This is a genomic window from Psychroserpens sp., from assembly GCF_034670085.1.
Classification (GTDB): Bacteria; Bacteroidota; Bacteroidia; order Flavobacteriales; family Flavobacteriaceae; genus Psychroserpens.
In genome coordinates, this window is the sequence record NZ_JAXMOD010000001.1 from 634,388 (window position 1) to 865,073 (window position 230,686).

Here is a 230,686-nt window from a genome sequence, read left to right on the forward strand (position 1 = left end):
CTATACTGTCAATTACTTTTTGATCTGAAGGAATCTTTGACATATAAAATTCTGGATCAAACAACTCATCATTTGAAGCACCAGCGACAGCTTCGCCACCTTCTTGGTTTTGAGCTTTGTTTATTGCACTACTTGAAAGTCTCCAATTATCTTTAAGTTCTCGATCTCCCCAAACTTTCACAAATTCGTTTTTACCAAAAGACAATGTCGTTTGATTATAAAAATAAAACTCCTGTTTACCTCCTGGATCAGCTCTTTGCGCTTTACCAATTTTGTTATTATCGGCCGTTTTTATTCCTGAATTCACACGCTCAGCAGCTTCAGCTCTTTCTTCAGCTTCTTTTGCTTTTGCTTTTAGATCGTTTGTATATTCTGTAAATATGGCTAATCTATCTGTTTCAGATAAACTCACTAAATTTAAAATACTGTCATTTACTTGAGCAATATCTTCGTAATAGATAACATCATCTAAATTTTCTCGTTTCTTTTTAATAACTCGATATGGCTTTGAGTTTAATTTTTGATTGACCATAGTGCTATCATAATAAGCACCTGCTACTCTGTAGTTCGCATTGTCAAAATTCATGTCACCTAATGTACTGTAATCAAACGCTTTTAATTGTTTGTCTCCCGTATTGGTTCGTAAGGACTTATTATAGTAAACTACAGCTAATGAATCTGACGCATTTGCTCTATGATACTCTGCTATGCGATAGTAGATATTATCAAGAAATGGACGATTTTCACGATTCTCTTCTAGGTCTGTAAGGTATTCTTCAAACTCTAGTTTATCACCACTTTCCATATCAAAGTTGGTCACTTTAGCTAAATGAGCATGTATATAATATGGTCTTGGAATTTTGCGATGCATGTCTATAATCTCATCAAAAACTAAGTTGGCACTATCTTTCTGTCCAAACTCATTATATAGTTGTCCGATTATAAAATTGTATCGTGCTTTCTCTCTGTTTTTCTTCGTGTATAAAGCGGCAACTTTTAATTGTGCTAATGCGCTATCTTTTGCTTTAATATTAATATAAGCCTGTGCCATCATTGCTGTTGCATCAGCTAAATCTTGATCTTCTAATTCTTCTTGGTCTAGAAGGCGTTTTAAATTTTTAATTGCTAATTCATTATTTTCTAAACGAATATTTGTTTTCTCTCTCCAGACTTTTGCTGTATTAATTTTATCACTAGCAGGATATTTGTAGAGAATGTAATTGAATGCTTCAAGTGCTGGTATAAATCTCTGATCAAAATATCGCGCTTCACCTAAGAGCAAATAGGCTTCATCAATTTGAGGATTATACTCTTTGCCTTTAATATTCATCCCATGCTTTTGAACTGCTTTAATTGCTTTTTCTTCAGCTCGTTCAAAATCCTGATTTTTAGATTGTCCAGGTAAGAAAATATCTTCCGCTTCCTGCATACGTTCAACTGTAAGTAAATCCCAGAAATTATCTGTTGCAGCATTGTCTACAGTTTCACGTCCTTGTTCAAGGGCGATATAACCATTATAAAGAATATTATATTTTGTGCCTAAGGCATGGAAATTTCTATTAATAAACGAATCATTTTTACGTGAACAACCAGTAACAAAAAGGGTCACAAAAAAGATAGAAATTATGATTTTAAACGATGTATTCAACGTGGTTGTGTTTGGTTAAGGTATAACTAAAAACGACTACAAATATTATGTAATAATGTAAAAATAAGCATCTTTTTGAATTATCGTCTAAAAATGCGTGCTTTTTAGATGTGTTGTTACGGCTTAAACGTGCTCAGAACCTGCGAAATGTGCTTCTAATTCCTTTAAAGTTTCAGTGCTTGTTGCTAAATCTTTTACGACTTCACCTTTTTCTAAAACTACAATGCGCTCACAAACATCTGTCACGTGCATTAAATCATGGCTAGATATTAAAACGGTTACACCTTGTTTTTCAGCTAAGTTTTTAATGATAGATTTTAACCTAATTTGTGTGGTTGGATCTAAATTTGCAAACGGTTCATCTAAAATAATAACTTCAGGGTTTCCTATAAGAGCGGCAACAATTCCTGCTTTTTTCTGATTACCTTTACTTAAATCGCGAAGGTATTTTTTCTGATTTAAAATTTCGCCATGGAAAAAATCTGAAAACTGAGCAACCAAAGCATCTACATCAGCCTTATTTTGTCCTCGAAGTTCACCTATAAAATAAAAATATTCTTCAGCAGTTAAATAGCCAATTAGAAAACTTTCGTCAATAAAAGAAGAGGTGAACGGTTTCCAATCTTCACTTTCATGAACGAGTACATCATTGTTTTTAATATGTCCTGTAGTTGGCTGAATTAAATCCAACAACAAACTAAAATAGGTTGTTTTTCCTGCGCCATTATTTCCCACTAAACCGAAACTTTGGCCTTTTGGGATCTCAAGACCTTCGATGTGTAATACAGTAGCGTCGTTATATTTTTTTGATAGGTTAGATGTCGTAATCATGATGTTATATAATTAAATTTTTAATTAGCTTTTTTCAGCAAATGCTGCAATAGTTTTATACTTTCCTTTTTGATAAATCTTTTCTATAAAAGCGAAAATTTGGTTTTTAAATACAATTCCTAAAACACCACTCAAAGCTATAGCAATTAGGCCAGCTTCAAAGTTTATCAATTTATAAGGAATGTAAAACAAGATCATAGGTAATAAAATTTTAGGCATTGCAATTAGCATTTGTGTCGGGTTAAATCCATTAGTGTTGCTAAATGCTTTTGCTTTTACATTTAATTCAATAGGAACTCTGTTAAGTGCGCCTCCAAATAAGGTGATAAATGAATTTAAACCTACATTAAAAACTGCTCCAGCTGCAATCATACCAAAGATTTCCCATCCAAAGTATAAATATGGAATGCTCAAAACAAATGAGATAGAAACTGCAAAAACCATTAAATACCATTTAGATTCAAGGTACTGCCTGTAAGGAATATTTTGGCTCATTAATAGTTTATAATATTCACTATCCCAAGATGGCACTAATTGACCAAAACTCATTAAAAATCCTCCAGTTACAAACATAGACGCAAAAGCTAAAAATGCTGGCATATCTTTGTAGGCGTCTTGAGTATAGAAAATTAATCCGTAGAACAAGAATAAAAAAGACATCATCATTACTTGTTTCGGCCTGGCATTTCTCCAAATAAGTTTTACGTCATTTTTCAAGAAAGGCGCAACACCTCCAAAACGATCCATCCAAGATAAATCTGTAGCGTTCACTTCTTTTATTTTTTTTGAAACTGCATCATCAAGGTAAAACCCTTTTCGGATATACACAAAGTTGGCATAATACAATCCTAAAACTAAAGCTAATGGGATAAGCATTAGAAGTGGTTGACTATACAGTGTATTAAACGCAATTCCTATTGGTTTTGAAATGGCAAAAATGCCATAGTATTCTAAACCAATAAAGGCAAAAAGAGAAACCGCAATGATGTAAAAAATGGTATTATTCTTATTGATTAAAAAATTTAGGTAGTTCACTGATAAGGTTAAAAACACAATCGACAAAAACCAACACAATACTTGTATTACAGCATATCCTTTAGCTAAGAGAACAATACAAAACGGTAAAAAGAGAAAAATAGCTAAGAAATTGAAAAAGGAAAGACTTGTTTTTCCCAATAAGTAATGAATAACTGTATTTCTTTTTATTGGAATCGTCATTAATGGTTTTACATTCATGACTGGTAATTGTTGCATGAAAAATCTAAAAACCATTTCGAAAAGGAACCAATAGATTATAAAATTATTTACAGTTACTATAGGATCTATATCTGGAAGTGCTTTTTTGGCAATAAAAAACATTCCTACTCCAAGCATTAAAGCTGCTCCACCAAAATAAATGGCAGCAAGAATAAGTAATATTTTTATGGCAATCCCTTTTTGAAAATAAGAAGCTCTAAAGAACTGTTTCCACTCAAGGCGAATAAAATGTTTAATCATGGTAATGGTTAATTTTAATACATTAGTAATAATAATGTCTTTTTTGTTACAAACAAAACCAAATTCAATATTCGATTTCTTATTTTTGAAAACTCATAATTAGACCTTGTAGCAAATTGTTGTAATTTAAATTATTATTGGCGGTTTGTGGGTTTAACGAAAGCTTAAAAAACAAAAAAATGTCACAATTTCACTCATTAACAATAAAAAATATCGATCGTATTACTGATAACTCTGTTGCGATTAGTTTTGATATTCCTCAACATTTAAAATCTGATTTTGCTTTTAAAGCTGGACAATATATTACCTTAAGAACTACAATTAATGGTAACGACATAAGACGTGATTACTCCTTGTGTTCATCTCCAAAAAGTGGTGAACTAAAAGTAGCAGTAAAAGAAGTTGAAGATGGGACATTCTCATCTTACGCCAACAAACAGCTAAACCCTGGAGATCAGTTAGACGTTGCCACACCAAATGGTCGTTTTATTTTTGAACCTAATGATTCTAAAACTAAACATATAGCGGCTTTTGCTGCTGGAAGTGGAATTACACCTATTTTAAGTATTATAAAATGTGCCTTAGAAGAAGAAGTACAAAGCAATGTCGTGCTCGTTTATGGAAATAAATCAACCAACGACACTATGTTTTTAGATGAGTTGTTACAACTGCAGCATCAATATAGTGACCGATTTGCGATTCAATTTGTGTTTAGTCAAGCTCAAGAAGACGATGCCATTTTTGGAAGAATTGAAAAAAGCACAGTTAACCTCATTCTAAAAAACAAATACAAACATCTTGATATTGACGCTTTTTATCTTTGTGGTCCGGAAGGCATGATCAATACTGTAAAACATGTTTTGGAAGAACATGAAATACATAAAGACACAATTTTTTATGAACTTTTTAAAGCCTCTAAACCAGCAGCAATAAATACAGATACAATTGCAAGTGGAAACACAAAAGTGACCATGATTTTAGATGATGAAACCTCAACTTTTGAGATGCCTCAAAAACGTACAATTCTTGAAGCGGCTTTAGATAAAGATATTGATGCACCTTATTCTTGTCAAGGTGGAATTTGTAGTAGTTGCATTGCAAGAATTACTGAAGGGGAAGCTAAAATGAGACAAAATAATATTCTTACCGATGGTGAGTTAGCTGAAGGTTTAATTTTAACCTGTCAAGCTCAACCAACCACCGAAAAAATAACTGTCGATTATGATGATGTTTAATTTACCTAAAATGAATTTCATCTTAATTAATTGCTTTTAATCCTTAAAACATGTGCTTTGTCGAATAAAAAGAAGTTATTCCTACAAACGTTTGACACTAAAATTTAAACAAAATACCTTAGCAAAAGATTAGAACGCTATTTTCATTTGGGATTATCTAAACGTTCTTAATCAGAGCCTTACTCTTAGGAGTGAGGCTTTTTTTTATTTAAAAATATTCTCTATTTTTTTGAGAATATCTTTTGGAGAAATTGTACTAAAAACGTCTTCGTAACCTTCTGGAAATACATTTCCATATACCGAAGTTGGTATTTTTGGAAATTGATTTCTGTCTGCTAATATCGCATTGTTTTCATCTTGGTTAAACGGATAAAAACCTGCATAAGGATGTGTAACTCCCCAAATTGTTAAAACTTTAACGCCTTGCATTGCTGCCAAATGTGCATTTCCAGAATCCATAGAAATCATTAGTTCTAAATTTGAAATGATATCCAGTTCATCATTCAGACTTAGTTTTCCTGCTAGATTGATAACGTTATTATTCTTCATTGCTAAATTTTGAAGTTGATGCGCTTCAGTTCCTTTGGCTCCAAACAGTAATACGTTATACTCTTTTGAAAGGGTTTCAATAACTATTTGCATTTTAGACAAAGGATATGCTTTTCCTTTAAATGCTGCAAAAGGTGCAATGCCAATACAGGGTTTTGATTCGATTCCAATTAACGCTCTAGCATTTGAATTTAATTCAGAAGGCTTAGGAAACATAGGATTAGTTAGGTCTACTGGATATCCTAAGCGTTCAAACACATCAGCATAGCGTTGGTGAGTTGTTTTTAATTGTTCAAATACTTTCCCAGTAGTTAACGCCTTTTTGGCTGCTCTGCCTTTATCAATTTGAACAACTTTCTTTCCGAAGAAAAAAAACTTCAATAGGTTACTTCGCAACACATTATGCAAATCTGCAACACTATCAAAACCTGTTTTCTTTAATAACTTTGAGAGTTTATACAAGCCAAAAACACCTTTGTGATTTCCGTTTATCTCTGCAATAACAATAGTAACATTGTGCAAATCTCTAAACAAGGGTTTGAAAAAGGCTTTCGTTAAAACGGTAAGTTTTAGGTCTGGATATTGACTAATTAATGCCCTCAACACAGGAATCGTCATAGCAACGTCACCCATTGCAGAGAGACGAATGACTAGGATGTGTTTTGGTTTTGACATATTGGTAACCCTTGTCACACTGTGCCGAGTCGAAGTGCATTTTGATGTCGTCACTAATGGTCTTCGACTGCGCTCAGACTAACAGAAAGGTATTATTTACTTCTGAGAACGTAAGACAGGATTCAACTCGTCGTCGTTGTACATTTTCATCTGCTTGTATACTTTCATATACTTGTCGCCTTTACTAATATCGTCTAAAAGTGTATCAATCGCTGTTGATAAATCAACACGTTGTTCTAACAAAACATCAAGTTTCTTCTGGCAAGCAGCTCTGTGTGCATCTGAAGCATTTTCTCGAGTTGCTTCTTCATTCATATGATATACTTTAAGCGCCAAAATTGATAATCTATCAACTCCCCAAGCTGGGCTTTCGGTATTAATAGTTGCTCCCGGTTTTGCTGTTACATTTTTATACTTTTCAAGAAAGTAACTATCAATAAATTCTACCATATCTGTTCTGTCTTGATTAGAAGCATCAATTTGGCGTTTCAAAGTTAAAGCAGCAACTGGATCAATTTGAGGATCACGAATAATATCTTCATAATGCCATTGCACAGTATCAATCCAACATTTTCTATATAATAAGTGCTCTAATAAATTAGAGTTTTTATCATATACATTGGTAAATGGTTGATCAACCGTATTAATTACATGGTACTTTTCAATAACCTCTTGAAATATCTTATTTGCGTTTCCTGAAAACATAATGTGTGAATTTAAAGTGCAAATATAGAAGTAATTATTAACTTTATCTCCCATAAAAATCACAGTATGCAAATTCATAATCTATCTGAGTCAAATTCTATTTTAAATTCTTTTATCGCTGAAATTAGAGACGTAGCCATTCAACAAGACCGAATGCGTTTCAGAAGAAACATAGAACGTATTGGAGAAGTTTTAGGTTATGAAATGAGTAAAACTTTAGATTTTAAGCCGAAAACTATTCAAACACCTCTGGGAGAGAAACCTACAGAAATATACCAAAATAATATTGTTTTGTGTTCTATTTTAAGAGCAGGTGTGCCTTTACATAATGGATTGCTTAATTATTTTGATGATGCCGAAAATGCTTTTATTTCGGCCTATAGGCATCATAAACATGATCCTGAAACTTTTGAAATAGTCGTTGAATATCTAGCATGTCCAGATTTAAATGGTAAAACCTTAATCCTCGCAGATCCAATGTTAGCTACAGGACAATCTATGGTGGCAACCTTTGAAGCTTTAAAGCCATTTGGCACGCCTAAAGAAATTCATTTGGTTAGTGTTATAGGAGCACAAGCAGGTGTAGATTTTGTGACTTCACATTTTAATAGCGACTCACATTTATGGATTGCTACTATTGACGAACAACTCAATGATAAAGGCTATATTATTCCTGGACTTGGAGATGCTGGAGATTTAGCTTTTGGCAAGAAACTACAGCAATAATGTGATAATTGGGGTCAATATTAATATCCATAGTAAGCTTTCCTTAAACCATTTTTCTGAAATCACTTCTAGGTAGTTTGTCATAATTATAGCTAATGGCGCAAAAAGGAAAATAAACTCACTTCCATTTTTTATTGGAGATATTACAATAATAACGATAGCAATAATTGCTGCGATTACAATTAATGAAAATGAAGGTCTAGAGCTTTTAGTTTTAGATTTTAAGTTCTTGATATAATAAAAGAGCGACCAGACTCCAAAAGACAATAAAATTGTAGCTCCAATTATAATTCGTTTAGAATTTAATGAACTAAAATCGAAACTCACATCAATAAGGTTATTAAAGTAATTATAGGTGTCAAAATTCATTACAATCATGTAAGATGTTCCAATAACCGCTACCGTTAAAACTCCGAGTATTGGAACCAACCAATTTTTCACATCTGTAATAACATAAACGACCAAAGCTGCAGCAATTAAAACAAAAAACAACACCGACCAGAAGTAAAATAGTGATGCAATTGTAATCCAAAAAGATGCATCAAAAAGTTTCTTTTTAATGTCTTTTTTCGATCTTAAGCTAATAATACGTCTTAAGGCAAAGAGTAAAAAAAGATTTGCAAGTAAGGTTTTAGAATTCAAAAGTGTCTCAGGTAAAACAGCAATAAATAATACAAACAACAGGATTTTATAACTGTTCTTTTTAGTAAGGTTGTTTTTATTAACAAGAAAGTCAAATACAAAAACTGAAAATAAGCACACTCCAAAAAGAAGAATTTGTTTAGTAATTAAAAGTGTATCTAATTCTACATCCAGGGTCATATACTTTGTAATCACAAAAACAATAAGAAGTGTAACGCTAATTACTACAAAGTTTATGGGTTTTGACTGACTAAAAAAATTTGAGATCATTAATTAAGTTAAAAAGTAAAAAGACAACAGTAATATTTATAGATTTTTTCAGTTTTTAGCTGAAAAAACGTAATTTTGTACCGTAAAGATATAATTTAAACCTACAACAGTATTAATTTTTAGACCAATGAAAGACTTTTTTTACGCTATAGAGGATTTATTTGTAAACGTTTTATTCTTACCATTTGATGCGCTTAGAGCACTAGAACTTGACGCATGGTGGTCAGCTAATTTTATATCTTGGATTTTTATTATTATTGGTTTTGTTGCTTTCGTTTACTGGATGCTACAATTGAAAAAATATAATGCAAACGGAGAGGAAGATAAAAGTATTACATCCCACTCTTATTTATAAATCGAATCCAATATCTTTTCGATAGTACATCTTATCAAAATGTAATTGATTTATATTTTGGTAGGATTTTTTTATGGCTTCTTCATAGGTATTACCATAAGACGTAATAGCCATAACGCGTCCTCCTGACGTGATTACTTTTTCGTTTTTTATAGTTGCTCCTGCATGAAAAACTAAAGAATCAGTTACGTTTTGTAAACCAGTTATTTCTTTACCTTTCTCATATGCTTCAGGATAACCTCCAGAAACTAACATTACTGTAGTTGCTGCTCTTTCATCTATTTCCAAATTAATCTCATTAAGTCGTTCTTCAGAAATGGCTTTAAAAATTTCGACTAAATCTGTTTTTAATCTAGGTAATACAACTTCGGTTTCAGGATCACCCATTCTAACATTGTATTCAATTACTTTTGGTTCATCTCCAACTTTTATTAAACCAATAAACACAAACCCTTTATATGGTAAATTATCTTTTTGAAGTCCTTTTATAGTAGGTTTAACAATGCGTTCTTCTATTTTGCTTAAGAAATCTTGGGTGGCAAAAGGCACTGGAGAAACAGCTCCCATTCCACCTGTATTCAAACCCGTATCGCCTTCTCCTATTCGTTTGTAATCTTTTGCAGTAGGCAGGATTTTATAGTGTTTCCCATCTGTTAAAACGAAGCAACTTAACTCTATTCCATCTAAAAATTCTTCAATAACAACCTTTGAGCTTGCGTCTCCAAACTTAGCATCAACCAACATACTTTTCAATTCGGCTTTAGCTTCACTTAAATCCTTAAGAATTAGGACACCTTTACCAGCTGCTAAACCATCGGCTTTTAATACGTAAGGAGGTTTTAATGTTTCCAAAAAAGCATAACCTTCTTTTACATTTGAAGCATTAAAGCTTTGATAGGCTGCCGTTGGAATATTGTGTCTATATAGAAATTCTTTTGCAAACTCTTTACTACCTTCTAACTCGGCTGCAGCCTTTTGTGGTCCAATAACTGCTATATGCTTTAGTTGAGCGTCCTTTAGAAAGAAATCATGAATCCCTTGTACTAATGGATCTTCTGGGCCAACAACAATCATATCGATTTTATTTTCTAAAACTGCTGATTTAATGGCTTTAAAATCTGTAACCTTAATATCTAAGTTGATTGCAATCTCATTAGTACCAGAATTACCTGGAGCTACAAAAAGTGAGTTACACAAAGGGCTTTGAGTTATTTTCCAAGCGAAAGTATGCTCTCTTCCGCCAGAGCCAAGAATTAAAATGTTCATGTAATCTGTTGTTTGCACAAAAATAATTGGTTTTAACTTGAAAAAACAATTATTTTACACAAACCTTAATTGTATTTTAAAATCTTGAGATTATTTGATTTTACGTTAAAAATGAATGGCTTTCCTATTGATAAAGCAAAGCTTGCTCTGTCAAAAATTCAAGATAAAGATGAAGGTGATTTTGAGACCTATGTTAAAGCACAAAGAAATGCAATTGTCTTATATCATTTAGAAAACACACCGTATTACAAATCTTTAGGTAAATCATTACGATTAGATGATTGGAATTCGGTACCAATTATGACCAAATCTGATTTGCAACAAACCCTGGAGCAACGTTTATCACAAGGTTTTACTAAAGCAAATGTATATATAAACAAAACCTCAGGTTCGTCAGGTAATCCTTTTATTTTTGCTAAAGATAAATTTTGTCATGCCTTGACATGGGCTGTAATTCAAGATCGATTTAGTTGGTTTGATTTAGATTTCAATAGCTCTAAACAAGCTCGTTTTTATGGTATTCCTTTAGATAAAAAAGGATATTACAAAGAACGATTTAAAGATGTTTTAAGTAATCGCTTGCGCTTTTCTGTATTTGACTTAGGCGATGTTGCGTTTGAAGTTATTTTGAAAAAATTCAATACCATTCCTTTTGCATATATCAATGGCTATACAAGTGCAATTGTTCAATTTGCAAAGTTCTTAAAGCGTAAAGAAATTGTTTTAAAAGACATCTGTCCTAGTTTAAACGTTTGTATTGTAACTTCGGAAATGTTATTTGATAATGATAAAGCGCTACTAGAAAATCAATTTGGAGTTGCTGTTGTTAATGAATATGGAGCTTCTGAGCTTGATTTAATTGCGTTTCAAAATACGAAAGATGAGTGGCAAGTTAACAGCGAAACTTTATTTGTTGAAATTCTAGATGAAAACAATAAGCCATTGCCATATGGTGAAGAGGGTCGAATTGTTATTACTTCCTTATATAATAAAGCACATCCTTTTATTCGCTATGATATTGGTGATATTGGAATCCTTTCTAAACAAAGCACAATTAAGAAACCAATCCTTGAAAAACTGGTAGGTAGAACTAACGACATCGCTATTTTACCTAGTGGGAAAAAAGCAGCAGGATTAACTTTTTATTATATTACCAAAACTCTAATTGAAGACGACGGAAATGTTAAAGAGTTTGTTATTGAGCAGCTTAAAAAAGACACGTTCAAAATTAAATATTCTAGTAATGAAGAATTATCTAAGGAAAAGACAGAAATTATAAAACAGGAAATGGAACGGTATTTAGAACCAGGAATTGAGATAGTTTTTCAACGAGAACCAAAACTAGCACGCACTAAAAGTGGAAAATTAAAACAGTTCACTTCCCATATAAAACAAGAATCTTAATGAAGAATGTGCTTATTATAACAAGCTATTTTCCTCCAGAAACAGGTGCGGCTTCAAACAGAATTTTTCATCTTGCTGAAGGCCTTAAGGACCATCAATTTAATGTTTCGGTATTAACGCCTTTACCAAACTATCCAACTGGACAAATCTTTAAAGACTACAAAGGAAAGTTTAAACATAGCGCTACTGAGAATGGAATTTTAATTCATCGCCTTTGGATTTACGCTAGCAATTCAAAAAATAAACTCCTGCGATTAATTGCTATGTTATCCTATAGTTTTAGTCTAGTGTGGTTTTTTATGTGGCACAAAATTCCGAAAACCGTTATTGTGCAATCTCCTCCTTTATTGGTTGCTTTTACATGTATGTTATGTCTAAAATCTAAGAAGCGTCATCTGGTTTTAAATGTTAGTGATCTTTGGCCAATAGCCGGTTTAGAATTAGGCGCATTTAAAAAGAATTTTAGTTATAAAATGCTTGAACATATTGAGCGTTTTAACTATAAAAGAGCGAACTTAGTATTAGGACAAAGTGAAGAAATTTTATCACATGTTACATCCATTTTTCCGGAAAAGAACACTTTTTTATATCGTAACTATCCAGATTTTGAAAGTCCAAAATTAAATTATAATCCTTCAAATGGAAAATTAAAAATCGTTTACGCAGGATTGCTAGGTATTGCACAAGGGATCTATAAGTTATGCCAAGAATTAGATTACAGTACAATTGAATTTCATATTTATGGGTCTGGAGCAGAACAAGTAAAAATTGAAACTTTTATTGTAAATCACCCTGAACTACCCATTATATATCATGGTCAGGTTACAAGAAACGAATTACATGAGGTCCTTTTACAATATGACATTACAATTATACCTCTATTGAAACGGATTTATGGATCTGTTCCTTCTAAAATTTTCGAATATGCTAAGTTAGGTTTACCAATGTTATACTTTGGAGGTGGCGAAGGAGAAACAATAATAGAAACTCATGAATTGGGTTGGATTGCTGAAGCAGGTAATTATAATGAATTAAATTCTGTTATTACATCTATAAAATCCGATATGATTTCTGAAAGTTTGCGCCAAAAAATAATTGAAAAAGGCAAAAAGGAATTTGATTTTAAATCTCAATTAGGAAGACTGAAAAATATAATCTAATACGCTTTCTCTTCTCCTTTTACTGCATTAATGAAGGTTTTAATAATAATTTTTAAGTCCAAAAGCAATGACCAGTTTTCAATATAAAAAATATCAAATTTAACACGACCTATAATATCTTTATCAGACTCTACCTCTCCTCTAAATCCGCTTATTTGTGCTAGTCCAGTAATGCCTGGTTTTACAAAATGGCGCACCATAAACTTATCTATTTTTTTTGCATACATATTAGTATGACTAACCATATGAGGTCTAGGACCAACTACAGACATATCTCCAAAAAGTACATTGAAAAATTGTGGTAATTCATCTATACTAGTTTTTCGAATAACTTTACCAATTTTAGTAATCCTATTATCACCTCTAGTTGCTTGATACAAGTGAGCGTCTTTATTAGGTGTCATGGATCTAAACTTATAACAGTCAAATTCTCTATAGTTAAACCCATTTCTAGATTGCTTAAAAAATACTGGGCCTTTAGATTCTAGTTTAATTAAAATTGCAATTAAAGGAGTTAACCAAGAGAGCAAAAATATAATCACTAAACTTGAAAATACAATATCAAAAGTTCGTTTAAGAACCATATTAATAGGCTCCTCTAAAGGGATATCTCTTAATGTTAAAATTGGAATATAATCATAATACTCATATTTTAATTTTTTAGAATAAATCTCTTTATTGTCTGGTAAAAACTTTAATATTTTAAGGTTGTTATCTGCAAAATCTGCGATCTCATTAATTTGACTATTTGTGAGTTCTGATATTGAACAGTAAATCTCATCAACAGCTTGATCTCTGATATACTGAAAACAACTGTCTAAGCTTGCTGTTTTTTTATCTTTAAAACTAAATGTCTTTTTGTGTATATATCCATATTCTGGATTTTTATTAAAAAAATTTTCTAGGGCCAATGTTTTCTTATTAGCGCCGAAAATGACGGTTTTTCTATAATTACCACCAAATGAAACCCTATATTTTTGAAGCAAATAATACAGCGCAAATTTAAAAAAGATGATGGCCAAAAAACTAACCAAGACATAATTAAAAACCGTAATAGGAAATATATCTAAGTCGTGATAAAATCCTGCGAATGCAAAAATAATAAGAGTAAAAAGCACCATTTGTCTTAGTGCTAAAGAAAAAATAGTGACTTCTCTAGTATATCTATAAACCGCATAAAAACTAGAGTAGATTGAAAGAATAATCCAAGATACTGAAACAAAAAGAATAAACATTTTAGGATCTATATCCTTAAAAAAATAGAGTATTGCTAAACCATTAATAATACTTAAATCAATTAAGTATGAAATTGGCCTTAAATAACCTGAATATCTTCCTTGTTTAAATAAGCTCAACTTATGTTTTTATGTGTTTAGAAAAATCTCTGTGCTCACTTTTATAAAGCTCATCATGAGATAATCCTTTAAAGTAGTCGAAGGTTTTTTTCATTCCTTCAGCCCTTCCAACCTTAGGTTCCCATTGCAATAACTTTCTTGCTAAGGTAATATCTGGTTGTCTTTGCATAGGATCATCAACAGGCAAGTCTTTATAAATAACTTTTTGGTCTGTATTCGTCAACTTTATAATTTCTTCAGCAAAATCTGAAATCGAAATTTCATTAGGATTACCAATATTAACTGGATAGGCATAATCGCTAAACAGTAATTTAAAAATTCCTTCAACTTGGTCATCTACATAGCAAAAGGATCGTGTTTGAGAGCCATCTCCAAACACGGTAAGGTCTTCACCTCTTAAAGCTTGTCCCATAAACGCAGGAATAACTCTTCCATCGTTTAGACGCATTCGTGGCCCATAGGTATTAAAAATACGAACGATTCTAGTTTCAACACCATGAAATCTATGATATGCCATGGTTATAGATTCTTGGAAACGTTTTGCTTCGTCATAAACTCCTCTTGGACCAATGGTATTAACATTGCCATAATAGTCTTCGGTTTGTGGATGCACTAATGGATCTCCATAAACTTCAGATGTAGATGCTATTAGCAGCCTTGAGTTTTTAGCCTTAGCCAAACCAAGAAGGTTGTGTGTGCCTAAAGAACCCACTTTAAGGGTCTGAATTGGTATTTTTAAATAATCTATTGGACTTGCTGGAGACGCAAAATGTAGTATGTAATGCAAGTCTTTTTCAATTGAAATATGCTTTGTAACATCATGCTCAACAAATTCAAAATCTGGATGATCTTCTAAATGTTTAATGTTTTTAGGATCACCAGTAATATAGTTATCCATTCCAATAACATGGAAACCCTCAGCTAAAAACCTATCACATAAATGTGAACCTAAAAAACCTGCCGCTCCAGTTATAAGTACATTTTTCTTCATTTTTAAACACTTTTTCTTCCAATTGAAACATAGTTAAAGCCTTCGTTTTCTATTTCGATTGTGTCATAAAGATTACGACCATCAAAAATCATAGGAGCTTTCATATTGTCTTTAAGTTTAGAGAAATTTGGTGTTCTAAATATACTCCATTCTGTACAGATAATTAATGCATCAACTCCCATAATAGCATCGTACATATTGCTAGTATAATTCAATTGATCTCCATATTTCCGTTTCACATTAGGCATTGCTTCTGGGTCAAAAACATTGATTTTAGCTCCACGTTTTAATAATTCGTCAATCATGTATAATGCTGGTGCCTCTCTAATGTCATCGGTTTCGGGCTTAAATGCTAATCCCCAAATTGCAAACGTTTTTCCGTCTAAATCGCTATTGTATTTATCTAATATTTTTGGAATTAGAATTGTTTTTTGCTTGCTATTAACTTTTATAACGGAACTTAAAATTTCAAAATCATGATTGCTTTCTTGTCCAGATTTATGCAATGCTTTTACATCCTTAGGGAAGCAAGACCCACCATAGCCTATACCTGGAAATAAAAAACGTTTACCAATTCTAGAATCTGTTCCCATACCAATTCTAACCATATCTACATTTGCTCCTACTTTTTCGCAAAAATTAGCAATCTCGTTCATGAATGTAATTTTGGCTGCTAAAAAAGAATTAGCTGCATATTTCGTTAGTTCGGCAGAGCGTTCATCCATAATTAAAATTGGATTACCTGACCGCACAAAAGGTTTGTATAGTTTGTTCATTAGGTTTGTTGCTCTTTCTGAACTAGAACCTATTACAATTCGTTCGGGTTTTAAAAAGTCATCTACAGCAAAACCTTCACGTAAAAACTCTGGATTAGATACCACGTCAAATTCAACATCAGTTTCATTAGATATTGCGGCTTTTACTTTATCAGATGTTCCAACTGGAACTGTGCTTTTATCGACAATTACTTTGTAGTCTTTTATGTGTTTTCCTATTTCCTTTGCTACTCCCAAAACATAAGATAAATCAGCAGAACCATCATCATCTTCTGGTGTTGGTAGGGCTAAAAATATTATCTCTCCATGGTCTAGCCCTTCTGTTAAAGACGTAGAAAATTTAAGTCTATCGGCTTTTATATTTCTTTCAAACAACACATCTAAATGAGGCTCATAAATAGGAACTTTCCCACTTTGCATTTGTTTAACCTTATTAGCGTCTATGTCTATACATAAGACATCATTTCCTGTTTCTGCTAAACAGGTTCCTGTTACTAAACCAACATATCCTGTTCCTATTACTGATATTTTCATTTTTATTAATTTAATCTCCAACTCTTAATAGTTTGATCTAAACTACTTGAGTATATAATGTTATTTTCATCTTTCTTAATTCTGATAATCGCTCTTTTGTGGAAGTTGAATTCTTGATAAATTGTAAACTTATTTATGTCTATCACATAAATTTTACCATTCCAGCTTCCGCAAATTAGTTTATCTTTAAATTTCAGAAAAGTATTTATAAAATTATTATCTATTTTTATTTTTACTTCTTCGTTTGTTTCCAGGTTCTTTTTTAAAATCTCACCTTCTATCGTTGTATAAATAAGTGTTTCGTCAACCAAAGAAAAATCTGTAATTACATTATTTCCGTCATGGAGTAATGTTTTCTTATAGTTTAAAAAGTCATATTTATATATGTTTCCATTGTCGGTTGCAAAATAAAGCATATTGTCTTTATAAAGTAACTTTCTAGATAAAGAATTTAATTTTATTTCTATTGTTTTATAGTATTCTGGACGATCTTTATAGTCGATGAAAATAATTTTATTGGTCGTAAGGCTTAAAACAAATAATTTGGCGTCTTCGAGAAGTAAAACGTCTAATATTTTTCCTTTTTTATAGAAAAACTCATCCTCAAACTCTCCAAGTTTCTTATTGTAAAACCGTATGCTAGAAACTGTATCAACTAATTCGTTTGCCACAGAAATAATGGTATTGGAGTTTTCCTGAGTATTAATTTTTAGTCCGTAGCCACCTATAAAATAATTCTTTGACGATTTAGTTTTCTTATCATAGAGAAAAGCATCTCTTTTTTTTATATAAAAAATAGAATCTTTAAACACCTCAAAATCTCGTACTACAAAATCTGTTTTGATTACAGTTTCTACTTCTTGAGCCTTATATCTATGTATAAAGAGTATCTGTAATATGATAAATAAAAATAGTAATCTAACGTTCTGCATTTTCTAAAGCAACTAAATAATAGTTATAAAAAAGAGTTGTATAAACGATTCCATGATGTCTGTCTAATATGTTTTCAATATAAAAAACCATGAGAACTATTATAAAAAACCCGAAACCTTCTCTAATATCGAGTTTTTTTGTTCGAGGGTTTACTTTTCTAAAAATATTGATAATGAATAAAAATAAAATAAGGAAGCCAAAAAAACCAAACCTCATTAAAATTGATAAAAATTGATTGTGGCTATTTAAGTCTGAATCTAAATAATAATATTTCCCGTTTAAATAATGGTTGTAATTTAATATATCTTTTTCAGGTGAGGTAAGATTTCCAAAAATAGGATTATTTTCAAAAGCCTTAAAAGACGCCTCCCAAATCTGAAGCCTAAAATCTAAAGCACTTTCGTAATTTACATTTACTTTATTGATAAAAGCGGAGATTACGATAAGAATTAAAACTAAGAAAACGATATAATAACCAGTGTTCTTTTTAGATAATTCGGGTAATGAATGGATTAAAAATAAAAATAAAAAAATAAATACAGACACTTTGCTATCGAGTAAATACATAATGGCTAATGACAAAGCAGCTAAAAAAACATACAGTACTTTTAAAGCAATACTGGTGTCTGTTTTTCTTATGATTTTTTGAACTACACTATAATTAACAAATGTTAATATGAACATAGATAAATAGGTGTGGTGCAAATCAATTTGTTTCTCAAAAGTGTATTTATCAAATGTGAGATTGTGCACTATTGCGGAAAAAAACACATATAAAATAGCTGTCGCGACTCCTAAAAAGAGAGCATACATAAGAAGTTTATTTTCACTCTTGTTTCTTAAAAGTATAGGTGCAATAAAAAATAATGCAAAGTGCATGTATTGCTGTTCAAAATGCAAAAAGTTGTGATAAATATCTGTTTGTAAAATTGAATTTACTTCTATGTAGGCAAAGAAACAAAGACCAATTATTGCTGAATGTTTTAATGCTTTGGAAGCGAAGAGTTTGTCCCGTTTTAAGGCTACCTGAATGAGTTTAAGAGCAATAGATAAAATTAATGAAAACGTACTAAAGTTTATAGAAATTGGCAACAAAAATATTGACAGTGTAAACGCTAAAAAAGACAGGTCTTTTTTAAATAGTATTTCTTTTAAAATGGCGCTAGATTCCTTCAGCATCTGTTAATTAGATTTAGAAAAGAATTTCTGTTTATAGACTTCTATTAAGAAAAGTGGTGTTGAGTATAAATATCGTTTAGTTAAGCGCCAAGCAGTAAAACTCCTGTAAAGCCATTCTAGTTTTATTTTAATTATCCATTTTGGAGCTCGTTTTTTTGTTTCGGCAATAAAATCGAAGACTGCTCCAATAGAGCAAATAACATTAGTGTTAATTTTTTCTTTATTGTCAAAAACCCATTTTTCTTGTTTTGGAGCTGTCATTCCAACGAAAACAACATGAGGTTGAAACGCATTAATTTTAGACACCATCTGCTCATTATCTTCCTTAGAAAAAGACGATTTAAATGGAGGAGAAAAAAAACCGAATGTGATACTAGGATACTTTTTAGTTAACTTGTCTTTAATTAAATCTAATGTTTCTTGACTCGACCCAATGTAAAAACAATTTAAACGTTTCTGTTCTGAAATTTTTAGCAAATGTTCATGGATATCTGCTCCTGCTATTTTTTTAATTTTTTGGTTGTGATTGTTTTGAGCCATTAGAACAATACCTTCTCCATCTGGAAGTAAAACATCACTTTTTATTAAAGCCTGCTCAAATTTTGAATCGTTCTTTGCGACTATATAAGAATGAGCGTTAATTGTATTTATAACAATTCGCTTTTTTTCATCAATCCCTAGGTCTTCAAGGTTAGATGCGTAAACATTATAATTTTTGATTTTTATAGATTTCAACTCTCGATTCTTATATTAAAACAAGGAATAGCTCCTTGAGGGCAAATATAATTAGTAAATAGCTTATGCCATTACTTAAAAATAGTTAATTTCAATTAATTCTTAGACCATTTATCTATTACTTTAGACTTGTCTTGCAGATAAAAATTTTGAAAAAATGTAGAGTTGACTATTTGATTTATTACGTTGTGGTCTAGTTTAATGCTTTTCTTAATGTTTTTATATGTGCCAGCATAATGTTTATTCTCACCAAGATTTGCCTTTTGTAATTGTAATGGAGCATCAAGGTCAAGGAAGTCTTTAATCGCTATAGGGAACACCGAATCTAAATCTTCCATTTTTAATAATAGAAGATGATTGTTGTTGTTATGTGAAATTACATATTTGTTTTTATAATCAAATTTTTGTGCGAAAACATCTATCCCAAAATTATTTTTGATTTCTAGATCAAACCATTCTTTAAGTTCATTACAGATATCAGTTTCAAACTTTTCTTTTAGTATTTTTTGAGCGATGTTTATATCAATTTCTAATTTTTTGTTTTCCAATACATCTTTATATTGATCGGTATTTTGGAAAAAAGAAGATATTTCTCTTGAAATTGGCTCTCTAATGATACTTATAATCAATAATTTACCAGTATAAGTTTTGAGTTTTTTTCTTAAAATTTTAGAAACAATTAAATGTAAGGGTTTTGACTTTCGATTAGAATAAATATGGTCTCTAACTGATTTTTCTATTCCTGCTTTAGAAAAATTATGGATATGAAAAACTTGATTTGTAGTTTCTTTCTTTAACGTATAATAAACACTTGAAGATCCAACCTTTCCTGGTGTTAGAATAATAATTGGTGGTTTTTTAAATTGTATGGTTTTAAATTTAATTAGATAAACAAATTCGACTAATGAGCCTAAGTATTTAGCAATAAATCTACGAAATCGAACCTTTAAATTCATGAACTATTTATTATTTTCTTAAGGCATTTTTAAAGATATTATCTAATCTTTTTCCATACATTTCTACGGTAAACTCTTTTTGATATTTTAAATTTCCAGCAGTGCCCATTTCAATTTGCAATGAAGGGTTTTTTATTAAAACTTCCAATTTATCTGCTAAACTTTTTGCGTCTTTTTGTGGCACTATAAAACCGGTTTCGTTATCGTCAATTATATCCCTAACACCTCCTTCTGGACAAGAAATCACAGGTAAACTGTATTGCATCGCTTCAAGGAGAACTAAAGGAAAGCATTCATTGGGATAATGTGTTGGAAAAGCAAAAATATGAGCGTTTTCGAAAGCTTCATGCTTTTCTTTTTCATATTTCTTACCAGCATAATGTACTTTAGTTGTTAGATTTAGTTGTTCAATTTTTTCCTGCAGTTCTTCGGCTTTTATATCGCCAACATTACCAACATAAGTGCAACGAAAATCAAGTCCTCTTTCATCTAGATGTTTACAAGCATTAAGCAAAGTGTAAACCCCTTTAGACTCAATTAAGTTAGATAGAAATAAAATTTCTGTTGGACTGTTTTCAGATTTCAGCTCTCTTTTCTTTATGTCATAAGTCACCTTAGGAATTCCGTTATGGCAATATTGTATTTTATCGAGGCTTACATACTTCTGAATGTCTTCATAAATCCATTTTGATCCTAATACAATATCAACATTTCTTAACACTCTTTTGTACAAAAAGTTGTCTAAAAATTTATGCTGATGGTTTTTTATGCCTTTGTTGTGAAAATGGTAGACTAATTTTGCTCCCCTAAGTTTTAACATAAAAACGATTAAAGCATCTTTATAGAAACCCATTCCGTTAGAAGTTAAACTTATATATACAAGATCTGGTTTATACGATCCATAAGCTGAAAAACAACTCTTAAAAAGATTAATAAAATTTGACAACTTACTAAATGTTACTCGCTTTCTTTCCTTAAAGGTTTTGGTAGTTCCTAAATTTATGTATTTAGTTTCATAATTAGAATTAATAATTTTACTATCAACAATGAATTGACCTAACATTGCAGCACCATGAATTGGTGGAGGAAGATGAAGTATAAATAGTATTTTTGGTTGTTTCATATAATCTCTAAATTTAAAAAATTACGCAATGTGTAACTTGTTTTTTTAAAATAATTATGCTTTAAATTTTATTTTTTGTTTACGATCAATTTTATAGTTTCTAATCCCAATTTACATCCAATAGCAGTTATGCTAGCAAACACGTTCATTCCTGCATTCCGTCTTGCTGTATAAAATTCAATTAAAACTTTTTTAAGTGGAATTTGTCCGCTTACACCTCCTAGTCTAAAGTTCACTGTGGGCTTATTAATATAAAAAAACTGATCTTTGTTTTTCAGAAATGAGGTTAAGGTAAACTGATAATCCGAATACACCTTCAAGTTGGTATTATACATATATTCTTTGTAAACTTTTGGTGATACAAACATTGAAGGATGGTTATAAGTCATCGAAAAATATTTGAACTTTATTACAGATGGATTAAATGCAAATAGCTTTTTCTCTCCGTTTGGATACACATCAAATCTATCGGAATGAAATATTCCCTTCTCTGAATTTAAAAGGTAATTATGAACTACCGTTTCAACAGCATCTTGTTCGTACCAATCATCACTATTAATCATTCCAATAAGCTCACCTTTTGCCATACTAATACCTTTATTCATGGCGTCATACAGCCCTTTATCAGGCTCGCTTACCCAATGGTTAATATGAGCTTCATTTGCTTTGATTACATCTATGGTTCCATCGGTAGATCCACCATCAATAATTATATACTCAATATTATGATATGTTTGATTTGTAACACTATCAATAGTTTGTTGAAGATATTTTTTTCCATTAAAAACTACAGTTACAATACTTATTAAGGGCTGTTGTGTCATTTAATTTTTAATTTGTTTTCAATCTCTTCATTGGTCATCATTCTATTCTTTTTATTTAAAACAGTTCCTATTGACATCCATAATAAAATAAATGTAGGAGTGAAAGCTGGTCTAAAGGAAATTAAGCTCAATAATGTAAGTGACAAGATGAAAAGCCCAAGTCGTTTTACAAAATTATTATTTGATTTAAATATGGCTAAGTAAACCGAAGTTAGCATCAAGCTAAAATTTAGGATTAATAATAAAAACCCTCCTTTTAAAATCATTTGGAGGTAACCCACTTCTACTGTTATTCGGGTTGGATTATCTAATGCAAACCAATATTCGCCAATATGCTCAAAATATCTCAAAACCTTACTAAAAAAGGGACTGTAATACGTTCCCAATGAACCTTTCCCAAAAATCTTTTCAGTAGTGTTCAAATCGGCCAATAACTCAGTAAACAAAAATGTTCTTGAATCCTTAAACTCGATTATTCTATTAATAAGCAATGAAATATTTTCGTAACCATATGTGAAGACTAGAACCAAAAGTATTGTGAACCCTAACATAATATACTTAAGAATGGATTTTTTTATTTTAACATGCTTAATTTTCATTAAAAACAAAAAGAAAAACACAAGGGTAAGGAAAATAAACTCTATTCTTTGTTCTGTAAATATTGCAACTATAACGTAAAGTATAAAACTAAAATATACAATTAACCGTCCAGTAATATTAAATCGACTAAAGCCAATTAAAAGTATAAAGTTAATTGGTCTTAATAACCAAGTCCATTCTGTTTTCAGTTTTCCAGGCATTGCATTATACTGAAATAGAAACAAAGTTGAAAATAACATTACTCCAAACATGAACTGGACCGATTTAAATACTGGTCTCCAATTTTCTATCTTAATCCCTAAAATTAAGACAACAGGAATGATCCATGCCAGAGCCATATACACATTCCCGAAATTTGTAACCCAATCTTGGATTTTAAAAGAGAATCCTCTTACTGTGGTAATTATTCCCCAAAAAAACAAAAGATAAAAAAGGGTTCTTGAGGATTTAGAGAGTTCACTTAATAAGCTTCTATTTCTATAACTTACATAAAGAATAGTAACAACAGAAAACAACAAAAAGCTAGTTATCGCTAATTTTTCAAAGTTTAGACCATTTGGCCTGAACAGAAAAAGGAAGAAAACGTATAATGCATTGCTGCAAATGGCGTATTTAAGTAGCTTTTGTTCTGTAATAAACATACTGTTCATTTAAGAAAGGTATTTTTTTTTGATCCAACTAAATTTCTTACTGAATACTAAATTCAATTTAAATTTTCTTGTAATAAAATTGTTGAAATAATCAATACTATCCTTAAGTATTAAATGATTGTTTTTAGAATTTAGTCCTTTAATTTCTTTAATTATTTTTTCTTTATGATATCCTTGAGTTTTTAAATCATTGTCGTGTATTTCCTTTAACAACCATAATGCATATCTTTTTCTAATACTGGAATTAAACACATGCTTCCAATTATCGATGCTCTTACTAGATATCGTTGTGTACTTTTTCACTCCTGTAGGATCACCTAGACTTCCTTTAGTATCTTGGATATGAAAATTATTTAATATTGACTGATTTAATTCAATGTTCAGATAATCTGTTATGGTCTTTAATTCTGACTCAAAATTGGTGACAAACTTTTCATAATTAATAGCAATACTCTTGTCCTTGTGCTTATTATAACCTTCACTTAATAATTGAGTTCCAGTAACAATGTCGTCATAGGTAGAACGCAATTTATTAAACCTGTTATTTCCCCAAGTTGCTATGGCTGATGCATAGGCATGTATTGGGTTTCTAAATAAAAATACAAATTTAGCGTCAGGAAATAAACTAACAATCTCATCAATAATTAAATAATAACGAGGCGTTTTATCTAAAAAATAACGTTCATTATTTTGACATTGTTTGGAATATAAGTCCAAAATAAAAGTTCTAAGTGATGCGTTGTAATCCGCCTCTTTATTGGGTAAATTATTTATAAAATCTCTTACTGCCCAATAAGCGGTCAAACTCGAATATTCTGAAAGCGTCCCCTCTTCTCTTAATGAAAATACTTGTGGCAAAAGGACCCATGGTTCTGCCACACTATGAATATCTTCATGAGACATCAACACCCTTTGTAAAAGTGTTGAGCCAGATCGTGGAAGTGAAAAAATAAATATAGGTGCTTGCATGTATTCTACTTAACTATAAACGGAATATAACAGGTCCAAAAACCAAGTTTCTTTTTTATGATAATAACTAATGTAACATTCCAAAAAATCATAGCAATAGAACTCGATAACGCTGCTCCATTTATACCAAATTTAGGAATTAGCAAAAAGTTTAAAATCAAATTAATAATAAACGCTATAATAATGACATATTGATATGTTTTTTGATTATTTGTCATTTGCATCAAATGACCTACAGAACCAGATACCGAATTAACAAAACGCGCTATACATAACAATATGAGCACAATATAGCCAGAAACAAATTCAGACCCAAAAATGCCCAAAATAGTTTTAGGAAACACTATAAAAATTAACAAGATTGGAGCAGAAGTAATAAACATGATTTTTGTTGACTTCTGCACTACATCTTTAAGTCCTTTAAAGTCCTTTTTTGAGTAGAACTCAGCAAATTTAGGGCTAGATATAGAATTTACAGAAGCTAAAGCGATTAGTGTTATCGATGCTAATTTTAAAGCAGAATTATAGATACCAATATCTTTGGGAGCTTTATAATATGAGAGCATTAGAATATCTGTCCAGCCCATTAATAATGCAAATGAACTTGATAACATCATTGGGAAAGAAAGATAAATTATGTCTTTAAAACTATAGGTTCTATTTGGTTGTTTAACATGGTTGTGTTTAAATGATTTCGAAAAGAAAATAAACGCTATGGTCGCTATACTAAGTGTGACAAGAATAGCATATACATATATTTCAAAAATTTTAGCGTCAATCTCTAAAAAATAAAATACACAAAGTAGAATCAAAAATGTAAAACTCAACAGCGCTGATTTAAACAGCATAAACTGAAGAATGCGCTTATAAGATTGAAAAACAACACTTATTAAAATAAGCAAAGCCATTGGTAAAACGGCTATTCTAACAAAAAGTAGATAAGGTTCGAATCCTTTTTGTTTTAGGATACTATTTGTGATAAAATCGGAATAATAATTAATCCCTAAAATAACTACTATTGAAAGAATAATGGTTATTGAAGTGGCTTTAAAAAGCACCTTAAATATACTTGACTCACTGTTGTTTTGCTTAAGATCAGTAAGCAATCGAATTATAGAATTATCAAATCCAAAAACAGGAATTACTACAGCAATGCTAAGCACAGTAAACCCTAATGTGTAAATTCCCCATGCCTCAGCACCATAAAATCGGGTTATAAACAACATCGATAAGTACGTAAATAGCATTCCTGCTATTTTTAAAAAAAAAGCAGAAGAACTTCCTTTAATGAGCTCTCTTAAGTTTTTATCATTCGTCTGAAATATTTTCATCTTACTTCTGCTCCTATTTCAATCTCTTTATATTTGTAAAACGAAATTATTATTCAAGGATGCTTAAGGCTTATTTTACCTCTTGGATTTTATCAATATACAACTGTCTTAACATTAAGATTGGATTATGTTTCCCTTCTACTTGTTTAGTTTTAAAAACATTTAAAGTTTCGTCATAATCCATATATTTATTAGTACGAAAATAGTCTAATACGGCCTCAGATTGAATGTTATAATTTAAGTCACCAAACGAAAGATTAATGTTATTAATTTTCACTTCTTTAATGGATTTTGTTCCAAATGAAATGCCTACAAAATTGTCTGGAGTAATGTTTTCAGGCATTTCAAACCGAATTGTTTTTGCAGTCTCGTTAGCATTTATTTTCTGAGTAATGTATATGTCCATAAACTGACCATTATTCAAAAATGTATTTATAGACATTAATTTAAAGTCTTCGGGTATTGAAGATTCTAGATCTATCTCTACTATTAACGCTTTTGGTTTTGTTACTTGCTCTATGTTTTCAGCAGAAGTATCCTCTTTTTTAGTCTTATTTTGATCATTTTGGCATGATGAATATAATACCATGATAACCAGTAGTAAAAATACTTTTTTCATTTTATTAGACTTTAACAATTAAACAATCATACCAGCAGCAACAGTCTCGTTTGTTGTATCATCAACAAGAATAATGCTACCTGTGGTTCTGTTTTCTCTATATGAATCGATCATTAAGGGTTTGGTTGTTCTTATTTTGACCTTAGAAATGTCATTCATGCCTAACTCTTTGTCATGACTATTTCTTTCTAAAGTATTAATATCAAATTTATAAACCACTTCTTTAATCATTGCCTTTTGCTCATTTGACGTATGTCTAATACTATATTTTGCCCTTGGTTTTGCATTATCATTATGCAACCAACACAACATGACTTCAATATCTTGAGAGGCTTCTGGCTTATTATTAGATTTTACAATCATATCTCCTCTACTGATATCAATATCATCTTCTAAAGTTACAGAAACCGACATTGGTGCATAAGCTTCCTTTAATGACTTATCTAATGTATCTATACTTTTTATAGTAGATGTGAAACCTGATGGCATAACAGTAACTTCGTCTCCAACTCTAAGAATTCCACTAGCAACTCTACCTGCATATCCTCTATAATCTCTATGGCTATCATTCTGTGGTCTTATGACGGTTTGAACTGGGAAACGTGTATCTACTTTATTGATATCACTACTAATGTGCATTGTTTCTAAAGTGTGTAATAAAGGCGCTCCTTGGTACCAATCCATATTTTTAGACCTGTTTACCACATTATCACCTAATAAAGCGCTAATTGGAATGAAACGCACATCTGTTACAAGCATTTTTGAAGAAAACTCTTCAAATTCATTAATCACTTTATTGTAAGCTTCTTCAGAAAAATCAACTAAATCCATTTTATTAACACAAACAATAACATGTGGAATCTGTAATAAAGAAGCAATAAATGAATGTCGTCTGGTTTGTTCTATAACACCATGGCGTGCATCAACTAAAATAATTGCCGCATTAGCTGTGGATGCTCCAGTAACCATATTTCGTGTGTATTGAATATGTCCAGGTGTATCCGCAATAATAAATTTACGCTTTGGTGTTGTAAAATATCTATAGGCAACATCTATGGTGATACCTTGCTCTCTCTCATCTCGCAAACCGTCAGTAAATAAAGCTAAATCAACTCCATCGTGACCTTTCTTTTTACTTGTGTTTTCAATAGCTTGTAATTGATCTTCAAAAATAGATTTAGAATCGTAAAGTAGACGACCTATTAATGTGCTTTTTCCATCATCTACACTTCCAGCTGTTGTGAACCTTAATAATTGGTTGTTATCAATCTGCATTTTTTTAATATTTTAAGTCTCTTTTAGTAAAAAAATTTGAGGGTTTTTAGTTTCTTTCTCAATGAATAATACATCAAATTTTGAACGTGTTGATGTATCTATTAAGACCCGAGCAAATATAAACTTATCTTTGTTAATATCTATAACCTTTGCAGGAAAGCCATCAACGTTCTTAATTTTTTATTTATCTATCCAACTCATTTTCTTTAAAAAGATTGCCCTCTAACTTCATAAAAATTACAAATCAATTGTCATACTCCTTAAAATAACCCAATTCAGTTAAAAAGCATTATAAGTTTAAATGCTCAATGGTAAACGTTTTAGATACTTTTTTATCCTTTTTCCTAATAAAGAACACATCAAACTTTAATATATTAGGGTTTGGGATAATAATTCTATTTATGAAAAATTTCTTATTCAAAACGTTTACATTTCTTAATTGAAAACTTTCAACGACTTTATTTTCATTGTCTAAACTTGTATTATAATATCTTACGTATCCAATATAATCATCGTAACTTTTAAACCCTTCTTCCCCTTCTAAAATAATTACATATTGGTCTTTAAGTTCATTAAAGTATTTGATTTGATTTATTCTAAGTTCTTCATTAAAATCAAAAGGAAAATTCAATATAGATTTAGCCGATTCTAAGTTATTATAGAGATGGCATGTAATATTATCACAGACTTTGCTTTTACTGAAATTTAGTTTGTAATTCTTTTTTATATACTTTGAAAGGTATTCAGATACTTTGATGCTACCATTGTATGTTAAATGATTTAGGTCATAGAAATCATATGGTTTTAATTGTATTTCAGGAACATGTTTATTTAGGTTGAGATAGTTAATGCCTAAAGAATCCATTTTTGTTTCAAATTTTTCATAATAATCTAAATTATGACTGTAATCTCTAATGGATGGTGAAGTAGTAACAAGTAATTGGCTACTACTGTTTTTAATAATGTCATTAATTGAAGCTAAAATGTTTATTTCCGCAGCATTTACTCCTCCTTTTTGTTTTGAATTAATTAAAGCTTCATTGTATGGTGATTCCAATATTTGTCCTTTAGCTAAAACGTTTTTATTTGGTAAAATATTACTCGTTGTAAACCCTCTGTTGCTAAACGTAAAATCTAATTTGTTATATAAAAATGGCACATTCTGTTTATCACCAAACATAACGGAATCCCATTTTGAATGATTTCTATAGGTCGGACTTAAAGTTGATAACAAATCTTTGTCTAAGCTCGATTTTATCTTATTAATAGAAAGTTTGTGATTATCATAAACTACATTTTGAAAAAAAACACTTCTTTCATGCTTCAGGGTGTCTTTTGCGTTTGGCAATACAACCAATCCTCGAGAAAAGTTAAGCACAATTAATTTAAAATCTGAATCACTGATGTTCTCCTCAATTAAAAATTTGGAAGTTTCAAGCGTTTGAGCTCCTGAAGATAAGTTAAAACTCTTTCCGCCTAAATGATAATCAAATACAGCTGGATTAAACGAACAAAAACTTTTAGAACTACCTATAAAAAGGACTGATTTATCAATATCGTTTTTAACTAGTGTATTAAAGTCATTTACAACAGCATTAAATTTATCATAATTAGCAAATCGTTGATCTATTAAATTAATAGAAATTATAACTAACCCTAAAAACAAAACCACTTTTAAAATAAACTTGTTCATGTTTTAAAATTGAAAATAGACAAACGCATTAACTCTGTTTCCCTCTTCTGGAATAAGCGATGAAGTAAAGTTAAATAATTGACTACTATAAATCTGAGTCTTTTTTTAGTTTTAAACCCTTCATTGTATAAAATCGAGATATTTCTTTTGATTCCTTTTTTATAAAGAAAAAATCTAATTTTGATAGGTTAACGTCTTCAATATGGACTGTTACAAATATATACTTAAAACCATCGCTTTCAAGAACTGTTACAGGGAAACCTCTTACGTTCTTATTCGCTTCTGTTACTTCACCATTATAGTATCTTATATACCCATTGTATTTTTCAAATTCTTTAGTATTAGAATCTTGTTTTATTTTAAATGAGAACTTATACTCGTTTGCTTTTGAATTAAGGTATGCTATTTCTTCTACTTTTATTGTCTCATTAAATTCGAATGGTTCAGATAATAATTGCTCTGTTTTTTCTAATAAAAGCCCTAGACTTGAACCTTGTTCATTTATAAATTTGGATTCAATTGTTTTAGACAGATCTAGGTCTGGTAAATCAATGATATGTTTTTGGCCTGATTGTCTTTTTGCCTTCACAAAAGAAAATAACCTTATGTTCTTATACTTTAAAATATTTGATTTAGGAATTCTAACACTAATTTTATTTTGACCATTGATACTAATATCCTTTAAACTGTAGAAGGTTTGAATTTCCCTATTTAGTTCTTTAAATTTCCCTTCAAGCAGTTTCTTATCGGCTTCATAAGGTGTTGCAATATATTCAAGGTTGTGTTTTTTAAGCAGGTCGCTAACACCTTCTTTTTTGTTTAAAATTAATTCAATTTTACGATGTTCTTTATTTTCAAACATTGAAATTCTTTTGACAAAGACATCTGGAAACAGTTCTTTATTTAATTCTTTTTCAAAGGTCAACTCAAATGCGCTACTTAATGTTTTTAATGTTTTTGGTAAATTCTCAATGTCACTATTATTTATTTCAAAATAGTCTTCGTTTAATAAATAAGTCACTAATGAGCCTGTTACTTTATCAGCACCAAATAAATTAACATGAGATCGATCTCTAAAATCATCTAAAGTCAAGCTCAATTCATCGAATTTAGTGTTAAAGTCTAAAAATTTTATGTTATTCTCTTCACACAATTCTGTAACTAAAAAATGAAAATCGCTAGCTAATTTACTGTAAAAGGCATCGAAGTATGGTGAACAAACGAGTAACAATTCTATGTTATTTTCTTTGCAAATTTCAATAGCATTCTTTATTTCTTCGAGCTCGTTTTTAAGTTTTGAAGGGTCAATTTCATTAGTACTCAATGAAAGGTATTTATCCTTTCTTTGTTCATAATCTAATAGGTTCATTCTCTCACTATCGTCCATAATAGAAAACGACCCAGAAAATCCTTTGTTAAAAAAAGCACGTGTGCTATCGAGCTTTTGTTCGCTAAACATCCAATTTGCCTTATTCCAATTTTGATGATTTCTAACTGTTGGACTGACAGCCGAAGGCAATTCATCAAATGAATACATTGATGTAAGCAACTCCATCTTATTTGTGGTCCATTTTGTATTATCAAACACCTGAAGTTGATTACTTTTTTGATGTTCGAGTTTTGGGTAATCTAAAGACCCTGGAAATACATCAAGTATGATTAATTTTGGCTTGAATTGCTTTAAAATATCATCTATTAAATTATTTGTAACCGCTATTTTCTGTCCACCACTAGCCAAACTAAAACTATTAATATGTAGAGCTTTGTCAATAATGTCTGTATTGTACGAATTCCTAGCGTGAGAGCTTCCAAATATTAAAAGGTCTAATGAATCTTTATCTAATTGATACAGTTGGTCAATAGAATTTTTAAAACTATTGTTTTTTTTAAAAACTGGATCAAATATCGTTTTTAGGATGACTATAAAAACCAAAGAGAAAACTAATATTTTAACCGCCAGTTTAATCATTCATTAAAATTGAAAATATATAAATTCTTTAACTGTATTTTCACCATATATTCCGAAAATTAATATACAAAAGACAATTGTTAAGTAAAAAACCCATCTGAATGGTAAATACATTTTATTTAAAACTACTAATGCAGAATAACGTTTGTGAATAATTTCAAAAATCAAAAGCAACAAAATCATTACAAATAATAAATAAAGCTCTGGTTGTTTAAGGCCAAGATTGAAAATGTTTTGGGTTTCTTCTATTTGAAACGAATTATTTAAGATTTGAATAGAGTCGCTATAGGAATTTGCTCTAAAAAACACCCAAGCAAAACAGACTATAAAAAAAGTAAATGGTAATGCTAAACAATAATTTAGAATGTTCCTGTTTTTAAACAACATCATTCTAAATTTAGTCAGTGCTTTTTCAACAACTATAAAGACACCATGAATTGCTCCCCAAATCACAAAAGTCATTGCTGCGCCATGCCAAAGGCCACTAACTAAAAATACTATAAAAAGATTAGCGTAGGTTCTATATTTACCTTTTCTACTTCCGCCTAAAGGAATGTACACATAATCTCTAAACCATGTTGAAAGTGATATGTGCCAATGTCTCCAAAACTCGGTTATTGATTTAGAAAAATATGGACTATCAAAGTTCTTCATTAAATCAAAACCCATAGTTCTTGCTGCTCCAATAGCAATATCAGAATAACCAGAAAAATCGCAATAAATCTGAAATGCAAATAATACTGTTGCTAATATCGTTTCATACCCATGATAATCTGTTGGGTTGTTATACACTTGATTCACCAATATTGCAGCTCGATCTGCAATGACCATCTTTTTAAACAACCCAAATGCCATTAATAGCAATCCGGATTTTACAAGTTTGTAATTAAATTTATAGGTTTTATAAAATTGAGGTAATAAGTGAGCGGCTCTTTCTATTGGTCCTGCTACCAATTGAGGGAAAAAGGCAACAAAAGAGAAAAACGCCAACCAATCTTTTGTGGGTTTTAATTGTTTTCTATAGATGTCAATGGTATAGCTTAAGGTTTGAAAAGTATAAAAACTAATTCCTACAGGAAGTATAATATTTAAGGTAGATATTTCAAGCTCTTTACCAAAAAGCCTAAAAGAATCAACAAAGGTCTCAATAAAAAAGTTCGTGTATTTAAAGTAGACTAGAAATCCTAAGTTGACCAAAAGGCTAATAAATAGTAAGCCTTTTCTTTTTTTAATATTTTCTGTCTTATAGAGCTTTTGGCCGACTATAAAATCGACTAGAGAACTTATGACGATTAGGATTAAAAAACGCCAATCCCACCATCCATAAAAGACATAACTAGCAATTAAAATTAAGAGGTTTCTTAAATAAAGTTTTTGAGAGACTAACCAATAGAGTATGAATACTAAAGGAAAAAATATGGCAAAGTCTAACGAATTAAAAAACATATCTTTTGATGAGAGTTTTTAAAAATAACCTTGACGCTTTCTGTCTTCCATAGCTGACTCAGACCGTTTATCATCACTTCTGTTACCTCTTTCCGTTTGACGCATACCAGAAACTTCATCTGCAATTTTCTCCAGTGTATCAGCATCAGATTCGATTCCGCCAGTGATTGTTATATCACCTAAGGTTCTAAAGCGTATTTTTTTGGTAACAATTTCTTCATGATCTTCAAGCACTAAAAACTCAGAGTTTGGAATCCATGAGTCTTGTCTCCAAACGACTTCTCGTTGATGAGCATAATATAAGGAGGGAATGGCTATGTTTTCACGTTTGATATAATTCCAAACATCCATCTCTGTCCAATTACTAATTGGAAATGCTCTAAAGTGTTCACCTTCAAAGTGTCTTCCGTTAAAGATATTCCAAAGTTCAGGTCTTTGGTTTTTTGGATCCCATTGTCCAAAATCATCTCTATGTGAAAAAAACCGTTCTTTAGCTCTTGCTTTTTCTTCATCTCTACGACCTCCACCAATAGCACAATCAATCTTGTTAGATTCTATAGCATCGAGTAACGTTGTAATTTGAAGTGCGTTTCTGGTTGCGTTTTTTCCTTTTTCTTCCGCAACACGTCCTTCGTCTATAGATTCTTGAACAGAACCCACAATAAGTTCGACACCCAAATCTTTAATGATGTCATCTCTAAATTGAATGGTTTCAGGGAAATTATGACCTGTATCCACATGCATTAATGGAAAAGGAATTTTAGCAGGGAAAAAAGCTTTCTTAGCTAAATGAGTCACAAGTATTGAATCCTTACCTCCAGAAAATAAAATTACTGGATTATCAAATTGAGCCCAAACTTCACGCAATATAAAAATGGCTTCACTTTCTAATTCGTCTAAATAATTTAAATAATATTTACTCATTATTGCCTTAACAATTTTGGTGTTATAAAATCTACTATTCTTTTTACGGAATCTTCAACGGTTTCTATCTCTGTTTTTATTTCAATATCAGGATTTACAGGTGCTTCATAAGGTGAAGATATGCCAGTCATATTTTTAATCTCACCAGCTCTAGCCTTTTTATACAGACCTTTTACGTCTCTACGCTCACACTCGTCTACACTTGTATTGATATAAACTTCGACAAAGTTAACATCTTTAACGATAGTTCTAATATTCTCTCTATCTTTTTTATAAGGAGATACAAATGCAGCCAAAACCACTAAACCTGCGTCAAGCATTAAATTAGAGACCTCAGCAATGCGTCTGATATTTTCTGTTCTGTCTTCTGGCGAAAAAGTTAGGTCATTATTTATACCTTTTCTAATATTATCACCATCAAGTGTATAGGTTTTTATGCCTTTTTTAAATAGTTTTTGCTCAACTACATTGGCAATGGTTGATTTTCCTGAACCTGAAAGCCCTGTAAACCAAATTAAAAGAGAGTTATGCTTATTTGATGCCATCCTATCTTCATTTGAGATTTGATAGCTATGTGGTATAATATGTTTAGACATGTTATTTTTTTTTACCAAAGAAGAATTGTCTAATTCTTCCTAAAGGAAGTTTTAGCCAAAGTCTTTCGTGTAAGTAATACAATGCGAATTTCGTAAATAATTCTGTAAGTGCAATATATAATGCAATTTCGTCGAAAGCATTTAAAACAGAACCAGAAATTAGAAAGGTCATGGTCGTTGCTATTATACGCCATGAGATTGTTTTATGAAGGGTTTGCTTTTGAGTAACAACTTTGTTTGCAAATGATCTCTGCCAAATTCGTTCATGAAAATAGTACACAACAAATTTTAGAAAAAATTCAATAGAACCTATTTTAATTGCATTTTCTAAACTACAATCACCAATAATACAAGTGATAAGTAGCACAACCAAAATTGTGTCGGTTGTTGCAATAACTCGCCATGATATACCTTTGATAAGGCTTCTAAGATGCGACTCTTTTTTATAGGTAGTCATTTATTTAGCGATTTGAAACTACAAACCAAGGATTAAGTAAGTTTTCTTTATTGTATAACAGTGGTTGTTTGGTCTCTTCGGAAATAACGTCTACACCAGCCGCATTGCAAATAGCTTGACCTGCTGCAGTGTCCCATTCCATAGTTGGAGCAAATCTCGGATAAATATCAGCATTCCCTTCGGCAACTAAACAAAACTTTAATGAACTTCCTTTGGACACAATAGATACCTCCTTGCCAGATGCTTTTAAAGATTCAATAAAATCTAATGTTTCTTGGCTCATATGAGAACGGCTTCCAACAACTTCAACTTGATTAGTTCCCTTTTTTGTTTGCAATTTTATGGCATGTTGCAACACCTCATCAATAGAGGTATTGTGGGAGTTCAGCTTGGTTTTAAAAGCTTGTCTTTCTAAAACATCAGCAAAATAAAGGGTTTTAGAAGCTGGGACATAAATAACTCCTAATTCAGGTTTCCCATTCCTTATTAAAGCAATATTAACGGTAAATTCTCCATTTCGTTTAATAAATTCTTTGGTCCCATCCACGGGATCAACAATCCAACACGTTTCCCAATGCCTTCTAACAGCATAATCTATTTGTCTGTTTTCTTCACTTATTATTGGAATTGGTGTAGGCTTTAGGAAGGTGTTTATGATATCATTTGCTTTTTTATCTGCTTCCGTTAAGGGTGACTTATCATCTTTAATTTCAACATCAAAGGCCGTGTCGTATACTTGCATAATAACTTCTCCAGCTTTTAGAGAAGCTTCAATTGCAATTTTTAAATTTTTATTTAGTTGTATACCACTCATACATATGTTTTATACCGTCTTCCAATTTCATTTTATGTTTCCAACCTAAGGCATTTAGTTTAGATACATCTGTTAATTTTCTAAGCGTTCCGTCTGGTTTATCTACATTATAAACCAATTCTCCCTTAAAACCAATTATCGTTTTAATGGTTTCTGCTAATTCAGAAATAGAAATATCTTCACCAGTACCAATATTAATATGTGTATTTCGTACTTCTATTTCATCTTTAGAAAATGTATCCTCAAAATCTCTGTTTTCCATAATGAAAACACAAGCGTCAGCCATATCTTTAGACCATAAGAATTCTCTTCTTGGCTTTCCAGAACCCCAAATTTCTACACTAGATTTAGAAACGCCAAAGGAAGATAAATACGTTTTAGCCTCTTCTATAGTTGAAAAACCAGTGTCCTTTAAAACTTCTGCATATAAGTCTTCATTTAGTAATTTAGCTAAATGAATTTTTCTAATTAGCGCTGGAAGAACATGTGATTTTTCTAAATCAAAATTATCGTTTGGTCCATAAAGATTTGTAGGCATTACAGAAATGAAATTTGTTCCATACTGCAGATTATAGCTTTCACACATCTTAATCCCAGCAATCTTTGCTATTGCATAAGGTTCATTCGTATATTCTAAAGTGTCTGTGAGAAGATAATCTTCTTTCATTGGTTGAGGTGCGTTTTTAGGATAAATACAAGTACTTCCTAAAAACAATAATTTCTTAACAGAATTTATATGGCTTTGATGAATCACATTGTTCTGAATCATCATATTATCATATATAAAATCTCCCCTGTAAATATTATTGGCTACTATTCCTCCTACTTTAGCAGCCGCTAAAAATACATACTCTGGCTTTTCAGCTTGAAAAAATGTAGCTACTTCTTGTTGATTTGTAAGATCTAGTTCTTTGTGGGTTCTGGTAACTATATTATGATATCCCTTGTTTTGAAGGTTCTCCAATAATGCACTACCAACCAAACCTCTATGTCCTGCAACGTAAATTTTTGATTCCTTTTGCATAAATTTTTCTACTCAAAGTAATTTTTGATTCTGTATCCTCCGTCTTTGAGATATTGCTGCTTTTTCATAAGCTCCAAGTCACTAGACATCATATCTTCAACAAGAGCAGGTAAATCATATTTAGGAATCCAACCTAGTTTCTCTCTTGCTTTGGTTGCGTCTCCGACTAACAAGTCAACTTCGGTAGGTCTATAATACTTTTCATCTACAGCAATTACTTCCTTACCGATTTCTAGATTATATTCAGAATTATTACAAGATTTCACATAACCTTTTTCATCAGATCCTTCTCCCTTAAATTCTAGTTCTACGCCAATATGACTAAAACACATTTTAACAAAATCACGAACTGTAGTTGTTTTCCCTGTTGCTATAACCCAATCTTCTGGTTCATCAGCTTGAAGAATCATCCACATCATTCGGATATAATCTTTAGCGTGTCCCCAATCTCTTTGGGAATCTAGGTTTCCTAAATAAATTTTATCTTGTAAACCTAGGGCTATTTTTGATGTTGCTCTTGTTATTTTTCGAGTTACAAAAGTTTCTCCTCTTATAGGAGATTCATGGTTGAATAAAATTCCATTGCAAGCATAAATCCCATAAGCTTCTCTATAATTAACCGTTATCCAATACGCATACATTTTTGCAACTGCATATGGACTTCTTGGATAAAAAGGTGTGGTTTCAGTTTGAGGTACTTCTTGAACTTTTCCATAAAGCTCAGAAGTAGATGCTTGGTAAATTCTTGTTGACTTTTCTAACCCTAAAACTCTTACCGCTTCCAATATTCTTAAGGTTCCAATACCATCTGCATTTGCCGTATACTCAGGTGTTTCAAAGGACACGTGAACATGGCTCATTGCTGCCAAATTATAGATCTCTTCTGGTTTTACTTCTTGAATAATTCTTATAAGATTAGTACTATCCGTTAAGTCACCATAATGAAGAAAGAAGTTGCGATCTTCTTCATGTGGATCTTGATATAAATGATCTATTCGGTCTGTATTAAATAATGATGATCGTCTTTTAACTCCATGAACTTCGTATCCTTTTTTTAAAAGAAACTCACTTAAATATGCGCCATCTTGTCCGGTTACTCCTGTAATTAATGCTACCTTTTTTTGCATTTATTATATTTTTAAAAAAATAAATCTTTAAGATTTAAAGGGTTGTTAGTTTGCAAATGTAATGCTTTTGTTGCTGATTTCTAAGTAATGAATAACTAAAGGTTTTTTGGTGTTTTATATAATCTAAATTAAGCTTTTCACTGTTCTTGCAACTTGGTCTTTCCAGTTATAATCTGTTTTAAAAATTTGATTTGATTTACAATTACTCAAAACACTATATTTAGGCCTTTTTGCTCTTGTTTTAAAGGTTTCTATTGACAATATTTTAGACGTATCATAGGACTTAAATTGCTTTGAAATTTCTAAAGCAAGGTCGTACCAGGTTGCTTCTCCTTGGCTACTAAAATGGTACACACCAAAAGACTTTAAATTTGAGCTAATAAGAAAAATTATAAATTGCGAAAGCTCATCGCAACTTGTTGGTGTTCCTGTCTGAGAAGTAGTAATTTTTAATTCACTATCCTCTTGTATTTTTTTTATTACTGTCTTGACAAAATTGTGACCAAATCTTGAATACAACCACGATGTTCGAATTATGAAAAAATCCTCAAATACGTCCTTAATTGCCAACTCTCCTGCCAACTTTGATTTACCATACTCATTTATGGGATTTGTTAAGTCCTCTTCAGAATAAGGTTTATTGGTTTTGCCATCAAACACGTAATCAGTAGAAATATGTATGAGTATTGTGCCGTGTTTTTTACATTCTTCAGCCACTATTTTAACCGCTTCTGAATTAACCTTATAAGCCAAATCAGGTTGGAATTCTGATTGTTCAACATTGGTATAAGCTGCACAGTTAACACAGTAATCAAATTTGTACTTATTGAAAAAAGAAATAACTTTCTCCTTGTTCGTGATATCTAAATCGGTTTTAGACGCAAATATGAACTCTAAATCACTAGAGTTATTAAGGTATAAATCATTTATGGTTTTTGCTAGTTGCCCTTCTGCTCCTGTAACTAATACTTTTGTTTTCATACAAACAGACTTTCGAATGTTGGTAATTTAGAATCTTTGTCGGAAAGAATAAGGTCTTCTGTTTTGTTTAGCCAATCTATATTTAAAGTTTTATCATTATAGATAATCCCTCTTTCTGAGTCTTGGTTATAATAGTTATCGCATTTATACGAAAACACCGTTTCATCTTCTAATACCAGAAATCCATGTGCAAATCCACGAGGTATAAACAATTGTTTTTTATCAATTCCGTCCAGGATCATTGAGAAATGCTTCCCGAAAGATTTAGAATTTGGTCTAAGATCCACACAAACATCAAGAACACTTCCATTAATTACTGTAACAATTTTTGCTTGTTCGTATGGTCCTGCTTGAAAATGTAGACCTCTTAAAACGCCTTTAGACGATTTAGATTGATTGTCTTGCACAAATTCAACATTAATACCTGTAAGCTTCTGGAATCTGGCTTTATTAAAGCTTTCGAAAAAATAACCTCTCTCATCCCGAAAGATTTTGGGTGAAATTATAAAACAGCCTTCAAATTGAGTTTCTTCAACTTTCATGTTATGTTAATTGTTGCAAGTATTTACCATAACCGCTTTTCAATAATGGTTCTGCTAATTTATGGAGTTGATCTTTATTAATGTAGCCCATTTTAAACGCAACTTCTTCAATACATCCAATTTTCAAACCTTGTCGTTCTTCAATAACCTGCACAAATTGAGAGGCTTGCATCAATGAATTAAATGTACCTGTATCTAACCAAGCTGTTCCTTTATCTAAAATTTGAACATTGAGTTTACCTTGTTCGAGATAAGTTCTATTAATATCTGTTATTTCTAATTCCCCTCTTTCGCTAGGTTTTATGTTTTTTGCAATTTCTAAAACATTGTTGTCGTAAAAATAAATTCCAGGTACTGCAAATTTTGATTTAGGATTTTTAGGTTTTTCTTCGATAGAAATTGCTTTCATATGTCTATCAAATTCTACAACTCCGTATCGTTGTGGATCCTGAACATGATAGGCAAATATCATTCCTCCATCTGGATTGTTGGATGCGCTTAATGTCTGCTCTAATCCTGAACCATAAAAAATATTATCCCCTAATATAAGCGCAACGCTATCTTTTCCAATAAACTCTTCTCCGATGATAAACGCTTCTGCAAGTCCGTTAGGTTGTTCTTGGACTTCATATTGAAAATCACAACCAAAATCACTTCCATCTCCTAACAACTCTTTAAATCTAGGTGTGTCTTTTGACGTAGAAATAATTAAAATCTCTCGTATTCCTGCCCACATTAAGGTTGTTAAAGGATAATAAATCATGGGTTTGTCATAAATGGGCATTAACTGTTTGCTCACAACTTTTGTTAGTGGGTGTAATCTTGTGCCTGAGCCTCCTGCTAGAATAATGCCTTTCATTTATGAGTTGTATTTATTAAGATACCAGTGTATGGTTTTCTTTATTCCTGTTTCAAAATTTTCATCTGCCTTCCACCCCAATTCATTTTCAATTTTAGTCGCATCGATTGCATATCTGAAATCATGACCTGGACGATCTTTCACGAAAGAAATTTGATTTTTATAAGACTGTTTTTGAGGTTTAATTTCATCTAATAACTCACATATTGTATTAGCAATGTATAAATTATTTCGTTCGTTTTTGCCACCTATATTATAGGTCTCTCCACTTTTACCTTTTTGAAAAACTAAATCTATTCCTTTACAGTGATCAAGAACATATAACCAATCTCTAACGTTTAACCCGTCACCATAAATTGGTATCGATTCTCCTTGTATTGCTTTTCTTATTATTGTTGGAATTAATTTTTCATCATGCTGTTTTGGTCCATAATTGTTAGAACAATTTGTGGTTACAACATTCATCCCAAACGTATGATGGTAACTACGGATAATAAAATCCGATGATGCTTTAGATGCACTATAAGGGCTATTAGGCGCATATGGTGTTTGCTCAGTAAATAAACCCGTTGCTCCTAGAGTTCCATAAACCTCATCTGTTGATATGTGGTGAAACCGATTATTTTCACAGTTTATTTTCGGTTTGTGAGGTGCGTCCATCCAATAATTTTTTGCAACATCCACAAGATTAAACGTTCCAAAAATATTAGTTTTTATAAATTCATCTGGATTAGTGATTGAATTGTCTACGTGTGATTCTGCCGCAAAGTGAATCACACTACTAAAATTATACTTTCTGAATAGTTCATCAATCAACGCTCTATCACAGATATCGCCTTTTATAAATGTATAGTTTGGATTGGTTGAGATTTCTTTTAAGTTAGAAACATCAGCTGCATACGTGATTTTATCTAAATTTATTATCGAGCAATCTTTATGCGTTTCTAAAAAATATGGTATGAAGTTAGAACCAATAAATCCAAGACCTCCAGTAACTAAAATCGTTTTATGCCTCATAATTTTTGACATATGATGTGAATTTATTCAAAATAAAAATTCCACATAACAATAAAAAACCTAATAAAGGAAATACAATAGAATACTTTTCGTACCAATAAGTTACTTCATTTCCAACAACTTGAAAATTTGAAATCACATCGTAAAAAACATCTTCTTCAAGTTTTTCTTCTTCTAAAGCTCTTAATTCGTCTCTAAGTTTTATTTCTTTATCAAGAAGTTGGTATTCCTTTGTTTCAGATTTTTCTTGTTTTAGCGGAAATCCATCCCCTAAACTTAAATTAGCTTTTGTGTTTTCAGATTCATTTTCAATTACTTTTATATACACTTTTTTAAGTGAATCAATCTGTTGAATGGAATTTAATATGTTTTTCTTCTTTATAACAATCAAAGAATCTCTTTTCTTCATCTGTTCGATGGAATACATATTATCAAAAGACTTATTGATTCCTGTTTCTAAATCCTTAAAAATATCACGCTTTATTGATTCAACTCGTATTTCAAATAAATTACCTGAATATATATCTCGATTTAAAATAAAATCATCATAATTTATGTTTTGAGCTCTTACACTATCAATAGAACTTACAAACTGATCGTATTCTTTGATTCTTTCATTTTCAGTTTCTGGGCCCATTGCCATCTCAAAATTAAGGACTTTTGAAATGGTGTCTTTGTGAATTTCAAATATATTTGAAAGCGTAGTATAATCTTCAGATTCAATTAAGGCGTTATAATAATTAAGATTTGTTGCCAATTGATACTTAGAACCGAAATGTGTTCTAACAAGCATTGAAGAATCATATTTTTTGGTTGCTATTTCTTCAAATAAATAACCGGCTAAACCAAAAACTAAAACCACCAATGCAATTAATTTTATGTTATTTATTATTGCCTTGGCAGCATAAATAAATACTGAAAAAATTGATGTGATAAGCTTTATTAAAAAACTAAAAAGCTTATTGATTTTATCACCTATATAATTAAACAAAACTAATAAATCTACTTCTTCATTAGTATTGTTTGGATTCTGTAAATCTTTACTCATCGTTAGTTAATTATTATTAAATATTTGTTGTAATATTTTTCTAGTTATTAAATATGTTGGTTTTACTCCTGATGTTCCTAAGCCTCCTGACGCTAATGTGCTTCCTGTTTCTAATGGATTATCACTAGCATAATAAGCATATCTTACTTTAACATTAGGATTAATACTGCCTCTAACTTTTGATGCGGCTTGAATGGCTTTTTGATAATGTGCGCCCTCCATTTCAAGTCCAATAACATTCCATGTTGAATTATAAAAGAACTTTAATATCTCTTTGTTTTGAAGTGATGTTCCTAATACGGTAATCATTGACCCTTCATAAACAGCTACACCCTGTCCCTCTAAATCTGATTTACTTAATTCGTTTTTAAAAGGATAATTATCTGCTGTCCCTTCAAAAATATGAGCAGAAGGAATCATAATATCGCCTTTTCCACCTTCTAAAATACCTGCTTTACCCATTATAGAAACCGATTCAATATTTAGGTGCACCTTTTCTCCATCAGCTTTTATGGGTTTGAACAACTCGTCAATAGTCTCATAGGCTTGTTCGCCAAAAGCATAGTCCATTACAAAAATGACTGGTTTTTCACTCGAATTGAAATCTTTTCCAACTTCAATATCTGTTTTCGAAAAATCTATCTTTTCAGTATCAAAAATCTGAACATCTATATTGGTTCCCGAGGTATCTTCAATGTATATCATTCCATTCTGCAACGCTTCTTTAGATACTTTATTGCGTAAGGTCTGATTATCTTTTTGACTTAAGGCTTCGTAAATTTGAAAAATGCTCTTTTTAGCTTTTAAGCTCTTTAAAGCATTGGGTGCAAAAATCGAGTTCATCACACTGTGCATATTAGCACTTATAACATGAATTGGTCGTTTTAAAAGACCATGTTTATGTAAAACATCTTTTATGTGATCTGCCCAAACTTCGCCATGAATATGATGTCCTAAACGCTCTCTTAAAACTGGACTAAACGTTACAGTGCGTTTATCATTATTCATAACTTCATCTATAGCTAGTTTTCCCAACCAATAAATGATGTGTAATAATCGATCTGGCTTTGAGCTAGATGTAAATTGTTTATGAGCTTCGGTGAGTTCATTAAATGTCCTCCCTAAAATATTTGCAGTATGTGTAATTGCAATCTCACGTTCCTTTTGGGTAAGCGTGTCTTTAGAAAGCACAGCTTTTTCAAGCTTAATCCAGTCACGAGTAGTGGCTCCATTTTCATCTATTAAAACACGTTTACTGATTTTATGAGATTCAACAAACAAAAAAGTAATATGCGTTAATATGTCATAAATTTCAGAGCGACCTCTTGTGATTTCAATATTCATCTGCTCGTCATCAATTCGATAACAATTTCGTCTTCTTTTTGGTGGAATTATAGCTTTAAAATGAGAATTTCCATAACCTTCATCACTGGTGAGATTGATAAATCTACATTCTTCAATACCTTCTGGAAGTCTGTCAATCACATACAATAAACCCTCTAATTCTGCTTTCTCTTCAGAAATAGATCCATAAATTTCAGGTCTTAAAAGTAATAAGGCTTCACGTAATGTTTCGCCAGAAACTCCCATGGGCTTGTAAAATCCACGATTGAATAAATGTCTCATGGTAATGTACATTCTTTCAATGGCGCTTGAGCTTTCTTGAGCTCTCGTTCTTTCGTGATGTTTTTTGTTACTCATAAACAATGTTTAGCCAGCAAATATAACATTATTTAGTCAATTTTAGGGCGTACAAAGCCTCAGCAATTTTTCTATCATTAGAAAGTCTTGGGAGCTTATTTTGCCCACCTAATTTACCTATAGATTTCATATAATCTTGAAAACCGTTTTTTTGTATAACTGTAATTTTTAATGGCTGAAGGACTTTTCCTTTAATAAGATCAAAATAGTAACTATTTTGCTGTTGTAAAGATAGATCTATTTTTTGCGCCAAATCGGAAAGGTTTTCTGGTGCGTTTTCAAATTCAATAAACCATTCGTGATATGGTAATCCAGATTCTGGGTTAATCTGTGGTGCTACTGTAAATTCTGAAACTTGAACGGTTGAATCTAATATTGCTTCTTGAAGTGCTTGTTCAACTTCTTTGCCTATAACATGTTCTCCAAAAGCAGAAATAAAATGTTTTATACGACCTGAAACAATAACGCGATATGGCTTTATACTTGTAAATTGAACAGTATCTCCAATATTATAGGCCCAAAGTCCTGCATTAGTTGAAATTATAATTACATAGTTTATACCAACTTCAACATCTTTAATTGTTAGACGTTTTGGATCGTCATCAAAAAACTCATCTGCTTTTATAAACTCATAAAAAATACCTGAATTTAATTGAAGTAACATGCCGTTTTCCCCTTGTTTGTCTTGATAAGCAAAAAAACCTTCACTCGCTGGATATAACTCAATACTATCAACTTTTCGACCAATAAGATGTTCAAACTTTGCGCGATAAGGATCGTAATTTACGCCTCCAAAAATAAATAGATTAAAGTTTTTGAACACCTCTCCTACCTTTTGTCCTGTACGTTCTTGGATTTTTTCAAAATACATTTGTACCCAAGATGGTATACCAGAAATGATCGTCATATCTTCGGGAAGAGTTTCGTCAACAATAGCTTCAACTTTAGTTTCCCAGTCCTCAATACAATTGGTTTCTAAAGAAGGCATTCTGTTTTTCTGAAGGTATTTGGGCACGTAATGCGCTACAATTCCCGAGAGTCGACCGAGTTGAATACCGTTTTGCTCTTTCAAAATCGGACTTCCTTGTAGAAAAATCATTTTACCATCAACAAATTTGCTGCTCCCAGTTTCTGCAATATACATGAGGATCGCATTTCTGGCAGCCTCAATATGTGTAGGCATACTTTCTTTTGTAATAGGAATATATTTAGCTCCTGACGTTGTCCCAGAGGTTTTTGCAAAATAAATTGGTTTTCCTTTCCAAAGAATATCCTCTTCTCCTGCGACTACTCTTTCAACATAAGGTTTTAAATCTTCATAATCTCTTATAGGAACGTTTTTTGTAAAATCTGAATGGGTAGAAATACTTTCAAAATTGTGGTCTTTTCCAAATTGCGTTTTAGCAGCATCTTTTATGAGTTTTTGAAATACTTTGTCTTGAGTTTCAATGGGTTTATTAACCCATTTTAACACCGATTTTCTTACCGATTTAGCAAAAGGAACTGCAAGTAGAGATTTTATAGATTTCATTACTTAAAATCAATAAAGTTAGTTGGATTAACAGGGTAGCCTTTGTTCCAAAGTTCGAAATGTAAATGTGGTCCAGTTGTTAATTCGCCTGTATTTCCAGCTAGTGCAATTACTTCTCCTGCTTTTACTAAATCGCCTTGTTGCTTAGTAAGCGAGGCGTTGTGTTTGTAAACTGAGATTAAATCATTACTGTGTTCAATAATGGCGACATATCCAGTTTGTGTTGTCCATTCAGCAAAAATCACTGTACCGTCAGCTGTAGCCTTTACTGGTGTGTCAATTGCTACGACTACATCAACAGCGAAATGTTTTTCTTTCACATTGTATGCTTCAGAAATTGTTCCGTTAACTGGAGGAAACAGGACAAAATTTGTATTTGATAATGCAGATTCAAAAACGTTATACTTATCTTCCTTATCTACGGCATCTCGTAGAAGCGAATCTTCTTTGGTCGCTGCTAAATTTAATTGTCCTGCATCAATACTAGCAGCATCAATTATAGAATCTCTATTAAATTCGACAGTAGCAACATCACCCGTTAAAACACGTTTAATCGATGCGTAATATTGTTCATTTAAGTTTATAACTTGCTGTAACGAATCTGTTTTATAATTAAGCTCTGTTGCTTTCTTTTTTAAAGCGGTTGAAGAATAACCTGGAATAAATTCTTTTAAAGACGTAAACGCAATTAGAAAAATAGTACCTGCGACTAATAAAATTGTAGTGATTGATACAATAACAAAAACATTCAATCGTGTTAATTTGATAGCAAAACGCTCTTCAAAAGTATCTTCGTTTAAAACCACTAAACGATACTTATGAAGTAGTTTTTTAGCTATTCTTTTTTCTTTCTGTTTTTTTGCCATTGTTCAACAAAATTAAATAAAATTTACGCTACATAGATAAGGCTTATCTTAAAGTTTGCTTTAAAACGTTTATTCTTAAGTTTAATTATTAAATTTGCAATTCAAAATTAATCATTATGATAGCATCAAGCATATTTTTAGCTTTTGGAGCATGGCAAATTGTTTTAATCGTTGTTGTGGTATTACTAATGTTTGGAGGAAAGAAAATCCCTGAACTTATGAGAGGTCTTGGAAGTGGTATTAAAGAATTTAAAGATGCCAGTAAAGATCAAGATGATAAGCCAACTACTACTGATAAAAACGAATAGCTTTTATAAACCAACAAAAAAAGCCAACAATTAAATTGTTGGCTTTTTTTGTTATTTAATTGTGATCGATCTTATAATGGCTTCAAGTTCGAACATATAATCTCGTTTTCCGACCGATGGCGCAAATACATAACCTTCTACAATAACCATTCTATTATTTACTTTGTCTTCGATAGCATAATTTATAAAAGGTCCAGACATAAACGCATTTTTCACATCCCAAAGCCCTTTCGTTTCAAAAGCAGGTTTGTTATCTAAAATTGTTTCGTAAATAAATGGCGTATACTTATTTTCCGTTGCCATATATGAACCCTCAAGAGGTCCTTCAATATGAATCTTACCTACAGAATCTCTTAATCTTACAACATCAACTACTGTACTATCTCCTTTTCGTACTGAAGACAAAGGCGCTTCATATAACATGATATCAACTGTTCCTGTTTCAATATCTCGTCGTAACCAGAAAAATCCATCTTCATTTTTTGCAATTCTATAGGCTGTTGGGAATTTTAAGGACAATCCTAATTGTTCTTGAATGTCTTTATCATTAAATAATGATATCTTGATTCTTCGTTGTTTTTCCTTAAGCTCTTCCTTTTTAAAAGCATTTACAATCTTTGCTGAATTGCTGTTTATTTGATTAATTATTTCAGTATTTGTATTCCCAGAAATAACAACCACTGTTTGAGGTTTGGCAAACTCATTGGCTAGAAACAACGTTCCTGCTGGTTTTCCTTTTTCAATTTTTAAAACTGTTCGGTTTTTAGTTGCAAAACCTGTGAAAACTGAAGGTGGCATTTGTCGTAATCTAAACTGAGGTTCATCGATAGATAAACCTTCAACAGCTGCTGCTAAGGTGTCTCTAATAACTTCTCCAACATTGCTTTCCCAAAGTAAATTATCAACTACTACTGTAATGTCATTTAAACTTCCTCCTGATGATTTAGGAACAATTCGTTTGGCATTTTCATCATTACATCCATAAAAAAAAGTAAGAGCTAGCATTAATACTACGAGTTTGTGTTTCATTGTTTGTGTTTTTAATTAGTTAGACACAATAAGTGTCATTCCAATTTTTAGCTTATTACTGCTAATATCGTTCCAATCTTTAATGTTTTGAACTGAAACTCCAGGAAATTTTTGTGAAATACTCCAAAGAGAATCTCCTTTTGTTACTTTGTAAGTAGACTTTCCTTCTGTGTTTATTGTTTTCTTTACCGTAGATGTACTAGCAACTTTTGTTGATGCGACCGGTTTTCTAGGGTAAATAGTTAATCGCTGTCCAATTTTAAGGTTATTACTTCGTAAACCATTCCATTGTTTGATTTGACTTACTCGAACTCCGTATTTACGTGCTATTTTTCCTAAAAAGTCTCCAGATCGAACTCGGTATCTCACTTTAGAATCTGAATCAAAAAACTGAGGTAATGGTTTTTCCCTTTTGTTTAGCTCTTTTTCTGCGTAAGCATAAATCTGATTTTCATTGGTGACGAACTTTCCAACCGCTTCTCGAGGCAAACGCAACGTATAATCTTCACCTTTAATAAAAGGAATTACATCTAATTTGTAAGATGGATTTAAAAACTGAAGTTCTTCAATTGGCACCTTAAGCAATTCTGAAACCTGATCTAGAGTAATCATTTTTTTCACATGAATGGTATCGGTTTCTACATAATGAAAATTTGGTCGTTGCTTTTTAAAACCATGCTCTTCAGCAAATTCAAAAATATACATGGTTGCCAAAAATGCTGGTAGATAACCAGCTGTTTCACGTGGTAAATATGGTCTAATATTCCAGTAGTTTTCATAACCTCCAGAACGTCTAATGGCTTTACTCACGTTGCCTGGCCCAGAATTATACGCGGCTAATGCTAAATCCCAATCGCCAAAAATGCGATATAATCTTGCTAAATATTTACTAGCTGCTACTGTTGATTTTACAGGATCACTGCGTTCGTCAACATAACTACTCACATTAAGTCCGTACTCTTTTCCTGTACCAAACATAAATTGCCATAAACCTGTTGCTCCAACTCTAGATTTTGCTCTAGGTTTAAGCGCAGACTCAACAATGGCAAGGTATTTTACTTCCAAAGGAATGTCATAATTATCTAATGATTCTTCAAATAATGGGAAATAATAATCGCTTAAAGACATTAATCTCTCCATCGATTGCCTTCTGTTTTTTAAATACGATTTTATAACGCTCTCAAGTGAAGGATTATATTCAATATTAAATGGTGTTCGAGCATTTAACTCTTTAAGTCTTGCCTTTAAGGTATCGGTTGGTAATTCTGGATAATCAACAGGTTCGTATTTTAATTCTGAAACGGTTTTGTAAATGGTGTCAAAGAGATTATTACTATAGAGTTCTTCTAGCCATTTTTGATCTATTTCAGCTGCAAGTTGATGATCTTCAAGGTTTCGTATTGCCGTAGAATCTAACTCAGCCTTAATTTCGGTTTTTAAAACCTTCTTACCATCAATAAGGGAATCAACAACATGAGTGTTGTTTTCGTTCTTGGTGGTTTCTATTTCTTGCTTAACTTCTGCTGGCTTCGGAATACTATCCTGACCAAAACTAAACATATAGCTCAATAGAAGACCAAAAGTTAGGGTTTTAAGCTTTAGGTTCATTGGTAGATTATTTAACTATCAAAACGATAGGTCAGCTAAAATCGTATTTTTTTAGTTAAAATGAAAGTTTGACAACACAATTTAACACGGTTTGTACGATTCTTCCGATTTATAAAAAGGAAACTAAAATGATTTTATTCTAAAATAGCTGCAATTCCTGGTAAGGTTTTACCTTCAAGACTTTCAAGCATTGCACCACCTCCTGTACTTACATAGCTTACTTTATCTTCAAATCCGAATTGTTTTACAGCAGCCACAGAATCACCACCACCTACAAGTGAAAACGCGCCATTTTTGGTTGCTTCAGCAATTGAGTCTCCTAAAGCAATAGTGCCAGCAGCGAAACTTTCCATTTCAAAAACACCTAACGGTCCATTCCATAAAATTGTTTTACACTGCATAACAACATTGTGAAAAATTTCTTTTGATTTAGGTCCTGCATCTAGACCTTGCCAACCATTAGGAATTTGAGTCACATCTAAAATTTGAGTCTCAGCATCATTACTAAACGCATTAGCAGCTATGACATCTACAGGTAAATGAATCTGTACATTTTTAGCTTCAGCTTGTTTCATTATTTCTAGAGCAAGTTCCATTTTATCATCTTCGCAAATGGAATCTCCAACAGAGCCTCCTTGCGCTTTTATGAATGTGAAAGTCATTCCGCCTCCAATAATTAAATGGTCAACCTTATCTAAAATATTTTCAATAATAGTGATTTTAGAAGACACTTTTGCGCCTCCTAGAACGGCTAATACAGGTTTCTCACCTGATTCCATAACTTTATTAATACTCTCAATTTCTTGCGCTAATAAGTGTCCAAAACATTTGTGTTCGGGAAAAAACTGAGCTACAATTGTTGTAGAGGCGTGAGCTCTATGAGCAGTGCCAAATGCATCGTTTACATAAATATCACCTAGTTTTGATAAACCTTCAGCAAAATTAACATCACCTACAGTTTCTTCAGGATGGAACCTTAGATTCTCTAATAATAATATTTCACCTGGATTTAAATTCTCTGCAGCTTCTTCTGCTTTGGATCCCACACAATCTTCAGCAAACTTTACCTCAACCCCTAAAACATCTTCCACTTTATTAATAATATGGCGCAATGAAAATTCATCCTGAACACCTTTAGGTCTTCCTAAATGCGACATCAAAATACAGCTCCCACCATCTTCAAGAATTTTGATAATTGTAGGCTTGGCAGACACAATTCGAGTGGCATCAGTAACTTCAAACTTATCATTTAAAGGCACATTAAAATCAACACGTATAAGTGCTTTTTTCTTATCAAAATTGAAGTCATTTAAGGTTTTCATACGTTTGTGTTTTTGAGAATTGTTTGACAAATGTAACCAATAAAAGATACTGATAAAAGTTGTTTTTTCACGAAAACGTTTGCATGAATTAATATTATAAAAAAAGTATCTTTGCCACATGTTATTTTCAGAAATTTTAGGTCAAGAACATATTAAAAGCCATCTTACGACAAGTGCAGATCATGGTCGTGTACCACATGCCCAATTGTTTGTTGGTCCTGAAGGATCTGGGACACTTCCTATGGCTATTGCTTATGCGCAATACTTGCTGTGTAAAAATTCAGATGAAGAAAACGGAAATGGTAATGAAGCCTGCAATATTAAGTTCAAAAATCTTTCGCATCCAGATTTACATTTTGCATTTCCTGTTGCCACTAATGATAAAGTAAAAAGTCACCCTGTTTCTAATCATTTCATGGAAGAGTGGCGACAACTTATTGACAGACAGCCTTATGGAAACCTATTTGATTGGTATCGCATTTTAGGAATTGACAACAAGCAAGGTCAAATCGGTGTTGATGAAGCACAAGATATTGTCAAGGCTTTAGCTCTAAAATCTTATGAAGGCGGTTACAAAGTAATGTTGATTTGGATGGCTGAAAAAATGAATACTTCAGCTTCAAATAAACTTTTAAAACTTATTGAAGAGCCACCAAATAAAACCATTTTTATTCTCATTGCAGAAGATGAAGAGCAAATAATAAATACAATTAAATCTAGGTGTCAATTGCTTCATTTCCCGCCTTTAGCAGAGGACGTGATTAAAACGTCATTAATTAAAAATTATCAAATACCTGAAGCTGATGCCATTAAGATTGCTCACCAAGCTAATGGTAATTACAACAAAGCATGCGATTTAGTTTACAGTGATAGCGAAGACACCCAATTTGAAGACTGGTTTGTATTTTGGATACGATCTGCTTTTAAGGCTAAAGGCAATAAAAGTGCAATTCATGATTTAATTTCCTGGAGTGAAACTATTGCGAAAACAGGACGAGAAACTCAAAAGCAATTTTTAAATTTCTGCCTTGATTTTTTTAGGCAAGCACTACTACTAAATTACAATGCTTCCACTTTGGTTTTCATGGAGCCTAAGACTTCCTTTAAATTAGAGAATTTTGCGCCTTATGTTCATGGTAATAATATTTTGGACATTTCAAAAGAACTTCAAGATGCTATATATCATATTGAACGTAACGGGAACTCTAAAATTATTCTAACAGATTTATCTATTAAACTCACCCGTTTATTGCATAAAAAAGCCGATTGATAAACAACCGGCTTTGACATTTCTATATAAATAAAACTAGTCCTCTTTTTTCACATCAGCATTTAAAGCCTCGATAATCGTTTCAGTAATATCGTTTGCTTCAGTTCCATACATTACACTACCAGCATCGTTTGCTCCAAGTATATACGTATATCCATTATTCTTACCATAATCTTTAACAAAAGCTTTCACTTCCTTAATCAGTGTATCGATTTGTTTCTGACCTTCGTCTTGAAGGCTTTTCTCTTCGCCTTGTAATTGATAATCTTGCATTTGTTTTTTCTGAAGTAATGCTTGATATTCAGTTTCAGCATTTTTTTGAGACATTTTTGCTGCTTTGGTTTGAAATAGTTGGGCTTCAATTTGAATTGCTTGTCCTAAGCTATCCGCTTTTTTGTTAAAAGCTGCAACTTTTACTTGAAACTTCTTTTCGAAATCTACTTTCTTCTGAAATTCATTAACCACTTTAGCATTATCTATGTAAGCAATTTTTTGTTGCTCTTGACAAGATGTTAAAACAAGTACTATACTAAGTACTCCAAATAATTTTTTCATTTTTAGTTCTTTTAATTTTTGCAAATGTATGAAAGTGCTTGAATTAATTTTTTAATTTTCTGTACTATTAATAATATGTATTGCTTTTAAAAAGTTAATAAATTATGTCTATTGAGTTTTTAAGGCTTATTATACTCTTAATTACATTAAAAGAATTCGGCAATATACTTTTAAGGCTAAACCGAATTACGGCTTTTAAAACGCTTAAAAATCAATTTTAAGCTTTTTTAATAATATATATTAAAGATGAATACTCACCAGAGCGTTTTGCTTTACTGTTTGATCTCCATCCAATCCAAAATGCCTTTAAAGGATTCATGAATCCGTTTTTATATTTTTCAGAAAGCAAAGACACATAAAAAGCATCAAAGATCATCGGCTCCACTTTTATTACTTCCATTCCTTTTTTCTCTACTAATTTAGAAATAGCTTTTTGTGAAAAATGCCATAAATGTCTTGGTACATCAAAAGCTGCCCAATTATTTTTATAATAGTTAGCGTCGAAGCTTTTGTAATTTGGAACCGCAATTACCAATCTGCCATTGGGTTTTAAAAGAGATTCAATGACAGCTAAGTGGTTTTCTAATTTTGGTAAATGTTCTAATACATGCCATAGCGTAATCACATCAAAGCTGTGTTTTTGAAATTTCAATAGTTGGTCAATATCAAAAATAGAATTGTCTGTTTTTTCATTTGCTATTGCCCTTGCATTAGGGTTTGGTTCAACTCCAGAAACTTGCCAATGATTACTTTTAGCAAGGTTTAAAAAATCACCTGTTCCGCATCCTATGTCTAAAAGCTTTTTGTCTTCCGAATTAAATGAATTAACTAATTTCAGTTTTCGTTTTAATGCTATTCTTTTAATAAAATGATACAATTTTTCAAACCAATTGCGTTTCGCATCAGTATGAGAAATATAATCTTCACTTTGATAATATTGTGGTAATTGTTCCTCTGAAGGTTGAGGGAATGTCTCCAGCATTTCCAATTGTTCATTATAGACCAATTGAAATTCTTCTCCTGAAACAGAGTGATCTTTAAGGTTTAAATAAATGTTTTTTATACGCATTAAAAGTAGTGTTCCACGTGAAACATCTTTAAAATTATCGGCCTAAATACACTAATAATACAGAAATATCTGCAGGTGATACACCCGAAATACGTGAAGCTTGAGAGATAGTTATTGGCTGTATTTTAGTGAGTTTTTGCTTTGCTTCAGTACTCATAGATTTCAATTGTTCATAATCAAAACCCTTAGGGATTTTAACATCCTCTAGACGATTCAATTTATCGGCATTATTCTTTTCTTTCTCAATATATCCAGAATATTTAATTTGAATTTCTGTTTGTTCAATAACTTCTCGATCTAACTCATGCTCCTGAATATAATTTTCTACAACCTCAAATTGTCGCATATCATCAGCCGTGATATTAGGACGAGAAAATAATTTAAACATCTTATCAGATTGTTTTACTGGTGATGAATTTTTAGATTCTAAAACAGGATTTGCATCTTCTGGCTTAACGCTTGTTTCCCTAAAAAAGTTCACAAAATTATCAGATTGCTTTTGCTTTTCTTCCATTCGACGCAAACGGTTTTCGCTAGCCAAACCTAACTCATAACCTTTAGGTGTTAATCTAAAATCGGCATTATCTTGCCTTAAAAGTGTTCTGTATTCCGCTCTCGACGTAAACATTCGATAAGGCTCTTCTGTTCCTTTTGTGATTAAGTCATCAACTAAAACACCTATATAAGCTTCGTTCCGTTTTAAAATAAACTCATCTTTATCTTGAACCTTTAAGGCTGCATTTATTCCAGCCATTAATCCTTGAGACGCAGCTTCTTCATATCCTGTTGTCCCATTAATCTGACCTGCAAAAAACAAACCATCAACCAATTTTGTTTCTAAGGTGTGTTTTAATTGTGTGGGCGGAAAATAATCATACTCAATAGCGTAACCTGGTCTAAAGAACTTTACATTTTCAAAACCAACAACAGATTTTAATGCTTTGAATTGAACATCTTCTGGCAACGATGTTGAAAAGCCATTGACATAAACTTCCACAGTATTCCAACCTTCAGGCTCAACAAACAATTGATGTCGATCTTTATCCGCAAAACGATTAATTTTATCTTCTATGGATGGGCAATATCTTGGGCCAGTACTTTTAATTCGTCCATTAAACATTGGTGACCGTTCAAAACCTTCACGCAATAACTCATGAACTTCTGGACTAGTATATGTCATGTGACAAGAGCGTTGCTCTTTTAACGGTTTAATATCTTCTAAGTATGAAAATTTCTCTGGTTGTTCATCACCAGGTTGCTCAATCATTTTAGAATAATCTAAAGAGCGTCCATCCACCCTTGGAGGTGTTCCGGTCTTCATTCTTCCAGATTCAAATCCTAATCCAATAAGCTGTTCTGTAATTCCAGTTGCCGCTTTTTCTCCTGCTCTTCCTCCACCAAAATTTTTGTCTCCGATATGAATTAATCCGTTTAAAAATGTACCATTGGTTAATACTACAGTCTTAGCTTTAATTTCAAGTCCAAGTGATGTTTTAACACCGACAACCTTATGGTTTTCTACTAGTAAACCAGACACCATTTCTTGATAGAAATCTAGGTTTGGTGTTTGCTCTAAAAGCAATCTCCAATCTTCAGCAAAACGCATTCGGTCACTTTGAACTCTAGGACTCCACATAGCGGGTCCTTTAGATTTATTCAACATTTTAAATTGAATAGCAGATGTATCACTTACAATCCCACTATAACCACCTAAAGCATCAATCTCTCTTACAATTTGTCCTTTGGCAATTCCTCCCATAGCAGGATTACAAGACATTTGAGCAATGTTTTGAAGGTTCATGGTGATTAGTAGGGTTTTACCACCCATGTTTGCAGCAGAAGCAGCAGCTTCGCTTCCTGCATGACCTGCACCAACTACTATGACATCATATACGTCGTTGAACATAATTTATAGTATTGTTCCACGTGGAACATTTAGTTTTCGAAATTTTAAGCCTGCAAATATACGTCTAAATCCTAATATACTAAGATATTTGCTTTATGTAGAAATTCTCCTTAGACCGCATCTTTAATTTATCATCATCTGTCTTGTCTTTATAACCACAATAATGAAGGATGCCATGAACCATAACACGACGAAGTTCTTCTTTAAAATCAACCTCAAAGTCGTTTGCATTATCCCTAACACGTTCGATTGAAATATAAACATCTCCATGTAGTTCTTTTCCTACTGAGTAATCAAAACTAATAATGTCTGTTAACGTATCGTGACCCAAGTATTTCTGATTGATATCTAATAAATAGTCATCATCACAAAAAATATAATTTATCTCACCTTCTCTGCAATCTTCAGTTTTTATAACCTTAGAAATCCACAATGAAAATTCTTGTTCGTAAGGCAACTCAAAATTGGTTTCGTAATTAAAGCTGATCATTTGTTTTTTTAAAATACTCTTGGACTTTCTTTTTGTAAACGTCCTGCAAAGGTAATGCTTGCCTGTTTAAAATTTCAGTAGTGTTAAAATATTCTTTTGCTGTAGGTAATTTGTTATTCGTTGTATTCTTATACGTGGTATTATCTGTTTCAGATTTACGTTTATTGTCTTCACCTTGCATAAAAGTGGCATTTTCCATTTTCAACAACTGATGTTGCAAATCCATCATTTTTTGAAGTGTTTGGTTTGTAAAGCCTTTATTTATTAAATCTAATTCCACCTCTTCCATATCTTTTAAGAGCTTTGCTCCTTGACCCTGTTTTCCAAGTTCACCAAGTTTGTTTTCTAAAGCCTGACGTAATTGTTGCTGTTGCTGATAAATACGATATAATTCTCCATTCAAATCTTCGTTACTTCCTTCACCATCACCTTGAGAATTTCCGTTTTCTCCACCTTCGCCTTCTTTACCATCTTTGCCTTTTTTACCTTTTTTGCCCTCGCCTTCCTTGTCACCTTCTTTATCTCCTTTTCCCTCTTTTTCACCTTCACCATCCTTGGGTTTTCCCTGTTCACTCTTTTTCATACCATCTTTCATCTGTCCATTAAGTTGCTCCTGACTCATAATGATATCTGGCAATTGCATATCGCCTCCTCCTTGACCCATTGATGGCTTCATTTGAGCGTTCATATTATCCAGAATATCACTCAAGAAATTTGCCAACTCGTTCGTAGCCGTAATCGTGTATTGCTGAGCCGCAACACCTTGGTATAATCTATTTTCAGATAATTGCCCTAAGGATTTATCAATATTGAAAAACACTTCAGTAATTTGTTTATTGACTTGCTCTGAAATTTTAGGTTGTCTCAATGATAATGAAAATAAACTATCGTCCACATGCTCAAAATGCTCTCTTAAATTGCTCTGTTTTCTTAAAAACTTACCATATTCGTTATGGTTAATTTCAATGCTTTTAAATTGATCCATTAAATTTTCTTGATCAAATGAAAACAACACCAAGTTATCTAATATTTGTCTTAACATAGTTGCATCTTCTTGCATTTGATCACCACCTCCCATTTGCATCATTTGAGCCATTTGACCACTCATTTCTTTCATTTTTTTAGCGGCTTGCTTTTGTTTCTTTTTTGCTTTTTCTTGTGAATCTTGAGGCTGACTATCTGGCTGTTCTCCTTGTTCTTGTTTTTCTCCAGGCTCACTTTTTTCACCTGGCTCTTTATTTTCCTGTTCTTTTTGTTCTAAGGCATCTGTGGCTTCCTGTTGATCTTGTTTAATAGACTCCTCTGTTGGTTTGTCCTGAGGCAAATCCATTGGTTTTTTAAGTTCTTTATTTTCTTTCTGAAGTTCGTCCATTTCCTTTTGAAAATCTTCAAACTTTTTGTTTAGTTTTTCCTGTTCTTCCTTGGTGTTTTTATCTTCGCTTTCTTCTGATAATTTTTCCTGTTCTTCAGCCAGCTTTTCTAATTCTTGTTGCAATTTTTCAGCTTTTTTGGCCACATAAAATCGTTTGGTCAACTCCAATAGTTGTTTTAAGCTTCGTTCTTTATTTTTATTCTGCTTAGCTAATTCTTCTAATTTTTGAGAGAATTCTTCTTTTTGAATTTTCTCTTGCATTTTTTCAAGCTCCTCTAATAGTTTTTCGTCTTTTTTAAGTTGCTCTTCGTTTTCTTCAAGACGTTGCTTTAAATCTTCTTTAAAAGGATCTTTTTCTTCGCTTTCATTTTGAAATTCTTCAAGGTTTTCTTTTAGCTTTTTGTTGAAATTTTGCATCAATTGTTCTTGCTCCTTTTGACGCTTTAAGAAATTTTCAAACTTCTTTTTATCATTAAAATTAAGTTCTTCCTTTTCCTTTTGGGTTTTAGAAAACTCTTCAAGTTGTTTGTCTTGCTCTTGAAGCTTTTCAAAGGTTTTACCTATGTCTTTTATGGTTTCATTTTGCTCCTGAAGTTGTTTTTGCTCTTCTTCTTCTTGTGTCAGCTTTCTATAGTTATAAACTGTACTTTTAGTGCTTTTGTAATTATGAATAGCATCATTGTCAAATACTTGAAAATAGAATTCATAATCTACGCCTTCCGTTAAATTCAATTGATTAGGAAATGCGCTTACAAACTCATCAAAATTTGATTTCGCTATTGGAATCCTTTCAAAAGACTTTTCACTAGGGTTTGCTGAAGGATAGTACACCAATTGTAATTTGCTCAATCCGTAATCATCACTAACCTGTCCCAGAAAATATAAGGTTTGATTATCTAAAGAATCCTTTTCCATCTTTAGATTCAATTCAGGATAACCGTCTTTAATAACACTTAAAGAAAAGGCTAGATTTTCATAGTCTTTAAGGTTGGCGTTACTCGTACTTATACTGTAATCTGTGTTGTTAAAAATTCGTTTGGATGCTTTAAACTTACCATCAGTTACATATTCAAAATTAATGGTATCATTTGCATATAATGCCACCTCATCTGTTGATCGTGTAGACACTTTCCAAACAACATTTGTGCCTTCGGGAATGGTTGAGTTCCCTGTACTCTTTAAAACCTCATCTTTCTTTTGAGTATAGGCTGGATAATCCAACACCATTTCAAAGTTTACCATAGTAGGCACTTTTATGACATTGATACTATAATCTTTTGAACGCACTTCGTTAGCAGAAAAATTAAAATTTATAGCGTCCTTTAGTTGAGGGAATAGATATTCGAACTGACCAGGAGCTGTTTGCTGTAAAAAATACGATTGTCCGTTATAATGTATTTGAGCATTTTCTGGAACCACATCACCAGCTGTATTTACAATAAGCTTAAATGCTTTGTTTTCAATTGCATTCATGTCATCATTAACTACAAAAAACTGAAAAGGAGCTGGTGGCTCATATGCTGTTTGATAATTGACAACACGTTCGTAACTATCACTAAACCAGTTTATTTTACCTGTAAAAAATGATATTAGTAAAATAGCAATTGGAATGGCCGCATACTTTAAATACTTAGTGTTTTTCTTAAAATTAATGGCTAATTTGAACGGAATCGGACTTAATTCAGATGATTTCTGTTCAATACTTGCTTCAAGAAGTTCAGATTGAGTGTTGTTATGATTCAACTGAAGTACATTAAGAAGTTTATCATTAACTTCTGGAAAATGATTCCCAATGATTTGAGAGGCGTCTTCGAAATCAATACCTTTTTGTAGTTTAAATAATTTCGCTAATGGAAACGCAATGAATTTAGCAAACAATGCTAATTCAACAGCAATAAACACCCAAAATAAAACTGTTCTTGCGGTTGGATTAAGCCACAAAAAGTACTCAATTAATAATGTCACAATCAAATACAATAAGCCAATTGCGAAAAACAAAATAGCACCTTTGACCAATTCATTAGTGTAATATCTCCTAATAAATTGTTCTAATTTAGATTGTATGTTCTTGAAATTATTCAACATTAACTATTTAACTCACTAAACTACAATTTTATTTTAACCTGCAAATGCCTAAATTTGGTAAGATTCTGTTAATTTCGAGGAGTTGTGTTAAAATAAAGACCAACGTGAACTACCATTTCTATGAAAGATCTAAAATATCTAGCCGCATTCTCCATTCCCGTCATTGCTTTTATTGGTTTGTTTTTTAAAGGGAACTTAGTGTTTTTAACTCCTGTTTACGCTTTTGTAGTGATTCCCATATTAGAACTTGTTTTTCCAATTGACACTGATAATTTATCTAAAGAAGTCGTAGAACATAAATTAAAAAGAAAGGTTTTTGACTGGCTCTTGTATCTTAATCTGCCTTTGGTTTATGGGTTAGTTTTCTTCGGAATCTATCAGGTTTCAATGACAACTATTGAAACCTATGAACTTATTGGAATGATTCTTTCCGTAGGTATCGTTTTAGGTGTCAACGGAATTAATGTTGCACACGAACTTGGTCACAGACAAAACACAAACGAGCGTTTTATTGGAAAGGCTTTACTTCTACCTTCTCAGTATATGCATTTTTATATTGAACATAATTTTGGTCATCATTTACACGCAGCCACTCCAGAGGATCCAGCAACAGCCAGATATAACCAAACGGTTTACTCATTTTGGTTTACCTCCATTTTTAGACAATATGCAAAAGCATGGAAAATTCAACAAAAACTGCTTAAAAACAGTAAAAAAAGCTTCTTTTCAGCCAAAAATGATATGTTTTGGTTCATTTTGCTTCAAATTAGTTATTTACTGATTATATTATTCGTCTTCGGAAAAATAGGATTGTTATTTGCGATATCTTCTGCAATAGTTGGTGTTTTATTATTAGAATCCGTGAATTATATTGAACATTATGGCTTAATGCGATTAAAAACCAAATCTGGCCGATACGAACGCGTTAAAGAAATGCATTCTTGGAATTCTAATCATGTCATTGGTAGAATTGTGCTTTATGAACTTACAAGGCACAGTGATCATCATTTTAAGTCTTCAAAAAAATATCAAATCTTAGATTGCCATGACGAAAGTCCTCAAATGCCATTTGGTTATCCTACATCAATGGTATTGGCAATGATTCCACCTTTATGGTTTTCTATAATGAATAAACGCGTGCCTAAAGAAATGATTTTAACTTAAGCATTTCTATTCTTAATTATCGTTTTATCTTTGCAGTCATAAAATAAAAACCATGACCAAAAACGTTCGTGTGCGTTTTGCACCAAGCCCAACAGGACCTTTACATATTGGAGGTGTTAGAACAGCACTTTTTAATTATTTATTTGCCAAAAAGCATAACGGAACTTTTGTGCTTCGTATTGAAGACACTGATCAAAATCGCTATGTTGAAGGTGCAGAAGATTATATTGTTGACGCTTTAAATTGGTGTAAAATTCCGTTTGACGAAGGACCAAATAAGAATGAAAAATTTGGACCTTACAGACAAAGCGAGCGTAAACATTTATATAAGCAGTATGCAGATGAATTAATCGAAAAAGGTCATGCCTATTATGCTTTTGATACTGCTGAAACTTTAGATTTCCATAGAAAAGATCATGAGGCTAACGGAAAAACGTTTATATACAACTGGCATAATAGATTAAAGCTAAGTAACTCTTTATCGATTTCTAAAGCTGAAGTAAATGCAAAATTAGAAGCTGGAGACGATTATGTGATACGGTTTAAATCACCTCAAGATGAAACCTTGCATTTAAAAGATATTATTCGAGGTGATATGACCATTGACACCAATGTTTTAGATGATAAAGTCTTATTTAAAAGTGATGGTATGCCTACCTATCACTTAGCAAATATTGTTGACGACCATTTAATGGAGATCTCTCATGTGATTCGTGGTGAAGAATGGTTACCATCTTTGGCATTACATTTCCAATTATATGCTGCGTTTGGTTGGGAATCACCTCAATTTGCGCATTTACCATTAATACTAAAACCAACAGGAAAAGGAAAATTAAGCAAGCGTGATGGTGACAAATTAGGATTTCCTGTATTTCCACTAGAATGGACAGATCCGAAATCTGAAGATATTTCAAGAGGCTATAAAGAAGACGGATATTTTCCTGAAGCTATGATTAATTTCTTGTCGTTCTTAGGTTGGAATCCTGGCACAGAACAGGAACTATTTAATCTTGAAGAACTCGTTTCTGCTTTCGATTTAGAACGTGTGAACAAAGCTGGAGCACGATTTGATCCAGACAAAATTAAGTGGTTTAACCATCATTATATGCAGGAGCAAGACAATTATGGCTTAGCTGTTGCGTTTCAAAAGTCGAGACCTGAATTAGCAGGAATTGATACCGAATACATTGAAATGGTTGTTGCTCTAATCAAAGAACGGGCAACATTTGTGAATGATTTTTGGGACTTAAGTCATTACTTCTTTGTTGCGCCTAAAACGTATAATGAAAAAGCTTCTAAAAAAGCATTAAAAGACGATACTGCTGATATTTTAAATAAAGTCAAATCTTTAGTTCATAGCGTAGAAGACTTTACGGTTGTAAACCTTCAAAACACAGTAAAAGAATGGATTACATCCAATGAAATAGGCTTCGGCAAAGTCATGATGCCTTTAAGATTAGCGCTTGTGGGAGAATTACAAGGACCAGATGTTTTTGATATCATCTATATGATTGGGAAAACCGAAACAAAGAAGCGAATTGACACAATTATTGCCTCGATTTAAAACGTAATCATTAGCGCAAACGCAAGCATCGATTGTGTGCCCTTAAATTCTTTAGATAAAGGTGTGGTCGTTAAATTTTGGTCATTAAGTTTGTTTAAAATGTTAGTAAACCCATAACTATAAGTCGCTCTTAATTTAAAGCTACCTATTCCTGCCGATGCGCCTACTACTCCATTTACATTAAAAGGAGAAATATCCTTAATATCTTCGGCTAATAATGTATCATAACCATTTATTAAGTATCCTTTTTGGTTGCTATTTTTAAGGTCTAGCTGTCCATTATATTGTAATTGTGGCCCAACGTCTAGCGTAAGATTATCACTAATTAATTTCACGTGAAGCATAAATGCTAATTGAATAGCCATTAAGTCGTATTCTAATTGTTCAACTTGCAGAGGATTTACAAGGGAGCGCCCTTCAACTTCAATAGAATTTTGAGAGAATTGTAAACCATAACTAACAGTAAACCATTTCTGAGGAATATCAACAGTTGCAATCATGCCTCCAAGAAAGCCTGAACCACTCTTGGTTACAAAATTATTGGTTGTAATATCATATTGGGTTAATCCACCCACTACTCCTATTCCATTTTTAATCGTGTATCGTTTGTGTTGAGCTGTTGATAATGTAACAAACGCTATACAAAAGACTACTAATATTATAAACTGCTTTTTTTGCATCTCTAAAGTGTGTGATTTGAGCAAATATAACTTAATTTAGTAACTGATTATTTTCCTAACCATTAAAAAAAACTTGTTATGGGTCAATTTATTTTAATTCCAATTATATTTTTCGGCGTAATCATTTTGATTTCGTCATTCTTCGTTGTTAAACAACAAACTGCTGCAATTATTGAGCGCTTCGGTAAATTTAATAGCATAAGGCAATCTGGTTTACAGCTTAAAATACCATTAGTAGATCGAATTGCTGGTAAACTAAGTTTAAAAATTCAACAATTAGATGTTATTATAGAAACCAAAACTTTAGATGATGTATTTGTCCGTTTAAAAGTCTCAGTGCAATATAAAGTGATACGAGAAAAAGTATATGATGCTTTTTACAAACTAGATTATCCACATGATCAAATCACCTCCTATGTTTTTGATGTGGTTCGTGCTGAAGTGCCAAAAATGAAATTAGATGACGTATTTGTACGAAAAGATGATGTGGCAATTGCGGTAAAATCTGAATTAAATGATGCGATGGCTGATTACGGTTATGATATTATTAAAACCTTAGTAACAGATATTGATCCTGATGCTCAAGTTAAAGCTGCTATGAATAGAATTAATGCTGCTGATCGTGAAAAAACAGCTGCACAATTTGAAGGTGATGCTGCTCGTATTTTAATTGTAGAAAAAGCAAAAGCTGAAGCAGAAAGTAAGCGCTTACAGGGACAAGGTATTGCTGATCAGCGTCGTGAAATTGCTCGTGGACTTGAAGAATCGGTAGAGGTCTTAAATAAAGTTGGTATCAACTCGCAAGAAGCGTCTGCGCTTATTGTCGTTACACAACATTATGACACCTTACAGTCTATTGGTCAAGAAACTAATAGTAACCTAATTTTATTACCTAATTCACCTCAGGCTGGAAGCCAAATGTTGAATGATATGGTTGCCAGTTTTACAGCGAGTAATCAAATTGGTGAGGCCATGAAAAATTCACGCAAGAAAAAAGACGAATAGACGGATTAAATTTTTATAATCTCAATAAGCCTTGAATTTAAATTTGAGGCTTTTTTATGTAAAAGGATGTCGTTCTTCCCAGTCTCTTACTGGATTAGCATATTTAACAACCAATTTTAAAACCGTATTGGCTATAATATTATTTGTATGTTTTAAATAAATATACATATCAAAAGGTTTTGCGCCAATAGAACTTTTTATTTCCATAGCTGTTCGAGCAAAAACAACATGTTTAAACTGGTTTTGAATTCCGAAAGAAGCCATATCAAATAACATATTAAGATACATTTGATATTGATGTTGCAACTCTTGATTATAACCTAAAAAATAAGTTTCAAGTTTGTCATAATTTTTAATGAAAGAATAAAAGCCAATGAGCTTTCCCTCTAAAAAATAACCATAAATTTTAAAATCGTCTTTAAGTTCTTTTTTAAGTTGGTAGAAATGGTTTTTGTGTAATTTGAATGAATTAACACCTGCATTATCAGATACGTTTTCATATAAATTGTAAATCTCGTTAGAAAAATGCTCTACATCATCTAATTTGAACTCTTTACATTCAATGTCCTGACTTTTTTTACGGGCAGTTCTATAACGTCTTCTGTATTTCTTATTAAAATCTGCAATATATTTTTCAGGTGAAGACCAGTTACTACTTGCTTCAAAAATCATATTTGGTTGCACTTGAGCCTTGTATAAGTTTTGATTTCGAAAGAACTTATTGCTAGAGTGAAATGAATCATCTTCGAAATAATCTTTAAAACCTATTATTCTTATTTTTTTGTCAAATTGATCTCTGATTAATAGGGTAAGTGCGTCTAACCCCTTAGATACTTGGCCCAAAAACACATCCTGAGAGATAGATTCTGAATTAAAATATAAACCATGCTGACCTGTATGCATTAGGTTTCCCACTATTAAAGCGTTGCCTTTAACAATTTTTGAAATAAGAACCTTTCCGCAGCGTTTAAAAAATTGATTAGACGTTTTCCTAAACACATCATCAAAATACATTTCTACACGTTGAATAATAGCAATTCCAACCAAATCTTCGAAATTAAAAACCCCTAAGAAATAGGTTGAAATATTAGCAGGACTTGAATCCTCTAAAGCTTTCAAAAAAGGAGTTTTTAAAAACGTATCCTCAATAGGAAGTCCATCCCAAGATTCGGGTAAGTCTGATGTAGAATGATATAATTTAAAGTGCGTCAAGGCGATATAATAAAAAGACTGATAACATAATGTTATCAGTCTTTTATACTTTAGTTATGTTACAAAATTAAACCCAACCACAAATGATTGCTCCCATAATGGTAAGAGCAACAGTCCAGTAGCCTGAATTAATAAATATTAGTTTCCAGCTCTTACGTTCAAACATTGCGTTAGTAGCTATAATTGGAAAAACTATAAAGATTCCAGCTAGTAAACCATGTAATGCTCCATGTTTAAACGTTCGAAAATGTGTTCCGTAATCATCCATAAAAGCTTGATACGAAGGCAAAATTCCTTCTGCCAATGGATCTCCTCCAATCATTCCTAAGGCGCCTAATTGATGAATCGTTAAAAATTGAGTGAAAAAAGACAGTAAAATTGAAAAGACAAATGACAAGCCAAAAATGACAGCCATATTTCCGCCTTTGATTTTTTCTTCTGTCATTCCTGATTCTCTCATCCAAGAATTTTGAAACAACATTGGTCCATACCAGAGAAAACCTAAAACCATTGGTACTACCGCAGCAACAAGCACTGCTAAAAAATTAATTTCCATGATGTAATTTGATTATAGTTAGTATGCTAAATGTACAAAAAAACCTCAAAGAAGATTCTTTGAGGTTGTTAAAACTATCTTATTTCCAGTTACAAAGCTTTTGCTTCTGCAACTAATATCTCATTTTTATCTTCCAATGCTTTTTGAACAAACGCATTAATATCTTCGTTACGTTCTTGTCCGTTTTTAAGTAAAACGCTTAAGCTAATCATGACTGCAATTCGTGTCCCAACTTTTTTAGCAGCTGTATTAAATAGCGGCTGTAAGTCCTCGTAGCTCACATCTTCTGCTAATTTTAAAATTTCTGCTTTAGACTTTTCTTGTTTAGCTTCGGGTAAATTTGTGTATTTCTTGCCTAACTGCTTAATCACTTCTATAGCTGGACGCTTTTGCTGTGGTTGCTGAGGCTTGTTTTGATTTTGTTGTGGCTTTGGTTTTTGTTTTGCCCATGAATCTCTTAATCCAACCGTTTTATTAAACACTAAATGTTCAGGTTTAGAATCGTCATCAACATTAAAATATCCGAGACGTTGAAATTGAAAACGCTCACCTACTTTAATATTGGCTAAGCTTGGCTCTACAAATGCTTCAATAATTTTTAAGGAATTAGGATTAATAAATGCCATGAAATCTTTGTCCTGATGGCTATCTGGAGCCTCATCAACAAACAGTCTATCATATTCTCTAACTTCAGCTTTTAATGCGTGTTTTATGGAGACCCAGTGTAAGGTGCCTTTAACTTTCTTTTCGGTATCTGTCGAATACGTACAATGGATTTCTGTAATGTTACCGTTCGCATCTTTTACTACATTTTCAGCTTTAATGATATATGCGTTTTTTAAACGAACTTCACCACCTAGTTTTAATCTGAAGAATTTATTGCTTGCTTCTTCTTTAAAATCTTCGCGTTCAATAAAAAGTTCTTTTGAAAATGGCACCTTTCTAGAACCTGCACTTTCATCTTCCGGATTATTTTCAGCATCAAACCATTCCTCTTTATCCTCTGGATAATTTGTAATTACTAATTTTACTGGGTCTAAAACAGCCATAACTCGTGGAGCTGTTTGGTTCAAATCTTCTCTAATACAAAATTCTAATAGTGAAACATCAATCACATTTTCGCGCTTTGCAACACCAACTTTATCGATAAATTGACGTATAGAATTTGGCGTATAACCACGTCGACGTAATCCAGAAATTGTTGGCATTCTCGGATCGTCCCAACCAGAAACATGGCCTTCTTCTACTAATTTGAGCAATTTTCGTTTACTCATAATCGTATAGCTTAAATTCAATCGCGCAAACTCACGTTGTTTAGGAAGCATAGGAAGCGCATCTGACGCATAACCATAAACATGTTCCTTAAACCAGTCATAAAGCTCTCTATGAGGCTTAAATTCAAGTGAACATAAAGAATGTGAAATTTGTTCGATGTAATCACTTTCACCATGCGTCCAATCATACATTGGATAAATACACCACTCATTTCCAGTTCTATGGTGATGTTTCTTTAATACGCGATACATAATAGGATCTCGCATCAACATATTGGGATGTTGCATGTCTATTTTAGCTCGAAGAATATGCGAACCTTCATCAAATTCACCTTGTTTCATGCGCTCGAACAAATCGAGGTTTTCTTCTACGCTTCTATTGCGATATGGGCCTTCAACACCAGGTTGCGTTGGTGTTCCCTTTTGTTCGGCCATGGCTTGACTTGACTGAGAATCTACATAAGCTTTTCCGTCTTTAATTAGTTGAATTGCCCAATTATACAGCGTGTGGAAATAATCTGAAGAATACAATTCATTTGCCCATTGGTAACCTAACCATTTAATATCGCGTTTTATAGCATCAACATATTCCTGTTCTTCTTTTGCTGGATTGGTATCATCAAAACGAAGGTTTACGGGTGCATTATAAGCTTCACCTAAACCAAAACTAATTCCGATGGCTTTAGTGTGACCAATATGTAAATAACCATTAGGTTCAGGAGGAAAACGAAAACGCAGCTTATCTTTTGGTAAACCATTTGCTAAATCCTCTTCTATAATGTGCTCAATAAAATTAAGCGATTTTGTTTCTTCAGACATGTTTTTAAAATAATAGGCAAAGTTATTAAATAATAGTGTAATATATTTGCTTTAAAATAGAATGCTTTGGGAATAATTAAAGTTGAAAATATCCGAGTATATGCCTTTCATGGTTGTTTAAAAGAAGAAACTAAAATTGGTAGTGATTATCGCGTCGATTTAGAGATTAAAGCTAATTTAAAGACCTCTTCAGAATCTGATGAATTAGCAGATACTGTTGACTATGTCCTTTTAAATAAAATTGTAAAAGAAGAAATGCAACTGCCATCAAAACTTTTGGAAACAGTTGCAAAACGTATTTTAAAGCGTATTTTTATAGAAGATTCATTAGTTAAAAAAGCGACTGTTAGTGTGAGTAAACTGAATCCTCCTATTGGTGGCGATGTTGAAATGGTAACGATAAAAATGACCGAAAGACGAAAAAAGTAAGTGTTAATAGTGTAAAATGGTTATTTTTTTTACATTTGCTGACTCGCTAGGAATAACGAGAAATCTTTTTAATAAGATATTAAAGGCGTCTTGGCCGAGTGGCTAGGCAGAGGTCTGCAAAACCTTCTACAGCGGTTCGAATCCGCTAGACGCCTCAAAAGAAAAGAGATACTTTACGGTATCTCTTTTTTGTTTTAAATTTTTTATAAAAAATTAAGTAAAGCCTAGGTTCTTGTAACAACAACATAATCTACAATAAGTGTTAGGCAAAGAAAAAGTATTCCCAAGGTGAATAATAACGCGCCATAAGGCCAATGCTGAATTTTAAACAGTGTGCCAAAACCAAGACAACAAATTGTTATTATTATTAAGGCATAATACAAGAATTTAGTGGTTTTATTTTCTTTTAATATTCTATTGCCAAAATATGACAACCCTTCTTCAATAAGCCACCATATAAACAAAATCATCAATACTATTTCAAAATAATATGAGAGATTAAAAAGATGAAGTGCTTGATTGACATAGCTAATAACCCATAAAACAACCAAGCCCAATTTAATATAATCTATCCTTACTTTTTCTTTTTTATATATAAAACGGATTGTGTATAAAATCAGAATTGCACAACTTCCAATGCTCATTAATAGATTTGAATAAGGCCAATGCATAATTTTAAAAAGCGCACCAAAAATTAAAGTAATAAGTGCAAACCTAAGAGGTAATGTTAAAATTTTTGTACTTGATTTTTTCACTGAATTTTTATTAAAAATTAATTAAACCAAACCGCATAGCGTTGTCGTCTTAACTCTAAAGCTAGTGTTTCTTCCATTTTTAAGGCATCTGCTCTAGTTTGTAGAGGTGCAATATGATTATAAAGGCTTGGTCTTAAATACGATCCGTATTTTTCGACAATATTTGAAGATAATTTATAGCCTTTTTTATTTCGGTAACCCGTCTTGTGTTGCTCAAAACGCTCTTTTGGTGTTTTGCTAGTCATACCAACATAGAGACATTCTAGAACGCCGTTAAATTGCGGATTAGCCTCTCTAAATTTTCGGTTTTCAGAAAATACCCTTTTAGATAATTCGACGACGTAAATACGATATTCGGTTTTAGGCATCTGCTAGTTTGAATTATAAACGATGTTCAATTTCTTCTTGAAGGCGTTCTTTTCCAGCAGGAAATAAACCTTGCACCAATAATAATACACCAAAACCAAGTACCACTAAAGCAATTATTTTTTTGGTTTTGTAGATAAGACGTGGCGTTAATTTGTTTTTTAATCGTTTAGCGACTGCAATTTTAACTAAGTCTGTTAAGAAATAAACAGTTAACATGGTCACAATAAAAACAGTTACCCCGTTTTCAGATTCTGTAATTGAACTACCAATAACGATAAAACCTAACCATCCTAAAAGCACACCAATATTAATAAAATTTAGCAAAAACCCTTTAATGAACAGCTTACCAAATTCATTTTTTTGAATCTCCACTTTATGATATTCTCTAACAATAGATCTGAATGATTTAGAGGTTTTTATAAAGGAAATAACTCCATAAACAACTAACAAAACACCGCCAAAAATTAAGAAGTTTGGATCGTCTTTTATTTTATCAATAAGTTTATTGGTGCTGTAAAATGCTAAAAGAATAAAGACAATATCTGCTACTATTACGCCTAAATCAAAAATTAAAGCGCTTTTAAATCCTTTAGTTGCACTAGTTTCGAGCAGTACAAAAAATACTGGTCCAATAGTGAAGGCAAGGATAATTCCGAAAGGAATTGCTGCTAAAATATCATCAAACATAATAGGAAATAGCTTTCCTACAAAGCTAATAAAAAAAGATGCTAACTCAACTTAATCGAATGAGGATTAGTTCATTCGTTTAATACGACCACCAAAGGTTGTGCTTTCTTTAATATGTTCTGGGTTACCGTAAATAAATACATCACCTCCAGCAACTACCTTAGCATTAACTTTTTTTGAAGCATGAACATCAGCCTCACCAGCTGCTTTAATATGTACAGTTGTGTTCTTGGTTTCGAAAGATTTACCCTCATAAATACCACCTGTATTTAAAGTAATTTCTTGAGAATCAGCTTTACCTCTAGTTTCAATAATACCTCCTGTAACCGCTCTAATATCTACTTTTTTAACATCTAATCCAATTTTTAAATGCGCACCTTCTTGTGCTCTAAGTTCAATATGATTTTGCGTAATTAATTCATTTGAAGAAATATATGCGCCTTCATTACCATCGATAACATTCAGTTTCGTGTAATATACAGCCACAAAAGTTTTGTCGCCATTAAATGTTTTATCAAATTTCATTCTAATTTTAAGCTTTCCGTCTTTATTGATCACTTCAACATCTTCAATATCGTCTCCTGTGATTTCTACTTTATCAACATCTGATTTAATTAAGTTAACTTCTATTAAGTCGTAAACTTTGACTTCGGAAAAATCACCAACGCCTTGTTCTTTTGGGTTTTGTGCAGTTAATATAGATGTTACTACAAATAATGCAATAGCTAAAATAGTTCTCATTTGAATATAATTTTATGTTTATTTCTTGCTTCTGTAATTAAAGAGTACACAGAAACAAAAATGTTACAGTTTATAAATAATTGAGACAACTAAGCAACAGAAACAGCTGTTCCTGTAACTGAAACCATTGCGTAATTACTTGTGGTTAGTTCTATTTCAACTTTAATTCCTACGACAGCATTTGCTCCTAATTTTTTTGCGTTTTCCGTTAATGATTGAAACGCTTTTTCTTTTGTGGCATCAATACTATCCTGAATTGATTTATAATACTTTGACATACTAAAACCCATTGATAATTTTCCATCATGAATAGAAACACCTGTTACAATGCCTTTATAGTCTGATATTTTAAATCCTTCTATGCTATTTGTAGTGGTTAGAATCATAATACTTATTTTTTCTTGTTGGTGTGAATTTTGTTAAAATTGTTACACTTAAAAAATTATGAGATGCTGAAATAAATTTAGCATGATTCACAAAAAATCTAATAAAAAATGAGATTCCTCCTCATGCTTCGTTCGGAATGACAACTTAAGCTAAATCATTAAATATACGATTAGTTGCGTTAAGGATGGCAGTGGCATCCTTTTGGTTTTTACCCAAAAGATATAACGGACAGCCTGACCTTTAGGTAACGCCAAAAAAATTCTCTTTACAATAGTCTTTGATTTCGACTGCACTCAATCTGACAGAAATTACTAAAAATTAATCTTCTATATGTTTACCAATCAAGGTGAAATCTAGATGTTTTTTAACTAAATCGGTGTTTTTAACCTTTACAACAACCTCATCACCAAGTTGATACATGGTTTTAGAATTTTTACCAATCAATGCATAATGGTCTTCATCAAACGCGTAATGATCATCTTTCATATCTCTAACACTGACCATACCTTCGCATTTATTTTGGATGATTTCTACATAAATTCCCCAATCTGTAACGCCTGAAATTACACCTACAAAATCTTCATCTTTATGATCTTCCATAAATCTGATCTGCATGTATTTAATAGAGTCACGTTCAGCTTTAGTGGCTAAATATTCCATTCTGCTAGAATGATTACACTTTTCTTCATAAACCTCTGCATTAGCAGAATTTCCGCCATCAAGATAGGTTTGTAATAAGCGATGTGCCATGACATCTGGATAACGACGAATTGGTGACGTGAAATGACTGTAATAATCAAATGCTAATCCGTAATGACCAATATTGTGTGTGGAATATTCGGCCTTACTCATGGTTCGAATAGTTAAAGTATCTACTAAATTTTGTTCCTTTTTACCACTAACGTCTTTTAATAAATTATTCAACGATGAAGACACGCTTTTGCGATCTTTAAAATTGAGTTTATAACCAAATCGACCTACAACATTTTGCAATGCCGCAAGTTTACTATCATCAGGTTCATCATGTATTCTATATACAAAGGTTTTCTTTTGTTTTCCAACAAATTCACCCACTTTCTTATTTGCTAATAACATGAACTCTTCAATGAGTTTATTAGCGTCTTTACTGGTTTTAAAGAATACACCAATTGGATTTGCAGCTTCATCTAAATCGAATTTTACTTCAACTTTATCAAAAGAAATCGCTCCAGAACTCATCCGTTTGCGACGCATTATTTTGGCGAGCTCGTCCATTTTTAAAACAGCATCTGCTACAGCTTGATCGGCTTTATACGGTTTTCCTGTTAAAGATACTTCTTTTGGAATATCGTTAGTTTTAGATTCTATAATTGCTTGCGCTTCTTCATAAGCAAATCGCGCATCAGAATACGTCACTGTTCGTCCGAACCATTGATCTTTAATTTCTGCTTTTTCATTCATCTTGAACACTGCAGAAAAGGTATATTTTTCTTCGTGTGGACGTAAAGAACAAGCTCCATTTGATAAGATTTCTGGAAGCATTGGCACTACTCTATCTACTAAATATACTGAGGTTGCACGTTCATAAGCTTCATCATCTAAAATGGTACCTTCTTGTAAATAGTGAGAGACATCAGCGATATGAATTCCTATTTCATACAAGCCGTTATCTAAGACTTTAAATGATAAGGCATCATCAAAATCTTTAGCATCTTTTGGATCTATGGTAAAAGTTAAATCTTTACGCATATCACGTCGTTTTGCAATTTCTTCTTTTGTTATTGATGTATCTATTTGATTTGCGAATTCTTCAACCTCGTGAGGAAATTCTAGTGGTAAACCATATTCTGCAAGAATGGCGTGAATTTCGGTACTGTGTTCTCCTGGTTTTCCAAGCACTTTAAGTACACGACCGTTTGGAGAATCAGCTTTTTCTGGCCAATCTTCGAGCGATACTAATACTTTATCACCATCTTCAGCCTTATTTATTTTATTAATTGGTACAAATATATCAGTATACATTTTGTTTCCATCAGGCACTACAAACGCAAAATTTTTCTTTTCATGTATTTGAATTACGCCAACATACTCGCTTTTAGCACGAGTAATAATACTAGTAATTTCACCTTCTAATTTACCGCGTTTACGACGTTTATAGGCATAAAATTCGACCTCATCTCCATGAAGGGCTTTATTCATATTATTTGAAGCAATGTAAACATCATCTTCAAAATCGTCACTAATAATATAACCAGATCCTCTAGATGCCATATCTACACGTCCTGTATGGTATTCGGTATTGACAATGGCTTTAAATTTACCACGATCTATTTCTTCAATCTCTTGCTTTGCTTTGAGTTGGTGAAGTTTCTTTATAATTTGATTTCTGCTACTTGCGTCATTAACACCAAGTATAGCAGCGATTTGTTTGTAATTAAAAGTTTTGTTTCTTTCTTTTTTTAAAATACTTAGAATTGTATTTGTAAGATTTGGAATCCCTTTATTGGATTTCTTTTGTTTTCGTTTTGTCATTTAATTTGTAATCATTTTCATTTCCTAAAAGTGTTAGGAATTCTTTATTATTCAACTTAATAGAAGGAGAAGAGAAGGTATTAAGTTTCTGCAAATCTACGGTTTAATTATTTAATCGTGTTTTGTTAGTGTTAAATTAATAAAAAAGTGATGGTTATTTTTAATTCATAATTCATAATAACTTAAAATAAACACTTATCAACATATATATACATATTATCATTTTTCTTTTAAAATTTAAAAAAATAAATGATGGTTATTATAGTCTGTTAATAGTTGCTATAACTTTATGATACTTTGTTTTGATATATAACTTATATAATTCGATGAATAAGTAATGAACATGAATTTTATATCTAAATATCTCATTTTAAAGCATATTTATAAAGCTATTAACAGCTGTTCATAACCCATGTTGACAACGCATATTTAATAAGTATTTAATGTTTTTATGTTGGTATCTCAGTATTTGGATGCTCATAACTTCGCTACAAAAAACAGTTAACTTTTTAGGTGATTTCATTTTAGTTTTGGTTTGGAAAAATTCTCTTATAATCCTAATAAAAGTTTTAAGTATTTAAGATAAGATATGAACAAGTAATGAGTTCAAATCATAGGACTAGTTAACAATGCTTCGTCACCAAGAATTCTAGCTCAATTATAAACTTAGGTATTATGAATAACTATGTGTTTTATCCTTCGGATTATTTATAAGCAATTATTAACTTTATACTTTTAAACAACACTTCATAACTATGACTATTTCTATAGGTAACGATCACGCAGGAACAGAGTATAAACAAGCTATAAAAGCACATTTAGAGGCTAAAGGTATTACAGTTAATAACTACGGAACAAATACAAATGATAGTGTTGATTATCCAGATTATGTGCATCCTGTTGCTGAAGATGTCGCTCATAAAAAAGTCGATTTTGGAATTCTAATTTGCGGAAGTGCTAATGGTGTTGCTATGACTGCAAATAAACACCAAAAAATTAGAGCTGGTATTTGTTGGTCAAAAGAAATTACAGAACTCACAAGACAACATAATAATGCTAATATATGTTGTATTCCTGCGCGTTTTACAGCTGTACAACAAGCGATTCAAATTGTAGATACTTTTTTAAATACAGAATTTGAAGGCGGACGTCATCAAAACCGCGTGGACAAAATACCAGTGAAATGCTAAAAAATGGGCCATTCACATTCTCATAAGCACTCGCATTCACAAGTAAAAGATAGAAATTTAGTAATTTCTATTCTATTAAATATTCTAATTACGGTAGCACAAGTTATTGGTGGTATTGTTTCTGGAAGTTTAGCTTTATTGAGTGATGCACTTCATAATTTTAGCGATGTTATTTCGCTTGTGGTGAGCTATATAGCCTCAAAACTATCAAGGCAAAAAGCATCAATTCATCGTACTTTTGGTTACAAACGTGCTGAAATTTTAGCAGCATTTATAAATGCTTCAACGTTAGTAATTGTTGCTGTTTTACTAATTATAGAAGCTATTAAACGGTTTAAAACCCCTGAAACTATTGAATCAAATTTAGTTATTTGGTTGTCTTTAATTGCTATTCTAGGCAATGGATTAAGTGTTCTTTTGTTAAAAAAAGAGGCGGAGTCCAATCTCAATATGCGTTCGGCATATTTACATTTATTAACAGACATGATGGCTAGTGTTGCTGTATTAATTGGTGGTTTATTGATGAAGTATTATCAATTATTTTGGGTAGATAGTGTGTTAACATTTTTAATTGCTCTGTATTTGATTTGGGTAGGATATGATCTTCTAAAAAAATCCACTAAAATTCTTATGCTCTTCACACCAGAACAAATTAATATTAAAGAAGTGGTTAGAGTGGTTAATAAATTACCAAGAGTTAATAAATTACATCATGTTCATGTGTGGTGCCTAAATGATGATGAATTGCATTTGGAAGCGCATTTAGATTTAAAAGAAAATATTAGCATAAATGAGTTTGATAACGTTCTTCGTGATATAGAAACGTTGTTACATGATATGTTTGATATTAACCATGTTACCATTCAACCAGAATTCAATAAAACTGATTCTAAAGATGTCATTGTACAGGATTAAAACATTATGATGGATATAAAAATAAAAACCTTTCAAGAATTAACAACTCAAGAGCTGTATGATCTACTTCAACTAAGAAGTGAAGTTTTTGTTGTGGAGCAAGATTGTGTGTATCAGGATATCGACGGAAAAGATCAAAAGGCAATACATGTTATAGGTTATAAAGGTAAAAACGTTGTGGCTTATACCAGACTTTTTAAACCAGGTTATTATTTTGAAGAAGCAAGCATTGGTAGAGTAGTGGTTAAACATTCTGAACGCCATCACCAATATGGTTATGATATTATGAACGCTTCAATAGAGGCGGTTAAAAATTATTATCACACTGATACCATTAAAATATCGGCACAAACGTATTTAAAACGTTTTTATAATAATTTAGAGTTTTTTGAAGTAGGAGAGGAGTACCTTGAAGATGGTATACCTCACATTGCCATGCTTAGAAATTAATTTCGTTGACTTGCAGTTCCTACATAAGTCACTAAAACCTCAACACGTCGGTCAAATTTTGGTTCACCTCCTAAAGGAAATTTACGTCGCATACCAACGTATTTCATTCTGCGTTTATCAACTCCTTTTTTAGCTAAATAATCGTAAATAAATTTTGCTCTTGCTACCGAAAGATTCCGTTTTTTAGTTTGTCTGTCAATAGCATCTCTACTATTTTGGGTACAACATACATGACCTTGAATGGTAAAATAGATGTCTTTTCGCTCTAAGAGTGCTTGAGCTAAACTCTCAAGAGTTGATTTAGATTCAGGTAATAATTTACTATAACCAGTCTTAAACAGGATATTATCTAAGGTAAATTTATCACCTGCTTTTAATTCGCCTTTTATTATATCTTCAACTTTGCGTTTTTCGGCAACAACTTTTTTAGTTCGAGGCGGACTATAAGGTTCAACAATAATTTCAACCTTTCTATTAAGTCCTCTAATTTTGTGAATATCCTCTTCTTTAACCAGTTTTAAAAGCACCTCACCTTTTCCATCAACATTAGTTATGATGGATTCGTCAAATTCATTATTAGAAAAAATAGTTTTTATCCCGTTAGCTCTATTTTGTGATAGAACTAAATTGTATGAATCACTACCTCTATCATCAGTAAACCCATAAATAGATACTTTCTTTATGTCAAGACCTTCAATTTCAGATAAGAATAAAAGCAACCTATAGTGTTCGGTTGGAGGCACTTCAAATTGATCGGTTTCGAAATACACCTCATGGGTTTTAATTTTTGTTTGGGCCAACAAAAACGAACTTAAGAATACTATTATAAGTGGTATTTTCTTCATACTGTAATTACAACCGAATTTCTAATATAGTCTATTTTGATTCTTATATCAAAATCTAAAGTACTTAATCCAAATAACCTTGATAATTAGAGGCCGAATTAAGAATTTCCATTCCCTTTTGAATTTCAGAATTAGTAGCTTTATAATACGTATAAAGCCCTTCTCTGTAAAAATATCGTTTAACGATTTCGTCTGATAATAACGCTAATAATTCAGTTTTATTAGCATCAATAGCTTGAGTTTTATATGTATTTAAAGCATTTAATAAATCTTCATAATCTGAATCAATAGCAGTACCGATTTTCTCTTCTTTAGCAACTAAAAATGCCTCAGCAAAGGCTATTTCTGCCTTAGTTTCGAAATTAAAATTATTATTTTTTAAGAAATTTTTAAACCCAGAAAATTCTGAATCTGGTAATTCAAATTGTGTGACATCAGCTGGTTCAGGATGACTGTAATAGTAGTCTGTTGCGTATTTGAAAATTAAATTTTCAGCTAAAATCGCGCTTGTAATTGGGCTTTGTTTCGAAGCTTCTAATTCTAAATCTGGTTGCACACCACCACCATCATAAACAGTTCTTCCTTTTTTAGTTTTAAAGGCATTATAATTTTCTCGCTTTGTTCTAGTGGCTTTACCATTTTCATCTCTATTCCAATAATCTAACGCTTGAATACAACGACCAGAAGGCGTATAATAGCGTGAAATAGTAACTTTTATTTGTGTCCCATAGATTAATGGTTTTGGACGTTGAACCAATCCTTTTCCAAAACTTCGAGTACCTATAACCACAGCTCGATCTAAATCCTGAAGTGCGCCAGCAACAATTTCACTTGCAGAAGCACTACTTCCATCGATAAGCACTACAACAGGGATGTCAAGATCTTCAGGTTCTTTTTGAGTATAATAGGTTTTATTATATTTCTTTACTTTTGATTTTGTTGTTACTACCAATTGATCTTTCGGAACAAAAATATTTGTGACATTAACAGCCTCTGTTAATAAACCACCTGGATTTCCTCTAAGATCTAAAATAAGTTGCTTAGCACCTTGATTTTTTAACGCTCTAACTGCGCTTTTGGTTTCTCCTGAGGCTTTACGTGTAAATTTTCTAAGAACGATATAACCAGTTTCCTCATCAATCATTGAGAAATGCGGCACTGCATTTATTTCTACAGCCTCACGTTTTATAGTTGTTGTTTCTGTTTTCCCTTGTCTTTTATAAGTCAATTTAACTTCAGAGCCTGCAGCACCTTGAAGTAGGTTTCCAGCATCATCTTTAAAATCTGCAACCACTACATTATCTACCTTAATTATTTCATCACCAGCTTTTAAACCAGCTTTATCAGCCGCATAATCTTTATATGGCTCAACAATAACTAACTTATCTTTAAGCGTTAATACATTAGCACCAATTCCTGTATAATCTCCAGAATTATTAATTCTTGAGGCCTCAACATCTTGTTCATTATAATAATTGGTGTAAGGATCTAAATCTGCAAGCATGCTTTTAATTGCTGTATCCATTAAATCACCAGGATTGGTATCATCAACATAATTCATGTTGAGCTCTTTAAACACGGTTGTGAAGATTTCAATTTGTTTAGCAATTTCAAAAAAATCGCTCTTAAAAGCGGTTCCTCCAAAAAATATGGCGACCATTAGTAGCGGAATGAGAAGTCGTTTATGTAGTATTCTTTTCATTATTTTCGGCATTTAGTTTTGGGACACTTTTTTAGAAAAAGTATCTAAAAGTTGTTTCATTTTGGTTTCTATGGAATCAAAATCTGTTCCATCTTTACTAATGTACAAAATCATAAACGCATAAGACCCCAAAATGTTGTTAAAATATATGGTTTTATTAAGCCTGTAGGCTTCCCGAAGTAAGCGTTTGATACGATTTCTATCCACTGCATTTTTAAAATTTCGTTTACTCACTGAGACACCTGTTTTAAATTGCACACCATCTTCAAACTCCGTTTTTAAATACACCATTCGAAGCGGAAAAGCAGACACGGATTTTCCTTCAGAAAATAGTTGTTCAATCAACTTCTGACTTTTTAGTTTTTCTTTTTTTGAGTATGAAAACGACATTTAATGCTTTTGAACCTCAAGTTTGGATGTTGCAGCCAAGATACTAAAAGCACACTAAAACCAAACATTTGTTATAATTTATTATAAAACTGGACTTAGTGCTTTTTTTCTATGGACAGATGGTTATTTTCGTGATTCAAATCTGCCATTAAACCTGACACATCAATTTGAACTGATTCAACAGTTTTTGAAGCCTCAAAAGTATAAGTTGGAAACACCCAAGCCCAATCTTTAAGTAGTGTTGCAGAGGTTGGTTTTTCACCTCGCATTTGTCGTAACGCAATGTAAAAATTCTCAGATGTTCCATCTAAATAAGTCACAGTAACATCCAATGGCATTGGCATAAGTCCAATACGCTCTAAAGTAATTGTTTTTTTATCAATGCTCCTGACGGCATAATCAATAGTGTTTGTGGTTTGTGTAAAATCAATTAAATACCAATCAAGTTCAAGTCCTGAAACTTTTTCAGCCGTACGAATAATATCAATTGGTTTGGGATGTTTAAACACAAAATCAGCGAAATACTTTTTAATGGTTTTACTTAAATTATCTTCACCAATGATATAGCCTAATTGCGCTAGAAATACACAACCTTTATGATAAGAAGCAGCACTATAATTACTATTTAATTCATACTTATCTGCATACGTAGTTTGTGGTTCCTCTAGACCAGAGCTGGCTGTTTCTAAATATCGCTTATATGATTTCTCCCAAGGATTAGTTTTATTTTCGTTATAAAAGTCGTCCATTGCCTTGTATTCAATATAGGTTGCAAAACCCTCATCCATCCACTCGTGTTTGGCTTCATTACTCGCTAATAAAAACTGAAACCAAGTATGTGCCATTTCGTGTGATACAGTAGACCTAAACATGCTTTCAAGTTCAGCTTCACCTCTAATAAATGTACACATTCCATATTCCATACCTGCATCACCTCCTTGTATTATGGAGTATTGTTTATAAGGATAGATCCCAACTAAATCACTAAAATATCGCATTAATTTAGCGGCTTTGGGTTGAAGCTGCTTCCAATTATCTATTTTTTCTGGAGCCATTGTGTTCTTATAGAAGAAATGAAGTAATGGACCATTTTCAACTTTTAAGGTATCGTGATTGTAGTCTGGATCTGCAGCCCAAGTAAAATCATGAACATTTGGTGCTAAAAAGTGCCAGGTAAGCTTATCACCATCTGTTTCAATGGTTTTTGAAGCATAACCATGGCCAATTTCATTCGCATTTTGTAGATAGCCAGTTCCGCCAATTATGTAATCCTTATCAATAGTGATTTTTACATCGTAATTACCCCAAACGCTGTAAAATTCTCTGCCAATGTATGAATACGCATGCCAACCCTCATCATCATATTCTGCAAGTTTTGGATACCATTGCGACATAGATAAAGCGACACCTTCTTTATTATTTCTTCCTGATCGACGAGTTTGAACTGGCACTTGTCCACTAAAAAGCATATCGAATTGTACCTGTTCTCCTGGTTGAATAGGCTGATTTAGTTTCACTTCTAATATAGTACCTACAACTTCATAACGCAGTGATTTACCATTTTGAAGCAATGAATTTACGTTTATATAACCTATTTCATTAGGTTTTAAATTAGCAATTTTACTTTCATAAATAGGATTTTCTTTTTCACCAACATTGTTCACTAAACGAAGACTTGGATCTGCAATAGTAAGTGATCTCACATCCATTTCACTTCCAGGTTGAAACGCATTAAAGTACAAGTGATAAAAGACCTTATGTAAGACATCGGGTGAGTTGTTTGTGTAAACAATATTTTGTTTTCCATTAAACTGATATGTCGTGACATCCATGTTAATTTCCATAACATAGTCGGCTTGTTGTTGCCAATAGTTATCTGTTTTATAAACCATTTGCGGCATTTGAGCTAATGCTTTTGAAGCAAAAAGAGAAAAACAAAGTATTAAAACAAAGACATGTTTCATAAGTAGGGATTATAGATAAGAGTTATTGATTTGACATTTTTGCAGCCATAATTAGTGCGTTATACGCATTAACAATTTTTCCTGACTTTGAGATTTTAGTAAGGTTTTTTATAGTTCCTGATTTACCAACGATTACCTTGGCGTTTATTGGTAACCCAGAATCCATAATAATTTGTTTTACTTGAGATGCAGTTAATTTCGGGAATTGAGATCGAATTAAAGCAGCAACACCAGTTACATTTGGTGCAGACATTGATGTCCCATTTTGTAGTTTGTATTCGTTTTCAGGTAATGCTGAATAAATTTCAGAACCTGGAGCAAATATATCAACGTTAATTTTTCCGTAGTTAGAATAGTCGGCCACCATACTTGAACCATACCTAGGCGTAAGTGCACCAACGGTAATAAAATTATCAGCTACTTCTTGTCCAGAGGTATTTACATCATTGGGATAATTTTCATGTTCATCAATATCATGCGCATCATTTCCAGAACCATGAACAATAAGTACGTCTTTAGAAGCAGCATAAACTATAGCATCATGTACCCAATTACTATTAGGTGAAAACGATTTACCAAAACTCATGTTAATGATTTTTGCGCCATTATCTGCTGCATAACGAATAGCTAAAGCGACGTCTTTATCGTACTCATCACCATTTGGTGTAGAACGAATTGCCATAAGTTTAGCGTTATTGGCAACACCTTTTATACCTATATTGTTATTGCGTTCAGCTAAAATGATACCGCTTACATGAGTTCCGTGACTTTCGGTTTTTACCGTAGGTCTTGGGTTATTATTACCATAGCCAATATCTGTTATATCATACGGATTATCACCAGTTTTTCTGCCTTTGAAACTTTTATTTAAGTGATAATCTAATCGTGTATTAATAGTTACTAAATCACCTTCAACAGCTTCTTTAAAAGACTCAACACTATCATAATTATCTAGACTAAAGATATAACTCACTAATCCAATTGCGTCTAGAAGGGCCTTGTTTTCGGTTTTAATAGTAGAGACATCTTCTTTAGTGTAATCTTTCTTTTTTAAATGGTTTGAGACTGCTTTATCTGCTTCGATAACATCTTGTAACAATTGTGAAGATTGTATTTTAAGCTGGGAATACTTTTGAAATTCTAAACTGTATTCCCTTTCTGCATCAACATAACGTGGATTGCTTCGATCACCTGAAGCTAATAGCCTGACATATTCAAATTGTTCATAATATGTATCACCAATAAAATTCCAGCCATGAATATCATCTACATAACCATTGTTATCATCATCTTGTCCGTTGTTGGGAATTTCATCTGTATTTGTCCACAATACATCATTTAAATCTTCATGATCAATATCAGTTGCAGAATCAATTACTGCTACTATTACAGATTTTCCTTTTTTACTTTTTATGATTTCTGTATATGCTTTTTCAACACTCATTCCTGGTATTGTGTCATTAACTAAATCTAAATGGGACCATGTTTTTAATTCGATTTCTGTTAATGGTGATTCTTTTAAAGGCGAATGATCTATATTTTCAACAGGTGTAGAAATAATACCTGAGGAGCTTCCGCAGCTAAAAAGTAGTAATGCAAAGCAAAATTGGAAAGCAAAAGATCTTATGTTGTTTTTCATATTAATTAAAAATATCATTTGTAGTGTAGACATCTTGAAGTCTAACACCCTTTTCAGTATGCTGAACTGTAATAATTTCGTTGTGTGCATCGTGTTCTAAAAACAGATAATAATTGTGATCTGCCGCTAAGTTTAGAAATTTATCTTTTTCATCTAATGTTAGCAGTGGTCTAGTATCATAACCCATTACAAACGGAATCGGTAAGTGCCCAGCAGTAGGCAATAAATCTGCCATAAAACAAATAGTTTTTCCTTTATATTGAATCATTGGAATCATTTGTTTTTCGGTATGACCATTGGCAAAAAAGATATCGAAACCTAATTCTGAATTTTTTAGTACATCTAATTCTGGAAGTGATGTGAATTTTAATTGTCCGCTTTCTTCCATTGGTAAAATGTTTTCTTTTAAAAAAGATGCTTTTTCGCGTTTATTAGGTTTTGTAGCCCAATCCCAATGATTTTTATTGCTCCAAAATTGTGCGTTTTTAAAAGCAGGTTCATAACCTGTTCTATCTTTATTCCATTGTATACTTCCACCACAATGATCAAAATGTAAATGGGTCATAAAGACATCGGTAATGTCATCACGATGAAAACCATGAGCCTTAAGAGAACTGTCAATAGTATCATTTCCCCAAAGGAAATAATAACCAAAAAACTTATCACTTTGTTTATTTCCCATTCCTGTATCAATTAAAATCAATCGCTTTCCATCTTCAATTAACAAGCATCGAGCTGCAATATCAATCATGTTATTAGCATCAGCAGGATTGGTTCTTGACCAAAGAGATTTTGGCACAACACCAAACATGGCTCCACCATCAAGTTTAAAATTACCAGCGTTTATTGGATATAAATTCATAATTGCAAATTAGTAAATATGGTTTTGAACACGATAAGTTTTAGGAGTTTATTAAGATATAACACCTTTTAAGCGCTTTCCGAAATCTAAAAGCGCTTTTATTTCTTTCGTGCTTGCTAAACGTTGCTTACTAAAAATAAGCAAGCTGTTTCCATTGGATTCTATATGGTAATACGGATTACTTTCAAAAAAATGTATTAAATCATCATTAAATAATGCTTTAATAGCCGCTCTGTCTTCGCCCACTAAATGAAAACGTTTAGAAAAGTCTTGATGATGATCAAAATTGATATCGGAAAATCCTGCTAAAGCATAAACCTTATCAATTAAACTTTCTCTATCAAGTGTGAATACAGGAATAGTTGTATTTAAGGCAATATGAAGCATTGAAGTTCTAATGACTTCTTTAGCTATAAATTCGCCTTCAGAAAATTCAATATCAAATAATTTATAGTCTTTATCTTTTTCAATTAATTCATTATAAATATGATTGATTTGCTTCACTTTAAAAAACAGAAAAGGATCTAAAAAACCAGTGTCTTTGTTTTTTTCTGCGCTGTAGATCAGTCCGTAATCATTTGCAATGGTTTCAAGGTTTTCTTGCCTTCCAGTTAAATTATAACCAAAGAGTTTAGGCACTGCAACTATTTTTCTAAGTGCAAAAGGGTGTTTTGAATCGGCATCATGCATGTCTAAACCAATAATATCAAAATGACCTCCCTTTTTGGTAAATGTGCTTTGATAATTATTAAGGTTTTCCATAACTGTATGATCAACAAAATCACACAATGAGAAATCTACAATTACATCATTTTCTTCTGGAATAGCATCAAGTTTTTGTTTTAATCTGTAAAAATTGGCGAAGGTGCAAAAATGCTTAACACTTACATAATAGTTAGATTTTTCGTCATCCTCTCTAAACATTAATACGTTTGGTTTTACCCAATTTCTTAAAAATAAAGCGATATTTTTATTAATGATGATGTGGATGAAAATTGTAATAATTACACCAGCAGATATTCCAGAAATTAATCCGAATTTTAGGGTTGTTAGAAGCGTGACAAAAAAGATAATAAGTTGTTCTTTACCTACTGAAAAAATCTTTTTTATTAGATCTGGAGACGCCAACTTATAGCCAGTGTATACTAATATAGCCATTAATGCTGGCAACGGAATCCTTGTCAATTGAGTACTAAACAATACGATAAAAATCACAAGAAAAATCGCATGAGAAAAGTTTGAAGAACGATTAGTACCACCATTATTAACATTCACAGAGCTTCTTGCAATAACAGTTACAACATTTAAACCACCTAAAAACCCACTTCCAATGGTTCCTATTCCAAGAGCTTTTAAGTCTCGGTTTACATTAGAACGTCTTTTTTCTGGATCTAATTTATCTACAGCTTTTATACTTAACAACGATTCTATACTAGCAATTAAAGTTAGTGACAAGACACTACCCCAAAACGCTAAGCTACCAACCCCTTTGAAGGATATCTTAGGTAGTTCTGTTGTAATTTCAGAAAATGAAGGTATTGCTGGAATCATATAATCTTTAGCAATTGGGTTATTTTCGTGTAGTACCAATTCAAAATAATAACTAAAACCAACCGACAAAAGAACGATCCACATTGGAGCCGGAATCAGTTGTAAATATTTGTTTCTGATTTTAGAGTAGAAAACCATTATCAAAAGACTTATAACTCCTGCGCCTGCAGCGTAAATTAACCCGGTATTTTCGTAATGTAAGGCATCATTAATCGTATAGGGAATTTCAATAAGATAATCTATAGTGTTTTCTCTAGAAATCTTATGGCCAAACATGATATGAAACTGCTTGCCTAAAATGATTAAACCAATGGCAGCAAGCATGCCTTGAATGGCTGATGAAGGAAAGAAATCTGCTAAATTCCCCAAACGCAAAAAACCAAGCAGCATGAGTAAGGCACCAGAACAAATAATAGCCGCATAAGCTGTTTCTAAACCAAGAGTGGTAATAGCAACTAATGTCACACCAACTAATCCATTTCCTGGTCCAGAAATGGTGACATGACTTCCACCTAATATTGATACAATAATTCCACCAACAATAGCAGTAATCACACCAGCTATTGCTGGAGCATCACTTGCCATAGCAAGACCTAAACCAAGAGGCAAGGCAATTAAACTCACTACAAATCCAGAAAAGATGTTTTTTGGAAGTTGCTTAAAAAAGAGTGATATGTTATTCTTTTTTGGCGTCATCTAATTATTAATACATCTGTTGGTAATTCTGATAAAATATACTCAATATCATGTGGAAATAAACGATCTAAAAAACTTGTTTTTAATGGCGCATTCATGACCAATAAATCGGCTCTTACAAATTGAGCATAATGACCTATACTATAGCCTCTTTTGCCAAAAATAGATTGTGTTTTTGTTTGTAGTCCTGTTTTAAAATGATCTGGAACTTCAGAAATAATTTGTTTCACACGAGAGTCTTCCCGTCTTTTTATGCGTTCCTTCATAATTGCAGATTTTCTAAGGGATTTATCATCATCAACACTTACAGCTACTTCTTGTTTTGTGATTTCTTCAACGATAGTAATTTTTTTGGATTGCAATTTATAGGACACATAAAAAGCTGTAGAAACAGTTTGTTTTGTCTTTGGGTCATTTAAGCCATTTACAACAATATGTTTACAGGGCACTCTTTCTACAGACGGCTTAATAAGTAATAAAATTGAACATTTGGCTTGGCGAGTAATTTTTCTAGCAATAGTCCCTAAATAATATTGTACAAAATTTTCTTTTTGTAAAGCACCTAATATTAATAAACTTACTTTTTTCTCTTCAGATATAGATAATATGACATCAACCGGATCACCAGTTTTAAACACAATCTCGTAGTTGAGGCTTTGATCTATGAATGTTGCTAAAATCTCTTGAAGCTTCTGCTCTTTTTCTGAAGATGTTTCTCCTACATGAATAAGCACTAATTTACTCTCAAAAAAAAGAGACAGCCTTGCTGCTTCGTAAATATTTGCTTTTAGGTTAGGAGAAAACGCAACCCCTATTCCAATAGTATTAAAATTAGTTTTTGTCAAGTGCTATTACAATCAATTTCGATGGTAAGTTAGTATTTTTTTTGAGCTTACTAAAGTAATAAGCCATGAAGGATGATTTTGTGGTTTCTTAAGTTGTTAAAATTGATTTACCTTTAGCTTTCAAAATTTTAGATACATGTTAGAATTAGCTGGAATTATCATCTTAGGCATATTAGCACAATGGGTAGCTTGGAAACTTAAAATACCTGCAATTCTTCCATTAATCCTTATCGGTTTACTTGTTGGACCAATTGCTGCAGAGTTTTTATCTGAAGATGGAACTAAATGGATAGAACCAATTTGGAATGGTGAAAAAGGTCTTTTTCCGGGAGAAGCACTTTATTATTTTGTGTCATTAGCGATTAGTATCATTTTATTCGAAGGTGGCCTAACTCTTAAACGTTCCGAAATTAAAAACGTTGGCCCAGTAATTACTAAGTTGATTACTTTGGGTTCTGCAGTAACATTTTTTGGGGCTGGAATTGTTGCACATTTCATTTTTAACTTAAGTTGGGATTTGTCATTCTTGTTTTCGGGTTTAATTATTGTAACTGGACCTACAGTAATTACACCTATTTTAAGAAATATCCCGCTTAAAAAAGATATTTCAACGGTTCTTAAGTGGGAAGGAATTTTAATTGATCCAATAGGAGCGCTAGTTGCCGTTTTGGTTTTTGAGTTTATTAGTGTCGAAGGAGATAGTGGTTTTACAAAGACCGCTTTGTTAGAGTTTGGGAAAATTATCCTTTTCGGTACGACCTTCGGATTCACATTTGCACACGCTTTAGCCTTCGCAATCAACAAAAAATTGATTCCACACTACTTATTAAATGTGGTGTCATTATCAACCGTATTATTAGTGTTTGTCGAATCGGAAGTTTTTGCCCACGAATCTGGGTTATTAGCAGTAGTTGTTATGGGAATGGTATTAGGAAACGGGAAATTAGAAAATATAAAAGAATTACTTTATTTTAAAGAATCGCTAAGTGTGCTTTTAATTTCCATTCTGTTTATTCTTCTTGCTGCCAATATAAATATTGAAGATTTAATGTTGTTATATACCTGGAAAACAGCTGCTTTGTTTGCAATCGTTGTCTTTGTAATTAGACCGCTGGCTGTGTTTATAAGTACTTCAGGATCCAAATTAAAACTCAATGAAAAACTTTTTGTAAGCTGGGTAGGACCACGTGGTATTGTAGCTGCTGGTATTGCTTCGCTATTTGGTAGTAAGCTTTTAAAACAAGGTGTTGAAGGTGCTGAATATATTACACCCTTAGTGTTTATGATTGTTCTGGGTACGGTATTGCTCAATGCAACAACAGCTCGCTTATTTGCTAAAATGGTTGGTGTGTTTTTAACGAAATCTGATGGGATTTTAATAGTTGGAGCTTCTAAAGTTTCACGACTATTAGGGCATTATTTAGAATCTAACGGAAGGCACGTGGTTCTTATTGATAGTAATCAAAACAACATTGATAAAGCTAATGAATTAGGATTGGAAGCACTTAATACTAATATTTATTCAGAAACCTTGACGGATAACATAGAATTAAATGATGTTGGATACCTAATGGCCATGACTGGGAATAGTGATATTAATAAGTATGCCATTAATAAGTTTTCTAAACAATTTGGGGAGAATGGATCATTTAGACTAGTAAGCACTATTGAAATGAATAACCCTGAAAACAACCCAAAAGAAGGTTTGTTTTCTCATACAGACGATTATAATCGCTTAACTGAAGTGACACGTAAATTTCCGTCCATACAAGAGATAGAAATTAATAATAAAGAACATTATGAAAATCTGATTCAAATCACGAATAGCGATAATGATATGATTCCCCTATTTTTTAAAGATGATGATTCCGAATTACACATTATCTCGTCGTATAATACGGAGGTTGAAAATATTGGAGAAAAATGTAAGCTTGTGTATTTAGGTAAACCTTTTGATGTTGAAGAGGTTGCTAACGAGGATTAAACAATTTAAACATGGCGCATAATGGTAAACCCTCACTTTACAGAAGCAAAGCAAGGGATCTCCACAAATTATGATTATTTAAAAGTAACCATAAGTTTTATCTAAAAGAAATCACCCATTAGGGTCTGGGCATCCATTAAATTCAGCTAAACCAGCTTGATTTGGGCATTCATCATTAACATCCTCAATGCCATCACCATCGGTATCAGGACAACCATTAAACTCAGGAAGTCCAGGCATTTCCGGACAAGCATCATCTTCGTCATAAATACCATCACCATCAGTGTCTTTTCCTCCAAATTTTATTGCTATGTTTCGACTTAAGTTTATTCTTGCAGTTGCTGTTATTGGGTTGTTTTTATTTACTGCGGCTGAATATAAATCTTCCGAAAACTTTGTTCCATTAGCTTCATATGTTGTGCTTAGATAAGAGAGAACCGGAACCTCAACACCAATAGAAACTTTATTACTAATTTTAAAGTTAACGCCTGTGTATGCGCTAACTCGATAACCAGAAACATCTTCTTCAAACCCAGAAAAGTCAAGTGAACCTTTTAGTAAAGATGCATTTACGCCATATATTAATTGCACTTCATTAAGCGGTGTTATGCAATCAAAATAACTAAACTTTACTCCAGCCTCCACAGTACTTTCATCAACATTCTCACTATTTCCATTTAGGTATTTCATAAAAGCACCAAGGTATCCTGCTCCTTTTCGATTTTGATCACCTCCTATAACTTTTGCTAAAAATTCCGCATTAAAACAAACAGATGTTTCGCTGTTCCCTTCGTTATCGCTCCAACCAAACCCAACGCCAGCACCAGCTGTATAATTTGCCCATCCTACACCATCACTAAACGTATCTCGAGCATCAAAATCTGAGCTAAGAGACCAGGGATTCCGAGTAATGTCATCATCATCTTGATCTAATGTTGCCAAATTGAAAAGGCCTTGGGCTTGCATTGTCATAAGTCCTCCTAAACAGATTAAGAGAATAGTTAAAATAAAAATGTTTGTTTTCATAATATGTGAATTTTGGTTGCTATATGTTTTTATAATTCTTGTTCTAATAGCTAAAAAAGGTCGGTTGGGTTTTTTTAAAACAAAGAGGTTTCAACCGAAGCTCAAGCCTCAATTACTATGCTTCAATTTATTTCCTTGATAATTTTATAACCGTCTTCTTATAATTATTTTTAATGGGTTATCCTTATTAATAAACAAAGAAGTTGCATCTGTTTTAAATTCTCCACCACCTTCAGGTTTAAATGTGTAGTTTTCAAAAATCAAAAAAGGAAATTGCGCACCAACTGACCAGTTTTCACTAACTCTAATGTTTACACCTCCATAGGCACAAAATACAGTTCCAGTAAAATCATCGTTAAACCCATTGTTTTCATTACTTCCAAAGGCATAATTAGCCATTATTCCGGCGACAAATTGTGTTTCACCACTAGGAATCCCTGAAATATTATATTGAAGTTTTCCTCCAGCCATAGTCTTATTAGATTTAAAATCCCCAAAACTTGTGTTTTGATGCGAGACCTCCGCTCCTACGTACCAACCCTTATATTCACTTGAGTTTAACAGGTACAAATACTCAGCCGAAACACAAAAGGTGGTTTCATCAAAATCTTGACTAAAACCAGCACCAGCACCAAACCCAATAGTTTGAGCTGGCATGAGGTCATTTATACCTTCATCCTCATCGAGAGCAGTTTTCGTTGGTTCTTCTTCCATTTTAACTTCTTCAGGGCAGCACTCCATAGAGGTAATTTTAATCTTTGGATTAATCAGTTCTCCAAACGTAACCGTTGATGCTGTATATATTCCTTTAGTTGTTGCAACGTATTCTAAATATCCACTCTTTATTTCGTTATTACCTTTCTTTTTAGAGCAATCACATGATGTATAAACTTTAATCTTTAGTTCAGTCGTAATATTGGGATATTCAAACTTTATAATTTTTGCTCTAGGTTCCCATTCAATTCTACAATTTCCTGATAACTCCACTGTTGATGTAAAAAAGCCATCATTCAGAATTTTTTCTGATGTCGTCGTTTTTTTTAATAGACTATAAAAAATATTTAGACTTAAATTTTCTTTTTTAGTGAAACTACCAACATCTTTACCAGTTGTTTCAAGGACGAAATCTCCATAATTATTTGTATTACTAAATGCGTTTAAAGCTTTATCACTGATAGTTTTGAAATCGCCTTTATATTTTTCAAATTCATTTGACAACATATATTTTGGAACCGCAAACTCAGTAGCATAGTCTGTAGGCTTAATAAATGTGAGTTGGTTTCGTTTTACCTTCTTAATTACCGATTTTAGTACGTCATCAGCCATACTTGTAAATTGATCTGTTGGACATTTTAAATTGGAATTCGTTTTTTGTTCTAGTTTAGCCTCTTGGACTAATTTAATATAGACTTGATCCATGTTATTAGCTTGAATTTTATAGTCATCATCAGTAACCTCATAACCATCCATGGGTTTTTGTTCTTGTGCAATGAGTAGAAATGGAGTTATGACTAATAGCCAAACTAGTACAGCTGTTCTTTTTATGGTTTTCATAATATGTGAATTTTGGTTGATATATGATTTTATAATTCCTGTTCTGAAAGTGAAAAAAGGCCGGTCGGGTTTTTTTAAAACAAAGAGGTTTCAACCGAAGCCAAAACCTCTCCTGTTTAAGACCAATTCCAAATAATCAATTTTAAAAACTGTGTCTCATAACTATCCTTGATTTTAGCTTAAAAGCCAAATCGCAAATAAGCCATTATAATATTGTTTTTGTTTAATCCAAATGAGGTATTACTAACATCAATTTCTCCACCATCATATTTGTATGTTTCATTCCATAGATTAAAAACAGGTGCTTCAAGACCCAAAGAAAGGTTGTTTTCAAAGTTTAGGTTTAAACCCACTACTGCAGAGCCTCCTGTTACAGTTACATCATCTTTAGCCATTGAAAACTCTCTTTGACCACTTCCGGCATAGAGATCAATTCCATAGACAGCCTGAAGCCTTTTAGAAGGTATAACATGATCAAAATATCGACCTCTTAGTCCTCCTCGAATAAGGCTTTCATCAACATTGTCTGAACTTGAAGAATTATAGTTTCCAAAGATTCCTCCATACAGCGCTCCATTATCGTCTCCAAAAAAATTATACATTAATTCCGCTCCAAAGCAAAATGAAGAAGTTGTAAAGTCCTCGCTTGTGTTTGAACCATATCCAGCACTTCCTCCAGCATAAAACTGTTCCCATTCATCTTCAACAGAATCTATAGAAGACGGAGTCACGGTTAAATTAGATCTATGTATTGGCGCACAAGAAAAGCTTGTTGCAATAATTGCTAACATTATATAGGTTAGCGGGTTTGAAAAAAAAGTTTTTGTTTTCATAATAAGGGTTTTTAAATTTATTTTTTATCGCTTAGAATTTGCAAAAGTGTAAACCAAAGAAAAAGCAAGAATGTTATTCTTGTTTATTAATCCCCAAGTCGTATTATCTTTTATTTCAATTCCACTATACTTTCTAATTTGTTCTTGGTAATTGAGCACGCTGGTTTGTATCATAAATGACCATTGAGGTGATATTAGAATTTGAAATCCGACAATTAAACCAACAACAAGCCTAGTGAAGTCTGTTTTAAATCCATCATTGAATTTTTCACTTCCAAAGCCATACCTTCCAAATATGCCATACAGAAATTTTACTTGTTGGTATCGTTTTACAAGTGCCGCAAACATTAATAATTTTAAGGTGACATCTAATATGTTGGCGGTAAAATTATCCCCATTTATACTATTATATCCTGCACCTAATGCTGCATATATGGCAGAGTTGGTAAAGAGGGCGAGCCTTAAATAGTACTCTGCATGAATACACCAAAGCGTTTCAAATTCAGTAAACCCAAATCCAACTCCAAAAGCTACCATACTTAGCGCATAAGCAACAGCATTTACTTGTGCATCATTTTGAGTAATACTTTTAGGGGCATTTTCAACACTATAATCTAATTCATAATCATCAATATTGACTTCATACGATTTAAGGTCTATTGTTTGTGAAGATATTGAGGCAATATCTAAGTCTTGAAAAGTGATTTCATTCTCATATAAATTTTGAGACTGCAATTGTGTAGCGCTATTTATTAAAAAGAACGCAAATGTCATTAAAAAAAGAAGTTTTGTTTTCATAGTATAAAGGATTGGTTAATATCTATCTAGAGTTTAATTTTATTAACGCAAAAAGCATGATAAATTCTCGCTTCTTTTGCTCGGATTTTTATATTTGACTTTGCTTCAAATTCCCAAGAATCTGGTTCATTTTGAGGCGCTTCTTCATCTCTACTAAATAAGCGAGTTGAACACGTTTTATCTTTACATTTTGTATTGCCTTCGCACCAAACAAAACCCTTGCTGTACAAGACTTTCTTTTTAGAGGCATTACAAAATGTATAGCCATCTAAAATGACAATTGCTTTTTTATTAAAAGACATATGTATACTTTTTACCACAATTAATAGGAATTGAAATAATTAGGATGTGATGAAATTACAAGGCAATGATTGTGAAGACTTTAAGTATTTCGATAAATGCTATTAGTAATGTTGCATAGGTAGTATATTACATACACTATTATTGCAAATTGACAATAAACAAATGTTTTAGTTGCTGATTTTTAGTTACTTACGCATTTCGTTTGGTGCAAAGCCAAATTCTTCCTTAAACGCTCTGCTAAACCAGCCAGGACTATTAAAACCTGTTTGATATGCGATTTCAGATATAGTAAATTCTGAATTCTGAAGTATTGTTTTGGCTTTTTGAAGGCGTACTCTTCTAATAAAAACTGCCGTAGATGCGTCAGTAGTTGCTTTTAATTTTCTATATAATTGCGATTCACTTAAGTTTAATTCTCTTGATAATCGCATGGAATTAAAAGATGCATCATCCATATGTTGCTCAATATAAAACAAGACTTTATTCATAAATGCCGCATCTTTATCTTCAAGATTTTTATTTGGAATTGCGTCCCAAGAGGAAGCGCTCGAATATTTCTGATACAGTAAAGTTCTTAGTTTAATCAGTTCCTGTATTCTCACAAATAGTTCTGCTTTATTAAATGGTTTTGTAATAAACGCATCAGCACCATTTGAAAGTCCCCTTATTTTATCTTGCTCTGAAGCTTTAGCGGTTAGCAGAATTATTGGGATATGAGAAGTTCTTTCATCATTTTTAAGCGCTTTACATAATTCAAATCCATTTTTCTCAGGCATCATAATATCACTAATTACAACATCTGGTATATGTTCTATTGCTTTTTCAATCCCTATTTCGCCGTTAATTGCTGAAATGATATTGTAGTGGTTTTCTAATGATGTTTGTAGCAAATTTAAAATATCTTTATTGTCATCAACAATTAAAACGATGGCCTTTTCATTTGAAGTAATCGCACCAGTTTCAATGGTGTAATCTTCATTGGACTGAGACGTAATTAGTGCATCTAGTAATTGTTCTTTTAATGTTTCTTTTGGAGCGTTATTTGTGATTGGTAACTTAATGTTAAATGAAGTACCTACATATATTTCACTTTCAACAAGAATTTCACCTTGCATTAAATGCACTAGTTCTTTAGTAAGTGTTAAACCAATACCAGAGCCTTCTTCTGTATATTCACTCGTGTTTTCAACTTGGTAAAAACGATCAAAAATTGAGGCAAGATGTTCTTTTGCAATACCTTTTCCTGAGTCTTTAACCTTAATTGTAATGATATTTTCTTCAGTTTTTAAGTGGACAACAATTTGATCATTTATCTCACAGTTTTTTATTGCGTTACTTAAAAGATTGCTCATAATCTTTTGAATAGCATTAGCATCAAAATCACAAATGAGCTCTTTTTCTTCCGTGTAAAAAGTTAGCTTTATATCCTTTGATTCTGCATATGATGAAAAATGAGCAACAATGTGTTTTAAACACCATACCAAATCAGCTTGTATAGGTTTTAATGTCAGTTTTTGCTTATCGATTTTAGCGAGATCTAACATTTGATTTACCAACTTGAGAACCGCGTTACTATTATGTTCAATAGTTTTTAACGATTTTACAGAGTGGTCATCTTTTAATTTTTGAAAATTTTCACTTAAGTTTGATGTGATGCCTTTAATAACAGTTAAAGGCGTTCGAAATTCATGGGTTATATTAGTATAAAGCTTGGTTTTTAAAGCGTCAAGTTCTTTCAGCTTTTGAGTTTGTTGTTCTTGTAACTTTTTTTGGAGTTGAAAATAGTATAATGCATAAACGAATGACAAAAACAATAGTGTATAAATTGTATATGCTAAATATGTTTTCCACCATGGAGGAGTTACTTGTAGAGTTAATTGTAATGGCTCAGAACTCCAAATTTCTCCTCTGGTTTTTCCTTGAACCAAAAGCGTATAATCTCCAGAACTCATGTTTAAAAACTGAATTTCTTTACGTTGTTGAAGATCATTCCATTCGGCATCATTCGGTAATAGTTTATAGACGTAACTATTATTTTTTTGAGGATTAAAATCTAAGTCTGAAAATTCTAAATAGAACGGAAATTGATTGTACGCCAATTTTATTTCTGAGCTTTTATCTTTATTTGTTTTAATAAGGGCTTCAAAATAATGGTTGACATCATCAATTTTTACATTGGTAAAAGTTAACATTCCATTGTTGTCTAATTGACTCACATCATATGGATTAAAAAAATTATATCCATTGGTTCCTCCAAAATAAAGTAGACCATTTGCGTCTTTAAAACTTGCTCCTAAATTAAATTCATTTCCTTGTAATCCATCATTCTCATTATAGTTTAAAAACTGTTCTGTAGTGGTATTAAAACTAAAAAGACCAGCGTTTGTTGATAACCACAAAAGCCCAGATTCATCTTGTTCAATTGCATAAACAACACCGTTTGTTAGTCCGTGTTCCTCATTATATACTTTAAAAGAATTTGTATTTGGAATGTATTTATTTATGCCATTAAGTGTTCCAACCCAAAAAGTTTTGTCGGCATCTTCAAACAAACTTAATACAGTATTGTTACTAATTGAATTTGAGTTACCGTCTTCATTTTTAAACCAAGTAAAATTAGGATTATCAGATCCTGAAGCATCAAATTGTAAACGATTAAGTCCATTTTCAGTACCAATCCAATACGTATTGGAATTGTCTTTATAAAAGACGTAGTTTACATTTGTGCTTATACTATTTCTGTTTTTGGGATTGTTTTTAAACTGTTGAAATTTAAAATCTCGGGTGTCAATATCTCCAATAAATCGATGAATTCCTCCACCTAAAGTTGCTATCCAAACATCTCCATTAGTATCAGCATGAATATTCCTAACTTTTAGGTTACTTAGACTTAATGAATCGACATGATGTTTATTTATGGTAATAAATTCCGGATCGGTTGGATTAAAATCAGTTAGTTTGGTTGCTACTACACCTTTTTGAGTCCCAATCCATAATTGGTTTTTAGCGTCAATAGCAATACTTCGCACAGTGTTATGTGGAAAGTTATTATAATAAAATGTCTTATTATCATTTATTAAATGCAATCCATCTAATGTACCAACCCAAAGACCGTGTTGACTTTTAGCAAACGTATATACATGTTCATTTTGTAAGGTGTTTTTTTGAGGTTTATTTTTTTGAACCAATTTAAAGACAAGATCTTTTAACATGGCTTGGTACAGTTTGTCACCTCCTAGCCATAAAAATTCATCTTCGACGAATACGCAATTTATTCTATTGGTTGACAAACCAGTTTCTTCAGTAGTTCTGGTATCAAATAATCTGGTTTGTAAAAAAGAATTGTTGTTTATGTCGAAATTATTACACCAGATAAACCCAGAATCTGTTGCTAAAAATAATTCATTGTTTTTTGAAATGATATCGAATACAGCAATAGGTTTATTGCTATTTAGGTTAATTGAATTTATCTGACTTGTGTTTTGATTCAAATGATATAAACCATAATCTGTACCTATCCACAATCCATTTTTTGATTCAAAAAAAGAATGAATTTTTAAATTGTTAAATTCGGAATTTAATTTTTTAAAATTGAATTCCGAATCTGAAATTGTAGAATAGTAAATATCTCCATCACGTGTGCCAATCCATACGTTATTTTTTACAATTTTTAATGCGGTAATATTTGCTGGAGTATGTTCAAAAAAAGAAACCTTCGATGCATTAATAGTATTTTTAGAAACGGTAATTGTCACTAAACCTTGATCTAAGAATGTCGCTAAAATGGTTCCATTATTATCTAAGGAAAGTTTATTACAATGTGCATTATTCGGTAAATTTGGAATTTTAACCTTAGTGAAAACATCAGTTTTTGGAGCGTAATAACACAATCCGTTATTTTTTGTTGCTATCCAAATATTTCCATTTTGATCTTCAGCTAAATCATTTATAAAATTTCCCGAAATACTTTCTGGGTCCTTTTTTTGAGATTTATAAACCTTAAATGAGTGCCCATCAAATCGATTTAATCCATCTTGAGTACCTAACCACAAAAACCCATTACTATCTTTTAAAATCGTATTAATTGTTTCTTGAGACAACCCCTTTTCAACACCATATTTAAAAAAATCTAATTGCTGTGCATTAACAGGTGATGTTATTGAAAAAACAAAACATAATATAAGAGGTATTGATTTTAGAATAGTTAATCTAAAACTCATGTAATATAAAGGTTGGTTGATATAAATGTACAAAAAAACCGAAGGGAAATACTTCGGTTTATGTTATAAAATCTACTTGTAAGATTAATCGTTCAGTTTTAAAACAGCCATAAATGCCTGTTGAGGAATTTCAACATTACCCACTTGTCTCATACGTTTTTTACCTTTTTTCTGCTTTTCTAAAAGCTTACGTTTACGTGAAATATCTCCACCATAACATTTAGCAGTTACATCTTTACGCAAGGCTTTAATAGTTTCACGAGAGATGATTTTTGCGCCAATTGCAGCCTGAATAGGAATATCAAACTGTTGTCTTGGAATTAATTCTTTTAGTTTCTCACACATTTTTTTACCAATGTGCTGTGCATTATCAGCATGGATTAAAGCGGAAAGCGCGTCAACAGGTTGAGCGTTTAATAAAATATCTAAGCGCACTAATTTTGACACCTTCATTCCAATTGGTGAGTAATCAAACGATGCATATCCCTTAGACACTGTTTTTAAGCGATCGTAAAAGTCAAAAACAATTTCAGCAAGAGGCATTTCAAATGTTAATTCAACGCGTTCTGTGGTTAAATAGGTTTGGTTTAAAACAATACCTCGTTTTTCAATACAAAGTGACATTACATTACCAACAAAATCAGATTTTGTAATTATAGTAGCCTTAATAAAAGGCTCTTCAACTCGATTCACCGTTGTGGGTTCTGGTAAATCTGATGGATTGTTTACAATGAAAGCTTCGTCCGGATTTTTATTTGTATATGCATGGTATGACACGTTTGGAACTGTTGTTATCACAGTCATATCGAACTCACGCTCTAAACGTTCTTGAATAATTTCCATGTGAAGCATACCTAAGAATCCACAACGAAAACCAAAACCTAGAGCAGCAGAACTTTCAGGTTGAAACACCAACGAAGCATCATTTAATTGTAATTTCTCCATGGAGTTACGAAGCTCTTCGTAATCCTCAGTGTCAACAGGGTAAATACCAGCAAAAACCATAGGTTTTACATCTTCAAATCCTTCAACAATATTAGTTGTTGGGTTTGCAAAATCTGTAATGGTATCACCAACTTTAACTTCTTTAGCAGTTTTAATTCCAGTAATTAAATAGCCTACATCACCAGCTTTTACACTTTTTTTTGGAACCTGATTCAATTTTAATGTACCAACTTCGTCTGCATAATATTCTTTGTCTGTAGCGACAAATTTAATTTTTTGACCTTTTTTAATTTCACCATTAAAGACTCTAAAATAGGTTTCAATACCTCTAAACGTATTGTAAACCGAATCAAAGATTAAGGCTTGCAATGGTGCTTCAGGATCTCCTATGGGAGCTGGAACACGTTCAATAATAGCTTTCAAAATATTATCAACTCCAAACCCTGTTTTACCACTTGCGTGAATTACTTCTTCAGGATCACAACCCAAAAGGTCAACAATATCATCGGTTACTTCCTCAGGATTTGCACTAGGTAAATCAACCTTGTTAAGTACCGGAATGATTTCTAAATCATTTTCTAAGGCAAGATATAAGTTAGATATGGTTTGTGCTTGAATACTTTGGGCTGCATCAACAATTAATAAAGCACCTTCACACGCAGCAATAGAACGCGACACTTCATAAGAAAAGTCAACGTGACCAGGCGTATCAATAAGATTGAGTACATACTCTTGTCCTTCAAAGGTATAATCCATTTGAATCGCGTGTGATTTAATAGTAATACCTCGTTCGCGCTCCAAATCCATACTATCTAATAGCTGGTCTTGTTTTTCACGTGCTGTAACAGAGCCTGTAAAATCGAGTAAACGATCAGCTAGGGTACTTTTTCCGTGGTCAATATGCGCAATAATGCAAAAATTTCTGATGTACTTCATAAATCAAATCTCCTTTAAAAGATGCTGCAAATATAATTGATTTCTAACGCATAAAATGATATAAATGTTTACAAAAACTCTAAGAAGTAGGTAAAAACCGTAAATACTATTTAAAAACAAATGTTATATTGCATTTCAAAACCCTAATTAAATTTGAAATCCCTACTCATTTTTACATTTTTAATGTTATGCTCCATAGTGAGCTTTGGGCAGGGTTTATCTATTTCCGGAACCATAATCGATGCCGAAAACCTCCCAATTGAATTTGCTAATGTCATTGTATTAAGCGAAGACGAGAGTGAAATTTTAAAAGGGACTTCAACAGACCATGAAGGATATTTCAATATTCTAAATTTAGAAGCCAAATCCTATATCATTAAAATAACCTACATAGGTTTTGAAGATTTTAATCAAAAAATCATTCTTAAAGGCAACTTAGATTTACAAACAATTCAACTTAATCAAGTTTCTGAAAGCCTTGATGAAGTGAGTATTCTCGTAAAAAAACCAACCGTAAAACGAGAAGCTGATCGATTGGTGTTTACTATAGAAAAGACTGCTTTGGTCGAAGGTAATATGCTACAAGTTTTGAAAAGTACACCTGGTGTTTTGGTTATAGGTGATGAAATTACAGTTAAAAATTCTAATCCAACAGTTTATATTAACAACAGAAAAGTCAATTTGTCATCGGAAGATTTGAATCAATTATTAACGGGCTCTTCTGCAAATGCTATAAAGTCTGTTGAGGTGATAACAAATCCTTCAGCGCGATATGATGCCGAAAGTGGAGTGGTTATAAATATTGTGATGAGTAAAAATCTCATAACGGGATACAGAGGAAGTGTTTTTACCAATTTCACACAAGCTGTTTTTCCTAGATATACTGCTGGAACAAGTCATTTTTTTAAAAATGAAGATATCAGTCTAAATGTAAATTATAGTTATTCTAAAGATAAATTGAATAGGGAAGGAGATGACACTGTTAACTTCTTAGATAATTCTAATAATCTCGATCAAAGTTGGCGTTCATTTACAAATAGAAACACGTGGTCTGAAACTCATAATCTTAATGCAAATTTTGATTACTTTATTAATGAAAAGAACACCTTAAGTTTATCTTCTAATGCTTTGTTTTTGCCTTATTATAAATATAAAATTGCCAATAACACAGTAATTAACGAAGCAAATGGCGATTTTTCATCTCGATTTACGGCAGATAATTTATCAAGAGACAATAAATATAACCTCGCTTTTGATGTAGATTTTAATCACAATTTCACAAAAGGGGTATTGGATGTAAATGCGCATTACACCGCGTATAATTACGAGAGAAATCAAGGTGTGATAAGTAACTTTTTTGATATGAATAATGCGTTTGAATATACAAATGCTTTTAATACACATAACAATCAAAGCACTAATATTTTTGCGGGAAAAATAGATTATAGTTTACCCTTAAATGAGTCTTCAAATTTTGAAACAGGTCTTAAGGTTTCTAGTACGAACACGGAAAGTGACATCAAGCAATTTGACGTCGATATTAGCACGGGAAATGAAACGATTGATGTTTTAAATTCTGACGCCTTTAATTATGACGAACAGATTTATGCAGCTTATGCAAACTACGATAGAAGTACTGAAAAATGGAGTATTAATGCTGGTTTACGTGTTGAACAGACCAATATAGAAGGTGTTTCACCCTTAACGAATATTAGCAACACACAAGATTATTTAGAGTGGTTTCCGAATGCAAGTTTGCTGTATAATATGTCTGATGATTATAATGTATATCTTAATTATAAGCGAAGTATTGCTAGACCAAGTTATGCGTCTTTAAATCCGTTTAGATTTTTCTTAAATGATAACTACGTGGTTTCTGGAAACCCGTTTTTAGTCCCAACGTTTAACGATCATGTTGTATTAGGTACTAGTATAACAGACTTTTTTACATTTGAGGCCTATTATAAAAATTATGATGGTGCTATATCAGAAATTCCTAGGCAGAATAATGACACAAATGTTATTGAATATATATTTGTGAATTTTGATAAATCTGTTGAATTTGGATTCGATTTCATTACCAATTTTGAAGTCACAGATCGATGGTCAATTTATGCAGTGACATCTTTTTATAACTATGAAGAAGAAACCAATTTAGGTCAAGGTTTTGTGAGAAGAGATCAGTGGTCTAATTATTCAGAATTTCAAAATGATTTTACATTATTAAAAGACAATAGCTTAAATATTAGTTTTGCTTTAACCTGGGTTGGAAAGAGTTTACAAGGATTTCAAACTGTTGAAGACAGGTTAATTTCAGATTTAGCTATTTCTAAAACTATATTAAATAAAAAAGGAATAATCTCGCTTTCTGTAAGTGATTTATTTAATACACATGATTTTGATTATAGAACTCAATACCAAAATCAATTTAGTTTCGGTCATGCAGATATTGATGATCGATATGTGAGACTGGGTTTCAGATATAAATTCGGAAACACTAAACTAAACAGCAATGCTCGTGCAATTGATACTGAAGAGCGCGAACGATTAGAAAAGAAAACAAACTAAACTATTTCAATGTCATTCCGACAATAGGAGGAATCTAAATTTAGTGATTGTTAATACTAGATTCCTCAGTCATTTTTCCTTCTGAATGACAACGTATTCTTGAATGTCATTCAGAGTGAAACGAAGAATCTCTTAGTCTTGCCATTCGGCAATAAACAAATTCGTATCACGTCCACCTCCATTATTACGATTTGATGAAAACGCTAAATACTTTCCATCGTTTGAAAACACAGGAAATGCATCAAAAGTTTCTCCATGAGTTACACGTTCTAGATTTTTACCATCCAAATCAATTAAGTATAAATTAAACGGAAAACCACGTTCGGCTTCAAAGTTAGAAGAGAATAAAATTTTCTTTCCCGAAGGATGAAAAAACGGACTCCAATTAGCATTTCCTAAATCGGTTAGTTGACGCAAGTCACTTCCATCTGCATTACAAATGTATAATTCCATTTCTGTTGGTTCTACTAAACCTTCAGCTAGTAAATCTTTGTATTCTTTAATTTCTTGTTCTGTTTTTGGTCGTGATGAACGAAAAATCAATTTTGTTCCGTCAGGTGAGAAGAAAGCACCTCCATCATAACCCAATTCGTGAGTAATTTGTTTTACATCAGATCCATCAATATTCATAGTATACAATTCTAAATCACCACTTCTTGTCGACGTAAAGACAATTTTATCGCCTTTTGGAGATACTGTTGGTTCTGCATCATAACCCACTTCGTTCGTTAATTGCTTCACGATATTGCCTTCTAAGTCAGCCACAAAAATGTCGTAGCTATCATAAATTGGCCAGATGTATTTTCCATTTTTACGTAAAGGTGTGTCTGGACATTCATCTTGCTTTAAATGTGTAGAGGCATAAATAATATGTTTGTTATCAGGAAGGAAATAAGCACAAGTAGTTCGTCCTTTACCAGTGCTAATCATTGGAGGCTTGTTGTCTTTAAACGTCTCCTCAGCTTGCATTAAGAACATTTGGTCACATCCAACATTCCATTCTTTATAATTAGATTGAAAAACGAGTTGTTTATCATCAAAACTCCAATAGGCTTCGGCATTATCACCTCCAAAAGTCACTTGACGAATAGATTTAAAATGTTTTTCACCAGGATAAATTAGCGTATCCTTTATGGCTTCCGTAGTTTTAGTTTCAACTTCAGAATTTGTTTTAGTGTCGTTTTTGCAGCTTAAAAAAGCTAATATTAAAATGAGAAAGTATGTGTGTTTCATCTATTTACAATTTTTTAGTTTATTGAAAGTGAAGAACCTAAAAATTTCTGCACATTCAGGAATTCACATAAAAAATGTCATCATTCTAACGGAAATGTTAATGATAAAATTTGTTTGTGTTCATTTCATTACTAGAATTAACTAAATTTGTTCAAAATTAAGACTTCGTAAGATGAAAAACATATTATTTGTACTTTTTTTGACTGTTTTTATTGGATGTAAAACTAATTCTGAAGAAAAAATTAAGTCTGTAACCATTAAGGAAGATGTTGCTTTTCTAGCAGATGACAAACTTGAAGGTAGACAAACAGGTAGCGATGGTGAGCTGGCAGCTGCAGATTATATAGCTGAACGTTTTGAAAATATTGGTCTTTCTACCAACGGACCCGATGGCTATTTTCAAACATTTACATTTAAACCAAAAACAGATCCACATCAAGAAGTGAACTATACTGTTAAAGATGGAGATAGTACAATCACTGGAACAAATGTGATTGGTTTTCTTGATAATAAAGCAGAAAACACCATTATTATTGGAGCACACTATGATCATTTAGGATTTGGAGCAGAAGGTTCATTGTATAGAGGTGAAACACAAGAAATACATAATGGAGCCGATGATAATGCAAGTGGAGTTGCTGTTTTATTAAATTTAGCTAAAAAATTACAGAATAAAAATAAGGGCAACAACTACTTGTTCATGGCTTTTTCGGGTGAAGAAATGGGTTTATTAGGATCTAACTATTTTACTAAAAACCCAACTATTGATTTGACAAAAGCGAATTATATGATTAATATGGATATGGTTGGTCGTTTAAAACAAGACAGCACTTTAGCGGTTTATGGCGTTGGAACATCTCCTATATTGAAACAAGTTGTAAAAGCAAATAATTCGAGGTTTAAAATCATTGAAAAAGAATCTGGAGTTGGACCAAGTGATCATACGTCGTTTTATAATAGTGATATTCCAGTGCTACACTTTTTTACAGGACAACATGAAGATTATCATAAACCTGGAGATGATATTGAAAAATTGAATTATGAAGGGATGGAAACCATTTCAACTTATATTTTTGATATCATATCTGACCTTGATGATAATGGTAAATTACCATTTAGAAAAACGAAAAATGAAAGTGAAGATGTACCTCGATTTAAAGTTGGTTTAGGAGTTATTCCAGATTATTTATACGATGGAAAAGGCATGCGAATTGATGGTATAAGTGAAGATAAACCTGCAGAAAAAGCTGGACTTCAAAAAGGAGATATTGTGGTAAAACTTGGCGATAGCTTAGTGACAGATATGATGAGTTATATGAGAGCTTTATCTGCTTTTGATACTGGAGATAAAACGAAAGTCACAGTAAAACGAGGAGATGCTGAGGTTGAAGCAGATATTGAGTTTTAATTCTTATCAGTGTTAAAAACCAGCAATCATTGCGCCACAAATTCCAAGACTAATAATCACATAAACTACGGCTAAAATAAACAGGACTTTTGCTGCTTTTTTATGTGTTTTAAAAACGAAAGCACCAATTATAGCCATTAAAATTGCGGGTCCAAACATGATTGCTAAAATTAGCACAAATAGTCCGTCGAGATTTCCAACTTCTAAAAAATGTATCATAAATTAAATCATTAAACTTCCACAAAAGCCTAAACCAATTAAAAGATATACTAGGGCAGCAATACATAATTTTTTAGAAGCCTCCTTGTTCTTTTTTCTTTTAATAAACCCTAAGACTAATAAGATAATAGGTATTCCAAATAGTAAGAACAATACCAGTAAAATTATCCATAAATACCCCAAATCATTGCCCATTCTTAAACTTCATTTCTAAGCTCTTCCAAGCGTTCTTTTTTATCATCACGATAAAACAAATTCATGGTTTCAAATGGAATAATTTTGTTGTCCTTATCTACAATATGTACGCAAGATTTCTTAATAGCTCTTACGTCAAAGTTATAAGCATCAATAAATTGCATTATAATAATACGGAATAAATTGTCATAACCCAACTCTGGCGCATCAATATTAGGTAAACAGCACATGATAGATTTGAGATTCTCTTCAGCTTTTTCTACGGAATTACCTGTACTAAATAGTTCGATCATCTTTCCATGAAGTTGCTCATCTTGCTCATAAATAATGGTGTTTTTACTATTATCTAATAAATCATTTGGGTTGATATATCGTGTTAACGGAAACACTTCATTATCTAATTTCAAGGCATAACCCATAACTAATGCATCAGGATTACAAGGCACTGGAAGCAGGTCATCTGAATTAAAAATATCGGTTTGCTCCATTATTTTTCTGCGGACTTCAGTTAAGGTCATACGATCGGTTTCGGGATTAAAATTATCTAATCGACCAGCAATCTGTGTTGGCTGAAAGGTGACGCCTCGAACGCATTTCTGCTTTAAAGCATAATTGATAATTTTTCCTATTTCACTATCATTCAAACCCTTTTGAAGTGTTACTACTAATGTTGTTGAAAGGTTTAATCTATTGAGGTGATCTAAAGCCTGTTTCCGAATATCATTCAAATCTGCACCACGTAATTCTTGTAAAACAGTATTTTCAAAGGAATCAAACTGTAAATAAATTTCAAAATCAGGCGTATAGGTTTTAAGTCGCTCAGCAAAAGCAAAATCTTTAGCAATTTTGATGCCGTTAGTATTCAACATCAAATGCCTAATTGGTAATGATTTAGCATAATCCATAATTTCCCAAAACTGAGGATGAATCGTTGGTTCTCCTCCTGAAATTTGCACAACATCTGGTTCCTTTTCATTTTTAACAATGGTGTTTAGCATGGCTTTAACCTCATTTAAAGTGCGATGTCTTCCATAGGTTGGAGATGAACCAGCATAACACGTTGGGCAGGTTAAATTACAGCGATCTGTAACCTCAACAACGGTTAAACAACTGTGTTGTTCGTGATCTGGACATAAGCCACAATCATAAGGACATCCATAATGTGTTTTGGTATTAAACGTATAAGGCGTTTCGCTAGGTTTATTGTAATTTCTAATGTTTTTGTAGTACTCAATATCATCAGCTATTAAGACTTTACTATTACCATGTTCATTGCAACGTTTTAGCATATAAACATTTCCATTTTCAAAAACGATTTTAGCATCAACACGACGTAAACATTCCGGACAAAGACTTAAGGTGAAATCATAGTAAGTGTACTTTCTAACTGGCATTGGCGAATTTTTGAAGGATAAATTTTGAATAATATAACCAACAAATTACACATAAAAGTTGAATAGTACTTAAACCCATTACGTAAAAGACATTCGGTTTTAAGAACTCTATGAAGAATCGAAACCCAAAATAAGACAACATAAAAATTTTAAATAAGTCTCCGCTTTTTAAAACTATTTTTTTCTGAAGTTGTTGAAGGCCTAAAAACAAAAGAACCAAAAACACTAATTCGTAAAGTGACGTTGGATGACGACGTAAACCATCACCTAAATCCATTCCAAAGAAAGACAATGTTTCTTTGCCGTAAGTGAACTCTTTAACTCCGGAAAGAAAACAACCTATGCGACCAATAAATATGCCCAGAATGATTGGAAACACAAATAAATCGCCAGATGATGATTGCTCTCCAATTACTTTTTTAGCGAGTTCCACACCTAGTAAACCTCCAAACAATCCACCCATTATAGTTTTTGTGTTCAGGAGTTGAATTACATTCTCTTGAGAAAAATCCACACAAGGATTTTCTAAAATTCCAATTAATCGTGATCCAATTAAAGCACCTAAAGCTGCGCCAAGAATAATAGACAATCGATTTCCAGATGTGATATGATCTTTAGATTTTCGACGCAAAACAACATAATATCTGAATGCGATAAAAAACGCTAGATATTCTAATACCAAATGAATATTGATGGTAATACCAAAAAGTTCAGGTTCAAATGGAATAGTCAATTTTAGATTGCCTTTAGTTAAACGGTGTTGAAGATACACAATTACCTAAAAAACTGTAATTTTGCGCAAAATAAATTGAGTTTGGTAAAAATAGGCGACATAGAATTATCTGATTTCCCATTGCTTTTAGCACCAATGGAAGATGTTAGTGATCCTCCGTTTCGAGCATTGTGCAAGGAGCAAGGTGCAGATGTTGTGTACACAGAATTTATTTCTAGTGAAGGCTTGATTCGTGATGCTGCTAAAAGCGTTATGAAACTTGATATTTATGAAAAAGAGCGTCCTGTAGGCATTCAGATTTTTGGTGCTAATATGGACAGCATGTTGCAGACCATTGATATTGTTGAAAAATCAAATCCAGACATTATAGATATTAATTTTGGCTGTCCAGTTAAGAAAGTGGTGAGCAAAGGAGCAGGAGCAGGAATCCTCAAAGATATTTGTTTGATGGAACAGTTGACAGCCGAAATGGTAAAACGCACCAAGTTGCCTGTTACTGTAAAAACAAGATTGGGTTGGGACCATGATTCTATAAAAATTGTTGAAGTGGCTGAACGTTTACAAGATGTTGGTTGTAAAGCAATTTCAATTCATGGTAGAACGCGAGCTCAAATGTATAAAGGCGATGCCGATTGGAAACCAATTGCTGCCGTAAAGAATAATCCGAGAATGCACATTCCTGTATTTGGAAATGGTGATGTAAATACACCAGAACGTGCTGCTGAAATGCGAGATAGTTATGGTTTGGATGGTTGTATGATAGGTCGTGCCTCTATTGGAAACCCTTGGTTTTTTAAACAAGTAAAACATTATTTTGAAACAGGAGAACATTTAGCTCCAATTTCATTAGCAGAACGAGTTGAAGCTGCTAGACGTCATTTGCAGATGTCTATTGATTGGAAAGGTGAAAAACTAGGTGTTTTTGAAACCAGACGTCATTATACAAATTACTTTAAAGGAATTCCAGACTTCAAGGAATACCGGATGAAAATGGTAACTAGTGACGACTCAAAAGATGTATTTGCTGCTTTTGATGAGGTATTGCATAAGTTTTCGGGTTACGAATTTACTACGTAGCACAGGTTTGCAAGAAGGATGGAGCACTTCGACTGCGATCAGTGCAGGCGTTCTGTTTGAGCTCTCTAGACGTTTGGTCTAGAAGCGAGTTGTGAGAGCCTGTTTGCCTTAGCAACTTGCCCAAAATGTATTAATTAGTTTTCACTAAATCTTTAGTGATACGTTGAGAAGCCAACTTAGAAGCCAACAACCCAAATGTAGTTATTGTTACCAAAACGATTAAGAAATTGATAGCCTGTATAACAACTGGATATGGCTCAGATGGAATAATCATTACTAAGGAGAATTGCTTTTGAAGAAATACAATAATGAAGCCTAAAACCAAACCGATTATTCCACTAAAAACAGTCATTAAACTTCCTTGAAGAAAGAAAATACGTCTAATTTCATTTGTCGTTGCGCCCAAGTTGAAAAGTGTGTGAAGCGATTCCTTTTTATCGAGAATCATCATGATTAAGGCACCAATTACATTAAACAATGCAATGATGATAACCAAAGTGAAAATAAGATATACTGCAACATTTTCAGTGTTTAGCATTTTATAAAGTGCATCGTTGAGTTGAGTTCTATTTTTTACTTGAACTGAACTTCCTAAAACTGTTTGTAATGCCTGAGCAACTTCAGATTCGTCTGTATTTGATTTTAATTTAAACTCTAAAGCAGAGACTTGTGCATCCTTATAGTTTAATAATTGCCTTACGGTTTCAAGATCGGCATAAATGTATTCGTAGTTAAGTGTTTCGTTAATGTTAAACACGCCAATATTAAAGACCTTAACCGTATTGAAAGCCCCTTTTACTGAGGTAATTTGGCCTTTTCCAGGTTTAGGCACAGAAATCGTTAAACTTTTAGTGAGGTCTAAAACACCAAAAGACAATGCATTTGAAATTCCACCACCAGACACCACTTGAGTTGTACCTTCTTCAAGCCATTGACCGTAAATCACCATAGAATCTATAGACGTTACTTTTTTGTAGTTGGCATCTACACCTTTTAAGGTGATAATTTGTTGTTTTTCGTCGAACTGAACAATAGCACGTTCTTCGATAATTTTTGAAAAGGACGCAACAGCATCTAAGTTATTTAGTGCTTCTAATTGTTGTTCGCTTAAGGAAAAGGATTTCCCTTGAACAGGAATAGCTTTTAAATCTGGATCCACAAATGAAGAAAACCTAAGGCTAAATTCTTTTAATCCAGCAAAACCAGAAAGCACAATAAACAAAGCCGCAGAAGCAATGATAGTTCCTGAGGCTGCAATGATGGTCATTATATTAATAGCATTACTACTGCTTTTTGAAAACAAGTAACGTTTTGCGATGTATAATGAGAAGTTCATTTTTATGCTTTAGAAACTAAACGCTTAAGATTTTTTACGTCTTCCTAACAGGTCTTCATTTTTTATTGGGTTGTCTTCGCCTTTCAATGATTTTTCGATGCCATCTATATACTCAAGCGAATCGTCTATAAAAAACTCTAAATTAGGCATGCGACGCAATTGATTTTTGGTGCGTTGTGCCATTTCATGACGAATTAAAGGCGTGTTTGAGCGAATGCCTTCAAGAAGTTCTTTTCCTTTATTATTAGGAAATACACTGAGATAAACTTTAGCCACAGATAAATCTGTAGTTACGTTTACTTTACTTACCGAAATGATTACACCTCGTAATCCACCATCAGTAGCAGCTTTTTGTAATATGTCTGCGAGGTCTTTTTGTAAAAGTCCGCCAATTTTTTTCTGTCTTTGGGTTAATTCTTCCATAGTCTTAAATTTAAGTCGTTTTCAATCAATCATCTATTTTCTAATATAACGACTTCGCTACAACTTGTAGCGTTCTTTTGCAAAAGTAGATGATATTTAAGTATTATCTTGTTTTTGATAGCAAAATTCATACCTTAGAATAGGAATTCGGTTTAAACGGAAACTTAAAGATATAAAATGAAAAAAATTGAACATATTGGTATTGCGGTAAAAGACATTGAAGTTTCAAATGATTTATTTGGAAAATTATTTGATAAAAAGCATTATAAAACGGAAGCTGTTGAAAGCGAAGGTGTTTTGACTTCTTTTTTTAAAGTTGGACCAAACAAAATTGAATTACTTCAGGCAACAAATGACGACAGTCCGATAGCAAAGTTTATAGAAAAAAAAGGTGAAGGGATTCATCATATTGCTTTTGCAGTATCAAATATTGAAAAAGAAATTGAGCGTTTAAAAGGGGAAGGTTTTAAGATGATTCATGACAAACCTAAGAAAGGCGCTGATAATAAGCTGATTGCCTTTTTACACCCAAAAGCGACAAATGGCGTTCTCATTGAGTTATGTCAAGATATTAAGGAATAAATTTCTTGCAGTCTTTGAAAATATGTAGTAATATTGCAGCCTTATTGGTCCCATAGCTCAGTTGGTTAGAGCACCTGACTCATAATCAGGTGGTCCTTGGTTCGAGCCCAAGTGGGACCACATAAATAAGATGAAAGCCTTTCAGAAATGAGAGGCTTTTTTATGTCTACACGCTAAAAAGGTGCATTAATAACAAAACCCTTTGATAAACTCATAGACGATTATGCTGAAAACGTTTAAAAAATCTATCCCTATTGATCGCGTTTAGTAATAAAAAAGTTAAACTGAAACTAAAATTGTTTTGAGATGTCGTACACTTACGTATTTTTGTTGATTAAGCATACTTATTAGCTTTGCCTAGTCTATAAAAAATAAGCAGTTATAGATTCGATGTTATTAATTAAATACAATTTACTTTGAATATTAATTTTGATAGACTTATTAGCTTCTTTCCTTTGAAAAGAAATGCATTAATATTTGCATTAGTTCTAATAATCACTATCTATTTTATTAAAATTGAGTATTTTGTAGAAGAAGCCACCATTACACTTTACCTCAAACTATTTGCCTGGCTAATAGGAACTTTCATTCTGATATTAGTTGGTCTTGGGTTTTTATATACCTTAATATGTTACGTTCATTTTATTATTAATAAAAAAACAATCAACCCTAAAATAGATATTGGTATTGATGGTAATATTAAAGGAGAAGCAGGACAAGTACCTGTTATGATTTCTTTACCAAAAGCATTACTCCCTTTACTAGGATATATTAAAATTAAAATAGAATTTGAAAATGGTAATCTCTCAGACACCATAGTCATTAATAAATACTCAAAAGGGTTTGAAAAACTTCTTCCAAAAGAAGGGTCAACTTTAATTTGGCTTCCAGACCGAAAACAATATCATACGAAAGGATTTATAATTAGTTTTATTGATTATTTACAATTTTTCCGTTTTACCACTTATAAAAAATCACCGAGTTCCTTCTACTTGCATTCTTCAGAAATTGATATTCCTGTGAATGAGATTAACCCTTCTAAAACCAAAGAAGAAGTAGAAAAAATAAAAACGTCAAGAAAAGTACAGGGAGATTACCTGAATTATAAAGACTATGAAACTGGTGATGACGTGCGAAGAATTGTTTGGAAAATTTTCGCAAAAAATAGAGAGCTTGTCATAAGAACACCTGAAGTTATTAATCCGTATGCTTCACATATTAAATTCCATTCGAGTTTCTATAATTTAATATCCAAAGATTTGACTTCAGCATATGCCATTAGTATGCTCAATTATTATAAAGATATCGTCTATAATATTTGTTTGAATATCAAGAAAAAAGACAAAAAAGTAGAATTTAATATTGATCAGGCCGTTAATGAATTTGTAACGGTAAGCGAGAAAGATCGTATTGGATTTCAATTAAGTTCGGCAAGTTGGCAAAATAATTATTCAGTAAATGAGTTAAAATCGTCAGGAGAATCAGTAATATGTGTATCCTCATTGATAAGTATTGAAGAATTAACTACATTGATAGAAAAAGGATTTTCAAACATAATTATTGTAAACGTATCTCGTCATTTGGATAACCAAAACCTATTTAATTTTAAAAATTTAATCTTAAGAAAAGATCAAAAAAGCGAACTCAGTAAATTAGGTTGGTTTTTGTCAAGCACTCGAAATAAGGTAAAGAAAAATGAAAAAGCAATAGAGGAATTAGTGTCTAACTCAAATTTTATAGGGCAAATCATATGAAACATATAGACTATAAAGAACTGACCTTAGGATTACTTTTTTTGATTCTACCGACGATACTTATTATGTATCCTTTACTTGGTTTTTTGGCTGAATACTACTCGTTACTATTTGTTAACAAACATCTGTTGGTTGGTGTTTTTGCAACAGGAATAGTTACAGCTTATCTTTTGCATAAAACTAAAATTAGATTCCTTATTATATTCGGTCTACTCGTACTAGTTTTAAATGTTGTTTATAGTTCAATAAGTTCTGGCTCCTTTGGAGAGTTTGATGCATATTATGTAGCTAATCGATTCAAAATAAACACAAGTATATTTGTGTTTGGCTGGTTTTCAGGTTTCGCAATATCTAAATGGAGATATTATTTAATAGTCTTTTCAATATTGCTTACAACGATATCTGTCATTTTAATTTCTGACATGGAAATGTCTAACGTAAACGAAATGATATGGCTAGTCGCTCCAGCTGTATTGTATTTGTTTTATGGGCTATTTGTAAAAGAGCTACTCAAAACGATTAGAAATCAAGAGAAAACAAATTATCTAATGGTGGTCATGAGAATTTTTCTTTTCTCATTGATTGCATTGTTCTTGTTTTGGGGAACGATACAACTTTTAGATTCAAAGCTGAATCATATTCAAAATGAAATTACCCAAGCTCAAGGCGAAGAAGATGAGGATGGTTCTGGTGACGATAAGGACAGTGACAAAAAAGACTCTAAAAAAGATAAGAACGGTTCTTCAGGTGCAAAGTTTAATATAGACGATTATTTAGGACTTAGGGATCGTTTGAAAGTTTCAGATGAGCTCCTTTTTTGTGCAAACATTGATAATTTTATTAATGAAACAACACCGAACCCTCAATATATTACCTTATATCATCTCAATCAATACAATCCTTCTTTAGAACAATTTGAGATTGATCCAGACAGTCTTGTTCGAGATCTGTTTTTACCAAATCCTACTAGAATCCCTCAATATTTTAGTCAGCAAAACGACTCAGTCCTCGTTTATGATAAGATGGAACGCGCTATTAAAGAGGTTAAAAGCACAATTTATATTGCTGGTCTTAATCCCGAAGTTTTTGTGGCACCAAGTACAGCTTTTGCTTGTCAACCAATTTCTATAGAAGAAGAATTTAAAGAGGATTATAAATTTGCCTATAATGTGTATTCAGAAGTATCAGAATTAAATAGCGCATATTTTGTTTACAATACGAAAAATCAATCTATCCTTGATTATCAAGAGAGTCGTAATCGCACTTTAAGAAAAGCTAAGAATTATGATGATGAAGATGATCGTTTTATGACTTATTATACGGAAATGCCTGAAGGAGATCTGTATACTAAAATCGGCCAATTAGCAGACAGCCTTACTAAAGGTGACAACACAGCCATTGATAAAATTTTAAGCATTCGAAATTACTTTTTATCCAAGGATGAGAACGGAAAACAACTTTACACTTATACGTTAACACCAGGAAAACCGACAGACCCAAATATCCCAAATGCCAGTATGTTGGGTGAGTTTTTATTCAACACCAATGAAGGCTATTGTACCTATTTTGCGACGTCTTCACTATTTATGTTGAGATCACTAGGAATTCCTTCAAGAGTAGCAGTTGGTTTTATGACAGTCGACAGAAGTCATAAAACACCTGGATGGTACTGGTTTTATGCTGACCAAGCACACGCATGGACTCAGGTTTACATACCAGAATATGGTTGGTTAGATTTTGACATGACAGTTAGTAACGAAGGTGCCGAACAAGGACCTCAACCGGATGGAACACCTCCAACGCCTCCAACTAAAGAGACGTTTGTAGGTAAAGGTGTCATTACTGTCGTCGATACAATTAGCAAAAGAATGGAAGTGCGTGTAGATCAAATGATTATAAATGACAATGGCATGTCTCTTGACAGCACTGATATTTTTAATATGAAGTTTGATGTAAATCAAGCAAAAGTTTTTGCCGGAGAACAGACTATATCTTTGGCAAATGTTCAACTTGGTGATACAGCGGTAATGGTGTCTTTTGACTACAAGCTTGGAAGAATACGTAAGAAGAGTAATCGAGAAAGTATTGAAAACTACATGAAACGCTTTCCAGATCCTGTTACGATTATGGAGGTACATGTCCCAAAAATTGAAGAAGAAGAATTAGGCGAAACTTCCGAAGAAAAGGAAGATAGCGCAATTAAAACAATAACCGATTGGTCTATTTATATTGTTGCGCTCATACTTCTTGTATTATTTATATTGTGTCTTTCTCCAATATGCTATTATTGGTGGTTATCTAGAAAAGCCAAAAACAACAATTCAATAGTTGATCTATCTGAAGTGAATTATAAAAACGCACATTTTGTCCTCAATCAGATGGGTATGCCAAGAGGTTATCAAACACCTATGGTTTATGCACGAGATAGAATAGATCCGAAATTTGGAACTCATTTTGAAGCATTTATCAATATTTACCAAAAGCTAAAATATAGCGATGACGAATTAACTCAAGATGAGGGTGATTTAGTCAGGAATTTTCATTCTGATTTCAATCAAAAAGTCCTATCTAAGTATACTAAATCAGAACGTTTTTTCAATTTTATTAAACCTAACAAATGGATTCACTATATGCTGAATCTTAATCTAAAAAAATAGCATAACATTATGAATGAAGACATAGAAAACACAAATTCAGATAATCTAAGGTTTGCTCCATCTACAATTGAAGCTAGCTCTCCAGACAATCCTGGACAAAAAATAGATGTCTTAATTGAAAACATCGGCAAGGTTGTTAAGGGACATAGAGAACAGATTATTCAAATAATTACATGTCTCATTGCTAAAGGACATATTCTATTAGAAGATAATCCTGGTTCTGGTAAAACAGTTATGGCAAAAACGTTAGCCTATTCTTTATCTGGCAAAAAAGAGCACTCCGATTTTAAAAGAATTCAATTTACACCAGATTTGTTACCAATGGATTTAATTGGAACACATTTGTATGATGAAGGAAACAAGGATTTTATTTTTAAGAAAGGGCCTTTATTCTGCAACATTTTGTTAGCCGATGAAATTAACAGAGCATCGCCTAAAGTACAATCGGCATTACTTGAATGTATGGCCGAAAACCAAATCTCAATAGGTGACAAGACTTACAAACTAGAAGATTTGTTTTTTGTAATTGCAACGCAAAACCCAATTGAGATGGAAGGGACTTACCCATTACCAAATGCTCAGCTGGATCGCTTCTTTATGAAGATAACTTTTGGATATGTGAGTGAAGATGTCGAATTAGGAATTTATAAACAACAATTAGAAATTCAGAGATCGCAAGAAGCTGTAGAAGCAGTATTAAAAATGGAAGATGTACTTATGCTGAGAAGTAAAGCAGAAGAAGTTCATGTAGATGATGAAATAATTGTTGGTATTAATAATATTGTTCGAAAAACTAGAGAACATTCAGGAATTACATTAGGTGCTTCAATTAGAGCAGGTATTATCCTTCTAAAATGTTTAAGAGCGTATGCTGTAATACATAAACGAAATTATGTAATAGAAGATGATTTAGCGTCATTAGTAAGACCAGTACTTCAGCACAGACTTCTTTTTAAGAGCGCTGGAGATGAAAAGAATGCTGTAAATAGTATTGTTAAATCTGAAATTGATCGTTTATCTAGACTTAATTTAAGAAAGTAATTCGTGAACATAGCAAGCATAAAAATAAATTTACTTTTAGGATTTTTCTTCCTGGGATTGCTCGCTTCCTATGGTCAACGAATTGAAATTGATCGTTTAGAACGTGACTTCAAGGGTAGTTTTAGTGGTCGTAAAGCCTATGAACTTTCACAGAAAATGATTCAATTAGATAGCACTTATTATGTTGGTCATTTTTTTGAAGCTAATTATCGTTATGATAGAGCTTCAGATAAAAGAGGTTATGAATCTGCAATTAAATCTCTGGAAAAAGCGATTGAACTGCTTGAAAAAGATTTTCCTAGAAAATTAAAAAGAACTACAGAGCTTGGAGCTTATATTGATCGCTATCAATTCCAAAGAAAGTATGCGTTTCTTATCTATTTTTTAGCAAAAAGCTATGAGTATGTAGATAAACCAGGTCAGGCAATTAAGGTGGTTAGACGACTTCAAAAACGGGATTTTGTGTTTAATTTTGGGATAAATCCGTATGACAATATTTCATGGATTTATTTACGTAATCGTATGTATAGTCCAGAAAAATATGACTTTTTAAAGCCTACTATTGAAGAAAACCTTGAAATGGCTTCAAAATATGCCGATTCTATTAAAACGAGCGATAAACACAATCAATGGTTTTTAAATACATATTGGCCAGATTTTGCAAATAGTGCTTTATTGAGTTACTATCACTATAAAAACATAATTTACTCACATCAAATTAAATTAGATTCAGCAGAATATTTCAGTGAGCAATTAAGAAAATACGACAGACTATCCTTTAATAATTATGGAAATCTACAATTCATTCAAGCAAAATTCGAAAAGGCAGTAGAAAGCTATGAAGAGGCTCGTCAAAAAGATAATTATGAAGAAAAAAGCATAAAAGAGTTTGACTATATGCAGTCGGCAATAAACATTTTTAAAAACGATTTATCCTCTTCTAAATCTATTGTAGAGGAATCTATAAACATCCTTGGTAATGCGCCAGGATTTGGGTGGAATAATATTGCGCTAAGTAGAGCACACTACTATTCAGGAAATTTAAAAAAATCTAAAGAATTTAGAGATAAAGCGGCTAATTTTAAAGAAATACATGTTGGTAGTACTTGGGGCGAAGTTTCTTATAATCGTAACACGCTTTTATTTAAATATCTATATCATAAGAAATCAATAAACGAGATTAAGTTTAGGGATCAAGGTTATTGGTATAACCCTAAGAAGTTGTACGACTTATCTAAGCATCATTTTAAACAAGAAAATGCACATTTATTACTTACCAGTGAGTTGTCTGCTGATCCAGAACGGTTTATAGGATATTATAATTTGTTCGCGTCAGAAAACAACATGTTTTTTGATGAAATATGGGAACTTATAAAGTATTTTAATCCGGATTACTTTATCAAGATTTTTAAAGAGAAATTAAATGAAGATGAGCGCGAAAGAGTTCATAAATACTTCAGCTATTTTATTGCTCAATTTTATTTAGAAGATGGCGAATATGACAAGGCCATAAATGAATTTGAAAGCCTATTAGAAAATGAATATTTAGATCCAGAAAATGAAAAACTACTAATTGCAAGAATTAACGAAGGATTAAGTAAAGCGTACACTGAAAAAGACAATAACATATTAGCAGATGAAAATCTATTAGCATTCTATATAAATTTCCCTCAATTGGTTCCCTATTCAGACCTTAAAATGAAGTTTAATCTTGAAGTGGTCAACAAGGTCTTAACTCCAGAACAAGAAGACATTATTGAAGACCTTAAAGATTGCAATATTGAATGGGTTGAAAACGATTTAAACTGGCCAACCTTAACAGTAAATATAACTAAAAAAGAAAAGGACCATAGTATTGGCTATCAAGTAGAATTAGGTAACGATACCATGTTTGAAGGTGACCTAGACATAATAGACCTAGATCATCCAGGACAATTAATTGCTTTTAAAGCTTTTGGAATTGATTTAGAAGATTAAAAACCTCAACAACAAAGACCTTATTAAAGTCTAAATTACAATAGTAGTTTGGGCTTTTTTTATTCTCATAAACCTAAATCTCAACGAATACTAAACCATCCTTAACGAATTCTAGAAGCGCTCCTATTTAACTTTATAGACGGTCTATATTTGAATCAAACAAGTATAAACCCATAAAAACAAATCAGTATGAAAACTTTAAAGAACACCCAAGAACACAAAACAATGTCTACTTCAAAAAGAATAGTACAAAGCCTTTTAATAGTAGCTGTATTATTTATTGCTTCAGATGTTTTTTCACAAACCAAGGAAGTCGAATTTGATGTCTACACAACTTCAGCAACAAAAGCATCAAAATATTTATTGGCCGATGAGGTTGCGCTTCGTGATTGTCCGTCTGTGCAATGTGAACAATTAACAACAATCAATATTGGTACCAATGTGAGGTTATTAGCAAAAAGCGAAACGCCACATACCATAAACGGAATTAAAAGCAGATGGTATAAGGTGAAAATGGGACCACAAGTTGGATGGATTTGGGGAGGAATGATTTCACAAAAAACAATGATAAGTAATACAAACCCAGAAATTAAATATGTTTTTGGTGAAGCAGGATTTGATTATAAAGGCAATAAACAATTTCAAGTAAGAGCCTTAAAAAATGGAGTTCAGGTTGATAAAATTGTATTTAAATCAGAACGATTAAATCATAATGATGTCTCATTAATGAATCAAAAAGACCCTAAGTCAACTGTTGATGTTATTGCACTAAGTGATACCAAAAAAAGAAATTCTGTTGGTGACACATCATACATTGTATTTAAAAACAATAAGTTTCAACAAACAAACAGCTTAGTTGCCCGTACAGACACTAAACCAATTTATACTGGCTTATCCTACGTTTTTTGCAACGATGAAGACAATTAATTAATGTTGTAGTTGATGTTTTGAGCGCTGCGTTTCTTTAAAGAGCGTAGCGCTTTTTTACAGATCATCAAAAATGTATATACTTCAACACATAAAACTGCGTTCAAAATTGTAAGTTGCACATAGATATTTATAACATATTGAAACCTAATTTATCATATTATCTTTTTCTATTCTGCGTCGTAGTTGTTTCTAATTTACAATCTCAAAACAAACAACTTAGGGCTTATACGTTAGAGGATGGATTACCTCAATCTCAGGTGTATGCTATGTCATTAGATTCGAAAGGCTATTTGTGGCTAGGTACTCAAGGAGGAGGTTTAGCGCGTTTTGATGGTAACGATTTTAAAGTGTTCAATAACACTCACGGATTAGCATCTAATTATATTCAAGCTATAAAAACGTCAAATGACACCTTGTATTTAGGAACTCAAAAAGGACTTTCCATAAAAATTAAAGATGTTTTTCACAATACAGATTGCCCTCAAGTAAATGAAATTCTAAGATTTGGACACATCGTTTATTTGCTAACGAATAAAGGTGTTTACAAATTGAACAAAGGTCTTTCCGTTGAAAAAATACAGTTGCATTCAAAATTAGATACTAGTCAAATAAATGATTTGGTTTTTGATGGCGATTATTATTGGATAGCCACTAAAAATGGTCTTTGGAAATTGAGCGCTCTTAATTCTGAAGCAAATACCATCACACAACTTGATTTTAATAATTACATAGATCTTGTCATATTGGAGTCGAAGATTTTTGCGTCTACATTCAATGATGGAACATTAGTTATTGAAGCTCAAAACTTTGAAGATGCCCATTTAATTAGAGATCCATTTCGAATTAATAGCATATCTATTCAAAATAGTAACCAACTGTGGATTGCTACAGATAATGAAGGCGTTTCTGTAATTGATTCTGAAACCTATAAAGAATTGTTTACGATAAAAAGTACTAACGGACTTTCGACTTCACATGTAAGAGGTGTATTGTCAGATCAACAAGGCAATATATGGATAGGCACTTCTGGAGGTGGTTTTTATAAATATTTTCAAAATAGTTTTAAGCATTATAATACTGATACTGGTTTAAAAGGAAACCGTATTTATGCGGTTCACCATAATAAAAGAGGCGTTTGGGTTTCAAATTCTGAAGCTGGATTAATGCGAATTGATCACATGGGAATTCACGAAATAGAATTACCCGAAACTTTTACTGACGTAAAAATAAAGACCATTACAAGTGATAAAAACGGAAACATTTGGGCTGGATCTGACGGAAAAGGTTTGCTATTTAAAGGAACAGTACTTATAGATTCAATAGTTATAGATACTTTAAAAGCATCGAAAAAGAGGCTTCCAATTGAACAGATTAAAACCAAAATTTTAAACACCAAAACCGGTTTTCCCTTTGATTGGATAAGAACAATACATACCGAAAATGATACGGTTTGGGCAGCCACATATTCTAGCGGAATTGTAAAATTTAATTACAATCCTGAGCAAGATAATTTAACGATATATAAAACCTATTCAAGTTTTGAGGGCATAGAAGACCAGTATATTAAAGACATGGTTAAAGACAATCAAGACCGATTGTGGTATGCAACTCAAAATGGTCATTTAGGGTATTTAAAAGGAAACCAGATAACACATTTAGGATTGGTTTTAGATCAAGACATTTCAATCAATTCCATTTTAGTTCAAAACAACACTATTTTTTTAGGCACAGCAGGTAATGGAATTTGGTGGTCAGACGTTTCCAATTCTAGTGTGTTTAAAAAATTAAAAGGAGCAAAAACCCTTTCCTCTGAAAATAGTTACCAACTCATTTTTGACGACCAAGGTTATCTTTGGGTAGGTTCAGAACGCGGTGTTGATAAGATTGAATTAAGTAAAGAAAATGAAATTAGTGATGTTTTTTTCTTCGGAAGAAACGATGGTTTTTTAGGCATAGAGACCTGTTTAAATGCAATTGATAATGATGATAAAGGCCATTTGTGGTTTGGTGCAATAAATGGTTTAACGGAGTATCAACCAACAAATATTAGTCGTAATCCAAAAACACCAAAACTTTTTCTTGAAGATGTGAAAGTAGCCTACAAAAGTATTGACACGATTAATTTATCTGTTTGGAGTAATTCAGATAAAGTGTTGAGGTTGAATCCGAATCAAAGACAAGTCAGTTTTTCATTTAAAACAATTGATATAGATCACCCAAACGGAATTGAATACCGCTATAAATTAAATGATAGTGATTGGAGCCATTGGTCTACAAATAACACACAGGATTTTTCTGAACTTAATTATGGAGCTCATGATTTTAACGTGCAATCTAGAAATTATAGATGGCTAGAAAGCGATCCAACCCGTTTTTCATTTTATATTGAAAAACCACTGCTCAAAAAAGTTTGGTTTCAATGGACACTTATAGGAATTGGAGGTTTAATACTGGTGCTTTCAATCGTGCAATACATAAAGCGATTAAAGCATAAAAATGTAAAAGAACAAGAACGCTTGCAATTAGAGAATCACTTGTTAACCTTAGAACAAAAGGCTTTACGTTTGCAAATGAATCCACATTTTATATTTAATGTTCTCAATGGAATTAAGGCTATGGCACCAACAAAGCCTGAGAAAATGAACGATACGGTTAATAGTTTCGCAATCCTTTTAAGAGAAACGTTAGTGAATTCTAGAAAAGATAAAATTAGCTTAGATCAAGAAATCAAAACATTGAAACATTATATAGAGGTTGAGCGTTTAATGGCTGAAGAACCTTTTGAATTTGATATTGTAGTCAAGACCGATTTAGATGTTGAAGAAATTCTAATTCCTCCAATGTTAATTCAACCATTTGTTGAAAACGCAATCAGACATGGTATTTTAAAAGGCCCAAGAAAAGGTGAGCTTAAAGTTCAATTTGAAACAATAAAAGAAATGCTAATGGTTACAATCGAAGATAATGGCATTGGAATTTATAACTCCCAACAACAAAAACCCAAAACAGATCACCAATCTATGGCGCTAAAAGTTACTAGAGAACGATTAGAATCGATATCAGGCAAAGGTGCTTTAGAAATAAAAGAAACAAAACAAAATGATGGAACAATTGAAGGCACAACCATTGTGTTTAAAATTCCATTAGAAACAGATTATTAAATATGTTGACAGCAATAATAGTAGAAGATTTAATGGATGCAATGCAGCTTTTAAAAAGTGACATTGAAATTAATCATCCAGAAATCAAGATAATTGATACTGCCAAAAGCGTGGTTGAAGCCGCTAAAGCGCTTCGTAATAACGAACCCGATATTTTGTTTTTAGATATTATGTTAGGCGATGGTACTGGATTTGATGTGCTCGAGATTTTTCCAGATTTAAAATCGAAAATCATTTTTGTCACCGCTAGTGATGAGTTTGCTATAAAAGCATTCAAATTTGCGGCAATAGATTATGTGCTAAAGCCTTATGCTAAAGAAGAATTATCTAAGGCAATTGGTAAAGCTAAGTTGCAAATCCAACCAAATAAAGAGCGACTTGATATCTTAAAACAAACTTTAAATGCACCAGACAAAAAGCCGGATAAAATTTCTTTACATACTTTAGAGAAGATTATTATAGTTAATTTGGATGATATTATACGTTGTGAATCTGATAGTAATAATACTATGTTTCATCTTCAAGATGGAAAAAAAATATTTGTAACTAAAACACTTAAATATTTTGCAGACCTATTAAAACAATTTGGGTTTTTGAGAGTACACCAAAGCCACTTAGTAAATTTACAATGCATCAGCGCTTTTATTAAAACTGATGGAGGTTATTTGATGCTTAAAAATGGAAAGAATGTACCAGTTTCAGTAAGAAAGAAATCTGAAGTCATTGAAGTTTTAGACCAAATGCATAGGTAGAAGCAGATTTTTCAATCGGAATATACTTGTCTGCTTTTTTAAAAAAGAAAACCAAATCATAGATAACAACGTATATACTGATAGTAAAACCCAATATAACAATGTCTTAAAACTAAATTAATGTCGATTTTCTTTTAATTATGTCAAAAAAGCATATATTTGACATTCTGAAAATTTTAACGATTTTAAGACAAATTATTACATTTCATCGTTGTTTTTTGTCTTTTATGGTTGAGTTTTTAAAATTTATTTTGTTGACACAGTTTTTTTTATACATTTACCGTCTAATGAAAATACAAAACAGGAAATATCTAGCCTCAATCTTATTTGTATTAATAAGTTTTGTATGCAATGCCCAACCTGATGGTTCGCCGCCACCACCTGCGCCGCCACCACCTCCTGGCTTGCCTATAGATGATTTTTTGCCTATTTTTTTAGTGATTGCAATTATTTATGGCGTAGTAAAACGATTTAAATTGTCTAAACGCTAAGAAGAGATTGCATTAATATTGTATAGTTTCTTTATATATTTCCCAACAACATCAAATTCTAAATTAACCACCGTGCCTTCAGAAAATGTATTGAAGTTTGTGTGCTCGTGGGTATATGGTATGATTGCTACACTAAACCTATTTGCTTCTGAATTCACAACAGTTAAGCTGACACCATTAACAGTAATCGACCCTTTTTCAATAGTAATATTATTTAAAGCCTTGTCGTATTCAAAGGTAAAAAACCAACTGCCATCAACTTCTTCAATAGATTTACAAATTGCAGTTTGATCTACATGACCTTGTACAATATGACCATCAAGTCTATCTCCTAATTTCATTGCACGTTCAATATTTACTACATCTCCAGTTTTTAAACCACCTAGATTAGTCTTATCTAAGGTTTCTTTAATAGCCGTAACCGTATACGTATCATCTTCAATTTGGACAACAGTTAAACAAATGCCATTATGAGAAACACTTTGATCTATTTTTAATTCATGGGTTAGTTTAGAACGCATGGTGAGATGTAGGTTTTCTTTCTCATTTTCTAATTTGGTTACAATCCCTAAATCTTCAATAATACCTGTAAACATAATGTCAATTAAATGGTTAAATTTGCAATTACAAAAGTACGCACAAAAGATAGGATTTAATTAAAACAACTTATAAATTTTAGTGAAACCTAGTGAGTGAGGGATAAAGTTATAAGAGCATTTTCATGAAAAAAGATAACAAGATAAAATTAGGAATTTCAATAGGTGATCTTAATGGGATTGGTTCTGAAATCATTATTAAAACATTTGAAGATAGTAGGATGTTGGAGTTTTGTACACCTGTTATTTTTGCCTCAATTAAAACCATGTCTTTTTTTAAAAAACACTTTGGGAGCGCAGTAAACTTTCATGGAATTAACCATGTAGATCAAATTGTTGAAGGCAAAATGAATGTGCTAAATGTTTGGAAGGAAAATGTGACCATTAATTTTGGCGAGGAGGACGTTAAGATTGGAGAGTACTCTGTTAAATCTCTTGAAGCCGCGACGGAAGCGTTAAAAAATGAAGCTATTGACGTTTTAGTAACCGCTCCTATTCATAAGCATAATATTCAGTCTGAAAGTTTTAAATTCCCAGGCCATACTAATTATTTGGCAGAAAAACTAGGAGGCAAAAGCCTCATGTTTATGGTTACCGATAACTTAAAAGTGGGATTGCTTACAGATCATGTACCCGTAAAAGACGTACCTGAACAAATCACTTCAGAGCTTATAACGGAAAAGGTTGAAACGGTTTATAATTCATTGGTTAAAGATTTCAGAATCAGCAAACCTAAAATAGCAGTTCTAGGTATCAATCCACACGCAGGAGATAATGGTGTTATCGGAAATGAGGATGAAAATGTGTTAAAACCAACCTTAGAAAAAATTAGAGAGAATAAAAAATTGGTTTACGGACCCTATTCTGCAGATAGTTTTTTCGGCTCAGGTAATTATAAAAATTTCGATGCTGTTATTGCTGCTTATCACGATCAAGGACTAATCCCTTTTAAGACTATAGCTTTCGGAAACGGTGTCAATTATACAGCTGGACTCAATAGGGTTAGAACGTCTCCCGATCATGGAACCGCCTTTGAAATAGCCGGAAAAGGAGAAGCTGATAATGGTTCATTTAAAGAAGCGGTTTTTGCGGCTATACAAATTTTTAAAAATAGAATTGAGTTCGATACCATCTCCAGCAACCCCTTAAAATCAAGGCCAAAAAAGATATAAACATTTTTTGTTTATAAGACACGTGAAATAAATAAAAATGTATATATTTGCAGGCTCAAAATGAATGCGATGATGAAGCCCTTAAAAGACTATACCATACCGTATGTTGGTCTCAAGATTGGAAAGCACCATTTTGATTATCAGATTGATAAAAAGTTCTTTGAACATTTTGAGTATGATGATTTTAATGATGTAGACGTCAAAACAGAGTTGGTTTTTGAAAAGAAGTCAACACTATTAGAATTACATTTTCAAGTTACTGGTATTGTAAATGTCAATTGTGACATTACAAATGAGCCATACAATCAAGACGTGAATGGAGATTTCGATTTGGTTGTAAAGTTTGGAGATGATTATAATGATGATTTTGAAGACATTGTTATTTTGCCTCATGGTGAGTACGAAATAAATGTTGCGCAATTTATATATGAGTTAATTATATTATCAATGCCAGCAAAGCGGATTCATCCAGGAGTAGAAGATGGTACATTGGACTCAGACATACTGAAAAAATTAGAAGAATTAAGTCCAAAAGACTTAGACGACAAAGAAGAAACATCAGAGGAAATAGATCCTCGTTGGAATACATTAAAAAAACTATTAACGGATAAATAACATATAAAATGGCACATCCTAAAAGAAAAATATCTAGAACAAGAAGAGATAAGAGAAGAACACATTATAAAGCATCTGTTCCTACTATTGCTACATGTCCTACTACAGGAGAAGCACATCTATACCACAGAGCTCACTGGCACGAAGGTAAATTATATTATAGAGGTCAAGTATTAATTGACAACTCTGAAAAAGAAGAAAATTTAGCATAAGTATTATGCACGCATATAATAAAACGCTCAGCAATGAGCGTTTTTTTTATGTTTAATTTCTATAAGTCTTAAAAACGACTTAATTTGCGTCATATTCGTTCAAAATTTAGTAAATTCATTAAAATTTTACCTTTTTTTAACGATTTTTGTCTTTTTAAGACACTTTTTTAAAAATAAAGTATGAGTAAAGTCACAGCTGCAATTACTGGTGTAGGAGCTTATTTACCTGAATATAAATTGACCAACCAAATTTTGGAAACTTTGGTCGATACTAATGACGAATGGATTACGACAAGGACAGGTATTAAGGAACGCAGGATTCTTAAAGAAGAAGGAAAAGGAACATCCTTTCTTGCCATAAATGCCGCCAATGATCTTATCAATAAAAAAGGAATCGATCCTAAAGACATCGAATTAGTAATTGTTGCAACTGCAACTCCTGATATGAAAGCTGCTTCAACTGCCGCTTTTACTGCTACTGAAATAGGCGCAACGAATGCATTTTCATTCGACTTAGAAGCTGCTTGTTCAAGCTTCCTTTTCGGAATGTCTGTCGCCTCAAGTTATATTGAATCTGGCAAATATAAAAACGTCTTACTTATTGGTGCTGATAAAAATTCATCCTTCATTAATTATAAAGATAGAGCAACATGTATCATTTTTGGAGATGGAGCTGGAGCTGTTTTTTTTGAACCTAATAAAGAAGGGTTAGGGTTGCAAGATGAATTATTAAGAAGTAATGGAGAGGGAAGAGAGTTTCTTCAAGCTACTTATGGTGGATCATCATATCCTATTACAGCTGATACATTCAAGGAAGGGAAGCATTATGTTTTTCAGGAAGGTAAAACGGTATTTAAAAATGCAGTATTTAATATGGCAGATGTAACCGAAAGAATTCTTGAAAGAAATAACTTAACAAATGACGATATTTCTTGGTTAGCAGCACATCAAGCAAATAAAAGAATAATTGAAGCTACTGCCAATAGAGTATCTTTAGATCCTGCTAAAGTGATGATGAACATTCACAAGTATGGAAATACAACATCGGCAACATTGCCTTTACTTTTACATGATTACGAATCGCAATTAAAAAAAGGCGATAACATTATATTCGCAGCATTTGGAGGCGGATTTACTTGGGGCTCAATATATTTAAAATGGGCTTATAATTCCTAAAGCTTAAACTAACTAATTAAAAGACTAAATAATTATGGATATTAAGGAAATTCAGAACTTAATCAAATTTGTAGCCAAGTCTGGTGCAAGTGAGGTTAAACTAGAAATGGATGATATTAAAATCACCATAAAAACTGGAGGAGAAGATAAAGGGGAATCGACCACTTATGTTCAGCAAATTCCAATCAATCAGCCAGTAACTCAAGCAATTCCTGCCGCACCTGCAGCTGAACCAGCTAAAGAAGCACCAGCAGCAGCTGATGACGCAAAATATATAACAATTAAGTCACCAATCATTGGTACATTTTATCGCAAACCATCTCCAGACAAACCCGTGTTTGTCGAGGTAGGAACTTCAATTGGAGAAGGTGACGTGCTATGTGTTATTGAAGCAATGAAATTGTTCAATGAAATTGAATCAGAAGTATCAGGTAAGATTGTTAAAATTTTAGTTGATGATTCTTCTCCAGTAGAATTTGATCAACCTTTATTCTTAGTTGATCCATCATAACCAAATTTAAAATTCCAAAGCACAATTCCTAATTTATTGGAGTTTGGAATTTGAGATTTTAAATAGATATAAGTTATGTTTAAAAAAATATTAGTAGCCAATCGAGGTGAAATAGCACTTCGTGTTATTAGAACCTGTAAAGAAATGGGTATCAAAACAGTTGCTGTTTATTCAACTGCTGATGCCGAAAGCTTACATGTGAAATTTGCAGATGAGGCAGTTTGCATAGGACCTCCTTCAAGTAGTGAATCGTATTTAAAAATATCTAATATAATAGCAGCAGCAGAAATAACAAACGCAGATGCAATACATCCTGGATATGGCTTTTTGTCAGAAAACGCTAAGTTTTCAAAAATATGTGAAGAGCATGATATTAAGTTTATCGGAGCAAGTCCAGAAATGATTGATAGAATGGGTGACAAGGCTAATGCAAAAGCAACAATGCTTGAAGCAGGCGTACCTTGTGTTCCAGGAAGTGAAGGCGTTATTGAGGATTTTGAAGATTGCATAAAAGTGGCTAAAGAAACCGGCTATCCTGTGATGCTTAAAGCATCTGCTGGAGGTGGTGGAAAAGGAATGCGTGCCGTTTGGAAACCTGAAGATTTACAAAACGCTTGGGAATCTGCAAGAGCAGAATCTAAAGCTGCCTTCGGAAATGACGATATGTATATGGAGAAACTTATTGAAGAACCACGTCATATCGAAATTCAAATTGTTGGTGATTCTACTGGTAGAGCATGTCATTTATCAGAACGTGATTGCTCAGTACAACGTCGACACCAAAAATTAACTGAAGAAGTTCCATCGCCATTTATGACGACTGCACTTCGTAAGAAAATGGGTGATGCCGCAGTAAAAGCTGCCGAGTATATTAAATATGAAGGAGCTGGAACCGTAGAGTTTTTAGTAGATAAGCATCGTAATTTCTATTTCATGGAAATGAATACACGTATTCAAGTTGAGCACCCAATTACAGAACAAGTAATTGATTTCGATTTAATTCGCGAGCAAATATTAGTAGCAGCTGGTGTCCCAATTTCTGGTAAAAATTACACACCTAATTTACATTCAATCGAGTGTCGTATTAATGCTGAAGATCCTTTTAACGACTTTAGACCTTCTCCAGGACGCATCACAACATTACATGCTCCAGGTGGACACGGAGTGCGTTTAGATACACATGTGTATGCAGGATATGTGATTCCACCAAACTACGACTCAATGATTGCTAAGTTAATAACAACAGCGCAAACTCGTGAAGAAGCTATCAATAAAATGAAGCGTGCTTTAGACGAATTCGTTATCGAAGGGATTAAAACAACAATTCCTTTCCACAGACAATTGATGGAGCATCCAGACTATCTAGCTGGTAATTATACCACGAAGTTTATGGAAGATTTCGTGATTAAACCCGAAGAAGACTAATATATAACAACTCCGAAATTAATATTTCGGAGTTTTTTTTGGCTGTAACCCTTTTCCACTAAAAGCTACAAAGCGTCAGGCTATTCACTAAATCTTTTTTGGAAAAGCAAAAAAGCTTAAGACTACCGAGGGATAGCCGAACGGCTTCTATCCTTAACAGAAAAACAGTTAAATTAGCATTATGAACTTATCCTATTGGGAAATAAAATCATGGCTTACCAATGTAGACTTTACCATTGTTGGTAGCGGCATTGTAGGATTAAATTGTGCACTGCAATTAAAACAGCGATTTCCAAAAGCGAATATTTTAATTCTTGAAAAAGGCATGTTGCCTCAAGGTGCTAGTACAAAAAATGCAGGATTTGCGTGCTTCGGGAGTTTAAGCGAAGTTATAGATGACCTTAAATCTCATTCTCAAGAAGAGGTGTTTCAATTAGTTAAAAAACGTATAGATGGTTTGCAGCTATTGCGTAAGACCTTAGGCGATGATACCATCAATTACCAACAACTTGGAGGTTATGAGTTGTTCTCAAAAACCGACAATTTATTAGAGCAATGTAAAGTCAAACGTGACAGTATAAACTCATTTTTAAAACCATTGTTTCAACAAGATGTGTTTCATTTTCAACCTAATTCTTTTGGCTTTAAAAATTGTCAAGACACCTTGAGTGTGAACCAGTTTGAAGGCCAAATCGACACAGGACAAATGATGACGGCATTACTTCAACTAGCATTAAGTTCAGGAATTAAAATACTTAATACTATTACTGTTGAAGATTTTTCGGAAGACACAAATTCTATAAAAGTAAAAACCAATCAATTTGAATTGACAACATCCAAATTGTTAATAGCAACTAACGGCTTTGCTTCAGCCTTAAATATTTCCGAAGTCAAACCAGCGAGAGCTCAAGTATTAATTACGAAACCTATTGATAATTTACACATAAAAGGAACGTTTCATTTAGATCAAGGCTATTATTATTTTAGAAATATTGATGATAGAATTTTATTTGGTGGTGGACGAAACCTCGATTTTAAAGGTGAAGAAACAACCGAATTAAAACTTACTGAACAGATTCAAAGTAAGCTTGAAGAACTATTAAAAACAACAATTCTTCCAAATACACCCTATGAAATTGAGCATCGATGGACTGGTATAATGGGAGTTGGTCAACAAAAAAAGCCAATTGTAAAACAGCTAAGTAACAATGTGTATTGTGGAGTTCGTTTGGGAGGCATGGGAATTGCTATTGGTAGTTTAGTTGGTAAAGAATTAGCAGATTTATTGTAATTAGTATCCATGAAATTTATAAAACGATTCTTCAAATTCACCTTCAAAACACTGTTTTGGCTCTTTGTGTTTTCCGTAGTTATTGTCGTTATTTTTAAATGGGCTCCAGTGCCAATAACACCATTAATGGTCATTCGTAATATTGAACAAACCGACACCAATAAAAAAGGATGGAAACACGATTGGATTGCACTCGAAGAGATACCTATTAATTTGCAGTTAGCAGTAATATGTAGTGAAGATCAAAACTTTTTAAAGCATCATGGATTCGATATTAAAGCTATTGAAAAAGCATATGAGAATAATAAAAAAGGAAAAAAACTAAAAGGCGCCAGTACAATTTCTCAACAAACTGCAAAAAATGTATTCCTTTGGCCAGGTCGAAGTTGGTTACGAAAAGGATTTGAAACCTACTTTACGTTTTTAATAGAACTTATTTGGAGTAAAGAACGCATTATGGAAGTTTATCTCAATAGTATAGAAATGGGTCCAGGTATTTATGGTGCAGAAGCAGCTTCTCAATATTGGTTTAAAAAACCAGCATTAAAATTATCAAAATATGAAGCAGCAGCAATTGCTTCAATTTTACCTAGTCCTTTACGATACAAAGCAAATCCTGCATCATCATATATTGAAGGCAGGAAGTCTTGGATTGTTAAACAAATGGGGTATTTTGGACCATTACAATATCCTAAACGAGAAGCTAGTAATGAATAAATTAAAATCAGAACTATATGCTCAATGTCAAGCGTTCGTTGAAAATCGCTTAAAAGCTATTCAAAAAACCATTGATGAAATCCAAGAATCTTTATCTACTGAAACTAAAAGTTCAGCTGGAGACAAACATGAAACGGGACGAGCGATGCTACAATTAGAACGTGAAAAAGCTGGACATCAGTTGTCAGAAATTCAAAAACTTAATCAACTGCTATCTAAAATAGATGTTTCAAAAGCCTCACAAACGATTGCCCTAGGAAGTCTAATCTATACAACTCAAGCTAATTACTTCATTACCTTAAGTGCTGGTGAATTGAAAGTCGATAATCAATCTTTTTATGCGATTTCTGCAAATACACCAATTGCCAAATTGCTATTTGGGAAACAAAAAGGAGATAAAATTAAATTTAGAGATCAAGAGTTTGAAATTTTTGAGGTAATCTAAATCATTTTCGGCTTATCTTTAAAAAAAGATTTAGAAAAAGAAATTGAATACAAGTTCCTCAACGTTTGATGTTATAGTTGTTGGTGGTGGATTAGCTGGTTTATCAAGCGCAATTCATTTGTCAAAGGCGAACCTGAGTGTATTGGTGATTGAAAAAAATAGCTACCCAAAACACAAGGTTTGTGGTGAATACATTTCTAATGAAGTCCTGCCTTACCTTAAATTTCTTGATGTCGACGTCTTTAAACTAGGTGCTAAGAAAATTGACAAATTTCAATTATCTACCACCAAAAGCAAGTTAGTTACGGCAACATTACCTTTAGGTGGTTTTGGCATTAGTCGATTTTGTTTAGATAATGCTTTAGCGCATAAAATGATTGAAGTCGGAGCAGAAATCCTTCAAGATTCAGTTAAAGATATTCAGTTTTCAAATGATATCTTTTCTATTAAAACAAAAAATGCTAAACGATTTGAAGCAAAAATTGTTATTGGAGCATTCGGGAAAAGGTCAAACCTTGACATCAAACTAAATCGTCAATTCATAAAACATAAATCGCCTTATTTGGCAGTAAAAACGCATGTAAAGGGAAGTTTTCCGGACGATGTCGTTGCACTTCATAATTTTAAAGGTGGTTATTGCGGAATTTCTAAAGTAGAAAATGATAGTATTAATTTGTGCTACATAACTAATTACAACGCCTTTAAATCATATAAAGATATTGATGAATTTCAACAGAAAGTGCTTTATAAAAACACTTTCCTTAAAAACATTTTTAGCAAAACAAAGCCAGTCTTTGAAGAACCATTAACTATAAGTCAGATTTCATTTGATAATAAAAAGCCAATAGAAAACCATATCATTATGTGCGGTGATTCAGCAGCCTTAATTCATCCGCTTTGTGGTAACGGAATGAGTATGGCTATACGAAGTGCTCAAATGGCTTCACAATTAATCATTAAATATTTTAATTCGGAAACTCCCAATAGAGAAGCACTAGAAAAGCAGTATCTTAGAGAATGGAATTCCGTGTTTAAATCGCGTTTAAAAACAGGCCATATTGTAGCAGACTTATTTAATAAACCGAAATTATCAGAAACATTGATGCGAGGCTTAAAATGGTTCCCTGGAATTTTGCCTTATATCATAAAACGAACGCATGGAAAAGTAATGAAAGTGGAATGAGTTTGTTTGTAAGCACAAAATATAGAAGTGAACAAGAAGAAATCATGGACGATTTGGATTATAATGGCCCAATACTTTATGATGCTCTTGATACACTAGCAAAAATAAATCAATGGCTAGGTGGAAATATAGTCACTATTAAAGGACTCAAAAAAGCATTAAAAAATCATCAAAAAAACGAAGCCATAACCATTATTGATTTAGGTTGTGGAGGAGGTGATATTTTAAGAGAGGTATCTAGATTTGGTAGGCGATATGGTTATAACTTTCAATTAATTGGAATAGATGCAAATCAACACACAGTTGACTATGCCACAACATTATCTGAAGCTTATAATAATATTGAATTTAAAGCAATTGATATTTTCTCTGAAGAGTTTAAAGGATTACACTACGATTTGGTTTTGACAACGTTGTTTTTACATCATTTTAAGAATGACGAATTAGTATCGTTTTTAAAACCTGTATTAAAAAAGGCAAAATTAGGACTCGTGGCTAATGATTTGCATAGACATAAATTAGCGTATTACTTGTTTAAATTATTATGTACTACAATAAAAAATAAAACGATTGTTGAAGACGGATTAACATCTGTTTTGAGAGGATTTAAAAGACAAGAATTAGAAAACATATCTCAACAATTAAATACAAATTTTCAAATACAATGGAAATGGGCTTTTCGTTTTCAGTGGATTTTGAAGCAAAAAGAAATATGAGTGTAAAAATCACATCAGTAGCTAAGCAGTTACCCAAATATACTAGAGAAACTAAGGATATCATTCCCTATTTGAATATTTGGATGTCTGGTCAAGAAGAACGGTTTCAGCGTAAAGTGATTAAGCTTTTTGAAAACGCAGGAGTGGATAGACGCTATTCTATTATGGACGCTGAAGAAGTGTTTTTAAAAACCTCATTCGAAGAAAAAAACGAGATCTATTCTCGTGAAGTAGTAACCTTAGCTGAGCAATCTTTAATGAAGGCATTAGATAAAGCCAACTTAAAACCAACAGATATTGATTATATAATTACCGTAAGTTGTACCGGAATTATGATACCTTCAATGGATGCGTATTTGATTAATAACCTTAAAATGAAGCAAGATATTGTAAGGCTTCCAGTGACTGAAATGGGTTGTGCGGCTGGAGTTTCAGGAATTATTTATGCAAAGAATTTCTTAAAAGCAAATCCCAACAAACGTGCAGCAGTTATTGCTGTAGAATCTCCAACAGCAACATTTCAGTTAGATGATTTTTCTATGGTCAATATCGTGAGTGCAGCCATTTTTGGAGATGGCGCATCGAGTGTTATTTTATCATCTTATGAAAATGAAGAAGGGCCGAAAATAGTTGACGAAGCCATGTATCATTTTTATGATGCTGAAACAATGATGGGCTTTAAATTGGTAAATACAGGTTTACAAATGATTTTAGACAAGGCTGTACCTGAAACAATTTCAGAACATTTTCCCATGATTGTACATCCGTTTTTAGAACGAAATAATATCACCATAGAAGCTATAGATCATCTCATTTTTCATCCAGGAGGAAAGAAAATCGTACAAACCGTTGAAGATTTATTTGGATCTCTAGGGAAGAATATTGACGATACTAAAGACGTTCTTAAATTGTATGGAAACATGAGTAGCGCAACTGTCTTGTATGTTTTAGAACGCTTTATGGACAAACAACTACCAAAAGGAGATAGAGGTTTAATGCTAAGTTTTGGACCTGGTTTTTCTGCACAACGAATACTACTAGAATGGTAAAAGAATTTCAAAATAAAAATTATTGGGCACTCATTTTAGGAGGCTCCAGCGGCTTAGGTTTAGCTTCGGCTAAAAAGCTTGCAAAGCATGGTATGCATATCTGCATAATCCACAGAAACTCAAGAGCTCAAGAAGAAGAAATACATATCGAATTCGATAAAATCAGAGCAGAAGGTGTTCAATTTAAATCCTTTAATGTAGACGCTTTTAAACCAGAAAAACGAGATCATATAATTTCTGAGTTGAAAGATATATTTGGCTCTCAAGGAACTATAAGAACCTTGGTTCATAGTGTTGCAAAAGGGAATCTTAAACCCATGGTTTCTGAAGGAGGACCTTCATTAAAAAATGATGACTTCAATCTAACGATTAATGCAATGGCAATTAGTTTATACGATTGGACAAAAGCTGTTTTTAACGGTGAACTATTTGCTAAAGATGCTAGAATTGTGAGTTTCACAAGTGAAGGCAATACCAAAGCTTGGAAGAATTATGCAGCGGTTTCAGCAGCAAAAGTAACCTTAGAAGCGATAACAAGAAATATTGCATTAGAGTTCGCACCCTTCGGAATAAGAGCAAATTGTATTCAAGCTGGTGTAACAGATACTGCTTCTTTAAGGATGATTCCTGGAAGTGATACAATTAAAGAACATAGTTTGAAACGAAACCCATTTAATAGACTCACTCAACCTGAGGATGTAGCGAATGCTGTTTTCCTCTTATCAAAAGATGAAGCGTCTTGGATAAATGGTTGTGTAATTCCTGTTGATGGAGGCGAACATATAAGTTAATATGACAGGAGAACGAATCATATCACTATTACCATATCAAGAACCCTTTTTGTTCGTTGACGAATTAACTTTAATATCTACTGACTCTATAGAAGGACATTATACATTTAACAAAGACAGTTATTTTTATAAAGGTCATTTTAAGAATAACCCAATAACTCCAGGCGTAATTCTCACAGAATGCATGGCACAAATTGGTGTTGTCTGTTTAGGGATTTACATGATGAAAGAAATTATTTCTGAAAGCAATCACCCTCAAATTGCTTTAACTTCGAGTCAAATCAATTTCTTTTTGCCAGTTTTTCCTGGAGAAAAAGTGACTGTAATTTCTGAGAAAGAAGTATTCCGTTTTAATAAGTTAAAGTGTAAAGTCAAGTTGTATAATGAGAAGGAAGAGTTAGTGTGTCGAGGTAGTATTTCAGGAATGATAAAAGCATGAAAAATAGAGTTGTCATTACGGGATTAGGAGTTGTTGCACCAAATGGTGTTGGCATCGATGCGTTTTCTAAAGCGATTAAAAAGGGAGAATCTGGAATAAGGTTTCACCAACAATTATCTGACTTAAATTTTTCGTGCTGTATTGGTGGAATTCCAAAAATTTCAGAAGAAAAAAAACTGGACTATTTAACACCTTTGCAACTAAGAGGATTTAATAGTTCTGGAATTTTATATGGTTGTATGGCAGGCATTGACGCATGGAAAGATGCAGGATTTACTGTTGATTCTGACAGTGAATTAGATTTTGATAGCGGAACGGTTTTCGGGACAGGAACTTCTGGTGTTGAAAAATTTAGAGAAGCCATTTATAAGTTAGACGAGAATCAAGTAAAACGATTAGGAAGCACTGTTGTTGTGCAAACAATGGCAAGTGGAATTAGTGCATTTTTAGGTGGAATTTTAGGCTTAGGAAATCAAGTGACGACAAATTCTTCTGCGTGTACCACAGGAACCGAAGCTATATTAATGGGTTATGATCGTATCAAAAACGGTCAAGCCAAACGCATGTTAGTTGGAAGTTGTAGTGATGATGGACCTTATATTTGGGGAGGATTTGATGCTATGCGAGTGATGACCTACAAGCATAATGATTCGCCAATAGAAGGCTCCAGGCCAATGAGTGCAACAGCATCAGGATTTGTGCCAGGAGCAGGAGCAGGAGCACTAGTTTTAGAATCGCTAGAGAGTGCTCTAGACCGAAATGCAACTATTTATGCTGAGGTTTTAGGTGGACATATTAATTCTGGAGGTCAACGACAAGGCGGAACAATGACAGCTCCAAATGCTGAAGCAGTTCAGCGCTGTATTAAGGAAGCTATTTTAAATGCTAATATTTCAGCAAATGAGATTGATACCATTAATGGCCATTTAACAGCGACTTCAAAAGATAGTCTTGAAATCGAAAATTGGACCAAAGCTTTACATAGAAAAGGAGACGACTTCCCATATATAAATTCTTTAAAATCGATGGTTGGTCATTGTTTAGCTGCCGCAGGAAGTATAGAAAGTGTGGCGACTGTCCTTCAGCTGAAGGAGCAATTTGTGTTTCCGAATATCAATTGCGAGGATGTACATGATGAAATTTCTGCATTAATTTCAGAAGAAAAAATTGTAAAGCAGGTATTACATACTGAATTGAATATTGCTGCGAAAGCCAGTTTTGGTTTTGGTGATGTAAATGGTTGTATTATCTTTAAAAGATATAATTAAGCCTATGACCAAAGATGAACTTATTACCAAATTAAAGACGATTGTTCAGCCCTATATTCAGGATGAGCAAGCCTTTGATAATCTATCAGAAGAGACCGATTTTATTAATGATTTAAAAATAAATTCAGCAAATTTAGTGGATGTCATTTTAGATGTAGAAGACGAATTTGATATTAGAATCGAGAATGATGACATGGAAAAAATGACTTCTGTAAAAGCAGCAATGGAGATTGTGAATGAAAAACTAGCAAAAAAATGATTGGAAATGACATTGTGGACTTATCACAAGCTGCAATAGAATCGAACTGGAAACGACCTCGATTTTTAAATAAAGTATTCACTAAGAAAGAACAATTACTTATTCGCACTTCTGAAGATCAGGACGACATGGTTTGGCTGCTTTGGAGCATGAAAGAAGCTGCCTATAAAGCTTACGTCAGAGAATTTAAGCAATCTTTTTTCAATCCAAAACGTATTCAATGTCAATTAAGTTTAAATAATCAGGATGTTGTTTGTATTGATAATCAAACGTATAATTTACAATCAATAATCACTTCAGACTATATTCATAGTATCGCTAGTAAAACTAAATTTGAACCACAATCACATTTTTTTAAAGTACCAGATAGGAATCAAAGTGAAGCTTTAAAAACAAAGATGATTCATCTGATTTCTGGTAAAATAGGACAAAATATAAATTCAATTGAGATCAAAAAGACAGAATTAGGAGTTCCAAATCTATTTATAAATAACCAACAAATTTTTGAAGCTCTGTCCATATCTCATCATGGAAAATATGGTGCTTTTGCTATTTGTTAATGGATAAATATAAATTGCTTCCTTCTGGCAATTTTTCGGAGTGTTCGAAAAACAAAGTATCTTTCCCAAAACGAGATTCAATTAAATAATAGTGTCCTTTAAAATAACTCTTATTGATGGTCACTTTAATATCTGAGTCGTCAACAATTTTAAGTTGATGTGCATAAACGATTTCATTATTTATAATATTAAATTCTTCAAAAAATGAAGCAACAATAGGTGTTCTTGGGTGTTTAAATAAATGTTCTGGAGAATCGTTTACTTCAATTTGAGCATTGTTTAATAGGATCATTCGATCTGCAAATCCTAAGACATCATTTTTGTCATGAGTAGCAACAATACATGTAATTTGTTTGTCTTTTAAATATCGAAATACACGTCGTCTAAGGGATTGTTTTTTAAAATTATCAATATGACTAAAAGGTTCATCCAGTAGAATGATTTCAGGTTGTTTAGCTAAAGCACGAGCAAGTGCAACACGTTGTTTCTGTCCACCACTAAGTGTTTTTACTTTTACATGCGCAAACTTAGTTAACTCTACAACTTCTAGTAACTCTGATGTTCGTTTTTGTTTTTCTTCTGGAAAGAAATTTGAAAGGAATTTACCAATATTTTCTTCAACACTTATATATGGCATTAAATCAAATTCTTGGGCAACATATTTTATAAAGTCATATCCTATGACAAGGTTATATTTAGGGCCCAAAATCTGTTGATTTTTCCAAAATATGGAACCAGTATCTAAATCATGTTCACCATAAAGTAGTTTGAGTAATGTTGTTTTTCCAGAACCACTTTCACCAATCACTGAAATATGTTCACCTGGATTTACAGAGAAGCTGATTCCATTTAAAATATTAGTTTTATTGTAACTAAAAGTGATGTTTTTAACTTGAAGCATACAGCAAAAATACTACAAAAAAGCCGCTACAATATATGTAGCGGCTTTTTTACAAAATAAATTAATAAGCACTATTGCTTAATAAATTTTTGATTACTTATAGTATTACCAGAGATAATACTTATTATATAATTTCCAGCCGTAAGTTGAGAGACATCAATAGTATTAGAATTACTAAGAGAGTTCGTCATGACACGTCTTCCACTAATATCATAAATATTATAGATTGCATTTTGTAATTGCAGTCCAGTTGTAATATGTAATACATTTTTAGTTGGGTTTGGTGATAATATAAAATCTGAAGCAAGTTCATCGTTATCAACACCTAGTGTATCACAAGAACCACCATTACCTTCAACGGCATTAAACGTTTGATTAATTCCAGGGTTTAAAAACAATTCACATCCAGAATTTGGCCAGTATACAATAATATGAGAAACACTAGTATCACTTCCAATTCCAAAATGAGTATTTAGAGAACTCATATATTCAAAACCTTCACCACTACGTACATCTCTTATTTGAACACCACTATCTGTATAAATTTCCACACGTGCTCCAATGCCATCAATATTACTTGCAGTTCCTATAGTGTTTATTTTTATCCAATTATTAGCAGTTGTAAGATTCCAATAAATATTACCATTATAATAGGCATCTATAAAACCATCATTATTTAAATCACCTAAAGATCCATTTTTATAATTAATTTGTGCATTATCTGCATCTTCAAAAGTAAGATCACCTTTTCCATATAAAATAGTTCCATTACATAAAATATCTAAATAACCATCATTATCTATATCATAGCTAACACTTTCGTGACCGTTAGGAGGACTACTTACACCAGCTCCAGAAGTAACATCTGTAAATGAGCCATTACCGTTATTACGCATTAGTTTGTGTGCACCAGAACTAGCACCAACAAAAACATCCATATCACCATCGTTATCATAATCAGCCCAAGATGACGACCATGTTTGCATTGGGTCGGCAAGGCCTAAGGCAAGGGCATTTTCTGTAAAACTACCATCACCATTATTAGTTAACATTTGATTTGTTCTTCTCGCAGTTTCTCCACCACATTTAGCGATAAACATATCCATATCTCTATCATTATCGTAATCTATCCAAATAGATCCATAATTTCCTCCTGAACAGTAATTCCCTAAACCACCAATAGCTCCAACTTGGTCTGTTGAAATTAAATTACAGTCATTATCATATTCAGCACCTTGATAAAAAGTTAAATTTCCAGATCCATCATTAATATAATAAACGTTTGGTGCGACATCATGACAAACAAAGGCATCTAAGTGCCCATCGTTATTAATATCAACAAAGTTTGAACGTTGAGAAAACACATATTCTCCTCCAGAGATTTCGGTAAAACCTGTTCCAGTATTATTTGCTTTCATAAACGTAACACCACTACCAGAACCATATAATAAATCAGTATAACCATTTTTATCAAAATCTGCAGCAGCCATACTCCAATTAGGTAAAAAATTAGCACTTGGTGTTGAAATATTCACTTCGTTAAATCCTCCTGAATTTAATTGGTAATGTATATTAACGTTACTAGATGAAGCAGAAACAATATCGTCAAGGTTATCACCATTCATATCAACAACGGTTAAGTCATAACTACCAACAATGCCCATATCTTGAAGCGCATAATTAACTCTAGCTGGAACTAAGGTTGTGAAGTTTACAGGTCCAATCCAATTGCTGAAATCTGTTCCTCCACAAAAACCTCTAACATAGACTTCATAAGAAGTGTTCATATTTAAACCGCCTAGCACATGAGGATTATTTGTAGTTGTAGGTGTTCCAGATCCAGCAGGTATTCCTGTTCCAGGTGCTTGAACAACTATTTCCCAAGAAGTTTCTGAGCTACCTACTTCCCAAGAGACATTTGCAGAATCTAAAGTAATGTAAGTTACAGATAGATCACTAATATTAGGACAAGAAGGAGTTAATTCAGAAGAAATTGTAGGAGAATCAAAACAAAATCCCCAACCCCAAATATTATTATCATCATAAGAAATACGGTATTTAAAGTTTTGAAGTTGAGATGCCGTAAAACTTGAAATATTTAAGTATTCAGAAGTAAAAGGCACACGTGTGCCACTACAGAAGTTGTTATCAATCCCAGAAGTTGTACCAGATAGAGGATCTCCAAGTGTTATCCAACTTGAAGCATCGTTATCCCAAAATTGAATAGTTAGTAACTCTCCAATATTCCTGAATGTATAAGCAGAAACCACTTTTATTGATGTTTCACCAGCATTAAAGGCAGCTGTTAAGTCAATAGTAGGAGACTCTGCAGCAATATCATCATCATTTCCGTTTTGGGCATCATCATCATCGTAAGAAAAATTTGATGTAGTTGTTGGATCTGACTCAAAGACATTAGGATCTGTGAGATAGTTACCAGTAATTGTCCAGTTATTGTTTGGCCAGTTAGCAGATTCATTTAGAACCTGAGCGACTGAACAATAAGACATTACAAGAAATATTAATAATGTAATTTTTTTCATGATAATTTATTTTGGGTAAATAGTCTATAAAAGTAATAAAAAAAAACCACTACAAATATTGTAGCGGTTTTTTGACTTTTTTAAAAAAGATTTATTGTTTAATAAATTTTTGATTTCTAATTGTATTATCCGACACAATACTTATTATATAATTCCCAGCGGTTAATTGAGAAACATCAATTGATTTAGAATTGTTTAATGAGTTTGTCATTACACGTCTTCCGCTAATATCATAAATATTATAGAATGCATTTTGTAATTGCAGTCCAGTTGTAATATGTAATACATTTTTTGTTGGGTTTGGAGTTAAAATGAAATCAGAAGCAAATTCTTCGTCATCAACACCGAGTGCGTCACAAGACGTATCACCCGAACCTTCAACAGCTGTAAACACTTGATTAATAGCTGGATTTAAGAACACTTCACATTCAGAATTTGGCCAATATACAACAACATGTGAAACACTTGTATCACTTCCAATACCAAAATGAGTATTTAAAGAACTCATGTATTTAAAACCTTCACCACTGCGTACATCCCTAATTTGAACACCACTATCCGTATAGATTTCTACACGTGCTCCAATACCATCAATATTACTTGCAGTACCAACAGTGTTTATCTTAATCCAATTATTACTAGTTGTAAGATTCCAATAAATAGTACCATTAGAATATGAATCAATAAAACCATCATTATTCAAATCACCAAAAGCTCCATTAGAGTAACTGATTTGAGTACTATCAACATCTTCGAATGTAAGATCACCGTTTCCATACATGATTGTACCATTACATAAAATATCTAAATAACCATCGTTATCAATATCATAACTAACATTTTCATGACCATTAGGAGCAGTACTAACTCCAGCTCCAGAAGTAACGTCTGTAAAAGTGCCATTACCATTATTACGCATTAGTTTATGAGCACCAGAACTAGCACCAACAAAAACATCCATATCACCATCATTATCATAATCGGCCCAAGATGATGACCAAGTTTGCATTGGATCAGCAAGACCTAAATCAAAGGCATTTTCTGTAAAACTGCCATCACCATTATTAGTTAACATTTGATTTGTTCTTCTCGCGGTTTCTCCACCACATTTTGCAATAAACATATCCATGTCTCTATCATTATCGTAATCTATCCATATAGATCCATAATTACCACCAGAAGAATAGTCTCCTAAACCTCCTTGATAAAAGGTAAGATTTCCGCTTCCATCATTTATATAATAAACATTAGGTGCAACATCATGACATACAAAAGCATCTAAATGACCATCTTGATTGATATCAACAAAGTTTGAGCGTTGTGAAAACACATATTCTCCACCAGAGATTTCAGTAAATCCTGTTCCAGAATTATTAGCTTTCATAAAAGTCACTCCACTTCCAGATCCATATAATAAATCTGTATATCCATTTTTATCTAAATCGGCAGCAGCCATACTCCAACCAGGTAAGTAGTCTGCATTTGGTGTAGGTATATCGACTACACTAAAACCACCTGAATTTAACTGGTAATGTATATTAACATTTGTATTTGATACAGAAACAATATCATCAAGGTTGTCTCCATTCATATCAACAACTGTCAAGTCGTAACCTCCTATAGACATAGCCTGCGGAGAAAAGTTTACTCTTGAGGGTATCAAGGTTGTAAAGTTTACTGGACCAACCCAATTGCTAAAATCTGTTCCACCACAAAACCCTCTAACATATATTTCATATAGTGTGTTTTGAGTTAATCCACTAAACACATGAGGATTATTTGTCGTAGTTGTAGTTCCAAGTCCAGAAGGAATACCCAGTCCAGGAGCTTGTAAAGCTATTTCCCATGACGTTTCTAAATCTCCAGCTTCCCAATAAACATTAGCGCTATCTGAAGACACAAAAGTTACCGATAAATTGGTAATATTAGGACAAACAGGAGGAGTTTCAGAACGTAATGTAGGCGAATCAAAACAAAATCCCCAGCCATAAGATCCGTTATCATCATATGAGATACGATATTTAAAATTTGTTAATTGAGATGTTGTAAAAGAAGCGATATTTATGGTTTGATTTACTTGTTGTGAATTGCCATTGCAAAAATTAGAAGTTGGTGCATTATTAGTTTGAGCTAAGGCTGAATCAAAATTTTGCCAGCTTGAAGCATCATTATCCCAATATTGTATTATTAAGTCTTCAGTTTGAAAAATATTAAGCACGTATGCACCCACTACAGTAATCCATGTTTCTCCAGCATTATGAGCTGCACTTAAATCAATTGTATTTGATTCAGCTGCAATATTATTTATTGAATTAGGTCCGGCTTCATCTTCATCAAATGAAAAGTTAGAAGAATTATCGGTTGGATTGTCTGTGAAAATAGTTGGATCTGAATCATAAGATCCAGTAAGTGTCCAACTATTATTTGGCCAATTAGCTGGTTCATTCAAAACCTGAGCAACCGAACAATAAGACATTACAAGAAGCGCTATTAATGTAATTTTTTTCATAATAATTTAAATATTAGGTAAATAGTTTCTAAAAATAATCAAAAAAAAACCTCTAAATTATATTTAGAGGTTTTTAATATTTATTGTTTTATGAATTTTTGAACTTTTATATCCTGACCAGATATGATTCTGAGAATATAGTTACCAGAACTTAATGAAGAGACATCAATGGTTTGATTCTTCAGTTTAGTGCTTATAATTTGTTTCCCATTGATATCAAAGATGGTATAAATAGTATCTTTATCTAATGGTGTTTTGGTAGAAATATTTAAAATATCACTTGCAGGATTTGGAGATAAAGTTAGGTCTAAACCAATTACTTCTCCATCAATTCCTAATGTGTCACAAGATGCACCAGAACCTTCAGTGGCTGTAAACGATTGGTTAATAGCCGGATTTATAAAGGTTTCACAATCTGAATTTGGCCAATATACAATGATATGAGAGATATTCGTATCTGAACCAATACCAAAATGAACATTCATTGAACTCATGTATCTGAAACCGTCACCACTTTTTACATCTCTAATTTGCATACCAGAGTCAGAATAAATTTCAACACGAGCACCAATACCATTTATATTACTTGTAGTACCAACAGTATGGATTTTAATCCAGTTATTATTAGTTTCTTTATTATTTGTATAAATATTACTAGAATTGAAAGCGTCAATATAACCATCGTTATTTACATCGCCATAAGCACCTGCTCCTGGAAAAACACCAGTATGCACAGTAAAATTTAAGTTTCCATCACCAAAAAGTAAATTTCCACCAGAAACTAAGTCAAGATTTCCATCATTATCAAAATCATAAGTAACAGTTTCAGTTGAAGTAAGAGTTAAAGCACTTATACCAGTACCAGCTGTTGCGTCTACAAAAACACCACCATCATTTCTCATAAGTTTATGACTACCTGAACTAGCACCAACAAAAACATCCATATCGCCATCATTATCAAAATCTCCCCAAGCAGAAGACCATGTTTGCATAGGATCTGCTAAACCAATTGCGGCTGCATTTTCAGTGTAGTTTCCACTGCCATCATTAGTATGCATTTGGTTCATTCTTCTTGCAGTTTCTCCACCACATTTAGCGATAAACATATCTAAATCTCTATCATTGTCATAATCAATCCAAATAGAACCATAATTTCCACCTGAAGAATAGTCACCTAAGCCACCTTGATTAAAAGTAAGATTTCCAGAACCATCATTTATATAATATACATTAGGAGCAACATCGTGACAAACGAAAGCATCTAAATGTCCATCTTGGTTTATATCAACAAAATTTGAACGTTGAGAAAACACATCTTGTGGACCAGAAACTTCCGTAAACCCGTTACCAGTACCATCACTTCTCATGAAAGTTACGCCATTTCCAGCACCATAAAGTAAATCAGTATAGCCATCTCTGTTATAATCTGCTGCAGCTAAACTCCATGTTGGTTCGAAATTCGCATTACTAGTTGTAATGTTTTTTGTCGTAAAGCCTCCACCTGGGTTTTGCTCTCTAATATTAACATTTGTAGATGAAATAGTTACTAAGTCATCTAGAAAGTCACCATTCATATCTACACAAGCAATTCTATAAGAACCTGAGGCTCCAGAAGAACTAGATGTAAATGTTACAGGAGTTGGGACTGGAGCATTATTTGTTGCTTCTAAACAAAACGCTACATCTGAAAGACCTGTGCCTTCAAAATCATAAATTTGAATAACTAGGTCATCTCCAATATTCCATCCACCAATGGTTTCTGTTGCAAAAGTATCTGTACATGCAATTTCTATTGTTCCAGTAGAATCAAAAACTACAATTCCTGGGTTACCTGGGTTTTGTGAAGAAAAATTCAATCCTAAAGTAGTTGCAGTCCAAGTAAAAAACTGGTCTAAGCCTGAAGCTCTACAAGAACCCTGTACTCCACTATCTGTAGTTCCATCTGTTGAAAATGGTAAGTTAAAAGGACTAACACAACCTGTTCCTTCTGAGGCTGGTGTTATGGGCACTGCACCTGAGAAATTATCATTTACAGGCTGAGCAAATGCTTGAAAGCTAAACGCCAAAAGCGTCATGGTTATAAAAAGTAATTTTGTTTTCATAATACTTTATTTTCTAATTTATTTTAATTATTCACATTCTCCTTCTAGGGAGTTTATCCACTCTTCAACGAGTCTTACACCTTCAGCATGCTGAAGTGTTCTCCCTAAAAGCGGCATTCTATATTGTTCTTCTGTTGAACTTATTCTAAAGTGTAAAATAGATTTATCAATTTGACCACTAGAAATAATATGCGTGTAAGGTGAAATCTGCGTGTCTGGTGTAACACATACGCCTTTGTTCACATCATTGTCATTTTCATTAAAGGCTAGTCGTAAAGGACGATATTCACAATAACTTTCTTCAGAGTGGCAGTGCGCGCAGTTTATATCTAAATACGAACGAACTCTAAGCTCTAACGGAAGTGATGTATTTTCCCAATCAACTGTTGAGACAATAGATGCAGGTACATTGTTTTCTAAATAACCTACTTCAACCCATTTACTCAATTGATTAAAACTACCATCAGCATAATTATAATTTTTGTTTAAGTTTTGAGGTTTTGGACCAATAGGTATTGGTGTTCCAAATTTATTATGACACGTGAAACATTCATTACGTGATGGGATTCTATAGTTTACAGAATTTGTTGATCCGTTTTCTATCCAATCAACATTAACAAAGCTTCCGTCATCAGTAAATGTAGCTTCCGTTTGATCATCATTCCAAACATATTTAGCAAAATCCCAGCCACTATCGGTCATAAACATTAAACGAGTTTCAATTATTTTTGTCGTGTTTCCTGGTTGAACATTGTCGTAAAAAAAGTTCTTGATTAACATTGCACCAACAGGAAAATCTAAAGGTGTATGATCACTATTATAATTAGCTATTGTACCATCAGGCATCCAAACAAAACGTTTTTTGTGAGCATAATCACTAAAAAGAGGAGAGTTTAAATCATAAGGTAAAACTCCTGGAACAGGATCTAAATCATTTAGATTGCCTTCAAAAAAGTTATATTCTGAAAGCGTTTGATAAGGAATTTCATCTGGATTATAAACTACAACGGATTCAGGGTTTACAGTTACTGTTACATCTTCAGTTGAACAACTAATAGGTTCTACATTGTTACAAATCGTGTAAGTAAACATATCAGTTCCAACAAAATCTGTATCTGGAGTATATGAAACCAAATCATCAGAAGGATTATCAGGTGTGTTGTTCGGGTCTAGCACTTCAATAGTACCATTTGCCGAATTGCTAGTCACCAAACTTCCATTTATTGGCACATTAGAATCATTGTTTAAGACGTCGATTTGAATAGTATTGTTCTGAAGAACCTCAACAAAATCTGGTGATGTTTCTATAACAATAGGAATATAATTGTCATTTTTATCATCATCTGCACAAGATTGTATTGAAATCATCAACACAATAATCAAAAGTGATTTAAGGTTATTTTTTAACATTTACAGTAAAATTTGGACAGTAAATATAACAACATATTAAACATTAGTATAATTAATTAGATGTAATACGCTTTTTATCAGACAACAAGAGTTGTGAAATAAAGGTTGTAAAACTTAAATACCGAGGACCCTTTCTTGAATTAGAATGGATTCACATCTATATAACAACTCAAACGATTAAAACCCTACAGGTTTTAGTAAAAAAACCCTATGTTCTTAGAGTAGATTTTTTTTCAATAAGTATTCTGCAATTTGAACTGTGTTTGTTGCAGCACCTTTTCTTAGGTTGTCACTAACAATCCACATATTTAATGTATTAGGTTGAGAACCGTCTCTTCGAATTCTACCTACAAAAACGTCATCTTTTCCATGAGCATAAATTGGCATTGGATATGTGTTTACATCAATGTTGTCTTGAACAACAATACCATCAGATTTGTTTAGTAATTGTCTTACGTCGGAAATATCAAAATCAGTCTCAAATTCAACATTTACAGCTTCGCTATGTCCTCCTGCAGTAGGTATTCTAACAGCAGTTGCCGTAATTGCTATAGTGCGATCATCTAAAATTTTTTGAGTTTCTCGAACCAATTTCATTTCTTCTTTAGTATACCCATTTTCTTCAAAAACATCACAGTGTGGAATTGCGTTTTGGTGAATAGGATAGTGGTATGCCATTTCTCCTTTTATGCCAGCAAGTTCGTTCTCTAATTGCTTGACAGCCTTTACACCAGTGCCAGTGATAGACTGATAAGTTGAAACAACAATACGTTTGATTTTATACTTAGTATGAAGAGGAGCTAAAGCCAAAACCATTTGTATGGTTGAACAGTTTGGGTTCGCAATTATCTTATCTTTTGATGTTAATGTACTGGCATTAATTTCTGGAACGACTAATTGTTTGGATTGATCCATGCGCCATGCCGAAGAATTATCAATAACTGTAATTCCAGCTTCTGCAAATTTAGGAGCCCATTCTAATGAAGTGTCTCCTCCAGCTGAAAATAAAGCTACGCTAGGTTTCATTGCAATAGCGTCTTGCATCCCAACAACTTTGTAATCAGTTCCCATGTAAGAAATTAATTTGCCTATAGATCGCTCTGATGCTACAGGAATTAATTCTGAAACAGGAAAATTGCGCTCTTCTAGAACTTTAAGCATGACTTCGCCTACTAAGCCAGTGGCACCTACAACTGCTACTTTCATTATCATTAAGTTTTGATAAACAAAAGTAGCAATTTATTCATTTTTATAATCTAAATAAAGACATAAAAAAACCACCTCATTTTTATGAGGTGGTTAAGGTTTAAAAAATATATAGTGTAGCGGTAAGCTAACTTATTTTTTTAGTAAATCTCTAATCTCAGCTAATAAATCATTATCTGATGGTCCTGCTGGAGCAGCTTCTTCAACTGGAGCTTTTGTTTTATTGTATGCTTTTACAATCATAAACATTACAAATCCAACAATAATTAAGTTAACAATTGTGTTAATCCAAGATCCATACGCAATTACAGCAGCTCCTGCTTCTTTCGCAGCTGCTAATGATGCATATTCTGTTCCGTCCATAGCGTAATGAAGATCTTCAAAGTTCATTCCACCTGCAAAGTACCCAATAAAAGGCATAGCAATATTTGAAACAAAACCATTAATAACAGCACCTAAAGCGCCTGCCATAATTACTGCAACAGCGAAATCAATCACGTTACCAGTCATGATAAAATTCTTAAATTCTTTCAACATAATTTTTAGTGTTTTATAAGTTAGTTATATTTTATATGACACTAATTTAGTTAAAAAGTCACAAATGATAACCACAATGACTAATTATGTTAAAAACAGACGTTTAACTCTTGGTGAAATTGCAGTTATGATTTCGTAAGAAATGGTTTGAGCGGTTTTTGAAAATTCTGAAGCTGAGTGTGGATGATTTCCGAAAATAATAACTTCATCACCTTCCTTACAGTCAATGTTTGTTATATCTACCATAATCATATCCATACATACATTACCAATAATATGTGCCGGTTTTCCATTAATAATGACATAGCCATTTCCGTTGCCATATTGTCTTCCTATTCCATCTGCGTGGCCAATTGGAATAGTTGCCGTTTTCGTAAAGTCCTTACTTTTATATGCTCTATTGTATCCAACTGTTTCTCCTTTTTCAACATGATGAATTTGTGAAATCACCGATTTTAAAGTCGCTATTGGTTTAAAGTTTTTATTTTCTTTTTCAGAATTACCAAAGCCATATAATCCAATACCAGCTCTTACCATATCGAAATGTGCTTCGGGATAATTTAAAATTCCTGAAGTATTACAAATATGTAATAATGGTTTATATCCTATTTTTTCAGAAAATTCTTTTGCAATTTTTTCAAAATTTTGAATTTGTTGACTTGTAAATTCTTTTTCAGAAAGGTCTTCACTAGCTGCTAAATGCGAAAATACAGATTTAGCTTTTACAGAATTTGTCTCCTTTAATTTTGAAATGATATGATCCACATCATTTTCCCAAAATCCTAATCTATTTAAGCCTGTGTTGAATTTGATGTGAATAGGATAATTGGTTTGCCCTTCTTCTAAAGCGACAGCAATAAATTCTCTTAAAACCTTTGCATTATAAAGACTAGGTTCAAGACACTTTTCAATGAGAGTTTTGAAATTTATGACTTGAGGATGTAAAACTAAAATAGGTTTAATGATTCCAGCATCTCTAAGTGCAATGCCTTCAGAAACATAGGCCACGGCAAAATAATCAACGTCTAAATCTTGAAGACAATTAGCAATGGTATCTGCATGACTTCCGTAAGCAAACGCTTTAACCACAGCTAAGGTTTTAGTGTCTTTTTGAGTTTTAGATTTAAGATACTCGAAGTTGTGTTTGAGTGCTTTTAAATCTATTTCAAGTACCGTTTCTTGCGCTTTAGGCATTAGAGTTATTTTTTTTTGTCACTACCTCTTCAGCATCGTTTACGTTCATATTTCGCACCTTGTCACGAAGAATCGCTTTATAATATGCAGCACGACTTAAAGGTTCATATTCATCAACTTCACCAAGTAGAACTAGGCTATCATTTGTAGATTTACGGTAACTATATTGTGCTAAATTTCCAGTACGTGTACAAATGGCGTGCACTTTGGTCACATATTCCGCAGTTGCCATTAAATTTGGCATTGGACCAAACGGATTACCTTTAAAATCCATATCTAAACCAGCAACAATGACGCGAACTCCTTTATTTGCTAAATCATTACAAACTCGAACAATCTCATCATCAAAGAATTGAGCTTCGTCAATACCAACAACATCACAACCGTCAGCCAAAATAGGAATATTCGCAGCTGCAGGAACTGGAGTTGAACGAATTTCATTTGAATCATGAGATACAACCATCTCTTCATCATAACGCACGTCAATTGCAGGCTTAAAAATTTCAACCTTTTGCCTTGCAAACTTGGCACGCTTTAGTCTGCGAATCAGTTCTTCCGTTTTACCAGAAAACATCGAGCCACAAATAACTTCAATCCATCCAAATTGTTCTTTATGATTTACTGTATTTTCGAGAAACATTTTGTAATTTTAACACTAAACAAACCCTTTACTCGTTTTGAATAAGGGTGGCGTAAATTTATTAAAAATCAATCGCAAAAATTCGTTTTAAATTTAAAAGTTATGAAGAAGAAGCTAGAATCTGAATTAGTAAGCATTGCTCACAGAATTTTAAAACTAAAAGGAAAGGAGGATGTTTTAAAGATGCATACCGAAGTTTCGGCACTATTTGAGAAATTGAGTGTTCTAAAATTCGCTCATGAAAATTTTGAAGGAGATTTACCAACCATAGGAAGCAACTCTTCTTTCTTTGAGATGTTAGACACTGCGTTTAATAATAAAGTAAGTGATAATATTGAAATTGAAGATAAAATATATGTCAATCTTGATGAAAAAGAAGATGATCATATCTATGAACCAGTAATGGAGAAAATAAAAGATATGGTTGCTCAAATGCCACAAGAATCTCAACAAGTTGATGATATGATAGAAACTGTTGTAGCCGAAAAAGAAAAACCAGTAACACATTTAGAAGATATTACTGCTGGTTTTGAAGACATGCCAGAATTTGAACCAGTATCGGAAGCGAATGCTAAAAAATCTTTAAACGATAAATTAAAAAAAGGAGCAATAAACATAGGCCTTAATGATAAACTGGCATTTATTAAGCAACTATTTGATGGCAAAGCGGAAGATTATGACAGAGTTATTTCTCAGTTAAACACATCACAATCTTTTGATGATGCAATGCGGTTTATAAACGATATTGTCAAACCAGATTATAATGATTGGTCTGGAAAAGAAGAACTCGAAAATCGTTTTATGGAAATTATTGATAAGAAGTTTAGTTAAGTAAATTACTTTCAATAGTTTAAATACACCCAACCAATAACAGGTTTTATGGTTTCAGAAATTTCTAAGATGTAATAGTAAGTACCTACTGGGAGTAAACCAGAGTTTTTAGGAAACCCTGTGTTCGCTCTACCATTCCAATCGTTTTTATAAGCATCTGTTTGAAAAATGAGTGTTCCGTAGCGATTAAATATTTTTATAGAATTTTCAGCATATAACTCTAAACATGGAATCACAAACAGATCATTTAATCCATCATTATTAGGTGAAATCCCTTGAGGAATTTGTAAACAATTGTCAACCGAAGTTTCTGCAGAATCTTCATTATTTGAGTGGTCTCTATCCACTTCAGTCACCTGATTTAAAATAGCAATGTTCAATAAATTTTCCGAAGAAATTACACGAACTGTAATGGTTAAGCTTTCAGATTGATTGGAATCTAAATTGGACAAACTCCATATTGAAGATACAAGATCATAGGTTCCTTGAGTTGTTGAGTGAGAGAGATATTGATATCCTGTGGGTAAACTCTCAAGAATTTCAATCTGTGTAGCTGTTGTAGTACCAAGATTAGTAGCAGTAATCGTAAAATCGATTTCATCATTTAAAAACACAGATGCTTGGGAAACTGATTTCAGTAGTTCAATATCAACATTGGACGTATCTTCTAAAACAGTTAGTGTTGCTTCTGTTTGCGTTGTATCAATATTATTCTGATCGCTAAAGTTTGAATTATCATTTAAATATATTCCAACACTATCTGAAGTCACCTCAACTGAAAACGTACAACTTTCAACACCTTCTGGAAACGTTAAATCAGTTACACCTACAAAATGATCACCTGAAATTCCAACAAAATTTCCAGTACATCCATTAGCATTTACCCAAATTGGAGAATCAACCAGACGTAATTCAAGTCCAAGATGATCGGTAAAAGAAATATCGGTTTGTGCAGGATTTGTTGCGGTATTATTAACGACAAACGTCAATGTACTTATGGCTCCAGCGATAATAGTATCAGGATTATAGGTTTTGATTAAAGTAGGCGAAACCACTTGAGCATTACTAATCGAAATATTAGTTTCTGGAGTTAATTCTTCATTATTAATCGCACTGGGAAAAACGCTTGCTGTATTATTAAAAACACCTCCATAATTTGGAGCTTGCACAGGAATTAATACACGAATGGTTGAAGCTGCCTCCAGCAAAGGAATCGTTCCAGTTATTGTAGAACCAGTTATATTAAAGTTTGAAATGCATGTTGCTGTGCCATTTTGTATTTGGCATGTTGGAGGTCCTAAAATAGTAAATGCAGGATTTAAGATATTTGTGAAAGAAGCATCTATAGCAGTTGAGCTAGTATTACTATTAGTAATGTCAACGATCCAATTGAAAGTTGAATTTACAGGAATTGTAGAAATCGATGGAATCGTTTGTATGATTAAATCTACACAAGGTGTGAAATAGGTAGTTGCTGAAAACCCATTATTTGTAATATTCCCATCAGGAATTCCGCCATAAGCAGAAACATTTACATTGTTAATGACAGGAATTGGTTCGTCGTTACATTCTGGCAGCCAAGAATGAGCAGTTCTAAATGTCACAGAAGAACCAACAGGCATAAACCAATTATCATCTTGAGTAATTTCCCAAAACACAGTATCTGATGACGTTTGATCTATTTCTACATCAATATTCTGAATCGAAATAGTACCACATGAAGCTCCTCCAGTTGCAGACACACAATCAACACTTCGTAAAATACCCGTAGCATTAAATCCCGAACTTGCATATAAATCTATCAGAGTCATATAGCTGTCTTCATCTCCAATATTACTTGCTGTAATTTCATAAGTTACATTTCCCCAAGGCATCGGATTTTGGTCTGAGCTACCAATTGGAAACACTGGATCAATTTGTCTTTTGGTAACCGTTAAGTCTGAAAATGTGCATTGTTCAGCAGGAAAAAGAACAACATAATCATCATCAAAATTATTACTATAATCAATATCAATAATATCATCGGGAATGATATTAATAGCACTTCTTATTTGCGAAGTAAAGAAGGTAGGATTAGGACTGCATTGTGGTTCCACATAATTTAAAACTGTTTCAATAGTAATTGTTACTCCTGGCGGAATATTAAAAGTAAGAGTGTTCCATGATTCTCCATTTAAGCTAATATTAAGATCACTACAATTAAAAGGACCTGTTGTCCCAGTGCATGTGACACTTATTAAATTCCATGAGCCTGCTGCTGAAGATAGGTTTTGTAAAAAGAACTGAATGGGAACATCAAATGTTCCAAGATTGGTAACCACAGTTTCCAAAATCACGATATCACTCCAATTGCTTATACCTCCACTTGTTGGTTGAATTACTTCGGTTTCAATAACAAGATCTGTTAATAAACAGGCTTCTGGAGTTAATAAAAGTGTGTTGACAACATTTGATTCGTTTGGAGACAAATTATCATGGCTTAATTCTATTTCAACAACACTTTCTATGTTAATAACATCGGGAGTTTCTGCGCATGGACCTTCAAGAAATTTGACAACTATTTCAAAAGTAATGGTTCCATTTACAGGAAATATAATGGTGTCATTAAATGCGAAAACTTCAGGAGAACTTCCAAGATTAACTATACTTGTTGAAAATGGAAGATCATCAGGACACATAACACCATTTGTACTGCTGATGCATTCTAATGATTGAACCTGTATATCAGGTTCTCCATTTTCGACTGGATTACTAATCATAGACATGCTAAAAATATCTAAAGGAAATGCAATGCTACTGTTGTTACTTATTGTAAATTGATAGGTTACATTATCTCCCCAAGTATTTATTGGTGTACCTTCATTTGGTGTAATTTGATTGAGGACAACGGTAAAATCTATATCAAGATCTGTGACATCTAAGGAGATGATAGATTGGTTATTAGTGGTATCAATATCAGTTGTATTTTCTGGAGGAAAAACAGCAACATTCGTTGCAATGCCACCTACAAATGTTGGTGCAATGACAGTTACTTTTACTTCAATACTAGAATTTGTTGGCAATGTTGTTACAGTTCCAGACAAGTCATTTGTGTTGTCGTCTAAAACTAAATTGGTCACAATTCCTGCGCCTCCAGAAGCGTTTTGATATTCAAATGAAACGACGTTTACATTGGCATTAATCTCTTGTGTAAATGTTGCATTATCTACTAAATTTCCAGAGTTGAGTATCGTGATGATGTATTGAAATTCTTGGTAAATATGAACTTGAGAAACTTCTGTGTTACTTGTGTTTTGTGCTTCAACTAATACGGCTAAATCTGTGTTTTGAGCTTCAGATTGAAAAAAAGAAGCACACAAAAAAAGAAAAAAGAAACACGTCTTTAACATAGGTTGGTTTATTTCTAGATGCCAAATTGTACTAATGGTTGCGTTAATATAGACTAAAGATTGTAAATTTGGAAACAATCAAAATTATAATGCCTAAACTTTATATCGTTCCAACTCCAATCGGAAATTTAAAAGATATGACTTTTAGAGCCGTTGAGGTTCTCAAAGAAGTCGATTTAATTCTTGCTGAAGACACTCGAACTTCAGGAAAGCTACTAAAGCATTTTGAAATCGGTACTCACATGCAAAGTCATCATATGCATAACGAACACAAAATGGTTGATGGTTTAATTCAAAAACTTAAAAGCGGATTGTCCATTGCACTGATTAGTGATGCAGGAACACCAGCAATTTCAGATCCTGGATTTTTGTTAACCAGAGCTTGTGTTGAAAACAATATAGATGTCGATTGTTTGCCTGGTGCTACAGCTTTTGTTCCAGCACTTGTCAATTCTGGATTACCAAATGACAAGTTTGTCTTTGAAGGGTTTCTTCCCGTGAAAAAAGGGAGACAAACGCGATTACTAGTGTTAGCTGAAGAACCTAGAACGATCATTTTTTACGAGAGTCCACATAAACTGCTAAAAACTTTGGCTAATTTCTGTGAGTATTTTGGAGAAGACCGACCAGTTTCTGTGTCGCGTGAGCTCACTAAACTGTATGAAGAAACCATAAGAGGCACTGCAAAAGAAGTTTTAGAACATTATACGAATAAGCCACCAAAAGGAGAAATTGTGATTGTTGTTGGAGGTAAAAAATAGTCCATTTTTGCCATTCAGAGTGTCACACTGAGCGCAGTCGAAGTACACAGCGAAGAATCTTTATTTTATGGAAAAATTGTTATACAACATACGACAATGTAGTATTTGCAAAGCGCATTTACCACTTGGTACAAGACCTATTGCAACGGGACATCCTGATTCTAAAATTGTGATTATTGGTCAGGCTCCAGGAACTAAAGTTCATGCGTCTGGAATTCCTTGGGATGATGCTTCTGGAAAACAATTACGGAAATGGCTAGATGTGTCTGCTGATGAGTTTTATGATGACACAAAGTTTGCTATTATTCCTATGGGATTTTGTTATCCAGGAAAAGGAAAAAGTGGCGATTTACCACCAAGAAAAGAATGTGCACCACAATGGCATCAACCTTTATTTGATGAAATGAAAAAAGTGGAGTTGGTGATTTTAATTGGCATGTATGCCCAAAACTATTATTTAAAAGAACTAGCTAAACGTACCTTAACTGAAACCGTAGCGAATTACAAAGCGTATTTACCTACCTATTTTACATTGCCTCATCCTAGTCCGAGAAACCGATTTTGGCTAACAAAGAATCCTTGGTTTGACAAGGAGGTTTTGCCAGAATTAAGTCAAACCATTAAAAAGATTTTAAATTAATAGTTAAACCTCCACTTACACAAAAAGAATCAAACAGTTAAATTACTTCAAAAATTTTAATTAATTTATTATTATGAAAAATGAGAAGATAGCCAAGTAACAGAGCAAGAAAAACAATCATAAACACGAAGTATTTAAAGGACTTATGAAGATGTTTTCCTTTTAACTTAGATAGTATGCTTATATCAATATTAATCATCAATACGAAATAAAGGATTAATTTTTAAATGAATAGCTTTTGTTAGTAATCTAAAATTTATTTTAAACGATTATTTATTTTATTACTTGTGAAACGCTGTTCATCGTGGCTTTTAGATTTTTTTTCATAATTTCCAGTTAATTCTATTTTAGATTTTTTCATTTTTTTAAATTGAGTAATTCTTATAGATTTACCTATTTCTTTAATTAAAGTTACCATGACCCAAGCAATTGCGGCTAATGAGCCTATTTCTTTTATATATTCCATAGTTAATTTATTTTTTACTAAACTAAAACCAACTAGTCATAATTGCTGTGACATGGTTTTATATGAATTTTGTTTATCCTATTGAAAACAAACCTACGGAATAGACTGTTTTTAAAATAGGACAGTAAAAATTCAATTAGCGTTGAATATATGTTACAATACTACAAACGAAAAGGGCACGATGATAAGTAGCTTAAAATCAACAGTTTGATTATTTTTTTATTATAAGAAATAAAATATATATTGGTTATTTAATAAAACAGAACACTAAAATCACACAATTATAATTATTAATGAATTAAGAATTACCCAACATTGTTTGGTGTTTTGGCACAAAAAAACCTCTCCATTTCTGAAGAGGCAAACTATGCTATATAAGTAAAATGTCATTCAGAGCAACGCGAAGAATCTAAATAATGAGATTCCTCGTCGTTCATGCGTCACTCTGTTGGAATGACATAGTATTTTGGTGGTTGAAAAAGTTAATCCTTAATCTTTGAAACAATCAACCCTTGATTAATGTGTTTTGCAGTAGTATCTTCAAGAGCTAAATCAATAGCAGATTTTACTAAAGCTTCTACATCTTTATTTCGATAATCGTTACTAGTTTTAATAGGAATATGACGAATCCATTTTCCTGTGCCTTGAAGTAATTTTTTAGGATCGTTAATAACCGTTCCTTTGTTAAATCCAAGGTTGAGGTGGTTGGAATAAATAGGAATCATACAAAACCCATCACTCATTTTTTCTGAAACTGTATATAACGAGGTTAAGGCATGAGTATGATAGAGCAATTCATTGCTTTTCGGATGAATTTCTAAAACAAATGCACGCAAGTCTGTATATAAATCAACAAGTGATTGGTCTTTTAATTTTAAATGTTTTAAAAAATCGGGATGAATTCCTCTGATACTCATTTTTAAATATAGAGGTTTAATAGTATAATAAAAAATGCGCTAGGATAATTCCTAACGCATTTAAAACACCCACTTATGTTCCAGAGAAAATCTCTTTCAATTGTGTTACCATATTGCCATTACCAGAGACTGTAATTTCGCCAATTTTGTCAGCGATTTTTTCAACATACTCCATCTCTTTTAGCTTGTACAGCATGTTATTATCTTCCATCAACTTTGCCGTATTTAGCAAGCTACGTGTTGAAGCTGTTTCTTCACGCCTTGTAATAATATTCGCTTGTGCTTTTTTTTGTGCTACCAGAACTTGATTCATGATCTCTTTCATTTCTCCTGTTAAAATCACATCTCTAATACCACAGTTCAAAACAGTTACACCTAATTTGGTTGCGTATATTTTTACGTCTTCAAATACAGCCTCTGCAATATTATCTTTACGTTCTAACAATTCGTCCAAAGTGTAAGTTCCTACATAAGCACGTAATACTAATTGCATAGTAATGTACAATTGCTTTTCATAATCTTTGTTTTCTAAAAGTGCCTTTTCAATATCAGTTACCTTGTACTGTGTGTAAAAGTTGATACGAATACCAGCCTTATCTTTAGTTAACAATTCTTGACCTGCAATTTCTAATTGCAACTGACGTAAATCTGCCTTTGCAATTTTAATTGTTGAGTCATTTCTCCAGAACCTATACGTACCACCCGTCAAGGTTTTTGTGTACACATCATCAACTAGAAGTACAGCCTTTTCGTAGGTTGCAACTTCAAAAGTTCTAATGTATTTGCTCAATTCATAGTTGCTAAAAAGTGACTTGTCAATTTGTTCAGTAATATAAATTTTGCTCAAATCAGCACGTACAAATTCACGTTCAATTAAACCCTTCCAGTATGCATAACGTCCAGCGACTAGTATCGTTTTAAAGATGCCTTTTTCGTAAACTAATACCAATTCACTGTCTTTAACATCAATGACATCTAGCATTGCTTCTAACGTTTTGTCTTGCAGTAAGAGTTCTAGCGCAATAGGAGCGTTGAAGGCCATCGCCAAGTCATACGTTAATACACGTGTATTAAAACCTAGCCAGTGGATTCCCTTAGTAATTACTTTTACGTAATCACCTCTTTTGAATACCAAACCTACTTTTCCTGCATTAATTCTTACTCGTTTCATCCTTTTTAATTTTTATCCTGAAGTCGTTTCAGGATGGTTAAACATTAATTGTTGTCCACTATAGACAAGGCAAAACCTGTAACGGAAGGGTTGCCAACTTCAAATTATAAAGACGAGTTTCTCTATAATTTAAAATATATTTTGGGCGAGTGCACTTTCATAAAAATTGCAGTGCAACAGGCTATCCGCTGTATCTTTTGCTTTGGCAAAAGGATGTCGCTTCTATCCTTCTCGCGATTCCTATTCATAAAAAATAGTAGATTGAAAATCATCGCTTCATTTCGGAAATACTCATAATACTAATGGCTACAAATTATGTAGTGCAGTGGGATTTAAGATTAAACCAATGCAGTTTACATCTATAATCTAACTACAAAACAAGCAGAGTTTTCATTAGTATAAATCAGTATTTCAAGGAACTTTAGAGACTGCTTAAATTGAACACTAAATGTTAGTATTAAAGCCAATTGACAACCTACTGTTTAGTCATTTTTAATTTGAGCAGTGTGACCAACTGCATGGCTATCAGTTTTACAAGATGATAAGCTTTGGTGGATCTCCTAAACCCTTTGAGCTGCATTTTAAGTGCAGTGTTTACTCTACCAATTGAGTTACATATGCCAATGAATATCACTATCCAAGCAAATGATCGGAATCGAACCGACAACAAAACAATCTATTGCTCTAACCGCTGAGCTACTTTCCCATATAATCGGTATACAATAGTGGGAAAGATGGGATTCGAACCCATGTACATAGAACTGGCGACTATTTTTTGGATAACAGTCCATCCTTCAAGTCTAGTTGGATATAAAACGTGATGCGTTTCTGCAACGAATTATACAATAGTGCTATACCGAAACACCCAACAAGACTAGCTTGATATCATTTCCTGCGTTGGCAGGAATCTATTTTTTTGTACCTCTTACCAGATTCGAACTGGTACTTCCACTAATAGTGGACAGATTGGCTATAAATGCGCTTCCCTACTTTTAATCCTGTTAATTTCGGTGCTTCTGCAAATTCTATTCATTAGCAAGCGCGTCGCTAACAACATCATCCAATCACTCCATGGCTGCGATAAGGATCTTTTACCATAGCTCTTCCCTTTGAGCTAAAGAGGTTTAACATATTTTAAAAAAGCGTTCTGAGAATACCTGCGCTTGTAGACAAACTTTCCTAGGATTATAGCTAACGCCTTTCCCTAGTTTTCCACGCGCATCTCATTGCTTAGAGAAGCACGTATTTGTCTGATGCCTAAATACATTGTAGCCGTTCGGCAACTTAGACTTGGCTTGCATAGTGGCATTAAAGCCACGCTTTGCAATTACGAGGGTTGGCTCCCTCACCATTCATAAACGTCCTCTCTTGAGGCGGCTTATTAGAATGTTCACCGCACAATAAAGGCTTGCGACCTCTATCGTCCCATATATTGCAATGGGTTTAGGCAACTACTAGCTGCTACAATGTCCGAAGTCTTATGCTTTTTTCGCTGTATGTAAATTACAGTGCTCTACCAATTGAGCTATATCCAACTTTTGGTTTAGATACTAGGAATCGAACCTAGACATAAATGTCTTGACCTAGGAGAAGGGCTTCGAAAATGGCTTCGTAGATTTTAGCCTACAAAATACCAACCTTCTCCTTGTGTGTTTCCCAACACACGGTAGGTTAAGCTATCGAACAGTTTCCTGTCGGATACCTTTTATACTGCAATAAGCTCCGCAAGGCTGGATAACCAATACGTAACCTAGTACTACAACTTTTTCTGTTGGTGTCTCCACCTCAAGCCTCCAAAATATTGGCTATAAATCCTTAGCATGCTTCAACGGTTGTCCCTAGCACATAGTGATTTATGTTTGTTGCTTGCTTACCTGCACTATTTTCAAAAGAAAACAGTCTCCACTTACAGTGTCTGCAAGTAGATTTATCCTTGTTACCAAGTTTATCTAAAGACGATAAGCCGCCTCATCACTCATTAACCGAGATTAAAGAATGATTGTTTTTTTATTATGAAACTCAATATTTGAATTTCATACGATTTCAATGAACGTTATTTAGTGGAACAGATAGGAATTGAACCTATATCTTCGCATTTTCAGTGCGATGCATTGACCAACTTTGCTACTATTCCAGTTTAAGTGTCTATCAAGATTCGAACTTAATCTAAGAAGATGATACTTCTCGTGCGAGCCATTACACTATAGACACTATTAGCGATTTTAAAAGTTTAACCCTCTATTTCTCTTGTACTGAGAGAAATTTTTAACTTATAAAAGTCACTATTCTGATAACCTAAAAGGATTTGAACCTCTACCTCAAGATTCAAAGTCTTGAATGCTGCCATTACACCACAGGTTAATTTGTAAACTTAATAGGATTCGAACCCATACTCCAAGGTTCGTAACCTTGCGTGCTATCCGTTACACCATAAGTTTATTGTACTTCGCCTTGGATTCGAACCAAGAAGTCACACGGCTTAAACGTGTTGCCTTTTCCAGTTTGGCCAGCGAAGCAGTTTTAGTACAGGAAGAGAGATTCGAACTCCCAGTCTCTTGGGTCTAAGTCAAGCGCGTTTACCGTTTCGCCATTCCTGCAATTGTTGAGATACTAGGATTTGAACCTAGGACTTTCGTCTTATCAGAACGATGCTCTACCACTGAGCTATACCTCATTATAATTAGTTGAAGCATTAGGATTTGAACCCAAATCACCCAAGTTAAAAGCTTGGTGCTTTATCAATTAAGCTATACTTCAATTTGAACTCCGTAAGGGAATTGAACCCTTAATTCCTGATAGAAAGTCAGGTGTCTTAACCATTTGACCAACGGAGCTTTTGCAGTACCGACGAGATTCGAACTCGCACCTTCTCGGGAGACAACCGAGCACTCTTACCATTGAGCTACGATACTATTTGTGGGAATTGAAGGATTTGAACCTACTCAGTATTAAACAACTGTTTTACAGACAGCTTCAGCTCTCCAACGCTGACGAATTCCCAGTAATTCTCCTGAGAAATTATCAGGAGAATTGTTATAATAAACTATTCAGTCTATTTTGAAACCAACTTTTATTTGTGGTTTCTATTTCTTTTTTTGACTGATTTTCAATGATTCTATTTTCATTAGCTTGAATTTTTTTCTTCTTTTTTACTCGAGATAATATATCATCTACATAGCAAATAAAATCATTGTTTAAAGCTAATTGCTTCGCGTCTTTTAAGACTTTTTCAGCCTCTCCAAACAAGGTCATACATTCATATAACTGAGCTTGAGTAAGTGCAATTCCAGCCTTATCAATACCTTTAACAGTTTTGGCAAAATCAATTAACCTTTGAGCTTCTTTGTAGTCATCGTTATTAATTAATAATCTGATGTAGTCTGGATAGATTTCTGGTATATCCATTCTACTAGCCAAAGCCTTTTCAAAATATAATTTGCCTGTTTCATTGTCACCTAATTGTTCATAATGAACTTTCGCCATTAAGTGTAAAGCTTTTACGTTTTCAGGATCGTAGGATAAAGCATAGTGTAAAGCTTCAACTGCTTTTTCTAATTCCCAAGGGTAAGCTTCAACTGCTTTAAAGACATATTGGTTATGTAAATTAGTTTCCATAATATTTTTATTCAATAGATTAATAGTGTTTTAAATGTTCGCTTAATTAGCTGAACGTTTAAATCTGATCAGATTGAATTATTTGTTGATTTTTGAAATAAAAAAATCCGAAACAGTTTGTTTGCTTCGGATTCTTATCTGGAAAGTGATTTACAGAAAATACCGAAGCCTAATTAATGACTCTAGGTCATTACTCAAAATTTGAAATGCTACTTTATGTTTTAGCATGGCTTCTTTGTTTTTGTTATTTATGATATTATACAGAATAGGTTTGTTTAATTCTGCGATGCAAAGATGAAAACTATTTTTTAAAATCCAAATAAAAAAGCAATTTATTTTATTGATAATCAATTAGTTACATTCAAATTTAAACAAGAGTAGTCCTGTCCGCGTTATGCAGATTATTAAGATATGTTGCAAGAGTTTGTCTCCCAATTGCTTAGTCTTCAAGTCCTATTATTTTATTTTTTAAAATCTAGTTTCAAATTTTTTCATTTTATTTCATAAAAAAAGCGTCCAATACTTTGGACGCTCTTAACTATTTATAGTTTTTGTGTTTAAATCATGTTGAAAAATGATTAAAAATAGTTACATAACGTCCTTGACCGATGGAATAATTCGCTATTTCCTCGGTAATCCCACTGACACATCAGTGATTTAGGTGCAATATGTACTATTGTAGTGCTCATTTGTGCCACAAATATAGATAAGTTTTTTAAATAGAAAATTTGAAATGAAATTTTTAAATGTGATTAGTACTTTGAACCATCATGTTTTCCAACTTCAAAACCATGTTTGCCTAGATATTGGTTGCCACTTTCAATAGCACCTTCCTCTATGTCTGTTCCCATAGAATCATTCCAACGGTTCAAATATCCGAACAAAGAAATCACACCAAGCATTTCTACAATTTCACCTTCATCCCAATGTTCATATAAACGTTTTTTAATCTCGGCATTTACACCATTTGGCACTTGAGAAGCCGCTAAACTAAAATCTAGAGCAGCACGCTCTGCTTTAGAAAAAGCGGAGTGCGTTCTGTATTCCCAAATATTGTCTAATTGTTCTTGTTCAGCTCCATAACGTTCTGCTGCGCGAATAGCATGTGCTTGACAATAACGACAACCTGTTGAGTTACTACTCACCCAAGCAATCATTCGTTTTAAGGCTGAGGTTACACGACCTTCGTTAGCCATAACCGCTTTATTTAAATTGATAAATGCCTTACTAATCGCAGGACGACGTTGCATTGTTAGTACTGAATTAGGACAAAATCCAAGGGTTTCATTAAAGAATTCTGCGAGTTGTTTTGTTTCTAGATCGTGTTCTGCAGATAAAGGAGTAACTAATGCCATATGTTATGTTTTTAGTAGTATTTTTGAGTTAACAAGATACATCGTATTGAAAAAGTAGATAGAAAATGTACAATTCGATTGGATGTAACTTGTGACAGGTTTAATAAAATAACGTCAACACAAGAAACAAAAAATTCTTCAGATATGTCGCATAAAGTAGTCACGCATTGGAAAGGAAACTTACAGTTTGATTCTGATAATCCTAGTGGAAAAACATTACTCATGGATACATCACCAGAAAATGGTGGTTATAATTCTGGATTATCACCTAAAGCCATGATGTTATCATCGCTTGCTGGTTGTTCTGGATTGGATGTTGTATCCATTCTAAAGAAAATGAAGGTCTCTTTTTCAGATTTTAGAATTGATACCTTTGGTGAGTTAACAGATGAACACCCAAAATATTACCATACTGTTTCAGTCGAATATCATTTTTATGGTGATGTCTTAGATGAAGACAAAATAAAAAAAGCTGTTGACCTTTCTATAGATAAATATTGTGGTGTTATGGAAATGTTCAGAAGGTTTGCTGAAGTTAAAACATCGATTCATTATCACAATATATAGCGAAAATTTTCTATATTAGTACATGCGCTGGACTATAAAACCAAAACCAAATTCTAAAACTGTTGAAGATTTACAAAAAGCACTTCAAGTAGATTGCTCTATTGCAACCTTATTAATTCAACGTGGAATAGATACTTATGAAGCAGCCAAAACTTTTTTTAGACCAAGTTTAGATGATTTGCATGATCCATTTCTAATGAAAGATATGGATTTGGCTGTATTACGAATCGAAAAAGCATGGTCTCAAAACGAGAACATTTTAGTTTATGGTGATTACGATGTTGATGGAACAACTTCAGTTGCGCTTTTGTCATCTTATTTAAAAACAAAATCTGATTCTATCGCAACTTATATTCCTGATCGCTATGATGAAGGTTATGGGATCTCTTATAAAGGGATTGACTTTGCTCATGATAACGATTTTACATTAATTGTGGCTTTGGATTGTGGTGTGAAAGCAATTGAAAAGGTAGCATATGCTAATGAAAAAGGTATTGATTTTATTATTTGCGATCATCACAGACCAGGAAATGAATTACCAAAAGCAGTTGCCATTTTAGACCCAAAGCGTGACGATTGCGAGTATCCTTATAAGGAATTGTGCGGTTGTGGTGTCGGATTTAAACTAATTCAAGCCTTAGCATCAAAAGAAGGCCAACCCGTTGAAGCCTTAGCCGAATATTTAGATTTAGTTGCTACAGCCATTGGTGCAGATATCGTACCTATAACTGGAGAAAATCGTGCTTTGGCGTATTTCGGATTGCAAGTTATAAATACAAACCCAAGACCTGGAATTAAAGCGCTTATTGCCGAAGTTAAAAAAGAAGAGTTGACCATAACTGATGTCGTTTTTATAGTTGCGCCTAGAATTAATGCTGCAGGACGAATGAAACATGGCAATTATGCCGTGACTTTATTGACTGAAACAGATGAGTTTTTAGTAGAAAACTATGCTAAAGAAATCAACACATTCAATCTCGATAGAAGAGAAGCTGATCAAAGAATCACAAAAGAAGCACTTCTTCAAATCGAAGACAACAAAGAAGAAGGTAAACTAACGTCGGTTGTATATCATGAGACTTGGCATAAAGGTGTTATTGGGATTGTTGCTTCAAGATTAATAGAAACTTATTACAGACCAACTCTGGTATTTACTAAAAGTGGAGATCAATTAGCAGCTTCAGCACGATCAGTTAAGGGCTTTGATGTTTATAATGCTTTGGAGGCTTGTAGCGAACATATTGAACAATTTGGTGGACATAAATATGCTGCTGGATTAACGTTAAAAGAAGAAAACTATGAAGCCTTTAAACAGGCTTTTGAGGATGAGGTTTCTAAAACAATTGACCGAAGCTTACTTACTCCCGAAATACAAATAGATGAGCAAATTGAACTTAGTGATATCACACCAAAGTTCTACCGAATTATTCGACAGTTTGCACCTTTTGGTCCTGGCAATATGACACCATTATTCATGACTGAGAACTTACGAGATACTGGTTATGGAAAATGTGTTGGAGAAGATGATAAACATTTGCGTTTAACAGTAAAACAAGGGCAACAAAAAATTGTTGGGATTGCATTTAATTTAGGACATAAGTTAAGCTTAATTAAAGATGAAAAACCATTTAAAGCAGTCTTTTCAATTGATGAGAATCATTGGCAAGGGAATGTGAGTTTGCAGTTGAAAATTAGGGATATTAAAGAATAAATATGGCCAAAAAAGATCCATATGCAGCATTGCGATATCGAGAATTTAATATTTTTATATTAGTCCGTTTTGCTTTAGTATTTGGCTGGTCAATGCAATTTGTTATTATTGAATGGCAAGTTTATGCACTTACAAAAGATCCTTTATATATTGGTTTAATTGGGTTAATGGAAATCATTCCAGCCTTGGGAATGGCACTTTTCGCAGGCCATATAGTAGATCAAAAAGAGAAGAGAAACTTACTTGCGGTTTGCATTGCCTTGTTTTCAATTATTAGTTTTGGAATGTTTTGGATTACATCCCCAGAAATATCTGAAGCATGGTCAACACAACATATATTGTATGCTATTTATGCTTTGGTGTTTTTTGGTGGACTTTTACGATCCTTTTTTGGACCTTCGATATTTTCATTAGTGGCTTTAATTGTCCCAAAAAAGGTGTATCCCAATGCAGCTACCTGGAATAGTTCTACCTGGCAAATGGCTCGCGTTTTAGGCGTAGCGTTTGCTGGATTTTCAATAAGTTGGCTTGGTGAAAATGATCAGATGGGAGTGCATTGGTCACTTTGTATTGTTTTTGGATTAGTTATGTTTTCTTTAGTGATGTTATTTCAAATTAAAAAGAAGCCTATTTTAAACCCAAATATTGGCGAACCTATAGTTAAGAGCTTAAAGGAAGGCGTCAATTTCGTGTTTAAAACTAAAGCTATTTTGGGTGCTTTAACTCTAGATATGATTTCTGTTTTGTTTGGAGGAGCTATAGCTTTAGCAGCTGTTTTCGCTACAGATATTTTAAATGTTGGCTCAGAAGGGTTTGGTATTCTGGTTGCAGCTCCAAATGTTGGGTCGTTTTTAACCATGCTTGTAACCGCTTATATTCCTATTGTAAGAAAGGCAGGAGTAAAGTTACTTGTTGCTGTTTTTGGATTTGGTTTGAGTATTATCGCTTTTGGAATGTCTTCAATATTTTGGATTTCTGTTTTCGCTTTATTTATGAGCGGAGTTTTTGATGGCGTATCGATGGTTATTCGTCAAACGATTCTTCAGTTGAAAACACCAGACCATATGAGAGGTCGCGTGTCTTCAGTAAATTCTATGTTTGTTGGATCTTCAAATGAGCTAGGTGCTTTTGAAAGCGGATTAACAGCTAAATTAATGGGAACTGCTACTGCTGTAGTTTTTGGAGGAACGATGACTTTGATTACTGTAGTTACAACTGCTATTGCTTCACCGTCGTTTAGAAAATTAGATTTAACGGAAGATTTAGAAGCACATGAAAATGAAAACTAATCTATTATTTTTTCAGCTTACTAATTCCTAACGAAAATTTATACCCAAATTGCAATTGATAAAAAGCCTCCTTATTTCCTTTATTTGAATTATTAAAGGCTCTAAATCTTAAAAATATAGATTGAGTTTTTGATTCACCTGGAAAAAAATAGATTTCAGCTTCATTTCTAAAGACCCAGAAATTGGATACGTTATTTAAATGTTCAATAGTATTGAATTGGCTAGATTCATAATGTGTTATCTCTGCCGAATAATTAAAACCAAAGTTGTTGAATTTTTTGAATTCTAATCTAATTCCTGCGCCAACACCAAAAGTTTTATAAATTGATTTTTCTGTTAATTCATCCAGTTTTAAATCTGCAATTCTATAATTTATAGGCAAGAAAATATTGGTTGTAAATGGGAATTCCTTAGTTAATTTAAAAGACAAAACGTCTAGCTTCATACCCATTTCAAGATATGATTTCTCTATAATGTCTAAGGAATGATTGATATTGTACATGCCATCAGTTTGTTGAGTTAAATCCACAAAACGTTCATTTTCATCTAAGCGTGAAAAGTTTACGTATGGTGTGATTTTCTTAAGCGTATAGATTGAAGTGTTTCCATGATTAAAAGGCGCAATAAAAAAAGTCGCATTTGCTTCAAGTTGCACAATTCCGTTAGCTGATTCTCCAAATAAAGCTAAGAAATCTGTATAGGTTCTTAATTCTAAAACATTTTGTAGTGATGTGTTTTGTATAACCTTATAGTTAATGGCTTGATTGGTGTTTTCACTTTCACCATTTGTTTTGGTTGGAAACTCAAGTGTTAAATCATCTGGAACATAGTTTTGTCCAGGATTAGGAATATATAATAACACGTCTGCTAAATTTATGTATGAACCAATATAGGCCTCTCTATTAAGAGCTGTTTCCTTATTGTTTGATGAAATAAGAGAAAAGCTTAAGCGATTTCTGAAACTATTTTTAGTATAACTTAAAAGGCTTACAGGAATTCTATTTTCAAATAGTAATTGATTTCCAGCTTCATCCTTTACATAAAGTTTAATATCATTTAAGCCGCCTTCAACGAGTTCAATTTTTATTTTCTCAAAACGAAACTTAATCTTTTTAGATATGTTTTTCAGTTCTTTTTTTGTCAATTCGACGCCATGTTTTTCTAAGGTGTCTTCTTTGATCCTTTTTTCACTTAACTGTCCATAAATTAATTGGTCATTTTGTGGGATTATAAAATCACCTAAATAAGATTCGCTTTTAGCACTTAGAATTTCTGAAAATATTTGGTTCTCTCTTTCCTTGTTAAAAAGTGTTTTTTCTTCTATTATTTTGTCTTTCCCAAAGTATAAATAAGTCTTAGGGTTTGTACTATCATTATTTTCAATTACATTCGCTTCAATAGTATACTCATGTTTGAAATACATTGAAAGACTATCAGCACTAACATTTTTGGTTTCATAATAGGTTTTAAAATGTAGTTGTTTTAGATATACACTGTCAAGTTTCCCTTTGAGCTCTTTAAGCAATTTTATTACATTTTGTAACTTCGAAAAATCACTTTTATCACTAGTCTCATTTAATTCTAATTTCAGTGTATTTAGTTTTTCCTTTTCACTATCAAGGTTTTTTTTAATACTATCAAAACTTTGGGATAGTAATTCTAGGTCTTTTTTTGCTAAATTATTCCAATTTTGAGCAATAGAAAGATTAGTAAAAAGACAAATGGATACGAGTAAAAATAAACGAAGCGCTTTCATAAGAAATTAATTATGATTAATAGCGCTAAATTCAGCTTTAAGAAGACTGCAAACAATACCCAATACAGGGTAAATTATATTTTTGAAATAAAAAGATTACTGGTAATTGTTACTTAAAGTTTTTTAACTCAAAGTTTTTGCCATCAAATACACCATAAGTATAATACTGAATCCAATCCCCTAGATTTACATATTTGGAGTTGTTTTCTAAATCTACGGTCATTGGTAAATGACGATGTCCATATACGAAATAGTCGCGATGTGATTCTAGTAATTTTGATTCACTATACTGAATAAGCCATTCTTTATCAGCTCCTAAATAGGTGGCATCATGTTCCCCAGAGATTAATTTGTTTTTGACTGATAAATATTGCGCAAGTTTCATCCCAATGTCTGGATGTAACCATCTGAAAAGAAATTTAAAAAAAGGATTAGTAAAAACTTTTTTCATGCGTTTATAACCTTTATCAAAAGGGCCTAAACCATCACCATGTGCAATATAAAATGAGGTGTCATTAAAGACAAACTCTTTTGGTTTATGAAATACAGGAATATTAAGTTCCTCTTCAAAATAACCATTCATCCAAAGGTCATGGTTACCAACAAAGAAATAAATCGGAATTCCAGAGTCGCTAATTTCGGCTAATTTCCCTAACGTTCGAACAAAACCTTTTGGAACAACAGTTCCGTATTCAAACCAAAAATCAAATAAATCACCTAATAAGAAAATCGCAGCCGCATCGTTTTTAACCTCGTCTAACCATGCTACAAATTTCTTTTCACGAGGAAGAGATGCCTCCATGGTTGGAGCTCCTAAATGGTTATCTGAAGCAAAGTAAATGGATTTGCCTTCTGGAATTTTTATGTGAGTTGGTTTAGTCATTATCTGAAGCAAACCACTGTGCATAGGAGGTTGCTGTTTCTTGTAATTTTAAAGAATGTAGTGTTATAGTTTTTGGAAGTCTATTTTTAATTTTTTCAGCAAAATCAATGACCATCATTTCACTTGTTGGTTGGTAATTTACAAGTAAAACATTATGATCTCTTTCTTGAAGCTCTTTTGCAAGTTCAACATGTGGTGTGTTTTTATTAAATACAGTTGCATGATCAAACACATCTACTATTTCTTCTTTCACGATTTTCTTTAAGTCACTAAAATCGATAACCATTCCGAACTTTACATTTGTGTGATCTGAAATAGGTTTCCCAATAACTGTAACATCAAGTCTATAACTATGCCCATGAACGTTTTTACATTTTCCGTCATAGCCATACAAAGCATGACCTGTTTCGAAAGAGAACTGTTTTGTTATTCGAATGCTGCTCATTATCGTCTTTTATTTCTATTAATGAAATATACAATAACGAGTACTATTCCTAAAATAAGAAATAATCCACTTCCGCTTATAAATGACATAAAATCCATAGACTAATTTTTAGATTTATTTTTAAAATATCGAAACACAAAAAACGCTAAAACTAATATAATGATATAGGGTAAATTTTGCCCAATAGCATAACCAATATCATAACCTGATTCATAAGGCTCTGAATCTTGATACAGAGATATTAAAAGCATAGTCATGTTTCATGTAAATTATCGACCAAAGTTACGTCTTTTGTGAAAGCGATAAAAATTGTTGCCTGAATTTTATAATTAATGGGAAGCCTCTAGCAATTATCCAAAGGGTTAATGCAATAAATACAGCATACAATTTCAGGTTATACTTATCCAGTAAAAATAAAACTGGTATAAAAACCAATCCCGTAGACAATAAAAGGAGGTTTCTTAAAAACTTCATTTTACCCATGCCTTTAAACATGCCATCAAAAATAAAGGCTAATGCACAGAGTGGTTGCATAACCAAAACGATCCAAAAGATCTTATAAAATTCATTTAAAACTAATTGATCTTGAGTAAAAACAGACCCAATAAAACGGTAAGAAATCAAACCTAAAATTGTTAAAATAATCCCGACACCAATCCCGCACTTAATTAATAATTGGCTTAATTCAACCAGCTTCTTATAGTTTTTAGCTCCTAAGAACTTACCGGATAAAATATTTCCAGCACTTGCATAACCGTCAATAATAAATGCACCTAAGAACCAAAGGTTAATAGCAATCGTATAAGCTGCAATATATTCGGTTCCATAAGAGGTTGCGAAGCGGGTTGCAAAATATAAAGTTGCGTTTAGAGCTAATGTCCTTATGAATAAGTTAAGAATCATTATAGTGAAATTCTTGATTTCAGAGTTAAATGGGAATGTAACTCTTAGTGATATATCTGTCTTTTTCAACAAGAAATAAGCCGAACATATAGCCATTGTAATTTGAGCAATTACACTGGCATAAGCAGCACCTTTTATATGCATAGGACTTATAACACCTTCAACTCCATATACTAAAGCCACATCTAAAACTACATTCACAATGGTTCCAATTATGGCAATTAGCATTGGGTAAAAGGTGTTTTGTAGCCCTCTGAAAGTTCCAAAAATTGCAATCGTGAATAAGGTAAAAGGAAATCCGAAAACTCGAATATGGTAATAGTCTACGCTATATTCTAAAATTAAATGCGATGCATTATAGAGTTTGAAAATTTGAGAAGCAAATGGCCATGTTGTAATAATAATTAGTATGCTTATCGACGTTATTATAAAGATAGCTTGAGCTGGTAAATTTTTAACTTTGTCTAAATTGTTTGCACCTAAATGTTGAGATACGATAGAAGATATGGCACTTCTTGTTTGTCCTAAAACCCAAATAAGCATCGATATAAAAGTTCCTACAATCCCAACAGCAGCTAAAGATTCAGCAGCATTGTAATCAACGTTACCAATAATTGCAGTATCGGTTAAGGACAAAATAGGTTCCGCAACTCCGGCAATTAGTGCAGGAATAGCGAGTTTGTTTATGTTTTTTAATGTGATGTCTGTTTTCAAAGGATCAATTCGTAACAATAAAAAGGGTATTCACTTTGCTTAGGGAAAAAGATATGACCCAATTTTTGATATCCACGAAGTTCGTAAAATTTTTGGTTTCTAGTGTTTTGAGAAAAGGTATCTAATCTAATGGAGGTATAGTTGTTTTCAATTGTAAACTTTTCAGCATAATCCATTAATAACTGCGCATAACCTTTACCTTGATGCTTAGGATGAATGGCCAAGCGATGAATATAAATGTTATTCTCATTTGGTGTTAACCATTGGATTGGAACGTATTCGTCATCCATGAATGTCGAGATAACAATACAGCCTATAACAGTATTTTCAATGTCCAAAACATAAAGTTCATCACGTTTTACATCATTTTCAAAAGCTATTCTATTTGGGTAGTGCTCATTCCATTGAAAAATGTTTTTTGCAATCATAAATCTGGCACAAGCTTTTGTAATTGGCATAATGCTATCAATATCTTTTAGAGTTGCTTTTCGAATCATTTTTAATAGTTATCTTTGCAAATAATTTATACAAATTTACTTTTAAATATTTGATTATGAAGTCTATTTTAGTTCCAGTTGGTTCATCGAAAAATGCAGTGAGCCATTTACAGTACGCAGTTGATTTTGCACATGCTTTTGGTGCAAAATTATATGCAGTACAGGTGTATAATGTTAACACTAAAGCCGGAACAATGATGAAGGTTGATGAAATGATAGAACGTGAGAGCTTAGGCTTTTTAAAGAGTCATGTTGATAAAGTCAATTCAAGAAATGTCGAGATAGTTTTAAAAACTTTTAAAGGGAAACTGGCAGATACATTAGAAAAGGCTTGTGAAATGTTAGACGTAGATTTAATTATTATAGAACCTAGAACGACATCTGTTAAAGATGAAGTTTACTTAGGGAAAACTTCAGGTAAAATTATTAAGCAAACTAATATTCCTGCTTTAATTGTTCCTGAAGGTTACGTTTATAAGCCTATTGTAAAAATCTTACTAGCTTTAAAATCGGCTGTTATTAAGAAGGAATCAGCATTAAATCCTTTAAAATCTATAAAAAACCAATTCAAATCGGTTGTGAATTTGCTGTTAGTGAAGACACAATTTCATAATGAAGGTGATTTTGATGTAAATGATAGCTTATCAAGTTTGATAACCAATACTACAATAAGTGAAAACCCAACAACCTATCAAGGTGTTTTAGAACATTACAAAGAAAACAATCCTGACTTGTTATGTGTGGTTAGACGTAAACGCGGTTTCTTTATGAAAAAATGGGAGAACAACACCATTCTTAAAAAGGACTTTACAAGTAATTTGCCTGTTTTAGTATTAAGGGGTCTCAAATAAATTGGGGATGTAGCTCAGTTGGCTAGAGTGCTTGACTGGCAGTCAAGAGGTCGTCGGTTCGAGCCCGATCTTCTCCACACGATTTAAGTTATAAAATCAATGCTTTTTTCCACAACTTGGTTTAAAGCTATGGGTAGTTCTTTTTTGCTCCATGGATGTGAAGCACCAAAAACATGATCGCTGTCTTCAATGATATAAAGTTCGCTTTTAGAATTCCATGAGTGTAAGTTTTCGGCTTCTTCAAATTTCACTGAAGAATCCCCTTTTGCGTGAATGATTAAAAAAGGGATGACTATTTTTTTTGCCGAATGTTTTATATTGAGTCGTTCCTGATTCAGTTTAAAATCTTCAAAAAATTGAATGTGATGAGGCATTTGTTGTTTTGTTCTTCCATTTAAAACATACTTTACACCTTTTTTTTGCCATTCATTTATTTCCTTATTTGTGCCAAACCTAGAACCGTAATCACTTACACTTGCCCAAGTGATGAGTTGTGTTATTCTCGAGTCTTCAGACGCTTTAATGATTGAAATTCCGCCACCTCGAGAATGACCAATAAGTGTAATTCTTGAAGTATCAATCTCCTTTTTATACTGAAAATTTTCAGAAAGAATAAAGTTGAGCATATCATCTAGATCACTAAGTTCTTTAGTGTAATTATTTTCAGCAAAAGCGTTTAGATCCGGAAAATCAATCGGATTTTCAATCGTTCCTCCATTATGAGAAAAATTAAACTTCAGAAAAAACAGATGCTCATCACAAAATGCTTTTGCAACTAAATTCCAACTTCCCCAATCTTTAAACCCTTTATATCCATGACAAAAGATGACTATTGGTTTTTTTGTGTTATCTACGTTGAAATACGCATCCCAAACAATAGGCTTATTGTGTATTCTTTGAAGTATTTGATTTTTTAAAATCATTTTCAAACTTCTTTTTCGATAAAATTAATATTAGGATTGTAGATTTCAAGGATGAGTTTTTTCAATTCAACTTCAAATGCGATTAACGTGTCTTCTGTTATTGAATTGTCTTTAGTTCTTGTGCCATGAGTTTCTTTTTTTCCAAATTTTATAAATCCTGAACTTAATTTTTTGAAAGATATGATACCAGCTTCTATTGGTAATACAATCTTTTTTTGTTTATTCATCATATATGCATACATTAATATTTGAAAACTCTTACTATACTTATCGTAATCGGTTGTTAAATCTTCCCAATTTACAATTTCGACTTTGTTTTGATCTACACGACCACTTTTATAATCGATAATTCTGGTAACACCATTATAAGTATCTACTCGATCTACTTTACCCGTTAGAATAATTGGAAATTCTAATCCATCAATTACTATTGGCACTTCGTTTTTAATTTCAATAGCTAAAATTTTAATAGTATTTCCTTCATTTATATCCTTACTTTCGAGCTTCAAGAAATTGGAAATATAGTGTTTAGCTATTTCGTAAATGATTAGATTTTTTCCTTTGGTGACATCACCTTGTTTGTATTCATTTTTAAAATGAAGACCAACAGTCTTTTCTATTTCTGACCTCATTTTAGTAATTAACTCTTGCGTCAAAGTCTGACCTTCAAGGGGTTTATAGAAATCTTCAAGGGTGTTGTGTATAATTGTTCCTAAAGTATTCAAAGCAACACTTTCTTCAACATCTTCATATTGTTTAATGCCAAGGACTTTCTCATAGTAAAATGCAATTGGATTTCTTATGTAATTTGTAAGCGAAGATGGAGAAAATCCAGATTTAGAATAACGTTTTAAGCCTTCAAGGACATCAGATAATTTTGAAACTTCAGTCAATTTTTGAGAAGTTATAGGTACTTTAGGTGAAATTAAATAGTGTGCAATATCATGAGTAGTATCAATCTCTAACTGAGTGATAAAACGACTTTTTTCACCTCCATTTAAAACATCTGGTTCTGTATTGTAAATGATATGAACCTCTTTTGCCCGTTGTAGTAATCTATAAAAATGGTAGGTATATACAGCATCTTTTTCTTTATATGTTGGCATGTTATTTTCTAGCTTTACATCAAATGGAATAAATGAGCTATTATTTTTACCTGCTGGTAAAACGCCTTCATTTACTGATGTAATAATTACGGTTTCAAAATCAAGTACTCTTGATTCTAACATTCCCATAATTTGTAATCCTTTAAGAGGTTCACCTTTAAAGTCTAAAGTTTCACTCTTTAATAGCTCCTTGTATAAGCCAAAAAGAGTGGAGATATTATTTATATATGAATAGGTTTCATTTAAAGTATTTAATTCATTAAAAACCACATTAAATCGATATAGATACTCTAATGCTAATAAATTGTCAGGTTTGTTCTTTTCTAATGATTTTTTTATTTCAGTGATTAATAAACCACTTTTTTTTAAGGCGATTTCTGAGTTGTTATTCCATGAGCCAAGAAGTAGGTCTATGGTTTTAGATTTTGATTTGGCAAGTGATTTTAACTTATCTATAGTAATATAACTGATATTGTTACCTTGGATTTCATTAATAATTTGATCAGAAACATTACCATTTTCAGAATTGAAAAGTGGTTTTACAAACTGATTTGATAAAATAGAAATTACATCTTTATAGTAAATCGTAGAGGTGTTAGATTTATGTAACCTGAAAAGGTTTTCAAATAAAGAAGCCATTGGAATACTAGCTAATGGAAGTCCCATGGTGATATTTATGGGTCCAATACCTTTAGGAATAGAATTTAAAAGAGGTATAAGTAGAGATTCATCACCTAAAACAATCGCTGTATGTTCTAAGGGTGTCTTTTGTTTTTTTAAGTTAGAAAGTAATTCACCTACATATTTGATTTGACCAATGTTTTTTGGTGTACCAATGCAGTTTATATTTTTTTCTGATGCGTAATTATTTGATAACCAATTAAAATTATTAGATTTAAAATAACGCCATTTTGATTGATGTGATCTTATAAATAGTCCTGCATCATGAATTTGGTCTTCAATAAAACTTGCGTCTATATCCCAATATATGCTAGCTAGGTTTTGTTGTAATAGCTCTTGTATTATAATCTCTTCTGCTTTATTAAGGGCATTAAAACCAACAAACACATAATTTTCATTGGAATGTGAAGCTAAAAATTGCTCAATATTTTCAACAGCTTCTTTGTAGACAAGACCTTGATATCCCTTTTTATTATGAATTAATTGGTGACTTAATTCTGTATAAAATAGTTTTAAACGATTCCAAAAGGCAAGATAGTTTTTGACATAGGTTGTTTGATTTTCTTCTAGTGACCAATGCTGATGCTCAATCTCCTTAATAGCGGTTAGATAATCAAAGACTTGATTTGGAGGCACAAGGTAACGATCAATCTCATTAAAATCTTGTAATAGCATTTGAGCCCATTTAGAAAACGTATCAAAGGGTTCAATTTCAGCTTTAGGTGTATGCTTTAGATATACTTTATAGAACTCAAAAAGAAGTTCAGTATTATTAGCATATTTTAGGTCGGAAAGAGTTTCGACAAATTCCTCAATTGAAATAATGTGAGGAGCAAAAATGGTTTTATTAAGATGCTTTGAGATTTGATCCCTCAGAAATACTCCAGCTCTTTTACTTGGTAAAATGAATGTTAATTTTGAAAAATCTGCATTCTTTTTTTGAAGGTCGACAATAACATCATTTAAAAAACTTACCATATTATAAAAATAAAAAACGCTCCGAATTTCGGAGCGTTTTTTTATAACTATTTATAATGTTTGATAAAACTTATTTTTGAAGTTTTACTTCAACACGTCTGTTGTTTGCTTTACCAGCTCTAGTTTTGTTAGAATCGATTGGGTAATCTTCTCCAAAACCTTTAGAAGTTAATCTATCAGCGTTGATACCGTTTGCGATTAAGTAATCTCTAACAGCACTAGCTCTTCTTTCAGATAATAACTGGTTAGATGATTTTGCACCATCACTATCAGTATGACCTTCAATTGAGAAGTTAGCTTCTGGATACTCTTTAAAGATAGCTGTCATTGCTTCTAATACTGAAGCCGTTTCAGATTTGAAAGATGATTTACCAGAGTTGAATAAGATTGTTCTAGCGTAGCTATTTAATTGTTCCATTACTTCAACAGTAGGAAGAATTTCTGGGCAACCATTGTTAGCTACAGTTCCAGCTTCGTTAGGACATTTATCATCTTTATCTAAAACACCATCACCATCAGTATCTGCCCAAGGACATCCTTTGTTTGCAGCTGGACCAGCTTCATTAGGACAATCATCAGAACCATCAGCTACACCATCATTATCAGCATCTGGACAACCGTTAAGAGCTGCAAGACCTGCTACTGTTGGGCAATCGTCAGCATTATCAGCTACACCATCTCCATCAGAATCAGGGCAACCATTAAACTCAGCTAAACCAGCTTCGTTAGGACAATCGTCTTTAGCGTCTTCGATACCATCATTATCAGAATCTGGACAACCATTGAAAGCTTCTAAACCAGGTACATCTGGACAAGCATCGTTTTTATCGTAAATACCATCAGAATCAGTATCTTTTCCACCAAATTTAATTGATAAACCTACTGAATGTTGAAAGTGACTATCTAAGTAATCTTCAAATGCACTTTTATAAGTTGATTGCGCTGTTAAACCAATATTATCGCTAAACCAGTAGTTGATACCTATAGCACCATTAACCGTACCTGCTCCAATATCATCAATCCAAGTGTAACCACCACCAACTCCTAAGAAAGGATCAATGCTGTTTGATTTGATTAATTTCATGAAACCATAAGAAACAGTTCCGTCTACAGCGAAATAAGTAATGTCGTCTACAGCAGCATCACCATATTTTTTAATGTCGTTTAGAGAACCTGTTGCAGTTAAACTAAAACCTTCACTTAAATATCTAGAAACAGATATTGTTGATAAAGATGGCATAACGTTCCAGTGGTCGTTTGCGTTAAAAAATTCATCAAGGAATTCACCTCTTGGAGCTTCTTCTCCAACTGGATACATGTCAACGGCATTTACACCAATGCTAATTTTCCAAGGGTTGTTTTCATCTTGTGCATTAGCATTGAAGCTTAAGGCAAGCAACAAAACGAAAAATAATCTGCTAAGATTTTTCATATTCTAATAATTTTAATTTTAAGTGTTATAAGTGTTAATTCTAAGCAAAAGTAAGTTGTTAAAGTTTATTAACAAAGACAAATATATAAAAATATTGATTACTTGCATTAAATTTAAGGAGTTTGGACTGAATTTAAATAATATTTAGTCGTTTTCCAACGTTTATAAAGGCCTCTATAGCTTTATCCAAATGTTCTTTTGTGTGTGCTGCTGAAAGTTGTACGCGTATTCTTGCTTTTTCTCTAGGCACTACAGGGAAGAAGAATCCAATTACGTAAATCCCTTCATCTAATAGCATTTTGGCCATTGTTTGAGATAACTTTGCATCATAAAGCATTACAGGAACAATAGCAGAATCACCATCAATAATATCAAATCCTGCATTTTTCATCCCTTTTTTGAAATAATTTGTGTTTTCTTCTAAGGTATCTCTGAGCGATGTATCATTTGAAAGCATATCAAAAACTTTTATGGAAGCTCCAACTATTGCAGGTGCTAAAGAATTTGAAAACAAATAAGGACGTGAACGTTGTCTTAACATATCAATGATTTCTTTTTTCCCTGTAGTATATCCTCCCATAGCACCACCAAGTGCTTTACCTAAAGTTCCTGTTATAATATCGATACGACCCATAACTCCTTTGTCTTCAAGTGTGCCTCGACCTGTTTCTCCAATAAATCCGGTAGCATGACATTCGTCAATCATAATCATTGCATCATATTTATCAGCTAAATCAGCAATTTTATCTAAAGGAGCAACTAAACCATCCATAGAAAACACACCATCGGTTACAATGATTTTAAAACGTGCACCATTCTCATTGGCTGCAATTAACTGCTGTTCTAGGTCATTCATATCGTTATTCTTGTAACGATATCTAGCCGCTTTACACAAACGCACACCGTCTATTATAGAGGCGTGATTTAAAGAATCGGAAATTATAGCGTCTTCTTTATCAAGCAACGGTTCAAACACACCTCCATTGGCATCAAAGGCAGCAGCATATAAAATGGTGTCTTCAGTACCATAAAATTCTGCGATTTTGGCTTCTAGTGTTTTGTGAATATCTTGAGTACCACAAATAAATCGAACGGATGACATCCCAAAGCCATGAGTATCCATCACATCTTTAGCGGCTTGAATAACTTCTGGGTGCGACGAAAGCCCTAAATAGTTGTTAGCACAAAAGTTTAATACACGTTGTCCTGTGTTTAATGTAATCTCTGCACCTTGAGCCGAGGTGATAATGCGTTCTTCTTTAAAAAGCCCATCATCTTTTATATTTTGTAATTCAGTTTGTAAATATTCTTGGATTTTTCCGTACATGGTTGCTTATTTTTTACAAATTTAAAATTCTTTTATCGTTATCTCGTCATTAATATATATGAGAATCTTTTTAATGACTTTAAAGTTCATGTCCTCTAAGACTAATTGGTAGTCATAAAGTTGTTCTTCGTGTTTAGAATTTGTTAGACCAGTTTTGTAATCGATAATGACTACTTCATTATTAGAGTTAATCACAATTCGATCTGGTCTAAGTAAAGTGCCGTTTTTAGTAATAATGTCCTTCTCATTATATATAGTAAGTTCAGAACTAAAATAGGACTGTAACTGACTGTGATTTATAAGGTCGTGAACCGTTGTTATAAGCTCTTCATGTTGCAAGGCGTTTATTTTACCTAAACTTTTATAATTTGCTAACACATAAGCAACATCTGCAATGGTTTTAATTTCAGACATGATATCATGTATCAAGTTTCCTTTTTCAATTGCTTTCTCCTGAAGTGTATCCCATAAATATCCTGAACTTGTTACAATATTTAAGTTGTGATCTTCTTTTGCTGTTGAAATAAATTCATTTTGAAATCTAGTATTATGTAATGTTGTTTTGTCTTCTGAAGTTTTTATTGGGTTCCCTAAGCTATAAGTAAACGTATTATCTACCCATTGATTAGTAGATTTTAAATAATTAATAAATAAGCCTGAATAATAATTAAGTTTTTCAGATTGAGTTTTTTTATCCACATCATATTCAGAAATGATATATAATTGCTCAATTGGTCGAGTTAGTACCACATATAGTAAATTAATACTATCTAATTCAAGTTCTGATTGGTACTCATTATATAATGTATTCCCATTTTCGCTATAATCTTCAAAATCCTTATTAAGATTTAAATACAAATGCGAAAACCCATTGAACTTATTTTCATCAACAGGAAACCAAACTTTCGGACTTAAATCAAAATAAATACCTTGATTGGCATAAGGAAAAATAACGACTGGGAACTCTAAACCTTTTGACTTATGAATGGTCATAATTTGAACTGCATTTTCACCTTGAGGAGATACGATACTTAAGGTGTCTTTTTTCCGGTTCCAATAGTCTAAAAACCCAGTTAGGCTTGTATTGTATTTTTGTGAATAGTCTAAAACTTCATCTAAGAAAAACTGTATATAAGCATTTGAAGATGTATTGAGATTAAATTGTCTAACAATGCTTTCAATCGCTTCATAAATAGGCAATTGTAAAAATTGATTAAAATCAAAGTCATAACCAAACGCTTTGAGTCCATCAAATAATTTGAAAATATCGTTATGAACTAATTGACTAAAAAATTCATGTTTATCATTTAGTGATAATTGATATTCAGCTAAATAATGTAGGACTTCAATCTTAATTTCGTCATTTTTAGGTTGAATGACTAAAGTTAAAATGTTTATAATAAAATTAACTTCAGGAGCATTTCTAAGCATTAAAGTTTCCGAAGAGATTATAGAGTAATGCTTGCTACTTAAATATTCGGCAATGGCAATACCTTCTTTTTTTCGCCTTACAATTATGCAAATATCTTTTAGTGAAAAACCGTTTTGTTTTGCTTTTTCAATGCTATTTAAAACAGCTTCACAATGCAGTTCATTTTTATCTTCATTATCGGTATTCAAAAAAGATAATTCAACATATCCATCATTTTTAAATACCAAATCTTGATCCGCATTTTTATAAATATGTTGATGCTTTGCATTTGAAAAAACAAAATCAGAAATATGATTAAAAAACGAATTATTGAATTCTATAATACGCTTAAAACTCCTGTAATTTGCTGGTAGATTTTTGACAGTTTTATCTACATGAAATGGATTTCCTTCTGAATATAAATCTATAAATTGTTCGGCACGTCCTCCTCGCCATCTGTAGATAGCTTGCTTCGCATCACCTACAATCATTGCAGTTCCTGTTTCACCTTTTAAATTTTGACCAGTAATGGCATTATCAACTAATGGAATTAAATTCTCCCATTGTAAAACGGAAGTATCCTGAAATTCATCAATAAAATAATGTTTAAACTTTTCACCAATTCGTTCATATATAAATGGTGTAGGTTGTTCTTTTATTTCTGTATTGATGATGGCATTAAATTCAGAAATTAATAAAAGATTATCTTCTAATTTAAGTTCTTCAAGGGTGTTTTTTATTGCGCCTAAAACGGATAAAGGTGTTATATTATTTAAAGCATTGGTTAGAAATTTCGACCCATAAACCAATAGTTTAACGGAATGAAAATCACGTTCAATTTGTGGCAGTAAACTATCAATGGTAGATGCTTTTTCTGGGTCTAATTTTGTAGTATATATTTTAGATTTTTCTGCTAAATTGTCTTCTAAACTATTACCATAAAGTCCCGAAAAATTAAGTTCACTCGCTTTTTTGAAATGATTAGGTAAAGTTTTTCTGCTAAAATCTTCAAAAGCTAATCCATTTGCCGAAATTAAATCAAGCGTACTATTTGCAAGAGTAACAATTTGAGACTCTGACTCTTTTCTTTGTTTTAACAAATTAGTTTTTAGAGCTTTGAAGTCCTCAAGAGTTTTATCCTTTAACTGTTCGATATACGGAATTTCATTTTCGTTAATTAATAATTCTGCAATCGCATTAAAGTCAAATGAAATATCCCAACTCTTGTCGTCATTCGTTTTCTCAATAGCAAAATCGACCAAAATTTTGGTTAACGCATTATCACTTCCCGCTTTATCAATAAGCTTATCAACAGCTTTGCTCAACATCGTTTTAGTGTCAAGTTCGACTTCAAAATTCACAGGAAGTTTTAAGTCATGAGCAAACGTCCGAATGAGTTTATGATTAAATTTATCAATAGTAGAGATGTCAAATGAAGCATAATTATGAACCATTGTATGCAAAAGCAGTTTAGATCTTTCATGTAAGACTTCTGGTTCTAGATTCAAATCGTTTACGATGGTTTCAAACATACTATTTGAAGCATCTAAAACAGAGGCATCAGAAAATGCTTTTAAAGTATCTATAATTCGCTCCTTCATTTCACCAACTGCCTTGTTCGTGAATGTGAGGGCTAAAATATTTCTGAAGGCTAACAAACTAGTTGAAGAAAAGAGAATCTTTAAATAATCTAGAACTAAGGTGTAAGTTTTCCCACTTCCAGCAGATGCGTTATAAATTGTAAAAGGTGTTTGCTTTTGCACGCTTAAAATTATAAAAACTATCAATGAGTTCATAGCTATTTATTATTTTTAATTGCGCTGTTTTATATGTAAATTTGGTATCATTACATATTAACTTATAAAACATAAAATTATGGCTTTCGAATTACCGAAATTAAAATATGCTTACGATGCATTAGAACCTCATATTGATGCTCGTACTATGGAAATACACCACACAAAACATCACAATGGATATACTACTAAACTTAATGCTGCAATTGCAGGTACAGATTTAGAAGGAAAATCTATAGGAGATATTTTATCAAATCTTGATATGAATAATTCAGGTGTTAGAAATAATGGAGGAGGTTTTTATAATCATTCTTTATTTTGGGACGTTATGAATCCTGAAGATAAAGGCTATTTATCTGGGGAATTGAAAGATGCTATCGAAGCTGAATTTGGTTCTAAAGACGCTTTTGTTGAAGCATTTAGTAAAGCTGCAGCAACTCAGTTTGGTTCTGGATGGGCATGGCTGTGTGTTCATAAAGGAGGAAAAGTTGAAGTATGTTCAACACCAAATCAAGATAACCCGTTAATGCCAGGTGTGACTTGTGGAGGCACTCCAATATTAGGATTAGATGTTTGGGAACACGCTTATTATTTAAACTATCAAAATAGACGACCAGATTATATTGAGGCCTTTTTTAAGGTTCTTAATTGGAATGAAGTTGAAAGACGTTACGCAGAAGCAAAGTAACTATATCTATTATAAATTAAAAAAAGCAAACTTATTTGGGTTTGCTTTTTTTATACCCTGTACAAAGAAAAAAAGGAAGTTATTTAGAAAGGTATTAAAAATGAAAAAGGTGAACTTGCGTTCACCTTTTTGCCCCAAATCTACCATAAACTTAACCTACTTATGTTATGGTGAAACAAATATAAGTGGACTTTTTTTTAATTGTTAAATATATTAGACTAACGACGAATAAATTGGCTTAAACGGGGAAAACTACATTTTTAGTAGTTTATAAGTGAATAATAAAGAATGACTTTAGGTGAAAGATAAAAGAAATTGAGAAACAAGTCGTTATAAAACTATTAACATATGTTAATAAAAAAAGGTGAACATATGTTCACCTTTTTTTGCCCCAAATCTACCATGAACTTAACCTACTTATGTTATGGTGATACCAATGTATGTGTATTTTGTTTAACCCTAAACAAATATTAGACGAAATGCGTTTTTATCAGACAAACAACACTTTTTTTCGGATAAAATGCTAAAGTTGAGTATTTTGTCTAGTAGGCTCTTTCTTTATTTCCTTCGTAGAAATTGATAAAAGCTTTGTTTACCACACGGTTGCCTCCAGCAGTTGGATAGTTGCCTGTGAAATACCAATCTCCTAAATTTTTCGGACATGCTTTATGTAGGCTTTCTATAGGTTGAAATATAGTTTTTACTTTAGCTTTAACAGTGGTGTCAGAAATTAATTCTGCAATTTTATCAGAAATCTGATCTGCAGTAAACTCGCTGTATAGGTCTTTCACAAAGTTTTTGACCTCATGATCTTTTATTTTAAGTTGTGCTTTACATTTATGATACACCTCTTCAACCATGTAGAATTTATCGTTTTCTTTAAGCAACTCAATCATAGCTCTAAAAGCTATTAAACCTTCAAGGTTAGCCATGTCAATACCGTAACAATCTGGATAACGAATTTGAGGTGCAGATGAAACGACTATAATTTGTTTCGGATTTAAACGATCCATCATTTTTATGATACTCATTTTAAGGGTTGTTCCTCTAACGATACTATCATCAATAATTACCAAATTGTCAGTTGGTTTAATAACACCATAGGTTACATCATAGACATGAGCAACTAAATCATCACGACTACTATCTTCTGTAATAAAGGTTCTAAGTTTTACATCTTTAATGGCAATCTTTTCTATTCTTGGTCTTTCAGATAGAATTTCGGTAACTTTTTTTGCTGAAAGTTTGCCATTACCATCAAGTATTGCTTGAGTTTTCCTTTCATTTAGATGCTGTTCAACCGTTTCAATCATTCCGAAGAATGAAGTTTCGGCAGTATTTGGTATATAGGAAAACACGGTATTTTTGGTGTCATTTTCTATAGCTTCCAATACCTTTGGCATTAATAATTTCCCTAAATTTTTACGCTCTTGATAAATTTCGGCATCACTTCCACGAGAAAAATAGATGCGTTCAAACGAGCAGGCTTTGCGTTCTAAAGGCTCAAGAATTTGCTCAATAAAGACTTCTCCAGATTTTTTAGTAATGATGGCATGCCCTGGAGCTAGTTCTTTTACATCTTCAAAATCAACATTAAAAACTGTTTGTATAACTGGGCGCTCAGAAGCGACAACTACCACTTCTTCATCTTCAAAATAATAAGTTGGTCTAATTCCTGCTGGGTCTCTTAAAACAAACGAATCTCCATGGCCTAATAATCCAGCCATTGCATAGCCACCATCCCAGTTTTTAGCTGCTTTTTTCAAGATTTTGGCTACATTTAAACGTTCAGCAATTAAAGGAGAACATTGGCTTTTACTATACCCTTCTTTTTTAAGTTTTTTGTAGATTTTACTCACTGCATCATCAAGAAAATGGCCAATTTTTTCCATTATAGTAATGGTATCAGCTTTTTCTTTTGGGTGCTGACCAAGTTCAATGAGTCCATCAAACAATTGATTTACATTTGTCATATTAAAGTTGCCAGCAACAATAAGGTTTCTGTGCATCCAGTTGTTTTGTCTTAAAAAGGGATGAACACTTTCAACACTATTTTTTCCAAAAGTTCCATAACGAACATGACCTAAAAGTAATTCGCCTATATAAGGAATATGCTTTTTTTGTAGTGCAACATTATCTTGATATTCTGGATGCTCATCAAACTCTTCATTAATTCGTTCATTAATTTGAGCAAAAATATCTTGTATTGGTTGTTGCGCAATTGAACGTACACGACTTATATATCGTTCTCCTGGTTGCGTGTCTAATTTAATACTTGCAAAACCAGCTCCATCTTGACCACGATTGTGTTGTTTCTCCATCATGAGATACATCTTGTTTACGCCGTAAAATGCACTTCCGTACTTTTCTTTGTAATACTCTAATGGTTTTTTAAGTCTTATGAGTGCAATTCCGCATTCATGTTTTAAAGCATCGCTCATGGTTGTAATCTTGTTTTAAAGTGTTCTAAAATTATAAATTCTAGAGGTAGTAATAAATAAAAAACGCGCTCAATTTTGAGCGCGTTTTTTTTATGATAATTCAATATTAAATTGAGTGAGTTGCTTGAACTCATTCAGCCTATAGTCGATTTCGTCTTTTGTTAAATTCTGCATGCGTTCTGTGCCAAATTTTTCAACGCAAAAGGATGCTAAATTAGAACCAAAAATAACAGCGTTTTTCATATTCTCAAAAGAATAATCTTCTGTGCTTGCAAGATAACCTGCAAAACCACCTGCAAAGGTGTCACCAGCTCCAGTTGGGTCAAATACTTCTTCTAAAGGTAAGGCAGGAGCATAAAACACATTGTCATCATGAAACAACAATGCTCCATGTTCTCCTTTTTTAATCACCACATATTTTGGTCCCATCTCATGAATTTTACGAGCCGCAACAACCAAAGAATATTCACCTGTTAATTGTCTTGCTTCTTCATCATTAATAGTGATGACATCTACTTTTTCTATGACCTTGTGTAAATCTTCAAGTGCACAATCCATCCAGAAGTTCATCGTGTCTAAAATAACCATTTTTGGTTTTTTGGTCATTTGATTTAACACACTCATTTGAACCATTGGATGCAAATTTCCTAACATAACCACTTCGGCATCTTTATAGTGTTCAGGAACTTTTGGATCAAAATCTGCAAGTACATTTAGCTCAGTTGCTAATGTGTCTCTAGAATTCATATCATTATGGTACTTCCCGCTCCAAAAGAATGTTTTACCTTCTTTTATGATTTCTACACCATCTATATTGACGTTTCTGTCTGATAATAAATCTAAATATTCTTGAGGAAAATCACCACCAACTACAGATACTGCAGCAGAATCAACATTAAACTGAGATGCTGCTAAACCAATAAAAGTGGCTGCGCCACCTAATATTTTGTCGGTTTTTCCGAAGGGTGTTTCAATAGCATCAAAAGCTACTGTTCCAACTATAACTAATTTGCTCATAAAGCTTTTTAAAATTTGCTGCAAATATACGTTTTTTAAGGACTAAAAAACGAATTATTTTCTACCAAAATCTGCAGGAATTTCACCCCAAGCTTTTGTTTCCCATTTCACAATGGTAGTAGTGTAGGTATTATTTTTAAGCCAATCTAGAGCACGATCTATCAATTCAAACAAAGATTTGTTTTTTGCATTACGTTCTAGTTTCGTATTGCATGTTTTTTTTCTAACCCAACTCATAGCTGTTCTAGAATCGGTATAAATGATGAGGTTGCTATTTTTCTTTTTTAAAAAAGCCAAACCATGAACAATAGCTAAAAATTCACCTATATTATTTGTGCCGTCTTCAAAAGGTCCTTGAATAAACAATTGTTTTTTTGTTTTGGTTACTACGCCACGATATTCCATTTTTCCTGGATTTCCAGAAGAAGCAGCATCTACAGAAATAGAGTTGTAATTTGGTAAGCCAATTTTTTTGAGTTGTGCTTCTGAAAGTTCACTATTAAATTTTTTACTCTTACCAATGTAGTCTTTGTAATTTCCTTTTAAAGCTTTTTTGGCAGCATCAAATGTGGCGAATGATTTGTACTGAGCACCTTGAAAATCTTTAATTTGCGCTTTACAGTCGTCCCAAGATTCAAAAACACCTGTATGATGCCCTTTCCAAACAGTGTAATATTTTTTTTTCTTTTTACTCATTTAAAAGTTTTTCAATAACCTTTGGAAAGTGATTCATTTCTAATTTATGAATTTTTTGTGCTACATCATGTGCTGTATCAGAAGGGTTTACTGCGCATTTTGCCTGAAAAATAATAGCACCTTCATCATAGTGTTCATTAACATAATGAATAGTGATACCGGTTTCCTTTTCTTTATTTGAAACAATAGTTTCATGAACATTCATGCCGTACATTCCTTTTCCACCATATTTTGGTAAAAGCGCAGGATGAATATTAATGACTTTATTTGGAAACTCAGCCAGAATATGCTCAGGGAACTTCCAAAGAAAACCAGCTAATACAATTAAATCTGGTTTTACAGATTTCAGAAGATCCAAGATGTGGCTCGTTTCAGCAAAGGCTATTTTATTGAATGACAGCGCACTAACTTTTAGTTTTTTTGCACGCTCTAAAACTTTGGCATGAGGATTGTTACTAAGTATTTGAATAACAGAAACATTTTCTCTGTTGTGAAAAAACTTAATTAAATTTTCAGCATTAGTGCCACTTCCGGACGCAAAGATTACAATACGTTTCATTTACAGACAATCGTTACTATTATTCAGAACAAAAAAAAGAATAATAATTAACAATTAGATAGCAAAAGATAAATTCTTCAAAGTAATTTAGTAAATTACAGACACATTTTTAAAGTAAAGGTGTGTATTGAAATAAAGTTTTTTTATTTTTGCGAACTAATTAAAACTTAAAATTAAAAAATTATGTCAGACATTGCATCAAGAGTAAAAGCGATTATCGTAGACAAATTGGGAGTTGATGAAAACGAAGTTGTAATTGAAGCTAGCTTCACTAACGATTTAGGAGCAGATTCATTAGACACTGTTGAATTAATCATGGAATTTGAAAAAGAATTTGATATTCAAATACCAGACGATCAAGCTGAAAACATTGCTACAGTTGGTCAAGCTATCTCTTATATAGAAGCAGCAAAATAATCCAATAAATTTTTATGGAATTAAAGCGAGTAGTAGTTACCGGTTTAGGAGCACTTACACCTATAGGCAATACCAAAGATGAATTTTGGGATGCGCTTATAAGTGGAAAAAGTGGCGCTGCACCAATTACATATTTTGACACTGAAAAGTTCAAAACAAAATTCGCTTGTGAATTAAAAAACTTTGACGCTACCGATTTTCTAGATAGAAAAGAAGCTCGTAAGATGGATAGATTTACACAGTATGCTATGGTGGCTTCAGATGAAGCCATTTTAGATTCTAAGTTAGATCTAGAAAAAGTAAATAAATTACGAGTAGGTGTCATTTGGGGAGCTGGAATTGGAGGTCTTGAAACATTTCAAAATGAAGTTTTAAACTTCGCTGAAGGAGATGGTACACCAAGATTTAATCCCTTTTTTATCCCAAAAATGATTGCAGATATTGCACCAGGAAACATATCTATTAAACATGGATTTATGGGACCTAATTATACTACTGTATCTGCATGTGCATCTTCAGCTAACGCCATGTTCGATTCATTAAATATGATCCGTTTGGGCCATTGTGATGTGATCGTAACTGGAGGTAGTGAAGCAGCAGTAACCATTGCCGGTATGGGTGGATTCAATGCAATGCACGCATTATCAACAAGAAATGAAAGTCCAGAAACGGCTTCTCGACCTTTTGACGCTACCAGAGATGGTTTTGTTTTAGGCGAAGGCGCTGGAGCAATAATTCTTGAAGAATATGAGCACGCTAAGGCAAGAGGAGCAAAAATTTATGCTGAAGTTTTAGGAGGTGGTTTATCGTCTGATGCTTACCATATGACTGCACCTCACCCAGAAGGAATTGGTGTTATTGCTGTAATGAAAAATTGTTTAGAAAATGCTGGTATAAATCCTGAAGAAGTTGATCATATCAACACGCACGGAACATCAACACCTCTTGGAGATGTTGCTGAACTTAAGGCGATTTCTGAAGTGTTTGGAGACCATGCGAAAAACATCAATATTAACTCAACAAAGTCCATGACTGGACATTTATTAGGAGCAGCAGGTGCTATTGAATCTATTGCGTCAATTTTAGCAATGGAACATGGAATCGTGCCACCAACAATAAATCATGAAGTTGTTGATGAAAATATTGATTCTAAACTTAATTTAACATTAAATAACGCACAAAAAAGAGACGTTAAAGTTGCAATGAGTAATACGTTTGGATTTGGCGGTCACAACGCTTGTGTATTATTTAAAAAAGTAGATTAAATACGGATGAATATCATTCGAAACATATTAAATTCCCGTTCTAGTAAAGGCGGGAATTTTTTTTTGCATCTTTCCAAAATACTCGGTTATACACCTAAAAATAAGGAACTTTATATAAAAGCATTTACACATAGATCATTAAATTTAAAAGATAATGATGGCAATGCAGTTAATTATGAACGACTAGAATTTGTTGGTGACGCCATGTTAAGTGCAGTTATCGCGTCTTATTTATTTGAAAAAGTTCCTCAAGGAGATGAAGGCTATTTGACCAAAATGCGTTCAAAAGTTGTAAGTAGGGAGCACCTAAATGAGTTGGGAAAAGAACTAAAACTCATAGATTTAGTTGAGAGTAAAATACCTACAACAAATTTTGGTAACAATATTCATGGCAATCTTTTTGAATCTCTCGTAGGCGCAATTTTCTTAGATAAAGGCTATAAACAATGCGAAAAATTTATCCATAAAAGAGTCATCAAACCACATGTTGATATAGAGACCTTAGAAGGTAAAGTAATTAGTTATAAAAGCCTACTTATTGAATGGTGTCAGAAAGAAAAAAAATCATTTGACTACAATGTGTACGAAGACACAGGTAATGATAATTTAAAACACTTCTCTGTTAAATTATCAATTAACGATAAAGTCATTTCAAAAGCGAGAGCAACTTCTAAGAAAAAAGCTGAAGAAAAAGCATCTCGACGTGCGTTTTTTGCCTTTCAAAATGAGATAACTAAAGCTTTTTAATGACTTAGATTTTTTTCTTTAAAAAATAGTTGCAGTACTATAACGTTTTCGAAGCCTTAGGCTGTTAAGATTAATAAAAACTTAATCTCAAACTAGACATAATGTTCTATATTTACATTTGATAGCGGTTAAATTATGGCTTTACACAAGTTACTTGTAGACGATTTTTACGACACTTCTTTTATGCTTTTAGCTATACATTGCAGGCTTGAAGATTATAGATTAGCCTATCTTCTCAATACGCATTTAGGTCTCAATTTAAAGCGCAAACCTCAAGATTTGGACTATAATTATTTTGCCGCCTCTTATGCTATTTATGAGTGGGATGATATCACTTTAGATACGACATGGAATTTAGTAGCAAATGTTTGTAAGAAAGAAGAAGCATCATTGCAAAGTTCAGGCTCATTATTTGACAACCAACAAACAATTTTGAAAACCTATAATTTGTTACCAGAATTTAAAAATGTAGATTACCTCATTAAAGTATCTAATGAAAATCAAAATTTTAATGAGAAGAGCATTCTCAATAAAATCCAATTAATACCTCAAGTCATTACATCATATCATATAGATGTAGACCAGATAAAATCAAAAGATCATTTAATTTTTAATTAATGTTACGAAAAAAGAAAACCAAAATAGTTGCTACTTTAGGACCAGCAACAAGTAGTAAAGAAGTTCTAAAAGGAATGCTTGAAGAAGGCGCTAATGTATTTAGAATTAATTTCTCTCATGCAGACTATGAAGGTGTTAAAGAACGCGTTACAATGATTCGTGAACTCAATGAGGAGTTTGGTTATAACGCTGCAATTTTAGGCGATTTACAAGGACCAAAATTGAGAGTTGGTGTTATGAAAGGTGAAGTTGTTGTTAATGAAGGTGATGAAATTATTTTTGCAACTGGAAAACGATTTGAAGGCACAAAACAGCGTGTTTATATGACCTATGATAAGTTTCCTCAGGATGCTAAACCTGGAGAACGAATTCTATTAGATGATGGAAAATTAATTTTTGAAGTCGTTTCTACAGATAAAAAGTCAGAAGTTAAAGCTAGAGTAATTCAAGGTGGTCCTTTACGTTCCAAAAAAGGAGTTAATCTTCCAAACACTAATATTTCTCAACCAGCACTTACTGAAAAGGATATTGAAGACGCAAAATTTGCATGTAGTTTAAAGGTCGATTGGATCGCATTATCATTTGTTCGTCATGCAGAAGATTTAATGGAACTTGAAGAATTAATTAAACAACACAGTGATCACAAAATACCAATTATCGCTAAAATTGAAAAGCCAGAAGCAGTAGAGAACATCGACAAGATTGTTGCCTATTGTGACGGATTAATGGTGGCTCGTGGAGATTTGGGTGTTGAAATACCTGCCGAAGAAGTACCTTTAATTCAAAAGCAATTAGTATTACGTGCTAAACGCGCAAGAATACCTGTAATTATTGCAACCCAAATGATGGAAACAATGATTACAAGCCTAACACCAACTCGTGCTGAGGTTAATGACGTTGCAAATTCTGTAATGGATGGAGCTGATGCTGTAATGTTGTCTGGTGAAACCTCTGTTGGGAATTACCCAATACAAGTAATTAAGCAAATGGCTAGTATCATTAGAAGTGTTGAAGATTCAGATTTAATAAAGGTACCACAAAGGCCTCCTCATATTCGTACAAAACGTTACATAACAAAATCAATTTGTTATCATGCTGCTAACATGGCTAACGAAATTAATGCAAAGGCTATTTCAACGCTAACAAATAGTGGTTATACTGCTTTTCAAATTTCGGCTTGGAGACCAAGTGCACACATTTTAGTATTTACATCTAATAAACGAATTCTTACACAACTAAGCTTGCTTTGGGGCGTTGAATCCTTTTACTATGATAGATTTGTGAGTACAGACGAAACCATTGAAGATGTAAACGCCATTGCCTGTAAAAAAGGCTATCTCGAAGTTGGTGATATGTTAATTAGTTTAGCTGCCATGCCAATTCAAGATAAAGGGATGGTAAATACCTTACGTGTTACCGAAATTGAGAGTTGTAGTTTTTAAATGTTGGGCGTTACCACAAGGGTCGCGCTTTCCACTATATCTTTTGCGAAAAACGCAAAAGGATGCCGTTGCAATCGCTAACGCGTAATCAGAACCTGGTTTAACTTAAAACTCAAATTTTAACTGCACACTAATAGGTTTTTCAATTGGGTTTGATTGTTTTGAATTTGAAGCATCTGTATTTAAATTAGATAATGAAATCCCTAACAACCGAACAGAATTACTCAGCTTTTCTTGATATAATAAATCTTTAGCAGTTTCTAGAACAATACTTTTTTCACTGATATAATAGGGTAAAGTTTTACTTCTAGTTTGCAATGTAAAATCACTGTATTTAATTTTTAAAGTCACTGTTTTACCTGTAACTTTACTTTTGTGTAATCGTTTTGATACTTCTTCCGCAATATGATCTAACTTTTCGAGCATAAAAATTTCAGAAGACAGATTTTCATTAAACGTGCGTTCGGCAGCTAATGATTTTCTAATCCGATTGGGCTTCACTTCACTTGTATGAATTCCTCTAACCACATGATAATAAAAACGACCCGATTTCCCGAAGTACTCCTCTAAATAATCTAGCGTTTTTGCTTTTAAATCTTTGCCAGTGAAAATACCTTTTTGATACATTTTTTCAGCAGTTACCTTCCCAACACCATAGAATTTTCGAATATCTAAGTCTTCTAAAAACTGAAGTACTTCTTCAGGATTAACAGTTTTTTGTCCGTTAGGTTTGTTATAATCACTCGCGACTTTCGCAATAAATTTATTGATGGAAATGCCTGCAGAAGCCGTTAATCCAACCTCATTAAAAATGCGAGTTCTTATCTCTTCAGCAAGTAGTGAAGCGCTCGGATTTCCTTTTTTATTTTCAGTAACATCAAGATAAGCTTCGTCTAGAGACAGCGGTTCGACTAAATCTGTGTAATCATAAAATATCTGTCGTACCTGTTTAGAAATTTCAGTATAGCGTGCAAAATCGGTTCTAACAAAAATCAATTCTGGACACAATTTTATTGCTAATCGTCCAGACATTGCACTTTTTACGCCAAATTTTCGAGCTTCATAACTAGCCGCACTAATCACACCTCGTGTTCCGCCTCCACCAACAGCAATAGGTTTTCCTTTGAGTTCAGGATTATCCATTTGTGCTACAGAGGCATAAAATGCATCCATATCCACATGAATTATCTTTCTTATTGGAAAATCGTTTGGCATACTGTAAATTTAGACATTAAATGTCTTTTTTAATGATTGAAATAGAACGTAAATTTTTAGTGACTTCAGAGGATTTCAAAACAGAATCTATTAAACAGACACGAATTATTCAAGGGTTTTTAAACACACATCCTGAACGCACAGTTAGAGTTAGGCTTAAAGGAGAAAAAGGGTTTTTAACCGTAAAAGGAAAATCAACAGATGATGGTTTGAAACGGTTTGAATGGGAAAAGGAAATTTCAAAAAACGATGCCGAAGCCCTTTTAAATTTATGTGAAGAAGGTGCTATTGATAAAATGCGATATGAAGTTAAAGTAGGTCAGCATATATTTGAAATTGATGAGTTTTTTGGAAATAATGAAGGTTTGACGATAGCTGAAGTCGAACTCAATCATGAAAATGATTATTTTGAATCACCCACTTGGCTTGGAAAGGAAGTTACAGGAGATATTAAATATTACAATTCTCAATTAAGTTTAACACCGTATAAAATGTGGTCATTTAAATAAATTCATAATGAAAAAACTAATAGTTATACTTTGTCTAGCATTAGTATGCTTTACTTGTAAGGAAAACACTAAAGCTTCAACTGTACCAATTAATGATGCTATACAAGAAGCCGAAAATAATCTAGGAGATATTGTTTCTTCAGTTAAGGAAAATAAATCGATAAAACGACTTAAAGAGGAACTCACAGCAAAAGGGTTTCAAACCTTTGATTATGTCGATGAAAAAACGCAAGATACTATTTTAATGCAGCAATACTTTATTGCATTTTTAAAACGAGGATTGGTGAGAAATCAAAATGAGGAAGAAGCTAACCGCCTTCAAAGTGAGCATTTGGCACATTTAGGTAAAATGTATGACTTGGGTTATGCAGATATATCTGGACCATTTGGTGACGATAGTGATATTCGTGGCATCACCATTTATAATGTTCCAACTCAAAAAATGGCAGATAGTTTAGCCAATTCAGACCCAATGGTAAAAGCAGGAAGACTTCAAATAGAAATTCATCCATGGTGGGCAGCAAAAGGGTTTCATTTACGATAAAACACAAAAAAAACCACTCAATTTGAGTGGTTTTTTTATTTGTATTAAATTAGGTTTAAGCTTTTTTAGCGCAACAGTCTTTTTTACAATCTTTTGCACAAGCCATTTTTTCGGCTTCTGTTTTGTTTGCACAAGATGCTTTGTCACAACTAGCAGAACATTCATGTTTTTCTGAAGAAAATGACTCTACAGTTTTCATGTCTTTCACTTTATAAGTGTCACCAGCTTTTGCAACGGCTTCTTCTAAAGAATTAGTAGTTACTTTAGCTTCATCGTATTCTACCATTGCGATTTCCTTTTCAAAATCAACTTTAGCAGATTTTACACCATCCATTTTTGCAATTTTCTTCTCTATGGTTTTTGCACAACCCATAGCACAAGTCATTCCTTCAATACCAAATTCCGCTTTAGCGTAAGTTGCATTAGGATCTAATTGTTTAGCTTCAGCTGTATTTGCTTCTGAAGTAACTTCAGTTTCAACAGTTTTAACTTCAGGTTTTGCATCATTTTTACAAGCCATCATGCTTACTGAAATTAATGCAATAACTAATAAGTTTTTTAATGTCTTCATAGGTATTAAATATTGTATTTATCACAAACTTAGTAAATATTGATGTTCCTTGCATGAAAATTAACGAATTTTGTGACTTAGTTAAAGGATTCTTATGAAAAACGCTAATAGTAAATGGCTGTATCTAATTGTTTTAGCATTGATTTGGGGAAGTTCTTTTATTTTAATAAAGAAATCCCTTTTAGGTTTAACACCTTATCAACTAGGTGCATTACGAACAATAATAACAGGAGTTATTCTCTTTGCTGTAGGTTTTATGAGTGTTAAATCTATAAAAAGGCACGAATGGAAATGGGTGATTTTATCAGGATTTTTAGGTTCTTTTATCCCAGCATTTTTATTCGCAATTGCAGAAACAGAAATTGATAGTGCTGTAACATCAATTTTAAATTCGTTAGTACCATTAAATACAGTGTTATTTGGTTTTGCTGTGTTCAAAATAGCCTCTACTAAACGACAAATTTTAGGTGTTATAATTGGTTTTATTGGAACCAGTATTTTGATTTTAAAAGGCGCTGAACTCAATCCAAATCAAAACTATTTATTTGCAGGTTATATTATTCTTGCCACCTGTATGTATGCTTTAAATGTGAACATTATTAAAAAGTATTTACAACATGCAAAGCCCTTAAGTATAGCAACTGGAAATTATGTTGCGATAATTATTCCAGCTATTGCTATACTTTGTTTTACTGACTTTTTTAATGAAAACACATTTGCGCATCCTGAATTTAAAATGTCTATAGTTTATCTTGTTATTTTGTCTCTTTTTGGAACAGCGATAGCCAAGGTTTTATTTAATACTTTGGTGCAGATTTCTACACCAGTTTTTGCATCGTCTGTGACGTATTTAATGCCTTTAGTGGCATTGATTTGGGGAATACTAGATGGCGAAGGATTTAGCCTCATGCAAGGCGTTGGAAGTCTAATAATTTTGCTAGGTGTTTATCTATCACACAAGCGTAAACGATAAAAAAACCCGAAACATTTCTGTTTCGGGTTTTATAATTAGTATGGTCTAATTTAGTTAATTAAAATCTGCTTCAATTACACCTTCATTAAATTTAATATCTACTGATTTAAGTGTTATGATTTGCGGACCATTTGTTATTTTTTGAGTTTTTGGTAACATAACTCCGTTAACATCTTGATAATCTGAGAAGTCAACTATTGATGTTACCATTTGACCTTGTTGCTCACTTGTTGATTCTGTACGAACTAAGTAACCTGTAGTCGTATCATAATATCTGTGTGATACATCTTCACCTTTAGTCACTTTAACTTTGTACACATCTTTTCCTTCAACAGTTGCAATAGATTCTAGTGCCATATTAGCCACATCAACATAAAGTTCTGGGAATAATCCTTTCTCTTCTTTTTTACCATCTAACTCTTTATCTGTCATTGGTACTTTCATTCCCTGTTGCTCTCTATATCCTGTAGCTCCATCGAATTTTTGCTTCATCACAGTTCCCATTCCTTCGATTACCATTTCCATAGATTCCTTATTAGGAGCCATAGCCTTAATTATAGCCTTTGGTTTAAATGGAGCGCCTTCAATTGTTACATCTGCATTTGTTAAAATGGTATTGATACCTTGTAATTTATCTTTTCCACCTACTGCAGTTAAGTAATTAGCAACAACTGTTTGAGCAGTTACTCCTTCTGGAATTGGTTTAGAAAAAACAGGCTTATCAACTGTGTTTGCATACTTGTCGTAATATTTAATTGGAATCCCTGTTTTTTCAAGGTTTTCTAAAACCTCACTTCCTTTACCAACTATTACAACTCTTGCGTTTTCAGGCTTCATGTATTTGTTAGCAACACGCTTTACGTCATCTGCAGTTACTGCATTAATTTTTTGTAAATATGTCGTATAGAAATTTTTAGGTAAATTGTTTAGCTTGATATTTAAAGCATAACGAGCTACTGTTTGTGGGTTTTCTAAGCCCATGATAAAGTTACCTACATATTTTGCTTTTGTATCCTTTAACATTTTAGGATCTACTGGTTCTGTTTTGATACGGTTAATTTCTTTTAGCGCTTCAACAACAGCACTATCAGTAACCATATTTCTAACTTTAGCAGTTGCACTAAAACTTCCAGCACCATATCTGTTTGCTCTTAAGCTAGAATACGCACCATAAGTATAACCTTTGTCTTCACGTAAATTCTTGAATAAGTAGCCTTCACCACCACCACCAAGGATGCTATTTGCGATGATACTTGCATGATAATCTTCATCACTCATTTTTAAATCTACACTATTTTTGATTGCAATACTCGATTGAGATGCATTTGGTAAATCCACAAAATTGATTTGAGTGTATTGTGCATTCGGACTTACAGGTGGAACTGTTGTTGTAACATCAATAGATTTTTCCCAATTACCAAAATACTTTTTTACTTGTTTTCTAACAGTACTTAAATCAACGTCTCCAATAATTACTAAATAAGCATTATTTGGGTTGAATCGTTTTTGATAAAAAGCAACAGCATCACCAAAGGTCACATTGTTGATAGTCTCTTCTGTAACAAATTCTCCGTAAGGGTGTTTTGCACCATATAATAAAGCGTCAGCTACACGACCACTTATTGCATCAATATCTTTTTCTTGTGTTTTAAGACCTTCAATAAACTTGGTTTTTTCTTTATCAAATTCTTCTTCAGTTAATAAAGGATTGATAGCTGCATCAGCCATAAGTTCTAATATTCGTTCTGAATATTTTGATAAGGTGGCAGCATAGCCACCATTAATTCCTAAGTTTAAACTTGCACCTAAAAAGTCGATTTCTTCATTAAAGTCGTCTTTAGGAATACTTGTAGTACCATTTCCTAGCATACTACCTATTAGGCTTTCAACACCAGCCTTAGCTCCAGTAGCAACAGGCTTATTGTCTATGTTTAAAGAATAAGAGACTCTAGGCAGTTTATGGTTTTCAACAACAAGAACTTTTAATCCATTTTTCAATTCAAATTCACTAGGAACTTCTAAAGAAATAGATGGTTCTGGTCCTGGTTTAGGTTGAATAGATCTATCTAATTGTGCATTTACGCTTACTACTGACATTAAGAACAGTAAAATAAATGCTGATAATTTTGTTTTCATATTATATATTGTTTTCATCTTATTGTTCGTCTTTTTGTGGTAGGTATTCAATTTCAACTCTTTGATTCGGACTTAAGTATTTTTGTGCTACTGCTTGAATGTCCTCTCTTGTAATACTTCTATAAATTTCAATTTCTTTATTGATTAAGTTTACATCGCCATATAACAAATAGTATGTTGCAAGTGATCCTGCAATACCTTCAATGCTAGAGTTCGCATTTACAAATTGATTTTCAAATTGATTGATAAGTTTTTGATGATCACGTTCAGAAATTAATTCGTTTTGCATTTTAGCAATTTCAACATCAATTTCAGTTAATAACGTATCTAAAGTAACCTCACCTAATGGAAGTGCAAACATGGCAAATATGTTATAATCCATTTGTCCAATATTAACAGCCTGCACTGCTAAAGCTTGTTTTTGGTTGTCAACTAACTTTTTATAAAGTACAGAGCTTTTTCCTCCACTTAAATAAGAAGAAATCATATCTAAAATATAAGCATCTCTTGTTCCAAAACCAGGAGTTCTATAGGCTGCAAGAATAGCTGGTAATTGAATGTTTTTATCGTAAGCTTTAGCTTTTTCTGTAGTTGTTATTGGTTGTTCTTTAGGGAAATTTCTAACCACTTCTGGTCCTCTTTTAACTTCACTAAAGTATTTTTTTACAAGCTCTTTCGTTTCTCCAGTATCAATATCTCCAGCAACAATTAAAACGGCATTATTTGGGCCATAATAATCTTTAAAATATTGATTAAATTCTGCTAGAGTAGAAGCATCTAAATCTTCCATATAGCCAATATTTGGATCTTTATATGGGTGAACTTTAAAAAGATTTGCACCTAAAGTTTCAAATATTTTACCATATGGAGATTCATAACGTTGACGTTTTTCTTCTTTAACAACTTCGTTTTGAGTATCGACACCAACCTGATCAATTACAGGATGTAGCATGCGTTCAGACTCTAACCATAAACCTAATTCCAATTTGTTTGATGGAAAAACCTCATAGTAATAGGTTCTATCTTGTGAGGTGTTAGCATTAAATTTTCCACCATTAGCTGGAATGATTTTCATGAATTCACCACGCTCTATGTTTTCAGACCCTTCAAATAAAAGGTGTTCAAAAAAGTGAGCAAAACCTGTGCGAGGAGCTTCTGGACTACCTCCAACATCTTTTCCTCCTACATTATACATAACTGATGTGATAACAACTGGAGCAGTGTTATCTTGATGAAGAATGACATGTAATCCATTGTCTAGATCAAATTCTTCAAATTTAACTTCTTGTGCAGTTGTAGCAAATATTGCAAGTACAAATGCAGCTAAAGTAAATAAGCCTTTTTTCATTGTGAGTTTGTTTTAAATTAGTTTTTACGAATTGTAAGTATTCATAAATCATGAAATGTTACAACGAATCACAAAAATAATGATTAACAATTCGTTTTTACAGGTTTAAATTCTAAAAAATTCTTAAAAATGTTTGAAATGAGTGTTTTATCCCTGATTTTTATAATTGAAACTAATTTTTTCTTATTGTTTAGGTTGCGTGAGCCTAGGCTTTGATAACAATTTAGAGTTCACGTTTAAGGAACTCTTTAAAATTCCCTGTTTAAATACTTAAAACAGATAAATCGTTTGTGAATTAATTAATTAGAATGTATATTTGCACCCGCTTTCTGAAGAGAAAGTACACATTTTGAATAATTTAATTAATAAAAACGTTACGCTATGTACGCAATTGTAGAGATAGCAGGGCATCAATTTAAAGTTGAAAAAGACCAAAAAGTTTTTGTTAACCGTTTAGCAACAGAAGAAGGTAAGAAAGTTTCTTTCGATAACGTTCTTTTAATTGGAGATGGTAACAATGTAACTTTAGGCGCCCCAGCTATAGACGGAGCACAAGTAAGTGCAAAAGTCTTAAAGCACCTTAAAGGTGATAAAGTGATAGTTTTCAAAAAGAAAAGAAGAAAAGGTTACCGTGTGAAAAATGGACACAGACAATCTTTATCTGAAATCGTAATTGAAAGCATCGTCGCTTCAGGAGCTAAAAAAGCAACTCCAGCTAAAGCTGAGAAAGCTGCTCCAAAAAAAGAAGCTAAAAAAGCTGAACCAAAAGTAGAAGCAAAAGCTGCTGCTCCAAAAACTGAAGCTAAGAAAGCTGCTCCTAAAAAAGCAACTGGGAAAGCTGACGATTTGAAGAAAATCGAAGGTATTGGGCCAAAGATTGCATCTACATTAGTAGAAGCAGGAATCGCAACTTATGCAGATCTAGCTAAAACAGATTCAGCAAAAATTTCAGAAATCATCGCAGGTGTTCGTGGAAATCACGTTACTGATACTTGGCCAGCACAAGCTAAAATGGCTGCTGATGGTAAGTGGGATGAGTTAAAGAAATGGCAAGACGAATTAGATGGTGGGAAAGCGTAATTGCTAACCACTAAAGTATAACAATATAAAACCTTAAGACAATGGCTCATAAAAAAGGAGTAGGTAGTTCTAAAAACGGTAGAGAATCAGAATCGAAACGCTTAGGTGTTAAGATATTTGGTGGACAAGCTGCATTAGCTGGTAACATTATCGTAAGACAAAGAGGTAATACACATCACCCAGGTGAAAATGTGTATGGAGGAAAAGATCACACTTTACATGCTAAAGTTGATGGTTTAGTGAAATTCACAAAGAAGAAAGATGGTAAGTCTTTTGTTTCTATTGAAGCTTTCGAAGCTTAATTGAGTTTTACCTCATAATAAAAAACCCATTCTATTTTAGAATGGGTTTTTTATTTTATATAATCTCCATCTTCTTCAATAAAAAGCTCGCATTCATATTTTGACAAATGCCTTTTTTGAATTTGTAATCAAAGTAGAGTTCGTCGTTTACAATTTCTGCATCAAAATAATAGTTTTTCACGTCGTCAAGTTCTTCGGAAATTTCACATAGACTTAAATCATGTGTAGCAATAATTCCTGTTGCATTACCCGAAACTAATTTTTCGACAAACTTTCTGGAGCCAATGGCTTTATCCGTGCTATTTGTACCTTTTAAAATTTCGTCTAGAATGATAAAATAAGGTTCCTTTTCAATGGCATCCACTATAAATTTTAAACGCGTTAATTCTGAAAAGAAATAACTACTATCATCGGTTAATGAGTCGCTCGTGCGCATACTTGTAATGAGTTTTACAGGAGAATACGAACTAGATTTAGCACAAACAGGTAAGCCAACATTTGCCATCATTATATGTAAAGACACGGTTCTTAGGAATGTGCTTTTACCAGCCATGTTTGCCCCAGTTACGATAAAGAATTGTTGATTATGTATTACGACATCACTACTAATACGTTTGTCCTTATGAAGTAATGGATGTCCCAAATCTTTTGCGTTTATTGTTGTTTGACCAGTAGTAATTTCTGGAAAAACGTGTTCAACATGATTGAAGGCATAATTCCCTAAGCTGTTATAGGCATCAAAAAAAGAAACCACATCAAACCAGTCTTCAACTTTGTGTGCATATTGTGAGATCCATTGTTCTACTTTAAGCGCATTTTTAATATCGGAAAGCAGATAACCATTCCCGAAAATGGCTCCTATGAGGTTATTGCGATTATCTAATGCATCTAAATGTTTTGAAAATTCAGAGAAAATAGTGGAAGCTTTTTTTCCTTCAGATTGAATTTGTTTCTGTTTCTCTTGAAGGAGTTTTGATGTGAAATTTTCATTTTCTATTTGAAGTAATAAAGAGGCATACTGTTTAAATGTATCTTTTGCTTTATCTGAATTTGCTGCTAGTATATTAATCTTTTTTAAATACAATCCAGTGAATCCTAAGCCAAAAAACAACCAATAACCAAAAAATGAAATGTCTATGATACTAAATATAGCAAAGAGTAATAAAGCTAAAGAGATAAATGTAATTAACCATGGAAGCCATTTCATCTTCTTAGGGATGAAATTCTTATGATTTTTTAACCAATTGATGATTTGTAAACTAGGAGTTTCGGTTTCTATTAAGCTCCCAGTTGCCGCATAAAGTTGTGTCCATTTGGTTTTTTCGGACAATTCTTTAATGGCAGCTTGACGCTCTTCAATGTTAGAATTATCATTAGCTTTTAAGGCATTTGAAAGATCATGTTGCCCTTCTGGTAACATCGTCCTATTTATAAATTGAAAAAAAGAACCTTTTCCAAAGAGATCTATATCTAAACTATAGAAATGTTTAGGATCTTGAAATTGTAATCCAGTATCTCTATGATGAAAATCACCAGAAGCAATTTTTAATTCTTCTGCATTTATAGTAGCTAATGCCTTATGAAGATCACGTTTTGCTTTTGAATCTGTATATTTTGAAAGTAGGTAAATAAAGATTCCTAAACCTAGGATACCAATAATCAATGCTAATTGCCATCTCGAAAACGTAACATACACGAGCATTACAGTAATTGCAAAGGCTAGCAAACGTAAAGAACTAAGTAGGATAAGCCGTTTCTTTTGTGAAGCGACTTCAGCTTTATGTGTTTCTAATTCTTGATTATAGAATTGTATTGGATCAATCATGATATTTTTTATATTGTAAAGAAACAAAAAACCCCAAGATTGCTCTTGAGATTTTTGTTTATAATTTGAGTGCGAAAACGTTTTTTATTAACCCTTAAGACTCGCTTTTAAATATTCTTGATTCATACGAGCAATGTTTTCTAAAGAAATTCCTTTAGGACATTCTACCTCACAAGCTCCAGTATTGGTACAGTTACCAAATCCTTCTTCGTCCATTTGCTTTACCATATTAAGAACACGATCAGTAGCTTCAACTTTACCTTGTGGAAGCAATGCAAATTGCGATACTTTGGCACCAACAAATAACATCGCGCTTGAGTTTTTACAAGAGGCTACACAAGCACCACAACCAATACACATGGCTGCTTCAAAAGATTTATCAGCATCTTCCTTATTAATTGGAATAGCATTTGCATCAATAGTATTTCCGGAGGTATTTACAGAAATAAAGCCTCCAGCATGTTGAATACGGTCAAAGGCAGTTCTGTCTACAATTAAATCTTTAATCACAGGAAACGCTTTAGCTCTAAACGGCTCTATGTAAATCGTATCACCATCTTTAAACATACGCATATGTAATTGGCATGTTGTTATACCACGATCTGGTCCATGTGCTTCACCATTAATATATAAAGAACACATTCCACAGATGCCTTCTCGACAATCGTGATCGAAGGCAACAGGATCTTCATTATTATTTACAAGTTGTTCGTTAAGTACGTCTAACATTTCAAGGAAAGACATATCTGGTGATATATCGTTGACTTTATAATCAACCAGTTGCCCTTTATCACTTGCGTTTTTCTGACGCCAAATTTTAAGTGTTAAATTCATATTCATAACTTTCCTTATTTGTAACTTCTTTGTTTCAATTCAATATCCTTAAACTCTAACTGTTCTTTGTGCAATACAGCATCACTTGGTTCTCCTTTATATTCCCAAGCAGAGACGTAAGCGAAATTTTCATCGTCACGTTTAGCTTCTCCTTTTTGTTCACCATCTATTTCTACAGCATCTTCTCTAAAATGTCCACCACAAGATTCTTCTCTATCTAAAGCATCTTTGGCGAAAAGCTCACCCAATTCTAAGAAATCTGCAACACGTCCAGCTTTTGCTAATTCTTCATTATATTCTTCATTAGTTCCAGGTACTTTTACATCTTTCCAGAATTGCTCTCTCAATGCTTTTATCTCGGTAATAGCTTCGTTTAAACCTTTAACGTTTCGAGACATTCCAACTTTATTCCACATGATTTTCCCTAATTTCTTATGGAAATAATCAACAGAATGTTTCCCTTCATTTGTTACGAAGAAATCTAATTTCTCTTTAACTTCATTTTCAGCATCTTCAAATTCTTTGGAGGATGTAGAAATAGGACCTGTACGAATATCATCAGACAAATAATCTCCAATCGTATAAGGTAATACAAAATAGCCATCAGCCAAACCTTGCATTAAAGCCGAAGCTCCAAGTCTGTTTGCACCATGATCAGAGAAATTAGCTTCTCCAATACAATATAAACCAGGAACGGTTGTCATTAAGTTGTAATCTACCCAAATTCCACCCATTGTATAATGCACTGCTGGATAAATCATCATTGGAGTGTTGTATGGATCTTGATCTACAATCTTTTCATACATTTGGAATAAGTTTCCATATTTATTTTTCACAACCTCTTGTCCTAATTTCTTAACAAGAGCTGGGTCATTTTCATCTAAACCTTTAACATGAGCTTGCTCTTTACCGTAGCGTTCAATTGCCGAAGCAAAGTCTAAGAATACCGCTTCACCAGTTGCGTTTACACCAAATCCAGCATCACAACGTTCTTTTGCAGCTCTTGACGCAACATCACGTGGCACCAAGTTACCAAAGGCTGGATAACGACGTTCTAAATAGTAATCGCGATCTTCTTCGGCTAAATCTTTTGGTTTTAAAGTTCTATTTCGAATTGCTTCAACATCTTTCATATGTTTTGGCACCCAAATACGTCCATCATTTCTTAAAGACTCAGACATCAATGTTAGTTTAGATTGATGATCTCCAGACACAGGAATACAGGTTGGGTGAATTTGTGTGTAACAAGGATTTGCAAAGTAAGCACCACGTTTGTGAGCTTTCCATGCCGCTGTTACATTAGATCCCATTGCATTAGTTGATAAAAAGAAGACATTACCATAACCTCCAGTTCCTAAGACAACAGCATGTGCAGAATGTCTTTCGATTTCTCCTGTGATTAAGTTACGCGTAATGATACCTCGAGCTTTACCGTTAACTATTACAACGTCCAACATCTCGTGACGGTTGTACATTTTGATTTTTCCACGACCGATTTGACGGTTCATTGCAGAATAAGCTCCGAGTAATAATTGTTGACCAGTTTGTCCAGCAGCATAAAACGTTCTAGATACAAGAACACCACCAAACGATCTGTTATCTAACAAGCCACCATATTCACGAGCAAACGGAACACCTTGAGCCACGCATTGGTCAATTATATTTGCTGAAACTTCAGCTAAACGGTAGACGTTTGCTTCACGAGAACGGTAATCGCCACCTTTTACAGTATCGTAAAATAAGCGATAAGTTGAATCACCGTCACCTTGGTAGTTTTTTGCAGCATTAATTCCACCTTGTGCTGCAATAGAGTGTGCTCGACGTGGAGAATCTTGAAAACAAAACGCTTTAACATTGTATCCAAGTTCTGCTAGAGTAGCAGCTGCAGATCCACCTGCTAATCCTGTACCAACAACAATAACATCAATGTTACGCTTGTTAGCAGGATTTACTAAGTCGATGTGATTTTTATAATTCGTCCATTTGTCTGCAATTGGACCTTTTGGTATTTTAGAATCTAAAGCCATACTTTACAAGTATTAATGAATGTGATTGAAATGGTGATATAATGCAATGATTACAAATCCTAACGGCACTAAAATAGCATATAGTTTTCCGCAAGTTTTCAATCCTTTTGTGTATTTATTATTTGCTCCAACAGATTGGAAAGCCGAATCAAAACCGTGTAATAAATGAAGTGCTAGGAAGATAAAACCTATACAATACAATGCAACTCTCCAAATAGGAACGAATTTCTCTTGTAGTTCGTGAAAATATCTGAATTCGCCATTATGCATGCCAGACATGTCACCAACAATGTACTTGGTATTAATTTCTGGAATCCAAAAATCAATAAAGTGAATAACAAGGAATACAAGGATAAAACCTCCGCTCCAAATCATATTTCTACTCATCCAAGTAGAATTTGCAGCACCATTATTTTTAGCATAGCTAATGGCTCTTGCTTGCTTGTTTTTAATTTCTAATACGAATCCCATTATAAAATGAAAAATAACACCTATGATTAATATAGGTTGAATTACATATTGAATTACCCAGAAGGTTCCCATAAAGTGAGATACTTCATTAAAAGTGTCTGGACTTAATACAGAAAGACTATTAATTGCAAAATGTTGTAATACAAAAATCATTAGGAAGAATGCCGAAAGTGCCATGGCAAATTTTCTTCCAATCGACGAATTTAAAATTCCGCTCATTATCTATGAAGTTAGTTTATATACATACAAAGATAAGGAGCAAGCCGAAGCTCTACAAGGTTTTAGTTGTATATTTGGTTATTTAGAATGGGTTTACTTAAAAGTTGAACCTTGGGTTTACTATTGAATTATAAATTGATCCGAATTGATAACTAAAACCAATATTAACCCAATAGTTGTAGCCAGACTGTAATTGCTGTTGTTGAAGCAATAATTCTTCAAGTGATACATCACCAGCGGGAAGATTAATTTGATTTCTTGTAATTCTATAATTACCACCAACATTAAAATTAAACCCTTTAAAAATTCTAATACTTGCGCCAACATAAAAACCCATAGCCTTCAAATCGGTATCGTGTAAATATTGCATAAAAGAGGCTTCTCCATAAATATTTCCCCATTCTTGTCTGATACTTCCACCAAGCAGTATAGAATGTTCAAATTGGAATTCTTTTTCTTTGCCATATACCGATCGTTCTATGTAATCGTTGAAAACTAAACCATTTCGGTAGCTTAGGATGAGTTGTTTTTTTGCAGATTCTTCGTATTTAAAAAAATTATATTCAATACCTGGTTTGAGTCTCCAAAACAATTTATAATTGCTATATGTTGAGGTTCCAATATTTCCGAAGAAACCATAAGACCAGTGATTATTAATGCTTAAAACATCACTAATATTCAAAGATTTATTGTTGTTTATTGCTATAATATCATCTCCATCATATGTGAAAACAGATTTATTTTCACCAAAACTAGCTCTAAATGAAAATTTATTTTTTTCAGTTACTCTTCGAGCTGAAATGTTAAAATTTAAATTACTAGATTTATTAGATTCTTGACCTTCGAAATAACCACTAGCACCAAGGCTAAAAACCCAGAAATCCCAAGGGTCTATGTCAGAAACCTCTTCAGATTCTGTTTGAGGGTTAGGAACAGTTACAGTTATATTTGATACATTGTCGCTTGCAATCCAGAACCTAACCAAGCCAAGTTTTATGTATTCTAAAGTGCGTTGTCTTATATCATCTCTTGTCATATTAGAATCTGTAGAAAACCTTAATTTGTAATTGATGTTTTCAAATTTATTTTTACCTATAAATTCAACTTCATAAAGGCGACCACCACTACCATTTCGTTGTGTTACGAAAAATAGATGTACATCACTAAGGTCTTGATCTCTTACAAATTGTACGTTGCCAAGATTTTGCTTCATAAACGTGGTGTCACAAATGTTGCAATCAAGGTATATTTTCAAATCGTTATTTGGATCTTCTTGTGAAAAAGTATAGGATGATATAAATATTACTAGAAGTAATAAAGGGGACCTTTGCATATGAATTTAGTTGATTAATATTAGTGGTTTATCAAACACAAAAGAAGCTATTAGTTCATTTCATGAAGACTTTAATTTAAAACTAGCCTAATGAGAGATAGGAAATGTCAAATCAACGTGAAATAAGTGTCAATTTTTATAAAAAAAAGAAAAGAATTAATTTTCTACACTAGGAATTAAGCCACGAAGTCCCATATCTACGACTTGTTCTCCAGCTTCTGGTTGGTATTTTCCATCTGCATTTACTTCTGTCCATTCAAAGCTATTATTAATAGAAAATGAAAGTGTTACAGTAATATCTTGAGTTTCATTTCCGGTGATATTCAATCCATTTTCAAATTCTCCTGTAACCACACAAGATCCTGGAGGAATTGGTGAGGAATCGAATAAAGGATTTGGCACTGTCGTAGATCCTTCTGGAGCTTGCCCTTGTGTGGTAAATCCCAAGGCTTCAAAAGCCCAAAACCCTTGAGGTTTATTGTCATTAATATCAAAAGTACTTCCATTGAGATTGAATGTAGTAATATAGGAATTGTAACCAACAAAACTGGCTAACGTTCCCGTAATGTCTTGTCCGTTTGTGAAAACAATAATATTGCCTTCTTGATAAGCTAAAGACACTCTAACCCATTCGTAATTTCCACTTGCAACTTCAGTTAAAGGGATTGTTATAAACGTTTCGTTATTACCTGCAAAAACTGCATTTTGAAAATTTATAGCTTGAGCACCTCCAGCTGTAGTTTCACTTCCCACATAAATAATTTCACCGGTTTCTAAAGGCGTTAATGCTGTTGGAGCTAATTCAATATAATTAGCGCTCATTCGATTTATTGAAGGTGATTGTGCTGCATTTCCTGAAGGAATCGTTGCTGGTTGTCCTAAATTATTTAATCGAATTTGATTAGCGTCAAATTTTAGTTTGATGACTAAATTAGGTTCTGAAGGGTTTTGTTGCTGGTTGCCATCATTGTCTTCACTGCAAGACATGATTAATCCACTGATTAAGAAGATGCATAGTTTAATGTATTTCATTGATTCAGAGTTTTTAGTATAACTTTAAAAATAGCATATTATTTTACCTCAAAATTAGTTTTTTGGTCATCAATTTGGATTGTATAAGTGCCTTTTGGTAAATAATACTTATCGTTTTTGGCTTTATTTAATTCAATAGTTGTATTTTCTTTAAGTAGTGCTTTTCGACCTTTTTCAGTTATTGTTAAATCATAACCAGCATAATTAAATCCTTTATCCGAATTCACTTTTAACTGATTAAGGAGCGTCCCTTTTTCTGATAAAATTTTAACTGTTTTTTCTTCTGAAGCATTTACATAAAAAGCCAATTCAATTTCCGGTTCGAAGGTATCATACCATTTTCCCCAGGAACTTCCCCAACGAGATGAGTGTCTTACATCATTAACTTTAAATATAGTTATTGGGTTTGACATCATTTTGTTATTCATTAATTGTAGTTCTGAAATATCAGTTTTGTAAATACTCCTTCCGTGTGTGCCAATTAAAAGGTCTTTAGCGTCAGGTTGAACTACAATATCATGAACAGCAACATTTGGAAGCCCTTCACTAAACACTTCCCAACTTTGACCTTGATTGAATGATACATAAGCACCATTGTCTGTTCCTAAATAGAGAATATTTTCGTTTTCTGAATCTTCTCTAATGACATTTACTGGTGAAGCAGGTATGTTAGAACTAATGTCTGTCCACGTAGTACCATAATCATTACTCATATACGCATAGACTTTAAAATCATCCCAACGATAACCATTGAGTGTTGCGTAAACACGTTCTTTTTTATGTTGAGAAGCAATTACTCGACTTACCCAAAGGTCTTTTGGTAAGGAATTAGATATATTTGTCCAATTGCCTCCAGAATTTTTTGTAACATGTATTAATCCGTCGTCACTACCAGTGTAAATTAATCCAAATTGAAAAGGTGATTCACTAATTGAAGCTAAAGTTCCGTAGGCCACATTTCCTTTTTTTCCGCCATTGGTCAAGTCTCCACTAATTGCTGTCCAATCATTACCTTGATTCATTGAACGCATGAGTTTATTTCCGCCTAAGTACAAAATATCTTGATTGTGAGGTGACAATAAAATTGGTGTTTGCCAATTAAAACGATATGGATTTTCACCAAGTTCATGTTTTGGTTGAATGTAAGTGTCTTCTTCGGTTTCTAGATTAAGTCTGTAGTAATTTCCAAATTGATAACCAGTATAAACGATATTGTGATTTCTACTATCGATTTGAATCTGCATACCGTCTCCACCCATAATTCCTTTCCATGGATATTGACCTCTTTGATGCCAACTTTTATCTTCTCTAGCTGTATTTGCACCAACCCAAACACCATTATCTTGTAAACCACCATACACGTTATAGGGCTGTTCATTATCGACATTAATAGCATAAAATTGACCAACAGAAGGCGAATTGTTTTTAATCCAATTTTCACCATCATCATATGTAATATTTACACCACCATCATTACCGTTGATGAGGTGATTGGGGTTTTTAGGATTAATCCAAAGCGCATGATGATCTGCATGTACATTTTCGGCACTAATAGATGTGAATGTTTGTCCACCATCTTTAGATTTCACAATCGGAACACCATAAATATAAATGTTATCTGCATTATTTGGAGCCACATAAATATGTCCGAAATAGTAACCATAACTGTAATAGATATCGTCTAAATAATCGTCATGTGTTTTTTTCCAAGTGAGTCCACCATCAGTACTTTTGTAAACTTCAGTTCCTATAACTGGCGAATCAAATAACATAGAATTGGCATCTTCAATATATTTTGCGAGATCGATTGGTTTTACATTTCCACTTCGCACCATTTGCTTTACATTTTCAGCTCTATATTTTTCCTGAAAGCCATTCATTTTTAAATATTCATTCAGTTTTTTGTCATCTAATGCTAAGAATGCTTGAGTGGTCATACTTTTGAAATCATCTTTCGTTAAAATATGTGATGTTTCTTTATTTTCTTCTGAAGGTCTTCTAAATTGACTATCATGAACCGCATAAATAATCGCATCATCATAAATAGCTAATCCAATTCTTCCAACGCCATTTCCAGTTGGAAAACCACTATTTTCTGTTGAAACTTTAGTCCATGTGTTTCCTGCATCTGTACTTTTGTAAATTGCTGAATTATTTCCGTTACCATCAAAATTCCATGCTTTTCTATCTTTGGTCCAAGACGAAGCAAACATTAAATTGTAATTATTAGGATTGGTTTGTAGGTCGATAATTCCACTCATATTATCAACAAATAGTTTTTGCGACCATGTTTGTCCGCCATCCATTGTTTTGTAAATACCTCGTTCTTGATTTGACGAATATAAGTGACCTGTAACTCCAACAACCACCTCATTTGGATTGTTTGGATTGATGAGAATTCGTCCAATATGATGCGAATCGTTTAAGCCCATATTTTGCCATGTTTTTCCGTTATCTGTCGACTTTAATATCCCAATTCCAGCATAGCTAGAGCGCGACGCATTGTTTTCACCTGTACCAACCCAAATGGTTTTGGTTTTCCAATCCACGGCAATATCACCAACATTTTGCGTGTCTGAATTATCGAGAATTGGAGTAAACGTAGTTCCGTTATTTACAGTATGCCAAACACCACCAGATGCGTAGCCTACATAAAATTCTGTTGGATTTTCTGGATTAACATCGAGGTCAACAACTCGTCCACTCATTACTGTTGGTCCTATGTTTTCAAAAGCAACATTTTTAACCAGGGAAGTTTCAGTTAAATTCTTTTTTTGCTCTAGTGCTTGAGTAATAGTTTCAGCAGATGTTGCTGGTTGCTGGGCAAATAGTAAAAAAGTATTTAGAAGAAAAACGAATGAAAAGAATCTTTTATATAACATGTTGAATAGAATTTTAGTGGCATGAAATTACTATTTTTTTAGAAAGTATTATTAAATAAACTAGGTTAAAAATGTTTTAACCTAGACTAATCAATAACAAAATGTTAATTAAATTGAATTATTTTTATTTTTTAAGTTAATAAATTCATTACTTTTCAAAATATTAACTAATAAATTTATTAAAATGGAAGAGTATTTACCTTTAATTATCCAATTAGTCAGTGGAGCTGTTGGTGGAAATTTAGCAGGATCACTAATGAAGAAATTCTCATTAGGAACTCTTGGTAATTCAATCGTAGGAATTTTAGGAGGTGGACTTGGTGGTCAACTTCTTGGGATGATTGGTTTAAGTGGCGCAGAAGCTGCAGCGGCTTCATCAGGAATGGACTTAACGAGTATCCTTGGAAGTGTTGCTGGAGGTGGTGTTGGTGGAGGAGTTGTTATGGCAATCGTTGGTATGATAAAAAATGCTATGAAAAAATAAGGTTATAGCAGTTATATTAAAAAAAGGCGTTCAAAATTTTGAACGCCTTTTTATTGCTATTTAAATTTTATTTATTCAATAATGAATTTCTTAGTTATTGAATTCCCATTGACATCATCAATCTGAATAAAATATACTCCAGAATGTAACAAACTAGTATTAATAGATGTTGTATTACTTAAATCAACTTTAGTAATTAATCGTCCTCTTACATCATACAATACGGCTTCTACAAGAATATTAGATTCAGAATGTTTAATATTAAGTGTGTTATTTGCGGGATTTGGATAAATTGAAATGGTATTAGCATACGCATAATCATTTACACTTAAAGTAGCACAATCAAAATCAATCATAACTGGAGCTCCACAAGGTTGAAGTGTTGTGCTTCTAGATTGAATATCGTTTCCACCTGCAATATCACTGGCACTTAGTGAACGATTATTAGTGCCTCCACCAATACTATAATGCATTATTTTATTGGTATCAATTACATGTGTTAATTGATGTCCATGTCCTAATTCGTGTACAGCTACAGTTTCAAAGTCTATTTGTGCGCCATTTGCATTTGCAGGTCCAAATTGCCAATTGGTTGTATCGTTAAAAACAATATCAAGTTCTGTAGCCAACCATTCCATTTGGGTTGTGGGCTGTGCTTGTGTATAGCAGCCACCAAATCGAGATGTGCAAACACCTAGAGTTCCATTTGGAAGCTCAGAGCCGTTATCAAATCTAATAATATTAATGTTATCATCTGCTACAACATCTGTCGTAGTTACAGCACCAATGGTCCAGTTTATGCCAGTTTCACATCTCCAAGTGTCAAACGCTCTAATGAACGATTCATTCGCAGCTGTATTATTATTAAAATCAGTTTGCATTTGCCAAATATAACCTCCACTTCCATCATTATTTATGTGTTGAGTAGGATAGGCATAGTTACCATTTCCATCTGGATCGAAAACAGCATTTGTTTCAGCATATGTAATATCCAAATTTCCTGATTGAGCAAGAACAGCAGTTGCAGCAGAATTAATCAGTGCAAAAGGACCAGAACCTGCTTGAGTTGGTATTTCAACAGTTACTTGAGTATCTGTCCAAGTTAAAATTTGAGATTCTAATGCCAGGGTAAATGTCATACCTCCATCATTAGCATTAGCGAAGCCAACGTTTTGTTTGGTTGAGCCAAATCCAACACCACCTATAGTTAAAACGGTTTGTGTTCCTGCCGTTGCAGTATTTGGCCCAAATGAAGTTATATTAATTGTACCTCTATTGGCTTCATTTGAACTCATAATATCCGCTATATTGAAGTTGCCTACGTTATTATATGGAGTACTAGTTAAATTTTCAATTTCATTATAAAAGTTTGTGATGCCTTGTTTTGCTTTAAATGGATTTGCAGCTATATTAGTGAGAGTATTGTATTTGTAAAATCCTTGAGCTCCACTATATGGTTGAAAAGTAGAGATTGAGTTATTCCCACTATTGACAGTAGCATCGTGTAATGTGAATATTCCAATATCATAAAGACCAAGTTGTAAACTAGGTGTAACAATTTCTGCTTCCAATCCAACAGTACCACCTCTTGTGATAATTTGTATAGTAGTTAAAGGCTGACCTTTAAACACTTTATATACTTCAACAGTATTTGATGTATAAATGTTGTCTTGATTGTCATCCCAAAAGGATGTTTTTGCAATAACTTTTCCTTCAATTATTTGAGTTGACGCTTGTACTTGTGTAGCTAAAGGCACCTCGTACATAAGTTCTTGTGCAGATAAGTTTGTAATCATACACAGCATTAAAGCAGTTTTTAATAAATTTTTAAATGTAATTGTTTTCATAAAGGTTAGTGTTGGTTTAAATAATGAAATTTAGCAGTTCATCGGTAAATATAGTAATTTATCGATAAGTTGTGATACTTATTTAAACTATTTACCTTTACCATATTAAAACATCAAACCATGAAATATCACTTGATTGATCAAAATCTATTTATAAAAAATCGAAAAAACTTTGCTGCAAAAATGAAGCCTAGTAGTTTGGCAGTTTTTAACTCTAACGATATCTATCCTGTAAGTGCGGATAGCACAATGCCTTTTGAACAACATCGCGATATATTCTATTTGAGTGGCGTTGATCAAGAGGAAAGTATTTTAGTGATTTTTCCTGATTGTCCTAACGAAAAGCATCGAGAAATTTTATTTTTAAAGGAAACGAATGAACATATTGCAATTTGGGAAGGCGAAAAATTAACTAAGGAAGCAGCCTTAAAAACTAGTGGTATTAAAACAGTGTACTGGCTTCAGGATCTCGAAAAAATTATGTTCGAATTGATGACGCAATGTGATACTGTTTACATAAATACCAATGAACATTATAGAGCTAATGTAGAAACTGAAACTCGTGAAGATCGTTTTACAAAATGGCTTAAAAATAAATATCCTGCGCATGCTGTAGCTAAAAGCAACCCTATTTTACAGCGTTTACGTTCGGTAAAAGATGCTACCGAAATTAGCTTAATGCAAAAAGCCTGTGATATTACCGACAAAGGACTGCGACGTGTATTAAACTTTGTACAACCAGACGTTTGGGAGTTTAATATAGAGGCCGAATTCATGCATGAATTTTTGAATAATCGTTCAAAGGGATTTGCATACACACCAATTATAGCTTCAGGAAATAATGCCAATGTGTTACATTATATTGAGAATAATCAACAATGTAAAGCTGGTGATTTGATATTGATGGATGTAGGTGCAGAATATGCTAATTACTCTAGCGACATGACGAGAACGATTCCAGTTTCAGGACGTTTTACTGACCGACAAAAAGCAGTGTACAATGCTGTAAATCGTGTTAAAAATGATGCTACAAATATGCTAAAACCAGGGACAATTTGGGCAGATTATCACGTTGAAGTTGGTAAATTGATGACTTCTGAGTTATTGGGCTTGGGCTTATTAGACAAAGCCGATGTGCAAAATGAAAACAAAGATTGGCCAGCATATAAAAAATACTTTATGCATGGCACAAGTCATAATATTGGATTAGACACGCATGACTACGGCATATTAACAGAGCCCATGAAAGCCAATATGGTGTTTACTGTTGAACCTGGTATTTATATTCCAGACGAAGGCTTCGGAATTCGTTTGGAAGATGATTTAGTAATCCAAGACAATGGAGAACCATTTAATTTAATGCGCAATATTCCTATTGAGGTCGAGGAGATAGAAGACCTTATGAATTCATAGCATAATAAAAAAGAGGTATTGAAGCCTAAAGCATTTGTTTCAGGCTTCTTTGTTTTTGTCGCTTGTAAATAAGTTAATACCTAAAAACGTCACCATTGCAGGCAAAACCCAACCTAAACCTTCGTTGGCTAAGGGAATCATATTTTTTATCCATTTTAAATTATCTTCAGGTAATAAAAAGCCTAGAAAGTCAGGAATACTAAATAAAAAAGTGACCATAACCACACCTCTAAAGACTAATTCTGAAGCATATTTTTCAGGAATAACGTTCAATAAAATAAGAACGATACATAAAGGATAAATAAACATTAATGCTGGTAATGCTATATCAATAATGTATTTAACTTCCATTTGACCAACACCAATACCGATTAAACAGCAGATAATTGCTGTAATTAAATACGCTTTTTGGAATTGCTTAAAATAGGCTTTAAAAAAGTCGGCAATACTAACAATAATGGCGATCGCAGTTGTAAAGCACGCCAAAGCAACAAGAACACTTAAAAAGGCAGACCCGAAATTACCTAAGGTCTTTGCTGCCAATCCTGAAAGTAAATTCGTTCTAGAAATAGAAGCTTCAAATTGAGAATTATAAATTGCTCCTACAGCAATTAAACCAGCATAAATAATAAACAAACCTATCATTGCAATTAAACCAGATTTGGCTATCATTTTTCGCTTATCATCAAAAGATAAATTTAGATTTGAGTTATTAATGGAAACAATTATAATTCCTCCCATAATCATTCCTGCCATCGCATCATAGGTTTGATAGCCTTCGAGCAAACCACTAATTATAGGTACTTCAAAACCTGATGGAGTAATTGTCATCGAAGGAGACATTATTCCAATTCCAATAATAAGAATTACAATACTGACTATTATAGGTGTCAAGTACTTGCCAATTAAATTTAAAACTTGATTTCTATTTATGACGAAAATAAACACAAGAACGAAGTAAATAATGCTTGTGAGCCAAGCGCTGGTGCCAAAAAAGGGTTGTATTGCTATTTCATGAGTAACTGCAGCAGTTCTTGGGCAAGGTAAGGCAACAGTTATAAGTAACATTGCAAGACAAAATATAAAACTAAAAAGTGGCGATACTTTTTTACCAAAATCATACAGAGTGCCTTGTAATTTTGCATGTGCAAATATTGATAATAAAGGAATTAAAGTGGTTGAAATTAAAAATCCAAATGCGACCAACCACCAATCTGGTCCTGAGAGATAGCCCAGCATTGGTGGTAATATTAAATTCCCAGCACCAAAAAACCCTGCAAAAAGTGCAAATCCAAAGACAAATGTTTCTTTAGTTTTATTCATAGGTTGGCTTTATCTTTGCCCAAGATAGTTTAAAAATGATTTTAGAATACAAAGGGAGTCAAATATTTTATACGGTTGAAGGACAAGGTGATTTTATTGTTTTATTGCATGGTTTTCTTGAAAACTCTACAATGTGGACTAATATTAAGCCTAGTTTACTTAAAAATCATAGCGTAATCTGTATTGATCTTTTAGGACATGGTCAGACAGGATGTATAGGTTATATTCATACTATGGACGCTATGGCAGAAGCCGTGAAAACTGTAATTGATGAATTACAGATTGAATCATTTACACTTATTGGTCACTCCATGGGAGGTTATGTTGCCTTAGCGTTTGCTGAAAAATTCTCGCATTTAATAAATGGTTTGTGTTTATTGAACTCCTCTGGGGCAGAAGATAATGAAGAACGAAAAACAAATAGAGATAGAGCCATAGAAGCTGTAAAGAAAAACCATAAGACATTCGTTAGTATGTCAATTGCAAATCTTTTTGCACCAGATAATAGAGAACGGTTTGCAAAGGATATTGAATTGGTAAAACAAGAAGCTCTTAAAACACCGCTTCAAGGAATAATTGCTGCTTTAGAAGGCATGAAAATTAGACCAAATCGAGAGGTTCTCTTACAAAACTCAAATTTCAAAAAAATGATGGTTATTGGACGTAAAGATCCTGTTTTAGAATACAATACGCTCATTAATCAAGCACTTAATACAACTATTGAAATAGTTGAATTTCCAGATGGTCACATGAGCCATATTGAGAATATGAACGAATTAGACTACAAATTAATTCGTTTTATCGAAAAATAAAACCTTTTATCGTTTTTATTGATATTTTTTTCTATGTTAGCAGTCCCCAAATCCTACAGCCATGAAAAAAACTACAAACGCTCCAGCTCCAATGCGATTTTATTGCGACCTTTTTGGGCATAATTACGAAATGACGAAAAAGGTAACTAAACATGTTAAAGAATACACATGTAAGTGTTGCAAACGTCAACTAACCACCAATGGTAATGGTAAACTGACAGAATTAACACCTAAATTTCAGGAGATTAATAATATTCTTGAGGAGATTTACACACGTCGAATGATGCGTTTAAAGAACAAAACACTCACTTCATCGATTTATTAAGACAAAATAGAGGTTAACATTTAGTTTTCAATATATTAGATTAATCCATCTAAAGTAATAACTAAATTTAACTGTATAATGAAAAGTATCTACTGTTCATTTTTTGGACACCAATATGAGGTTTCTAAAAAAGTTACCTATCACGTTAAAGAATATAAGTGCACGCATTGTAGTGCGCAATTGACCACAAATGGAAAAGGTGATTTAACTCCACTCACACCTAAATACAAAGAAATTAATTCGGTGTTAGAACGTATTCATACTAGCCGATTATTGAGAAAAGGACTCCAACAAGACAGAACATTTATGACTAGAAATGAAGAGTCTTTAATTTGTCTTAGGCCTCATTTTTCATAGCATTCCAGCCTTTTGCAATTATTGGAATAGCTTGTTCACCTCTTGTGATCAAGTGCATACCTCTTGATTTTTCTGTGATATAACCTATTACAGTAAGGTTTGGGTTTCCTTTTATTTTTGGAAAATCTTCTTGAGAAATTGTCATTAATAATTCGTAGTCCTCACCTCCATTTAAGGCAATAGTTGTGCTATCTATATTAAATTCTTCACACGTTGAAATTACCTGTGGATCTAGTGGAATTTTATTTTCATATAATTCAACACCTACATCACTATTTTTGCACAAATGTATAATTTCAGATGATAAACCATCACTAATATCAATCATAGATGTTGGTTTAACTTCTAAACCTTTCAGTAATTCAACAATATCCTTTCTAGCTTCAGGTTTTAGCTGTCGCTCTATAATATATGTGTACATGCTTAAATCTGGCTGATTTTGAGGGTTCACTTTAAAGACTTCTTTTTCTCTCTCTAGCACTTGTAAACCCATATACGACGCTCCAATATCTCCAGTTACCACAACCAAATCATTAGCTTTTGCTCCTGTTCTCAGCACCACATCCTTTTCGTCAACTTCTCCAATGGCAGTTACAGAAATAATTAACCCAGTAGTTGATGAGGTAGTATCTCCACCAACAACATCTACATTATAGATTTTAGATGCTGCTTCAATACCAGCATACAAATCTTCTAGCGCTTCAAGTGGGAAACGGTTCGATACAGCAATAGATACTGTTATCTGTGTAGCATTAGCATTCATAGCATACACATCAGATAGATTTACAATTACAGCCTTATAACCTAAATGTTTAAGAGGCACATAACTTAAATCAAAATGAACATTTTCAATTAGTAAATCTGTAGTAACAACAATTTGTTTGTTTTTGAAATCTAGTACAGCAGCATCATCTCCAATACTTTTAATTGTAGAAGATTGCTTTATATCAAAGTTTTTAGTCAGATGGTCTATAAGTCCAAATTCACCTAAATTCTCTAATGATGTACGTTGTGGGTTTTTATCTTCAATCATGTTGCAAAAATAGGATGTTTTTTTGAAGACTATACATTTTGAAGGCTTTTTCAAAGCGTAAATCTTTAATATTTGCGCAGTTCATCGAAAAAATTAGCATTTAAACCTGAATTCAAAACAATTTTACTAAGTTTCTAATCCCAAATGAAAACCTACTTATGAAAACTACTACTAACAACGATTTGTCGTGCTCAATTTTCGGACATAATCTTGAGCGTTTATCAAAAGATTCTCATGAACTTTCTTGTAAGACATGTAAGTCAAAAATCACTTTAGATAACAACGACAATTTTGAAACACTTCCCTTTAAAAACGAAAATATCAAAACGACTTTAAGGCAATTGTTTCTTCTTCAAAACAGGTATTCTTCTCAAAAACTTTCTGCTTAAAAACAGGTACTACTGCTCAATTTTCTTTCAAAATCTGAGATTGCTTTCATTTTCATAGTCTAATTCTATGCACTTATTTGCTAATATAATGTTAGGAAATATGGTTAAAGGCTACTTATACCTTATATTTGCAATCTATTTAGACAAAATCTATATAAGAAATGATTAAAGTATCAGAAACAGCTAAAAAGAAAGTCATCGAGCTCATGAATGATGATGGTTTTAGTAGTACTACCGATTTTGTTCGTGTAGGTGTAAAAAGTGGAGGATGTTCTGGATTATCATATGATTTAAAATTTGATAAAGAACAAAAAGAAGAGGATAAAGTTTTTGAGGATAATGGTGTGAAAATCATTGTTGACAAAAAGAGTTTTTTATATCTCATAGGTACTACGTTGGAATATTCTGGCGGACTAAATGGAGCAGGATTTGTATTTAATAATCCAAATGCCAACCGAACTTGTGGTTGTGGAGAATCATTTTCATTATAATAAAAACGGAAAGACAAACTATGTCAAAATATACAGAGGACGACCTTAGGGAAGAGTTAAAAACCAAAGAATATGAATACGGTTTTTTCACAGATATTGAATCTGAAACATTTCCTATTGGTTTAAACGAAGATATCGTTCGAGCAATTTCTAAGAAAAAGGAAGAGCCAGAATGGATGACAGAATGGAGACTTGAAGCCTTTAAAGTCTGGAAAGAAATGACTGAACCAGAATGGGCAAATGTGAATTATAAAAAACCAGATTTTCAATCGATAGCTTATTATTCGGCTCCAGTTTCTGTTGATCCTAATAAAACATTAGACGATGTTGATCCTGATCTTTTAGCGATGTATAAAAAGCTAGGAATTTCAGTAGATGAACAGAAAAAAATGAATAATATCGCTATGGATATTGTTGTCGATTCGGTGTCTGTTGCAACAACATTTAAAAAGACATTATCTGAAAAGGGTATTATTTTTATGAGTATTTCAGAAGCGATTAAAGAGCATCCTGAACTTGTAAAAAAATATATTGGTACAATCGTACCCACAAAAGACAACTTTTATGCAGCTTTAAATTCGGCTGTCTTTAGTGATGGATCGTTCTGTTACATTCCAAAAGGCGTGAAATGTCCTATGGAATTATCTACCTATTTTAGAATTAACCAAGGCGGAACAGGTCAATTTGAAAGAACATTACTCATTGCAGATGAAGGAAGTTATGTTAGTTATTTAGAAGGCTGTACAGCGCCAAGTAGAGATGAAAATCAATTACACGCTGCAGTTGTAGAGTTAATTGCTATGGATGATGCTGAAATAAAGTATTCTACAGTTCAAAACTGGTATCCAGGAAATGCCGAAGGCAAAGGTGGTGTTTACAATTTTGTAACTAAAAGAGGACTTTGTGAGAAGAATGCAAAAATCTCATGGACTCAAGTTGAAACAGGTTCTGCAGTGACATGGAAATATCCAAGTTGTATTTTAAAAGGAGATAATTCGGTAGGTGAATTCTATTCTATTGCGGTAACCAACAATTATCAGCAAGCCGACACTGGTACAAAAATGATTCACTTAGGGAAGAATACGAAGTCAACGATTATCTCGAAAGGAATTTCCGCAGGAAAATCACAAAACTCATATAGAGGATTAGTGCAAATTAGCTCTAGAGCAGATAATGCTCGTAATTTCTCTCAATGTGATAGTTTATTAATGGGTAATGAATGTGGTGCGCATACATTTCCATATATAGAAGCCAAAAATAAATCAGCTCAAATTGAGCATGAGGCAACAACGAGTAAAATTGGAGAAGACCAAATTTTTTATTGCAATCAACGAGGGATTTCTACGGAAAAAGCAATTGCACTTATCGTCAATGGTTTTAGTAAAGAAGTCTTAAATAAATTACCAATGGAATTTGCCGTTGAAGCACAAAAACTTTTAGAAATTAGTTTAGAAGGTTCAGTAGGATAATCATTAATTCAATCACTATTATAAAATGAAAAAAATACTTACACTCTTTTTAGTCGCTAGTGTATTTACAGGTTGTAAAAATGACACTAAAACAGAAAAAGTTTCAGAAACGCAAAAAATCAATCCAGTTGATGAAAACGGAAGATCAGCCAAACAAAATGATGGGTTAAAAACAATGGTCGGACAGTTTATTTATTTCGCAGACGCAGCGGTTTTACAAACTCGAAATGACATCTATGGTGTTGTTATTAATGAAAAAATGCACGAGTTAAATACAATGGCAGAATCTTTTAAAGATGAACCAACAGACTATGTAACTGTTCAGGTAAGAGGAAAGCTGATTCCAAAACCAGAAGGCGAAGAAGGTTGGCCATTCAAAATTGATATTAAAGAGATTGAAAACGTAAAAAAATACGAATCTAACGAGAACGATGTCATTAAACTTGGAGAAAGTAAGACAGAATAATTGAAATTTATACTATGTTAAAAATAAATGATTTACACGCAAGTGTTGACGATAAAGCCATACTAAAAGGAATTAATTTAGAAGTTAAACCAGGTGAGGTTCATGCTATTATGGGACCAAATGGTTCTGGAAAAAGCACATTAGCTTCCGTTATTGCTGGTAAAGAGGAATATGAAGTTGAGCAAGGAGAAATCCTTTTAAATGGTGAAAATATTGATGAGTTGGCAGCTGAAGAGCGTGCTCACAAAGGTATTTTCTTATCATTTCAATATCCAGTTGAGATTCCAGGTGTATCTGTAACCAACTTTATAAAAACTGCTATTAACGAAACTAGAAAAGCAAAAGGTTTAGAAGATATGCCAGCAAATGAAATGCTTAAAATGATTCGTGAAAAAGCTGAAATGCTAGAAATAGATCGTAAGTTTTTATCACGTTCTCTTAATGAAGGTTTTTCTGGTGGAGAGAAAAAGCGAAATGAGATTTTTCAAATGGCTATGTTAGAACCTAAATTGGCAATTTTAGATGAAACAGATTCTGGTTTAGATATCGATGCTTTGCGAATTGTTGCCAATGGTGTCAATAAATTAAAGAGTAAAGACAACGCTGTAATCGTCATTACGCACTACCAGCGTTTATTAGATTATATCGTTCCAGATTTTGTTCACGTATTGCACAATGGGAGAATTGTAAAATCGGGAACCAAAGAATTAGCGCATCAGCTAGAAGAAAAAGGCTACGATTGGATAAAAGAAGAAGTGAATGCTTAGTATAAGTAATTAGGTATATTTTATACCGTAACAAACGACTTAAACTTTGCAAACTGAAGACTAAAAAAAATGGATTTAAAAGATAAATTAGTATCGTCATTTATGGCTTTCGAGAATACAGTAGATGTAGATGCTCCAGTTCATGATGTGCGATGTGAGGCAATAAAAACGTTTGAGGACAAGGGCTTTCCTTCAAAGCGTGACGAAGCATGGAAATATACATCTCTTAATAGTATATTAAAACATGATTATAGTGTGTTTCCAAAGACCGAAAATGCATTAGAATATAGTGATATAAAGAAGTATTTCATTCACGACATCGACAGTTATAAGATTGTATTTATCGATGGAAAATATTCATCGCACTTATCTCAAACCACACACGATGGGATTGATGTATGTTTGATGTCTGCGGCCTTATCAAAACCAAAATATAGAATTCTTATTGAAAACTATTTTAATAAAGCAGCTACAAAAGATAGTCTTACATCATTGAATACTGCATTTTCGCAAGAAGGTGCTTACATTCATATTCCAAAGAATAAAGTGGTTGAAAAACCAATTCAAATATTACATTTTTCTACGGGAAATGAATCGGCTTTAATGCTTCAACCGCGTAACTTGATAGTGGTTGATGAAAATTCACACGTTCAAATTATTGAACGCCATCAAAGTCTAACCGATAATCCTGTTTTGACAAATAGTGTCACAGAAATTTTTACAAATAAACGTGCGATAGTTGATTATTATAAAATCCAAAATGACAATCAAAATGCATCGCTTATTGATAATACATTTGTTAAACAAAAAAGAGAAAGTCATGCCTCAGTGCATACCTTTTCATTTGGTGGAAAATTAACACGTAATAACCTTAATTTCTTTCAAAATGGTGAGCGCATCGATTCTACCTTAAATGGTGTTACAATTATTGGAGGCAAACAACATGTAGATCACAATACACTAGTACATCACATAGAACCTAATTGCGAAAGTCATCAAGATTATAAAGGGATTTTTGCAGATAAATCTACTGGTGTTTTTAACGGCAAGGTCTATGTAAACAAAGAAGCACAAAAGACCAATGCTTTTCAATCAAATAACAATATTTTGTTAAGTAATAATGCCTCAATTAATACAAAACCACAATTAGAAATTTTTGCAGATGATGTGAAATGTTCTCATGGTTGTACTATTGGTCAGTTAGATGAAAGCGCTATGTTTTACATGCGATCAAGAGGAATTCCAGAAAAGGAAGCTAAAGCATTACTCATGTTTGCGTTTAGTAATAATGTATTAGATTCTGTGAAGATTCCTGAAATAAAACAACGTATCACTAAGATTATTGCTAACAAACTAGGTGTTAATCTTGGGTTTGATTTGTAATGAATACAGACTTAAAACATACAAATTTTGATGTTGAAACCATAAGGAAAGATTTTCCAATACTTCAAAGAAAAGTAAATGGAAAACCTTTAGTCTATTTTGATAATGCTGCAACGTCTCAAACACCACAACAAGTTATTGATGTCATTGTAGATTATTACTCAAATCACAATGCCAATATTCACAGAGGTGTTCATACACTGAGCCAGGAAGCTACTGATTTGTATGAACAATCACGAAGTAAGATTCAAAAGCACTTTAATGCAAAACACAGTCATGAAATTATCATGACTTCGGGAACAACACATAGTATTAATTTAGTTGCAAATGGGTTTTCTTCACTATTAAAAAAAGGAGACGAAATATTAGTTTCTGCCCTAGAACATCACAGTAATATTGTGCCTTGGCAAATGTTATGTGAACGTACAGGAGCGAAATTGAAAGTCATTCCTATGAATGAACAAGGCGAATTAATCTTAAGTGATTATGAAACCCTACTTTCTGAACATACAAAATTGGTTTTCGTTAACCATATTTCAAATGCTTTAGGAACGATTAACCCAATTGAAATAATTATAAAAAAAGCACATCAAGTTGGAGCTGCAGTTTTAATTGATGGCGCACAATCTTGTCCACATTTAGTGCCAGATGTACAAGCCTTAGATGTTGATTTTTATGTTGCTTCTGCTCATAAAATTTGTGGTCCGACAGGTGTTGGAATGCTTTATGGAAAAGAAAAATGGTTAAACAAATTACCACCTTATCAAGGCGGTGGAGAAATGATTGCTGAAGTTACATTTGAAAAAACAACCTATGCCGATTTACCTCATAAGTTTGAAGCTGGAACGCCAAATATTTGTGGAGGAATAGCTTTTGGAGCTGCTCTAGATTATATGAACACTATCGGTTTTGAACATATAGAAGCTTACGAAAAGGAGCTTTTAGATTATGGTACGCAACAACTTCTAGACATAGAAGGTTTAACAATTTACGGGACTTCAGAACATAAAACATCTGTTATTTCTTTTAATATTGAAGGTATTCATCCTTATGATATTGGAACAATCCTAGATAAAATGGGAATTGCTGTCCGAACAGGACATCATTGTGCACAACCAATTATGGATTTTTACAAGATACCTGGAACCATAAGAGCCTCATTTGCTTTTTACAATACTAAAGCCGAAATAGACGCTTTAGTTTCAGGTGTAAGAAAGGCAAAAATGATGTTGTCCTAAAAGTTTGGCTTCCTTTTTGTAATATGATATATAAACTATAAAACTTTAAAGTCATGAAACATCTAGCAATTTTAATAAGCGTGATTATATTAAAGTCTTGTGGAAGTTCACAAGATATCGCAACGACAGCCAATACTACTGTTATGACAACAAACGAAATAATTTCAGGAACTTATGTTATAGAACAATTAGACGCTACTGATATTACTGATGAGCTTACCTTAAAATTTGACACTAAGGCAAACAAAGTATCAGGTTTTGCAGGTTGTAATCGTTTTTTTGGAACCTATACAACAAATGGAAATGCCATTTCCTTTTCTGAAATGGGAGCTACAAGAATGATGTGTGACGATGAAGCTAATGCCATTGAACAAAAAATGTTTAAAACCTTAGCGAAGATTAATGCTTTTGAAATATCAAACGGAAAATTAAGTCTTAAAAACGATGAAGCTACCCTAATATTAGCTAATGAGAAGATGATGTCTAAATCTAGACAAGCTGAGTCCATGAACATTACGTATAGAGCTTCAACTAGAGGTTTTTTTGAAACTATATGGATTGAAGGCAACGTGCTTAAATATACTAATGATAGAGATTTAAATGAGATTAATAGACACATGTTGACTGATGATCAACTTTCAGAACTGAGGTCTTTATATAACAATTTAGATATTGAAGCCATCCCTTCTTTAGAACCACCATCAAAAACGTTTCAGTATGATGCAGCAGCAATGGCAAGGCTAACAATTGAATTAAATGAAAACACATACGTATCAAATGGTTTCGATCATGGTAATCCGCCAAAACCAATTGCATTATTTGTTGATAAAGTGTTATCTATTAAGGAATCTGTAGCTAAACAGTAGAGATGTTGTATTTTTGTAATATAATTTTTGAAAGCTTAATTAAAGAAAAATAATGACTATTGCAGAGATAAAAAATGATATCATTGAGGAGTTCGCCATGTTTGAGGATTGGGAAGAGCGTTACCAATATATGATTGACCTTGGAAAGACTTTACCACTTATTGATGAGCATTATAAAACAGATGACAATATCATTAAAGGTTGTCAAAGTAAAGTATGGGTACATGCTGATCTGAAAGGTGATAAAATAGCATTTACAGCAGATAGTGATGCCATTATTACCAAAGGAATCATAGCTATTCTAATTAGAGTATTCTCAAATCAACGTCCAAAAGATATTATTGAAGCAGATACTGATTTCATTGATCAAATAGGATTAAAAGAACATTTATCACCTACCAGAGCCAATGGTTTAGTAAGTATGATAAAACAATTAAAGATGTATGCCATTGCATACCAAACACAATTAAATTAATATGGAAACGACTATAGATACCAATGTTTTAGGAGAAAAAATTGTTAGAGTTTTAAAAACGATTTTCGATCCAGAGATTCCAGTAGATATTTACGAATTAGGTCTTATTTACGATGTATTTGTAAACGAAGATTACGAAGTTAAAATTTTAATGACTTTAACAACACCAAACTGTCCAGTAGCGGAAACACTTCCTTTAGAAGTTGAAGAAAAGGTGAAATCTTTAAATGATGTAAAAACTGCTGAAGTTGAAATCACTTTCGATCCACCTTGGAGTCAAGACCTTATGAGTGATGAAGCAAAACTAGAATTAGGAATGCTTTAAGCGCGTTATAAAATGGCAGATGAAATCGTAAATAGAGTTGCACAAAGCAAACTAGTTGTTATTGATTTAGAAGATTTTTATCCGCAAGGTAAACGTGTGCTATTTGATATTAAAGATTGGCTCTATGAAGGATTTGTGCTTCGTGAAAAAGAGTTTAGACAACATGTCAAATCGTACGATTGGTCACAACATCAAAATCAATATGTAGCTTTAATTTGTTCTACAGATGCCATTGTTCCTGCTTGGGCTTATATGCTAATCACTATAGAATTAGCCTCGTTTTCTAAAAAAACAATTATAGGTGACTTAAATGCTTTAGAGTCGTCTATTTACCAACATATTATAAATGGGTTAGATCTTGGAAGTTATCAGGACAAACCAATTATTATAAAAGGCTGCTCTAACAAACCAGTACCAGAAAATGCTTATGTTTTTCTTTCGGAAAAGTTAAAACCTATAGCAAAATCTATAATGTATGGTGAAGCCTGTTCTTCCGTTCCTCTTTTCAAAAAGAAAAAATAAATGTACTTACTTAGTGACTTATAATAAAAAAATGAGTCAAAAGGCTACATAGAAACAATCTATATTATATAATTTATTGGTGTTCAATTGACTAATGAATTATATTTGCATTTAATAATCAATTTTAAAACAAAAAAAATGACTAAAAGATTACTTTTAACATCTGTATTGATGCTATCATTGGTATTTGGTTTTTCTCAAACTAAAGAAGAATTGCAAGCTCAAAAAGCAGAGAAACAAGCTACAGCAGATGCAGCTCAAGCTGAAGCAGATGCATTACAAGCTCAGATAGATGCTTTACCAGGATGGAGAATAGGAGCATTTGGTACTATTGGAGGAAATTTATCTAATTTCAGTAATTGGTATTCTCAAGGAGCTCCTAATAACGCTTCAGGAAGTATCGGAATTACATTTAACGGCTATGCCAATTTAATTGAAGAAAAACACTTTTGGAGAAACTCGCTAACTGCAAATTTAAACTGGGTAAAATTAGATAATAAAGACACAGAGTTGGATGACGACAATTTTAATCCAACAACAGATGTATTTAATATTACATCACTTTACGGTAGAAATTTGACTAAAAAACTTGCTGTATCTACATTAATGGAATACAGAACAACATTATTAGACAATTTCAATGATCCTGGATATTTAGATGTTGGTGTTGGTTTCACATGGTTACCTATTGAAAATTTAGTAGTAGTAGTTCATCCTTTAAACTATAACTTCGTTTTTGCTGATAACAATAGTGTATTTGAATCGTCTTTAGGTGCTAAAATTGTAGCAGATTATACAAGACAAATTGGAGCAATAAATTTCAAATCTAATTTATCTGCTTTTCAGAGTTATAAAAGTGGAGATTTATCAAACTGGCAATGGACCAACTCTTTTGGATATACCCTTTGGAAAATGATTGGTGTTGGTTTCGATTTCGGTTTAAGAAGCAACAAGCAGGAAGCACTTAATTATGGTCTTGGACAATATGCTGCGGCTCAAGCAGTAATGGTAGATCCAAGTGTTGCAGTACCAACATTCGATAATGTTGACAATGATTTACAAACGTACTGGACTCTTGGTTTGAGCTATAAGTTCTAATCAAATTCAGCCTCATAAAAAAAAGCCTTTTGTAATTTACAAAAGGCTTTTTTTATGTGTATATGAGTTTGTTATTCCTTCTTAGGATTTTTTATTGCGAGTAAAGCATCTTTACTTATTTGAGCTAAATTAAAGTTAGCATCCATGGCAATAGCTTGATCTAATAAACCAACAGCTTGATCTAGATTATCAGTTTTATTCATGTTAAATAGAATTAAAGCCTTTAAATACGTTAAAGCACCTTTCATTGAAACTTCATAAGGCTGTTGGGTTTCATAATAGGCTTTTTTCATATCATCTTTTACATTAACTAGTCCGTAATCGACACTAGCTTTTGCACCAGCTAAATCTTGAGTTTGCGTTTTTAAATCTGCAATTTCATAAGCTAAATATGCATTAGGAGCTTTTTTAAACAAAACTTCGTAAAAGACTAGTGCACGTTTAGGTTGATTTAATGCTTTTAAAGCAAGTGCTTTTACTTCTGTACTAATATTTGAATCGGTTGCATTATTATCAATACCAACAGTATTTAAAGCTTCTAAATTTCGTCCTTCTGAAACATAGATATAGGCTAAAGTGTCTAATCGTTGTTGACTTGGCTGAAGCACATTAAGATGTGTCATGGCATTAATTACACCTTGAACATCTCCTTGGTCTTTCATTTGTTTATAATAACCTTCAAAGTGTTTTAAAAGTTCAGTTTTTGTTTGCGCTGTTATGCTCATTGAAGTCATTAAAACAACTAGGCAAAGTAATTTTTTCATCAGTTTATAGGTATTTGTTTTTATCTGTCAGATGTAATTCGCCACCAAAATATCTCAATTGGTATCAAGAATTGTTATGGCTTATTTCATAATCGTTATTATTCAGTGTGTCAAAACTAAAAAAATAAACAAAATAGTATCTTAAAAAGATGCTAATTGTTATAGTTTAATTTTAAACTCGTAATCCAAAACACGTGCCAGTTTTGTTGAATCTATGATTTTACCCTTACTTTTTTGAGTGTTATCAAAATTAGGTAACGCTAAGTTTTGAGCTTTACAAATTGACGTGTAGTAGGTTTTTTTTTCAGGGTGAGAAGACGTTGAAGCGTTAAAGGTGTCGTTCCAAACATTTTGTTTTATAATTGTTTCAATGATGGCTATACAATCAATTTGATGAATCAAGTTTATTGGTGCATGAGGATTTTTTATGTTGTTGCGACCTGATAGAAATTTTGCAGGATGTCTATCGTCTCCAAATAATCCAGAAAAGCGAACTATTGTTGTTTTAAAATTTATATTATGTTGAAATAATTCTTCAACAGACATAAGTTGTTGGGCATTTTGAGATGTTGTTGATGTTAGACTTGTTTCAGAAATTACAGGAAAACCTAC

Annotated in this window: 201 protein-coding genes, 12 tRNA genes and 1 pseudogene (2 of these 214 cut by a window edge); 82 read left to right on the forward strand and 132 right to left on the reverse strand. The window is 32.7% G+C overall.

Translation table 11 applies throughout. The features are described 5' to 3' along the window. From VOI25_RS02685 to VOI25_RS02695, 3 genes are all read right to left on the reverse strand, one after another. A protein-coding gene (locus tag VOI25_RS02685; protein ID WP_323787409.1) for a hypothetical protein crosses the window boundary here: on the reverse strand, positions 1-1,648 show its 5' portion. The gene continues 893 nt to the left of window position 1, outside the view; the window shows 1,648 of its 2,541 coding nt (coding positions 1-1,648); its start codon is at positions 1,646-1,648; its stop codon lies beyond the left edge, outside the window. A 123-nt stretch (positions 1,649-1,771) separates the two neighbouring features. Beyond that, complete coding sequence (locus VOI25_RS02690) at positions 1,772-2,479, reverse strand: ABC transporter ATP-binding protein (RefSeq protein ID WP_323787410.1); 708 nt, start codon at positions 2,477-2,479, stop codon at positions 1,772-1,774. A 24-nt stretch (positions 2,480-2,503) separates the two neighbouring features. Further along, positions 2,504-3,976 carry a DUF5687 family protein gene (locus VOI25_RS02695; RefSeq protein WP_323787411.1) on the reverse strand — a complete coding sequence of 491 codons (1,473 nt, stop codon included), beginning with the start codon at positions 3,974-3,976 and terminating at the stop codon, positions 2,504-2,506. Between the two features lie 179 nt (positions 3,977-4,155). On the opposite strand from VOI25_RS02695, the gene VOI25_RS02700 reads away from it, so the two are divergent. After that, the gene (locus VOI25_RS02700) at positions 4,156-5,211 is read left to right on the forward strand and encodes a ferredoxin--NADP reductase (protein WP_323787412.1); all 1,056 of its coding nucleotides are present in this window, start codon (positions 4,156-4,158) and stop codon (positions 5,209-5,211) included. A 204-nt stretch (positions 5,212-5,415) separates the two neighbouring features. Here the strand turns inward: VOI25_RS02700 and VOI25_RS02705 are convergent, their stop codons facing one another. Together VOI25_RS02705 and VOI25_RS02710 are read right to left on the reverse strand one after the other, a co-directional pair. Beyond that, positions 5,416-6,435 (reverse strand): glycosyltransferase family 9 protein, encoded by a 1,020-nt coding sequence (locus VOI25_RS02705; protein WP_323787413.1) that lies wholly within the window; start codon positions 6,433-6,435, stop codon positions 5,416-5,418. A 96-nt stretch (positions 6,436-6,531) separates the two neighbouring features. Continuing rightward, the gene (locus tag VOI25_RS02710; RefSeq protein WP_323787414.1) at positions 6,532-7,140 is read right to left on the reverse strand and encodes a DUF4254 domain-containing protein; all 609 of its coding nucleotides are present in this window, start codon (positions 7,138-7,140) and stop codon (positions 6,532-6,534) included. 66 nt (positions 7,141-7,206) lie between these two features. Here VOI25_RS02710 and upp point away from each other — a divergent pair, with 66 nt between their 5' ends. After that, positions 7,207-7,866 (forward strand): uracil phosphoribosyltransferase, encoded by a 660-nt coding sequence (upp, locus tag VOI25_RS02715; protein ID WP_323787415.1) that lies wholly within the window; start codon positions 7,207-7,209, stop codon positions 7,864-7,866. Here upp and VOI25_RS02720 read toward each other — a convergent pair. Next, a complete protein-coding gene (locus VOI25_RS02720) occupies positions 7,855-8,778 on the reverse strand; it encodes a DUF6427 family protein (RefSeq protein ID WP_323787416.1) in 924 nt (307 codons plus the stop codon). The genes upp and VOI25_RS02720 overlap by 12 nt on opposite strands. A gap of 127 nt (positions 8,779-8,905) precedes the next feature. Here VOI25_RS02720 and VOI25_RS02725 point away from each other — a divergent pair, with 127 nt between their 5' ends. Continuing rightward, the gene (locus VOI25_RS02725; RefSeq protein WP_323787417.1) at positions 8,906-9,133 is read left to right on the forward strand and encodes a DUF6341 family protein; all 228 of its coding nucleotides are present in this window, start codon (positions 8,906-8,908) and stop codon (positions 9,131-9,133) included. Here VOI25_RS02725 and purD read toward each other — a convergent pair. After that, positions 9,128-10,399, reverse strand: a complete 1,272-nt coding sequence (purD, locus tag VOI25_RS02730; RefSeq protein ID WP_323787418.1) for a phosphoribosylamine--glycine ligase — start codon at positions 10,397-10,399, stop codon at positions 9,128-9,130. The two genes, VOI25_RS02725 and purD, sit on opposite strands and share 6 nt — an antisense overlap. A gap of 84 nt (positions 10,400-10,483) precedes the next feature. Here purD and VOI25_RS02735 point away from each other — a divergent pair, with 84 nt between their 5' ends. Then, complete coding sequence (locus VOI25_RS02735) at positions 10,484-11,803, forward strand: phenylacetate--CoA ligase family protein (protein WP_323787419.1); 1,320 nt, start codon at positions 10,484-10,486, stop codon at positions 11,801-11,803. After that, on the forward strand, positions 11,803-12,963 hold the full coding sequence (locus VOI25_RS02740; RefSeq protein ID WP_323787420.1) for a glycosyltransferase family 4 protein: 1,161 nt from the start codon (positions 11,803-11,805) through the stop codon (positions 12,961-12,963). Before VOI25_RS02735 ends, VOI25_RS02740 begins: the two co-directional genes overlap by 1 nt. Here VOI25_RS02740 and VOI25_RS02745 read toward each other — a convergent pair. The 31 genes from VOI25_RS02745 to VOI25_RS02895 all read right to left on the reverse strand — a co-directional run bounded on the left by VOI25_RS02745 (position 12,960) and on the right by VOI25_RS02895 (position 46,408). Beyond that, positions 12,960-14,318, reverse strand: a complete 1,359-nt coding sequence (locus tag VOI25_RS02745; protein WP_323787421.1) for an undecaprenyl-phosphate glucose phosphotransferase — start codon at positions 14,316-14,318, stop codon at positions 12,960-12,962. The genes VOI25_RS02740 and VOI25_RS02745 overlap by 4 nt on opposite strands. A gap of 1 nt (position 14,319) precedes the next feature. Then, positions 14,320-15,309 (reverse strand): UDP-glucuronic acid decarboxylase family protein, encoded by a 990-nt coding sequence (locus VOI25_RS02750; protein ID WP_323787422.1) that lies wholly within the window; start codon positions 15,307-15,309, stop codon positions 14,320-14,322. Positions 15,310-15,311: 2 nt separating this feature from the next. Next, positions 15,312-16,619, reverse strand: coding sequence for a UDP-glucose/GDP-mannose dehydrogenase family protein (locus VOI25_RS02755; protein WP_323787423.1), 1,308 nt, complete (start codon positions 16,617-16,619; stop codon positions 15,312-15,314). A 5-nt stretch (positions 16,620-16,624) separates the two neighbouring features. After that, entirely contained in the window at positions 16,625-17,551 is a 927-nt protein-coding gene (locus VOI25_RS02760) for a hypothetical protein (RefSeq protein ID WP_323787424.1), read from the reverse strand. Next, on the reverse strand, positions 17,538-18,731 hold the full coding sequence (locus VOI25_RS02765) for an O-antigen ligase family protein (RefSeq protein ID WP_323787425.1): 1,194 nt from the start codon (positions 18,729-18,731) through the stop codon (positions 17,538-17,540). Before VOI25_RS02765 ends, VOI25_RS02760 begins: the two co-directional genes overlap by 14 nt. Before the next feature lie 3 nt (positions 18,732-18,734). After that, on the reverse strand, positions 18,735-19,466 hold the full coding sequence (locus tag VOI25_RS02770) for a WecB/TagA/CpsF family glycosyltransferase (protein ID WP_323787426.1): 732 nt from the start codon (positions 19,464-19,466) through the stop codon (positions 18,735-18,737). 95 nt (positions 19,467-19,561) lie between these two features. Further along, complete coding sequence (locus VOI25_RS02775; protein ID WP_323787427.1) at positions 19,562-20,422, reverse strand: putative capsular polysaccharide synthesis family protein; 861 nt, start codon at positions 20,420-20,422, stop codon at positions 19,562-19,564. 10 nt (positions 20,423-20,432) lie between these two features. Continuing rightward, a complete protein-coding gene (locus VOI25_RS02780) occupies positions 20,433-21,545 on the reverse strand; it encodes a glycosyltransferase family 4 protein (RefSeq protein WP_323787428.1) in 1,113 nt (370 codons plus the stop codon). A gap of 68 nt (positions 21,546-21,613) precedes the next feature. Then, positions 21,614-22,369, reverse strand: a complete 756-nt coding sequence (locus tag VOI25_RS02785; RefSeq protein ID WP_323787429.1) for a glycosyltransferase family 2 protein — start codon at positions 22,367-22,369, stop codon at positions 21,614-21,616. After that, the gene (locus VOI25_RS02790) at positions 22,366-23,610 is read right to left on the reverse strand and encodes a hypothetical protein (RefSeq protein WP_323787430.1); all 1,245 of its coding nucleotides are present in this window, start codon (positions 23,608-23,610) and stop codon (positions 22,366-22,368) included. Before VOI25_RS02790 ends, VOI25_RS02785 begins: the two co-directional genes overlap by 4 nt. Before the next feature lie 9 nt (positions 23,611-23,619). Then, the gene (locus VOI25_RS02795; protein ID WP_323787431.1) at positions 23,620-24,588 is read right to left on the reverse strand and encodes a sulfotransferase; all 969 of its coding nucleotides are present in this window, start codon (positions 24,586-24,588) and stop codon (positions 23,620-23,622) included. Between the two features lie 5 nt (positions 24,589-24,593). Continuing rightward, the gene (locus tag VOI25_RS02800; RefSeq protein WP_323787432.1) at positions 24,594-25,919 is read right to left on the reverse strand and encodes a flippase; all 1,326 of its coding nucleotides are present in this window, start codon (positions 25,917-25,919) and stop codon (positions 24,594-24,596) included. A gap of 70 nt (positions 25,920-25,989) precedes the next feature. Further along, positions 25,990-26,508, reverse strand: coding sequence for a hypothetical protein (locus VOI25_RS02805; RefSeq protein WP_323787433.1), 519 nt, complete (start codon positions 26,506-26,508; stop codon positions 25,990-25,992). Positions 26,509-26,556: 48 nt separating this feature from the next. Beyond that, positions 26,557-27,813 (reverse strand): sulfate adenylyltransferase subunit CysN, encoded by a 1,257-nt coding sequence (gene cysN / locus VOI25_RS02810; RefSeq protein WP_323787434.1) that lies wholly within the window; start codon positions 27,811-27,813, stop codon positions 26,557-26,559. Positions 27,814-28,102: 289 nt separating this feature from the next. Then, a complete protein-coding gene (locus VOI25_RS02815) occupies positions 28,103-29,506 on the reverse strand; it encodes a hypothetical protein (RefSeq protein ID WP_323787435.1) in 1,404 nt (467 codons plus the stop codon). 85 nt (positions 29,507-29,591) lie between these two features. After that, positions 29,592-31,475, reverse strand: a complete 1,884-nt coding sequence (locus tag VOI25_RS02820; RefSeq protein WP_323787436.1) for a hypothetical protein — start codon at positions 31,473-31,475, stop codon at positions 29,592-29,594. Between the two features lie 3 nt (positions 31,476-31,478). Next, the gene (locus tag VOI25_RS02825) at positions 31,479-32,921 is read right to left on the reverse strand and encodes an MBOAT family O-acyltransferase (protein ID WP_323787437.1); all 1,443 of its coding nucleotides are present in this window, start codon (positions 32,919-32,921) and stop codon (positions 31,479-31,481) included. A gap of 18 nt (positions 32,922-32,939) precedes the next feature. Then, the gene (cysD, locus tag VOI25_RS02830) at positions 32,940-33,845 is read right to left on the reverse strand and encodes a sulfate adenylyltransferase subunit CysD (RefSeq protein ID WP_323787438.1); all 906 of its coding nucleotides are present in this window, start codon (positions 33,843-33,845) and stop codon (positions 32,940-32,942) included. Then, complete coding sequence (cysC, locus tag VOI25_RS02835; protein ID WP_323787439.1) at positions 33,845-34,441, reverse strand: adenylyl-sulfate kinase; 597 nt, start codon at positions 34,439-34,441, stop codon at positions 33,845-33,847. The genes cysD and cysC overlap by 1 nt, the downstream gene beginning before the upstream one ends. 1 nt (position 34,442) lies before the next feature. Next, entirely contained in the window at positions 34,443-34,898 is a 456-nt protein-coding gene (locus tag VOI25_RS02840) for a DUF2061 domain-containing protein (protein ID WP_323787440.1), read from the reverse strand. Between the two features lie 4 nt (positions 34,899-34,902). After that, a complete protein-coding gene (gene cysQ / locus VOI25_RS02845) occupies positions 34,903-35,712 on the reverse strand; it encodes a 3'(2'),5'-bisphosphate nucleotidase CysQ (RefSeq protein WP_323787441.1) in 810 nt (269 codons plus the stop codon). Further along, a complete protein-coding gene (locus VOI25_RS02850) occupies positions 35,690-36,736 on the reverse strand; it encodes a GDP-L-fucose synthase (protein WP_323787442.1) in 1,047 nt (348 codons plus the stop codon). The genes cysQ and VOI25_RS02850 overlap by 23 nt, the downstream gene beginning before the upstream one ends. 8 nt (positions 36,737-36,744) lie before the next feature. Next, complete coding sequence (gmd, locus tag VOI25_RS02855) at positions 36,745-37,863, reverse strand: GDP-mannose 4,6-dehydratase (RefSeq protein ID WP_323787443.1); 1,119 nt, start codon at positions 37,861-37,863, stop codon at positions 36,745-36,747. A gap of 123 nt (positions 37,864-37,986) precedes the next feature. After that, positions 37,987-38,844: a dTDP-4-dehydrorhamnose reductase gene (gene rfbD, locus VOI25_RS02860; RefSeq protein ID WP_323787444.1), complete on the reverse strand. Its 858-nt coding sequence runs from the start codon at positions 38,842-38,844 to the stop codon at positions 37,987-37,989. Next, complete coding sequence (gene rfbC, locus VOI25_RS02865) at positions 38,841-39,386, reverse strand: dTDP-4-dehydrorhamnose 3,5-epimerase (protein ID WP_323787445.1); 546 nt, start codon at positions 39,384-39,386, stop codon at positions 38,841-38,843. The genes rfbD and rfbC overlap by 4 nt, the downstream gene beginning before the upstream one ends. 1 nt (position 39,387) lies before the next feature. Continuing rightward, positions 39,388-40,245, reverse strand: a complete 858-nt coding sequence (gene rfbA, locus VOI25_RS02870; RefSeq protein ID WP_323787446.1) for a glucose-1-phosphate thymidylyltransferase RfbA — start codon at positions 40,243-40,245, stop codon at positions 39,388-39,390. Then, complete coding sequence (rfbB, locus tag VOI25_RS02875; RefSeq protein WP_416376060.1) at positions 40,246-41,274, reverse strand: dTDP-glucose 4,6-dehydratase; 1,029 nt, start codon at positions 41,272-41,274, stop codon at positions 40,246-40,248. Then, on the reverse strand, positions 41,252-42,310 hold the full coding sequence (locus VOI25_RS02880) for a hypothetical protein (protein WP_323787447.1): 1,059 nt from the start codon (positions 42,308-42,310) through the stop codon (positions 41,252-41,254). The genes rfbB and VOI25_RS02880 overlap by 23 nt, the downstream gene beginning before the upstream one ends. Before the next feature lie 6 nt (positions 42,311-42,316). Further along, positions 42,317-44,011, reverse strand: a complete 1,695-nt coding sequence (locus VOI25_RS02885; protein ID WP_323787448.1) for a DUF6909 family protein — start codon at positions 44,009-44,011, stop codon at positions 42,317-42,319. A gap of 28 nt (positions 44,012-44,039) precedes the next feature. After that, positions 44,040-45,542 carry a GH3 auxin-responsive promoter family protein gene (locus tag VOI25_RS02890; RefSeq protein ID WP_323787449.1) on the reverse strand — a complete coding sequence of 501 codons (1,503 nt, stop codon included), beginning with the start codon at positions 45,540-45,542 and terminating at the stop codon, positions 44,040-44,042. Continuing rightward, positions 45,542-46,408 carry a M23 family metallopeptidase gene (locus VOI25_RS02895; protein WP_323787450.1) on the reverse strand — a complete coding sequence of 289 codons (867 nt, stop codon included), beginning with the start codon at positions 46,406-46,408 and terminating at the stop codon, positions 45,542-45,544. The genes VOI25_RS02890 and VOI25_RS02895 overlap by 1 nt, the downstream gene beginning before the upstream one ends. A gap of 116 nt (positions 46,409-46,524) precedes the next feature. Between VOI25_RS02895 and tatA the strand changes: the two genes are divergently transcribed. Beyond that, positions 46,525-46,716, forward strand: a complete 192-nt coding sequence (gene tatA, locus VOI25_RS02900; protein WP_323787451.1) for a twin-arginine translocase TatA/TatE family subunit — start codon at positions 46,525-46,527, stop codon at positions 46,714-46,716. Positions 46,717-46,767: 51 nt separating this feature from the next. Here the strand turns inward: tatA and VOI25_RS02905 are convergent, their stop codons facing one another. The 3 genes from VOI25_RS02905 to VOI25_RS02915 all read right to left on the reverse strand — a co-directional run bounded on the left by VOI25_RS02905 (position 46,768) and on the right by VOI25_RS02915 (position 50,675). Next, positions 46,768-47,745, reverse strand: coding sequence for a DUF4837 family protein (locus tag VOI25_RS02905; RefSeq protein ID WP_323787452.1), 978 nt, complete (start codon positions 47,743-47,745; stop codon positions 46,768-46,770). Between the two features lie 15 nt (positions 47,746-47,760). Continuing rightward, positions 47,761-49,353, reverse strand: coding sequence for a LysM peptidoglycan-binding domain-containing protein (locus VOI25_RS02910; RefSeq protein WP_323787453.1), 1,593 nt, complete (start codon positions 49,351-49,353; stop codon positions 47,761-47,763). A 134-nt stretch (positions 49,354-49,487) separates the two neighbouring features. Further along, complete coding sequence (locus tag VOI25_RS02915) at positions 49,488-50,675, reverse strand: phosphoglycerate kinase (RefSeq protein ID WP_323787454.1); 1,188 nt, start codon at positions 50,673-50,675, stop codon at positions 49,488-49,490. 118 nt (positions 50,676-50,793) lie between these two features. On the opposite strand from VOI25_RS02915, the gene VOI25_RS02920 reads away from it, so the two are divergent. Next, a complete protein-coding gene (locus VOI25_RS02920) occupies positions 50,794-51,945 on the forward strand; it encodes a DNA polymerase III subunit delta' (protein ID WP_323787455.1) in 1,152 nt (383 codons plus the stop codon). A gap of 36 nt (positions 51,946-51,981) precedes the next feature. On the opposite strand, the gene VOI25_RS02925 is transcribed toward VOI25_RS02920, so the two are convergent. The 5 genes from VOI25_RS02925 to VOI25_RS02945 form a co-directional block, all read right to left on the reverse strand. Then, positions 51,982-52,500, reverse strand: a complete 519-nt coding sequence (locus tag VOI25_RS02925; protein ID WP_323787456.1) for an OmpH family outer membrane protein — start codon at positions 52,498-52,500, stop codon at positions 51,982-51,984. A gap of 217 nt (positions 52,501-52,717) precedes the next feature. After that, entirely contained in the window at positions 52,718-53,569 is an 852-nt protein-coding gene (locus tag VOI25_RS02930; protein ID WP_323787457.1) for a class I SAM-dependent methyltransferase, read from the reverse strand. 34 nt (positions 53,570-53,603) lie between these two features. Next, on the reverse strand, positions 53,604-55,475 hold the full coding sequence (gene mnmG, locus VOI25_RS02935; protein WP_323787458.1) for a tRNA uridine-5-carboxymethylaminomethyl(34) synthesis enzyme MnmG: 1,872 nt from the start codon (positions 55,473-55,475) through the stop codon (positions 53,604-53,606). Between the two features lie 79 nt (positions 55,476-55,554). Next, on the reverse strand, positions 55,555-55,965 hold the full coding sequence (gene ybeY, locus VOI25_RS02940) for an rRNA maturation RNase YbeY (protein WP_323787459.1): 411 nt from the start codon (positions 55,963-55,965) through the stop codon (positions 55,555-55,557). Continuing rightward, on the reverse strand, positions 55,952-59,422 hold the full coding sequence (locus VOI25_RS02945; RefSeq protein ID WP_323787460.1) for a DUF4175 family protein: 3,471 nt from the start codon (positions 59,420-59,422) through the stop codon (positions 55,952-55,954). The genes ybeY and VOI25_RS02945 overlap by 14 nt, the downstream gene beginning before the upstream one ends. Positions 59,423-59,542: 120 nt before the next feature. Here VOI25_RS02945 and VOI25_RS02950 point away from each other — a divergent pair, with 120 nt between their 5' ends. After that, positions 59,543-60,586 carry an alkane 1-monooxygenase gene (locus tag VOI25_RS02950; RefSeq protein WP_323787461.1) on the forward strand — a complete coding sequence of 348 codons (1,044 nt, stop codon included), beginning with the start codon at positions 59,543-59,545 and terminating at the stop codon, positions 60,584-60,586. Positions 60,587-60,638: 52 nt separating this feature from the next. Then, the gene (gene gltX, locus VOI25_RS02955; RefSeq protein WP_323787462.1) at positions 60,639-62,150 is read left to right on the forward strand and encodes a glutamate--tRNA ligase; all 1,512 of its coding nucleotides are present in this window, start codon (positions 60,639-60,641) and stop codon (positions 62,148-62,150) included. Here the strand turns inward: gltX and VOI25_RS02960 are convergent. Further along, positions 62,147-62,854, reverse strand: coding sequence for an outer membrane beta-barrel protein (locus VOI25_RS02960; RefSeq protein WP_323787463.1), 708 nt, complete (start codon positions 62,852-62,854; stop codon positions 62,147-62,149). The two genes, gltX and VOI25_RS02960, sit on opposite strands and share 4 nt — an antisense overlap. Before the next feature lie 54 nt (positions 62,855-62,908). On the opposite strand from VOI25_RS02960, the gene VOI25_RS02965 reads away from it, so the two are divergent. Next, complete coding sequence (locus VOI25_RS02965) at positions 62,909-63,835, forward strand: SPFH domain-containing protein (protein ID WP_323787464.1); 927 nt, start codon at positions 62,909-62,911, stop codon at positions 63,833-63,835. 54 nt (positions 63,836-63,889) lie between these two features. Here the strand turns inward: VOI25_RS02965 and VOI25_RS02970 are convergent, their stop codons facing one another. The 3 genes from VOI25_RS02970 to VOI25_RS02980 form a co-directional block, all read right to left on the reverse strand. Next, the gene (locus VOI25_RS02970) at positions 63,890-65,047 is read right to left on the reverse strand and encodes a GNAT family N-acetyltransferase (RefSeq protein WP_323787465.1); all 1,158 of its coding nucleotides are present in this window, start codon (positions 65,045-65,047) and stop codon (positions 63,890-63,892) included. Between the two features lie 67 nt (positions 65,048-65,114). Further along, complete coding sequence (locus VOI25_RS02975; protein WP_323787466.1) at positions 65,115-65,603, reverse strand: DUF1761 domain-containing protein; 489 nt, start codon at positions 65,601-65,603, stop codon at positions 65,115-65,117. Positions 65,604-65,692: 89 nt separating this feature from the next. After that, positions 65,693-67,696 (reverse strand): glutamine--tRNA ligase/YqeY domain fusion protein, encoded by a 2,004-nt coding sequence (locus tag VOI25_RS02980; RefSeq protein ID WP_323787467.1) that lies wholly within the window; start codon positions 67,694-67,696, stop codon positions 65,693-65,695. A gap of 66 nt (positions 67,697-67,762) precedes the next feature. Between VOI25_RS02980 and folB the strand changes: the two genes are divergently transcribed. Together folB and VOI25_RS02990 are read left to right on the forward strand one after the other, a co-directional pair. Then, a complete protein-coding gene (gene folB / locus VOI25_RS02985) occupies positions 67,763-68,125 on the forward strand; it encodes a dihydroneopterin aldolase (RefSeq protein WP_323787468.1) in 363 nt (120 codons plus the stop codon). 84 nt (positions 68,126-68,209) lie between these two features. Beyond that, positions 68,210-68,280, forward strand: a tRNA-Cys gene (locus VOI25_RS02990). Positions 68,281-68,349: 69 nt separating this feature from the next. Here VOI25_RS02990 and VOI25_RS02995 read toward each other — a convergent pair. The 6 genes from VOI25_RS02995 to rnr all read right to left on the reverse strand — a co-directional run bounded on the left by VOI25_RS02995 (position 68,350) and on the right by rnr (position 73,575). Next, positions 68,350-68,880 carry a GldL-related protein gene (locus tag VOI25_RS02995; RefSeq protein ID WP_323787469.1) on the reverse strand — a complete coding sequence of 177 codons (531 nt, stop codon included), beginning with the start codon at positions 68,878-68,880 and terminating at the stop codon, positions 68,350-68,352. Positions 68,881-68,897: 17 nt separating this feature from the next. Continuing rightward, a complete protein-coding gene (locus tag VOI25_RS03000) occupies positions 68,898-69,248 on the reverse strand; it encodes a ribose-5-phosphate isomerase (protein ID WP_323787471.1) in 351 nt (116 codons plus the stop codon). A 13-nt stretch (positions 69,249-69,261) separates the two neighbouring features. Next, entirely contained in the window at positions 69,262-69,936 is a 675-nt protein-coding gene (locus VOI25_RS03005) for a LysE family translocator (RefSeq protein ID WP_323787472.1), read from the reverse strand. A 66-nt stretch (positions 69,937-70,002) separates the two neighbouring features. Then, positions 70,003-70,677 carry a head GIN domain-containing protein gene (locus VOI25_RS03010; protein WP_323787474.1) on the reverse strand — a complete coding sequence of 225 codons (675 nt, stop codon included), beginning with the start codon at positions 70,675-70,677 and terminating at the stop codon, positions 70,003-70,005. Between the two features lie 89 nt (positions 70,678-70,766). Then, positions 70,767-71,063 (reverse strand): YbjQ family protein, encoded by a 297-nt coding sequence (locus tag VOI25_RS03015; RefSeq protein ID WP_323787475.1) that lies wholly within the window; start codon positions 71,061-71,063, stop codon positions 70,767-70,769. A 319-nt stretch (positions 71,064-71,382) separates the two neighbouring features. After that, positions 71,383-73,575 (reverse strand): ribonuclease R, encoded by a 2,193-nt coding sequence (gene rnr / locus VOI25_RS03020; protein ID WP_323787476.1) that lies wholly within the window; start codon positions 73,573-73,575, stop codon positions 71,383-71,385. A 755-nt stretch (positions 73,576-74,330) separates the two neighbouring features. Here rnr and rpiB point away from each other — a divergent pair. From rpiB to VOI25_RS03035, 3 genes are read left to right on the forward strand one after another with little or no spacing between them, the layout of a single operon-like run. Then, complete coding sequence (gene rpiB / locus VOI25_RS03025; RefSeq protein WP_323787477.1) at positions 74,331-74,765, forward strand: ribose 5-phosphate isomerase B; 435 nt, start codon at positions 74,331-74,333, stop codon at positions 74,763-74,765. A gap of 3 nt (positions 74,766-74,768) precedes the next feature. Next, entirely contained in the window at positions 74,769-75,680 is a 912-nt protein-coding gene (locus VOI25_RS03030) for a cation diffusion facilitator family transporter (RefSeq protein WP_323787478.1), read from the forward strand. 6 nt (positions 75,681-75,686) lie between these two features. Further along, positions 75,687-76,130 (forward strand): GNAT family N-acetyltransferase, encoded by a 444-nt coding sequence (locus tag VOI25_RS03035; RefSeq protein ID WP_323787479.1) that lies wholly within the window; start codon positions 75,687-75,689, stop codon positions 76,128-76,130. Here the strand turns inward: VOI25_RS03035 and VOI25_RS03040 are convergent. The 8 genes from VOI25_RS03040 to VOI25_RS03075 all read right to left on the reverse strand — a co-directional run bounded on the left by VOI25_RS03040 (position 76,127) and on the right by VOI25_RS03075 (position 86,624). Continuing rightward, positions 76,127-76,975 (reverse strand): OmpA family protein, encoded by an 849-nt coding sequence (locus tag VOI25_RS03040; protein WP_323787480.1) that lies wholly within the window; start codon positions 76,973-76,975, stop codon positions 76,127-76,129. The two genes, VOI25_RS03035 and VOI25_RS03040, sit on opposite strands and share 4 nt — an antisense overlap. A 64-nt stretch (positions 76,976-77,039) precedes the next feature. Next, the gene (locus tag VOI25_RS03045; protein ID WP_323787481.1) at positions 77,040-78,677 is read right to left on the reverse strand and encodes a S41 family peptidase; all 1,638 of its coding nucleotides are present in this window, start codon (positions 78,675-78,677) and stop codon (positions 77,040-77,042) included. 12 nt (positions 78,678-78,689) lie between these two features. After that, positions 78,690-79,067 carry a ribonuclease P protein component gene (gene rnpA / locus VOI25_RS03050; RefSeq protein ID WP_323787482.1) on the reverse strand — a complete coding sequence of 126 codons (378 nt, stop codon included), beginning with the start codon at positions 79,065-79,067 and terminating at the stop codon, positions 78,690-78,692. A 95-nt stretch (positions 79,068-79,162) separates the two neighbouring features. Next, entirely contained in the window at positions 79,163-81,031 is a 1,869-nt protein-coding gene (locus tag VOI25_RS03055; RefSeq protein ID WP_323787483.1) for a M1 family metallopeptidase, read from the reverse strand. Positions 81,032-81,053: 22 nt separating this feature from the next. Continuing rightward, a complete protein-coding gene (locus VOI25_RS03060; RefSeq protein ID WP_323787484.1) occupies positions 81,054-82,670 on the reverse strand; it encodes a S8 family peptidase in 1,617 nt (538 codons plus the stop codon). A gap of 1 nt (position 82,671) precedes the next feature. Beyond that, positions 82,672-83,532: an MBL fold metallo-hydrolase gene (locus VOI25_RS03065; RefSeq protein WP_323787485.1), complete on the reverse strand. Its 861-nt coding sequence runs from the start codon at positions 83,530-83,532 to the stop codon at positions 82,672-82,674. A 51-nt stretch (positions 83,533-83,583) separates the two neighbouring features. Continuing rightward, on the reverse strand, positions 83,584-85,779 hold the full coding sequence (locus VOI25_RS03070) for a SulP family inorganic anion transporter (protein ID WP_323787486.1): 2,196 nt from the start codon (positions 85,777-85,779) through the stop codon (positions 83,584-83,586). Further along, positions 85,776-86,624, reverse strand: coding sequence for a universal stress protein (locus VOI25_RS03075; RefSeq protein WP_323787487.1), 849 nt, complete (start codon positions 86,622-86,624; stop codon positions 85,776-85,778). Before VOI25_RS03075 ends, VOI25_RS03070 begins: the two co-directional genes overlap by 4 nt. 136 nt (positions 86,625-86,760) lie before the next feature. Between VOI25_RS03075 and VOI25_RS03080 the strand changes: the two genes are divergently transcribed. After that, positions 86,761-88,608: a cation:proton antiporter gene (locus VOI25_RS03080; protein ID WP_323787488.1), complete on the forward strand. Its 1,848-nt coding sequence runs from the start codon at positions 86,761-86,763 to the stop codon at positions 88,606-88,608. A gap of 114 nt (positions 88,609-88,722) precedes the next feature. Here the strand turns inward: VOI25_RS03080 and VOI25_RS03085 are convergent. From VOI25_RS03085 to lepA, 7 genes and pseudogenes are all read right to left on the reverse strand, one after another. Beyond that, positions 88,723-88,914: pseudogene (locus tag VOI25_RS03085) on the reverse strand (thrombospondin type 3 repeat-containing protein); the annotation flags it as partial. Positions 88,915-89,778: 864 nt separating this feature from the next. Continuing rightward, a complete protein-coding gene (locus VOI25_RS03090; RefSeq protein WP_323787489.1) occupies positions 89,779-91,188 on the reverse strand; it encodes a hypothetical protein in 1,410 nt (469 codons plus the stop codon). A 179-nt stretch (positions 91,189-91,367) separates the two neighbouring features. Further along, on the reverse strand, positions 91,368-92,021 hold the full coding sequence (locus VOI25_RS03095; RefSeq protein WP_323787490.1) for a hypothetical protein: 654 nt from the start codon (positions 92,019-92,021) through the stop codon (positions 91,368-91,370). 24 nt (positions 92,022-92,045) lie between these two features. Further along, positions 92,046-92,819, reverse strand: a complete 774-nt coding sequence (locus tag VOI25_RS03100) for a hypothetical protein (RefSeq protein ID WP_323787492.1) — start codon at positions 92,817-92,819, stop codon at positions 92,046-92,048. A 26-nt stretch (positions 92,820-92,845) separates the two neighbouring features. Beyond that, positions 92,846-93,121 (reverse strand): hypothetical protein, encoded by a 276-nt coding sequence (locus VOI25_RS03105; RefSeq protein WP_323787493.1) that lies wholly within the window; start codon positions 93,119-93,121, stop codon positions 92,846-92,848. 186 nt (positions 93,122-93,307) lie between these two features. Then, a complete protein-coding gene (locus VOI25_RS03110) occupies positions 93,308-97,342 on the reverse strand; it encodes a two-component regulator propeller domain-containing protein (RefSeq protein WP_323787494.1) in 4,035 nt (1,344 codons plus the stop codon). A gap of 84 nt (positions 97,343-97,426) precedes the next feature. Beyond that, the gene (gene lepA / locus VOI25_RS03115; RefSeq protein ID WP_323787495.1) at positions 97,427-99,223 is read right to left on the reverse strand and encodes a translation elongation factor 4; all 1,797 of its coding nucleotides are present in this window, start codon (positions 99,221-99,223) and stop codon (positions 97,427-97,429) included. Positions 99,224-99,376: 153 nt separating this feature from the next. Here lepA and VOI25_RS03120 point away from each other — a divergent pair, with 153 nt between their 5' ends. Beyond that, on the forward strand, positions 99,377-101,791 hold the full coding sequence (locus VOI25_RS03120; RefSeq protein WP_323787496.1) for an outer membrane beta-barrel family protein: 2,415 nt from the start codon (positions 99,377-99,379) through the stop codon (positions 101,789-101,791). Positions 101,792-101,923: 132 nt separating this feature from the next. On the opposite strand, the gene VOI25_RS03125 is transcribed toward VOI25_RS03120, so the two are convergent. Continuing rightward, positions 101,924-103,024, reverse strand: a complete 1,101-nt coding sequence (locus tag VOI25_RS03125; protein WP_323787497.1) for a hypothetical protein — start codon at positions 103,022-103,024, stop codon at positions 101,924-101,926. Positions 103,025-103,196: 172 nt separating this feature from the next. Between VOI25_RS03125 and VOI25_RS03130 the strand changes: the two genes are divergently transcribed. Continuing rightward, entirely contained in the window at positions 103,197-104,432 is a 1,236-nt protein-coding gene (locus VOI25_RS03130; protein ID WP_323787498.1) for a M28 family peptidase, read from the forward strand. A 12-nt stretch (positions 104,433-104,444) separates the two neighbouring features. Here the strand turns inward: VOI25_RS03130 and VOI25_RS03135 are convergent, their stop codons facing one another. The 3 genes from VOI25_RS03135 to VOI25_RS03145 form a co-directional block, all read right to left on the reverse strand. Then, positions 104,445-104,651, reverse strand: coding sequence for a hypothetical protein (locus VOI25_RS03135; RefSeq protein ID WP_323787499.1), 207 nt, complete (start codon positions 104,649-104,651; stop codon positions 104,445-104,447). 197 nt (positions 104,652-104,848) lie between these two features. After that, positions 104,849-106,240, reverse strand: coding sequence for a radical SAM protein (locus VOI25_RS03140; RefSeq protein WP_323787500.1), 1,392 nt, complete (start codon positions 106,238-106,240; stop codon positions 104,849-104,851). Then, positions 106,230-106,973 (reverse strand): prolipoprotein diacylglyceryl transferase, encoded by a 744-nt coding sequence (locus VOI25_RS03145; RefSeq protein WP_323787501.1) that lies wholly within the window; start codon positions 106,971-106,973, stop codon positions 106,230-106,232. The genes VOI25_RS03140 and VOI25_RS03145 overlap by 11 nt, the downstream gene beginning before the upstream one ends. 81 nt (positions 106,974-107,054) lie before the next feature. On the opposite strand from VOI25_RS03145, the gene dusB reads away from it, so the two are divergent. Next, positions 107,055-108,050 (forward strand): tRNA dihydrouridine synthase DusB, encoded by a 996-nt coding sequence (gene dusB / locus VOI25_RS03150; RefSeq protein WP_323787502.1) that lies wholly within the window; start codon positions 107,055-107,057, stop codon positions 108,048-108,050. Positions 108,051-108,180: 130 nt separating this feature from the next. Here the strand turns inward: dusB and VOI25_RS03155 are convergent, their stop codons facing one another. Both VOI25_RS03155 and rbfA read right to left on the reverse strand, forming a co-directional pair. Next, positions 108,181-109,386: an ABC transporter permease gene (locus VOI25_RS03155; protein WP_323787503.1), complete on the reverse strand. Its 1,206-nt coding sequence runs from the start codon at positions 109,384-109,386 to the stop codon at positions 108,181-108,183. 24 nt (positions 109,387-109,410) lie between these two features. Continuing rightward, on the reverse strand, positions 109,411-109,809 hold the full coding sequence (rbfA, locus tag VOI25_RS03160; RefSeq protein WP_323787504.1) for a 30S ribosome-binding factor RbfA: 399 nt from the start codon (positions 109,807-109,809) through the stop codon (positions 109,411-109,413). A gap of 177 nt (positions 109,810-109,986) precedes the next feature. On the opposite strand from rbfA, the gene mce reads away from it, so the two are divergent. The 10 genes from mce to VOI25_RS03210 all read left to right on the forward strand — a co-directional run bounded on the left by mce (position 109,987) and on the right by VOI25_RS03210 (position 123,154). Further along, positions 109,987-110,391 carry a methylmalonyl-CoA epimerase gene (mce, locus tag VOI25_RS03165; RefSeq protein ID WP_323787505.1) on the forward strand — a complete coding sequence of 135 codons (405 nt, stop codon included), beginning with the start codon at positions 109,987-109,989 and terminating at the stop codon, positions 110,389-110,391. A 46-nt stretch (positions 110,392-110,437) separates the two neighbouring features. Then, a tRNA-Ile gene (locus VOI25_RS03170) sits at positions 110,438-110,511 on the forward strand. Between the two features lie 296 nt (positions 110,512-110,807). After that, positions 110,808-112,145 carry a DUF58 domain-containing protein gene (locus VOI25_RS03175; RefSeq protein ID WP_323787506.1) on the forward strand — a complete coding sequence of 446 codons (1,338 nt, stop codon included), beginning with the start codon at positions 110,808-110,810 and terminating at the stop codon, positions 112,143-112,145. Beyond that, positions 112,142-114,802, forward strand: a complete 2,661-nt coding sequence (locus tag VOI25_RS03180) for a transglutaminase-like domain-containing protein (protein WP_323787507.1) — start codon at positions 112,142-112,144, stop codon at positions 114,800-114,802. Before VOI25_RS03175 ends, VOI25_RS03180 begins: the two co-directional genes overlap by 4 nt. Positions 114,803-114,811: 9 nt before the next feature. Continuing rightward, on the forward strand, positions 114,812-115,843 hold the full coding sequence (locus VOI25_RS03185; RefSeq protein ID WP_323787508.1) for a MoxR family ATPase: 1,032 nt from the start codon (positions 114,812-114,814) through the stop codon (positions 115,841-115,843). Between the two features lie 3 nt (positions 115,844-115,846). Continuing rightward, positions 115,847-117,820, forward strand: coding sequence for a hypothetical protein (locus tag VOI25_RS03190; protein WP_323787509.1), 1,974 nt, complete (start codon positions 115,847-115,849; stop codon positions 117,818-117,820). Positions 117,821-118,009: 189 nt separating this feature from the next. Then, a complete protein-coding gene (locus VOI25_RS03195; protein ID WP_323787510.1) occupies positions 118,010-118,747 on the forward strand; it encodes a hypothetical protein in 738 nt (245 codons plus the stop codon). 116 nt (positions 118,748-118,863) lie between these two features. Beyond that, positions 118,864-121,911, forward strand: coding sequence for a ligand-binding sensor domain-containing protein (locus VOI25_RS03200; RefSeq protein ID WP_323787511.1), 3,048 nt, complete (start codon positions 118,864-118,866; stop codon positions 121,909-121,911). Positions 121,912-121,913: 2 nt separating this feature from the next. Next, positions 121,914-122,663: a LytTR family DNA-binding domain-containing protein gene (locus tag VOI25_RS03205; RefSeq protein ID WP_323787512.1), complete on the forward strand. Its 750-nt coding sequence runs from the start codon at positions 121,914-121,916 to the stop codon at positions 122,661-122,663. Between the two features lie 140 nt (positions 122,664-122,803). Then, the gene (locus tag VOI25_RS03210; RefSeq protein ID WP_323787513.1) at positions 122,804-123,154 is read left to right on the forward strand and encodes a hypothetical protein; all 351 of its coding nucleotides are present in this window, start codon (positions 122,804-122,806) and stop codon (positions 123,152-123,154) included. On the opposite strand, the gene VOI25_RS03215 is transcribed toward VOI25_RS03210, so the two are convergent. Further along, positions 123,151-123,750, reverse strand: a complete 600-nt coding sequence (locus VOI25_RS03215) for a riboflavin synthase (RefSeq protein ID WP_323787514.1) — start codon at positions 123,748-123,750, stop codon at positions 123,151-123,153. The genes VOI25_RS03210 and VOI25_RS03215 overlap by 4 nt on opposite strands. Positions 123,751-123,875: 125 nt before the next feature. Here VOI25_RS03215 and pdxA point away from each other — a divergent pair, with 125 nt between their 5' ends. The 17 genes from pdxA (at position 123,876) to VOI25_RS03300 (ending at position 137,579) form a co-directional block, all read left to right on the forward strand. Further along, positions 123,876-124,922, forward strand: a complete 1,047-nt coding sequence (pdxA, locus tag VOI25_RS03220; RefSeq protein WP_323787515.1) for a 4-hydroxythreonine-4-phosphate dehydrogenase PdxA — start codon at positions 123,876-123,878, stop codon at positions 124,920-124,922. Positions 124,923-124,994: 72 nt separating this feature from the next. After that, entirely contained in the window at positions 124,995-125,537 is a 543-nt protein-coding gene (locus VOI25_RS03225; protein ID WP_323787631.1) for a DUF177 domain-containing protein, read from the forward strand. Between the two features lie 8 nt (positions 125,538-125,545). Then, positions 125,546-125,749 (forward strand): 50S ribosomal protein L32, encoded by a 204-nt coding sequence (gene rpmF, locus VOI25_RS03230; protein WP_028873082.1) that lies wholly within the window; start codon positions 125,546-125,548, stop codon positions 125,747-125,749. Between the two features lie 180 nt (positions 125,750-125,929). Further along, positions 125,930-126,925, forward strand: coding sequence for a beta-ketoacyl-ACP synthase III (locus VOI25_RS03235; RefSeq protein ID WP_323787516.1), 996 nt, complete (start codon positions 125,930-125,932; stop codon positions 126,923-126,925). A 34-nt stretch (positions 126,926-126,959) separates the two neighbouring features. Further along, positions 126,960-127,436 (forward strand): acetyl-CoA carboxylase biotin carboxyl carrier protein, encoded by a 477-nt coding sequence (gene accB, locus VOI25_RS03240; RefSeq protein WP_323787517.1) that lies wholly within the window; start codon positions 126,960-126,962, stop codon positions 127,434-127,436. 75 nt (positions 127,437-127,511) lie between these two features. Continuing rightward, the gene (gene accC, locus VOI25_RS03245) at positions 127,512-128,861 is read left to right on the forward strand and encodes an acetyl-CoA carboxylase biotin carboxylase subunit (RefSeq protein WP_323787518.1); all 1,350 of its coding nucleotides are present in this window, start codon (positions 127,512-127,514) and stop codon (positions 128,859-128,861) included. 181 nt (positions 128,862-129,042) lie between these two features. Continuing rightward, the gene (locus VOI25_RS03250) at positions 129,043-130,152 is read left to right on the forward strand and encodes an FAD-dependent oxidoreductase (protein ID WP_323787519.1); all 1,110 of its coding nucleotides are present in this window, start codon (positions 129,043-129,045) and stop codon (positions 130,150-130,152) included. A 9-nt stretch (positions 130,153-130,161) separates the two neighbouring features. Continuing rightward, complete coding sequence (gene mtgA, locus VOI25_RS03255) at positions 130,162-130,869, forward strand: monofunctional biosynthetic peptidoglycan transglycosylase (RefSeq protein ID WP_323787520.1); 708 nt, start codon at positions 130,162-130,164, stop codon at positions 130,867-130,869. Further along, a complete protein-coding gene (locus VOI25_RS03260; RefSeq protein WP_323787521.1) occupies positions 130,862-131,314 on the forward strand; it encodes a 3-oxoacyl-ACP synthase in 453 nt (150 codons plus the stop codon). Before mtgA ends, VOI25_RS03260 begins: the two co-directional genes overlap by 8 nt. Positions 131,315-131,357: 43 nt before the next feature. Beyond that, the gene (locus tag VOI25_RS03265; RefSeq protein ID WP_323787522.1) at positions 131,358-132,497 is read left to right on the forward strand and encodes an NAD(P)/FAD-dependent oxidoreductase; all 1,140 of its coding nucleotides are present in this window, start codon (positions 131,358-131,360) and stop codon (positions 132,495-132,497) included. Further along, the gene (locus VOI25_RS03270; RefSeq protein WP_323787523.1) at positions 132,494-133,213 is read left to right on the forward strand and encodes a methyltransferase domain-containing protein; all 720 of its coding nucleotides are present in this window, start codon (positions 132,494-132,496) and stop codon (positions 133,211-133,213) included. Before VOI25_RS03265 ends, VOI25_RS03270 begins: the two co-directional genes overlap by 4 nt. Beyond that, the gene (locus VOI25_RS03275) at positions 133,210-134,262 is read left to right on the forward strand and encodes a type III polyketide synthase (protein ID WP_323787524.1); all 1,053 of its coding nucleotides are present in this window, start codon (positions 133,210-133,212) and stop codon (positions 134,260-134,262) included. Before VOI25_RS03270 ends, VOI25_RS03275 begins: the two co-directional genes overlap by 4 nt. Next, positions 134,256-135,053 (forward strand): SDR family oxidoreductase, encoded by a 798-nt coding sequence (locus VOI25_RS03280; RefSeq protein ID WP_323787525.1) that lies wholly within the window; start codon positions 134,256-134,258, stop codon positions 135,051-135,053. The genes VOI25_RS03275 and VOI25_RS03280 overlap by 7 nt, the downstream gene beginning before the upstream one ends. 1 nt (position 135,054) lies before the next feature. After that, entirely contained in the window at positions 135,055-135,492 is a 438-nt protein-coding gene (locus tag VOI25_RS03285; protein WP_323787527.1) for a FabA/FabZ family ACP-dehydratase, read from the forward strand. Continuing rightward, positions 135,489-136,760 (forward strand): beta-ketoacyl-[acyl-carrier-protein] synthase family protein, encoded by a 1,272-nt coding sequence (locus tag VOI25_RS03290; protein ID WP_323787528.1) that lies wholly within the window; start codon positions 135,489-135,491, stop codon positions 136,758-136,760. Before VOI25_RS03285 ends, VOI25_RS03290 begins: the two co-directional genes overlap by 4 nt. A 4-nt stretch (positions 136,761-136,764) precedes the next feature. Beyond that, positions 136,765-137,019: an acyl carrier protein gene (locus VOI25_RS03295; protein WP_323787529.1), complete on the forward strand. Its 255-nt coding sequence runs from the start codon at positions 136,765-136,767 to the stop codon at positions 137,017-137,019. Continuing rightward, entirely contained in the window at positions 137,016-137,579 is a 564-nt protein-coding gene (locus VOI25_RS03300) for a 4'-phosphopantetheinyl transferase superfamily protein (RefSeq protein ID WP_323787530.1), read from the forward strand. The genes VOI25_RS03295 and VOI25_RS03300 overlap by 4 nt, the downstream gene beginning before the upstream one ends. Here the strand turns inward: VOI25_RS03300 and VOI25_RS03305 are convergent. The 9 genes from VOI25_RS03305 to VOI25_RS03345 all read right to left on the reverse strand — a co-directional run bounded on the left by VOI25_RS03305 (position 137,569) and on the right by VOI25_RS03345 (position 150,621). Continuing rightward, positions 137,569-138,480: an ABC transporter ATP-binding protein gene (locus tag VOI25_RS03305; protein ID WP_323787531.1), complete on the reverse strand. Its 912-nt coding sequence runs from the start codon at positions 138,478-138,480 to the stop codon at positions 137,569-137,571. The genes VOI25_RS03300 and VOI25_RS03305 overlap by 11 nt on opposite strands. Positions 138,481-138,551: 71 nt before the next feature. Next, a complete protein-coding gene (locus VOI25_RS03310) occupies positions 138,552-141,023 on the reverse strand; it encodes an FG-GAP-like repeat-containing protein (RefSeq protein ID WP_323787532.1) in 2,472 nt (823 codons plus the stop codon). A 91-nt stretch (positions 141,024-141,114) separates the two neighbouring features. Then, complete coding sequence (locus tag VOI25_RS03315; RefSeq protein ID WP_323787533.1) at positions 141,115-143,532, reverse strand: FG-GAP-like repeat-containing protein; 2,418 nt, start codon at positions 143,530-143,532, stop codon at positions 141,115-141,117. 80 nt (positions 143,533-143,612) lie between these two features. After that, the gene (locus VOI25_RS03320; protein ID WP_323787534.1) at positions 143,613-145,634 is read right to left on the reverse strand and encodes an FG-GAP-like repeat-containing protein; all 2,022 of its coding nucleotides are present in this window, start codon (positions 145,632-145,634) and stop codon (positions 143,613-143,615) included. A gap of 27 nt (positions 145,635-145,661) precedes the next feature. Beyond that, entirely contained in the window at positions 145,662-147,044 is a 1,383-nt protein-coding gene (locus tag VOI25_RS03325; RefSeq protein WP_323787535.1) for an Ig-like domain-containing protein, read from the reverse strand. Between the two features lie 216 nt (positions 147,045-147,260). Continuing rightward, positions 147,261-148,250: an aspartate-semialdehyde dehydrogenase gene (locus VOI25_RS03330; RefSeq protein ID WP_323787536.1), complete on the reverse strand. Its 990-nt coding sequence runs from the start codon at positions 148,248-148,250 to the stop codon at positions 147,261-147,263. A gap of 132 nt (positions 148,251-148,382) precedes the next feature. After that, complete coding sequence (mscL, locus tag VOI25_RS03335) at positions 148,383-148,787, reverse strand: large conductance mechanosensitive channel protein MscL (RefSeq protein ID WP_323787538.1); 405 nt, start codon at positions 148,785-148,787, stop codon at positions 148,383-148,385. Positions 148,788-148,871: 84 nt separating this feature from the next. Beyond that, complete coding sequence (gene alr, locus VOI25_RS03340; RefSeq protein ID WP_323787539.1) at positions 148,872-149,981, reverse strand: alanine racemase; 1,110 nt, start codon at positions 149,979-149,981, stop codon at positions 148,872-148,874. Next, a complete protein-coding gene (locus VOI25_RS03345) occupies positions 149,974-150,621 on the reverse strand; it encodes a thymidine kinase (protein WP_323787540.1) in 648 nt (215 codons plus the stop codon). Before VOI25_RS03345 ends, alr begins: the two co-directional genes overlap by 8 nt. A gap of 102 nt (positions 150,622-150,723) precedes the next feature. Between VOI25_RS03345 and VOI25_RS03350 the strand changes: the two genes are divergently transcribed. Beyond that, the gene (locus VOI25_RS03350; RefSeq protein ID WP_323787541.1) at positions 150,724-151,452 is read left to right on the forward strand and encodes a hypothetical protein; all 729 of its coding nucleotides are present in this window, start codon (positions 150,724-150,726) and stop codon (positions 151,450-151,452) included. Positions 151,453-151,463: 11 nt separating this feature from the next. Here VOI25_RS03350 and VOI25_RS03355 read toward each other — a convergent pair whose 3' ends face one another. Continuing rightward, a complete protein-coding gene (locus VOI25_RS03355; protein ID WP_323787542.1) occupies positions 151,464-154,841 on the reverse strand; it encodes a gliding motility-associated C-terminal domain-containing protein in 3,378 nt (1,125 codons plus the stop codon). Positions 154,842-154,930: 89 nt separating this feature from the next. On the opposite strand from VOI25_RS03355, the gene rsmI reads away from it, so the two are divergent. Further along, on the forward strand, positions 154,931-155,602 hold the full coding sequence (gene rsmI / locus VOI25_RS03360; RefSeq protein ID WP_323787633.1) for a 16S rRNA (cytidine(1402)-2'-O)-methyltransferase: 672 nt from the start codon (positions 154,931-154,933) through the stop codon (positions 155,600-155,602). Positions 155,603-155,669: 67 nt separating this feature from the next. Then, a complete protein-coding gene (locus tag VOI25_RS03365) occupies positions 155,670-156,242 on the forward strand; it encodes a uracil-DNA glycosylase family protein (RefSeq protein ID WP_323787543.1) in 573 nt (190 codons plus the stop codon). A gap of 256 nt (positions 156,243-156,498) precedes the next feature. Here VOI25_RS03365 and VOI25_RS03370 read toward each other — a convergent pair whose 3' ends face one another. The 14 genes from VOI25_RS03370 to VOI25_RS03435 form a co-directional block, all read right to left on the reverse strand. Next, positions 156,499-156,708, reverse strand: coding sequence for a hypothetical protein (locus VOI25_RS03370; protein WP_323787545.1), 210 nt, complete (start codon positions 156,706-156,708; stop codon positions 156,499-156,501). A 482-nt stretch (positions 156,709-157,190) separates the two neighbouring features. Continuing rightward, the gene (locus VOI25_RS03375; RefSeq protein ID WP_323787546.1) at positions 157,191-157,625 is read right to left on the reverse strand and encodes a DUF1801 domain-containing protein; all 435 of its coding nucleotides are present in this window, start codon (positions 157,623-157,625) and stop codon (positions 157,191-157,193) included. 73 nt (positions 157,626-157,698) lie between these two features. Further along, positions 157,699-158,796, reverse strand: a complete 1,098-nt coding sequence (locus tag VOI25_RS03380; RefSeq protein ID WP_323787547.1) for a slipin family protein — start codon at positions 158,794-158,796, stop codon at positions 157,699-157,701. Positions 158,797-160,857: 2,061 nt separating this feature from the next. Further along, positions 160,858-160,930: transfer RNA gene (locus tag VOI25_RS03385), tRNA-Phe, on the reverse strand. Between the two features lie 156 nt (positions 160,931-161,086). Continuing rightward, a tRNA-Gln gene (locus VOI25_RS03390) sits at positions 161,087-161,157 on the reverse strand. 5 nt (positions 161,158-161,162) lie between these two features. After that, positions 161,163-161,234: transfer RNA gene (locus VOI25_RS03395), tRNA-Arg, on the reverse strand. 86 nt (positions 161,235-161,320) lie between these two features. After that, a tRNA-Leu gene (locus tag VOI25_RS03400) sits at positions 161,321-161,393 on the reverse strand. A 5-nt stretch (positions 161,394-161,398) separates the two neighbouring features. Further along, positions 161,399-161,470, reverse strand: a tRNA-Ile gene (locus tag VOI25_RS03405). A 10-nt stretch (positions 161,471-161,480) separates the two neighbouring features. Next, positions 161,481-161,553: transfer RNA gene (locus VOI25_RS03410), tRNA-Lys, on the reverse strand. A 5-nt stretch (positions 161,554-161,558) separates the two neighbouring features. Further along, a tRNA-Glu gene (locus VOI25_RS03415) sits at positions 161,559-161,630 on the reverse strand. A 5-nt stretch (positions 161,631-161,635) separates the two neighbouring features. Beyond that, positions 161,636-161,708 (reverse strand) — tRNA-Asp (locus VOI25_RS03420). Positions 161,709-161,713: 5 nt separating this feature from the next. Beyond that, positions 161,714-161,796 (reverse strand) — tRNA-Tyr (locus tag VOI25_RS03425). Positions 161,797-161,829: 33 nt separating this feature from the next. Continuing rightward, positions 161,830-162,411: a hypothetical protein gene (locus tag VOI25_RS03430; protein WP_323787548.1), complete on the reverse strand. Its 582-nt coding sequence runs from the start codon at positions 162,409-162,411 to the stop codon at positions 161,830-161,832. 752 nt (positions 162,412-163,163) lie between these two features. Beyond that, positions 163,164-163,766: a carboxymuconolactone decarboxylase family protein gene (locus VOI25_RS03435; RefSeq protein WP_323787549.1), complete on the reverse strand. Its 603-nt coding sequence runs from the start codon at positions 163,764-163,766 to the stop codon at positions 163,164-163,166. 144 nt (positions 163,767-163,910) lie between these two features. Here VOI25_RS03435 and VOI25_RS03440 point away from each other — a divergent pair, with 144 nt between their 5' ends. Genes VOI25_RS03440 through VOI25_RS03450 form a run of 3 tightly spaced genes read left to right on the forward strand, consistent with a single transcriptional unit; the run spans position 163,911 to position 167,333 of the window. Continuing rightward, positions 163,911-164,333: an OsmC family protein gene (locus VOI25_RS03440; protein ID WP_323787550.1), complete on the forward strand. Its 423-nt coding sequence runs from the start codon at positions 163,911-163,913 to the stop codon at positions 164,331-164,333. Between the two features lie 22 nt (positions 164,334-164,355). Then, entirely contained in the window at positions 164,356-166,044 is a 1,689-nt protein-coding gene (recJ, locus tag VOI25_RS03445; protein ID WP_323787551.1) for a single-stranded-DNA-specific exonuclease RecJ, read from the forward strand. Between the two features lie 2 nt (positions 166,045-166,046). Then, a complete protein-coding gene (locus VOI25_RS03450; protein ID WP_323787552.1) occupies positions 166,047-167,333 on the forward strand; it encodes an MFS transporter in 1,287 nt (428 codons plus the stop codon). Positions 167,334-167,337: 4 nt separating this feature from the next. On the opposite strand, the gene VOI25_RS03455 is transcribed toward VOI25_RS03450, so the two are convergent. From VOI25_RS03455 to VOI25_RS03475, 5 genes are all read right to left on the reverse strand, one after another. Next, on the reverse strand, positions 167,338-169,089 hold the full coding sequence (locus VOI25_RS03455; protein ID WP_323787553.1) for a hypothetical protein: 1,752 nt from the start codon (positions 169,087-169,089) through the stop codon (positions 167,338-167,340). A gap of 109 nt (positions 169,090-169,198) precedes the next feature. Continuing rightward, positions 169,199-169,954 carry a UDP-2,3-diacylglucosamine diphosphatase gene (locus VOI25_RS03460; RefSeq protein ID WP_323787634.1) on the reverse strand — a complete coding sequence of 252 codons (756 nt, stop codon included), beginning with the start codon at positions 169,952-169,954 and terminating at the stop codon, positions 169,199-169,201. A gap of 10 nt (positions 169,955-169,964) precedes the next feature. Then, a complete protein-coding gene (locus tag VOI25_RS03465; RefSeq protein WP_323787554.1) occupies positions 169,965-170,417 on the reverse strand; it encodes a 6-carboxytetrahydropterin synthase in 453 nt (150 codons plus the stop codon). 282 nt (positions 170,418-170,699) lie between these two features. Beyond that, complete coding sequence (locus VOI25_RS03470) at positions 170,700-172,034, reverse strand: MATE family efflux transporter (RefSeq protein ID WP_323787555.1); 1,335 nt, start codon at positions 172,032-172,034, stop codon at positions 170,700-170,702. Next, positions 172,031-172,531 (reverse strand): GNAT family N-acetyltransferase, encoded by a 501-nt coding sequence (locus VOI25_RS03475; RefSeq protein WP_323787556.1) that lies wholly within the window; start codon positions 172,529-172,531, stop codon positions 172,031-172,033. Before VOI25_RS03475 ends, VOI25_RS03470 begins: the two co-directional genes overlap by 4 nt. Before the next feature lie 56 nt (positions 172,532-172,587). Between VOI25_RS03475 and VOI25_RS03480 the strand changes: the two genes are divergently transcribed. Beyond that, entirely contained in the window at positions 172,588-173,382 is a 795-nt protein-coding gene (locus VOI25_RS03480) for a universal stress protein (protein ID WP_323787557.1), read from the forward strand. A 3-nt stretch (positions 173,383-173,385) separates the two neighbouring features. Then, a tRNA-Ala gene (locus VOI25_RS03485) sits at positions 173,386-173,459 on the forward strand. Positions 173,460-173,465: 6 nt separating this feature from the next. Here the strand turns inward: VOI25_RS03485 and VOI25_RS03490 are convergent. The 5 genes from VOI25_RS03490 to VOI25_RS03510 form a co-directional block, all read right to left on the reverse strand. Continuing rightward, a complete protein-coding gene (locus VOI25_RS03490) occupies positions 173,466-174,305 on the reverse strand; it encodes an alpha/beta hydrolase (protein WP_323787558.1) in 840 nt (279 codons plus the stop codon). A 2-nt stretch (positions 174,306-174,307) separates the two neighbouring features. Continuing rightward, positions 174,308-177,070 carry a PD-(D/E)XK nuclease family protein gene (locus tag VOI25_RS03495; protein WP_323787559.1) on the reverse strand — a complete coding sequence of 921 codons (2,763 nt, stop codon included), beginning with the start codon at positions 177,068-177,070 and terminating at the stop codon, positions 174,308-174,310. Between the two features lie 70 nt (positions 177,071-177,140). Continuing rightward, positions 177,141-178,502: an OmpA family protein gene (locus VOI25_RS03500; RefSeq protein WP_323787560.1), complete on the reverse strand. Its 1,362-nt coding sequence runs from the start codon at positions 178,500-178,502 to the stop codon at positions 177,141-177,143. 133 nt (positions 178,503-178,635) lie between these two features. Continuing rightward, entirely contained in the window at positions 178,636-179,829 is a 1,194-nt protein-coding gene (gene kbl, locus VOI25_RS03505) for a glycine C-acetyltransferase (protein WP_323787561.1), read from the reverse strand. A gap of 21 nt (positions 179,830-179,850) precedes the next feature. Next, on the reverse strand, positions 179,851-183,036 hold the full coding sequence (locus VOI25_RS03510) for a UvrD-helicase domain-containing protein (protein WP_323787562.1): 3,186 nt from the start codon (positions 183,034-183,036) through the stop codon (positions 179,851-179,853). A gap of 79 nt (positions 183,037-183,115) precedes the next feature. Here VOI25_RS03510 and VOI25_RS03515 point away from each other — a divergent pair, with 79 nt between their 5' ends. Further along, on the forward strand, positions 183,116-183,724 hold the full coding sequence (locus tag VOI25_RS03515) for a superoxide dismutase (RefSeq protein ID WP_323787563.1): 609 nt from the start codon (positions 183,116-183,118) through the stop codon (positions 183,722-183,724). Positions 183,725-184,266: 542 nt separating this feature from the next. Here the strand turns inward: VOI25_RS03515 and VOI25_RS03520 are convergent. From VOI25_RS03520 to VOI25_RS03535, 4 genes are all read right to left on the reverse strand, one after another. Further along, positions 184,267-186,165: an amidophosphoribosyltransferase gene (locus VOI25_RS03520; RefSeq protein WP_323787564.1), complete on the reverse strand. Its 1,899-nt coding sequence runs from the start codon at positions 186,163-186,165 to the stop codon at positions 184,267-184,269. A gap of 90 nt (positions 186,166-186,255) precedes the next feature. Next, positions 186,256-187,182 carry a PfkB family carbohydrate kinase gene (locus VOI25_RS03525; protein WP_323787565.1) on the reverse strand — a complete coding sequence of 309 codons (927 nt, stop codon included), beginning with the start codon at positions 187,180-187,182 and terminating at the stop codon, positions 186,256-186,258. Between the two features lie 54 nt (positions 187,183-187,236). Next, positions 187,237-187,878 (reverse strand): ribonuclease H family protein, encoded by a 642-nt coding sequence (locus VOI25_RS03530; protein WP_323787567.1) that lies wholly within the window; start codon positions 187,876-187,878, stop codon positions 187,237-187,239. After that, complete coding sequence (locus VOI25_RS03535) at positions 187,871-188,437, reverse strand: phosphoribosylglycinamide formyltransferase (RefSeq protein ID WP_323787568.1); 567 nt, start codon at positions 188,435-188,437, stop codon at positions 187,871-187,873. Before VOI25_RS03535 ends, VOI25_RS03530 begins: the two co-directional genes overlap by 8 nt. Before the next feature lie 183 nt (positions 188,438-188,620). Here VOI25_RS03535 and VOI25_RS03540 point away from each other — a divergent pair, with 183 nt between their 5' ends. The 5 genes from VOI25_RS03540 to pyk all read left to right on the forward strand — a co-directional run bounded on the left by VOI25_RS03540 (position 188,621) and on the right by pyk (position 192,926). Next, positions 188,621-188,854 (forward strand): acyl carrier protein, encoded by a 234-nt coding sequence (locus VOI25_RS03540; RefSeq protein WP_148452158.1) that lies wholly within the window; start codon positions 188,621-188,623, stop codon positions 188,852-188,854. Between the two features lie 14 nt (positions 188,855-188,868). Continuing rightward, a complete protein-coding gene (gene fabF, locus VOI25_RS03545; protein ID WP_323787570.1) occupies positions 188,869-190,119 on the forward strand; it encodes a beta-ketoacyl-ACP synthase II in 1,251 nt (416 codons plus the stop codon). Positions 190,120-190,125: 6 nt separating this feature from the next. After that, the gene (gene rnc / locus VOI25_RS03550; protein ID WP_323787571.1) at positions 190,126-190,866 is read left to right on the forward strand and encodes a ribonuclease III; all 741 of its coding nucleotides are present in this window, start codon (positions 190,126-190,128) and stop codon (positions 190,864-190,866) included. A 135-nt stretch (positions 190,867-191,001) separates the two neighbouring features. Then, on the forward strand, positions 191,002-191,484 hold the full coding sequence (locus VOI25_RS03555; RefSeq protein ID WP_323787572.1) for an IPExxxVDY family protein: 483 nt from the start codon (positions 191,002-191,004) through the stop codon (positions 191,482-191,484). After that, positions 191,484-192,926 (forward strand): pyruvate kinase, encoded by a 1,443-nt coding sequence (gene pyk / locus VOI25_RS03560; protein ID WP_323787573.1) that lies wholly within the window; start codon positions 191,484-191,486, stop codon positions 192,924-192,926. Before VOI25_RS03555 ends, pyk begins: the two co-directional genes overlap by 1 nt. Positions 192,927-193,031: 105 nt before the next feature. On the opposite strand, the gene dinB is transcribed toward pyk, so the two are convergent. Beyond that, positions 193,032-194,141 carry a DNA polymerase IV gene (dinB, locus tag VOI25_RS03565; protein ID WP_323787574.1) on the reverse strand — a complete coding sequence of 370 codons (1,110 nt, stop codon included), beginning with the start codon at positions 194,139-194,141 and terminating at the stop codon, positions 193,032-193,034. 32 nt (positions 194,142-194,173) lie between these two features. Between dinB and VOI25_RS03570 the strand changes: the two genes are divergently transcribed. After that, positions 194,174-194,650 carry a CYTH domain-containing protein gene (locus VOI25_RS03570; protein WP_323787635.1) on the forward strand — a complete coding sequence of 159 codons (477 nt, stop codon included), beginning with the start codon at positions 194,174-194,176 and terminating at the stop codon, positions 194,648-194,650. A gap of 7 nt (positions 194,651-194,657) precedes the next feature. Beyond that, positions 194,658-195,194, forward strand: coding sequence for a hypothetical protein (locus VOI25_RS03575; RefSeq protein WP_323787575.1), 537 nt, complete (start codon positions 194,658-194,660; stop codon positions 195,192-195,194). A gap of 55 nt (positions 195,195-195,249) precedes the next feature. On the opposite strand, the gene VOI25_RS03580 is transcribed toward VOI25_RS03575, so the two are convergent. Continuing rightward, on the reverse strand, positions 195,250-195,765 hold the full coding sequence (locus VOI25_RS03580; RefSeq protein WP_323787576.1) for a heavy metal-associated domain-containing protein: 516 nt from the start codon (positions 195,763-195,765) through the stop codon (positions 195,250-195,252). A 94-nt stretch (positions 195,766-195,859) separates the two neighbouring features. On the opposite strand from VOI25_RS03580, the gene VOI25_RS03585 reads away from it, so the two are divergent. Beyond that, positions 195,860-196,738 carry a DMT family transporter gene (locus VOI25_RS03585; RefSeq protein WP_323787577.1) on the forward strand — a complete coding sequence of 293 codons (879 nt, stop codon included), beginning with the start codon at positions 195,860-195,862 and terminating at the stop codon, positions 196,736-196,738. A 54-nt stretch (positions 196,739-196,792) separates the two neighbouring features. On the opposite strand, the gene VOI25_RS03590 is transcribed toward VOI25_RS03585, so the two are convergent. Further along, positions 196,793-198,874, reverse strand: a complete 2,082-nt coding sequence (locus VOI25_RS03590; protein ID WP_323787578.1) for an insulinase family protein — start codon at positions 198,872-198,874, stop codon at positions 196,793-196,795. 19 nt (positions 198,875-198,893) lie between these two features. Then, positions 198,894-200,222 (reverse strand): pitrilysin family protein, encoded by a 1,329-nt coding sequence (locus tag VOI25_RS03595; protein ID WP_323787579.1) that lies wholly within the window; start codon positions 200,220-200,222, stop codon positions 198,894-198,896. A gap of 381 nt (positions 200,223-200,603) precedes the next feature. On the opposite strand from VOI25_RS03595, the gene rplU reads away from it, so the two are divergent. Both rplU and rpmA read left to right on the forward strand, forming a co-directional pair. Then, complete coding sequence (rplU, locus tag VOI25_RS03600; RefSeq protein WP_323787580.1) at positions 200,604-201,302, forward strand: 50S ribosomal protein L21; 699 nt, start codon at positions 200,604-200,606, stop codon at positions 201,300-201,302. Between the two features lie 41 nt (positions 201,303-201,343). Beyond that, a complete protein-coding gene (rpmA, locus tag VOI25_RS03605) occupies positions 201,344-201,604 on the forward strand; it encodes a 50S ribosomal protein L27 (RefSeq protein WP_323787581.1) in 261 nt (86 codons plus the stop codon). 55 nt (positions 201,605-201,659) lie between these two features. On the opposite strand, the gene VOI25_RS03610 is transcribed toward rpmA, so the two are convergent. The 7 genes from VOI25_RS03610 to VOI25_RS03640 form a co-directional block, all read right to left on the reverse strand. Continuing rightward, entirely contained in the window at positions 201,660-203,429 is a 1,770-nt protein-coding gene (locus VOI25_RS03610) for a MutS-related protein (protein WP_323787582.1), read from the reverse strand. A gap of 87 nt (positions 203,430-203,516) precedes the next feature. Beyond that, positions 203,517-204,263: a succinate dehydrogenase/fumarate reductase iron-sulfur subunit gene (locus VOI25_RS03615; protein ID WP_323787636.1), complete on the reverse strand. Its 747-nt coding sequence runs from the start codon at positions 204,261-204,263 to the stop codon at positions 203,517-203,519. 14 nt (positions 204,264-204,277) lie between these two features. Further along, entirely contained in the window at positions 204,278-206,290 is a 2,013-nt protein-coding gene (locus VOI25_RS03620; RefSeq protein ID WP_323787583.1) for a fumarate reductase/succinate dehydrogenase flavoprotein subunit, read from the reverse strand. A gap of 12 nt (positions 206,291-206,302) precedes the next feature. After that, on the reverse strand, positions 206,303-206,980 hold the full coding sequence (locus VOI25_RS03625; protein ID WP_323787584.1) for a succinate dehydrogenase cytochrome b subunit: 678 nt from the start codon (positions 206,978-206,980) through the stop codon (positions 206,303-206,305). Between the two features lie 97 nt (positions 206,981-207,077). Continuing rightward, entirely contained in the window at positions 207,078-208,193 is a 1,116-nt protein-coding gene (locus tag VOI25_RS03630; RefSeq protein ID WP_323787585.1) for a hypothetical protein, read from the reverse strand. Positions 208,194-208,469: 276 nt separating this feature from the next. Then, on the reverse strand, positions 208,470-209,345 hold the full coding sequence (locus VOI25_RS03635; RefSeq protein ID WP_323787586.1) for a hypothetical protein: 876 nt from the start codon (positions 209,343-209,345) through the stop codon (positions 208,470-208,472). A 38-nt stretch (positions 209,346-209,383) separates the two neighbouring features. Then, a complete protein-coding gene (locus VOI25_RS03640; protein WP_323787587.1) occupies positions 209,384-212,227 on the reverse strand; it encodes a VPS10 domain-containing protein in 2,844 nt (947 codons plus the stop codon). A gap of 184 nt (positions 212,228-212,411) precedes the next feature. Between VOI25_RS03640 and VOI25_RS03645 the strand changes: the two genes are divergently transcribed. Then, positions 212,412-212,711, forward strand: a complete 300-nt coding sequence (locus tag VOI25_RS03645; protein ID WP_323787588.1) for a hypothetical protein — start codon at positions 212,412-212,414, stop codon at positions 212,709-212,711. A 71-nt stretch (positions 212,712-212,782) separates the two neighbouring features. On the opposite strand, the gene VOI25_RS03650 is transcribed toward VOI25_RS03645, so the two are convergent. Then, positions 212,783-214,558: a T9SS type A sorting domain-containing protein gene (locus VOI25_RS03650; protein WP_323787590.1), complete on the reverse strand. Its 1,776-nt coding sequence runs from the start codon at positions 214,556-214,558 to the stop codon at positions 212,783-212,785. 120 nt (positions 214,559-214,678) lie between these two features. Here VOI25_RS03650 and VOI25_RS03655 point away from each other — a divergent pair, with 120 nt between their 5' ends. Further along, positions 214,679-215,971: an aminopeptidase P family protein gene (locus tag VOI25_RS03655; protein ID WP_323787591.1), complete on the forward strand. Its 1,293-nt coding sequence runs from the start codon at positions 214,679-214,681 to the stop codon at positions 215,969-215,971. Positions 215,972-216,010: 39 nt separating this feature from the next. On the opposite strand, the gene brnQ is transcribed toward VOI25_RS03655, so the two are convergent. Next, complete coding sequence (gene brnQ / locus VOI25_RS03660) at positions 216,011-217,294, reverse strand: branched-chain amino acid transport system II carrier protein (protein WP_323787592.1); 1,284 nt, start codon at positions 217,292-217,294, stop codon at positions 216,011-216,013. 35 nt (positions 217,295-217,329) lie between these two features. On the opposite strand from brnQ, the gene VOI25_RS03665 reads away from it, so the two are divergent. The 3 genes from VOI25_RS03665 (at position 217,330) to VOI25_RS03675 (ending at position 218,788) form a co-directional block, all read left to right on the forward strand. Next, positions 217,330-218,106 (forward strand): alpha/beta fold hydrolase, encoded by a 777-nt coding sequence (locus tag VOI25_RS03665; protein ID WP_323787593.1) that lies wholly within the window; start codon positions 217,330-217,332, stop codon positions 218,104-218,106. A 61-nt stretch (positions 218,107-218,167) separates the two neighbouring features. Continuing rightward, on the forward strand, positions 218,168-218,431 hold the full coding sequence (locus VOI25_RS03670) for a hypothetical protein (protein ID WP_323787594.1): 264 nt from the start codon (positions 218,168-218,170) through the stop codon (positions 218,429-218,431). 78 nt (positions 218,432-218,509) lie between these two features. Beyond that, positions 218,510-218,788: a hypothetical protein gene (locus VOI25_RS03675; RefSeq protein ID WP_323787595.1), complete on the forward strand. Its 279-nt coding sequence runs from the start codon at positions 218,510-218,512 to the stop codon at positions 218,786-218,788. On the opposite strand, the gene thiL is transcribed toward VOI25_RS03675, so the two are convergent. After that, the gene (gene thiL, locus VOI25_RS03680) at positions 218,769-219,821 is read right to left on the reverse strand and encodes a thiamine-phosphate kinase (RefSeq protein ID WP_323787596.1); all 1,053 of its coding nucleotides are present in this window, start codon (positions 219,819-219,821) and stop codon (positions 218,769-218,771) included. The genes VOI25_RS03675 and thiL overlap by 20 nt on opposite strands. Before the next feature lie 158 nt (positions 219,822-219,979). Between thiL and VOI25_RS03685 the strand changes: the two genes are divergently transcribed. The 12 genes from VOI25_RS03685 to VOI25_RS03740 all read left to right on the forward strand — a co-directional run bounded on the left by VOI25_RS03685 (position 219,980) and on the right by VOI25_RS03740 (position 229,310). Further along, on the forward strand, positions 219,980-220,210 hold the full coding sequence (locus tag VOI25_RS03685; RefSeq protein ID WP_323787597.1) for a hypothetical protein: 231 nt from the start codon (positions 219,980-219,982) through the stop codon (positions 220,208-220,210). A 161-nt stretch (positions 220,211-220,371) separates the two neighbouring features. Further along, on the forward strand, positions 220,372-220,701 hold the full coding sequence (locus VOI25_RS03690) for an iron-sulfur cluster assembly accessory protein (protein WP_323787598.1): 330 nt from the start codon (positions 220,372-220,374) through the stop codon (positions 220,699-220,701). Positions 220,702-220,721: 20 nt separating this feature from the next. Next, entirely contained in the window at positions 220,722-222,170 is a 1,449-nt protein-coding gene (gene sufB, locus VOI25_RS03695) for a Fe-S cluster assembly protein SufB (protein ID WP_323787599.1), read from the forward strand. 25 nt (positions 222,171-222,195) lie between these two features. After that, the gene (locus VOI25_RS03700; protein WP_323787600.1) at positions 222,196-222,636 is read left to right on the forward strand and encodes a hypothetical protein; all 441 of its coding nucleotides are present in this window, start codon (positions 222,196-222,198) and stop codon (positions 222,634-222,636) included. A gap of 14 nt (positions 222,637-222,650) precedes the next feature. Beyond that, positions 222,651-223,403: a Fe-S cluster assembly ATPase SufC gene (gene sufC, locus VOI25_RS03705; RefSeq protein WP_323787601.1), complete on the forward strand. Its 753-nt coding sequence runs from the start codon at positions 222,651-222,653 to the stop codon at positions 223,401-223,403. A 69-nt stretch (positions 223,404-223,472) separates the two neighbouring features. Further along, positions 223,473-224,786: a Fe-S cluster assembly protein SufD gene (gene sufD, locus VOI25_RS03710; RefSeq protein WP_323787602.1), complete on the forward strand. Its 1,314-nt coding sequence runs from the start codon at positions 223,473-223,475 to the stop codon at positions 224,784-224,786. Further along, positions 224,786-226,024 (forward strand): cysteine desulfurase, encoded by a 1,239-nt coding sequence (locus VOI25_RS03715; protein WP_323787603.1) that lies wholly within the window; start codon positions 224,786-224,788, stop codon positions 226,022-226,024. Before sufD ends, VOI25_RS03715 begins: the two co-directional genes overlap by 1 nt. Before the next feature lie 53 nt (positions 226,025-226,077). Next, complete coding sequence (locus tag VOI25_RS03720) at positions 226,078-226,890, forward strand: META domain-containing protein (RefSeq protein WP_323787604.1); 813 nt, start codon at positions 226,078-226,080, stop codon at positions 226,888-226,890. 52 nt (positions 226,891-226,942) lie between these two features. Then, positions 226,943-227,365, forward strand: coding sequence for a SufE family protein (locus VOI25_RS03725; protein WP_323787605.1), 423 nt, complete (start codon positions 226,943-226,945; stop codon positions 227,363-227,365). Between the two features lies 1 nt (position 227,366). Continuing rightward, the gene (locus tag VOI25_RS03730; RefSeq protein ID WP_323787606.1) at positions 227,367-227,690 is read left to right on the forward strand and encodes an iron-sulfur cluster assembly protein; all 324 of its coding nucleotides are present in this window, start codon (positions 227,367-227,369) and stop codon (positions 227,688-227,690) included. 12 nt (positions 227,691-227,702) lie between these two features. After that, on the forward strand, positions 227,703-228,212 hold the full coding sequence (locus tag VOI25_RS03735) for a DUF2480 family protein (RefSeq protein WP_323787607.1): 510 nt from the start codon (positions 227,703-227,705) through the stop codon (positions 228,210-228,212). A gap of 138 nt (positions 228,213-228,350) precedes the next feature. Further along, complete coding sequence (locus tag VOI25_RS03740; RefSeq protein ID WP_323787608.1) at positions 228,351-229,310, forward strand: DUF3078 domain-containing protein; 960 nt, start codon at positions 228,351-228,353, stop codon at positions 229,308-229,310. Between the two features lie 71 nt (positions 229,311-229,381). Here VOI25_RS03740 and VOI25_RS03745 read toward each other — a convergent pair whose 3' ends face one another. Further along, positions 229,382-230,074, reverse strand: a complete 693-nt coding sequence (locus tag VOI25_RS03745; protein WP_323787609.1) for a hypothetical protein — start codon at positions 230,072-230,074, stop codon at positions 229,382-229,384. A gap of 159 nt (positions 230,075-230,233) precedes the next feature. Further along, positions 230,234-230,686 carry the 3' portion of an NAD(P)-binding domain-containing protein gene (locus VOI25_RS03750; RefSeq protein ID WP_323787610.1) on the reverse strand. The gene runs 357 nt beyond the window's last position, so 453 of the gene's 810 nt are visible here — the last part of the coding sequence; its start codon lies off the right edge, out of view; it ends in the stop codon at positions 230,234-230,236.

Excerpts from the sequence above, each read along its gene's own strand:
- VOI25_RS03325 (WP_323787535.1), bottom strand. The coding sequence starts at position 147,044 with ATGTTAAAAAATAACCTTAAATCACTTTTGATTATTGTGTTGATGATT.
- VOI25_RS02700 (WP_323787412.1), top strand. The coding sequence starts at position 4,156 with ATGTCACAATTTCACTCATTAACAATAAAAAATATCGATCGTATTACT.
- VOI25_RS03580 (WP_323787576.1), bottom strand. The coding sequence starts at position 195,765 with ATGAAGACATTAAAAAACTTATTAGTTATTGCATTAATTTCAGTAAGC.
- VOI25_RS03280 (WP_323787525.1), top strand. The coding sequence starts at position 134,256 with ATGGTAAAAGAATTTCAAAATAAAAATTATTGGGCACTCATTTTAGGA.
- VOI25_RS03590 (WP_323787578.1), bottom strand. The coding sequence starts at position 198,874 with ATGAAAACAAAATTATCAGCATTTATTTTACTGTTCTTAATGTCAGTA.
- gmd (WP_323787443.1), bottom strand. The coding sequence starts at position 37,863 with ATGCAAAAAAAGGTAGCATTAATTACAGGAGTAACCGGACAAGATGGC.
- mtgA (WP_323787520.1), top strand. The coding sequence starts at position 130,162 with ATGAAATTTATAAAACGATTCTTCAAATTCACCTTCAAAACACTGTTT.
- VOI25_RS03065 (WP_323787485.1), bottom strand. The coding sequence starts at position 83,532 with ATGAATTTATATCCAATAAACGCTGGTAATTTTAAACTTGATGGTGGA.
- VOI25_RS03140 (WP_323787500.1), bottom strand. The coding sequence starts at position 106,240 with ATGCCAGTTAGAAAGTACACTTACTATGATTTCACCTTAAGTCTTTGT.
- VOI25_RS02910 (WP_323787453.1), bottom strand. The coding sequence starts at position 49,353 with ATGAACCTAAAGCTTAAAACCCTAACTTTTGGTCTTCTATTGAGCTAT.
- cysN (WP_323787434.1), bottom strand. The coding sequence starts at position 27,813 with ATGCAGATTGATAACAACCAATTATTAAGGTTCACAACAGCTGGAAGT.
- VOI25_RS03045 (WP_323787481.1), bottom strand. The coding sequence starts at position 78,677 with ATGAAAAGAATACTACATAAACGACTTCTCATTCCGCTACTAATGGTC.
- VOI25_RS02750 (WP_323787422.1), bottom strand. The coding sequence starts at position 15,309 with ATGAAGAAAAATGTACTTATAACTGGAGCGGCAGGTTTTTTAGGTTCA.
- VOI25_RS02795 (WP_323787431.1), bottom strand. The coding sequence starts at position 24,588 with ATGCAAGCACCTATATTTATTTTTTCACTTCCACGATCTGGCTCAACA.
- VOI25_RS03595 (WP_323787579.1), bottom strand. The coding sequence starts at position 200,222 with ATGAAAAAAGGCTTATTTACTTTAGCTGCATTTGTACTTGCAATATTT.
- VOI25_RS03295 (WP_323787529.1), top strand. The coding sequence starts at position 136,765 with ATGACCAAAGATGAACTTATTACCAAATTAAAGACGATTGTTCAGCCC.
- VOI25_RS03275 (WP_323787524.1), top strand. The coding sequence starts at position 133,210 with ATGAGTGTAAAAATCACATCAGTAGCTAAGCAGTTACCCAAATATACT.
- VOI25_RS03155 (WP_323787503.1), bottom strand. The coding sequence starts at position 109,386 with ATGAACTTCTCATTATACATCGCAAAACGTTACTTGTTTTCAAAAAGC.
- VOI25_RS03490 (WP_323787558.1), bottom strand. The coding sequence starts at position 174,305 with ATGATTTTAAAAAATCAAATACTTCAAAGAATACACAATAAGCCTATT.
- VOI25_RS02820 (WP_323787436.1), bottom strand. The coding sequence starts at position 31,475 with ATGATTAAACTGGCGGTTAAAATATTAGTTTTCTCTTTGGTTTTTATA.
- VOI25_RS02705 (WP_323787413.1), bottom strand. The coding sequence starts at position 6,435 with ATGTCAAAACCAAAACACATCCTAGTCATTCGTCTCTCTGCAATGGGT.
- VOI25_RS02815 (WP_323787435.1), bottom strand. The coding sequence starts at position 29,506 with ATGAACAAGTTTATTTTAAAAGTGGTTTTGTTTTTAGGGTTAGTTATA.
- VOI25_RS03320 (WP_323787534.1), bottom strand. The coding sequence starts at position 145,634 with ATGAAAACAAAATTACTTTTTATAACCATGACGCTTTTGGCGTTTAGC.
- VOI25_RS03685 (WP_323787597.1), top strand. The coding sequence starts at position 219,980 with ATGAAAACTACTACTAACAACGATTTGTCGTGCTCAATTTTCGGACAT.
- VOI25_RS03645 (WP_323787588.1), top strand. The coding sequence starts at position 212,412 with ATGGAAGAGTATTTACCTTTAATTATCCAATTAGTCAGTGGAGCTGTT.
- VOI25_RS02885 (WP_323787448.1), bottom strand. The coding sequence starts at position 44,011 with ATGAGTAACAAAAAACATCACGAAAGAACGAGAGCTCAAGAAAGCTCA.
- VOI25_RS03535 (WP_323787568.1), bottom strand. The coding sequence starts at position 188,437 with ATGAAACGTATTGTAATCTTTGCGTCCGGAAGTGGCACTAATGCTGAA.
- thiL (WP_323787596.1), bottom strand. The coding sequence starts at position 219,821 with ATGATTGAAGATAAAAACCCACAACGTACATCATTAGAGAATTTAGGT.
- VOI25_RS03100 (WP_323787492.1), bottom strand. The coding sequence starts at position 92,819 with ATGAAAACAAAACTTCTTTTTTTAATGACATTTGCGTTCTTTTTAATA.
- VOI25_RS03225 (WP_323787631.1), top strand. The coding sequence starts at position 124,995 with ATGAAGCCCTTAAAAGACTATACCATACCGTATGTTGGTCTCAAGATT.
- VOI25_RS03080 (WP_323787488.1), top strand. The coding sequence starts at position 86,761 with ATGTTAGAATTAGCTGGAATTATCATCTTAGGCATATTAGCACAATGG.
- VOI25_RS02925 (WP_323787456.1), bottom strand. The coding sequence starts at position 52,500 with ATGAAAAAATTATTTGGAGTACTTAGTATAGTACTTGTTTTAACATCT.
- VOI25_RS03610 (WP_323787582.1), bottom strand. The coding sequence starts at position 203,429 with ATGATTGATCCAATACAATTCTATAATCAAGAATTAGAAACACATAAA.
- kbl (WP_323787561.1), bottom strand. The coding sequence starts at position 179,829 with ATGTACGGAAAAATCCAAGAATATTTACAAACTGAATTACAAAATATA.
- VOI25_RS03725 (WP_323787605.1), top strand. The coding sequence starts at position 226,943 with ATGACTATTGCAGAGATAAAAAATGATATCATTGAGGAGTTCGCCATG.
- accB (WP_323787517.1), top strand. The coding sequence starts at position 126,960 with ATGGATATTAAGGAAATTCAGAACTTAATCAAATTTGTAGCCAAGTCT.
- VOI25_RS02915 (WP_323787454.1), bottom strand. The coding sequence starts at position 50,675 with ATGAAAACCTTAAATGACTTCAATTTTGATAAGAAAAAAGCACTTATA.
- VOI25_RS03215 (WP_323787514.1), bottom strand. The coding sequence starts at position 123,750 with ATGTTTACAGGTATTATTGAAGATTTAGGGATTGTAACCAAATTAGAA.
- pyk (WP_323787573.1), top strand. The coding sequence starts at position 191,484 with ATGTTACGAAAAAAGAAAACCAAAATAGTTGCTACTTTAGGACCAGCA.
- VOI25_RS03135 (WP_323787499.1), bottom strand. The coding sequence starts at position 104,651 with ATGATACATTTTTTAGAAGTTGGAAATCTCGACGGACTATTTGTGCTA.
- VOI25_RS03350 (WP_323787541.1), top strand. The coding sequence starts at position 150,724 with ATGAAGAAGAAGCTAGAATCTGAATTAGTAAGCATTGCTCACAGAATT.
- VOI25_RS03655 (WP_323787591.1), top strand. The coding sequence starts at position 214,679 with ATGAAATATCACTTGATTGATCAAAATCTATTTATAAAAAATCGAAAA.
- VOI25_RS03110 (WP_323787494.1), bottom strand. The coding sequence starts at position 97,342 with ATGAGTTTTAGATTAACTATTCTAAAATCAATACCTCTTATATTATGT.
- VOI25_RS03455 (WP_323787553.1), bottom strand. The coding sequence starts at position 169,089 with ATGAAAGCGCTTCGTTTATTTTTACTCGTATCCATTTGTCTTTTTACT.
- mscL (WP_323787538.1), bottom strand. The coding sequence starts at position 148,787 with ATGTTGAAAGAATTTAAGAATTTTATCATGACTGGTAACGTGATTGAT.
- VOI25_RS03715 (WP_323787603.1), top strand. The coding sequence starts at position 224,786 with ATGAATACAGACTTAAAACATACAAATTTTGATGTTGAAACCATAAGG.
- VOI25_RS02945 (WP_323787460.1), bottom strand. The coding sequence starts at position 59,422 with ATGTTGAATAATTTCAAGAACATACAATCTAAATTAGAACAATTTATT.
- VOI25_RS03735 (WP_323787607.1), top strand. The coding sequence starts at position 227,703 with ATGGCAGATGAAATCGTAAATAGAGTTGCACAAAGCAAACTAGTTGTT.
- VOI25_RS03305 (WP_323787531.1), bottom strand. The coding sequence starts at position 138,480 with ATGCTTCAAGTTAAAAACATCACTTTTAGTTACAATAAAACTAATATT.
- VOI25_RS03345 (WP_323787540.1), bottom strand. The coding sequence starts at position 150,621 with ATGTTTCTCGAAAATACAGTAAATCATAAAGAACAATTTGGATGGATT.
- VOI25_RS03055 (WP_323787483.1), bottom strand. The coding sequence starts at position 81,031 with ATGAAACATGTCTTTGTTTTAATACTTTGTTTTTCTCTTTTTGCTTCA.
- VOI25_RS03450 (WP_323787552.1), top strand. The coding sequence starts at position 166,047 with ATGGCCAAAAAAGATCCATATGCAGCATTGCGATATCGAGAATTTAAT.
- VOI25_RS03730 (WP_323787606.1), top strand. The coding sequence starts at position 227,367 with ATGGAAACGACTATAGATACCAATGTTTTAGGAGAAAAAATTGTTAGA.
- rfbB (WP_416376060.1), bottom strand. The coding sequence starts at position 41,274 with ATGTCAAAAATTATGAGGCATAAAACGATTTTAGTTACTGGAGGTCTT.
- VOI25_RS03235 (WP_323787516.1), top strand. The coding sequence starts at position 125,930 with ATGAGTAAAGTCACAGCTGCAATTACTGGTGTAGGAGCTTATTTACCT.
- VOI25_RS03670 (WP_323787594.1), top strand. The coding sequence starts at position 218,168 with ATGAAAAAAACTACAAACGCTCCAGCTCCAATGCGATTTTATTGCGAC.
- VOI25_RS02975 (WP_323787466.1), bottom strand. The coding sequence starts at position 65,603 with ATGGAAATTAATTTTTTAGCAGTGCTTGTTGCTGCGGTAGTACCAATG.
- VOI25_RS03520 (WP_323787564.1), bottom strand. The coding sequence starts at position 186,165 with ATGAGCGATGCTTTAAAACATGAATGCGGAATTGCACTCATAAGACTT.
- VOI25_RS03635 (WP_323787586.1), bottom strand. The coding sequence starts at position 209,345 with ATGAAATACATTAAACTATGCATCTTCTTAATCAGTGGATTAATCATG.
- VOI25_RS03740 (WP_323787608.1), top strand. The coding sequence starts at position 228,351 with ATGACTAAAAGATTACTTTTAACATCTGTATTGATGCTATCATTGGTA.
- VOI25_RS03005 (WP_323787472.1), bottom strand. The coding sequence starts at position 69,936 with ATGTTTGATGATATTTTAGCAGCAATTCCTTTCGGAATTATCCTTGCC.
- VOI25_RS03035 (WP_323787479.1), top strand. The coding sequence starts at position 75,687 with ATGATGGATATAAAAATAAAAACCTTTCAAGAATTAACAACTCAAGAG.
- VOI25_RS03665 (WP_323787593.1), top strand. The coding sequence starts at position 217,330 with ATGATTTTAGAATACAAAGGGAGTCAAATATTTTATACGGTTGAAGGA.
- rbfA (WP_323787504.1), bottom strand. The coding sequence starts at position 109,809 with ATGGAAGAATTAACCCAAAGACAGAAAAAAATTGGCGGACTTTTACAA.
- VOI25_RS03585 (WP_323787577.1), top strand. The coding sequence starts at position 195,860 with ATGAAAAACGCTAATAGTAAATGGCTGTATCTAATTGTTTTAGCATTG.
- rfbD (WP_323787444.1), bottom strand. The coding sequence starts at position 38,844 with ATGAAAACAAAAGTATTAGTTACAGGAGCAGAAGGGCAACTAGCAAAA.
- upp (WP_323787415.1), top strand. The coding sequence starts at position 7,207 with ATGCAAATTCATAATCTATCTGAGTCAAATTCTATTTTAAATTCTTTT.
- VOI25_RS02780 (WP_323787428.1), bottom strand. The coding sequence starts at position 21,545 with ATGAAACAACCAAAAATACTATTTATACTTCATCTTCCTCCACCAATT.
- VOI25_RS03185 (WP_323787508.1), top strand. The coding sequence starts at position 114,812 with ATGAATGAAGACATAGAAAACACAAATTCAGATAATCTAAGGTTTGCT.
- VOI25_RS02840 (WP_323787440.1), bottom strand. The coding sequence starts at position 34,898 with ATGACTACCTATAAAAAAGAGTCGCATCTTAGAAGCCTTATCAAAGGT.
- mce (WP_323787505.1), top strand. The coding sequence starts at position 109,987 with ATGAAAAAAATTGAACATATTGGTATTGCGGTAAAAGACATTGAAGTT.
- VOI25_RS03060 (WP_323787484.1), bottom strand. The coding sequence starts at position 82,670 with ATGAAAAACAACATAAGATCTTTTGCTTTCCAATTTTGCTTTGCATTA.
- VOI25_RS03130 (WP_323787498.1), top strand. The coding sequence starts at position 103,197 with ATGAAAAACATATTATTTGTACTTTTTTTGACTGTTTTTATTGGATGT.
- gltX (WP_323787462.1), top strand. The coding sequence starts at position 60,639 with ATGACCAAAAACGTTCGTGTGCGTTTTGCACCAAGCCCAACAGGACCT.
- VOI25_RS03720 (WP_323787604.1), top strand. The coding sequence starts at position 226,078 with ATGAAACATCTAGCAATTTTAATAAGCGTGATTATATTAAAGTCTTGT.
- VOI25_RS03440 (WP_323787550.1), top strand. The coding sequence starts at position 163,911 with ATGTCGCATAAAGTAGTCACGCATTGGAAAGGAAACTTACAGTTTGAT.
- VOI25_RS02785 (WP_323787429.1), bottom strand. The coding sequence starts at position 22,369 with ATGACACAACAGCCCTTAATAAGTATTGTAACTGTAGTTTTTAATGGA.
- dinB (WP_323787574.1), bottom strand. The coding sequence starts at position 194,141 with ATGCCAAACGATTTTCCAATAAGAAAGATAATTCATGTGGATATGGAT.
- VOI25_RS03500 (WP_323787560.1), bottom strand. The coding sequence starts at position 178,502 with ATGAAAAATCTTAGCAGATTATTTTTCGTTTTGTTGCTTGCCTTAAGC.
- rnr (WP_323787476.1), bottom strand. The coding sequence starts at position 73,575 with ATGACAAAACGAAAACAAAAGAAATCCAATAAAGGGATTCCAAATCTT.
- VOI25_RS03625 (WP_323787584.1), bottom strand. The coding sequence starts at position 206,980 with ATGAGCGGAATTTTAAATTCGTCGATTGGAAGAAAATTTGCCATGGCA.
- VOI25_RS03495 (WP_323787559.1), bottom strand. The coding sequence starts at position 177,070 with ATGGTAAGTTTTTTAAATGATGTTATTGTCGACCTTCAAAAAAAGAAT.
- VOI25_RS03465 (WP_323787554.1), bottom strand. The coding sequence starts at position 170,417 with ATGAGCAGCATTCGAATAACAAAACAGTTCTCTTTCGAAACAGGTCAT.
- VOI25_RS03095 (WP_323787490.1), bottom strand. The coding sequence starts at position 92,021 with ATGAAAACAAAAACTTTTTTTTCAAACCCGCTAACCTATATAATGTTA.
- VOI25_RS03540 (WP_148452158.1), top strand. The coding sequence starts at position 188,621 with ATGTCAGACATTGCATCAAGAGTAAAAGCGATTATCGTAGACAAATTG.
- VOI25_RS03430 (WP_323787548.1), bottom strand. The coding sequence starts at position 162,411 with ATGGAAACTAATTTACATAACCAATATGTCTTTAAAGCAGTTGAAGCT.
- purD (WP_323787418.1), bottom strand. The coding sequence starts at position 10,399 with ATGAACATTTTAATTCTTGGCTCTGGCGGAAGAGAGCATACTTTCGCT.
- sufB (WP_323787599.1), top strand. The coding sequence starts at position 220,722 with ATGTCAAAATATACAGAGGACGACCTTAGGGAAGAGTTAAAAACCAAA.
- VOI25_RS03070 (WP_323787486.1), bottom strand. The coding sequence starts at position 85,779 with ATGACGCCAAAAAAGAATAACATATCACTCTTTTTTAAGCAACTTCCA.
- VOI25_RS03365 (WP_323787543.1), top strand. The coding sequence starts at position 155,670 with ATGGAAAAATTGTTATACAACATACGACAATGTAGTATTTGCAAAGCG.
- VOI25_RS03000 (WP_323787471.1), bottom strand. The coding sequence starts at position 69,248 with ATGCCTAAAACCGAATATCGTATTTACGTCGTCGAATTATCTAAAAGG.
- VOI25_RS03630 (WP_323787585.1), bottom strand. The coding sequence starts at position 208,193 with ATGAAGCAAAATCTTGGCAACGTACAATTTGTAAGAGATCAAGACCTT.
- VOI25_RS03380 (WP_323787547.1), bottom strand. The coding sequence starts at position 158,796 with ATGAAACGAGTAAGAATTAATGCAGGAAAAGTAGGTTTGGTATTCAAA.
- VOI25_RS03700 (WP_323787600.1), top strand. The coding sequence starts at position 222,196 with ATGAAAAAAATACTTACACTCTTTTTAGTCGCTAGTGTATTTACAGGT.
- rfbC (WP_323787445.1), bottom strand. The coding sequence starts at position 39,386 with ATGAAAGTTGAAGAAACTCAATTTGAAGGCTGTTTTATAATTTCACCC.
- accC (WP_323787518.1), top strand. The coding sequence starts at position 127,512 with ATGTTTAAAAAAATATTAGTAGCCAATCGAGGTGAAATAGCACTTCGT.
- VOI25_RS03210 (WP_323787513.1), top strand. The coding sequence starts at position 122,804 with ATGTCAAAAAAGCATATATTTGACATTCTGAAAATTTTAACGATTTTA.
- alr (WP_323787539.1), bottom strand. The coding sequence starts at position 149,981 with ATGCCTAAAGCGCAAGAAACGGTACTTGAAATAGATTTAAAAGCACTC.
- rnc (WP_323787571.1), top strand. The coding sequence starts at position 190,126 with ATGAATATCATTCGAAACATATTAAATTCCCGTTCTAGTAAAGGCGGG.
- cysQ (WP_323787441.1), bottom strand. The coding sequence starts at position 35,712 with ATGAGTGGTATACAACTAAATAAAAATTTAAAAATTGCAATTGAAGCT.
- VOI25_RS02930 (WP_323787457.1), bottom strand. The coding sequence starts at position 53,569 with ATGCGTATAAAAAACATTTATTTAAACCTTAAAGATCACTCTGTTTCA.
- cysC (WP_323787439.1), bottom strand. The coding sequence starts at position 34,441 with ATGTCTAAACATATTATACCACATAGCTATCAAATCTCAAATGAAGAT.
- VOI25_RS03530 (WP_323787567.1), bottom strand. The coding sequence starts at position 187,878 with ATGAGTAAAAAGAAAAAAAAATATTACACTGTTTGGAAAGGGCATCAT.
- rplU (WP_323787580.1), top strand. The coding sequence starts at position 200,604 with ATGTACGCAATTGTAGAGATAGCAGGGCATCAATTTAAAGTTGAAAAA.
- VOI25_RS02805 (WP_323787433.1), bottom strand. The coding sequence starts at position 26,508 with ATGGTATTATATTCATCATGCCAAAATGATCAAAATAAGACTAAAAAA.
- VOI25_RS03105 (WP_323787493.1), bottom strand. The coding sequence starts at position 93,121 with ATGTCTTTTAATAAAAAAGCAATTGTCATTTTAGATGGCTATACATTT.
- VOI25_RS03370 (WP_323787545.1), bottom strand. The coding sequence starts at position 156,708 with ATGGAATATATAAAAGAAATAGGCTCATTAGCCGCAATTGCTTGGGTC.
- VOI25_RS03260 (WP_323787521.1), top strand. The coding sequence starts at position 130,862 with ATGAATAAATTAAAATCAGAACTATATGCTCAATGTCAAGCGTTCGTT.
- VOI25_RS02740 (WP_323787420.1), top strand. The coding sequence starts at position 11,803 with ATGAAGAATGTGCTTATTATAACAAGCTATTTTCCTCCAGAAACAGGT.
- lepA (WP_323787495.1), bottom strand. The coding sequence starts at position 99,223 with ATGAAGTACATCAGAAATTTTTGCATTATTGCGCATATTGACCACGGA.
- VOI25_RS03640 (WP_323787587.1), bottom strand. The coding sequence starts at position 212,227 with ATGTTATATAAAAGATTCTTTTCATTCGTTTTTCTTCTAAATACTTTT.
- sufC (WP_323787601.1), top strand. The coding sequence starts at position 222,651 with ATGTTAAAAATAAATGATTTACACGCAAGTGTTGACGATAAAGCCATA.
- sufD (WP_323787602.1), top strand. The coding sequence starts at position 223,473 with ATGGATTTAAAAGATAAATTAGTATCGTCATTTATGGCTTTCGAGAAT.
- VOI25_RS02790 (WP_323787430.1), bottom strand. The coding sequence starts at position 23,610 with ATGTTTATTACAGAACAAAAGCTACTTAAATACGCCATTTGCAGCAAT.
- VOI25_RS02760 (WP_323787424.1), bottom strand. The coding sequence starts at position 17,551 with ATGCAGAACGTTAGATTACTATTTTTATTTATCATATTACAGATACTC.
- VOI25_RS03675 (WP_323787595.1), top strand. The coding sequence starts at position 218,510 with ATGAAAAGTATCTACTGTTCATTTTTTGGACACCAATATGAGGTTTCT.
- VOI25_RS02890 (WP_323787449.1), bottom strand. The coding sequence starts at position 45,542 with ATGAAATCTATAAAATCTCTACTTGCAGTTCCTTTTGCTAAATCGGTA.
- VOI25_RS03475 (WP_323787556.1), bottom strand. The coding sequence starts at position 172,531 with ATGATTCGAAAAGCAACTCTAAAAGATATTGATAGCATTATGCCAATT.
- VOI25_RS03330 (WP_323787536.1), bottom strand. The coding sequence starts at position 148,250 with ATGAAAGTAGCAGTTGTAGGTGCCACTGGCTTAGTAGGCGAAGTCATG.
- VOI25_RS02950 (WP_323787461.1), top strand. The coding sequence starts at position 59,543 with ATGAAAGATCTAAAATATCTAGCCGCATTCTCCATTCCCGTCATTGCT.
- VOI25_RS03615 (WP_323787636.1), bottom strand. The coding sequence starts at position 204,263 with ATGAATTTAACACTTAAAATTTGGCGTCAGAAAAACGCAAGTGATAAA.
- VOI25_RS03010 (WP_323787474.1), bottom strand. The coding sequence starts at position 70,677 with ATGAGAACTATTTTAGCTATTGCATTATTTGTAGTAACATCTATATTA.
- VOI25_RS03195 (WP_323787510.1), top strand. The coding sequence starts at position 118,010 with ATGAAAACTTTAAAGAACACCCAAGAACACAAAACAATGTCTACTTCA.
- fabF (WP_323787570.1), top strand. The coding sequence starts at position 188,869 with ATGGAATTAAAGCGAGTAGTAGTTACCGGTTTAGGAGCACTTACACCT.
- VOI25_RS03300 (WP_323787530.1), top strand. The coding sequence starts at position 137,016 with ATGATTGGAAATGACATTGTGGACTTATCACAAGCTGCAATAGAATCG.
- VOI25_RS02695 (WP_323787411.1), bottom strand. The coding sequence starts at position 3,976 with ATGATTAAACATTTTATTCGCCTTGAGTGGAAACAGTTCTTTAGAGCT.
- cysD (WP_323787438.1), bottom strand. The coding sequence starts at position 33,845 with ATGAGTAAATATTATTTAAATTATTTAGACGAATTAGAAAGTGAAGCC.
- VOI25_RS03570 (WP_323787635.1), top strand. The coding sequence starts at position 194,174 with ATGATTGAAATAGAACGTAAATTTTTAGTGACTTCAGAGGATTTCAAA.
- VOI25_RS03040 (WP_323787480.1), bottom strand. The coding sequence starts at position 76,975 with ATGAAGAAAATACCACTTATAATAGTATTCTTAAGTTCGTTTTTGTTG.
- VOI25_RS03180 (WP_323787507.1), top strand. The coding sequence starts at position 112,142 with ATGAAACATATAGACTATAAAGAACTGACCTTAGGATTACTTTTTTTG.
- VOI25_RS03525 (WP_323787565.1), bottom strand. The coding sequence starts at position 187,182 with ATGAGCAAATTAGTTATAGTTGGAACAGTAGCTTTTGATGCTATTGAA.
- VOI25_RS03555 (WP_323787572.1), top strand. The coding sequence starts at position 191,002 with ATGGCTTTACACAAGTTACTTGTAGACGATTTTTACGACACTTCTTTT.
- rpiB (WP_323787477.1), top strand. The coding sequence starts at position 74,331 with ATGACTATTTCTATAGGTAACGATCACGCAGGAACAGAGTATAAACAA.
- VOI25_RS03435 (WP_323787549.1), bottom strand. The coding sequence starts at position 163,766 with ATGGCATTAGTTACTCCTTTATCTGCAGAACACGATCTAGAAACAAAA.
- rnpA (WP_323787482.1), bottom strand. The coding sequence starts at position 79,067 with ATGTCGTTTTCATACTCAAAAAAAGAAAAACTAAAAAGTCAGAAGTTG.
- VOI25_RS03285 (WP_323787527.1), top strand. The coding sequence starts at position 135,055 with ATGACAGGAGAACGAATCATATCACTATTACCATATCAAGAACCCTTT.
- VOI25_RS02765 (WP_323787425.1), bottom strand. The coding sequence starts at position 18,731 with ATGCTGAAGGAATCTAGCGCCATTTTAAAAGAAATACTATTTAAAAAA.
- VOI25_RS02980 (WP_323787467.1), bottom strand. The coding sequence starts at position 67,696 with ATGTCTGAAGAAACAAAATCGCTTAATTTTATTGAGCACATTATAGAA.
- brnQ (WP_323787592.1), bottom strand. The coding sequence starts at position 217,294 with ATGAATAAAACTAAAGAAACATTTGTCTTTGGATTTGCACTTTTTGCA.
- rpmF (WP_028873082.1), top strand. The coding sequence starts at position 125,546 with ATGGCACATCCTAAAAGAAAAATATCTAGAACAAGAAGAGATAAGAGA.
- VOI25_RS02880 (WP_323787447.1), bottom strand. The coding sequence starts at position 42,310 with ATGAGTAAAGATTTACAGAATCCAAACAATACTAATGAAGAAGTAGAT.
- VOI25_RS02965 (WP_323787464.1), top strand. The coding sequence starts at position 62,909 with ATGGGTCAATTTATTTTAATTCCAATTATATTTTTCGGCGTAATCATT.
- VOI25_RS02895 (WP_323787450.1), bottom strand. The coding sequence starts at position 46,408 with ATGGCAAAAAAACAGAAAGAAAAAAGAATAGCTAAAAAACTACTTCAT.
- VOI25_RS02775 (WP_323787427.1), bottom strand. The coding sequence starts at position 20,422 with ATGAATTTAAAGGTTCGATTTCGTAGATTTATTGCTAAATACTTAGGC.
- VOI25_RS03745 (WP_323787609.1), bottom strand. The coding sequence starts at position 230,074 with ATGAAAAAATTACTTTGCCTAGTTGTTTTAATGACTTCAATGAGCATA.
- VOI25_RS03290 (WP_323787528.1), top strand. The coding sequence starts at position 135,489 with ATGAAAAATAGAGTTGTCATTACGGGATTAGGAGTTGTTGCACCAAAT.
- VOI25_RS03480 (WP_323787557.1), top strand. The coding sequence starts at position 172,588 with ATGAAGTCTATTTTAGTTCCAGTTGGTTCATCGAAAAATGCAGTGAGC.
- recJ (WP_323787551.1), top strand. The coding sequence starts at position 164,356 with ATGCGCTGGACTATAAAACCAAAACCAAATTCTAAAACTGTTGAAGAT.
- VOI25_RS02905 (WP_323787452.1), bottom strand. The coding sequence starts at position 47,745 with ATGAAACACAAACTCGTAGTATTAATGCTAGCTCTTACTTTTTTTTAT.
- VOI25_RS02755 (WP_323787423.1), bottom strand. The coding sequence starts at position 16,619 with ATGAAAATATCAGTAATAGGAACAGGATATGTTGGTTTAGTAACAGGA.
- VOI25_RS03575 (WP_323787575.1), top strand. The coding sequence starts at position 194,658 with ATGAAAAAACTAATAGTTATACTTTGTCTAGCATTAGTATGCTTTACT.
- VOI25_RS03650 (WP_323787590.1), bottom strand. The coding sequence starts at position 214,558 with ATGAAAACAATTACATTTAAAAATTTATTAAAAACTGCTTTAATGCTG.
- rsmI (WP_323787633.1), top strand. The coding sequence starts at position 154,931 with ATGCCTAAACTTTATATCGTTCCAACTCCAATCGGAAATTTAAAAGAT.
- VOI25_RS03125 (WP_323787497.1), bottom strand. The coding sequence starts at position 103,024 with ATGAAACACACATACTTTCTCATTTTAATATTAGCTTTTTTAAGCTGC.
- VOI25_RS03515 (WP_323787563.1), top strand. The coding sequence starts at position 183,116 with ATGGCTTTCGAATTACCGAAATTAAAATATGCTTACGATGCATTAGAA.
- VOI25_RS03270 (WP_323787523.1), top strand. The coding sequence starts at position 132,494 with ATGAGTTTGTTTGTAAGCACAAAATATAGAAGTGAACAAGAAGAAATC.
- VOI25_RS02725 (WP_323787417.1), top strand. The coding sequence starts at position 8,906 with ATGAAAGACTTTTTTTACGCTATAGAGGATTTATTTGTAAACGTTTTA.
- tatA (WP_323787451.1), top strand. The coding sequence starts at position 46,525 with ATGATAGCATCAAGCATATTTTTAGCTTTTGGAGCATGGCAAATTGTT.
- VOI25_RS03375 (WP_323787546.1), bottom strand. The coding sequence starts at position 157,625 with ATGAGTATCAGAGGAATTCATCCCGATTTTTTAAAACATTTAAAATTA.
- rfbA (WP_323787446.1), bottom strand. The coding sequence starts at position 40,245 with ATGAAAGGCATTATTCTAGCAGGAGGCTCAGGCACAAGATTACACCCA.
- VOI25_RS03315 (WP_323787533.1), bottom strand. The coding sequence starts at position 143,532 with ATGAAAAAAATTACATTAATAGCGCTTCTTGTAATGTCTTATTGTTCG.
- VOI25_RS03015 (WP_323787475.1), bottom strand. The coding sequence starts at position 71,063 with ATGATTCTAACCACTACAAATAGCATAGAAGGATTTAAAATATCAGAC.
- VOI25_RS03510 (WP_323787562.1), bottom strand. The coding sequence starts at position 183,036 with ATGAACTCATTGATAGTTTTTATAATTTTAAGCGTGCAAAAGCAAACA.
- VOI25_RS03090 (WP_323787489.1), bottom strand. The coding sequence starts at position 91,188 with ATGAAAACCATAAAAAGAACAGCTGTACTAGTTTGGCTATTAGTCATA.
- VOI25_RS02800 (WP_323787432.1), bottom strand. The coding sequence starts at position 25,919 with ATGAAAATATTTCAGACGAATGATAAAAACTTAAGAGAGCTCATTAAA.
- VOI25_RS03310 (WP_323787532.1), bottom strand. The coding sequence starts at position 141,023 with ATGAAAAAAATTACATTATTAATATTTCTTGTAATGTCTTATTGTTCA.
- VOI25_RS03250 (WP_323787519.1), top strand. The coding sequence starts at position 129,043 with ATGAACTTATCCTATTGGGAAATAAAATCATGGCTTACCAATGTAGAC.
- VOI25_RS03620 (WP_323787583.1), bottom strand. The coding sequence starts at position 206,290 with ATGGCTTTAGATTCTAAAATACCAAAAGGTCCAATTGCAGACAAATGG.
- VOI25_RS03205 (WP_323787512.1), top strand. The coding sequence starts at position 121,914 with ATGTTGACAGCAATAATAGTAGAAGATTTAATGGATGCAATGCAGCTT.
- VOI25_RS02710 (WP_323787414.1), bottom strand. The coding sequence starts at position 7,140 with ATGTTTTCAGGAAACGCAAATAAGATATTTCAAGAGGTTATTGAAAAG.
- rpmA (WP_323787581.1), top strand. The coding sequence starts at position 201,344 with ATGGCTCATAAAAAAGGAGTAGGTAGTTCTAAAAACGGTAGAGAATCA.
- VOI25_RS02720 (WP_323787416.1), bottom strand. The coding sequence starts at position 8,778 with ATGATCTCAAATTTTTTTAGTCAGTCAAAACCCATAAACTTTGTAGTA.
- mnmG (WP_323787458.1), bottom strand. The coding sequence starts at position 55,475 with ATGTTCAACGACGTATATGATGTCATAGTAGTTGGTGCAGGTCATGCA.
- VOI25_RS02850 (WP_323787442.1), bottom strand. The coding sequence starts at position 36,736 with ATGCAAAAGGAATCAAAAATTTACGTTGCAGGACATAGAGGTTTGGTT.
- ybeY (WP_323787459.1), bottom strand. The coding sequence starts at position 55,965 with ATGATCAGCTTTAATTACGAAACCAATTTTGAGTTGCCTTACGAACAA.
- VOI25_RS03690 (WP_323787598.1), top strand. The coding sequence starts at position 220,372 with ATGATTAAAGTATCAGAAACAGCTAAAAAGAAAGTCATCGAGCTCATG.
- VOI25_RS03030 (WP_323787478.1), top strand. The coding sequence starts at position 74,769 with ATGGGCCATTCACATTCTCATAAGCACTCGCATTCACAAGTAAAAGAT.
- VOI25_RS02920 (WP_323787455.1), top strand. The coding sequence starts at position 50,794 with ATGTTATTTTCAGAAATTTTAGGTCAAGAACATATTAAAAGCCATCTT.
- pdxA (WP_323787515.1), top strand. The coding sequence starts at position 123,876 with ATGAAAAAAGATAACAAGATAAAATTAGGAATTTCAATAGGTGATCTT.
- VOI25_RS03355 (WP_323787542.1), bottom strand. The coding sequence starts at position 154,841 with ATGTTAAAGACGTGTTTCTTTTTTCTTTTTTTGTGTGCTTCTTTTTTT.
- VOI25_RS02825 (WP_323787437.1), bottom strand. The coding sequence starts at position 32,921 with ATGTTTTTTAATTCGTTAGACTTTGCCATATTTTTTCCTTTAGTATTC.
- VOI25_RS02690 (WP_323787410.1), bottom strand. The coding sequence starts at position 2,479 with ATGATTACGACATCTAACCTATCAAAAAAATATAACGACGCTACTGTA.